This is a genomic window from Crossiella sp. NPDC003009 (genome assembly GCF_053591555.1).
Genome location: NZ_JBSFUA010000007.1, coordinates 1 through 227,998 on the forward strand (window position 1 = coordinate 1; position 227,998 = coordinate 227,998).

Here is a 227,998-nt window from a genome sequence, read left to right on the forward strand (position 1 = left end):
CCGCCAGCCGCCAGCCCGTGGGGCGCGCATGCCGGGCCGCGACTGGGGCAAGCGCGCGGCCGGGCGGCGTAGGCGGCCCGGCGGCATGAGCGGGCGAGCGACGGCTGAGGTGGCGAGCGACGCGCAGGCGGCGCTGGCGCATGGGCTGGCGGGTGCGCCCGAGATGGCCGGTTGGCATCAGTGGTGCGAGCGATGTCGCTGGCGGAGCTGGGACGAGTTCAGGCTCAAGTTGGGGCGGCGGTGGGTGCTGGAACCTTGCCGAGGCCGGGGCCGAGAGTGGGACGGGAGCGGGAGCGGGGCTGGGTTGCAGGCGGGGAGGGTGGCTGGTGCTCTCGATTCGTTTCGGGGGACGGGTCGCTGCGTGCTGCTGAGTCTGGCCCGTCCTGGCGGCCCGGGTTGGCTCGTGCTGGGAGCGTGGCCGTTGGCTGTGGGCCGTGGCTTCGGGTCGGGGTGGCGCTTGTCCGGGCCGCTGTTTCCCCGCCGCGCCTCCGCTTCCTCTGCGGAACGCTTTTCGGGGCGAAAAGGTTGCTTTCCGTCTTGATCTTGCGACTGGTGGCGGGGGTTGGTGGGGGCGTTGGGGTGGAGTTGGGGGTTGGGGTGGGCGGGGGTTCGTGGGGTGGGGCGGGGTTCGTGGTCTCATTGGGAGTCGTGTGGGCGGTGGTCGTTTCACGTGAAACGGCGACGGATGGGACGGGGTGTGGGTGTGGTTTCACGTGAAACGGTGGCGGTGCCGGAGGTGGCGGCGCGTGTCTTCGGGGACCAGCTTGGGGTGGCGGTGCGGTTCGCCGAGATGATCATCGAGCAGGGTGAGACTCGTGGACTGATCGGGCCCCGCGAGGTGGAGCGGGTGTGGGATCGGCACATGCTGAACTCGGCGGTGGTCTCCGAGCTGCTGGCCCCGAACGCCTCCGTGGTTGACGTGGGTTCCGGGGCCGGTCTTCCTGGGTTGCCGATGGCGATTGCTCGGCCCGATGTGTCCATCACGTTGCTGGAGCCGATGGCTCGGCGGGTGGCCTGGCTGACGGAGGTCGTTGAGGAGCTGGATCTTGATGTGACCGTTGTTCGGGGTCGTGCCGAAGAGAAAGCCGTTCGGGAACAGCTTGCTGGTGCCGATGTAGTGACTGCGCGGGCAGTCGCTCCATTGGCCAAGTTGGCCGGGTGGTGTCTTCCGTTGGCCCGGCCCGAAGGGCAACTGCTGGCGTTGAAGGGGTCCAGTGCGGCTGAGGAGTTGGCGCGGGATGAGCAAGCCGTGGCGGCGGTGGGGGGCGTGAACGGTCGGATTGTGGTGTGCGGGGAAGGGGTTCTTGAGGTGCCGACGACGGTAGTTGTGGTCGATCGTGCTCCAGGGCGTGACGGGAAGCGCCGGAGAAGGAAGGATCGGGGATGAGGCCGGAGTCGCCCCTGTTTTCGCATCCGGAGCGCGAAACGGCCGCTGTTCCACGTGAAACACTCGCACCGGATTCGGTGACACCCCACGCGCCCGAGGAGAGCACCGTGTGGACCCCCATTGCCGAGGAAGCCGAGCGCGCCACCCGCGTTCTTCACCCCGACGCCCTGCAGCTGCCGCGCCCAGCCCGGCGCCGCGTCCTCACCGTGGCCAACCAGAAGGGCGGCGTCGGTAAGACCACCAGCACGGTCAACTTGGCCGCCGCGCTCGCCCTGCACCACCTCAAGGTGCTGGTGATCGATCTTGACCCGCAGGGCAACGCGAGCACCGCCCTTGGTGTTGAGCACCGCTCTGGCACCCCCTCCATCTACGAGGTGCTGATCGGGGAGATCTCGCTCGCCGACGCCGCCGCGCCCAGCAACCAGACCGACAACCTGGTGTGCGTGCCTGCCACCATCGACCTGGCCGGTGCCGAGATCGAGCTCGTCTCGATGGCCTCCCGGGAGTCCCGGCTCAAGGAAGCCCTCTCCCCCGAGGCGCTCGACTCGCTCCAGCCCGACTACGTCTTCATCGACTGCCCGCCCTCGCTCGGCCTGCTCACGTTGAACGCGATGGTCGCCGCGCAGGAAGTCCTCATCCCGATCCAGTGCGAGTACTACGCACTGGAGGGACTGAGCCAGCTGCTGGGCAACATCGAGCTCGTGCAGCAGCACCTGAACCCGGACCTGGACGTGTCCACCATCCTGCTCACCATGTACGACGGCCGGACCAAGCTGGCCGACCAGGTGACCACCGAGGTGCGCAACCACTTCCAGGAACGTGTCCTCAAGACCGTGATCCCCCGCAGCGTGAAGGTCTCCGAGGCGCCTGGCTTCGGGCAGACGATCATCACCTACGACCCGGGTTCGCGGGGCGCGATGAGCTACCTCGACGCAGCCAAGGAACTCGCCGTACGCGGCGCCGAGATGGGAACTACATGACAGAACGAAAGGGCGGGCTCGGCCGAGGTCTCGCCGCACTGATCCCCAGCGGCCCGCCGCCCGGTGCGGCGGGCGCCTCCTCCCCCGCCGCCACCGCGGTGGCCTCCCGGCCCAAGGGTGAGGCGGCGGAGCCGGAGACCTCGGTGGCCGGTGCGGTCTACCGCGAGGTGCCGACCGCGGCGATCAAGCCGAACCCGAAGCAGCCCCGGCACGTCTTCGACGAGGACGCGCTGTCCGAGCTGGAGCACTCGATTCGCGAGTTCGGGCTCATGCAGCCCGTCGTGGTCCGGGAGCTCGGCAAGGGGCAGTACGAGCTCGTCATGGGCGAGCGGCGGCTCCGGGCCTCGCAGCAGGCGGGCCTGGACCGGATCCCGGCCATCGTCCGGCAGACCGCCGACGAGGCGATGCTGCGGGACGCGCTGCTGGAGAACATCCACCGGGTGCAGCTGAACCCGCTCGAAGAGGCGGCGGCCTACCAGCAGCTGCTGGAGGAGTTCGAGGTCACCCACGAGGAGCTGGCCGGCCGGATCGGCCGCAGCCGCCCGGTGATCACCAACACCATCCGGCTGCTGAAGCTGCCCCTCCCCGTGCAGCGCCGGGTCGCCGCCGGGGTGCTCTCCGCCGGGCACGCCCGCGCCCTGCTCGGGCTGGACGACCCCGGCCGCCAGGAGGACCTGGCCGCCAAGATCGTTGCCGAGGGCCTGTCGGTGCGTGCCACCGAGGAGGCCGTGGTGCTCGCCAAGAGCGAGCAGCCACCCAAGGCCAAGCCGGCGGCGCGCAAGCCGATCCAGGCCCCCGGACTCCAGGACCTCGCGGAGAAGCTGTCGGACGCGTTCGACACCCGGGTCAAGGTCGAGCTCGGCCGGCGCAAGGGCCGGATCGTGCTCGAGTTCGGCTCCGTGGACGATCTTGAGCGCATCGTGGAGCTGATGGGACATAACGGGACAAAACGGGCACAGCAGGGCGGCTAGCCAGGGTATTGCCGACTTATGTCACGGTGACGTTTTCAGATGGGAACGTCTGTCAGCTGCGGGCAAGCGCTCGCTCGACCAGGGTGCCGAACACCTCACCGAGCGAGCGCCCGGCGGCCTCCACCGCCATCGGCACCAACGAGGTCTCGGTGAGTCCCGGCGAGACGTTCACTTCCAGGAAGTGCACCGTGCCGTCCGGCGCCACGATCGCGTCCGTGCGGGAGATGTCGCGGAGGCCGAGCAACTGGTGTGCGGCCACCGCCAGCTCCCCCACCGCCCGCTGCGTCTCCGGCGCGAGCCGGGCCGGCGCGTGGAACGTGGTGAGTCCAGCGGTGTACCGGGCCGAGTAGTCGTACACGCCGTTCTCCGGCAGGATCTCCACCGCCGGCAGGGCCTGGGGCCCCTCTGGGGTGTCCAGCACGCCCACGGCCACCTCAACGCCGGAAACGTAGGTCTCCGCGAGCACGGTGTCGCCGTAGGCCAGGCAGTCCACCATCGCGGCAGGCAGGTCCGCCGCGTCTCGCACCACGGTCGCGCCCAGCGCCGAGCCGCCCTGGTCCGGCTTGAGCATCAGCGGCAGGCCGAGCCGGTCGACCAGCGCGTCCAGCACCGCCTGGGCGCCGAGCACCCGGAACGTGCTGTGCGGCAGCACCACCCAGTCCGGCGTGCTCAGCCCGGCGCGAGCCAGCTCGCCCTTGGCGGTCGGCTTGTCCCAGGCCCGGCGGCAGGCCCTCGGGTCGGTGCCCACGTACGGCACGCCGAGCATCTCCAGCACCGACTGCACCGCGCCGTTCTCACCCTCGCCACCGTGCAGCGCGATCACCGCGGCATCCGGCCGGTGCTGCCGCAGCCGCTCCAGCAGCGCGCCGTCGGCGTCCCACTCCTCCACCGTCAGCCCGGTCTCGCGCAGCGCGGCGGAGAGCCTGCGGCCCGACCGCAGCGAGACCTCCCGCTCGTGGGACAGCCCACCGGCCAGCACCGCGACCCAACGATCAGACACTGCACAGCTCCTTGCGTGAATGGCGACGGTCCACTGTGATCGTCCACAGTGGACCGTCGGGAAAAGCGTTGCGGGAAAAGGTCAGGCGGTGTCCGGGGACGGCGACTGCGGGCCGGTGGACTGGCGGCGGTGCACCTGGCCGAAGGTGCTGATCAGCTCCAGCTCACCCTCCAGCACGGTGGCCAGCCTGCGCACGCCCTCGCGGATCCGCTCCGGCGTCGGGTAGCAGAAGGACAACCGCATCTGCCCGTTGCCGGAGCCGTCGCCGAAGAACGCGGTGCCGGGCACGAAGGCCACCCGCTGGGTGACCGCGCGCGGCAGCATCGCCTTGGTGTCAATGCCTTCCGGCACGCTCACCCACACGTAGAAGCCGCCGTCCGGTTTGGTCCACCGGCAGCCGGCCGGCAGGTGCGCCTCCAGTGCGGTGAGCATGGCGTCCCTGCGCTCGCGGTAGACCTCGCGGTAGGTCTTGATCTGGCCCATCCAGTCGTGCTGGGCCAGGTACCGGGAGACCACCGCCTGGGTGAAGGTGGGCGGGCAGAGCGTGGCCGACTCCGAGGCCAGCACCAGCTTCTCCCGCACCGCGTGCGGGGCCAGCGTCCAGCCGACCCGCAGCCCCGGCGCGAAGGTCTTGGAGAACGAGCCGAGGTAGACCACGTTCTCCGGCTCCATCGAGCGCAGCGCCGGATAGGTCTGGCCGTCGAAGCCGAGCATCCCGTACGGGTTGTCCTCGACCACCAGCACGCCGTGCCGGGCGCAGATCTCCAGCACCTCGGCCCGCCGGTGCACCGCCAGGGTCACGCCTGCCGGGTTGTGGAAGTTCGGGATCGTGTAGAGGAACTTGACCCGGCGCCCGGCCGAGGCCAGCGCGGTCAGCGTGCGGTCCAGCTCGCCGGGGATGAGGCCCTCGTCGTCCAGCGGCACGTGCACGACCTCGGCCTGGTAGGCGGAGAAGGTGCCCAGCGCGCCGACGTAGGACGGCGCCTCCGCGACCACCACGTCACCGGGATCGCAGAAGATCCGGGTGACCATGTCCAGGCCGGACTGCGAGCCCACGGTGACCGTGACGTCGTCGGGGTGGGCCGAGATGCCCTCCAGCGCCATGATCTGGCAGATCTGCTCGCGCAGCGCCGGGATGCCCTGCGCGGAGGCGTACTGCAGCGCGGTCTGGCCCTCCGCCGCCATCAGCTGGGCCACGTCGGCCGAGAGCGTCTCCAGCGGCAGCGCGGCCAGGTACGGCATGCCACCGGCCAGCGAGACCACCTCGGGGCGGCTGGCCACCGAGAACAGCGCCCTGATCTCCGAGGCCGTCATCCCCGCGGTGCGCGCCGCGTAGCGCCTCAGGTGGGGGTCCAGGCTGCGCCCTGCTGCCGCCGCGGCCGGGACAGCGGACGGATTTTGCTGTTCGGGCGTTGAGGCAGGTAGGTTCATGCGGCGCTCCGGTATCGGCGATCGTCCGAGCCAGTCTAGGCCGCCGATGGCACCGATGGCGCCGAGTGTGATCCGGCCTCCCTGTCGAAGCCGGTGCGCTGCGCCTATGCTGGTTCTCGGTGCCCGTGGTGCGCGGGCATGCCGTTCTTGCTGGGAGGTCAGGTGTCGCGACGCGTAGTCGGCGTCACGCTGGACAACCTCGACCACCTGTCCCGGCACTCCCGGGGCTGTGTGTTCTGGGAGCTCGCTCCACACATGAAGGAGCAGTCCGAGGAGTTCGGCCAGACCGAGTTCGACAAGGAAGCCTGGATCTCCGCGGTGTTGCTGGAGTGGGGTTCCTGCGGCCGGATTATCTACGCCGACGGGGTGCCCGCCGGTCATGTGCTCTACGCCCCACCGGGTGTGGTGCCGAGGGCGTCCACCTTCCCCACCTCCCCGGTCAGCGCGGACGCGGTGCTGATCACCGCGCTGCAGGTGCTGCCGGAGTTCACCGGTGGCGGCCTCGGCCGGGTGCTGGTGCAGGCGGTGGCCAAGGACCTCACCAGGCGCGGGGTGAAGGCGATCGAGGCCTTCGGCGACGCGACGCCTGACCAGCCCAACTGCGTGCTGCCCGCGGACTTCCTGCTCAGCGTCGGGTTCAAGACCGTGCGCCCGCACCCGAAGTGGCCGCGGATGCGCCTGGAGCTGCGGACCGCGCTGACCTGGAAGGAAGACGTGGAGGCCGCGCTGGAGCGACTGCTGGGCACGGTGTCCATCAGCGCCACCGCCGGGAGCAAGGAACCGAGCTTCCGTCCCGTCTGAGACCAACGAGAAAGGCCCCGCCAGGGAAACTTGGCGGGGCCTTTCTCGTTGGCTGGGTCAGGCCGTCTCGGCCTTGGACAGCTCGTATTTGAGCAGGTCGTCGAAGGTGAACGTGCCGGTGGGCTGGTCGTTCTTGCCCAGCAGGTACAGCCGCTTCACCGCGACCAGGATGCCCTCGGCCACCACGTCCCGGAAGGCCGGGTCGAGCAGCCGGCGGCGGTCCTCGGGGTTGGTCAGGTAACCGGTCTCCACCCGGACCGCGGTGCAGCGGGTCAGCCGCAGCGAGTCCCAGGTCTTGGGGTGGGTGCCGCAGTCCAGCATGCCGGTGCGGGCGGTCAGCTCGCGCTGGATGAACCCGGCGAGGGCCTCACCCACGGTGGAGCTGGTGCCGTGGCCGCCGCTGCCGAAGTGGAAGGTGGCCACGCCGCGGGCGTGCGGGGAGGAGTTCGCGTCCGAGTGCAAGGACAGGAACAGGTCCGCGTTGGCGCTGTTGGCGAACTGGGCGCGGTCGGACTCCGGCGGGCACACCTGCGGGCCCCTGGAGAGCAGGGCCTCCATGCCGGTGGCCACCATGCGGCCCTCCAGCCGCCTGGCCAGGTCCCACATCAGGTCGGCCTCGGACACGCCGTCGACCACGATGCCCCGGTCGCCACCACCGTGACCGGGGTCGATCACGATCCGCTTGCCGGACAGGCGCGGGCCGGACCGGCGCAGGTGCTCCTGCTCGCGCAGGAACACCGGGCGGCCGCCGCGGACCTTGGGCGCCAGCTGGCGCAGCGCGCGCAGCGTGCCAGGGCCGCACATGCCGTCGACGGAAAGGCCGTAGTCACGCTGGAAGTTGCGCAGCGCGTGCTCGGTCTGGTGACCGAAGACGCCGTCCGCGCGACCGGCGTTGAAGCCCAGTTCGAGCAGTCGCTGCTGCAGGGTGAGCACGTCGTCGCCGCTCATCGGCTGGGAGATCAGGTAGGCGAGGTTGCGGTCGCCGAGCTGCCAGCGCGCGTCGGTCAGCGCCCGGTAGGTGTTCGGACCGACGATGCCGTCGGTGATCAGCCCTCGTTGCTGCTGGAACGAGCGCACTGCGTGCTCGACCTGGCCATCGAAGTCGGTAGGCCTGATCTGGCCGTTGGTGGCCGGTAGCAGCCCCAGCTTCACGAGAGTCGCCCGGATCTCGGCGACGGCTGGACCGTCATCACCCCGGCGGAGCAGCAGCATGCACCCCTCGCATGACTCGGGCGCCGGAAATTAGTTCGGCGCGCAGTTGAAGACGTCCTATTGTGCCTTGCGGTTTGAGTAGCCACGTGCGGGGCTACTCCCAGCAGTCGTTCCAGCACGAAAACGGCAACCCCGGCCTGCGGTTCACCATCCCGAGCGGCAGAACCACTCATCAGGATGACGAAGAACCGCGAACCGGGGTTGCACGATCCAGCTGGGGACTTTACGCCAGGTTCACCTGAACTAACTCATCGCACAGGTCAGCGCAGCGGGCGGGCCCTGGGGTAGGACTCAGATCACGTCGCTCAGGTCGTTGAGGATCGCGGCCTTCGGCTTGGCGCCCACGATCGTCTTCACCGGCTTGCCGCCCTGGAACAGCATCATGGTCGGCACCGACATGATCTGGTAGTCCCGCGCGGTGGACGGGTTGGCGTCGATGTCCAGCTTGGCGATGGTGATCTTGTCCGCGTGCTCGCCTGCGATCTCCTCGAGGACCGGGGCGACCATCTTGCACGGTCCACACCAGGTCGCCCAGAAGTCCACCAGCACCGGCTTGTCGCTCTGCAGCACGTCCTCGACGAAGCTCGCGTCGGACACGACCTTGGTGTTGTTGCCCATCGTCGTCACTCCTTGGTTGGGGGCAGGTGAATCGGGTCTGTGGGGCTCAGCTGACCGCGGCCACGGTCTCCGGCTCGGCGGCTTCCCGCTCGGCCAGCCAGCGCTCGGCGTCCATGGCGGCCGCGCAGCCGGAACCGGCCGCGGTGATCGCCTGCCGGTAGGTGTGGTCGACCAGGTCGCCGGCGGCGAACACGCCGTCCAGGTTGGTGGCGGTGCCGGGCGAGGCGACCTTGACGTAGCCCTCCTCGTCGGTGTCCACCTGGCCCTTGACCAGCGCGGAGCGCGGGTCGTGGCCGACCGCGACGAAGAACCCGGTCACCGGCAGGATGGACTCCTCGCCGGTCACGGTGCTCGCCACCCGGACGCCGGTGACGGAGGTCTCGCCGAGCACCTCAAGCACCTTGGTGTCCAGCTGCCAGCGGATCTTCTCGTTGGCGCGGGCGCGCTCCAGCATGATCTTGGAGGCGCGGAACTCCTGGCGCCGGTGGATGATCGTCACCGAGCGGGCGAAGCGGGTGAGGAAGGTGGCCTCCTCCATCGCCGAGTCGCCGCCGCCGACCACCGCGATGTCCTGGTCGCGGAAGAAGAACCCGTCGCAGGTGGCGCAGGCGGACACACCGCGGCCGAGCAGCTTCTGCTCACCGGGCACGTCCAGGTAGCGGGCGGCCGCGCCCATGGCTAGCACCACGGCCTTGGCCTGGTAGGTGACCCCGTTCGCGGTGACCGTCTTCACCGGGCCGGACAGCTCGACGGACTCGACGTCCTCGGCCCGCAGCTCGGCGCCGAAGCGCTCGCCCTGGGCGCGCATCTGCTCCATCAGGTCGGGACCCATGATCCCGTCCTTGAACCCCGGGTAGTTCTCCACCTCGGTGGTGGTCATCAGCGCGCCGCCGAACTGGGTGCCCTCGAAGACCAAGGGGTCCAGCTGCGCCCGAGCGGCGTAGGTGGCCGCGGTGTACCCGGCTGGACCGGAGCCCACCACGATCAGGTTTCGTACCTGCGATGACACCTGGGGACCTCCGTGCCCGTGAGTCGACGTATGCCGGCTTCGTACCGGCACAACGCGATCCTAGGTGCGGCTGTTCCCAGGTGACTTCGACGTCACACCGCAACGGCTAGCCGACGGTGCTGTCCTTGATCAGCGACGGCTTCCCGGCGGCGCAGTCCGCGCCCACGACCAGCAGCCGGGTGCGGCCGGGCGTGGTGGTGAGCAGGACCAGCGCCACCCCTGGCTTGCCGTCCACGGTGACCTGGCGGCCGGCGGCTGGGGTGAGCAGGTGGCCGGGCTGGTTGTTGGCCACCAGGCACGCCTTGAGCTTGGCCTGGTCGCTGAACGGGCCGTAGTCCTTGTTGCCGGAGATCCCCGGTGGGATCTTGCCGTCCAGGTCCGCGGACTTGAGCGCGAGCACGCCGTCCCCCGGCGTGGTGGCCACGCTGGTGGGCTGGGCGGTGCCGGTGACCGGCTGCTGTCCCGGCAGCACGGCGAAGATCAGGCCGGTGGCCGCGGCCAGGCCGGCCAGCGCGCCGATGCCCCAGCCGATGGCCTTGGTGCGCCTGCGGCGGGCGGAGGCGAGGTCGACCACCTGGGCCAGCTGCGGCGGCTGCTGGTGGAACTGCGGCGGCGCTGGCGGTGCCAGCGGTGCCGCGCCGGGGCGGGCGGCCATGGCCAGCCGCACCTCGTTCTCGATCGCCGCCTCGATCCGGCTGGCCACGTGCTCCGGCATGCGCAGCGGGGGCAGTGCGGCGAGCTCGGCCTGCGTCTCATCAAGCGCGGCCAGCACGGCCCGCGCCTCCGGGTCGGCCTCGATCCTGGGCCGCAGCTGGGCGGCCAAAGCGGGGTCAAGGACCCCGGCGTGCAGATCGGCGATGAGATCAACAGACCACGGCGGGCCATCCGGCACACCGGGCCGGCGCTCGTTGGTGGTCATCGTCCCTCCCGTGGACGCCGCGGTGCCATTGCTCCAGCGTCAGGTGAGACGTTCGCACTTGCATCGGGGTTCCGTAGGTGCCCGAGAAGTTTCGCCAGCTTCGCCCTTCCGCGAGCACATCTGCTCTTCACGGTACCTTCGGCGATGCCCAAGATCCGCGCGGACTCGGCCACCGAGTAGCCCTCCACGTCCACCAGGATGATCGGCGCGCGCTGCTCTTCCGGCAGCTCGGCCAGGGCGTCCTGGACGGCCAGCGAGGTGACCCGCTCGTCCATGTGGTCCCTGGGCGCCATCGGTTCGCGGTGCGGCTCCTCGGGCATGGGCACGGTCGGGCGGGCCTGACGGCGCCTCACCCGGTCGAGGCATGCGTTGACCACGATCCGGTGCAACCAGGTGGTCACCTGTGACTCGGCGCGGAAGGAGGCCGCGGCGCGGAAGGCGGAGATGAACGCCTCCTGCAGCGCGTCGGCCGCTTCCTCCGGGTCACGCAAAGTCCGCAGGGCGACGGCCCACATGCGATCCCGATGGCGACGCACGAGTTCGGTGAACGCATGGGGGTCGCCGGCAGCATGGGCCGCTATGAGGTCCCCGTCCGAGCTAGCCGCGGCTGTCACGCGGCTGAGAATAGCGTCAGCTCATCCTTGTGGATGACGGGCGTTCACCCGGCACGGACGAAGGTCAGCTCGGACAGCTCGGAGACGTTGCGATCCCCGCTGCCACCCAGCCCGGTGATCCACAGCAGCACGAACTTGGTCGCGTCACCGGGGTTCAGGGCGATCTCGGTGTCGCCCTTCTGCAAGGTGCCGCTGCCCAGCACCGTGGTCTCGTCCAGGTCGGCGTTGCCGGAGGGCGCGCTGCGCACCTCCACCTTGGTGCCCGCGCTCGGCGAGTCGATGACCACCTTGGCCAGCTTGGCCGCGTCGGACAGGGTGATCATGACGCCGACGCCGGGCTTGCCGCGCGGGAACTGCTGCCGGTAGGTCATGGTCTTCCAGGTCGAGCGCGGGTCGCCGTCGACCACCCGCTTGATCCGGTGCGGGTTGTCCGGCTCGCCCTGCACGTTGTAGACGTTGACGCTGGCCACGTCCACGGTGCCGCCTGCCTGCACCGGCTCGCTGCTGGGCGGTGTGCTCGGCTGCACTGGGTTGCTGGTCTCGGCTGGCGGTGCGGTCGTGGTGGGGGTGAGCGCCACGGTCGGGCCGGAGCGGGTCTCCGGGGTGGCGAACATGCCGATCACGGACAGGCCGATCCAGGCCAGGATGCCGACGGTGGCCACGGTCAGCAGGGTCATGCCGACCGCGAGCTTGCGCCGCCTGCTCTTCTCGTCCCGCTTGTCGTCCTCGTCGACACCGACCGCCGAGTACTCCTCGGTCAGCGCGGCCTCCTGGGCGCGCAGCGCGGCGGCCTCGGCCTCGGCGGCCGCGGTGTGCTCCAGCACCCGCAGGATCGCCGCGCCGGTGCGCAGGCCGCCGATGCTGGTGTCCACCAGGCTGCGCACCGCGACCGTGGACAGCTCGTGCGGCACGGTCGGGTGCAGCGTCTGCGGGGAGACCACGGTGCCGTCCGGGCCGGTGGGGGCCGACGGCAGGGTGTTCGGGCCGCCGTCGAGGGCCCAGCGGCAGGTCAGCATCAGGTACAGCACGGCGCCCAGGCCGCGCACGTCCTCGCGGGCGGTCACCTCGGCCCTGGGGCCGGGGAAGGCCAGCCGGAGCTTGCCGTCCGGGGTGACCCGCAGCCGCTGCGGGTGGTCCACGCCCAGCACCAGTCCGGCGTGGTGCGCGGTCTCGACCGCGGCGGCCAGCGCCTCCAGCAGCCGGGACGCGGTACCGGAGGGCAGCGGGCCCTCGGTGATCAGGTCCAGCAGGTCGGTGCCCTGGGTCCACTCGGCGACGATGATGCCGAGCACGCCGTCGCGCGGGTTGACCCCGTGGCCGGGCCAGAGCACATCGAGCGTCCGGGAGACGCCGGGGTGGGTGAAGCCGGCGCCGTGCGTCGAGCGTTCCAGGGTGCGGCGGGCGCGGGCGGCGGTGTGCTCGTCGGAGGCGTCACCGATCAGCACGGTGAGAGCAACATCACGTCCCAGCGCGTTGTCCCTCGCCCGCCAGAACTGGGCCGGAGCCCGGACGTCCTGGCCGGCCAGTGACAACAGGCGGTAGCGGCCGTCACCGAGAGTCGCACCCGGAACGAAGGCGGCAGCTCCTACCGCGCCGCCGGCTGGATTCCCGTGCGGCGCCGTGTAATCCGGCGTCCCACTCACCGAGCTTTCTCCCGTTCCGCACGTCGTCTGCGGTCGTAACCCCCGACCGCGTGCTGGTGCTCCCGGTCGAGGGTACGGGACGCCGGGCGTCAGCGGCGGCGCAAAAGTCGGGTGATCCGTGACATTGCCGGATTCAGTTCCGTCACCTTGAGTAGCATCATCGACCCGAATGCCACGGCGAGTCCGAGCAGGCCGCCGACCACCACGACGATCCAGGCGACCACCCGCGGCGAGGTGCCGAGCGGGGCGAACTCCAGGGTCGCGGTGTGCACCAGCACCACGCTCAGCGCGCCGAGCAGCGAGCCGATGAGGGTCAGGCCGAAGGTGCGGCCCAGCCGCCCGGTCTCCAGCCTGCCGAGCCGGACCCGCAGCCAGATGTTCCCGGCCACCGCGCCGACCAGGAAGGACATCGAGTTCACGAAGGCAAGGCCCAGCACCATGGTGTGCTCGTCCAGCACCTGCACGCACAGCACGGACAGGCCGATCTTCACCGCCACCGTGAGCAACTGGAGCATGGCCGGGGTGCGGGCGTCCTTCATCGCGTAGAAGACCCGCAGCTGCATCATGGTGATCGCGTACGGCACGAGTCCGAAAGCGGACACCGCGAGCGTGGTGCCGATCTGCTGGGCCTTGTCCAGTGTGTTCGCGCCGTAGAAGAACAGCGCCACGCCGAGCTGGCTGCCGAGCACGGTCATGCCGGCGCTCAGCGGCAGCAGCATGGTGGTCAGCAGCCTGCTGCCCAGGGACAGGTCGGCGACCACCCCGCGCACGTCGCTGTCCGCGGCCGCCTTGCTCATCCGCGGCATGATCGCGGTGAGCAGCGAGAAGCCGAGGATGCCGTAGGGCAGCTGGAAGAGCTGCCAGGCGAAGTTGTAGGCGGTCATGCTGCCGGGCACCGCGGCGGTGGCGATCCGGGTGACCACGATCACCCCGGCCAGGCCGAGCACCACGTAGAACACCATCCACAGCGCCAGGCCGCCGAACTCGGTGAGCCTGCTGTCCCAGCCCCAGCGCCACTTGAACCGGATGCCGGCCCGGCGCATCGCGGGCAGCACCACCAGCGCCTGCACCACGATGCCCAGCGTGGTGCCGATGCCCAGCACCAGCAGCTTCGGGTCGCTCATGGCCAGCGGGTTGATGGTCGGGTCGCCCGGCACCAGCAGGTAGACGCCGAGGGTGACCAGCACGACCAGGTTGTTGAACACCGGCGCCCAGGCGGGCAGGCCGAACACGCCGCGGGAGTTGAGGATCGCGGTGAACAACGCGCCGAGGCCGAAGAAGACGATCTCCGGCAGCAGCAGGTAGGCGAAGGCGGTGGCCAGCTCCGGGTGCGCCTTGCCGCTGCTGCCGTCCACGTAGACGGTGGTGAGCAGCGGGGCGGCCAGCATCATGACCACGGTGGCGGCCAGCAGGATCACCGGCGCCATGGTCAGCAGGCGCTGGATGTAGGCCTCGCCGCCGTCGGCGTCCTCCTTCTCCGCGCGCACCAGCAGCGGGACGATGATGCTGGTCAGCACCCCGCCCAGGAGCAGCTCGTACACCTGCAGCGGGATGGTCATGCCGACCTGGTACGAGTCGGTGATCACGCCGGAGCCGACCACCACGACGAGCACGATCCGGGACAGGAAGCCGGTGATCCGGCTGGCCAGGGTGGCGATCGCCATCGACCCGCTGGCCTTGGCCAGTGAGGGTTGGGCCTTGGCCGGGACCGGCTTGTCCATCTGCCTCGTCTCGCTCACGCGGCGCCGTCCTGTTTGCCGGAGCGCAGGCGGCGGATCAGCCTGCGGGCCACCAGCAGCACCAGGGCCGCGCCCGCGGTGACCGTGATGCCCAGGGTGATGGTGCCGTACGCGGTGGAGATCAGGGTGATCCGGTTGGCCTCGCCGCCGCGGCCCAGCGGGGTGCCGTTGATGGTCTGCAGCAGCGCGTCCACCGAGAACTGGCCACCTCGGGTGATCTCGGTGGGCACCCGGATCGGCAGGTTGCTGTTCGCGCCGATGGTCAGGTCGTTGACATCGCTGGTGCGCAGGCCCTGGGTGCTGCTGAAGGTCACCCGCACCTTGATCACCACCGGCAGCTTGTTGCTGATGGTCAGCGGCAGCGGGCTGTCCGAGGAGGCCAGGTAGTACGGGCCGGGCGGCTGCACGATGCGCACCTGGGAGACCAGGTACTCCAGCTGGTCGCCGACCAGCGAGGCGGCCGCGCCGCCCGCGGAGTTGTTGCCGCGCCAGGCGCCGGAGGCGGCCCGGACCATGCCCAGGTCCAGCGGTTCGACCAGCGAGGCGGGCGAGGTGCCCTTGACGCCGTCGCTGCTCATCGCCGACAGCAGGTCCCTGGACCGGTCGCGCATGGCGCGCAGGTCGCCGGTGATGCTGGGCGAGATCTCGGCGCCGGTGGCGTCCACCGGATAGGTCAGGCCGACGGTGCGGCCGCCGTTGGCGACCTGCTCGTTCAGCCCGCGCGGGGTGACCAGCCTGCCGCCGAGCAGGTGCTGCATGGACTGCAGGAACGCGGTCAGCTCGCCGACCGGGGCCTTCCACCGGCGCGGCGGGGCCACCACCAGCGAGCCGCCGGTCTTGCCCAGCGCGGTGGCCCGGTAGAGCAGCGCGCCCATGCCGTTCTGCAGGTCCAGCGGGCCGTAGCTGGCCGCGCCGGACAGTGGCGCGGTGCCGCCGATGGCGTTGCGCACCACCGGGTCGATCGGCACCACGGAGGAGCCGGCGGCCGAGGAGTCGGCCGCGGCGGCCAGCTTGACCGGCGAGGTCACCGTGCGGCCGTCCTGCACCCCGCGTGGCTCCAGCAGCAGGGTGCGGCGGCCGAGGTCGGCCAGGGTGCGCTCGTCGATCACGCCGCCCAGCGGCCACACCATGTCGCCGACGGTCTGGATCTGCAGCAGCTCGGCGACCGCCTTGCTCCGGTCCACCGCCAGCTTCTCCAGGTCGGTGAGCCCGGCCTTGGACAGCGCGACCAGGTCGGCGTCGGCGAAGGGCAGCGCGAGCACGCAGCGGCCCCTGGCGATGCCCTTGAGCCGCTCCAGCCACTTCTGCGCCGCGGTCGAGCCGGAGCCCTCCACGGTGCTGTTGCCGCTGCGGATGCGGTAGACGCCGTTGCTCGTGTCGGCCATCGCGGTGACCGTCTGCACCAGGTCCGGGTCGATCACCAGGCACAGCGAGCCGGCCAGCGCCGAGCCCGAAGGCGCGGTCTGCTCCACCGCGGAGACCAGCTCGGAGAGCCGGCCGCCGGTGGTCAGCGAGCGGGCCAGGTCGTCGTTGGTCAGCACGGTGCCGCCGCTGCTGGGCACCCGCACCGGCTGGTCGACGATCGGCCACAGCACGGTGGTGGCGGCCGCGTTCGGCGGGCTGGGCAGCACCGCGCCGCCGGGCACGCCGGTGACTGGCAGCAGGAAGCCGCGGGAGGCGATCCTGGCCTGCTTGCCGAAGTCCGGGGTGCCGTTGACGTTGAACAGCACCGGGTACACCCCGGGGCCGGTGATCTGCAGGACGTTCAGCGGCACCTCGACCCGCACCTGGGCGCTCTGCCCCGGTTCCAGGTCGGTGCCGATCCTGGTGAACTTGGAGTCCGCCCGGTCGGTCGCCGCCTCCCCCGCGACTGCTTCGTTGACCTTGTCCTCGCTGGTCAGCGGGCTGCCGGCCTGTAGCCGGACCATGACGTCGCTGAGCTTGCGGTCGCCGGTGTTGGTCAGCTTGCCCGCGGCCACCAGCTTGTTGTCACCGTCGCCGGTGACCACTCTCGGTTGCAGGGTGTCCAGCTCCAGCGTCGCGGGCTGGGCCGTCGCCGGGCCGCTGGTGACGGGCTGGGCCCGCACGTCGTAGGTCTCCGCGCGCACCGGGACGGGCACGGTCAGCACGGTGCACGCGGCCACAGCCGCGACCGTGAACAGCCTTTTCACGCCGGCTCCGAAGTCTCACTGGGCGCGCGCACGTGGTCGACCGCCTTGCGCACCAGGCGGCGCTCGTCCACGTAGGCCAGCAGCCCATCCAGTTCACCCAGCGGCACCCACGCCACCTCGGTGACCTCCACGTCCTCGTCGGAAAGCTCTCCGCCCACCGCCTCCAGCAGGAAGTGGTGCACGGTCTTGTGTACTCGCCGGTCCTCGGCGACGAACCAGTAGTCGATCGCCCCGAGCAGGCCCAGCACCCGGCCACGGATGCCGGTCTCCTCGGCGACCTCGCGGACGGCCGCCTCTTCGGCGGTCTCACCCTGCTCGATGTGGCCCTTGGGCAGCGACCACAGCAGCCGTCCTTTTCGATCAAGTCTGCCAATGAGCGCAGCGTGTTCGCGCGCGGCATCCACAACCAGCCCACCGGCAGACACCTCGTCCACCGTACGCAGCCGTTTTCCCCGCTGGCGCCTGGTCCGTCTACCCGGTTTGGCGCCACCGGCGCTGCCGGAGGACGACGGGGGCATGGCGCCGATGGTAGTGCGACGTAGGCTGGCTCCTCGTGTCCAGCACCTCTGTACCGGCCCAGCCGAACCAGGTCGACCCCGCCCGCGGCGCGCAGCAGAATGCGGTCGTGGAGTTGCTGCGGATCGCACCGGTCGCCGACGAGCTCGCCCAGCGGTTCGCCACGGCGGGTCACCGGTTGTACCTGGTCGGCGGCAGCGTCCGGGACGCGCTGCTGGGACGGCCGCTGACCGACCTCGACTTCACCACCGACGCGCGGCCGGAACAGGTGCGCGCGCTGCTGACCGGCTGGGCCGACGCGATCTGGGACACCGGCATCGCCTTCGGCACCCTCGGCGCGGTCAAGCGTGGGGCCACCGTGGAGATCACCACCTTCCGCGCGGACAGCTACGACCGGGTCGGGCGCAACCCCGAGGTGGTCTTCGGCGAGTCCATCGAGGCCGACCTGGTGCGCAGGGACTTCACCGTGAACGCGATGGCGGTGCGGCTGCCGGAGAAGGTCTTCGTGGACCCGCACGACGGCTCGGCCGCGCTGCTCGCGCGGGTGCTGGACACCCCGGCCACGCCGGAGGAGTCCTTCGCCGACGATCCGCTGCGGATGCTGCGGGCCTGCCGGTTCGTCGCCCAGCTGGGCTTCGACGTGGCGCCGAGGGTGCTGACCGCGATGACCGAGATGGCCGGGCAGATCCAGCGGATCACCGCCGAGCGGGTGCAGGCCGAGCTGTCCAAGCTGCTCTGCGGCGCGCAGCCGAGGCGGGGGCTGGAGCTGCTGGTGAACACCGGGCTGGCCGAGCACGTGCTGCCGGAGGTGCCCGCCATGCGGCTGGCCATCGACGAGCACCACCAGCACAAGGACGTCTACCAGCACTCGCTGGTGGTGCTGGACCAGGCGATCGCACTGGAGGAGCCGGGCAGCGAGCCAGACCTGGTGCTGCGGCTGGCCGCGCTGCTGCACGACATCGGCAAGCCGGACACCCGGCGGTTCGAGCCCGGCGGCGGGGTGAGCTTCCACCACCACGAGGTGGTCGGCGCGAAGATGGCCCGCAAGCGGCTGCGCGCGCTGAAATATGCCAAGGACATCACCGAGGACGTGGCCACGCTGGTCTACCTGCACCTGCGCTTCCACGGCTACGGCAAGGGCGAGTGGACCGACTCCGCGGTGCGCCGCTACGTCACCGACGCGGGCCCGCTGCTGTCCCGGCTGCACAAGCTGGTGCGCGCGGACTGCACCACCCGCAACAAGCGCAAGGCGGCCGCGCTGCAGCGCACCTACGACGACCTGGAAACGCGGATCGAGCGGATCGCGGCCGAGGAGGACCTGCGCCGGGTGCGGCCGGACCTGGACGGCAACGCGATCATGCAGCTGCTCGGCCTGCCGCCGGGCCCGCTGGTGGGCAAGGCGTGGACGTTCCTGAAGGAGCTGCGGCTGGACCGGGGTCCGCTCGCGCCCGAAGAGGCAGAGGCGGAGCTGCTCGCTTGGGCAAGGGAGCAGGGCATCCAGCCACCTGATCGGGGCTAGTTTCTGCCGGTTCGGTTGCCTTTTCGCTACGTTCGGTAGCGAAAGGGGGCACGATGAACATCCTCGGCAGAACGCTGTTCGGGCTGGTCACGGTGGGTCTGGTGGGGTCGGCGTGCAGTGCGCCGCCGCCTCGGGAGACGGTCACGGTGACCCAGACCCAGCCATCGGCAAATCCGTCGCCAACCTCGGAGACCCGGGGTAAGACGGTGAAGGTGCCGAACGTGGTCGGCATGGTGCACCAGCAGGCGCAGGACACCATGCAGGCCGCCGGCCTGCGGAATCTCGCGGAAGAAGACGCCACGGGCAAGGGGCGGCTGCTGCTCAACGACCGGAACTGGAAGGTCGTGAGTCAGGAACCTGCCGCGGGCGCCGTGGTCGAGCTGGACCGGAGGATCCTGTTGAAGTCCAAGAAGGACGGCGACAGATAACGCGATCAGCGGTTAGCGGGACGACAGCGGGATCGGTCACCATGTGTGGTGGAGGGAACTCGTTACTCAGGGGCATGGGGGTGCACCGTGTACAGGGTGTTGGTGAGTGCGGACGACCTGATAGTGGGGTTCGGGTTGCGGAGCATGGTGTCCGCGGGGGCGGACCTGGCTCTGGTCGATGAGGGGGATCGGGCCGACGTGGTGCTGGCCGACCTGCCGGACCTGTCCGAGTGGCGGCTGACCAAACTGGCCAGGCTGACCACCAGGACGCCGGTGGTGGCGCTGCTCGGGGTGGACCGGGCGCACCAGGCGATCGGCCTGCTGCGCCAGGGCTTCCAGGGCGTGCTCTTCCACGAGACCTACACCCCGGAGAGCCTGGCCTCGGCAGCCCGTGCCGCGGCCGAGGGCAACCGGGTGCTCGACCCGCTGCTGGCCGTGCCGTCGGTGCCCGGCCCGCGTCAGGCCGAGCCGGTGCGACCGCTGCGGCTGGCCTGCGCCTGACCTCGGCGCTCGACCAGCAGGTAGCAGACCGTGCCGATCAGGTAGACCAGGACGACGCCGAGCATCACGCCGGTGGAGTGGCCGTCGGCGGGCACCAGCAAGGCCACGGTGCCCGCCGAGACCACCATGCTGACGTTGAACAACGTGTCGTAGAGGGCGAAGACCCGGCCCCGGGTCTCATCGCCGACATCGCGCTGCGCGGCCGCGTCCACGCACAGCTTCACCACCTGGCCGGCGCCGATGATCATGAACGAGGACAGCAGCAGCGCGGGCAGCGACAGGGTCAGGGTGAGCACCAGCTGGGTCAGCGCGGCCAGCGCCAGCGAGCCGGTGATGGTGGCCCTGCGGCCGATCTTGGCCACCAGCGGCGGGGTGATGAAGGCCGCGGCCAGGATGCTCGCGCCGCCTGCCACCGCGACCACGCCGACCCCGCCCATGCCGGAGGGCAGCCAGCCCACGTCGTGGAAGGAGTTGCGCAGCAGCAGCACGCCGAGCAGCACCAGCGCGCCGTAGGCCAGCCGGTGCGTGACCAGCGCGACGAACCCGGCGGCCACGCTGGGCGTGCCCGCCGCCGACCTGGCGCCGTCCATCAGCCCGTGCGCCACCGCGACCAGCGCCTTGGCCGGTTCGTTGACCTCGTCCGGGCCGAGCTGGCCGCGCCGGAAGCCGAGCATGGCCAGCGCCGCCGCGATCGAGCCGGCCACCGCGATCGCGGTGACCGTGCCGGAACCGGCGTCGCCCGCGCCGAGCAGGGCGCGCAGGCCGATCGCGCAGCCCGCGCCGACCACCGCCATGCCCGCGCCGAGGGTGGCGGCCACCGCGTTCGCCTCGACCAGGTCCTCCCTGGGCACCAGGTGTGGCAGCGAGGCGGACAGCCCGGCCAGCACGAACCGGCTCACGCCGAGGGTGAGCAGCGCGGCCACGTACAGCGCCGGCCCGGTCAGCCCGCCGAAGACGGCCAGCGCGGTGGTCAGCACCAGCACCCCGCGGATCACGTTGGACAGCACCAGCACCTGCCTGCGGTCCCAGCGGTCCAGCAGCGCGCCGGCGAACGGGCCGACCACCGAGTACGGCAGGAAGATCACCGCGAACCCGGCGGCCGCGGCCAGCGGGTCGGCCGCGCGCTCGGGGTTGAACAGCACCGCGCTGCCCAGTCCGGCCTGGAAGACGCCATCGCCCCACTGGGCGGTCGCCTTGACCGCGAGCAGCCGGAAGAACCCGGGATTGGTCAGGAGATGGCGGAGTCCGACCCGAGCTTTGTGCGGGGTCTGGCCACGACCGGCCAGGCTGTCTTCGGCCGTCTGCACACACCCAGCGTACGGGTCCGGGTGCGCACGGCAGCACCCCGGACTACCTGGTCTTGACGGCGCGCGGTGCGGTGCGGCGAACGGCGCGGCGACGAGTGGGATCATGTGCACCGTGTCTTCCGACGCCGAAGTCGAGCCGGGGTCCCTGCTGGTGGCCACGCCAGGGCTGCTCGACCCCAACTTCCGTCGCACAGTGGTCTACATCATCGACCACCGCGACGAGGGCACGCTCGGCGTTGTGCTGAACCGGCCGAGCGAGGTCGCCGTGCACGACGTGTTACCTGGCTGGGCCCCGCACGCCAGCCGCCCGCCCGCGGTGTTCGTGGGCGGTCCGGTGGAGCAGAAGACCGCGTTGTGCCTGGCCAACCTCAAGGTGGGCGAGGACATCGAGACCATGGACGGCGTGATCGGCGTGCGCGGCCCGGTGGCTCTGGTCGACCTGGACTCCGACCCGGACGAGCTGGCGCCGCGGATGCGCGGGCTGCGGGTCTTCGCCGGGTACTCCGGCTGGAGCGAGGGGCAGCTCGACGACGAGATCGAGCGCGGCGACTGGCTGGTGGTGCCCGCGCTGCCGGATGACGTGCTCACCCCGCCGAGGGTGGACCTGTGGGGCCGGGTGCTGCGCCGTCAGGGCATGCCGCTGTCGCTGCTGGCCACGCACCCGGTGGACATCAAGCGGAACTAGCGCCCAGCTTCGCGCAGATCCCGCCGCAGCAGCCGCCGCAGCCCTTGGCGGCCGGCTCGGGGTCGGGCAGGGCGTCGGCCGCGCGGTGCCCCAGCATGCCGCCGGCCGCGGTGATCAGCACCGCGCCCAGGCCGCCGAGGATCAACAGGGTCAGGTAGAGCCCGGTCTCGGTCAGCGGCGCGGTGACCACGCCGGTCAGCACGAGCAGCAGCCCCGAGACCAGGACCGGCAGCCCGGCCACCTTGTTGGCCAGCGCGAAGGCCTCGTCGCTGCGCATCGCGCGGGCGGTGCGCACGCCTGCGTAGGCGTTGCGGGGCAGGGTGCCACGCAGGCCGCGCAGCCCGACCACGGCCAGCGCCACCCCGGCGATGACGAGCAGGAAGGTCACGCTGATCCGTGGCACGATGGCGATGACTGCGAGCTGCTGCACCCCTTGAGGGTAAGCGCCGTGATTCCGCGACTCGCCCGCTACCTTCTCGTCACCGTTGTGAGGTGTGCTGCACCCATGTCTGTACGTCTCCGCGCCGCAGGTGCGCTCACCGGAGTCCTGGTGCTCGCCCTCGCCGCGCCCGCCACGGCCGAACCCGCAGGTCAGCGCGTTCGCCTGGTCTCAGAGCAGATCATCGGGAAGATCACCTTCCAGGGTACGACGGTGGGCGGCCTCTCCGGCCTCGACTACGACCGGCGCACCGGGGAGTGGGTGCTGATCTGCGACGACCGCTCCGACCGGCAGCCGGTCCGCTACTACACCGCGCGCAAGGGCGCGCAGGGCTTCGAGCTGACCGGCACCAAGCCGCTGCTGCGCCCGGACGGCTCGACCTACCCGAAGCTGTCCCTGGACACCCCCGACCCCGAGGAGATCCGGGTCGACCCGCTGACCGGGGACCTGTGGTGGACCAGCGAGGGCGACCGGCTGCCGCCGCTGGTGATCGACCCGGCCATCCGCCGGGCGCACCGGGACGGCTCCTTCGCCGGTGAGCTGCCGCTGCCGGCCAACCTGCGGATGTCCACCGATGAGCGCGGGCCGCGGCGCAACGAGGTGCTGGAGGGGCTGGCCTTCGCCGCGGGCGGCCACCTGGTGGTCTCCACCGTGGAGGGGCCGCTGATCCAGGACGGGCCCTCCCCCACCCCGGCCGCGGGCGCGCTGGGCCGGATCTCGGTGCAGACCAGGTCGGGGCGGCTGCTCGCGCAGTACGCCTACCCGATGGAGAAGGTCTTCGCCGAGCCGGTGCCGGCGGGGGCCTTCGCCAACAACGGCGTGGTGGCGATCCTGCCGGTCACCGAGCAGGACCCGCACCGGTTCCTGGTGATGGAGCGCTCCTTCGTCACCGGGGTGGGCAACAAGGTGCGCATCTACGAGATCAGCACCGCCAGGGCCTCGAACGTCAAGGACGTGGACTCGCTGGCCGGGGCGCAGATCCGCCCGGTGCGCAAGAAGCTGCTCGCCGATCTGGGCACGCTCGGACTGTCCACTGTGGACAACGTGGAGGGGATGACCTGGGGTCCTCGGCTGCCCTCGGGTGAGCGCAGCCTGGTGCTGGTCAGCGACGACAACTTCTCCGCGACGCAGGTCAGCCAGCTGATCACCCTTGCGGTGCGCTAACCTGGTAGGCGTGAGCACGGCCCACCTGCTTCTTAGCCAGCCGCGCTGACCGGTTCCCGGTTCGCGCGGCAACCCCTCATGCCCTCCACGGGCTGAGGGGTTTTTGGTTGTCAGGGGCAGGCAAACGCAGAGGACATGACATGAGCACGGACTCCGACGCCGTTCCGGCGCACCGCTACACCGCGGCCATGGCAGGCGAGATCGAGCGGCGCTGGCAGGACCGCTGGGAGAGCAGCGGCACCTTCCACGCCCCGAACCCGGCCGGATCGCTCGCGGGTGACGGCGAGGTGCCCGCGGACAAGCTGTTCGTGCAGGACATGTTCCCCTACCCGTCAGGGGCCGGGCTGCACGTCGGGCACCCGCTGGGCTTCATCGGCACCGACGTCTTCGCCAGGTACTACCGGATGACCGGGCGCAACGTGCTGCACACGATGGGCTTCGACGCCTTCGGCCTGCCCGCCGAGCAGTACGCGGTGCAGACCGGGCAGCACCCGCGCAAGACCACCGAGGAGAACATCAACACCTACCTGCGGCAGATCCGCAGGCTGGGGCTGGGCCACGACGAGCGGCGGCGGATCTCCACCATCGACCCCGGCTACTACCGGTGGACCCAGTGGATCTTCCTGAAGATCTACAACTCCTTCTACGACACCGCGCTGGGCAAGGCGCGGCCGATCGCCGAGCTGGAAGCCGAGTACGCCGAGGGCACCCGGCCCACCCCGGACGGGCGCGGCTGGGCCGAGCTGACCGTGGCCGAGCGGGCGAAGGTCATCGACTCGCAGCGGCTGGCCTACCTGTCCGAGGCTCCGGTGAACTGGTGTCCCGGCCTGGGCACGGTGCTGGCCAACGAGGAGGTCACCGCGGACGGCCGCAGCGAGCGCGGCAACTTCCCGGTGTTCCGCCGCAGCCTGCGCCAGTGGATGATGCGGATCACCGCCTACGCCGACCGCCTGGTCGACGACCTGGACCGGCTGGACTGGCCGGAGAAGATCAAGTCGATGCAGCGCAACTGGATCGGGCGCTCGCACGGCGCCAGGGTCCGCTTCGCCGTCGGCGAGCAGCAGATCGAGGTCTTCACCACCCGCCCGGACACCCTGTTCGGCGCCACCTACATGGTGCTGGCCCCGGAACACCCGCTGGTGGACGAAATTTCGGCCGCCGCCTGGCCCGCCGACGTGGACCAGCGCTGGACCGCGGGCGCGGCCACCCCCGGCGAGGCGATCGAGGCCTACCGGGTGGCCGCCTCCCGCAAGTCCGAGCTGGACCGGCAGGAGAACAAGGACAAGACCGGCGTGTTCACCGGCGCGTACGCGGTGAACCCGGTCAACGGCAAGCAGATCCCGGTGTTCATCGCCGACTACGTGCTGATGGGTTACGGCACCGGCGCGATCATGGCGGTGCCCGGCCAGGACAGCCGCGACTGGGACTTCGCCACCGCCTTCGGCCTGCCGATCATCCGCACCGTGCAGCCGGGCGAGGGCCACCAGGACGGTCCGTTCCTGGGCGACGGACCGGCGATCAACTCCGAGTTCCTGGACGGCATGGCCGTCGACGAGGCGAAGAAGACGATCATCGAGTGGCTGCAGGAGCGCGGCGCCGGTGAGGGCACCGTGCAGTACAAGCTGCGCGACTGGCTGTTCTCCCGGCAGCGCTACTGGGGCGAGCCGTTCCCGGTGGTCTACGACGAGGACGGCCGGGTGCACGCGCTGCCGGAGTCGATGCTGCCGGTGGAGCTGCCCGAGGTCGATGACTACTCGCCGCGGACCTTCGATCCCAACGACGCCAACACCGAGCCCTCCCCGCCGCTGTCCCGCGCCACCGAGTGGACCACGGTCGAGCTGGACCTGGGCGACGGGCCGAAGAAGTACCGCAGGGACACCAACACCATGCCCAACTGGGCGGGTTCCTGCTGGTACCAGCTGCGGTACGTGGACCCGGACAACAGCGAGCGGTTCGTCGACCCGGCCAACGAGCGCTACTGGCTGGGCCCGCGCACCGAGCAGCACGGCGCCACCGACCCCGGCGGCGTCGACCTGTACATCGGCGGTGTGGAGCACGCGGTGCTGCACCTGCTGTACTCCCGGTTCTGGCAGAAGGTGCTCTTCGACCTGGGCGAGGTCAGCTCGGACGAGCCGTACCGCAAGCTGTTCAACCAGGGCTACATCCAGGCCTACGCCTTCACCGACGCCCGCGGCGCGTACGTGCCCGCGCACGAGGTGGAGGAGGTGGACGGCAAGTTCTTCTGGCAGGGCCAAGAGGTCAGCCGCGAGTACGGCAAGATGGGCAAGAGCCTGAAGAACGTGGTCACCCCGGACGAGATGTGCGACAACTACGGGGCGGACACCTTCCGGCTGTACGAGATGTCCATGGGCCCGCTGGAGGTCTCCCGCCCCTGGGCGACCAAGGACGTGGTCGGCGCGCAGCGCTTCCTGCAGCGCCTGTGGCGCAACCTGGTCGACGAGGTCACCGGCGAGCTGCGGGTCACCGCGGACACCCCGGACGAGACCACGCTGCGGCTGCTGCACAAGACCATCGCCGGCGTCCGCGAGGACTACGCGGCCATGCGCTACAACACCGCCGCGGCCAAGCTGATCGAGCTGAACAACCACCTGACCAAGGAGTTCAGCTCGGCGGCCGGCACCCCGCGCGCGGTGGCCGAACCGCTGGTCCTGATGCTGGCCCCGCTGTGCCCGCACCTGGCCGAGGAACTGTGGTCCCGCCTGGGCCAGGACACCTCCCTGGCACACGGCCCGTTCCCGGTCGCCGAGGAGCGCTACCTGGTCGAGGACAGCATCGAGTACCCGGTGCAGGTCAACGGCAAGCTGCGGTCCAAGGTCGTGGTGCCCGCCTCGGCCGGTCAGGACGAGATCAAGGCCGTGGTGCTGGCCGATGAGAAGGTGGTCGCGCTGCTGGACGGCGGCTCCCCGCGCAAGGTGATCGTGGTGCCGGGCCGTCTGGTCAACCTGGTCGTGTGATCCGCGCTGGTCAGGGAGGCGGCTCCGGCAGGCCGACCTCCCTGGCCAGTTCGGCGATCATCGACTCGAACAGCGTCTCGGCGTTGTTCAGCGCGAACGGGAAGCGGCCGAAGACCTCCAGTGCGACGTGGCCGTAGAGCCGGACCCAGCACTGGAGCATCAGGTAGACCGTGGACAGGCCGAGGCGGTCGGCGGTGAGCTGGATGCCGGTGTCGGCCAAGGACTTCAGCAGGTCGTCGCGGTAGCCGCGGAGGTCTTCCTCCAGTGCGGCCGGGACCTCGCCGGTGCCCGCGGCGAGCTCCTGGTTCTCCGCGAGCAGTTTTCCGGCCACGCCGAGGAAGACCCGGCCGAACATGTCCTCGCCCAGGGTCTTGCGGCCGCCGCGGGAGCTGTTGTTGACCGCGACCTCTGGTGAGGCGAAGACCAGGGTGAACTCCTGCGGGTGATCCAGGGCCCAGCGGCGGAAAGAACGGAAGACGGTGAAGACCTGGCCGAGGAGGTCGCCGTCGCCGACCGCGGCCAGCTTGGGCTGGAGCTCCTCGGCCATGGACAGGCAGACGTCCTCGCAGAGCTGGCGGAGCAGGTCCTCGCGGGAGTCGTAGTAGCGGTAGAGCGCCGGTGCGGTGATGCCCAGGTCGCGGGCGATGGCGCGCAGGGTCACCGCGTCGCGGCCGCTCTCCACCAGTAGGCGACGGGCCGCCGCACGGATCTCACGCTCGGTGTGAGCGCGTAGCCGTTCTCGACGGGTGGCCTCCGTCATACTTCACCCCTTCGGGTTGTAAACACCGTTCACTCTCGCCTATGGTCACCGACGGTAGGTGAACACCGTTTACTGACCTCGCGTTCACCAGCACGGTAGCCGCTGGCTACGCCACCGACCAGTTTCGCCGGAGGGCCGGATCATGTTCCTATCCTGGGGATCGGTGGTGCATCGGCGCCGCTGGGTGGTGCTCGTCGCCGCCGCCTTGCTGACCGTCCTCGGCGGCGCTTGGGGCAGCGGTGTCTTCGACAAGCTCACCCAGGGTGGCTATGAGGACCCGGGCAGCCAGGCGATCACCGCGGTCAAGACCATGGACGCGGCCCTGGGCAGGCAGACCGGCGACGTGGTGGTGATCTACGAGGCGCCCAGCGGCAGCTCGATCGACGACCCGGCGCTCGGGCGGAAGATCACCGACAAGCTGAAGGCGCTGCCCAGCTCCGAGGTCAGCAGGGTGATGTCCTACTGGACGATCCCGGACCCGGCCGCGCGGGCCGCCTTCGCCGACACCGAGCACAAGCGCGGCCTCGCGGTGATCACCATGACCGCGGGCGATGACTCCAACAAGATGCTGCGGTCCTACGAGAAGATCAAGGACCAGCTGGCCGTCGACGGGGTGACCAGCCAGGTCGGCGGGTTCGCGCCGACCGCGGCCGCGATCAACACCAGCTCGCAGAACGACCTGATCACCGCCGAGCTGGTGGCGGTGCCGATCACCCTGCTGCTGCTCGTGCTGATCTTCGGCGGCCTCATCGCGGCCGCGCTGCCGGTGCTGGTGGGCGGCCTGTCCATCCTCGGCGCGCTGGGTGTGCTCAACGTGCTGACCAGCTTCGTCGAGGTGAACACCTTCGCGGTGAACGTGGCCAGCCTGCTCGGCCTCGGCATGGCCATCGACTACGGCCTGTTCATGGTCGGCCGGTTCCGCGAGGAGCTCGCCACCGGCCTCGAACCCGGCAAGGCGGTGCGCCGCACGGTGGCCACCGCGGGCCGCACGGTCGCCTTCTCCGCCACGCTGCTGATCATCGCGCTGGCCGGGCTGCTGCTGTTCCCGCAGGGCTTCCTGCGCTCGGTCAGCTACGGCGGCATGGCCGCGGTCGCGGTGGCCATGCTGGTCTCGCTGACCCTGCTGCCCGCGCTGCTCGCGGTGCTCGGCCGCCGGGTGGACTCGCTGGCCCTGCCCTGGCGCAAGCGCGCCGCGGCCAAGCCGGTCGAGGAGGAGGGCCGCGGCTGGCGCAAGCTGGGCCTGGCCGTGATGAAGCGCCCGGTGATCTTCGCGGTGCCGATCATCGCGGTGCTGGTGCTGCTCGGCACGCCGTTCCTGGGCGCCAGCTTCGGCGAGGTCACCGAGAAGGTGCTGCCGGCAGGCAACCCGGCGCGGGTCACCGCGGAGACGCTCAACCGGGACTTCCCGGCGCTGAGCAAGGACGCCGCGCAGATCGTGTTGCAGGGCAAGGACGGCAAGGCTCCCGACCAGGCCGCGGCGCAGCAGTTCGCCGGTGAGCTCGGCAAGGTCCCCGGCGTCACCAACGTGCAGCCCGCGGGCGCGGGCAAGGACGTCATCGCCTTCACCGCCAAGCTGCCCGGCGACGTGCTCAGCGACCAGGCCAAGAACGCGGTCAAGGAGATCCGGAACCTGACCCCGCCCGGGGACACCAAGGTCCTGGTCGGCGGGATCAGCGCCAGGGTGCTGGACAGCCTGAACGCGATCACCGCCGGACTGCCCTGGATGATCCTGGTCATCGTGGGCGCCACCCTGGTGCTGATGTTCCTGGCCTTCGGCTCGGTGCTGCTGCCGATCAAGGCCGTGGTGATGAGCGCGCTCAGCCTCTCCGCCACCTTCGGCGTGCTGACCTGGGTGTTCCAGGACGGCCACGGCGCGGACCTGCTCAACGTCTCGCCAGGTCCGCTGGAGGCGGGCATCGTGGTGCTGATGGCGGCCGTGGTCTTCGGCCTGTCCACCGACTACGAGGTCTTCCTGATGTCCCGCATGGTCGAGGCCAAGAGCAAGGGCGCCAGCAACGAGGAGGCGGTGGCCACCGGCCTGGCCCGCACCGGCCGGGTGATCAGCTCGGCCGCGCTGCTGCTGATCGTGGTGACCGGCGCCTTCGCCTTCGCCGAGGTGACCATGATGCGTTTCGTCGGCGTCGGCATGATCCTGGCCCTGGCCCTGGACGCCACCGTGGTGCGCATGCTGCTGGTGCCCGCGGTGCTCAAGCTGATGGGCAACGCGGCCTGGTGGGCGCCCGGACCGCTGCGCAGGCTGCAGCAGCGAGTCGGCATCCACGAGGGCGAGGACGCCGAGGACAAGCCCAGGACCCGCGAGCCGCAGCCGGTCGGCTGAGCTCGGGCGGGACCCCGGCCACGATTCACGTGAAACCGTGGCCGGGGTCCCCCTTCGGGTGAGCCTCGCGGTGGAACGGTTTTTCCGGGGTCGGCGGCCCCTAGGATTCCGGCGCTCCGCCCGCGCCGACTGTTCTGGAGATCGACTGTGAAACCCCGCCGGGTCCGCCTGGTCGCCGCCATCATCGTGTTCGCGCTGCTGCTGGTGCCGGTGATCGGCGTGCTGATGAGCTGCGCCCGTCCCGAGGACGGCAGGCCGCGCTCGCTCAGCGGCGCCGAGGCCGAACGGCTGGCCCTGGTGCGCTTCATCAACTACGAGTCGCGGACCGCCGCGGTGCGGGCCGCGGTGCCCAGCACCAGCGGGATCGTGGTGCTGGACGGGCGGATCGACTTCGTCTCGCACCTGGGCTACGCCGCGATGCGCACCGAGGGCCGCAACGACTCCGCCTCCGCCGGGCTGCTCCAGTGGAGTCCCGAGGTGCTGGCCTTCCGCGCGGGCGCCGGTCAGCTCGCGGTGGACCCGGTGCCCGGCAACGGCTGGCAGGTGCGGCCGATGCAGCGGGCCGGCAACGAGCTGGACACCGCGCTGACCCTGCTGGTCGACCTGGCCGCGGACCGGCCGGACAACGCCGAGCTGCTCCGGCAGAGCAGCGCCCGCTGGCTGCGCGCGGACCGGGTGGGCGAGGTCGCGGTGGACGTGTTCGAGGGACCGCTGGAGCCGGGCAAGGACGCCAACGGACGGCTGCGGTACTGGGTCGGCGGGGATGGCCGGCTGCATCGGCTGGAGGCCAGGACCGGGGCAGGCGAGACGCCCGCGATGATCGACCTGAAGCCGGGTGCGGCGCCGATCACACCCATTGCCGCGATTCGGGCTTGAACCTGACGCGACGTCAGCTCCTACCGTCATCGACGTGAACGGAGAGACCAAGCGGTGGAGCGTCGGGGAACTGGCGCGGGCCACCGGACTGACCGTCCGCACGCTGCACCACTACGACCAGATCGGGCTGGTGCGGCCGAGCGAACGGACCTCGGCTGGCCACCGCAGGTACACCGCCGCTGACCTGCAGCGGTTGTACCGGGTGCGGGCGCTGCGCTCCTTCGGGCTGTCGCTGGAGGACGTGGGTGTCGCGCTGAGCGAGGCCGACCCCGATCCGGGGGTGCTGCGCGAGGTGCTGCACACCCAGCTCACCCAGCTCGACAACCAGGTGCGCGAGGCCCAGCGGCTGCGGGCCCAGGTGCGCTCACTGCTGGAGAAGCTGGACGGCTCGGTCACTCCGGACGCCACCGAGTTCCTGCAAGCGCTGGAGACGATGACGATGATCGAGAGCTATTACACCCAGGAGCAGCTCGACCAGCTGGCCCGCCGCCGGGAGGAGTTCGGCGAGGAGGCCATCAAGGAGGTCGAGAACGAGTGGCCGCGGCTGTTCGCCGAGGTCGACGCCCTGATGGCGGAGGGCGCGGAGCCGACCGACGAGCGCGCGGTGCGCGTGGTCGAGCGGATGGACGAGCTGATCTTCGCCTTCCACGGCGGCGACGAGGGCATCAAGGCCGCGGTGGAGAAGATGTGGGCGGAGCAGCGCGAGCAGATGCGCGAGCAGCAGTGCGGTCCCTCTGCCGAGGTGAACGCGTTCCTGGCCGCGGTGCGCGCCGCCAAGGGCTGAGTTGTGCACCGGTCCCCGGCAAGCTGTGGACAACTGGGGATCTGTTGTGGAGAAACCTGGCGACAGATTGCTCCTCGTGGGTGAAAATTGCGCCTCTGAGCTGCGGATATGAGTTATCCACAGCTCTGTTGCGGCCAGTTTGTAACGCGGTCTGAGTAGTCCTGCGGATTCACCAGGACGGGTTCAGGCCCCACCCTGTCGCACATGACCGCTCAACCGGTGTTGCGCGTGGCGCAGGAGCTTCGCGAGATGGGTCTGCGACTGCAGGCGCTGGAGACGGAGCTGCGCTCCGCGGTGGAGACGAGCACGGGACAGGCGCCGCCCGTGCCCACGCCACCGGCCACACCGGTCCCGACCAGGCAGTTCGAGCTGCCGGACCCGGCCACGACAGGTCCGCAGCCGGGCTTCGCACGGGCTGGATCGCCCCCGGGCTTCGCGCCGGCTGGACCGCCGTCGGGGCTCGCGCCCGCCGAACCGCCGCCGGGCTTCGCGCCCGCCGGGTCGCCGCCAGGGCTCGCGTCCGCCGCGCTGCCGCCCGGGTTCGTGACCGCCGGGCCGCCGCCGGGCTTCGCCCCGCCGCTGGGCCACCCGCCGCAGTGGCAGCCGCCGCCTCCCCCGCCGCCGGTGGACCCGGCCGCGCGGCAGCGCCGCAACAGCCGGATCGTCACCTGGGTCGGCGGCGGGGTCACCCTGCTCGGCCTGGTGTTGTTCCTGGTGCTGGCCGCGCAGCGGGGCTACTTCGGGCCGCTGCCCAGGGTGGCCGGCGGCGCGGTGCTGGGTCTGGGGCTGGTCGGGCTCGCGCTGCGTGCCTATCGCAGGCCCGGCGGGCGCACCACCGGGTACGCGCTGGCGGCCACCGGGTTCGCCGCGCTCTACCTGGACATCGTGGCGGCCACCTCGCTGCACGAGTTCCTGCCCGTGCACCTCGGCCTGCTCGCCGGGGTGGCGGTGACCGCGGCCGGACTGTGGCTGGCGGTGCGCTGGGACGCCCAGCCGCTGGCCGTCGGGGTGGTGCTGGGCGCCGCGGTCAGCGCGCCGATGCTGACCATGGCCTTCACCCCGCTGCTGGTCGGCTTCCTGATGGTGCTCGCGCTGGCCGCCGCGCCGGTGCGGCTGATCAAGGACTGGTCCGGGCTGGTCGCCGCGGCGACGCTGCCCGCATTGCTCGGCGCGGTGCTGGCCGGGCTGCGCGCGATCCTCACCTCGGCCGAGCAGCACGCCACCATCGCGGTCAGCTTCGGCGCCGCGGTGCTGGCCATGCTGCTGGCCGCCGCGGCCGCCCGGCTGCGGCCCTCGGACCCGGTGCCGCTGGTCGTGCTGGCCTCGGCCGCGGTGCCGCCGCTGCTGTCCGCGGGCATCCTGGACCAGGCCGGGGCCGGCCGGGCCGCGCTTGCCCTGGCCGCGGTGGCCTTCGCCTTCGCCGCCGCCGGCAAGTGGCTGACCAGCAGGTTCGCCATCACGGCCGCCGCGGTCGGGCTGGTCGGCATATTCCAAGCGATCATGACCTACGCCGAGGGCGGCTCCAGGGGCCTGACCCTGCTCGGCGCGGCGCTGGTGCTGGCCGGGCTGGCCTGGTGGCTGCGCAGCAGGCTGCCGCTGTTCGGCGCGCTGGGCTACGGGATCGCCGGGCTGTTCGCCGCGCTGATCACCACCGTGCCGGTGCGCCTGCTCTTCCGCGAACCCACCGCGCTGGTCGAGGTGAGCGTCCCGGTGACCGGGCTGCTGCTGGCCGCGGTGGCGGTCGCGCTGCCGGTGGCCGCCTTCCGGACCGGGCTGCTGCGCGGCCCGGCGGACAGCGCGGAGCGGGTGCTGTGGCTGATCGCCGCGGCGGTCGCGCTCTACGGCACCGCGCTCACCATTCTCGGCTCGGCGCTGCTCGCGCTGCCGGACCGGGACGGCTTCCGCACCGGGCACGTGCTGGTCACGCTTAGCTGGACCGCGGCCGCGCTGGTGCTGCTGCTGCGCGGCATCCGCTCGGCGCACCTGCGGGTCACCGGGATGGTGCTGCTGGGCATCGCGCTGGCCAAGCTGTTCCTGTTCGACCTGGCCACGCTGGACGGCCTGGCCAGGGTGGCCGCGGTGCTCGGCGCCGGACTGGTGCTGCTGGTGGTCGGCACCCGGTACGCGCGGCTGGTGGCCGCGGTGAAGGAGGAGGCGAGCTAGAAGGGCACGCCGCAGCGGAGCAGGATGTTGGCGTACGGGCTGGCCTCGCCGGTCCGCACGACCAGCTTCACCCCGGCCACCCGGCGCTTGAACTCCTCGTGGTCCACCCGCTCCAGCTTGGTCAGCCGCTCGGTCACGGCCACCGCGCAGTCCGGGTTGGCGGCATCCAGCTCGGTGGCCACCACCGCGCCCTCCACCACCAGCTCGTTCAGCAGCCCGTCCAGCACGTCCAGGAAACCGGGCACGCCGAAGGAGAAGGCCAGGTCGACCAGCTGCGGGCCGTCCGGGATGGGCAGGCCGCAGTCGGCCACCACCAGCTCGTCGGTGTGGCCGAGCCGGGCCAGTGCGGCGCTCAGCTCGGCGTGCAGGATGCCTGCCCGCTTCACGCGCGCACCTCGCTCCTGGTCGGGTAGGAGGGCTGCGCGCCGGGGCGGGTCACCGAGATGGCCGCCGCGCGGACCGCGAAACCGGTCGCGGCCAGCAGCTCGTCGCCGGCGGAGAGCCGGGCGGCCAGCGCGCCGGCGAAGGCGTCGCCGGCGCCGGTGGTGTCCACCGCGCTGACCCTGGGCGCGGCCACCGTGCTCACGCAGTCCCGGGTGGCCACCACCGCGCCGCGGCCGCCGAGGGTCACCACCACCGAGCGCGGGCCGAGCGCGAGCAGCGCCTCGGCCAGGGCCGGGCCGTCCGCGCTGGTGGTCTCCGCGCCGAGCAGCCAGCCGGCCTCGTGCTCGTTGACGATCAAGGGGTCCAGCGCGGCCAGCGCGTCCGCGGTCAGCGGGCCGGGCGGGGACAGGTTCAGCACCGTGCGCACGCCGGCCGAGCGGGCCAGCTCGATGGCGCGCAGGGCGGCGGGCATCGGCACCTCCAGCGAGACCAGCACCACGGTGGAGATCGCGATCACCGAGGCGGCGCGGTCGATGTCCGCGGTGGTCAGCGTGCCGTTGGCGCCGGGTGAGACCACGATCGAGTTCTCCCCGTCCGGGGTGACCGTGATGTGCGCGATGCCGGTGGGCCGGTCGGGCGTGCGCACGTGTTCGGTGCGCACCCCGGCCGACCGCATCGACTCCAGCAGCAGCTGGCCGTGTTCGTCATCGCCGACCGCGCCCAGGAAGGCCACCCCGGCGCCCAGCCTGGCGGCCGCGACCGCCTGGTTGGCGCCCTTGCCGCCTGGCGAGACCCGCAGGTCCGAGCCCAGCACCGTCTCACCGGCTGCTGGGCGGCGCGCCACCGTGGTCACCAGGTCCGCGTTCGCGGAGCCGACCACCACGATGTCCGTCAACGCGGTCAGCGATGTGATCACTTCTTGAACTCGGCCAGGTTGTCCTTGGTGATGACCTTGACCGGGACGGAGATCTTGGCCTCGGTCTTCTCGCCCTTGGCCGCCTTCACCGCCTGCTCGATCGCGAGCTTGCCCAGCTCGGCCGGCTGCTGCGCGACGCTGGCCGCCAGCTTGCCCGCCTCGATCGCGGTCAGCGCGTCCGCGGTGCCGTCGAAGCCGACCACCTGGACGTCCTTGCCCGCCTTGTCACCGAGGGCCTGCACCGCGCCGAGGGCCATCTCGTCGTTCTCCGCGAAGATGCCCTTGGTGCCGGCCTGCGCCTGCAGCAGGTCGGTGGTCACCGACATGCCCTTGGCCTTCTCGAACTCCGCGGTCTGGGTCGCGGCGACCTTGATCCCGGCGGCGTCCTTGATGTTGGTGGTGAAGCCCTGGCCGCGGTCCCTGCTGGCCGAGGTGCCCAGCACGCCCTGCAGGTGCAGCACGTCGCCGGAGCCGACCAGCTTGGCCAGGGTGTCCGCGGCGAGCTGACCGCCCTGCACGTTGTCCGAGGCGATCGACGACGCGACCGTGGCGTTGTTGATCACGCGGTCCACCGCGATGACCGGGATCTTGGCGTTCTCCGCGGCCTTGGCGGCCGGGGTCGCCTGGTCGGAGTCGACCGGGTTGATGATGATCGCCTTGACGCCCTGGCTGACGAAGTTCTGCACCTGCGTGAGCTGGGTGGCAGCGTCGTTCTGCGCGTCCTGGACGACCAGCTTCACCTTGGCGGAGTCGGCGGCCTTCTGGGCCGCGTCCCGCAGGGTGGTGAAGAAGGTGTTGGACAGCGTCGACAGGGTCATGCCGATCACGACCTCACCGGAGCCGGAGTTGCCGGTTCCGGCGCCGCCGCCGCATGCCGCGGTGAACGCCAGCGTCGAGGCCGCCAGCGTGGCGAACACGGCGCGGTTGAGCATCTTCATTCGGGGTTACCTTTCCTTGCCTACCGGGTGGGGGCCGGTGGAACCAAAGGGTGTTGCTGCTGCTCAGTTGGTCAGGAACTCGCGCACGTTGGCCTTGGTGACCACGCGGGTGGGGATCTCCACGAGGTTGCGGACGGTCTGACCCTTGAGGTAGCGAATGGCCTGCTCAACCGCCTGACGGCCCAGTTCCTTGGGCTGCTGGGCCACAGTGGCGGCCAGCTTGCCGCTCTCCACCGCGGCCAGCGCCTCGGGCGTGCCGTCGAAGCCGACGATCTGGAAGGTCTTGCCCGCCTTGTCGCCGAGGGCCTGCACGGCGCCCAGCGCCATGTCGTCGTTCTCCGCGAACAGGCCCTTCACCCCGGGCTTGGCGGTGAGCATGTCCGTGGTGACCGACATGCCCTTGGCCCGGTCGAACTCGGCGCTCTTGGACAGTGCGATGCGCACGCTGGAGCGCAGCGCCAGGCCCTGCTGGAAGCCTTCGCCGCGGTCCCGGCTGGCCGAGGTGCCGAGCAGGCCCTGCAGGTGCAGCACCTCGCCGGGGCCGGTGGCCTTGGCCAGCGCCGCGGCCGCGTCCACCCCGCCCTGCACGTTGTCGGAGGACACCTCGGAGATCACCCGGCCGCCGGTGACCGCGCGGTCCACCGCGACCAGCGGGATGCGCGCGTTCTCCGCCGCCTTCGCCGACTCGCCGGACTGCTGGGTGTCCACCGGGTTGAGCAGGATCGCCTTCACCTTCTGCGTGACCAGGCTCTGCACCTGCTCCAGCTGGGTGGCCGCGTCGTTGTTGGCGTCCATGTAGACGATCTTGACGCCGAACTCCTTCTCCGCCTGCTGGACACCCTCCCTGAGCTGGATGAAGAAGGGGTTGGTCAGGGTCGAGGACGCGAAGCCGATCGTGATGTCCCCGCCGGGCGCGGGGGTGTTGGCGTCACTGCTCGGGTCACAGGCGGCGACGAACACGAGTGCGGCGGCGGTCGCGGCGGCGAGCAAGGCCCGCCTGGAGTGCCTCATTGCGGAGAGTCCCTTTCTGCTGGTCCCTGACGGTCAGCGACTGCGGCGGCGAAGCGTGTCAACCAGGACGGCCACGGCGATCACCACGCCGATCACGACCTGTTGCCAGAAAGGAGAAACCTGGACCAGATTGAGTCCGTTGCGCAATACCGCGAGGACCAACGCCCCGACGAAAGCACCGCTGGCTTTGCCCACACCGCCCGAAAGGGACGCCCCGCCGATCACCACGGCGGCGATCGCGTCCAGCTCGTAACCCACTGCCGCCTGCGGACCGGCCGAGCCGAGCCGCCCGGCCAGCAGGATGCCCGCGATACCCGCGAACAGCCCGGACAGCGCGTAAATGATCAACTTGTTCTTGCGCACGTCGATGCCGGAGAGCATCGCCGCCTCCTCGTTGCCGCCGATGGCGTACATCGTGCGGCCCGGGTAGGTCCGGTTGAGGATGAAGCTTGTGAGAGCCAGCACACCCAGCATCACCAGCAGCGGCACCGGGAGGAAGGCGCCGATGGTGGAGCCGAGGAAGGTGACCTCGTCCGGGGTGGCCTTCGGCGCGCCCTGGGAGACCACCAGGGTCAGGCCGCGGGCCACGCTGAGCATGGCCAGGGTGGCGATGAAGGCGGGCAGCCTGCCGTAGCTGACCAGCACGCCGTTGACCAGGCCGGCCAGCGCGCCGACGCCGAGGCCGGCGATCAGCGCCAGCCAGCCGGGCAGGCCGGTCTCGGCCGCGGTGTAGGCGGCCACGATGCCGGAGAGCGCGGCCACGCTGCCCACCGACAGGTCGACCCCGGCGGAGACGATGACGAAGGTCTGGCCGAAGGCGAGCACCGCGACCACCGCGGCCTGCACACCGACGTTGAGCAGGTTCTGCGTGGTCAGGAAGGTCGGCGTGAGCAGGCTCAGCGTGACCACGAGCAGCAGCAGGCCACCGAGGGCCCCGTTCTCCGACAGCAGCCGCCCGACATCGGGCGCCTTTCGCCGCTGCTGGGTGGTTCCGGTGGTGGTCATGCCCGCTGCTCCCGAGTGCTGTCGACGGTGATCCCGCCGGGTTCGTCCTGGTCCTGCCGCTGCTGCGCGTCAAGCTGTTCGGCCTGCTCGGCCTCGTTCCAGGCCGCGCTGAAGGCGGGCACCCGCCTGCGCGCCGCCGGGTCGGAGACGGCCAGCGCCATCACCGAGTCCTGGGTGGCCTCGGCCGCGCTGAGCTCGCCGGCCACCCGGCCGCCGGCCATCACCAGCACCCGGTCGCTCATGCCGAGCACCTCGGGCAGGTCGCTGGAGATCAGCACCACCGCGCGGCCGTTGGCGGTCATCTGGTTGATCAGCTCGTAGATCTCGACCTTGGCGCCCACGTCGACCCCTCTGGTGGGCTCGTCGAGCACCAGCACCTGCGGGTCGGCCAGCAGCCACTTGCCGATGGCGATCTTCTGCTGGTTGCCGCCGGAGAGCTCCTTGACCGTCTGGCCCAGTCCCGAGCAGCGCACCCGCAGCTTGCCGGCGATCTCATCCGCCTTGCGCTGCTGGCCGCGCCGGTCGATCAGGCCGAGGTGGCTGGCCCCGCGCAGGGTGACCAGGCCCAGGTTCTCCCCGACGCTGGAGGTCAGCACCAGGCCCTGGCCCTTGCGGTCCTCCGGCACCAGGCCCAGCCCGGCCCGCATGGTCGCCTTGACGTTGCCAGGGGGCAGCTGCCGCCCGGCGACCTCGACCCGGCCCGAGTCGTAGCCGTCCACGCCGAAGATCGCGCGGGCCACCTCGGTGCGGCCGGAGCCGACCAGTCCGGCGATGCCGAGCACCTCACCGGCCCTGACCTCGAAGGAGACGTCGGTGAACGCGCCCTTGCGGGTCAGCTTCTCCACCTTCAGCGCGACCGCGCCGCCCTCCTCGGCCCGGCGAGGGTACTGCTCCTCGATGGTCCGCCCGACCATCAGCTGGACCATCTCGTCCTCGGTGGACCCGGCGGGCAGCACGCCCACGCTGCGCCCGTCGCGTAGCACGGTGATCCGGTCCGCGATCCGGCGGATCTCCTCCAGGTGGTGGGTGATGAACACCAGGCCCACGCCCTGCCGCCGCAGTTGGTCCATGATCTCCAGCAGCCGGTCGGTCTCGCTCTCGGTGAGCACTGCGGTCGGCTCGTCCAGCACCAGGATCCGGGCGTCCTGGTCCAGCGCGCGGGCGATCTCCACCATCTGCTGCTGGGCGATGCCAAGGCGGTGCACCGGGGTGGCCGGGTCGACCCTGAGCCCGACCCGCTCCAGCAGCGGCACCGCGTCCCTGCGCATCCGCCGGTGGTCGATCACGCCGAAGCGGCGCGGCTGGCGGCCCAGGAACAGGTTCTCCGCCACGGAGAGCTGGCTGACCAGGGTCAGCTCCTGGTAGATCACGGCAAGGCCAAGCGAGCGGGCGTGCTGCGGCGAGGTGACCTTGACCTGCTCACCGGCCAGGAACACCTTCCCGGCATCCGGCTTGTGCACCCCGGCGAGCACCTTGACCAGCGTGCTCTTGCCTGCCCCGTTCTCCCCGAGCAGGACGTGCACCTCGCCCGCGCGCACCTCGAGATCCACATTGGCCAGCGCGAGCGCGCCGGTGAACCGCTTGGTGACACCTTCGACGCGGAGCAGGACGCTCATGCAATTCCTCCGGGTTCGCCACACGAGCCGCGGGCGATCAACTTGGCCGACAGACTCACGTTCTGCGCGCGATCGCCCGAGATGAGCCCGAGCAGCTCGCGCACGGCCGCGCTGCCCATCTCCTCGGTCGGCTGGGCGACCACGGTGATCGGCGGATCGAACAGCGGGAACCAGGCCAGGTCGTCGTAGACGGCCAGGCCGACGTCATCGGGCAGCCGCAGCCGCCGCCTGCGCAGCTCTTCCAGCGCGCCGAGGCCCATCAGGTTGTCCATCGCCACCAGCACGCTGGGCGGCTCGGCGAGGTCGAGCAGCTCGCCGGCGGCGCGGGCGCCGCTGGCCCGGCGGAAGTCGCCGTGCGCGATCTGGGTGGCCTGCGCGGCCAGGCCCAGCTCGGCCAGCGCCGAGGTGAACGCGGCCAGCCGCTCCCGGCCGGTGCTGGTGTTCTCCGGCCCGGCGATCACGCCGATCCGCTGGTGCCCCAGGCTCAGCAGGTGTTTGGCCAGCTCGCGCAGTGCGGCGGTGCCGTCGGCCATGATCACCGGGGCGTCGCTGGCCGGCACCGCGCGGTCCAGCAGCACCAGCGGCACGCCGCTGTCGGTCACCTCGGCCAGCCATTCCGGGTCGTCACTGGCCGGGCACACCAGCAGGCCGTCGACCCTGCGGTCGAGCAGGGTGCGCACGTAGCGCCGCTGCTGCTCGTCGCTCTCGTCGGCGTTGCCGAAGACCACGCAGTAGCCGTGCTTGCGCGCCTCGTCCTCGACCGCCCTGGCGATCTCGCCGAAGAACGGGTTCAGCAGGTCGCTGATCACCAGGCCGAGGGTCTGGGTGCTGTGCATGCGCAGGGACCGGGCCAGCACGTTGGGCCGGTAACCCAGTTCCGCGACCGCGGTGAGCACGCGTTCGCGAGTGGCGTCGGTGGGTGCGGCATGGCCGTTGAGTACCCGGGACACCGTGGCGGTGGAGACGCCCGCACGCAGCGCAACGTCCTTCATGGTCGCCAACGACCCGATCCTCCAGACGTGGGTGGGGAAGTCCCCCGTCGTGTATCTGACTTACTACGTTCCGTTGTGTATTCGATTACAGACCAAGGTTATTCGATTACACAAGCCGCCAAAAGGTCTGGATCGTTACAGTAGCCAACAGATCACGAAGGGTTAACCCGTGCGAGATGTAGGTATTCGCACGGATGTCTCGGACCGTCCCTTGCGGGCAGAGTGTGTGTCGTGGGAGCCGGAGGTGCCCCTCCCCCGGGAGGCGCACCAAGGTCTTTTCCGTGCACAAGGTGCCTGCTCCGCCGTCGCGGGCAGTGACGAGGGGGTGGACGGAAGAGAACGTTGTGTCAGGCGGGGGACGACTGACACAGGAGAAGGGCCGTCATCTGGGGAGGTGGCGGCCCTTCGGCTTGTCCACCCACACGTAGTCCCGGCCGAGGCCGATGTCCAGCGTGCGGTCCTCCCGGTGGCCGGGACCGAGCCGCACCGGCTCGGTGCAGCCGGTGGCCGGATCGGCGTCGGAGTCCGCGGTGTCCTGGCCCGCGTGCGGCGGGCCCGGCGTGTGCTCGGCCACCACCGGCGGCAGGCTCTTCAGCGCCACGCACACCTGGTACTCCCCGTCCGGCAGCTCGCCGACCAGGTAGGTGCCGTAGGCGTCGGTGGTGGTGCTGGTCACCTCGGCGCCGGCCGCGGTGAGCACGGTGACCGTCACCTCCGGCGCGCCCGGCTCCGGCGCGTCCTGCTGGCCGTTGTGGTTGGAGTCGATCCACACGTAGTCGCCCAGTCGGTTCACCGCAGGGGTCAGGTCCGCTTGGGACGGGCGATTGCGATCGATCCACACGTAGTCGCCGAGGTGGTTCGGCGCCCGGCGAGCCGGGTCGGGGAATTCCGGCAATGGCTCGGACTGGTTCGCAGGAATGCCCGGCGCGGCCGGGTCGGGGTCAATTCCGGTCGCCGCGGCTGATCCGGCGCCCAGGACAGCCGTGCAGGTCACCGCCAGGGTGGTGGCCGTGGCCAGGCCGGTCGGTCGTCTCACGTGCTGCTCCCAGGAACGGTTGCCGGAATTGACCGGGGCAGGTTATTGGCAGGCGGGTGTGATGAGGGGTCCCGCATTGGGGTTGTTTCGCTGCGGGGCCCGGCTACAGTCGGTAGGAAATCCAGGAGCGCCATTCGGTTGAGGAGGGCGGGCCGTGCTGCTACGTGATCCGGGTCACGGTCAACTGGCGCCTGCCGGGCGGGGTGCGGTCGGCCGGTTCTTGGGTATGGTCTAGACCATGTCCGCGACTCAGCTTGTCGGTGTCGGAGTCAGCCCAGGTCAGGCCGCTGGGCCGGTGGTCAGGGTGGCCGAGCCGCTGCCGGAACCGCCCGCGAGCCCGGCGCCGGGTGACACCGCGGCCGAGGCCGCGCGCATCCGCCCGGCCGCCGAGGCGGTGGCCGCTGAGCTGAACCGGCGGGCCGCCGCGGTCGAGGGCGAGGGCAGGGTAGTGCTGGAGACCACCGCCGCGATGGCCGCTGACCCCGCGCTGCTGGCCGAGGCGGAGAAGCTGGTCAACGGCCGGAGCCTGCCCGCGCCGCGCGCGGTGTTCGAGGCGGCCAACGGCTTCGCCACCATGCTCGCCGCCGCCGGTGGCTACCTGGCCGAGCGGGTCCGCGACGTGCACGACGTGCGGGACCGGATCGTGGCCACCCTGCTGGACGTGCCCATGCCCGGCGTGCCGCCGCTGACCGGACCGAGCGTGCTCCTCGCGCGGGACCTGGCCCCCGCCGACACCGCGGGCCTGGACCCCGAGCTGGTGCTGGCCCTGGTCACCGAGGAGGGCGGGCCCACCAGCCACACCGCGATCCTGGCCCGCGCGCTGGGCATTCCCGCGGTGGTCGCCTGCCGCGGCGTGCTCGCGCTGGAGACCGAGGGCCTGGTCGTGGACGGCGGCACCGGACTGGTCACCGCGCCCGCCGGCGTGGTCGAGGTGCGCGCGGTCGAGCGCGCGCCCAAGGTGGCGTGGAACGGCGTGGGCAAGCTGGCCGACGGGCACCGGGTGAAGGTGCTGGCCAACGTCGGCTCGGCGGAGGACGCCAAGGCCGCGGTGGCCACCGGCGCCGAGGGCGTCGGCCTGTTCCGCACCGAGTTCTGCTTCCTCTCCGCCACCGAGGAACCGGCGGTGGCCGCCCAGCGCGCCGCCTACGCCGCGGTGCTGGCCCCGTTCGCGGGCAAGCCGGTCGTCGTGCGCACCCTGGACGCGGGCGCGGACAAGCCGCTGCCCTTCCTGAACACCGTCGAGGAGCCCAACCCGGCGCTGGGCGTGCGCGGCCTGCGCATTGCCAGGGACGCCGCGGGCGTGCTGGACCGGCAGCTGGCAGCCATCGTCGCGGCCACCGAGGACAGCGGGGCCGAGGTCTCGGTGATGGCGCCGATGGTGGCCACCGCGGAGGAGGCCGCCTGGTTCGCCGAGCGGGCCAGGGCAGCCGGGGTGACCAGGGCCGGGGTGATGATCGAGATCCCGGCCGCCGCGCTGGCCGCGCGGGAGATCCTGGACGCGGTGGACTTCGTCAGCCTCGGCACCAACGACCTGGCCCAGTACGTCTTCGCCGCCGACCGCATGCTCGGCGCGCTGGCCACTCTCAACGACCCGTGGCAGCCCGCGCTGCTCCGGCTGATCGCGCTGGTCGGCGAGGCGGCCACGGCCGCCGGCAAGCCGGCCGGGGTGTGCGGCGAGGCCGCGGCCGACCCGGACCTGGCCTGCGTGCTGACCGGGCTGGGCCTGACCAGCCTGTCCATGAACAACGCCGCGCTGACCCAGGTCGGCGCCCGGCTGGCCGGGGTCCGGCTGGACGCCTGCCAGCTGGCCGCCCGGGCCGCGCTGGCCGCCAAGGACCCGGCGCACGCCAGGACCGCGGCGCACGCCGCCCTGCACTGAACCGGGTCAGCGGCGGAAGAACCGGGACTTCCGCGGCGGGTGCTTGATCTCCACCGAACCGAAGCGAACCGCGCCGGTGAGGATGAAGTGCGGGTCGCCGGGCAGGTCGCCGCCGCCGACCTTGTCGGTGACCGTGCCCGCGGTCATGGCCAGCGAGTCCACGTTCACCGTGGCGCCCAGCGGCAGGATGAGCGAAGTCGCGCCGAGCGCGTTGTGCAGCTCGATGGTGACCACCGGTTCGGCGATCACCGCCTCGGTGAAGTCGAGCAGGGTGTTGCCGGCGGTGCCGCGCAGCACCACCCGGCCCGGCACGGTCCACCGGCCGCGGCGCTCCAGCGAGGACATCGCGTTGTGGCCGAGCACCAGCTCGCCGCGGGCCACCGACTCGTTGAGCACCATGCCGGGCACGTCCAGCAGCACCGCGTTCAGCTCGCCCCTGGTGCGCGCGGCCAGCGCCGCCTCGGAGCGCTGGGTGAACTCGGTCAGGCTGATCCGGCCCAGGCCGGTGGCGCGTTCGAGCAGCTGCACCACGTGCATCCGCTCGGCGTCGGAGACCAGCAGTCGCCGTTGTTCCAGCGCTCCGTCCACGCTCACTCCTCGACGTCCAGGCCGTGCTCGATGGCGTAGCGGGCCAGCTCGACCCGGTTGTGCAGCTGTAGCTTGCGCAGGGTGGACTGCACGTGGTTCTCCACCGTGCGGTGCGAGATGACCAGCCGGGTGGCGATCTGCCGCGCGGTCAGGCCCTTGGCCACCAGCCGCAGCACCTCGGTCTCCCGCTCGGTCAGCTGCGGCGCGGCCGGTTCGCCCTCCGGCGTGGTGGCCATCCGCCGGTACTCGCCGAGCACCAGTCCGGCCAGGCCCGGGGTGAACACCGCGTCCCCGGCCGCGGTCCGGCGCACCGCGTCGACCAGCTCCTCCACCGAGGCCGACTTCACCAGGTAGCCGGAGGCCCCGGCCTTGACCGCCTCCAGCACGTCGTCGTGCTCGCCGCTGGCGGAGAGCACCAGCACCCTGGTCTCGCGCAGCTCCGCGGTGATCAGCCCGGCCGCCTGCACGCCGGAGGTCTCGCCCATGTTCAGGTCCATCAGCACCACGTCGGGGCGCACCGCCCGCGCGATGCGCACCGCGGCGTCCCCGTCGCCTGCCGTGGCCAGTACCTCGAAACCGCGTTCGGCCAGGTCGCGGGCCACGCTGTCACGCCAGATCGGATGGTCGTCGACGACCATCACGGTCACTCTGGGCTCGTTGACGGGTTCGCTCATCGTCTTCCCCCCTTGCTCGTCTGCCTCGGGATGCGGACCTCCCACTCGGTGCCCTCCCCGGCGCCGGTGTGCAGGGCGAGCGTGCCATGCAGGTCCTGCACCCGCCCCCTGATCGACTGCGCGATGCCCATTCGTCCCTCCGCCTCGGCCGCGGTGATCCGGCCATCCGGGATGCCGGGGCCGTCGTCGCGGATGCTCACCACGACCTCCTCGCCCAGGTCCTCCACCAGCACCCAGGCCCGTGCCCGCTCGCCGGCATGTTCGTCCACATTGGACAGTGCTTCTCTGGTCAGCGCGCACAGCTCGGCCGCGGTGTGCGCGGGCAGCAGCACCTGGGTGGCCGGCGCGGAGACCTGGAACCTGGGCGTGGCCAGCAGCTGGAGCTGCGGCCGCAGGTCCACCTCACCGTCCACAGTGGACTCCGGTGGGGCGCTGGAGACCAGTGCCCGCAACGCGATCTCCTGCTCGCCGGCCAGCTCGGCCAGCTCGGTGGCCTCCCCGCCCAGCTCCCGGCCGCGCCGCCGCACCCTGGCCAGCACCTGGAGCACGCCGTCGTGGATGGAGCGGGCCAGCCGCTCCCGCTCCCTGGTCGCGGCCTCCGCCTGCAACGCCCGGTGCAGCTGTTCGGCCGAACGCCTGGCCACCGAGGAGGCCAGGCCGATGACGAAGCCGACCCCGAGCAGCAGCACGGTGTCCCGCGCGATGTCGGTGTCGAAGCGGGCCCTGATCAGCCAGCTCATCCCGGCCACGATGGCCCCGGCCGCCATGCCCGGACCGCGCCCGTGCAGCACCGCGGCCGCCACCACGCAGCCCGGCGCCCACACCGTGACCACGGTCGGCGCCGAGGAGAGCATGTAGGCCCGGTCGTGCACGAACCAGCAAGCCAGCAGCAGGCCCGCGGTGATCAGCACATCGGCCACCACCACCGAGGTCCGGCGGCCGCTCTCCCTGGAGTAGCAGTAGACGGTGACCGCGGTCCAGGCCGCCATCACGCCGAAGACCACCCAGCCGAGCCACTCCCGCTCGTACTGCTCGCGGTGGACCAACACCCCGCCGAGGGCGAACAGCAGTGTGACCACGCGCAACCACACCAGCGCGCGCCACAGTGGCATCACCGTCTCTCCCACGGGAGACATCCTGCCTCACCAACGGCATACCAATCCCCCCGCTTGGACGCAGTCCACGGCCACTATCTGTGCCACCCTTGAGCGGGGTGACGGTCGGCAGGGGGCCGGCTACGCATCGCCACGGGTTTCTTGGTGTCCGCACCATGGGGGAGGCCGTCTTGCGCGACTGGCCACTGTGGACACTGCGTGGACCGGCGCTGGTGTACTGGCTGGTGGTTGACGGTTTCGCAGTGTCCGCCGCGGTTCTGTTGATGGTGCTCGGGCATGCCCCGCGCACCGAGGACCTACCGAAGTTCGTCATGCTCGTGGCCACCGCCGCCCTGGTGGTCATCGGCACCAGCGTGGTCGGCGCGCTGCGGGTGGAACCCCAGCGCAGCCCGTGGGCGGTGCACGTGGCCTACCTGCTCGCCGGGGTGTTCGCGCTGCCGGGCAACCTGCTGGTGGTGCTGATGCTCGGGCCCGCCCTGCACGGCGCGCTCAGCCCCCGGCACCGGCCGCACCACTGGATCTTCACCACCTCGGCCACCGCGCTGGCCACCCTGGCCGCGCGCACCGTGATCGGCTGGGCCGACCCGCGCACCGACCTGCCTGCCATGATCGCCGCCGGGGTCACCCTGCTGGTGGTGCGGGCGATGATCGTGGCGGTCGGCCTGCGGCTGCGCACGCCGACGGCCAAGCCGGAGCACGTGTTCGGCCAGCGGCTGGACGTCACCGTCGGCGTGGTCGCGGTCTGCCTCGGCGGGCTGATGGCGATGGCCATGGCCGAGGACCCGCTGCGGCTGCTGCTGGCCGCGCCGCCACTGCTGCTGCTGGAGAGCGCGGCCCAGCTGCCGCAGTGGCAGCGCTCGGCCCAGCGGGACGCCAAGACCGGCCTGGCCAACTCCATGCACTGGGACCGGCTGGCCCGCGAGGCGCTGGACCGCGCCCGCAACCGCAAGGCCGCCGCCGCCCTGCTGCTGCTCGACCTCGACCACTTCAAACGGGTCAACGACCAGCTCGGCCACCTGGCCGGGGACGCCGCGCTGGCCGCGATCGGCAGGCTGCTGCTGGGCAGCGTGCGGCACGGCGAGCTGGTCGGCCGCTTCGGCGGCGAGGAGTTCGTGGTGCTGCTGCCGGACACCACTCCTGGCGAGGCCGAGCGGACCGCGCAGCGGGTGCGTGCCGGGGTGGCCCAGCTGCGGGTGCCCACCACCGCCACCGACGGCCGCGAGCACGAGCTCTCCGGGCTGACCGTGAGCATCGGCGTGGCCACCTCGCCGCGCTACGGCTACGGCCTGCCGGAGCTGATGGTGGCCGCCGACTCCGCCCTGCTGGCCGCCAAGAGCTCCGGCCGCAACCTGGTCACCGTCGCTTAGGTCGTGTTTCCGATGTCACGCCAGCGATAGCCGCGCCGGTTTGGCCGCTGGCGGCACGGCCGGAACGCCCGAATACGCCCGGTATGAGGCCGCTCCGGCCGCGCCGCCAGCGGCCAAACCGATCACGACTCTCGCCGACGCGACATCGGAAACACGACCTAGGCCGGCTCGTCGCCCTTGCCGCTGGGGATCGCGTCCGCCCGGTTGGTCGGGTCCACCGAGTCCGGGTCCGGGTCGTCCTCGTTGACCAGGGAGCGGACCGCCGCGTTGAGCACCGCCAGCACCGGCACGCCGAGCAGCGCGCCGGGGATGCCGGCCAGCGACAGGCCGCCCATGATCACCAGGATCACCGCGAGCGGGTGCAGGGAGACCGCCTTGCCCAGCAGCAGGGGCTGGAGCACGTGGCTCTCCAGCTGCATCACCGCGATCACGATGATCAGCACGATCAGCGCCTCGATCGGGCCGTTGGCCACCAGCGCCACCAGCACCGCCACCGAACCGGCCACCAGCGAACCGATGATCGGCACGAACGCGGCCAGGAAGACCAGCGCGGCCAGCGGCACCGCCAGCGGCACGCCCACGATGGCCAGGCCGATGCCGATGCCGACCGCGTCCACCACCGCCACCACCACGGTCGCCCGCACGTAGCTGACCAGCGAGGCGAAGCCGCGGCGCCCGGCCACGTCCACCCGGTCCCGCACGCCGCGCGGCACCGCCTTGGTCATGTAGTGCCAGATGTTGCTGCCGTCGTGCAGGAAGAAGATCAGCGTGAACAACAGCAGCAGGAGGCCGGTGAGCAGCTCGCCGACGCCCACCGCGGTGGTCACCGTGGTGTTCACCGCGTTGGTGGCGATGGTGGAGACGTTGCTCTTGAGCATCTCCACGAACCGGTTGAGGTACTGGTCCAGGTCCTGCTGGGTCAGCTGCAGCGGCCCGTGCACCAGCCAGTCCTTGATCTGGTCGAGGCCGACCACCACCTTGGACTGGAGCTCGGGCACGCCGTTGACGAACGCCGCCACCACCGAGACCAGCACGCCGACCACCAGCAGCAGCCCGCCCACCAGCACGATCGTGGTGGCCGCCCAGCCCGGCACCCGCCAGGACACCAGCTGGCGCACCGCGGGCGCCATCAGCGCGGCCAGCAGCAGCGCGATGCCCACCGGGATGACCAGGCTGGCGAAGTAGCCGACCAGGAAGACCAGCACGGCCAGCGCGCCGCACAGGGTGAGGAAGCGCCAGGACAGCGCGGCGCTCACCCGGAGTCCGTAGGGGACCTGTTCCACAACCTCACGCCGGATCGGAGTCGGCGGCACCTGCCTGCGGCTGCTCACGCGATCACGGTAGCCGTGACCGAGTCGTCATGGGGGGACGCGCGAGGCCGTCCTCCGGTCTATTGCCCATCCGGACTCCTCCGGGGTGAGATCAACGCCAATGGACCCGTATCCGAAGCCGTCGGAGTTCACCGAGGTCGAGCGCGCGGTCTGCCGCGCCTTCGCGGTCGGCCGACAGCTGGTGCTCCCACTGCCCGGCAGCCCCGACACCAGGGTGCGGGCCGCGCTGCTCGCCGGCCTGCTGACCGGCCTCTACCGGCTCAAACCGGCCGGGATGCCCGCGCTGCGGCTCACCGGGGCGACCATCACCGGCCGCCTCGACCTGGAGGCGCTGGACGTGCGCACCCTGATCGAGCTGACCCGGTGCGCCTTCGACACCGCGCCGGACCTGCGGATGGCCCGGCTGATCGGCCTGCGCCTGCCCGGCTGCCGGCTGCCCGGTCTCAAGGGCCGCAACCTCCAGGTGGACAGCGACCTGGTGCTGGAGGCCGGGTTCACCGCCACCGGCTGCGTGGACCTCACCGACGCCACCGTGCGCGGCACGCTGCGGCTGGCCGGGGCGGTGCTGCGCAGCCCGCAGGACCACGCGCTGCTCGGCGCCCGGCTGCGGATCAGCGGCTCGTTGCAGGCCACCGCGATGCGCGCGACCGGCGAGGTGCGGCTGCGCGGGGCCACCGTCAGCGGCAACGTGCACCTGGGCGGCGCGCACCTGAGCAATCCGGGCGCGGACGCGCTGGAGGGCTCCGGGATCGCGGTCTCCGGCAACCTGTTCTGCGACGGCGACGGCGGCCGGTTCACCGCCAGCGGCCGGGTGGTGCTGGCCGGGGCCAGGATCGGCGGCGACGCGGTGTTCTCCGGCGCCCGCCTGCAGGCCGAGGACTCCACCACCGACTCCCCGGTGCCGATCGTGCCGCACGGCCAGGCGCTGGACTCGGCCTCGCTGGTGGCCGACCGGATCACCGTGGACGGCAACGTGCAGCTCGACGACGGCTTCACCGCCGCGGGCTCGGTGCGGCTGCCCAACGCCAGCATCGGCGGCTACCTGCGCATGGTCGGCGCCACCCTGGGCTCGGAGACCGCGCTGGCCGTGCTGGAGGCCGAGCACGAGAAGCAGCCGGTGCAGCGGTTCCCGGTGGCCCTGTTCGCCGACGGCATCGAGGTGCGCGGCGACCTGGAGGCCCGCGGCCACGCGGTCCGGCTGGCCGACGGCCGGTTCGAGCGGCAGGGCGGGATGCGCGCCTACGGGCAGGTCCGGCTGGTCGACGCCTACGTGCACGGCAGCGCCAGCCTGTCCGGGGTGCAGCTGCACGGACCCGGCATCGACGTGCTCTTCGCCGACCGGCTCCGGGTCGGCGGCACCCTGTTCCTGCGCGACCTGGCCGCCCGCGGCTCGATCCGGCTGCAGAACGCCAGCATCGGCTCCACCCTGGACTGCTCAGGGGCCAAGCTGACCGACCCGCGCCGCCGCGGCGACGGCACCATCAAGCCCTCGCTGGACGCCCGGGTGGCCTCGGTGGGCAAGGACCTGTTGTGCAGCTGGGGCATGGTGGCCGAGGGCGGGGTGCGCATCCGGCTGGTCGAGGTCGGCAAGATGGTCACCTTCACCGGCTCCGAGCTGGGCAGCGCGCCGGACGGGATCGCGCTCAACGCCTACGGCCTGACCGCGCAGCAGCTGGTGGTGCGCTTCGGCCGCAAGCCGCTGGGCCGGGTCATCCTGAACCGGGCCAAGGTGGTCACCGTCACCGACGGCGAGCTGCTCTGGCAGGCCAGCGGCGGGGTCGAGCTGGAGGACTTCTCCTACGAGGGCATCGCGGCCGATCCGGACGTGGACGTGCGCACCCGGCTGCGCTGGCTGCGCACCGTGGTCCCGGACTACGCGCCAGGCCCCTACGAGCAGCTGGCCACCGTCTACCGGGACGGCGGGCACGAGGAACGCGCCGAGCGGGTGCTGCTGGAGAAGCAGCGCCGCCGCTACACCGAGCTGGGCGTGGCCGGGCGGCTGTGGGGCCTGCTGCAGGAGGTCACCGTGGGCTACGGCTACCGGCCCTGGCTGGCGCTGGTGTGGTTACTGGTCTTCTGGGCGGCGGGCGGCATCTGGTTCAACGAGATGTACAGCGCCAGCCCGGGGCCGCAGCAGTATCCGATCGAACGCCTGGACAGCGACCAGAACCCGGTGTGGAACCCGTGGCTGCTCTCGGCGGACATGCTGCTGCCGATCGTCACCCTCGGCCAGGACAACATGTGGCGGATCACCGGCGCCTCGCAGTGGATATCCGTGGTGCTCACCGCGGTGGGCTGGATTCTGGCCTCGACCGCGGCGGCCGGCGCGACTCGCGTTTTGAAACGAAACTGAGTCACCTTGAGCCAATTAACTCGATAGTGGGTATTCGGCCGCAGAGTTTGCGGACGGCCTTCTCGGTCTGACATGTTCTGCGTTGTCCAGCTCAAGATTCTCCAGACGGAGGCGTGCAAGTGCCGGGTACGGACCAGAACGTCGCGGGGGGTGGCCGAGTGCGTCGGCTGCTGTCCCGGGCGCTCCTGGTCTCCGGTGGCGCGCTGGTCGGCTGGCTGGTCGCGGCGGGTTCGGCGAACGCGGGCGACCTGGTCCCGGCCCCCCAGGCGACCGTGCCGGTGCAGAGCGTCGCGCAGGTCCTGAGCGGCTCGGCCGAGCAGGCCAACGGCCTGGTCGGCGAGGTCGGCCACAGCGCGGACGAGGGCGTTCGCAGGGCGATCAGCGAGGCGACCTCGGTGATCAGCCAGCCCACGATCCGCAGGGTCGAGGCCGAGAACCCGATCGAAGACGCCGTGCACAACGTGGCCAAGCTGTTCGAGCAGGCCCCCGTGTTCAGCGAAGTGACCGAGGCGGTCACCAGCAACACCGGGCAGTCCGCCCGGATGTACGCCAGGGACGCCGCCTACTTCGATGGCGCCCCCGTCGCCGACGCCGAGTCCCCAGTGGTGGAACCGGCGGCGACGGCTCCGGCGAGTCAGCCCGATCGCCACCACCCCTCACCCGCGCCGAGCACGGCGCCGGTGCAGAAGCCCGGCCAGGTCGAGGACACGCCCCGGCAGCAGCCGCAGCCTGTCCAGCCTGGCCTTCCACTTCTCCCGCTGGTCCCGTTGCCGATGCCGGTGCCGACCAGCAACCCCGGTTCCTGTTCGTGCGGAAACGACGGAACCGACGCGGCGCTGGTGGCCCTCGGCGGCTGCCTGCCGATGCACTCCTCGCTGGACAACGCGCACGGCCTGCCGGTGGACTCCGCCGCGGCCGACTGCGTGCTCGCCGGGCAGGCCAAGCAGCCCGGCATCACTCCTGACTGACCACCCCGGCGCGACAAGCGACCTCTCCTCCTGAGGTCGGCGCGCTGGCCGGGGTTTTTCTCTCGGCGCTCCGCCCGCCGTTCTCGTAGGTCGCAGAAATCGCGCCATTCCGGTGCACGTCAGTTTTATTCGGCGTGCCGGAAATATCCCAAAGACCCGGGTGGCCGATTGCCCCGACGTGAATTCACGTCCGGCCATCCGACCCTATTCCCCCTCTCGCCAGGGGGAACAACAAAAGGAGATCCGCAATGCACATCTGGGCGAAGCGCGGTCTGAAGACCGTACTCGTCACCGGTGGGCTGCTCGCCCTCGGCACTGGCGTCGCCAGTGCCGGCGAGAATCCCGACGCTCCGGCCACTCCGTTGGGCGCGTCGGTGACCCTGCCGATCCACATCGACAACAACGCCGTTGGCACCGCGCCGGGTGAGGTCGACCTCCCGCCCGCGCACACCGAGGACATCAGTGTCGACACCCGCGAGGTCCTGGCGGACCTGCCCCTCGCCGGTGTGGCCACCAACGCCAGCAAGTCGGTGCAGGTGCCCCAGCTGGGCGGCAAGAACAAGACCGCGTCCAAGGCCGACGACGCCCCCAAGCTGGGCGAAGCCGACCTGTTCCGCGCGAACGAGATCCACGCTGACGCCGTGGTCCCAGTGGTCATCGAGGGCAACGCGATCGCCGCCACCGGTGACGCGGACGTCGAGAACGTCAGCGAGTACAGCTACAGCAAGCCCGAGCTCATCATCACCAACGGCGACAAGGGCAGCATCAAGGGCAACGTGGTCGACGTCGACGGCGTCATGCCCGTGCTCATCTCGGGCAACGCGATCGCCGCGGGGGGCCACGCCGAGGCGCAGAGCGTGTCCATGCTGGAGGCCCAGTCCGGCGGTGACATCGAGACCTCGGGCAAGGACTCCTCGCTCTCCGGCAACGGCGTCGTGGTCCCGCTGGCCGTCCCGGTCCAGCTGACCGGCAACGCCATCTCCGGCGCGGCGGGTGTGGCCGACACCAACAACGAGTCGGCCATCGCGGCCGATGCCGGCGGCAACGTCGACACCGACGGCGAGGGCTCGTCCCTCGGCGGCAACATCGCGCACGGCCAGGTGGCCCTGCCGGTCGAGGGCAACAACAACGCCCTCGGTGTGTTCCCGGTCAACAACTCCAACACCGTGGGGTCGACCACCGCGGACGCCATCGCGGGTGGGGACAGCGTCACCTCCGGCTACGACAGCGGCATCGGTGGCAACCTGATCACGCCGAACGTCGCGGGCCCGGTCACCGTGGCCGGCAACGCCCTCTCCTGGGGCGGCCTGTCGGACTCGGTGAGCGACTCCACCAGCACCGCGCAGACCGGCGGTGTGCTGATGACCAACGGTGACGAGAGCACCGGCGGTGGCAACGTCGTCGACGCCGCGATCGCCGAGCCGGTCCAGGTGCTGGGCAACTCCGGTGGCTGGATCTCCAACACCGACGCGCAGCACACCCAGGTGACCGAGTCCGTCGCCGGTGGGGACGCCTTCACCAACGGCGACAACAGCATGATCGCCGGCGTCATCGCCTCCGCGCCGCTGACCCTGCCCGCCGAGGTCTCCGCGATCTCCGGTGGCTGGATCGCCAACGCGGACTCCGCCGCCAGCACCGACACCACCACCGACGCCGGTGGCCTGATCGGCACCCGCGGCAACGACTCGCTGGTCGCCGGTGACGGCGTCCAGGTGCCGGTGGCCGTACCGGTCAGCGCCGAGGCTGGATCCCTCGGCTGGATCGTCAACGCCACCTCGCAGTCCTCCAGCACCACGGACAGCGAAGCGGGCGGCGACAACACCGCGGTCGACGACGACGCGCTGGGCAGCGGCAACGCCGTCTCCACGCCGATCTCCGGCCCGGTGACGCTGAACGCGCTCTCCGGTGGCTGGATCGTCCGCGGTGAGTCCTGGAGCGAGTACGCCGCCGACGTCACCTCCGGCGGCGACGTCACCGGCAACGGCACCGACGGTGGCCTCTCCGGCAACGTGGTGCAGACCCCGGTCGCGCTGCCCATCCAGGGCCAGGGCATCTCCGGTGGCTGGATCGTGGTGTCCGAGGCCGAGTCGGAGAACGCCGTGTCCTCCGTGGCCGGTGGCGACTCCACCTCCGAGGGCTCCTACGGCTTGCTGACCGGCAACCTGATCACCCCCGCGGTGGCCGGGCCGGTCCAGGCCGAGGGCGTCGGCGCGGGCTGGCTGGTCAACTCCAGCGGCGCGGCGGAGAACGCCACCGGCGCGGTCGCCGGTGGCGACAAGACCACCGCCGGCGACATGGGCGGCCTGGCCGGCCTGATCGCCGACGTGCCGGTGGCAGTGCCCACCAACGTGGGTGGCATCGGTGCGGGCTGGATGGTGCTGGCTGACGGCGCCGAGTCCTCCGCGGTCGCCTCCGAGGCCGGTGGCGACAACGAGACCAGCGGCATCAAGGGCACCGGGACCGGGACCGTCGCGTCCGTGCCGGCCGCCGCGGCGCTCGAGGTCGCGGGCGACTCGGTGAACTGGATCGGCACCACCTCCGGTGTGGCCGACAACAGCATCGCGTCCAAGGCCGGTGGCACCACCGTGACCGACGGTGTGAGCAGCTTCCTCGGTGGCGACATCGTCACCGTTCCGCTCAGCCCGGTGGTCGGGGCCAACGGCCTCTCCGCCTCGCTGAACGGCGTGTCCGACGCGGTGTCCGCCTCCGCGGTGGGGACCGAGGCCGGTGGCGGCCTCGCCACCGCGGGTGATGGCGGCTCGGTGGCCGGCGACATCGTGAACGTGCCCGTGGGCGCGGCGGTCCAGCCGTTCGGTGACTCCGTCGCCGCGCTGGCCGTGGCCGACTCGATGGCCGACAGCTCGGTCGACAGCGTCGTCGGTGGCACCGGTGAGACCACCGGGTCCGAGGGCGGCGGCCTGTCCGGCTTCAACCTGTTCGCCCCGATCGGCGCGGTCGCGCAGGTCTACGACATCCCGGTCGAGGTCGTCGGCAACGCCATGACCGACGCCTCCGAGGCCACCAGCATGGAGGTCGGCGGCGCCCCCGCCGAGCTGCAGATCCCGGTGACCGACGCGGAGCTGGGCAAGTTCCTGCCCGCCGCGACCGACGTGCCGTTCGGCTTCTCCGGCGCCCGGGGCCGCACCGCGGCTCCGGTCAGCGGACCGCTGGGTGTCTCCGGTGGCAAGCTCGACGTGCTGTCCGGGCTGACCGGCGGCGAGCTGGTGCCGAGCGTGCCGACCCTGCCGAAGGTCTCGGTGCCCACCCTCCCGGGTGTGCCCGCGCTGCCGGGTGTGCCCGCGCTGCCGGGTGCCGAGCGTCAGGCGGGCCTGCCGGGCCTGAACCTGCTGCCGGCCGTGCCTGCGCTGCCGAAGCTGGGTGCTCCCGGGCTGCCGGGTGTGCCCGCGGTGCCGGGTACCGAGCGTCAGGCGAGCCTGCCCGGCCTGAACCTGCTGCCGGCCCTGCCCGGGCTGCCGAAGCTGGGTGCTCCCGAGCTGCCGGGTGTGCCCGCGCTGCCCGGTGGCGCCCGTCAGGCGGACCTGCCCGGTCTGAACCTGCTGCCCGCCGTGCCCGCGCTGCCGAAGCTGGCCACGCCCGGTATGTCCGCCATGCCGAAGCTGCCTGGCGTCTGATCAACGGTCCAGGGCCTCTTCCATTAGTGGGTGCAGGGAGGCCGTAGACCGGTAACACCAACTCGGGTAGGCCCGGGACGCAACCAGCGTCCCGGGCCTACCTTTTGGCGTATGCGGATCGTCTCCCTGCTGCCGGCGGCCACCGACATCCTCGCCGTGCTCGGCAAGACGCCGGAGCTGGTCGGCCGCACGCACGAGTGCGACTGGCCACCGGAGGTCGCCTCGGTGCCGGTGGTCACCACCAGCTCGATCGAGGCGGACCGGATGAGCAGCAGGGAGATCTCGGCCGCGGTCGGTGGCGCGCACCGGGGCTCCTCGCTGTACGGGCTGGACACCGCGCGCTTCGCCGAGCTCGCGCCGGACCTGGTGCTCACCCAGGACCTGTGCGAGGTGTGCGCGCTGTCCTACCGCCGGGTCGCCGCGGAGCTGCGGGTGCTGGAGACCGGCACCAGGGTGCTCAGCCTGGAGCCGCGCACGCTGGGCCAGGTGCTGGGCTGCATCCAGCTGGTGGGCGCGGAGCTCGGCCTCGGCGAGCTGGCCGAGCACCGGGTGGCCGAGCTGACCGCGCGGCTGGACGCGGTGCGCACGGCAGTGGCCGGCCGGCGGAAACCGAGGGTGGCCGCGATCGAGTGGCTGGACCCGCTATGGCCGGCCGGACATTGGGTGCCGGAGCAGATCGCGGCCGCCGGTGGGCTGCCGCTGCTGGCCACCGCGGGCGAGCACACCAAGTCCGTGCACTGGGACCTGCTGGTCGCGGCCCGGCCGGACATCGTGCTGGTGCTGCCCTGCGGGTTCCCGCCGGAGCGGACCGAGACGGAGCTGCACCTGCTCACCGACCATCCACAGTGGACAGAGGTGGCCCCGTCGGCGGTGTGGGTGCTGGACGGGCCCGCCTACTTCAACCGGCCGGGGCCCAGGGTGGTGCGGGGCGCGGAGGTGCTCGCCCAGGTGCTGCACGGGATCCAGGTCGGTGAGCCGGTGACCGAGGCGGAGGCGCGCCGGGTCAGCTGACCAGCTTGACGACCACCAGCGCCAGGCCGATCAGGAACACCGCGAGGCTGCCGAAGGCGAACATCAGCTGGTCGTGGCTCTTGGCCACCCTGACCTCTGCCTCGCTCCTGGTGGAGATCACGTACGGGCCCTTGGCCGGTCGGCCGAAGACCAGCGGGCCCTGGCCGCGGTCGGCGAGCAGGCCGTGCACGAACAGCCTGGCTCCCGGCCGCAGCACCCACTCGTTGTACTCGTAGCCGATGGTGCCCGCCTGCCGGGACGGGCCGAGCAGCTGGTCCAGGAAGCCCTGCGGCGCCTGCTCGGCGGGCTCGAACCGCTGCATCACCAGCTCCGGCGCGTCCGGCCGGGCGCCAGCCGGGTCGACGTAGACCAGGCCGCTGCCGTCCCGCACCCCGAACAGCGGGCCGGAGCTGTTCTCCGCCACCGTCTCGGTGTGCTCGCTGACCTTGCGCCTGCCGCGGGAGTCGGTGGAGACCTTGCGGTACCGGCGGCGCACCAGGTGCCGGTGCCACACGCACTCGGTCCGGCTCAGCTCGGACACCAGCGGGCCGTGCGGGCCGGGCTCCGCGTGACCCAGCACCTCGGCCACCCGGCGCACACTGGTGGCCACCTCGGCCGCGGCGCCCCGGTAGGTCTCCAGCTCGGCCACCGGCTGAGTCTCGGTCGCGATCAGCGCGTGCACGTGCCGCCGCAGGTGGTGCGCGTACAGATAGCCGCCCACCCCCGCGACCAGCAGCACCAGTCCCAGCCACAGCACAGGGCCGAACCTACCCACACAGCGCGGTCTCGGCCACCGCCAGCACCCTGGCGAAATCGGGCATACCGGCAGGTCGGCCGGTGGCCAGCGTGGTCACCGCGGGGCCGAGGCCGCCGTCGCGCCGCACCAGCACCCCGGACAGTCCGGAGAAGCCGTGCATCTCGCCGCCGTGGCCGACGTAGTCCCCGCAGGAGAGCGGGAAGCGCTCCAGTCCGAGCCCGTAGAACGGCGCGGTCGGCCCGCCCTCCCGCCAGGTGGTCAGCTCCGCCTGGACCGGCGGCGGCAGCAGCTCGCCGCCGAGCACCGCGCGGAAGAAGCGGTTCAGCTCCGCCGGAGTGGACACCACCGAACCTGAGGCGTCCAGGTACGAGCTGTCCAGCTCGGTGACGTCGATCAGCCTGCCGTCCACCGCCAGGTAACCGCGCGGGTGCGGCCCGCGCAGGGTGACCTCGTGCGGCCGGGGCAGGTAGGTCCGGCTCAGCCCGAGCGGCCGGATCACCTGCGCGGTGACCACCTCCGCCCACGGCCGCCCGGTGACCCGCTCGATCACCTTGCCCAGCAACAGGTATCCGGTGTTGACGTAGACCCAGCGCCTGCCGGGCAGGTCCAGCTGCGGCCGGTCCAAGGCGTGTCCCACCAGTCGCATCGGCTCGTGCGCGCGAAAGCGGTTCGCCACGAAGTCCGCGCCCTGCGGCAGGGCCGGTCCGTAGTCGGGCAGGCCGCTGGTGTGCTGCAACAGCTGGCGGATGGTGATCTCCCGCCGCCCGTGCTCGTCATCCCCGCGCAGCACGCCCGGCAGGTAGGTCTGCACCCGCTCGTCCAGCCGGATCGACCCGGCCGCGACCAGCCGCAGCACGGTCACCGCGGTGAAGGTCTTGCCGACCGAGCCCGCGCGCAGCTCGGCCTGCCAGGGGATCGGCGTGCCCCGCCGGCGGTCCCCCACGCCGGCCCGGTACAGCCGGTCCCGGCCGGGCTCGCTCACCGCGGTCAGCACACCGGGCAGCCCGCCGGCCACGATCGCATCCACTCCTTGCTGCACCGAAGTATGCGGCCGCGCCTGCGCCGGTGCGGCCAGCCCGGCCAGCAGCGCCACGACCACCGGTGCCAGCATCCATTTCCCCATGCGCACACCGTGCCAGCGGGCCGGGCGTCGATCAGGAGCGCTGGGACCCGTGCGGTGGTGGGCTTTCCCCCACTGCTGCCACGATCAGCGCATGTCGAAGGTCATGATCGTCACCGGCGCGGCGGGCGGGATCGGCGCGGCCACCGCCCGGCTGGCCGCCGAGCAGGGTTTCCGGGTGGTGCTCGCCGGGCGCACCGCCGCGCCGCTGGCCGCGCTGGCCGCCGAGCTGGACGGGCTCGCGGTGCCCTGCGATGTCGCGGACTGGCCACAGGTGCGGGCGCTGGTAGCCAGGACCGTGGCGGAGTTCGGGCGGCTGGACGTGGTCTTCGCCAACGCGGGCCACAGCGTCTCCACCAGCTTCCGCACCGAGGACGGCGCGCCGCCGGAGCAGTGGCCGGACATGGTGCTGACCAACGTCTGCGGGGCCGCCTTCACCGCCCGCGCGGCCCTGCCGGAGCTGTTGCGCGCCAACGGGCACCTGGTGCTCACCGGTTCCGCGGCAGGCCGCGGCATCCGGCCGGGCAACCTGTACTCGGCCACCAAATGGGCGGTCACCGGGCTGGCGCAGAACATCCGCGCCGAGTGCGCGGGCACCGGCCTGCGGGTCAGCCTGCTCCAGCCCGGCCTGGTGGACACCGGCGGCATCCCGCCGGAACGCGCCGCCGAGCCCAAGCTGAGCCCGGCCGACGTGGCTCGCGCGGTGCTCTACGCGGTGAGCCAGCCGCCGCACGTCAACGTGGACGAGATCATCCTGCGTCCCGCCTGACCACGCGCAACGGCGGCCTGCCCTCGGTCCAGCCCGCGCGCAGCGAGATCTGGCTGAACCGCCAGCCGCCCGGCGTGCGCACCGCCGCCGCGGTGAAGAACGCGCCCACGTCGAAGTGCGCCCCCGGCCGCTCGCCCCTGGCCTCGGTGGTCTCCCGCAGGTGCACGTGCGTCATGATCGCGTTCCAGCGGACCGAGGCGTGGTCGCCGCGCAGGTCGATCACGTGGTTGGCGGTGACGTGCTGGGTCAGCTCGTACTGGCCCATCACCGCGTGCCCCGCCTCGGCGTAGTTCTCCAGCGTCTCCTGCTCCCCCACCGGGAAGTCGAAGCGCACCTCGGGGGTGAACAGCGCGGCCGAGGTGACCGCGTCGAAGCGCCGTTCGTCCAGGCTCAGCGCGTAGGCGTCGATCAGCGCGCCGATCTCCGCGCGGTCGCTGAGCAGGCGGACCTGGGCGCGCAGGGCGGCCAGCTCGTCCTCGATGGTCGGCATGCACCCAGGATCCAACCTCAAGCTAACTTGAAGTCAAGCCCCGTCCGGCGAGGTAGCCGGCGATCCCGTCCAGGATGCGCTGCAGGCCGAACTCGAACTTGCGCTCGTGCGCGCCGGCGACCGCGGCCACCCGCGCCGGGTCCGGCAGGTCGGGGCGCGCGGTGACGTCGAAGTGCTTGTGCCACAGCGGGATCTGGCTGGCCCACCACTGCTCGTCGGTCTGCCCGGTGCGCTGCTCGGCCTGGGCGGCGTCCGCGGCGTCCCGTGCCATGCCGCGCACGTAGCCGTCCACGAAGTCGATCATCGTGATCACCTCGTCCTCCGGCAGGCCCAGTCCGGCCAGGATGCCCAGCGCGGAGCCGGCCGCGGCCAGCGTGTTCGGCCCCATCACCGGCCGGTGGCCCGCGATGTGCAGGATCCACGGGTGCCGGGTGTAGAGCGCCCAGTCGTCCCTGGCCATCCGGGCCAGCCGGGCCCGCCAGTCGCCCTCGCCGCCGGGCCGCGGCACCTCGCCGATCACCGTGTCCAGCATGACGTCGATCAGCTCGTGCTTGCCCGGCACGTAGGTGTACAGCGAGGTGGCGCCGACCCCGAGCCGGTCGGCCACCTTGCGCATGGACAGCTGGGCCAGGCCCTCGGTGTCGGCGATCTCGATCGCGGCGCGCACGATCGCCGGCACGCTCAGCCTCGGCTTGGGGCCCCGGCTCGGCGGCTCGGCCAGGCCCCAGAGCAGCTCAAGGGTGCGGTCGGCGTCGCCCTGGCCCGCGTACTCGGTTGTCATGTGCCTCCCAGCCAGTGCCTTGACCGGCAATCCTAGAACACCGTACGGTGTGCGGAGTTTTACTCCGAACAGTGTTCGTAGTTTTGAGGGGATGGCGGCGATGAGTGATGGACAGCCCTGGCGCAAGGTCATCTTGGACTTCAACAACAGCCCTGAGGTGCACGGCGTCGGCGCCGGGTTCGACCCGGCGGAGTTCGCCGCCACCCTGCGCGGCGCGCACGTGGAGGCGGTCGTGGTGGTGGCCAAGGACGTGCAGGGCAACTGCTACTTCCCCAGCGCCCGGCCGGGTCCGGCGACCTGGGACCTGCTGCGCGGCCAGGTCGAGGCCTGCCGCGCGGCCGGCTTGCGGGTGCAGGCCCTGTACCCGTTCGCCTGGGACGAGCACCTCGCCCAGCGGCACCCGGAGTGGCTGGTGATGCGGCGGGACCGGCGCACCGGCCTGCCGCCGGTCGGCGAGGTCCCGGACGTCAGCCAGCTGTGCCTGTCCCACCCCGGCCTGCTGGATGTGGCGCTCACGCACACCGGCGAGATCCTCCGGCAGTGCGCGGTGGACGGCATGTGGTTCGACATGGTCAACCCCGGCCCGCTGTCGGTGGCCGAGTGCTACTGCGCCCGCTGCCTGGCCGAACTGCGCGCCGCCGGCGCCGACCCGCTCGACCGGCAGGCCCAGCAGCACCGGCAGGACGCCCTGTTCACCGAGGTGGTGCGGCGGCTGGCCGAGCACGTCCGGGCCATCCGGCCTGGCACTCAGGTCACCTGCAACACCTTGGCGGTGCTGGGATCCGCGGATCGAGTGTCCACTGTGGACACCATCGAGATCGAGGGCATGGCGACCGGGGTCTGGGGCTACGGCTACCTGCCGGTGCACGCCAGGTACGCCCGCACGCTGGGGCGGCCGGTGTACGGCATGCCGGGCCGCTTCGCCACCCAGTGGGGCGACTACGGCGGGCTCAAGCACCCGCTCCAGCTGCGCACCGAGCTGGCCGGGATCGTGGCCAACGGCCTGCGCTGCGACATCGGCGACGACCCCGGCCCGGCGCTGCGGCTGGACCCCGCGGTGTACGCGACCATCGGCGAGGCCTACGCCGAGATCGAGCGCATCCAGCCCTACCTGGAGGGCGCGGTGCCGGTCACCGAGGCCGCCATCCTGGCCGACGGCCCGCCGCTGACCCAGTTCGGCGTGGACGGCGGCGGCGCCGAGGACGGCTGGCTGGCCGACCAGCTGGCCGAGGGCCTGGACGCGTTTGTGGAGGGGTTCGTCCGCAGCGCGGGCGTGGCGGGCGCGGCCCGGCTGCTGATGGAACGCCAGCTCCAGTTCGACATCGTCGACCTGGCCGCTGACTTCGAGCGTTACCGCCTGCTCGTGCTGCCCGAGCTGCTGACGGTGGACGCCGAGCTGGCCGCCCGCCTCAACCGGTACCTGGACGCCGGCGGCGCGGTGCTCGCCTCACACGGCGCACTCCGCGTCGGCGAGAGCGCGGAGCTGTGGCCGGCCGGCCTGTCCGGCCGCTACCACGGCGAGGCGGAGTTCGAGCGCCCCTACACCAGGGTCACCGGCCCGATCCTCGGTGACGATCAGCGGTACGCGGGCTACGACTTCGCCCTTTACGAAGGCTGCGCCCGCTGGACCGTCGGCCCCGGGGTCACCGTGCACGCCCGGCTGACCGAGCCCGCCGCCGACCCGGTGCACCTGGCCGGGTACGCCGTGCCGCCCTCCGGCGTGGTCAGCGAGTACGCGACCGCGGTGCAGGCCCCCGGCCTCGGCGCGCTGGCCTTCCCGCTCGGCCGCAGCTACCTCAACCACGGCTACTGGATCTACCGCGAGCTCACCGCCAGGCTGCTCGACGGCCTGCTGCCCGAACCTCTGGTCCGCACCACCGCCCCGGCCAGCGCCGAGGTCACCCTCACCCACCAGCCCCGCACCGCCACCGGCCCGGAACGCTGGATCGTGCACCTGGTCAACCACTCGCCGCTGCGCACCCCACGCGGCCGGGTCGAGTTCCTGGAGGACCCGATCCCGTTGCGCCAGATCGAGATCGCGCTGGCCGCCGACCTCGCGGTCACCAGGGCGGTGGAGGTGCGCGGCGGTATCGAGCTCCCGGTCCGCCGCACCGGTGACCGCTGGTGTGTCACCGTGCCGGAGACCAGGGTCGCGGCCACGGTGGTCTTCGAGGGCTAGCCGGCCTGCCCGCCGAAGACCGCGTTCACCAGCCGGTCCATCGCCTGCTGGAACGCCTTGGCCATGTCGACCTCGGTGTCCCCGGTGGTCACCGAGGCGGTCAGGGTCCGGCCGCCGTCGGGCGTGCCGTACATCAGCGCGCCGTAGCCCTGGGTGCCGCCGTTGTGGAAGTAGAGGGTGCCGCCGTCCGGGCCCTCCTGCGCACGCACGCCCAGGCCGAAGCCGGAGACCGGGTGCGTCTGGCGCATCTCGGCCAGCAGCGGGGCGGGCAGCAGCCTGCCGCCCATCAGCGCGGAGAAGAACGTGTGCAGGTCCTGGGTGGTCGAGATCATGTCACCGGAGCCGGGAATCCAGGACGGGTTCTGGCGGGCGACGTCGAGCACCTTCCACTGGCCGTCGTCCTCGTAGCGGATGTAGCCGTGCGCGTGCGGTCCGGGGATGTCCGGCGAGTCGCCGGGCACCACGGTGCCGTGCAGCCCGAGCGGCCGCAGGATCCGGCGGTCCAGCTCCTCGGCGAAGGAGCAGCCGGTGACCTGCTCGACCAGCAGCCTGGCCAGCGCGTAGTTGGTGTTGGAGTAGCTCCAGTCCGTGCCGGGCTCGAACCGCGCGGGCTTGGCCAGGCCCATCCGCACCAGCTCCGCCAGCTGGTAGCTGTGGAACCGCTTTTCCACCCATTCCTTGCCCTCAAAGGGAATCCCGCGCACGATCGTCCCGTCGGGGAAGAACTCGCCGGTGTAGCTGAACAGTCCGCTGGTGTGCGCCAGCATCATCCGCACCGTGATCCGTGGGTCCAGCGGGAGCTGCGGCAGGTAGCCGGCGACCGGCGCGTCCAGGCCGAGCTTGCCCTCGGCCACCAGTTGCAGGACCGCGGTGGCGGTGAAGGTCTTGGTGTTGCTGCCGATCCGGAACAGTCCGTCCGTCGGCGGCTTCGCGGTCTGGCCCAGCTCGCGCACCCCGGCGCTGCCGGCCCATTCGCCCCGCTCGTCGTGCACCCGCAGCTGCACTCCGGCGAAGCCCAGGTCGACGGCCTCCTCGATGGCGGTCTGCAGTTCCGGGCGATCGGTTCCGGTGATTTCAGGCATGGCTGTCCCCTCGTCTTGAGCAGGTGGGAAATCAGGAACGGCGGATGGTGATGCCGCCGATGGAGGTGTGCGCGCGCAGCTCGACGGTCTCGTCGGCGGGCGCGGGCTGGGCGGCGGTGGTCAGCAGGTTGTGCACCTGGCCGAACTTGGTGGTCACCGCGAGCCGCGCGGCGGTGCCCTCGGCGAGGCCGATCTCCAGGTCGCCGACCGCGGTGCCGAGCTCCACCACGCCGCGGATCACCTCGCCGAGCTGGATGCTGCCGTTGGAGGTCTTCGCCTCGACGCCCGAGCCCGCCCGGTCCACCGTGATGTCCCCGTTCGCCGAGCGCACCCGCACCTCGCCGGCCGCCGCGACGATCGTGGTGTCACCGTTGGAGTTCCGCACCACCACGGTGCCCTCGACTTCGCCGAGGCGGACCTTCCCGGTGCCGGTGCGGACGTCGGCGTCGCCGTCCACCGCGGCCGCGGTGACCTGACCGGCCGAGGTGACCACCCGCAACGCGCCGGTCCGCTCCACCCGCACGCTGCCGATACCGGTCTTGAACCGGCACTCGCCGAGCAGGCCCGTGCCGTGCAGGTCCCCGGCCTGCACCTCACCGGCGAACCGCGAACCGCTGGGCAGGTCGATGGACACCTCCACCGACCTGGTCTTGCGGGAGAAGTCGAACGGGCCTGCCTTCGGCCCGGTGACCCGGAGCACGCCGTCCGCGCACTCGACGCGGACCCGTTGTGCGGCCCGCACATCGGAGGTGTCGGCCGGGTTGCGCGGGCGCACCTCGACCGCGGTGTCGGTGCGGTCGCTCGCGGTGATCCGCACGCTGCCGACGCCGAGCTCAAGCGTGACGGAAACCGGTTCGGGCGTCTGGAAAGTAGGCATGGCTGTCCCCCAGGAAGGTGGTGTGGTGACCGGAGCTACGAGAACCAGCTCCATAGGTGCCACAATGGCACAGATATGGCACCACTGCAAGCCAGCTGGGCTCCATTCGCGCGCAAGCTGGCACCACTAAGAGGGAAAGTGCTGGTAAAGCGCGGCACCACTGAAAAGACCAGTGGTGCCAGCGCGCCACTCCAGTCAGGGGTGCAGGACGACCTTGATGGCTCCGGCGGCCCGGTCGCCCGCCACGCGGAAGGCCTCGGCGGCCTCGTCGAGGGGGAAGCGGTGGGTGATCACCGTCTGCGCGATCCCGGGGTTGGCGGCGAGCAGGGCCGCGGCCTGTTCGGTGTCACGGATGCCCTCGTGCCTGCTGTAGGCGATGGAGTTGAGGTAGGTCAGCTCCTTGACCAGGCTGACGATGCCCGGGATGGGCACGGTGTGCTGGTACACGCCCAGCAGCACCACGCGACCGCCGGGGCGGGCGAGCTCGGCGCACCGGGCGAGACCGGCCTCGGAGCCCGCGGCGTCGATCACCACGTCGTAGCCGCCGGTCACCGAGCCCGCGCCCAGGCGTTCCGCCGCCGTCCGCTGGTGCTCGTGGCGCGCCTCGAGATCGACCTCGAAGCCGTGCTGCCGGGCCGTTGCCGCGGCCAGTAACCCGATGCTGCCGCCGCCCACGACCGCCACCCGCTCCCCTGACTCCAGCGCCGCGCTGCGGACACCGTGCCCGGCCACCGACGCGGGCTCCACGAGGCAGGCGTCCCGCACGTCCAGACCGGGTGGCAGCCGGATCAGCATGTGCTCGGGAACCGTTACCGCATCGCACATGCCGCCGTCCCGGAAGATGCCGAGCGTGCCGTGCTCGGGGGCGTCGCACCGCTGGACGTGGCCGGCGCGGCACTGGTCGCACTCGCCGCAGTAGACCGTGGGCTCGACGGCGTAGGACTGGCCGTCGGCGGTGGTGCCGGCGAACTCGTGGCCGTAGTTGTAGCCCTGCACGCCACCCAGGGCGAAGTTGACGTCGGTCCCGCAGATGCCGATCGAGGCGACGGCGAGGCGGACCCCCGGACCTGCCGGCTCCTCGGCCTCGGCCACGACGATGCCCTGATCGGTGTTCCGTACCGCGCGCATGGTGTTCCCTTCCTCGTACCGTTATGCGAACGCGGTTAACTTAACTTAAGTGATGTGTGTTCGCATAGCGCTATCCTGGTCCGGTGGACGAACCGAGCAGGACCGCCGAGGCGCCCCGACCGGGAACTGCCGCCTGGTGGCTGGCCAGGGAGAGCGAACCCGCGCGGCAGCGCCGGCGGCGGTCACTGACCCTCGAGGGCATCCTCGACGCGTCCATGGCCCTGCTCGACGATCGCGGGGCCGCCGCGCTGACCATGCGCAACGTGGCCGAGGCGCTCGGCTGCACGCAGGCCTCGCTCTACCGGCACGTGCGCAACCGGGAAGAGCTGGTGACCCTGCTCGTCGACCGGGCGGTCAGCGTGGCCAGCGCGCCGCCGCCCGAGGACGCGGACTGGGCCGAGCAGGCGGCGTGGTCGGCCCGCCGGTTCCGCGAGCACCTGCGCAGGCATCCCGGCGTGGCCTCGCTGCTGCGCGGGACCGAGCGGCTCGGCCCCAACTCACTGGCCGGGATGCAGTACGCCCTCGCCCTGTTCATCGGCGCGGGCCTGCGCCCCGGCCTCGCCTCCGCCGCCGCCTCGGCGCTGGCCACCTTCGTCATCGGCTCGGTGCACTTCAACCTCGGACTCGACCGGCAGGACCCGGAGGAGAGGCGTCATCGGCGAGAGCTGTTCCGCTCCCGGGACGCCGCGGCCGTCCCGCTGCTCGTCCAGCACGCCGAGGTCCTCGCCGAGGTCGGCAGCGACGAGGAGTTCGAGGTCGGCCTCACCGCGCTGCTGACCGGCTTCCGCGCCCTGATCGAACACGCCGACGGCTACATCGCCGCGTCCGGCGACGACATCGGCCGGAGCGGGCGAGCGCCCTGACGCTGTACGGGCGCGACCAGCAACCCGGCGCCATCCCGGCGGTGTGGTCCTGTCCAGGTACGAGACGAGGCGCTGAGCGCGTCCGCTCAGGCGAGGAGCTCGGCGAGCTGGGCCATCTCGGCGGGCGGGTCCACCACCGGCTGGATGAGGAGCTCGTCGATGCCGGCCTGGCCCAGGGTGGTGATGCGGGCGCGGAGGTCCTCGCGGGTGCCGACCAGGGCCAGCATGTTCATCAGCGAGGGCAGGACCAGGTCGCGGTCCTGCGGTGCGATGCGCCCGAGGTAGCCGGGGTAGAGCTTGGTGTGCCGGTCCGGCGCGGTGGCGGTGGTGCCGCGCCGGTCGAGCAGTCGCCGCACCGCTTCGCGTTCCTCCGGGCCGAGCTGCTCGGCGAAAGAGGGTGCGTCGGCGGCGAAGGCCAGCAGCGACAGCACGAGGTGACCGGTCGCGTCGCGGGCCGCGTCGCCGTGCGGGTCCTCGCCCTCGCCGAGCACGTGCAGCGCGGTGACCAGGTAGGAATCCGTGGCGGAGCCGGGGTGCCGGGCGGCGTGACGGCGGGCGTCGTGCAGCGCGTGCCAGGCGGCGGGATCCAGCAGGCCGAAGGAGATCAGGCCGGTGCCGCGGCGGCCGGCCACGGCGGCGGCCTTCGGTCCGAGCGCGGCCACCACGAACTCGATCGGGTCGGTGGCGTTCACCTGCGCCCCGGCGTGCAGGAACCGGACGTCGCGGACCCGGTCACCTTCGCGGTACCCGGTCGAGCCTCCGGCGCACAGGTCCTGCAGCGCGGTGGTGAACTCCTCGAGTGTGGCCACCGTGGCCGGCGGCATGCCCAGCGTGCGCCGGGCGGTGTTCCCGGTGCCGACCCCGCAGACGATCCGGCCCGGTGCCAGGGCGTTGAGGCTGGCGAACCCGCTCGCGGCGGCCGGGGCCGAGCGCAGCCCCGGCGAGGTCACGCCGATGCCGAGCTTGATCCGGCTGGTGGCCTTCGCACACAGTCCGAGGGCGACGAAGGGGTCGCCGTGCACCATTGGGGTGTCGTTGACCCAGAAACTGTGCAGGCCCAGCTCCTCGGCCAGCACGGCGAGGTCCTCCACACCGGGCTGAGCCGTGACCACGACGCCTGCGCGCATGGCGCCCGTCAGCCCTGGGCCAGGTCGGTGAAGCGGCTGTAGTGCAGCTGGTGGGCGACCACGATGGTCGCGGTGGGGCCTGCTCGGTGCTTGGCGATGATCAGGTCGGCCTCGCCCGCGCGCGGGTCGTCGCGTTCCCAGGCGTCCGGGCGGTGGATCAGCATCACCATGTCGGCGTCCTGTTCCAGCGAGCCGGACTCGCGGAGGTCGGAGAGCATCGGGCGCTTGTCCGTGCGCTGTTCCGGGCCTCGGTTCAGCTGGCTCATCGCGACCAGCGGCACCTCCAGCTCCTTGGCCAGCAGCTTGAGGTTTCGGGAGAACTCGGAGACTTCCTGCTGCCGGGACTCGACCTTCTTGCCGGAGGTCATCAGCTGCATGTAGTCCAGCACGATCAGCTTGAGGTCGTGCCGCTGCTTGAGCCGCCTGGCCTTGGCCCTGATCTCCATCATGGTCATGTTCGGCGAGTCGTCGATGAACAGCGGCGCCTCGCTGATCTCGCTCATCCGCCTGGCCAGCCGGGTCCAGTCGTCGTCGGTCATCCGGCCACCGCGCATGTCCGCCAGCCGGATCCTGGCCTCGGCGGAGAGCATGCGCATGACGATCTCGGTCTTGCTCATTTCCAGCGAGAAGATGACGCTGGACATGCCGTGCTTGATCGAGCAGGAGCGGGCGAAGTCCAGGCCGAGGGTGGACTTGCCGACGCCGGGACGGGCCGCGACGATGATCATCTGGCCCGGGTGCAGGCCGTTGGTCAGCGCGTCCAGGTCCATGAAGCCGGTGGGCACGCCCAGTGCGTTGCCGCCTCGGCTGGCGATCGCGTCGATCTCGTCCATGGTGGGCTGGAGCAGGTCCTCCAGCGCCACGTAGTCCTCGGTGGTGCGCCGCTCGGTGACCTCGTAGATGGCCGCCTGCGCCCGGTCCACCACCTCGGTCACGTCGGAGCCCTCTGCCCCGTGGTGGCCCAGCTGGACGATCTTGGTGCCGGCCTCGATCAGCCGCCGCAGCACCGCCTTCTCCGCCACGATCTCGGCGTAGTAGCCCGCGTTGGCCGCGGTGGGCACGGTGGCGATCAGGGTGTGCATGTACGGCGCGCCGCCGACCCGCAGCAGCTCGCCCCTGCGCTCCAGCTCGGCCGAGACGGTGATCGCGTCGGCGGGCTCGCCCCTGGTGTAGAGGTCGAGGATGCACTCGTAGACCGACTGGTGCGCGGGCCGGTAGAAGTCGTTCGGGCGGACCACCTCGACCACGTCGGCGATGGCGTCCTTGGACAGCAGCATGCCGCCCAGCACCGACTGCTCGGCCGCGAGGTCCTGCGGTGGTTGCCGCTCGAAGCCGCCGGAGGAGTCGCCGCCCCTGAAGTCACGGTCGTCCACCACGGCCACGGTCGTGCACCTCCACCAAAGCTCGAGCCCACCAGGATTCTGCTTGCGACCCCTGACAAGACGGCCGCCGGCCCGAGCAGCTCGGCCCGGCCCAGCCGTCACCGCGGGCGCGCAGTCGCGACGCTAGGTCCCCCGTCTGGAGCAGGCAAACCAGCCTGTGGATCGACCTGTGGGCAGCCTGGGGATGGTTGTGCACAGCTGGCCACAAGCGTCCCGTGCCCTGTGGACAACTTGGGGAGAACCTGCGAGGAAAAATCAAAGCCCGCTGGTCAGGGCCTGTGTGTGCGATGTGGAAAAACTAACCGGAACTCGGCCCGGCGTGTCGCGTATAACCGCGTTTACGGCGTGTCGCGGGCCGGGTGTCACAACTGACAAAACGTGCTGTGACGCTGAGACAAACGAGCACAGGCGCCTCCCGGATGGAGTAGCCCCGTTCGGGCGGCGCCTGTGCTCGATGTCGAGCAGAGCGTGCTCAGCCTGCGGCAACCACGAGGTTGACGTTGGCGGTGACCTCCGGGTGCAGGCGCACCGCGACGGTGTGCTTGCCGGTGGTCTTGATGTGGCCGGAGGTCTCGACCGAGCGCTTGTCCAGCGCCGGTCCACCAGCGGCCTTGATCGCGGCCACGATGTCCGCGGTGGTGACCGAGCCGAACAGCTTGCCGCCACCGGCCGCGGCGCGGCCGGTCAGCTGCACGGAGCCCAGGCCGTCGAGCGTGGCCTTGACCTCCTTGGCGTGGTCCAGGTCGCGGATCTTGCGACCCTCCTGCGCCCTGCGGATGGCCTGCACCTGCTTCTCCGCGCCCTTGGTGGCCACGATGGCCAGGCTGCGGGGCAGCAGGAAGTTGCGGCCGTAGCCGTCCTTCACCTCGACGATGTCACCAGGACCACCGAGGCCGGTCACGTCAGCGGTGAGAATGAGCTTCATCGCCAACTCCTCTCTATGGTCTGGTCAGCGAGCGGTCGAGGTGTAGGGCAGCAGCGCCATCTCGCGCGAGTTCTTCACCGCGATGGCGACGTCCCGCTGGTGCTGGGAGCAGTTGCCGGTGACCCGGCGGGCACGGATCTTGCCGCGGTCGGAGATGAACTTCCGGAGCAGCGCGGTGTCCTTGTAGTCGATCAGGTGCGCGGTCTTGTCCTTGCAGAACGCGCAGACCTTCTTCTTCGGCTTGCGCACAGGCGGCTTAGCCATGTGTCGTCCTCCTGGAGCTGGACGTGGTCGTGTTCGGAGTCTCGAGGGGTGCGGAGCAGGAGCGCTGGCGAGGCAACCGGATCAGAACGGCGGCTCGTCGTTGAAGCCGCCACCGCCACCGGAGCTGGCAGGCGGCGCGGAGCCCCACGGGTCGTCCGCGGGCGCGCTGCCGCCGCCGGAGGAGCCGTACCCACCGCCGCCGCCACCACCGCCGCCACCGCGACTGGCGCGGTTGACCTTGGCCGTGGCGTAGCGCAGCGAGGGGCCGATCTCGTCGACCTCCAGCTCGATGACGGTGCGCTTCTCGCCTTCCTTCGTGTCGAAGGAGCGCTGGCGCAGGCGTCCCTGGGCGACCACGCGCATACCGCGGGTCAGGGACTCGGCGACGTTCTCCGCCGCCTGGCGCCAGATGCTGCACCGCAGGAACAGCGCTTCGCCGTCCTTCCACTCGCCGCTGGCGCGGTCGAGCGTGCGGGGCGTGGAGGCGATGGTGAAGCTCGCCACGGCCGCGCCGGACTGGGTGAAGCGCAGTTCCGGATCGGCGGTCAGGTTCCCGACCACCGTGATTACCGTCTCACCAGCCATGATTCAGCGCTCTCCCGCCGTCAGGCCTTGGGGCCCTTGGACGCCTTGGCAGCAGCCTTCGCGGCGGCCTTGGCGAACTTGGCGGGGTCGCGGCGCAGGACCTTGGTGCGCAGGACGGTGTCCTGCAGGCCCAGCTGGCGGTCGAGCTCCTTGACCGCGTCCGGCGTGCTGTTGATGTCGATGACCGCGTAAATCCCCTCAGGGGACTTGTTGATCTCGAACGACAACCGGCGCTTGCCCCAGACATCGACCTTCTCCACGTTCCCGCCCGAAGTGCGGATGACGTTGAGGAAAGTGTCCAGCGTGGGAGCGACAGTGCGCTCGTCCACGTTGGGGTCCAGGATGACCATCAGTTCATAGTGACGCACGTAGACCTCACCTCCTGTGGACTAATCGGCCACGGACGTTCCGTGGCAGGAGGGTCGTCGCGTCAGCAACCCGAGCAGGCTAACAGCCCAGTGCCCGTTGCTCCCAATCGGCGATCAGACGGTCCGCCGAAGTACCCAGGTACGCACCAGCGCGGCGGTCACCATGGCCAGCATCAGCACCGCGACCAGCACCGGAGCGGCCACCCGCCCAGCGCCGTCGGTGGGCAGCGCGCGGGCCTGACCGGCCGAGGCCACCCCGTCGCCCGCCGGCAGCCCGTAGGCCCCCGGCGAGCCGGGCGAGGCCTGGCCGTAGCGGTCGCCCGGCGCCAGCGCGCCGAGTCCGCCGGGCGTGGCCACCGGCAGCCCCGAGTAGTCGTAGAGCGGCACCCGGCCGTAGTCGTAGAGGCCGCCGCCCTCGAGGCGCGGCAGCTGGAAGTCCGGGATCGGCGTGCCCGAGCCGGGCGTGCCGGGAGCGGACGTGCCCGGGTTGGTGCTGCCGGGCGGCGGGGTGCCGGTGCCGGGCTTGCCGGGTCCCGGCTGACCGGGGTTGGTGGTGCCGGGCGGGGGCTTCGGCGTGGTCGAGCCGCCGCCCGGCAGGTTCTTGGCCCCGTCCTGGATCGGCGCGACCGCGGTGTTCAGCGTCTTGACCGTCACCCCGCAGCCGCCGCTGAGCACCTGCTGCACGCCCTTGACCACCTCGCCGAGGATCGGCCCGAGCAGCGGGATCTTGCGCAGCGCGTCCACCACCCCGATGGCGATCTGGCCGCCGGTGATGAACCCGCCCTTGCCGTCGGGCACCGCGCCGATCGGGATCGGCGGCAGCGCGCGCACCGCCTTGTCCACCGCGCCGGCCAGCGGCGGCCCGAGCAGCGGCACCCGCTTGACCACCTCGACCACCGGCGCGGCCACCGCGCCCGCGCTGAGCTGGATCGGCTGGCCCGGTTTGCCCTGGACGGTGGCCGAGCAGTCGCCGATCACGATCGGTTCCGCGGCCGCCGCCGAACCGGCGAAACCCACCAGGCTCACCAGCGCGAGCAGGGTGGAAGCCACGGAAAGCCGTGCGAGTCGAGCGAGCATGCCCATCCCTCTCCGGAGCCCTGCTTGCCAGGGGCGACCGTGTCGCAGCCGTACCGACCGGTAACGTCTCTGGGTCCAACGACGGTAGGTCGACTAAGTGACGGTTGCCACTCCAATCCATGACGGAATGGCACACAAGACTCCACTCGGGGCGTGGCCGTCAGGGGCGCCCACTACGCTCTCGGCATGCGCATCGGGGCACACGTCGCCGACGACAATCCGCTCGGCTCGGCGCAGGACCGCGGCGCCGAGGTCGTCCAGTTCTTCCTGTCCAACCCGCAGAGCTGGGAGTCACCCAAGCCGCACCCGCAGGCCGAGGCCCTGCGGGAGGCCGGGATCTCGGTCTTCGTGCACTCGCCGTACGTGATCAACGTGGCGTCGCTGAACAACCGGATCCGCATCCCCTCCCGCAAGTCGGTGGTGCAGCAGGCCGAGGCGGCCAAGGCTTCCGGCGCGCTCGGCCTGGTGGTGCACGGCGGGCACGTGACCAAGGGCGACGACCCGGCCGACGGCATCGCGAACTGGCGCAAGCTGTTCGAGCGGCAGGCCGAGGCAGGCGGGTTCGCGGTGCCGGTGCTGATCGAGAACACCGCGGGCGGCGACAACGCGATGGCCCGCAAGTTCGACATGCTGGCCAGGCTGTGGGACGCCGTCGGCGAGTTCGGCGCGGGCTTCTGCCTGGACACCTGCCACGCGCACGCCGCCGGTGAGGACCTGGTCGGCATCGTGGAGCGGGTCAAGGGGATCACCGGCCGGATCGACCTGGTGCACCTGAACAACTCCAGGGACGAGTTCGGCTCCGCGCGGGACCGGCACGCCAACATCGGCACCGGCACCATCGACCCGGCCGTGCTGGCCGCGGTGGTCAACACCGCGCAGGCGCCGGTGGTAGTGGAGACCCCAGGCGACGGGCAGGCCGGCGACATCGCCTACCTGCGTGCCCAGCTACCCGCGTGACCCGCTTCGGCAGGACCGCGCTCGCCGCGCTGGTCCTGCTGTGCGGACTGCTGCTGCTCGGCGGCTACGCGAACAAGGCGCGCTGCGCCGGCCCTGAGTTCGACCAGTGGGGCCGCAGCGCGCCGGAGTACGCCAACCGGCACGGCGAGCTCTGCTACTCCGACGTGCAGCACCTGTGGCTGGGCCGGGACGTGGACCGGCACGTCTTCCCCTACCTGGGCGGCGGCCTCGACGAGCAGGGCCAGCTGACCGGCGGCTCGGTGGAGTACCCGGTGCTCACCGGCCTGCTGATCTGGGCAGGGGCGGTCTTCGCGAACAACGACGCCGACTTCCTCTTCTACTCCAGCCTGCTGCTGGCCCCCTTCGGCCTGCTCATCGCCTGGCTGCTGGGCAGCCTCTCCGGCTGGCGCGCGCTGATCTGGGCGCTGGCGCCCGGCCTGGTGCTGCACGCCTTCCACAACTGGGACCTGCCCGCGGTGGCCTGCGCGGTCGGCGCGGTGTACGCGGTGCACCGGGGCTGGGGCCGGGAGGGCGCGAGCAGGCCGCTGGTGGAGCGGGCCATGGTGGCCGGGGTGCTGCTCGGCCTTGGCGCGGCGCTGAAGCTGTACCCGGGTTTCTTCGCGCTGCCGCTGGCGCTGTACGTGCTCACCGGCGGGCCGGACGGCCGCTGGCTGCCGAGGGGGCGGCGCTGGGACATCCCCGGCGCGCTCCGGGTGCTGGCCGCGACCGCGGTCACCGTGGCGCTGGTGAACCTGCCGTTCGCGGTGCTGGGTTATGAGGGCTGGCGGGCCTCCTTCGTCTTCCAGCAGGAGCGCAAGGTCGACATCACCACCAACTCGATCTGGTTCTGGGCCTTCCGGCCGGCCTCCGACCCGGCCAACACCGACTTCCAGCAGCTGGTCAGCTGGCTCTCGCCGACCCTGATCTGCCTGGCCTTCCTGCTGGCCTGCCTGGTCGGCTGGCTGCGCTGGACCGGCACCGGGGAGTACCCGTGGGTCGGCGTCTCCGGCGCGATGCTGTGCGGGTTCCTGTTGCTGCACAAGGTGCACTCGCCGCAGTACACGTTGTGGCTGCTGCCCTTCTTCGTGCTGCTGGCGGTGCGCTGGGGCTGGGTGCTGGCCTACACCGTGGCCGACCTGGCGCTGGGCACCGGCGTGTTCCTCTGGTACCACGCGATCGAGTTCCAGCTGCCCATGTCGATCTACGACAGCCTGCCCGCACAGGCGGTGATGATCGGCGTCTGGGGCAAGGTCGCGCTGCTGCTCGGCCTGTTCCTGGTGCTGCCGGGCAGCCGGGTCACCTTCGAGCCGGAATCGGCGGAACGGCGGATGGCCACGCTCCCAGGCCGCTGATTAGGTCGGATGAGTCCCGTCTAGGTGGCTGTAGGAGGCTCGCGGATGGTGTCGAACGGTAAGCGCTGGCTGGTCGCACTGGGTGTGGTCGCGTTGCTGTCCTCGGGCGGCCAGGCCGTCGGTGAGCAGCAGGCGCCCGCGCCACCGGGCAACTGGGTCGGCACCTGGGCGGCCGCCCCCTCGGCCGCGGTGCCCAACACCGAGTCCGGCTATCCCAACTACTCGATCCGCAACATCGTGCACACCAGCATCGGCGGCTCTCAGGTCCGGGTCCGGCTGTCCAACGCCTTCGGTCGCGCGCCGGTGCTGTTCGGGCAGGTCACGGTCGCGCTGGCGGCGGGTGCGGACACCCCGAACGCGGTGCCCGGCACCATGCGCACGCTGACCTTCGGCGGCGAGCGGGAGATCACCGCGCCGCCGTTCGCCGACGTGCTCAGCGACCCGGTCGCGCTGACCGTGCCGCCGGATGCCAACCTGCTGGTCACCACCTTCACCCCGAACCCCTCCGGCCCGGTCACCTACCACTCGCTGACCATGCAGAACTCCTACTTCACCCGCAACGGCAACCACGCCGCCGCGGAGTCGGGGTCGGCGTTCACCGAGCAGACCCGGCAGTGGCACTACGTCTCCGGTGTGGACGTGCGCGCGCCGGGCGTGCGCGGCAGCGTGGTGGCCCTCGGCGACTCGATCACCGACGGCGCGAACTCCACCTGGGGCGCCAACCTGCGCTGGCCGGACCAGCTCGCGGACCGGATGAAGGCCGGTCCCGCGCACCTGCGGCTGGGCGTGCTCAACGCCGGGATCAGCGGGAACCGGCTGCTGCTGGACGGCGGCAGCGCCGGGGTGAACGCGCTGGCCAGGCTGGACCGGGACGTGCTGACCGCCACCGGCGCCCGCACGGTGATCGTGTTCGAGGGCATCAACGACATCCAGCAGACCCCGCACCAGACCGACCCGAACCGGATCATCGCCGCGCTCAAGCAGATCGCGCAGCGGGCCAAGGACCGGGGGTTGCGGGTGCTCGGCGCGACCATCACCCCGTTCAAGGGCTGGTACTCCTACAGCGAGCAGCTGGAGGCCACCCGGCAGGCGGTCAACCGCTACATCCGCAACAACACCGACTACGACGGCCTGATCGACTTCGACGCCACCATCCGGGACCCGCAGGACCCGCAGCGGATCAAGCCCGAGTACGACCAGGGCGACCACCTGCACCCCGGTGACGCCGGGTTCAAGGCGATGGCGAACGCGGTCAACCTGTCATCGCTGTAGCCGTGGCCTCGGCCTGCTCGCGCCGCTTCTTCGCGGTGCGGGCAGGCCCGAGTACGAACGCATCCGGCGCGCCGTCCAGCGGACCACCTGCCGGATCGTCCACGCCGAAGGCGCGTACCCGGTCCAGCGCGGGCCGGTAGATCTCGCGCAGCACCAGCACGCACAGCAGGACCACGAAGATGTCCCTGACCACCACCGCGCCCAGGAACCAGTCCTGCGGCAGGCCCTTGTTGTCCGGGCCGAGGTAGAAGTACATCCGGGGCGCCCACACCAGGGCGTCCACCGCCATCCAGGCCAGCAGCAGCCGCCAGCGGGGCAGCGCGAGCACGGCCAGCGGCACCAGCCACAGCGAGTACTGCGGGCTCCACACCTTGTTGGTCAGCAGGAACGCCGCCACCACCAGGAAGGCCAGCTGCGCCACCCTGGGCCGCCGCGGCGCGGACAGCGCCACCCAGCCGATGCCCGCGCAGCACAGCAGGAACAGCACCGCGGTGACCGTGTTCAGCACGGTCGGGGTGGCGCCCGCCGGCAGCGGGCCGTCGAAGCCGCTCCAACCGGTGAAGTACTGCACGACGTTGTAGAGGCTGTCCGGGTCCACCCCGCGCTCGGAGTTGAGCCGGAAGAACTCCCGCCAGCCGTCCGGGTAGAGGTAGAAGATCGGCGCGTTCACCGCGCCCCAAGCCAGCGCCGCGGTCCAGGTGGTCCGCCACCAGTGCCCCATCCGCCCCGATCTCAGGCACAGCACGAGCAGCGGTCCGAGGAAGAACAGCGGGTACAGCTTCGCCGCCGCGCCCAGCCCCAGCAGCACCCCGGCCAGCCCCGGCCGGTTGCGCGCCCAGGCCAGCAGCGCCACCGCGGCGAAGCCGGTGGCCAGGGTGTCGAAGTTGGTGAAGGCGTGCACCACCACCAGCAGCGAGACCGCGGCGATGGCGGTGTCCCACGGCCGCCGCCCGGTGAGCTTGAAGGTGGCCCAGATGGTGACCAGCCAGGCCAGCGCCAGCCACAGCGAGCTGAAGTTGAAGTAGACGATCACCGCCATGGCATTCGGCAGCCAGCCGCTGTTGGCGATGGCCACCCAGCCGTGCGCGAGCTGGGCGTTGAACCACTGGAACAACCCGGAGATCACCGGGTACTCCATGTAGCGCACCTGCCCGTTGTCCTCCACCCAGGAGGTCTTGTACGGGAACAGCCCCTTGTCCAGCCGCTCGGCGGTGTAGAGCGGAACGGTGTCGGAGTAGCACATCGCCACGTACTGCCGGGAGTCCCGCCAGTCCAGCTGGGTGACACCCTGGTCGTCCACGTACTCCTGCACACACGGCGCCTTGGCCGTGTACGCCAGCGCCAGGGTCAGCGTGGCCAGCAGCAGCACAACCCGCAACGGCGTCCAGAACCAGTGCCGCCCGATCACCGCATGCCGCCCCAGCATCCCGCCAAGCGGCCTGCTGGCCTGCCGCGCCAACGGCTCCGACCAGGTAGCCACCTCCCGCTCCCGCGGCGTCAGCGACTCGGTGTCCGCGATCCGCTTGGGCGGCGCGGGCGGCGCTTCGCTGACTCCGACGGTGGCCTGCGGCTCGGGCTGCTCCGATGCATGGGACACCTCGCGGATGCTACGGGTTCGGCCGGGGTGCCTGGGTGAGCCGGTGCGATCCAGCCGGAACAGGAAGGCGGGGAGGTGAACCAGCACCTCCCCGCCCCGGGTCATCCTTCGCCGTTGCCGCCCCGGCCGCGGCCGGGCGGGTCACCACCGGGTGGGTCCTCCCCGGTGGTCCTGGACGGCCTGGTCGGCGTGGTGGTCGGCTTGCAGCTCGGCCACGGCCAGACCCCACAGGTGGGGTTCGGGTTGCTGGTGGTCGGCTTGGAGCTGGTCGGCTGCTCGCTGCTGCTGGTCGGCGGGGCCGAGGAGCTCGTGGGGGTGGAGCTGGTCGAGGCGTTGCTGGTGGTGGTCACCGGCGCCTCGAACTGGCCGATCGGCTTGGCGGCGGGGAAGGGTTCGACCTTGGTGCCGTTGAGGTAGGCGTCCATGAACTCCTTCCAGACCGCACCCGGCTCGTCCTTGCCGTACATGTCCTTCGGCGCCACCAGCCTGCCGGTCTGGGAGTTCCAGCGCCCCTTGAGGATCTCGTTGTAGTCGGTGCCCACCCAGACCGCGGTGGAGACCGACGGGGTGTAGCCGACCATCCAGGCACGGGAGTTGTGGCTGCTGCCCTTCTCCTTCTCGTACTGGTGGGTGCCGGTCTTGGCGGCCGAGGGCCGGTTCTTGTCCAGCGGCAGCCTCGAGTACCCGGCCACCGGCTTGAGCGCCTCGGTCACGTTGCGCGCGATGTCGGTGTTGCGCTGGGTGTCGGACTGGTCGAAGGCGGGCTTGGCAGCCTTGTCGAACTGGTACTTCACGTTGCCGGCCGCGTCGGTCACCTTGGCCACGAAGTGCTGCTCGAACTTCATGCCGTCGTTGGCGAAGGTCGCGTACGCCGCGGACATGTCCATGGTCCGGACCTCGTAGCCGCCCAGCGCGATACCCGCGGACGGCGAACCGCCGTTGCCGAGGCCGAGGCTCGGCTTGTTGTTGATCTCGGTCGGGATCCCGGCCTCGTGTGCGGCGTTGGCCACCGTCTTGGTGCCCACCTTCAGCGCGAGGTCGACGAAGGCGGTGTTGACCGAGAACTCGGTCATCTGCCGGATCGAGCACATGGTGCACTCGTACCCGCGGCTGGCGTTGGACACGGTGTACGCGCTGCTGCCCTTGCCGAAGGTGCGTGGCGAGCTGCTGTCGAAGGTCGAGCCGAGGCCGATGTCCTTCTCCAGCGCCGCCGCGACCACGAAGGCCTTGAACGAGGAGCCCGGCGGCTGGGATGCCTTGGCGTAGTCGGTGCCTTTGCCGTCCCGGCTGCCGTAGTAGGCCAGCACGCCGCCGGTCTTCGGGTCGGTCGCGACCAGGGCCGAGCGCAGGTTGCCCGGTTGGCCGTCGGCGAAGACCACCTTCTGCACGGCGGCCTCTGCGGCCTCCTGGGCCTTCTTGTCGATCGTGGTGGTGATCGTGTAGCCGTTCTTGCGGAGCGCCGTCGCGCTGATCTTGTTGCGTTCCAGCTCGGCCTCGACCTGCTGCTGGATCAGCGCCTTCGGGCCGTCCGGACCGCCCTTGGCCCTGATCGCCTCCCTGCGGTCGCGCAGCTGGCCGGGCTTGTCGCCGTCCTCGGGGAACTGCATCTGGTCCCGGGCGGCCTTCGGGACCTTGCCGTTCTCGACCATCTTGTCGAGCACGTCGTTCCAGCGCTTGACCGACTTCTCCCGGTTGATCGCCGGGTCCCACTCGTACGGGCGCTGGATGACCGCGGCCAGCAGGGCGGCTTCCTCAGGGCGGTTGATGTCCTTGGCGCTCTTGTTGAAGTACGCCTTGGCCGCCGCCTCGATGCCGTCGGCGCCACGGCCGAAGGCGATCACGTTGAGGTAGTTGGTGAGGATGTCCTTCTTCTCGTACTGGGTGTCCATCTTGGCGGCCTTGACCAGCTCGATGAACTTGCGGGTCAGTGACCGCTCGTCGTCGCCGGTGGAGATCTTGATGTACTGCTGGGTGATGCCGGAGCCACCGCCGGTGCCGCCGGTGAGGTTGTTGAACACCGCGCGCAGGATGCCGATCGGGTCGAAGCCCGGGTTCTCGTAGAAGTTCTTGTCCTCGGTCGAGAGCACCGCTTCCTTGATGACCTGCGGGATCTCCTCGTACTTCAGCTGGACCCGCTCACCACCCTGCGGCACGATCCTGCCGAGCTCGCTGCCGTCCGCGTAGTTGATCGTGACGACCTGCTTGACGTCGGCGAAGACCTCTTCGGGCGTTTTCACCGTGACGAACTGGTAGGCGATCACGAAGGCCAGCACCGGGGCGATGATGCCGATGGCGGCCAGCACGTAGCCGGTGCGGCGGACCCGGCGCCAGATCTTCTTCTTGCGCAGTTTCCGTTCCTCCTCCGGGCTCAGCTCGTCGGCTTGGACGACGTGGGTGTCGTCGTAGTCCGGGTCGCCCGGCAGGGGTTCGCGGTGGGTGAGCAGCTCTGGCTCACGCGGGTAGCCGTCGTCGACCGGGGGGAGCATGTCGGTGGGCATGTCCGACGGGTGCTGCTGGCGGGGCGGGCCGCCGAAGCCGCCGTTCGGGCCAGGGCCGCCGGGGCCACCGTTGAACGGGGGGCGCTGGCCGGGCGGCATGGGCGCGCCGCCGGGCGGCGTGTTCGGACCACCGTGGCCCATCGGCGCGCCGCCGGGCGGGGTGTTCGGGCCGCCGTGGCCCATCGGGCCGCCGGGACCCATGGGCATGCCGGGGGGTGGCATCGGGCCGCCGCGGGGCGGGGTGCCTGGACCGCCGGGGGGCATGGGCCTGCCGCCCTGGGGCGGCATCGGGGGGCGCGGGCCGCCGGGCGGCGGGCCGTGTGGCCCACCCGGCGGCGGGCCCTGGCGGGGGCCCGGTGGCGGAGTGTCGTCTTCGTCCCAGTTGGGCACCCACTGACCGGTGTGCTCACCGGTCTCCTCGGGTCCACCCGGTCGGCCGTCACGCCGTCGGTCGTCGCGCTCGTTCACGAAAAGGCCCTTCCACCGCCGTCGCACGGTGCGACGTCGTTTGGCGGTCGTTCGTCAGTACGTACCAGCGACATGAGCTGGATCACTCCGCGGCGGTCTTCCTTTGGGAGCTGCCGCTGCGCAGGCCACCCGTCCCCAGGACGTATGACTGCACCAGGTGGTTCCAGCTGCAGGTGCGGCACACCTCGACTACGTAAACGCTGAACTCCACAAAAAGGGTTGCCATGCGCGCGAGTTCTTCAGCTGTGCGGGCCGAGCCCGCCGCGTGCTTGAGCTCGTCGCCGTACACCCAGGACACCAGCGTCAGGGGTTCCTTGCGGCACACAGGACAGGTCACCGTGCTGGGTTCGCCGTGGAACTTCGCCGCTCGGAGCAGGTATGGACTGGCGTCGCACACCTCCATGACCCCAGACCGGCCGGAGTAGACCTCCGCGAGCAGCGCACGGCGCTGCAACGCGTAGTCGACCACCTGCCGCTGGGTTCGCACCCCATCAGACTACGTGGCTGGCACAAGGTCCCGGTGAGCCGTTCAGGGCAGTGCCGGCGGGGCGTTGCCCATCTCACGCCCCGAGGCTGGTGGCTTCGATGTATCGGCCCGATATAGTCCGCCTGTTTGTCAGCCGAGCCAGGAGGAGGTGCCAGATGCTGGAGCTGGCGATCCTCGGCATCCTGCACCGGGCCCCCATGCACGGCTACGAGCTGCGAAAACAGCTGGGCTGCCTGCTGTGCGGGCACCGGCCTGCCTTCTCCTTCGGCTCGCTCTACCCCACCCTGCGCCGGTTGCAGGACGCTGGGCTGATCGCCGAGGACGGCGGGGGCGCGGCAGCCACCGGGGGCCGGGCGCGGCGGGTCTACGGGCTCAGCGCGGCCGGCCGGGAGCACTTCGCCTGCCTGCTCGCCGAGGTGCAGCCGCAGCACTGGGAGGACGACTGCTTCGGCGTCCGCCTGGCCTTCTTCTCCCGCACGCCGCCCGCGACGCGGCTGCGGATCCTGGAGGGCAGGCGGCGCTGTGTGGCGGAACGGCGGGAACGGATCCAGTCCACGCTGGACCGCTCCTGCGAGCACGTCGACCACTACACCCGGCAGTTGCAGCGGCTCGGCCTTGACGGCGCCGACCGCGAGGTGCGGTGGCTGGACGAGCTGATCGAGGCGGAACACCGCCAGCCATGAGGATGACTGTGAAGGAGGACCCGGCCATGTCCGGAGACCGCCGCAAGGTGCGGGTGGCCATCGTCGGCGTCGGGAACTGCGCCGCCTCGCTGGTGCAGGGCGTGCAGTACTACCGCGACGCCGACCCCGGCAGCCGGGTGCCCGGCCTGATGCACGTGCAGTTCGGCGACTACCACGTGCGCGACATCGAGTTCGTGGCCGCCTTCGACGTGGACGCCAAGAAGGTCGGCGCCGACCTGTCCGAGGCGATCCTGGCCAGCGAGAACAACACCATCAAGATCTGCGACGTGCCGCCGCTGGGCGTGCCGGTGCAGCGCGGGCACACCCTGGACGGGCTGGGCCACTACTACCGGGAGACCATCCAGGAGTCCGACGAGCAGCCGGTGGACGTGGCGCGGGCCTTACGCGAGGCCGAGGCCGACGTGCTGGTCTCCTACCTGCCGGTGGGCTCGGAGGCGGCGGACCGCTTCTACGCCCAGGCCGCCATCGACGCGCGGGTGGCCTTCGTGAACGCGCTGCCGGTGTTCATCGCCAGCGACCCGGTGTGGGCGGAGAAGTTCCGCGCCGCCGGCGTGCCGATCGTGGGCGATGACATCAAGTCCCAGGTCGGCGCGACCATCACGCACCGGGTGCTGGCCAAGCTGTTCGAGGACCGGGGCGTCATCCTGGACCGCACCATGCAGCTCAACGTGGGCGGCAACATGGACTTCATGAACATGCTGGAGCGGGACCGCCTGGAGTCCAAGAAGGTCTCCAAGACCCAGGCGGTCACCTCCCAGGTCGAGCACGACCTCGGTGCCCGCAACGTGCACATCGGCCCGTCGGACTACGTGGCCTGGCTGGACGACCGCAAGTGGGCCTACGTCCGGCTGGAGGGCCGCGCCTTCGGCGACGTGCCGCTGAACCTGGAGTACAAGCTGGAGGTCTGGGACTCGCCCAACTCCGCGGGCGTGATCATCGACGCGGTGCGCGCGGCCAAGATCGCGCTGGACCGCGGTATCGGCGGCCCGGTGCTCTCCGCCTCCTCCTACTTCATGAAGTCCCCGCCGGAGCAGTACGACGACTCCGCGGCCAGGGAGAAGGTCGAGCGGTTCATCCGCGGCGAGGACTGAGCGGACGGGGGCCGCGGTCAGCCGCGGCCCCCGACCGGTTCGGCGAAGTCGATCCGGTGGTCGAAGATCCACGAGTGGCCGCTGGTGCGGGACAGGCGCCGGAGCACCACGCGCAGAGCCAGGTCCCGCAGCGCGACCGCGACCGGGTTGGTCAGGGTCTTCAGCCCGCCGCGCCGCTGCCCCGCGGCGATGATCTTCTCCACCCGAGGCCTGCGCAGCTGCTCGAACCGGCGCAGCGCGGGCTCGGGCTCCGGCAGGTCGCGCAGGCACTGGGCCAGGGTGATCGCGTCCTCGATGGCCATCGCCGCGCCCTGCCCGCTGGAGTTCGGCACCGCGTGCGCCGCGTCGCCGATCAGGCCGACCCGGCCGCTGGTCCAGCGCGGCAGGTTCGCCAGGTCGTAGAGGCCGTAGGGCTGGAACCAGCTCGACTCGCTGCCGGCCAGGATCGTGGTCGCGTCCGGCAGCTGACCGGCGAACCGCTCGATGAGGTGCTGCCGCCAGTACGCGGGCCCGCGCGCGGTGATCTCCGCGCGGCTGAGCTCCGGGTGCGGGAAGTTGACGCCCCAGTACACGTCGCCGTCCGGCGCGGTGCCGTAGAGGAAGAAGCCCCGCCTGCCGAACACCATCCGGCCAGTGGCCGCGGGGGTGGGCCGGACCGGCAGCCCGGAGGTCCAGCCGCCGAGGCCGAGCAGGCCGGAGTAGCGGGGCGCGGGCGCGGTGGGGTCCATGATCCGGCGGACCGGGGAGTGCAGCCCGTCCGCGCCGATGAGCAGGTCGCCCTCGGCGGTGCTGCCGTCGGCGAACTCGGCCACCACCCCGGCGGCGTGCGCGGTGTAGCCGACCAGCCGCTTGCCGTACTCGACCCGCACGCCCGCCGCGAGCGCGGCCTGGAGCTCGCCACGCCGCACGCCGAGGCTGTGCAGCTCCGGTTCCAGCGCCGCGGACCCGTCGTCGAGCAGGCCGAGCCGCCGGCCGGCGCCGTCCAGGAACTCGGTCCGGTGGCTGACGTGCGCGCCGGGCGTCGCGCGCACCGCCTCGAGCAGGCCGAGGGTGCGCAGCACGGACAGCCCGTTGGGGGCCAGTCCGAGGAAGCCGCCGATGCCGATCCCCGGCCCGTCGTGCGCCTCGTAGACCTCGGCGTCCAGCCCGGCCTTGCCCAGCGCGGCGGCCAAGGTCGGACCGCCCACCCCCGCGCCGATGATGATCACTCGCATCGCTCTGCCCCCACGTAAAATGACCCCGGAAGATATTTCCTTCGATCGAACGAAATAATATCCGGCCAGGGAGGACCCGTGTCAACGCACCGCGACGAGCTGGTGGCCCGGCTGGCCAACGCCGGCCGGCGGACCAGCGACGCCGCAGTCATGTTCCACAGCGCGCTCAGTGCCCGCCTGGACATCAGCGTCACCGACTGGAAGCTGCTCGGCCTGCTGGAAACCCACGGCCCGCTCAGCGCCGGCGAGCTGTCCCAGCACTCTGGCCTGGCCCCCGCCTCCATCACCAGCGCGATCGACCGACTGGCCAAACGCGGCTACGTGCACCGCAACCGCGACACCACCGACGGCCGCCGGGTCCTGGTCGCCCTGGACGAGGGCCTGCTCCAGGGCGTGGACGCGCAGTTCGAGGGGTTCTTCCGCCGCCTCGGCGCGCTGGTGGAGCGCTACACCGACGCCGAGCTCGACCTGATCGCCGGGTTCCTGGAGCAGAACGCGGCCCTCATGCGGGAAGCGACGGCCGAGCTGAGCGAGCGCTAGGGCTCGATCATGGTCATGCCCGCCGACGGGCTGGTGTGCAGCAGTGGCAGTGCCCGCGCCGCCTCCGCCAGCCCGATGGTGCGGGTGATCAGCCGGTCCGGCCGCAGCTTGCCGCCACTGACCAGGGCCACCAGTTCCGGGTAGGCGTGGGCGGCCATGCCGTGGCTGCCCAGGACCGACAGCTCGTGCGCGATCACCCGGCCCATCGGCAGTGGCGTGGGGCCGCCGGGGAGCAGGCCGACCTGGACGTGTCTGCCGCGGCGGCGCAGGCTGTTGATCGAGGCGGCGGCCGTGGCGGGGTGGCCGAGGGCGTCCAGGGAGACGTGCGCGCCGCCGCCGGTGAGCTCGCGGACGGCTTCGGCGGTGTCGCCGCCGTTGACGGTGGCGGTGGCGCCGAGCTGGGTGGCCAGGGACAGGGCTTCTTCGTTGATGTCGATGGCGATCACCTGGGCGCCCGCGGCGGCGGCGATCATGACAGCGGACAGGCCGACGCCGCCGCAGCCGTGCACCGCGACCCACTCGCCCGCGCGGGTGCGGGCGATGTCGCGGACCGCGCGGAAGGAGGTGGCGAAGCGGCAGCCCAGGGCGGCGGCGGTCTGGTAGGCCATGGTGCCGGGCAGGGGGATCAGGTTCGTCTCGGCGTGCCGGATGCGCACCGCTTCGGCGTAGGAGCCCCAGTGGGTGAAGCCGGGCTGGCTCTGCGCGGGGCAGACCTGCTGGTCACCGGCCTGGCAGGAGGGGCAGCTGCCGCAGGCGTTGATGAAGGGCACGGTGACCCGGTCGCCTGGGCGGAACCGGCGCACGTCCGCGCCGACCTCGCGCACGACTCCGGCCAGCTCGTGGCCGGGCACGTGTGGGAACACCGTGATGTCCGGGTCGCGGCCCATCCAGCCGTGCCAGTCGCTGCGGCACAGGCCGGTGGCCTCCACCTCGATCACCGCGTCGGCGGGGCCGGGGGCCGGATCGGGCAGCTGTTCGACGGTGACCGGGCCGCCGAAGGAGTTGTAGACCACCGCGCGCATGAGCGAAACCTAACCCGGCTCTGCACAATGTGGTCGTGCGCGAGGGCGAGGAGTTCGGGCGGCGGTTGCGGGCCGAACTGCCGGGTGCGGCCAGGCTGGATCCGCAGACCCGCGCCGCCTACGGCTCGGACGCCTCGATCTACCGGGTGCTGCCCGCAGCCGTGCTGGAACCGCGGGACCTGGACGAGCTGGGCGCGGCGCTGGCCATCGCGCGCGAGCACGGGGTGCCGGTCACCGGCCGGGGCGGCGGGACCTCGGTGGCGGGCAACGCGATCGGGCCCGGTCTGGTGGTCGACTTCTCCCGGCACCTCAACCGGGTGCTGGCCATCGATCCCGAGGCGCGCACCGCGACCGTGCAGCCAGGGGTGGTGCTGGACGAGCTGCGCCGGCAGGCCGCGGCGCACGGGCTGACCTTCGGGCCGGACCCGTCCACCCAGTCCCGCTGCACGCTCGGCGGGATGATCGGCAACAACGCCTGCGGGCCGCATTCGGTGGCCTGGGGCACCACCGCCGAGGTGGTGCACCGGCTGGAGCTTCTGCTCGCCGACGGCCGCACGCTGGCCGCGGGGCCGGGTGGCAGCGGGGACGCGGAGCTGGACCGGCGGCTGATCTCGTTGCGGGACAAGCACTTGGCCGAGCTGCGGCGGGAGCTGGGCCGGTTCCGCAGGCAGGTCTCCGGGTACAACCTGGCGGAGTTGTTGCCGGAGAAGGATTTTCACCTGGCGCGGGCGCTGGTCGGCTCGGAGGGCACCTGCGCGCTGGTCACCTCGGCCACCGTCGCGCTCACCCCGGCGCCCGCGACCACGGTGTTGCTGGTGCTGGGTTTTCCCGATGTCTACACCGCGGCGGACCAGGCTCCGGTGCTGGCCGCGGCGGGCGCGCTGACCGTGGAGGGCATGGACGACGCGCTGATCGCCGCGCTCGGCAGCGGGCCGGGAAGTGTTGCCGCGCGGGAACTTCCGCCCGGCCGCGCCTGGCTGTACTGCGAGGTCGCCGGGGAGGCGGCGGCGCGGGAGCTGGCCGGACTGGTGCAGGCCAGCGCGCTGGTGGTCACCGACCCGGCGCGGGCCGCCGCGCTGTGGCGGATTCGCAAGGACGGCGCGGGCATCGCGACCAGGATGGCCGACGGCGGCGAGGCCTGGCCCGGCTGGGAGGACTCCGCGGTGCCGCCGGAACGCCTCGGCGGCTACCTGCGCGAGCTGCACGCGCTGCTGGCCGGCCACGGTTACCGCGGCATCGCCTACGGGCACTTCGGCGAGGGCTGCCTGCACCTGCGCTGCGACTGGGACCTGCTGAGCGCACAAGGGGTTTCCCGCTACCGCGCGTTCATCGAGGCGGCGGCGGACCTGGTGGTGGCGCACGGCGGCACCAGCTCCGGCGAGCACGGTGACGGCCGGGCCCGCTCCGAACTGCTGGCCCGCACCTACTCACCGGCGGTGCTGCGTGCCTTCGCCGGGTTCAAGGCGGCCTTCGACCCGGACGGCCTGCTCAACCCCGGCGTCCTGGTTGCCCCGCAACCACTCGACGCCGACCTGCGACCCGGCCACGACCGGATCGAGCTGCCCGTGGTGCACGCCTTGCACGCCGACCGCGGCTCCTTCGCCGCCGCGGTGCGCCGCTGCGTCGGCGTGGGCAGCTGCCGCCAGGCCAGCGGACCGATGTGCCCGTCCTTCCAGGTCACCGGGGACGAGGTGCACTCCACCAGGGGCCGGGCCAGGGTGCTCGGGGAGATGCTGCGCGGCGAGCTGCTCGACCCGGACGCCACCGCCGTGCGCGCGGCGCTGGACCTGTGCCTGTCCTGCAAGGCGTGCAAGCGCGACTGCCCGGTGCAGGTGGACATGGCCACCTACAAGGCCGAGTTCCTGCACCGCCACTACCGCCGGAAGCTGCGGCCCCGCGCGCACTACACGCTGGGCTGGCTGCCGCTGCTGGCCCGGCTGGCCCGCCCCGCGCCGGGACTGGCCAGCGCGCTCACCGGCAGCAGGACCGCGCTGCGGCTGGCCGGGCTGGAACCCCGCCGGGACCCGGTCTCCTTCGCCCGCACCAGTTTCCGGTCCTGGTGGCGTCGCCGCGGCGGGGCGCAGGGGACCGGCACGCCGGTGTTGCTGTGGCCGGACACCTTCACCAACTTCATGAATCCGGAGATCGGCATCGCCGCGGTGGAGGTGCTGGAGGCGCTGGGCTACCGGGTGGACCTGCCGCGCGGCCCGGTCTGCTGCGGCCTGACCTGGCACTCCACCGGACAGCTGGACATCGCCCGCCGGGTGCTGCGCCGCTCGGTCCGCGCGCTGGCAGGCGATCAGCTGGTCATCGGGCTGGAACCGTCCTGCACGGTGCTGCTGCGAGAGGACGCCGCCGAACTGGTGCCCGAGGCGGCCGGCCTGCGCGACCGGGTGCGCACACTGGCCGAACTGGTCGTGGGCCACCAGGGTGACTGGCCGTTCGAGCAGTTGGACGCCAAGGCGGTCCGGCAGCCGCACTGCCACCAGCAGGCCACCTTCGGCGACGCGGCCGAGCGGGAGGTGCTGGCCCGCCTCGGCGTCGAGGTCGACCAGGTGGACGCGGGCTGCTGCGGCCTGGCCGGGAACTTCGGCTTCGAGCCCGGTCACTGGGAGGTCGCGCAGGCCTGCGCGGAACGCCAGCTGTACCCGAAGATCAGGGCCGCGCCGGCCAGCACGCTGGTGCTGGCCGACGGGTTCTCCTGTCGCACGCAGGCCGCGCAGGGCACCGAGGTCACCGCGGTGCACCTGGCCGGCGTGCTGCGGCGGGCGCTCAGCCCTCCGGCATCTTCGACGAGTGGTGGTTGATGATCACCCAGCGCCCGTTCCGCTTCTCGTACACGAAGGTGTAGCGCGCATCGGTGCTGGTGCCGTTGGCGAAGGTGAACCGGTAGGTGCCGGTGTCCACCGCCGAATGCGATCCCTGGACGGTGATGTGGCTCCGCAGGATGTGGCCGCGCGGCTTGTTCTCCAGGAAGTGGTTGAAGTAGTCCACGATCCCGGCCCGATCCATGCGCACCCGGTTGGACAGCGTGGGGACCAGAACTGCCCCGTTGCCGTACCGGTTGGCGACTAACTGGCTGTTCCCGGTGGCTAATGTGGCGTCCCAGGCGAGGAACTGGGCGGCGACCTCCTGCTTGCTGGGCTGCCGCCCGCTCGCGCTCGCCACCACGCCACCGCCGAGCACCAGCCCGGCGACCAGCGTGCCTGCCGCGAAAATCCGGAAACGTCCCTGATGAGCCTTGAACACGGGTTTTCCTCCTCGTTGGCGGCGGGGAGGACCGGAACTCTCCGCCCGATTTGTCCAGTTCAGGAGGCGTGCTCAAGAAGTTGGATGCAGTTGTGACCGGACTTACTTAGGGTGTCTAAGCGAAATTGTTAGACTGGCTAAGTGTCCACCGGTGCAATGAAGATCGACTACCTGGCGCGGGAGCTTCGCCCGCTGGTTTTCCGGCTCTACTACGTGGTGCGCCGGGAGACCCCGCAGCACCAGCTGACGCTCACCCAGGCATCCGTGCTGGCCACGCTGGTCACCGACGGGCCGCAGCGGATGAGTGCGCTGGCCGAGCGGGAGGGCGTGCGGATGCCGTCGATGACCGACGTGGTCGCCCGCCTGGAGCGGCTGGGCTTCGCCCGCCGCGCGCCGGACCCGGTGGACCGCAGGGCCGTGCTGGCCGAGGCGACCGAGCAGGGCACCCGGCTGATCGAGGAGCTGGTGCGGGCGCGCGAGGAGTTCCTCAGCGCCCGGCTGGCCGAGCTGGGTGAGACCGACCGCGCCGCCATCGCCGCCGCCCTGCCCGCACTGTGGCGCTTGCTGGAGGTCAACTGAGATGAGTTCTGAGGTACGGCTGCTCGATGCCCTGAAGGGTCAGCCGCGAACGGTGTGGATCACCGCTTTCGCCGCGGTGATCGCGTTCATGGGCATCGGGCTGGTCGATCCGATCCTGCTGTCCATCGCCACCGCGTTGCAGGCCACGCCCTCCCAGGTAACCCTGCTGTTCTCCTCCTACCTCGGCGTGCAGGTGGTGGCGATGCTGTTCACCGGGGCCTGCGCGGCCCGCTTCGGCGCCAAGCGCACCCTGGTCGGCGGGCTGGCGCTGATCGTGGCGGCCACCCTGGCCTGCGCGCTGGTCTCCTCGATCACCGAGCTGGTCGGCCTGCGCGCGGTCTGGGGGCTGGGCAACGCCTTCTTCATCGCCACCGCGCTGTCGGTGATCGTGGGCGCGGCCTCCGGCGGCCAGCAGGGCGCGATCCTGTTGTACGAGGCGGCTTTGGGCATCGGCCTGTCCACCGGGCCACTGCTCGGCGCGGCGCTGGGCTCGCTGTCCTGGCGCGGCCCGTTCGCCGGGACCGCGGTGCTGATGGCGGTCGCGCTGGTGCTCGCCGCCGCCCTGCTGCCCGGCGACGCGCACGTCAAGCGGGAACCGGTCCGGCTGCTCGACCCGCTGCGCGCGCTGCGGCACCGCGGCCTGCTGCGCACCTCGGCCGGGTCCGCGCTCTACACCGCCGGGTTCTTCACCGTGCTGGCCTGGGCGCCGTTCGTGCTCCAGTTCACCGCGGTCGAGGTCGGCTCGGTCTTCTTCGCCTGGGGCCTGTGCGTGGCGGTCGCCGGCGTGCTGCTCGCGCCGAGGCTGGCCGCCCGGCTCGGCGAGCGCCGGGCCACCGTGGTCGCGGTGCTGGCCTACGCGGCGCTGCTGGCGCTGATGCTGGTGCCGGACAAACCGGTGCTGGTGGTCGCGGTGATCCTCAGCGGCGTCGTCTCCGGCCTGCTGAACACGCTGTTCACCGGCGCCGCGATGAGCATCAGCCCGGCTCCGCGCGCGGTGGCCAGCGGCGGCTACAACTTCCTGCGCTGGCTGGGCGGCGCGGCCGCGGCCACCCTGGTCGGGCACCTGGCCGAGTGGTTCGGCTGGGCGCACGCCCCGTTCCTGATCGGCGCGCTGCTCTGCCTGCTGGCCGGTGGACTGCTCGCGCTGGGCGCGGACGAACCGGACACCAAGGAGGTTCCGGCCGAAGCGGCCATCGTCGGCGAGGAACTCTAGTAGGTGTTCACAGTGTGCGGACCATGGCCGGTGAATCACTCACGGTGATGGTCCGCATGACTTATTTCACCGTTATGCCCGCTAGCCAGGTTGCAAGCTGACAACGGAGCGTGTCTGTTTGTGTTCTGTTCACTTTCAGGTCTTCCCCGGCTCGCTTGACGGACCTACGGTCACGCCGTTCCCAGACTGACGTCGTGGAGGTACGTGTGTCTCAAGGAGAGCAGGGTCACCGCCTGCTGCCGCTGCTGCCCAACCACCCGTTGGGCCGTTCGGCGCTGACCTGCGAGTACCGGTGTGGCAACGCGTGTGCGCACGAGGAGCCCAACAACTCGGGCAATGAGTACTTCGGCGACATGGCCCGCAAGGCGATGTCCCGGCGGGGCATGCTGCGCGCCGGCGCCGTGCTGGCCATCGCGGGTGCGGGCGCCAGCACGCTGGCCGGCACCGCGGCCGCCGACGTCAAGCTGGACCTGAACGCCGGTCCGGTGGACGTGGACCTGGAGCTCGGCTTCGGCGGCGGCCGCCGCACCGCGGGGGTGAACTTCGAGCCGGTCGCGCCCAACACCGAGGACAAGGTGGTGGTGCCCAAGGGCTACACCAGCGAGGTGCTGATCCGCTGGGGCGACCCGGTGGTGCCCGGCGCGCCCAAGTGGGACTTCGAGAAGCAGACCGCGGCCGCCCAGGCCATGCAGTTCGGCTTCAACAACGACTACTGCGGCCTGGTGCCGATCCCCGGCTGCGACGACAAGTGGCTCATGGTCAGCAACCACGAGTACACCTCCGAGGAGTTCATGTTCCGCGGCTGGAACAAGGACAACCCGACCCGCGAGCAGGTGGAGACCGCCTGGGCCGCGCACGGCCAGTCCGTGGTGCTGGTGGAGCGCAACCGGCGCACCGGCAAGCTGGAAGCCAAGGTGGACAAGCGGTACAACCGCCGGATCACGCTGACCACGCCGTTCGAGGTGCGCGGCCCGGCGGCCGGCTCGCAGTACCTCAAGACCTCGGCCGACCCGACCGGCACCGTGGTGCTGGGCACGCAGAACAACTGCGCGGGCGGGCTCACCCCGTGGGGCACCATCCTGTCCGGCGAGGAGAACGTCAACCAGTACTTCGCCAACGCGGACAAGGTCACCGACCCGGTCACCAGCGCGCGGCTGGCCCGCTACGGCTTCCCCAAGGGCACCAGCACCCGCAAGTGGGAGCGCTTCGACAAGCGCTTCGACCTGGCGCAGGAGCCCAACGAGGCCAACCGGTTCGGCTACATCGTGGAGATCGACCCGTTCGAGCCGGACCAGCCGCCGATCAAGCACACCGCGCTCGGCCGGTTCAAGCACGAGGGCGCCAACGTGATCGTGGCCCACGACGGCCGCGTGGTGGCCTACATGGGCGATGACGAGCGCTTCGACTACATGTACAAGTTCGTCACCGACGGCCGGATCAAGCACGGGCACAGCAAGCGCGCCCGCGAGCACAACAAGCGGCTGCTCGACTCCGGCACTCTCTACGTGGCCAAGTTCAGCGGGGACAGCCCCGCCGCGGAGATCGACGGCTCCGGCAAGCTGCCCAGCGACGGCCAGTTCGACGGCACCGGCGAGTGGATCCCGCTGGCGCACAACAACAAGTCCTTCGTGCCCGGCTTCACCGCCGAGGAGGTCTACGTCTTCACCCGGCTGGCCGCGGACAAGGTCGGCGCCACCAAGATGGACCGGCCGGAGGACGTCGAGCCGAACCTGCGCAACCGCCGGATCTACGCCGCGCTGACCAACAACACCGACCGCGGCAAGGCAGGCAAGGAGGGCGCCACCGAGGTCGCGCCGCGCCTGGGCAACAAGAACGGCCAGGTGCTGGAGATCGAGGAGCGGTTCTCCGACAACACCGCGACCCGGTTCAAGTGGAACCTGCTGTTGGTGTGCGGCGACCCGAAGGCCGCCGACACCTACTTCGGCGGGTACGACAAGACCAAGGTCAGCCCGATCTCCTGCCCGGACAACGTGGCCTTCGACGGCTACGGCAACCTGTGGATCTCCACCGACGGCAACGCCCTCGGCGCCAACGACGGCCTGTTCGCCACCCCGCTGGAGGGCAGGGAGCGCGGCCACGTCCGCCAGTTCCTGACCGTGCCGATCGGTGCGGAGACCTGCGGACCGGTCATCGGCGAGCGGTTCGTGCTGGTCTCGGTGCAGCACCCGGGCGAGGTGGACGGGGCGAGCATTGAGAAGCCCGCCTCGCACTGGCCGGACGGCGGCACCAGCCAGCCGCGGCCGTCCGTCGTCGCGGTCTACAAGAACGACGGCGGCCGCATCGGCAGCTGAGTGCTCAGCGGTGCTCGTTGCCTCTCCGCAAGGCGAGCACGAGCACCGCTGACATCAGCATCGCCCCGCCGACCAGCCACAACCCGGTCCGCTGGCTGCCGGTGGCATCGGCCAGCGCGCCGGTGAGGTAGGGCGCGACGAACCCGGACAGGTTGCCCAGCGAGTTGATCAACCCGATCGCGCCGGCGGCCGCGGCGCCGGAGAGGAACGTGGTCGGCAGCGCCCAGAAGGTGGGCATCGCGGCCAGCACGCCGCAGGCGCACACGGTCACCGCGATCATCGCCGCCAGCGGGTTGCCGAGGTAGAGCGCGATCGGAATGGCCAGCCCGCCCAGCAGCGCGGGCAGCGCCACGTGCCAGGTGCGCTCGCCGGTCCGGTCGCCGTGCCGCCCCCACCAAATCATCACCGCCGCGCCGATGGCGTACGGCACCGCGTTGATCAGCCCGCGCTCCACCACGGTGTAAGCGGTGCCGAACTGCGCCTCGAAGCCCTTGATGATGGTGGGCAGGAAGAAGCCGAGCGCGTAGAGCCCGTAGACGATGCCGAAGTAGACCAGCGCCAGCGCCAGGATCCGCGGCGAGGTGAGCGCCTTGCGCAGGGTCCAGCCGTGCTTGGCCTCGGTCGCCTTCTCCTCCGCGGCCAGCTCCTCGGTCAGCCAGGCCCGCTCCGCCTCGGTCAGCCACTTGGCCTCGCTGGGCCGGTCGGTGAGGAAGAACCAGGTCACCCCGGCCAGCAGGATCGCGGGCACCCCCTCGGCCAGGAACATGAACCGCCAGCCGGACAGGCCGAACACGCCGTCGCCGTAGCTGATCAGCAGGCTGGACACGGTGGCGCCGATCGCGCTGGAGACCGCCACCGCGGCCATGAACTGCGCGACCACCTTGGCCCGCTGGTAGGCCGGGAACCAGTAGGTCAGGTAGAGGATGATGCCGGGGAAGAACCCGGCCTCGGCCACACCGAGCAGGAACCGCAGCACGGACAGCGTGGTCGCGTTCGGCACGAAGGCCATCGCGGTGGCGATGATGCCCCAGCTGATCATGATCCGGGCGATCCAGCGGCGCGCGCCGAAGCGGTGCAGCGCCAGGTTGCTGGGCACCTCCAGCAGCAGGTATCCCACGAAGAATATGCCGGAGGCGAAGCCGAACGCCTTCTGGTCCATGCCCAGCTCGGCGGTCAGCCCGTTCGGCCCGGCAAACCCGATGTTGACCCGGTCCAGGTAGTTGATGAAGTACAACAACCCCAGGAACGGGACCAACCGCCAGGTGACCTTGCGCATGACGCGGTCCCGCATCGCGACGGTGTCCATCCCGGGTTCCTAAGCGAGAAGATCGCGCACGTCAAGCCAAACAGGTTCCTGACAACCGCCTGGTTGGCTGAGCGCATGCGTCTCGCCCGCCGCCTGCTGGCCCTCACCGCCCTGCTCGCCCTCGCCGCGCCACCGGCCGCCACCGCGGCCCCGGCCGGGATCGGGGTGGCGGACTACACCCTGGGCGAGTCCGCCTTCCGGGTGCCGGGCTTCGACGCCCCGATCGAACTGACCGGCGTGGTGCACTACCCGCGCCGCCCCGGCAGGCACCCGCTGGTGCTGCTCGCGCACGGCCTGTGGGAGTCCTGCGCCGACCCCGCCGCGGCCCGGTCCTACGCGGCCGCGCGGGCCGAGCTGCGCAAGCCGGACCTGGACCCGGCGGCCCGCGAGCGCGCCGAGGCCCAGGCCGCCGCGGCGAGCGCGAAACTCGGCGCCTGGCCCTGCGCGCCCGGCACCCCGCCCCTGCGCAACCAGCACGGCTACGACTACCTGGCCCGCGAGTTGGCCGGGCAGGGCTTCGTGGTGGTCTCCATCAGCGCGAACGGCCCCAACTCCGGCCCGGGCGGCCAGGACCAGGACCGCGCCCGCGCCGCCCTGATGAACAAGCACCTGGCCCTGTGGCGGGACCTCTCCGCCACCGGCGGCGGCGAGCTGGCCGGCCGCTTCACCGACCCGGCCAGCGGCCGCCCGGTGCCTGTGGACTTCCGCGGCCGGGTCGACCTGGACCGGGTGGGCACCATGGGCCACTCCCGGGGCGGCCGCGGCGCGGTCTGGCAGGCCGCGAACAGCCACCGCGCCGACTGGCCCGCCGGGGTGCGGGTCAGGGCGGTGGTGCCGCTGGCGCCCGCCGAGTACTACGTGGCTGACCCGGAGGACCCGACGGCCCCGGAACACCTGGACTACCGGATCACCGACATCCCGTTCCTGGCCGTCTCCGGCACCTGCGACTTCTCGGTCACCGGCGGCCGGGACTACTTCGACAACGCGGCCCGGCACAACACCGTGCCGGTCCGCCTGCTCACCGTGACCGGCGCGAACCACAACTTCTACAACACCGAGTGGTCCCCGGCGAGCCGTCAGCTGCTCAGCCACGACGACGTGGACGCCAACGACGTGCGCAGCGGCCCCGGCCGGTGCCGCCAGCACGAGGGCGGCCCGGTCCGCCAGCTCACCGAGTCCCAGCAGCGCCGGGTGGCCACCACCTACCTGAGCGCCTTCTTCCGCCGGTACCTCAAGGACGACCACTCGGCCGAGGCGATCATCAACGACCCCCGCGCCATCCGCATCGCGAACCCGCGCTGAGCTAGCGTCCTCACCATGACGTCCCGCCCCCGCGCCCTGGTCACCGGCGCCTCCCGAGGCATCGGCAAGGCCATCGCCCACGCCCTGTCCCCCACTCACGACCTGCTGCTGGGCGGCCGCGACCAGGCCGCGCTGTCCGCACTGGCCGGCGAGCTGGGCAACGCCATCCCGTGGACCGCCGACCTGGCCGACACCGAGGCGCTGACCGCGGCCACCGCACAGATCGACCGCCTCGACCTGCTGGTGCACAGCGCCGGCGTGGCCGAGCTGGGCGCGATCGCGGACACCCCGGCCAAGGTCTGGCGGGAGACCTACGAGATCAACGTGGTCGCGGTCGCCGAGCTCACCCGCCTGCTGCTGCCCGCCCTGCGCACCGCCCGCGGCACCGTCATCCTGATCAACTCCGGCGCCGGCCTGCGCGCCAACCCCGGCTGGGCCGCCTACGCCGCCAGCAAGTTCGCCCTGCGCGCCCTCGGCGACGCGCTGCGCGCCGAAGAGGAGGCCAACGGCATCCGGGTGACCTCGGTGCACCCCGGCCGCACCGCCACCGACATGCAGCGCGGCATCCGCACCGCCGAGGGCGGCGAGTTCCAGCCCGATGCCTACCTGACCCCGGAGTCGGTGGCCGGCGCGGTGGCCATGGCCGCCAACGCCGGTCCCGACGCCCACCTCACCGAGATCGTGATCCGCCCGGCTAGCCGCTGATCCGCTCCGCGATCCGCCGGACCTCCGCCTGCGCCTTGCCGCGGTCCACCCTGGTCGGCTCGTGCCCGCTGACCACGTGGTCCCCGGCCACCCACACATCGGTCACCTGGCTGGCCGCCGAGGACCACACCAGGTTGGACAGCAGCTGCACGTCCGGCGCGTCCGTGCCGCGCGGGAAGGCCGGGCTGTCCACGTCCACGTGCACCACGTCCGCCCAGCGGCCCGGTTCCAGCGCGCCGAGGTCGGTGCGGTTGATGGCGTTGGCGCCCTCGCGGGTGGCCATCAGCAGGGCCTGCGGGGCGGTGAGGGCATCGGCGGCGTCGGCGTCCAGGCGGGCGAACAGCACGGCCAGGCGGGCCTCGTCCCAGATGTCCAGGTCGTCGTTGCTGGCCGGGCCGTCGGTGCCCAGGCCGATGCGCAGGCCGTGCGCGCGCATGTCCAGCAGGCGGGCGGTGCCGGAGGCGAGCTTGGCGTTGGAGTTGGGGCAGTGCGCCACGGCCACGTCGTGCCTGGTGAAGATGGCCAGGTCGTCATCGGAGAGGTGCACCGCGTGCGCGGCCAGCACCCGGCCGCCCAGCGCGCCGATCTTCTCCAGCAGCTTGGGCACCGAGCCGTGCTCGGCGCGGACCGCGACGTCCTCCTGCAGGCCCTCGGCCACGTGGATGTGCAGCAGCGCGCCGCGGTCGCGGGCCAGCTGGGCGACCTCGGCGATGATCTCCGGGGTCAGCGTGTACGCCGAGTGCGGGCCGTAGCCCAGCTCGATCCGGTCACCCGGCCCGGAACGCAGGCCGTCGGCGTCGATCCACCGGGTGGTGTGCCCGGTCAGCTCCTGCCAGCTGCCCAGCCGCTCCAGCCCCGGCGCGTTGATGATGCCGGGGGTGAGCACCACCCGGCCGCCGGTGTCCAGCACGGCCTGGGCCATCTGCTCGCCGTGGAAGAACATCTCCACGCTGGTGGTCACCCCGGCGCGCAGCATCTCCACCGAGCCGAGCAGCATCCCGTCGTAGGAGTCCCGCTCCACCATCCGGCCCTCGGCAGGCCAGATCGCCTCGGCCAGCCAGCGCATCAGCGGCAGGTCACCGCCCAGGCCGCGCAGCGGCATCATCGGGGTGTGCGCGTGCGTGTTCACCAGGCCGGGCAACAGGATGCCGGTCAGCTCCCTGACCCGCGCCCCGGCCGGTGGCGGCGGCGCGTCCGCGCTGGGTCCACAGTGGACGATCCGACCGGTCTCGTCGAAGTCGACGACGGCGTCCCGCAGCACCGAGCAGGCGGCGTCACAGGGCAGGACTACGGGGGCTTTCAGGCGAGTCGACTCGGGCATGAAGGGATCCTGCCACCTCGCCGGGAGCCGGTGGCGGGGGCTTCGGGTGGTCCAGCACACAGCGCAGCCCGGCCAGCTGGTCGTGCCAGGCCCGCTGGTCCCTGCGGAACACCGGCAGCAGCAGCACCAGGGTGAAGCCGACCAGTCCAACCAGCGCGAACATGATCAGCATCTCCCGCTCCGGCATGCCCAGCCTGGTGGCCAGGTCGAACCGCTCGTGCAGCCGGATCACCACCGCGCCGACCACCACCGCGGCCATGGTCAGCACCGCCAGCATGCCCGCGGGGCCGAACAGCTCGCGCAGCACCAGCCTGCCCACCGTGGCCGGGCTGCCGTTCACCTTGCGCACCTTGAACTTCAGCACCCGGCCGCCAGGGGTGTAGCCCTGGTCCAGCAGCGGCAGCACGATCCGCACCAGCAGGTAGGAGGCGAAGCTCAGGAAGGCCGGTTCGAAGCTGGTGAAGGTGTGCACGGCGAAGGCGATGAGGCCGACCGCGATCATGTCCAGGCCGTAGCCGACGATCTGGCGGGGCAGGCTGGTGGAGTCGGCCAGCGCGCGGACCTCGTTGGGCGGCAACAGCTTCGGCACGATCAGCGCGGCGGGCGCGATCAGCCCGCCGAGCGCGGCGCCCAGCGTGTTGGCCATCAGGTCGTCCACGTCGAAGAGCCGGTACGGGCACGGGTAGACGCCGAAGTTGCCGGTCAGCTGGGTGATCTCGACCAGCAGCGAGACGCCGAACCCGATGGCCACCACCCAGCGCCGTTGCAGCCCGTACACCTTGCGCAGCAACACACCCAGCGGCACGAACAGCGCGATGTTGAACACGAAGGACAGCATCGACTTGGCGGTCAGCCCGGCCAGGAAACCGGACTGGCCGTGCTTGGCCAGCTCGGTCTGGATGTCGGCGAGGAACTGGAAGGGCACGAACTGGGTGCTCTGCCGCCCGGTGCACACGCTGTCCAGCGGCGGGAACGGCATGAACACCAGGGCCAGCAGCACCAGGCCGTACATCAGCGCCGCGTACAGCACGAACGACCGGCGCGGGTCCACCCGGCCGAACCGCACGTAGTGGAAGACCACCACCGGTATCAGCAGCGCGAAGCCGACGATCACGAAGTAGAGCAAGCCGGTCTGGATGTTCTGTACGTACAGGGTGGGCACGAGAAGAGTCTGCGGCCCGGCGCGAAGATCCAGATCGACCTATCGGCCACCCGCCCTCGGCAATACGGCTGATTCACCCAGTAGGGGTGAGGCGACGATCGGCCTCAGGGTGCTCGATCGGGGTGACCGGCCGCCGCTGCACCGGCACGGCCCGCTCCCGCCGCGTGGCCGGGACCTCCGCCGAGCGGAAGGCCAGCACCAGGCCCAGTCCGGCCAGCATGCCCAGCGCGAGCAGCACCCGCAGGTCGCCGGCGAGCCCGTCGGCCAGCACCGGAGCGATCAGCACGAAGCAGCCCAGCCCGGGCAGCGTGCCGGCTTCCCGCCCGGCCAGCCGGAGCAGGCCGCGCCAGGAGCCGTCCTCGCGGTGGGCCCGGTAGCCGAGCAGCCAGCCGCCCGGCGTCCAGCCCTGCGCCAGCCACGGGACGAACACCCTGGCCATCAGCACCGGGATGACCGCGGCGAACAGGGTGCCGCCGGTGGTCAGGAAGAACATCCCGCTCAGCAGCAGGTCCACGCCGAGCGCGGCCAGCTTGCGCGGCACGCTGACCGGCGCCAGCGGCAGCGCCGGGGTGGGCAGCAGCCGGGGCACCAGGAGCACCAGCGGGGCGATGGCGAAGCCGAGCAGCGCGCCAGTGGTGTTGCCCAGCAGGTCGTCGACGTCGAAGAGCCGGTAGGAGCAGGGGAAGGTGCCCCAGTTGCCGGTCAGCTGGGTCAGCTCGATGAACAGCGAGACGGCGAACCCGGTGGTCACCGTGGTGCGCAGGTCCTTGCCGAAGGCCCGGCGCAGGAACACGCCCAGCGGCGCGAACAGCGCGATGTTGAACACGAAGGACAGCACCGACTTCGAGGTCAGCCCGGCCAGGAACCCGGAGCGGCCGTGCTTGGCCAGCTCGCTCTGGGTGTCCACGAGGAACTGGAACGGCCGGAGCTGGGTGGTGTCCTGGACCGTGGCGCACACCTTCATCGGGTCCGGCAGCGGCAGGAACACCAGGGCGAGCGCGACCGCGGCGTAGGCCAGGAAGGCGTAGAGCACCAGCGCGCGCCGGGCGTCCAGCCTGCCGTAGCGGCGGTAGTGCACCGCGGCCACCGGCAGCATCAGCACGAGGCCGGCGCCCAGGAACAGCAGCAGTCCGGCGCGGATGGAGCCGAGGTAGGTCGCGGTCACGAGATCAATGCTCGAGAATTCCGCGCTCCGCCCCATCGCCCGCGCAGTCAGGACCGCTCGGCCGAAGGGCCCGTCCCCGGCCGCCGGAGATCGGCCGGATGGCCGAGTTGATCAGACCGAGTCGAGCCGTTTCCGCAGCGCGGCCAGCCGGCCACCTGGCGGGACCGTCGGCTGGCCGAACTTGGCCGGGCCGCCGAAGCGAGCCCGCTGCACCGCGCCGGTGTCCACCCGGAACGCGGGCCGCCCGCCGCTGGGCCGCTGCCGGGAACGCAGCCAGGCCAGCCGGTGCTGGGCCTCGCTGTGGTGGTCGGTGATGGTCACCTCGGCCGCGTCGAAGGAGTGCAGCACCGCGCGGTTGAGCTCCAGGGTGGCCCGGTCCCGCCACAGCGTGCGCTCGGAGCCGGTGTCCAGGCCCAGCCGGGTGGCCACCGCGCCGGCCATCGCGTACGCGCCCTCGTCGGCCAGCGCCCTGGTGCCGATCTCCGCGCCGACGAACCAGGAGTTGAACGGCGCGGCCGGGTAGCCGACCCCGCCGATGGACAGCCGCATGTTGCTGATCACCGGCACCGCGTGCCAGCGCAGCTCCAGCTCGCCGAACCAGTCCAGCTCGGGATGGGTCAGCGGCACCTCCAGCACCGCCTCGCGCGGCACCGTGAACAGCTTCGGGCCCTCGTCCGCGGTCTCCACCACCAGCGGCAGCAGGTCGAACCGGCCTGGATTGGCCGGGCTCCGGTAGCCCAGCGCGCGCATCGCGTCGGTGAACTCGGCGTAGCGCGGGTCGCCGATGACCGAGCCGTCCTCGGCCCGGTGCCCGGCGTAGCGCACCAGTTGCTCGTTCCAGATGCACGGGCCCGGCCGCTCCGGGGTGTCCGGCGCGAACACGGTGACCAGCGGGCGGATCGCACCCTCGTTGGTGGCCTGGCGCAGGTGCTCGAAGCACTCGGTGGCCACCGCGGCCGGTCGGCGCACCCCGCGCAGGTCGCGCACCTTCAGCCGCCGCCACGGCATGCCGCTGGTGCACCAGCCCGAGTCCCGCAGCGCCACCCGCGCGCCGTAGGCCAGCTCCGCGGGGGTGTGCCGGTAGGTGCCGGTCTTGCCGACCTCCGCGCGGACCTCGGCCAGGCGCTGGCTCAGCGGGCCCGCGCCGGAGTGCGAGTCATGGAACATGCGGAGGAACTCCTCCGCGGCCATGAGATCGACCTGGGCGGCCGGGGAGCTCGCCGCCGGCGCGAAGCTGATCACCTGGGTGTCGACTACGGTCACGGCTCGGTAACGTAGTTCGTGAACCCGGTCACGCGTCACTGCCGTACGGGGCAAGAAAACCAGCAGGTCGTCTCACCCGATCCAGTGGTCAATTCACCGAGGGTGGCGATCTTGACCACGGACCGTCAGATCCGCTCGAAGATCAGGTCGTGGATGACCCGGCCTTCCTCGTGCGCCCTGGACTCGAACTTGGTCACCGGCCGCCAGTCCGGCCGCGGCGCCCAGCCGCCCGGTTCCCCGGCGAACCGGTTGCGCAGCAACGGCGTGGCCAGGCAGGCGGCCATCATCTCCGCGCTGTACTGCTCCCAGTCGGTGGCCAGGTGCAGCGTGCCGCCCGGCGCGATCCGGGAGGCGGCCAGCGCGACGAACTCCGGCTGCACCAGCCGCCGCTTGTGGTGCTTCTTCTTCGGCCACGGGTCCGGGAAGAAGATCCGGATGCCGTGCAGCGAGCCGGCCGGGATGTTCTTGCGCAGCAAGGTGACCGCGTCCCCGCGCAGCAGCCGCAGGTTGGTCAGCCCGAGCTTTTCCACCCGCAGCAGCAGCTGGGCCAGGCCGGGCTTGTAGACCTCGGCGGCCACGTAGTTCAGCTCGGGCGCGGCCGCGGTCAGCTGCGCGGTGGTCTCGCCCATGCCGGAGCCGATCTCCAGCAGCACCGGCGCGCTGCGGCCGAACCAGGCGTCGAAGTCGACCGGGTCCTCGCCCAGCTCGTCCACCTTGCGGCCCAGCGCCGGCCAGTACTGCTCGTAGGCGCGCTGCTGTCCTGGGCTGAGCCGGGCGGTGCGCTGCACGAAGCTCACCACGGTGCGCCAGTGCGCAGGCCGGACGGGGTCCTGCCCAGTCGAAGTCATCGTTCCCTCACGCCGCTGTGCTGCGATTACGGCCCCGACTCTGCCATTTGGCAGGGCCGGGGCCGTAGTCGGGTCCAGCGGGCTACCAGCCCTCGATCTGCGGCAGCCGGGCGGCGAGCCCGGCCACGCCGGCGATCGGCACCGCCGGCCGGGGGTCGTTCTCGTGCGCGGGCAGCGCGTCCAGCCAGCCCTGGTGCGCGTGGGTCAGCACCACGGTGGTCGGCAACCCGGTCGAGGTGCCGGGGTCCGAGGGCACGTACTCCCAGTAACCGTCTTCACCATCACCCACCCAGGGGACGTAGAACCACCCAGGACGGTTGGTCAGCAGCTCGTGCACGCCGTCCTCCACGGCGAACCCGGCCGCCCGGTGCAGCAGGTCGCCGCGGTGCAGGGCGCGCAGCCACCACGGCGCGGGAACCTGGTTGCCGCCCGCGGAGGCGGCCCGGAACAGGTGCAGCACCTGGCGTTCCGGCGCCCGGTCCACCCAGGAGCGGCGGGTCTGCGCGGGGTCGGTCGCGGCGGTGGCGTAACCCATGCGCTCGATCGCCTGGGACCATTCCAGTGCCGCGGTGGGCTCCACCCTGAGCCCGGCGAGTCGTGCTGGCGGGCGACGCTTGATCTGGTCCCCGCGCTGGTTCGGCAGTCTCGACAACGCTGTCGATGCGCTCACCGTCGGTGAGTCGAGCATCGGTTCGGTCATGATCACCTCCGACCTCTGTGAGGCCTCAACCCCATCTGAGCGGGCTTGATCGCCGGTGTCATGTCGAAGTGCGCTGTTTCACGGCCCTTTAACGCAATGCATACGCCGCGCAACCTCCACGTCATGCCCGTAATGTGATCTCGACAACATTGTGGTCACTGCGGAGGGTGGTTCCGTGGGCGAGCGCGAGCGCGAGATCGGCATCAACGGCGGCGTGGTGGTCGGTGTGGACGGCTCGGCGTCGTCCCTGCGAGCCCTGCGGGTGGCGGTGGAGGAGGCCTGCCGCCGCGGACTGGCCCTGCACGTGCTGCGGGCCTGGACCCTGCGCACCGCGCCCCGGCCACCGGACTGCCCGGCGGGCTCGGTGGCCAGCGTGACCCAGTACGAGGAGTGGCTGCGCAAGGCGACCGCGGAACTGGTGACCGAGCACGTCGGCGAGCGGGAGGACTGCGAGATCGCCGTGCACGTCGCGCACTCGCCCTCACCCCAGGCCCTGATCGCCGCCTCCAACGGCGCCGACCTGCTGGTGGTCGGCCATCGCGGCCGGGGCGGGTTCGCCGGACTGGTGCTGGGCTCGGTGGCCGACCAGGTGGTCCGGCACGCCCGCTGCTCGGTGCTGGTCGTGCGGCCCAGCGTCTAGGAAATAGCACGAGGCCCCGGCGACCCCCCGAAGGTCGCCGGGACCCCTGCTGCCGACTTCGCGGGCCCCGAACCCACAGCTATCGGTTGTTTCCCGATGAAGTCCTCGCCTGGAGGACGCCACTGGGGGTACCCGGGTTGCGTTGCCGGCGAAAATTTCTTTCCGCTACCCCGGGGAGTTCGTGCGCAGCTCGTGCAGCACCAGCCGATGACTGGCCGCCAGCTCGCCGACCTGCTCCGCGCTGGCCCCGCTCACGGTGAGCGAGCCGACCCATTCGTTGTCCAGTTCCCGGTGCACGCCGAACCCGGCCCCGGTGAGCACCCTGGCCAGCTCCTCGCATTGCGGGCTGCGCACCAGTACCACCGGAGTCCGTTGGCGCACAAGGAGTTCCGGATGCGCGAGCACATCAGGAGCACCGTGTTCGGCCCGGACCGAGGCAGGCGCGTGTTCCGGCTGGACCCCGGCCAGCCTGCGCAGCACCCGGCCGAAACGGCAGGTGGTGTGCGCAGCAGTCCTGGTCCCGCACGGTTCGGTCGCGGTGACCGTCTCGATCATGGCCGGGGCTCCTGGGGGTGAGAACGCCTCCCCTGCACACAATGACCGGATCGGGTGGTTCCGCGCGTCCTCCGTTGGTCGGGATTTCCCGTCATACCTTGGATGTAGATCTACGGTCTGATCATGGGTTACAACGATGCGCCAGACGGGTGGTGGCGCGAGTTCATCGCGGCCACCCCGCCGCACACCGGCAAGCTCGCGGTCACGCGCAAGGACGGGTCCCCGCACGTCTCGCCGATCTGGGTCGACCTGGACGGCGACGACCTGGTGTTCACCACCTACGCGCCCTCGATCAAGGGCAAGTCGATCCTGCGGGACGGCCGGGTGTCCATCTGCTTCGACAACGAGCGCCCGCCCTTCGACTTCGTCACCATCACCGGCACCGCGACCACCACTGACGACCCGGAGACGGTCCGGTACTGGGCCGGTCGGCTGGGCGCGCGGTACATGGGCGCGGAGCGGGAGCGGGAGTACGCCGAGCGCAACGGCGGCGAGGGTGAGCTGCTGGTCCGGGTGAAGATCGAGAAGGTGGTGGCCAAGACCGACGTGGCCGAGTGAGCACCGGTTTATGAACCACGGTTCACAAAGTTCGTGAACCGTGGTTCACTAATGCCGTGGCCCGACCAAGAACGATCACCGACCGCAGGCTGCTGGACGCCCTCGGCGTGGTGCTGGGCCGTTCCGGTCCCGCCTTCACCATCGCCGAGGTGGCCCAGCAGGCCGGCGTGGCGACCGGCACCGTGATGCAGCGCTTCGGCAGCAAGCACGGCCTGCTGCTCGCACTAAGCCGCGACCACCGGGCCGGGCAGGCCGCGGCGATCCGGGCGGCCGCGGCGGCCGCGGACAGCCCGCGGGAGGCGGTGCTGGCCGGCGCGCTGGTCGGCTACGAGTTCCTGGACAACGCCGAGCAAGCCGCCAACAACCTGGCGCAACTGGGCGTGGACCTGGCCGATCCGAAACTGCGCGAGGAGCTGGCCCTCGGCTACGCCACGGTCAACGCCGAGCTGGCCGAGCTGCTGGCCGCCGCCGCACTACCGGGCGCACCCGCGCCGGAGATCGCCGCGCGGATCCTCGGCGCGCTGGTCTCCGGCGCCGCCATGCACTGGTCGGTCCGGCCACACGGACGTCTGGTGGACCGGGTCCGCGCGGACCTGGACGCCGTGCTCGCGGGCTGGTCGCGGCCCGCGCTGGGAGAGGAGTCGGCATGAGCAAACCGTTGGTGGAGAAGGTCGCCCTGGTCACGGGCGGCACCCGAGGGGCCGGGCGCGGGATCTCGGTGGAGCTGGGCGCGGCGGGTGCCACGGTCTACGTCACCGGGCGCAGCAGCCGGACCACCGGACCCTCGCCGATGGGTCGGCCGGAGACCATCGAGGAGACCGCGGAGCTGGTCACCGCGGCAGGCGGGTTGGGCATCCCGGTGCGCTGCGACCACCTCGAGGAGTCCGATGTGGACACTCTGGTGGCCAAGATCCGGGATGGACACGGGCGGATCGACGTGCTGGTCAACGACGTCTGGGGCGGGGACGGCTTCTCCGAGCACAAGCCGGTGTGGGAGCACGACCTCGGCAAGGGCCGGGCCATGCTGCGCAACGGCCTGGACACCCACCTGATCACCCTGCACAAGGCGCTGCCGCTGCTGGTCGCGCAGCCGGGCGGCCTGCTGGTGGAGATCACCGACGGCGACGAGATGTTCAACCAGCGCTACCGCGAGGCGGTCTACTACGACCTGGTCAAGGCGGCCATCCTGCGCCTGGGCAAGGTCATGCACCAGGAGCTGGCCCCGCACGGTGGCACCTCGGTCGCGCTCACCCCCGGCTTCCTGCGCTCGGAGGAGGTGCTCGCGCACTTCGGCGTCACCGAGGCCACCTGGCGCGAGGCCCTGACCAAGGACGTGCACTTCGGCATTTCCGAGACCCCGCACTACCTCGGCCGCGCGGTGGCCGCGCTGGCCGCCGACCCGGACCGGGCGCGCTGGGGCGGGCAGTCGCTGTCCTCCTGGCAGCTGGCCAAGGCCTACGGCTTCACCGACGTGGACGGCTCCCAGCCGGACTGCGGCAGCTACTTCGCCGAGAACGTCTTCGCCGAAACCCCGCTGGGCAAGGACCCCGCCGAGTACCGCTAGGCCGTGTCCGGTGGATCCCGCACGCGATCGCCGGGCCCAGCCCGCCCCTGGCGGTGCCGCCAGGAACGACCTGGACTCCGGCGCTCACGCACGGGATCCACCGGACACGGCCTAGGCGTCGCCGGGGCGGGCCAGCCCGGTCTCGTAGGCCAGCACCACGGCCTGCACCCGGTCGCGCAGGTCCAGCTTGGCCAGGATGCGGCCCACGTGCGTCTTCACCGTCGCCTCGGACAGGAACAGCGTCTTGGCGATCTCCGCGTTGGACATGCCCTTGGCGATGAGCACCAGCACCTCGCGCTCCCGCTCGGTCAGCACGTCCAGCATGGTCGCGTCGCGCAACTGCCCGGAGTCCGCCGAACCGAGGAAGCGGTCCAGCAGCCGCCTGGTCACACTCGGCGAGACCACCGCGTCCCCGCTGGCCACCGCGCGCAGTGCGGAGACCAGGTCCGCGGGCGGGGTGTCCTTGAGCAGGAACCCGCTCGCCCCGCCGCGCAACGCGGCCAGCACGTACTCGTCCAGGTCGAAGGTGGTCATCACGAGCACCTTCGACGTGCCCTCGGCGCTGATCCGCTTGGTCGCCTCCACCCCGTCCAGCACCGGCATGCGCACGTCCATCAGCACCACGTCCGGGCGCAGCTCGGCGGCCTTGCGCACGGCCTCAGCGCCGTCCCCCGCCTCCCCGACCACCTGGAGGTCCTCCTGCGCGTCGAGCACCATGCGGAACCCCATGCGCATCAGTTCCTGGTCGTCCACCAGCATCACCCGGATCACGGGCCGAGCTTAGGGCTTGTCCACCGGATCGCGCCCGCGATAGCCGCGCCGGTTTGGTCGCTGGCGGCACGGCCGGAACGCCCGAATACGTCCGGTATGAGGGCGTCCCGGCCGCGCCACCAGCGACCAAACCGATCACGGCTCTCGCAGACGCGATCCGGCGGACAAGCCCTGGGCAATGTCCACTCAGGACCCGACGGTCCGATTGGTCAGTGGCAGCCGGGCCGAGACCCGCCACCCGCCACCCGGCCGCGGACCCGCCTCCAGCTCACCGCCGAAGACACTGGCCCGCTCCTGCATGCCGATCAGCCCGTTGCCGCCGGAGACCAGGCCAGAGCCGGTGCCGGGGCCGCCGCCGCTGTCGAGCACCTGCACCCGGACCGCGTCCTCCTCGCGGTGCACCCGCACCACCGCCTTCACGCCCGCGCCGCCGTGCTTGATGGTGTTGGTCAGCGCCTCCTGCACGATCCGGTACACGCCGAGCCCGATGCCGGCCGGCAGGTCGTCCAGGTCGCCGCGCAGGTCCAGCTGTACCGGCAGGCCCACCGCGCGCACCTTCGCCACCAGCTCCTCGACCTGACCCGCGCTGGGCTGTGGGGTCATCTCCGGATCGTTCTCATCCGTGGTGCGCAGCACGCCGAGCAGCCTGCGCAGCTCGTTGAGGGCCTGCCTGCCGGTGGTGGAGATGGTCTTCAGCGAGCGCTCGGCCAGCTCCGGTTTGTCCTTGATCATGTAGGACGCGCCGTCGGCCTGGACCACGATCACGCTCACCGCGTGCGCCACCACGTCGTGCAGCTCGCGGGCGATCCTGGTGCGCTCGGCGGCCACCGCGATCTTGGCCTGCTGGTCCCGTTCCAGCTCCAGCAGCAGCAGTCGCTGCACCGCCTCCTCGTTCAGCGCCCTGCGGGCCGCGACGATCTCGCCGAGCAGCCAGGCGAAGGCGGGCGCGGCGAACCAGCTGAACGCCGACCAGGCGGCCGGGCCCGGTTCCGGGAAGCGGATCAGCACCACCACGTTGACCATCAGGATGCAGAAGGCGAACGCGCCCGCCGAGCGGCGGGTGCCGTACACCGCGAGGGTGTAGAGCATGATCGGAATGCCCAGCTCGCCGACCCGGTAGTCCATGTCGGCCGGATGCGTGAAGATCCGCAGGAACTCGGCGAAGACGATCAGCCCGCCGGCCACCATCGGCTGGCGGCGGCGCACGATCAGGGGAACGGTGAGCAGCGCACCGACCGAGTAGTAGTTCGTGTCGGTGACCACCCAGTTCGGGTTCTTGCCCAGCATGTCCAGCGTGGTGAGCAGGACGACCAGCGCCGTGTCGCCCACCAGGGGGTGGGCCCGCAGCCACAGGCTCAGTCTCCGCACCCGACGAGGGTAAACACTGCCCAGCCGGGTGGCGTCGTACCGCAGGCGGAGTTTCGCTACCCCTTGTGGATTACCGCCGGGCCCGCGCCGGAGCCGTCCTGCGTGCGACGATGCACCGGTGAACCCGGGGCCACTGTCCGCAGCCGTCGCCCACCTCTGCCAGCGGCTCACCCCGCAGGTCGGCTCGCGCACCGCGGCCGGGTTCGCCGAGGTGCTCCGGCGGCTGGGCGCCCCGCTCCAGGTCGCGGTCGCCGGCCGGATCAAGTCGGGCAAGTCCACGCTGGTCAACGCGCTGATCGGGCGGCGGGTGGCGCCCACCGACATCGGCGAGTGCACCCGGCTGGTCACTCGCTTCCACTACGGCACGGTGGACCGGGTCGAGGTGATCTTCACCGACGGCGGCAAGCAGGTGCTGCCCTTCGACGCCGACGGCATGATCCCGGCCAAACTCGGCGTCGACCTGAACCGGGTCTCGCACCTGGAGGCCTACCTGACCAGCGCGGTGCTGCGGGACCTGACCGTGATCGACACCCCCGGCCTCGGCTCGCTGGACGCCGCCTCGGTGGCCCGCACCGAGTCCGAGCTGCTCGGCGAGCCCGGCCAGGCCGCCGACGAGCTGGACGAGGTCTCCCGCAACGCGGTGGTCGGCGCGGAGGCCGTGCTCTACGTGGTCACCCAGACCGTGCGCTCGGACGACCGGGCCGCGCTGGCCGCCTTCACCGCGGCCACCGCCAGCCGGGAGGCCGGTCCGGTGAACGCGATCGCGGTGCTCAACAAGGCCGACACCATCGTCCCGGAAACCGTGGCCGGCTCGGGCGGCGACCTGTGGAAGGCGGCCGAGCTGCTGGCCGCGCACCAGGCCGAGACGCTCAAGCCCAGGGTCGCCGACGTGCTGCCGATGATCGGCCTGCTCGCCGAGACCGCGGAGACCGGCGGCTTCACCGCGGCCGACGCCGAAGCGCTCAAACAGCTCGCCGCCCTCGATGAGACCACCCGCGCCACCATGCTGCTCTCGGCCGACCTGTTCACCAGCTGGGACACCCCGGTGCCTGCCGCCACCAGGGAACGCCTGCTCAGCTGCCTCGACCTGCACGGCATCGGCACCGCGCTGAACCTGCTCGCCGCCGACCCCGAGCTGACCGCGGGCGCGCTGCGCCGCGGCCTGCTGGAGGCCTCCGGCCTGGCCGCGGTCCGGGCCAAGCTGGACGTGGTGTTCAAGGCCCGCGCCGACGGCATCAAGGCCGCCGCCGCGCTCGCCTCGGTCACCGCGCTGGCCCGCGCCTCCGGCGACCCCGGCGAACGCCAGCGCGTGCACGACGCCATCGAGGTCCTGCTGGCCAAGCCAGAGGCGCACCAGCTCCGCCTGCTGGAAGCCCTCACCCTGGTCACCTCCGGCCAGGTGGCCATGCCTGCCGACCTGGCCGAGGAGGTGCTGCGGGTGGGCGGCTCGGCCAAACCCGACCAGCAGCTCGGCCTGCCCGGCCGCCCCCGCCAGGAACTGCTCGCCTTCGCGCTGGAACGGGCCGGCTGGTGGCGGGCCTTCGCCTCCTTCGGGGCCACTCCGGCGCAAAGCCGGGTGGCGCACGTGGTGCACCGCGCATACTTCCTGATCTGGCAGCAGCTCGGTGGAGGATCGAGATGACGACCGGGGGAACCGGACCGGTGGACGCCGCGTCGGAAGAGGTCATGTTCGACCCCGCACGCGGTGAGCGGAAGAAGCTCATCCAGCTGTGCCTCTACGCGCTCGACCGGGCCCGCAGCGCCGGTGTCGCGGAGCGGATCGTGCACGGGCTGGCCGGAGTGGGGGTGACCGCGGTGCGGCCGGACGGGGAGCGGTTCGACCCGGCCGTGCACGAGGCGGGCGGCACCCAGCCCACCGACGACCCCGCGCTGGCCGGGCTGGTCGCCGAGACCGAGGTGGTGGGTTTCCTGGACCACGGACAGCCGGTGCGGCCGCCGATCGTGACCGTGTACACGCTGCGCGAGGCCGCCGGGTGAACGCGCCGGTGACCTCGGGGGTGCCGCTGCCCAAGCTGGTGCGGCACACCGTCGGGCGGCTGGTCGAGCTGCTCAAGGAGGCCGATCCGGCCGCCGCCGAGTGGGTGGCCGCGGTGCGCGACGGGCGGCCCTCGGTGCCCTCGGTGGTGGTCGTCGGTGAGACCAACCGGGGGAAGAGCTCGCTGGTCAACGCGTTGCTGGCGGCGGAGAACCTGTCGCCGGTGGACGCGCACGTGGCCACCGCCAACTACCTGGTCCTCGCCCACGGCGAGGAGTGGGCCGCGCAGGCCTGCTACTCGGGGCAGGTGCAGCCGGTGTCCTTCCCGGTGGAGCAGCTGCACCGCTGGGTGACCGTGACCGGGGAGCTGCCGGAGGGCCAGCTGCCGCCCCGCTTCGTCCGGGTCGAGGCGCCCATCCCGCTGCTGAGCCGGTTGACCGTGATCGACACCCCCGGGGTCGGCGGGCTGGACTCGATGCACGGCGAGCTGGCCGCCGAGGCCGCCGCCAACGCCACCGCGCTGCTGTTCGTGGTGGATGCCTCCGCGCCGCTGACCAGCGGCGAGCTGACCTTCCTCGCCCAGGCGGGCGAGCGGGTGGAGACCGTGTTGTTCGCGCTGACCAAGACCGACCAGTACCGGGGCTGGCGGCAGGTGCTGGAGGCCAACCGGGCACTGCTGGCCGAGCACGCGCCCCGGTTCGCCGGCGCCGTCTTCCACCCCGTCAGCGCCCGGATGTTCGGCCTGGCCAAGAACGCGCCCACGCCGGAGACCGCGGCGCTGCTGCGCGAGCAGTCCGGCATCGCGCCGTTGCAGACCGGCCTGCAGGAGCTGGTCGCCGCGCACGCGGCCATGCTCGCCGAGGCCAACACGCTGCGCGCGGCGGCCACCGCACTGGCCGAGCAGACCGTCAAGCTGACCGCCGAGCAGCGCACCCTGAGCACCGGCGAGGACGAGGCCGAGTCGCTGCGGGCGCGCAAGGACGAGCTGGTCGCGCTGCGCCGCTCGGCCACCAGGGGCTGGCAGGTGCGGCTGCGCGGGGAGACCCAGCGGGCGCGGGTGGAGAGCTCGCACGAGGTGGCCAGGCAGATGCGGGACGTGCAGTCCTGGTTCCGGCGGGCCATCGACGCCGCCGACCGGGAGGGCCTGCAACGGCTGCCGCAGGAGCTGGACGCGGCGCTGCAGCTGGTCTCCGGCCGGTTGAGCGACGGACTGGCCGCCCGGCTGGACGCGCTGGCCAAGGCGGTGCTGGCCGAACTGTTCTCCCCGGACGAGCTCGATGTCATCCGGTCCCAGTTCGCCCGCGCCGGACAGCCGCCGGTGCTGCTGCGCAGCCCGGACCGGCGCCCGCCCAACGCCGAGGACAAGCTGCTGGTGTTCATGGGCGTCTCCGGCGGGCTCGGCCTGGGCAAGGCCGCCGCGCTGCCGCTGGCCGGGCTGGGCATCGCCGCCTCCAGCGCGCTGGTGCTGCCGGTGACCATCGTGCTCGGCCTCGGCGCGGGCTGGTGGCTGGCCCGCACCCGCAAGCACACCGCGGACAAGACCTACCTCAAGCAGTGGCTCACCGAGGTGGTCGCGGACGCCCGCTCCACCATGGAGCAGCTGGTCTCCGAGCAGCTGATCGAGGCCGAGCAGCAGCTCTCGCTGGCCATGGACGACGCGCTGGGCAGGCGGATCGGCGCGATCGAGGACGAGCTGCGCGAGGTGGACAAGGCGCTGCGGATGGACACCGCCGAACGCAACCGGCGGCTGCAGGCGGTCGGCAAACGGCTCGCCGAGGTGAAGGCGGGGCGGGCGCAGGCGGAGATGCTGCTGGGTCGCATCCGCGATCAGCGCGACGCGGGTTGACAGGTTGTCACCATTTCGATCGGTTGCCGACTTGGCGATGGAACCGAACGGGCCTACCGTAAGTCGAAGTGGCAAGAAACGCCCAGCTTGCCCGCACCCCGGGTAGTCCAAGGGGGATCAGGTGTACATCGAGGAGACCGGCGCCACCGACGGTGACATCAAGGTGACCGTGGACGGTGAGGAGATGACCGTCGAGGCTGTCAGCGACAGCAACCAGGACGGGATCGACGACACGGCGGTGGTCGAGACCGACGACGGCTACCTCAGCTTCACCGACACCAACGGCGACGGCACCGCCGACGTCATGCGCACCCTCGACGACAAGGGCGCGGTGGTCAGCACCGCGCGCTTCGACTCGGCCAGCGGCGAGTGGGTCACCGAGGGACAGCGCTCCAGCGCGGGCCCGCAGACCGCGGTGGGGACCGGGTCCGGGCTGATCGTGCACGGCCCCGACGGCGAGCAGCACCTGCAGGGCGAGCTGACCGACACCGACGGCGACGGCAAGGGCGACACCCTGGTGGTCACCGACGCCGACGGCGACACCGTGGTCTTCGCCGACATCGACGGCGACGGCGACGCGGACGTGGCCACCGAGATCACCGGCAGCGGCCAGGTGATCGTCAGCGAGCACCGGGGCAACGGCGAGTGGGTCGTGGTGCACGACGAGAGCCTCGGCGACACCATGGGCAGCGAACCGGCCCGGCTCTCCGACGCCGACTGGGAGGTCGAGACCGCCACGGACAAGGCGCCGCAGGGCAGCTTCCACGTGGACCCGGTCACCGGCGAGTGGGTCGACTCCACCGGCACCGGCGGCGGCATCGGTGGCGCGCAACAGCCCCGCTGGACATAGAACTACGCCCCGGAGTACCCCGGTTCAGCCGGGCTAAAACCCGAATCAACCTCATCCGGATACCGGGTGGGGTTGATCTCTTTGTGGGACACGCCACCAGAGAGCGCTTGCTGAGCTGGGCGGGGCCGGAAACGTCACCCGTTCATCTCCGCGCCACAAGTGGCTGAATCGATCCCCTTATCGGTCTTGTGAGCGAGGCGACACTCCGGGTGTCGGCAGCGCCTGTTGGGTACCGCTAGCCTCAAAACAATCCCTTTCCACGCCACGCCCGGCGCCCCCGGGCGTAGCGTCGCTTTCTTCGCTCAGGCAGGAGACGCCATGACCGCACTGACCATCCCCGGTCTCGATCAGGCACCCACGACGCACGCGCGCCTGCTTTCCTGGGTTCGTGAGGTCGCGGAACTGACCGCGCCGGACGAGGTCGTCTGGGTCGACGGGTCGCCCGAGGAAGCTGAGCGCCTGAACCAGAAACTGGTCGACGCAGGCACCTTTGTGCGACTCCAGAACAAACCGAACTCGTTCTGGTGTGCCTCTGACCCCAATGACGTGGCCAGGGTGGAAGAGCGGACCTACATCTGTTCCGTTGACGAGGCCGACGCCGGTCCGACCAACAACTGGATGAATCCGGTCGAGATGAAGTCCATCATGACCGAGCTCTACCGCGGCTGCATGCGCGGCCGCACGATGTACGTCATTCCGTTCTGCATGGGCCCGCTCAGCGCGGAAAAGCCCATGCTGGGCGTGGAAATCACCGACTCCGAATACGTCGTGGTGTCCATGGGCGTCATGACCCGCATGGGCAGCAAGGCGCTGGCGCTCTTCGGTGACGACGCCGACTACGTGCCCTGCCTGCACTCGGTCGGCGCGCCGCTGGAGCCCGGCCAGCAGGACGTGCCGTGGCCCTGCAACGACACCAAGTACATCACCCACTTCCCGGAGACCAGGGAGATCCAGAGCTTCGGCTCCGGCTACGGCGGCAACGCGCTGCTGGGCAAGAAGTGCTACTCGCTGCGCATCGCCTCCACGATCGCGCGCGAGGAGGGCTGGCTGGCCGAGCACATGCTGATCCTCAAGCTGACCTCGCCGGAGCAGAAGGTCCACTACATCGCCGCGGCGTTCCCCTCGGCCTGTGGCAAGACCAACCTCGCCATGCTGGAGCCGACCATCCCCGGCTGGAAGGTCGAGACCCTCGGCGACGACATCGCCTGGATGCGCTTCGGCGAGGACGGCCGCCTGTACGCGGTGAACCCGGAGGCCGGCTTCTTCGGCGTCGCGCCCGGCACCAACTGGAAGACCAACCCGAACGCCATGCGCACCATCGAGCGCGGCAACTCGGTGTTCACCAACGTCGCCCTCACCGACGACGGCGACATCTGGTGGGAGGGCATGGAGAACACGCCCGCGCACGCCACCTCGTGGAAGAAGCAGGACTGGACCCCGGCCGACGGCGAGAACGGGGTGCTCAGCTCGCACGCCAACTCCCGTTACTGCACGCCGATGTCGCAGTGCCCGGTGCTCGCGCCGGAGTGGGACGACCCCAACGGCGTGCCGATCTCGGCGATCTTCTTCGGCGGCCGCCGCGGCACCACCATCCCGCTGGTGAACGAGGCCCGCGACTGGCAGCACGGCGTGTTCATGGGCGCCACCCTCTCCAGCGAGAAGACCGCGGCCGCCGCGGGCAAGGTCGGCGACGTGCGCCGCGACCCGATGGCCATGCTGCCCTTCATCGGCTACCACGCCGGTGACTACTTCGCGCACTGGATCTCCGTCGGCAAGAACGCCGACTCGGTGAAGCTGCCGAAGATCTTCTACGTGAACTGGTTCCGCCGGGGCGACGACAAGCGCTTCCTGTGGCCCGGATTCGGCGAGAACGGCCGCATCCTGAAGTGGGCCATCGAGCGCATCGAGGGCAAGGCCGCGGCCCAGGAGACCCCGATCGGCCACGTGCCGACCGCGGACGACCTGGACCTGTCCGGGCTGGACGCGCCGAGGGCCGACATCGAGGCCGCGCTGGCCGTGGATGTGGACGAATGGCGGGCCGAACTGCCGCTCATCGAGGAGTGGTTCACTCAGATCGGTGACAAGCTGCCCAGCTCGCTGCGTGACGAGCTGGAGGCGCTCAAGCAGCGTCTTGCCTGATCAGCGTCACGCACCAGAGCTCGGGGCCCGGTGGCCAGCGTCGTCCGCCGGGCCCCGAGCCAGGTTTGTGTGACCCTGTGGCAAGGGACACAGTGAAGTGCATGCCCGAACGTCCTGGTCCCGCCACTCGCGCCCGCAGGGTGTGTGCCGTGCTGCGCACCCTGCGCAAGGCCAACCGCCTCACCCTGCATCAGGTCGCGCTCGCCCTCGGCGTCTCGGTGACCAAGGTGCAACGCATGGAGACCGGGCGGCGCGGCCTGCACGTCGACGACGTGAACGCCCTGCTCACCCTGTACCAGGTGCCCGCGCAGCAGCGGGCCGAGCTGCTCGCCCAGGTGGGCGCGGCGGCCAACCCCGGCTGGTGGCAGGCCCCCGGCTCGCGGCTGCCCGCCGACCTGCGCCAGCTGATCGGCCTTGAGGACGAGGCCGCGGTGGTGCGCGACTACGAGCTGGCCATGGTGCCCAGCCTGCTGCAGACCGCCGAGTACGCCAGGTCCGCGCTGGGCGGCATGGACCACCGGCTGCACGAGCCCGACCTGGGCCGCCAGGTCGCGGCCACCATGACCAGGCAGATGGTGCTGGCCAGACCCACCCCGCCGAACCTGCACTGCGTGGTCGAGGAGAGCGCGCTGCAGCGGCCGATCGGCGGGCCAGGGGTGCTGGCCCGCCAGCTGCAGGCGCTGTGCGTGCTGGCGGACCGGCCCAACGTCACGCTGCGGGTGCTGCCCGGCAGCCGGGGCGCGCATCCCGGGCTGCGCGGCTCGATGACCATCCTGGAGTTCGCCGACGCGCCCACCCTGGTGTGCGTGCCCACGGCGGGCACGCACACCTTCCTGCAGACCGCGGCCGAGGTGGACCGGGCGCGGGAGGCCTGGGCGGTGCTGGAGCACCTGGCCCTGCCGCCCGCGGAGTCGGCGCACCTGCTCGGCGGGTACGCCGGTGAGCTGGCCCGCGCTAGCTGATCGCCGGGAACGGCGGCCGTGGCTTGGCCGCCGGGTCCGGCATGGGCTCGCCCGCGCAGGTGCTGCCGTTGGCCGGCAGGGCGCCGGTGGTCAGGTAGGCGCTGACCCTGGTGTCCACGCAGGCGTTGCCGCGCAGGTACATCCAGTGGTCGCCCTCGTCGGTGACCACCAGCATCGGCGAGCCCTTGGGCAGCACCCGCTGGGCCCGCTGGGCGCCCTCGATCGGGGTCTGCGGGTCGCGCACGGAGTCCACCAGCAGCATCGGCGGCAGGCCGCGGCCGGTGACCCCGGGCAGGCGCAGGTCAGGGCGCTGCCAGGACATGCACTGCTGCACGATCTTCTGCCAGCCCATCAGCGGATACCTGCGGCCCAGTCGCTCGGACTCGGCGATGGTCCCGGCCCGGCCGCCGCGGTAGGGCGTGTCGTTGCAGACGATGGACAACGCGGTGCCGGTCTGGCTGTTCGGGTCCGGGGTGAGGATGTCCTGTCCTGGCGCGGACTCCGCCGCCGGGCCGCCCTCGCTGAGCCGCTTGAGCAGGGCCAGGTTCGCCGCGGCGCTGGGGAAGTAGTCCTTCTGCCCCTGGGTGCCAACGATCACCATGTCGAGGTCCGCGCCGCCCAGCAGTCTTCCTTGCACCGCAACGGGTTTCGCGGCCAGCCGGGCCCGCACGGTCTCGTACGTCGCGCCCGTCTCGGCCGCGGTGCGGCCCCAGCCGTAGCGGTCGTGGTGCCGGGCCAGCCAGGGCAGGAAGTCGGTGCGGAACCGGCGTTCCATGGCACGGGCCTGGTCGTTGAGCAGCTGCTGCCAGGTCGCGGTGACATCGGGGACCGAGTCCAGCACGAACCGGCCCACCCGGTGCGGGAAGTAGGTGGCGTAGAACGGGCCGAGCCAGGCGCCGCCGGACACCCCGTAATAGTTGATCTTGTGTTCGCCGAGCAGGTGGCGCAGCAGGTCGAGGTCGTGCGCGGTCTGCTCGGTGTTGACGTACTTGCCCAGTTCGCTGTTCTGGCAGTCGCGGGCGATGGCGTCGTTGACCGCCAGGAACTTCGCCAGGTTGGCCGGGCTGCGGTCCCGCCAGTCCGGCAGCGGCGAGGGCGCGGTGGGCTGGCAGCTGACCTGGCTGCTGCCGCCGGTGCCGCGCACGTCGATGCCGTAGACGTCCTGGCCGGCCAGCACCGCCTGCTGGCCGGCGGCCAGGAAGTTCAGCGGGAAGGACCGGCCGGCCTCGCCCGGTCCACCGGGGTTGGTGAACAGCACGCCCTGGCGGACGCCGGTGGCGCGCAGCCGGGTGATCGCCACGGTGATGTCCTTGCCCTCGCGGGGGCGGCGCCAGTTCATCGGCGCGGCGTAGCCGGCGCATTCCAGCGCGGTGCCGCCCGGTGGCAGGCCGGGTGGCGGGTTGGCCTGGTCGAAGCAGGGTTTCCAGTTCAGGCGCTGGGTGAGGTAGCGGCTCGGGGTGGACCCGGTGGCGAAGGCGGCCGCGGGCGCGGCGAGCAGTGCGGCGGCGACCACCAGCACGGTTGCCTTGCGTCTCAAGGACATCTGGTTTCCCCCTCAGGAAGTGTGCCGTGGGCGAGGAAGGCCTCGACCGCGGTGTTCACGCACGGGTTGCCGGGGTAGAGGCCGTGGTCGCCGCCGGCGACGACCAGCAGCCGGGAGCCGGGCAGGCGCTGCTGCAGGCGGCGGGCGCCCTCGATCGGCGTCTTCGGGTCCTGTTCGGACTGCACGATGAGCATCGGCGGCAGGCCGTGGCCGGTGATCCGGGTGACCGGCAGGCCGGGCCGCTGCCAGCCGAGGCAGTCGTTGACCACCTGGGCCCAGCCGTAGAGCGGGTACCGCTGGCCCAGCCGGGCCGAGTCGGCCACCAGCGAGGCCCTGGTGAATCGGGATGGCGTGTCGTTGCAGCGGATCGCGGTGTAGACCGCGCCGTAGCTGGCCGGGTCCGGGTTGAGGATGTCCGAGCCGGGCGGCGCGGCCAGCGGGGTGGCCTGGCCCTTGTCCAGTGCGGCCAGCTGACCGGCCAGGCCGGGGAAAGCGGCGGCGTGGCCGAGGCCGCCGAGGATGATCGCGTCCAGCACGGCCCCGTTGATCCCGTTGACCGGAGCCGTTGCCAGGCGGGCACGCAATCCCTCGTACCGGGCATGTGCGGCGGCCGGGGTCTGGCCCCAGCCGTAGGTCGCGTGCCGCTGCGCCAGCCAGGGCAGGAAGCCTTCGCGGAACCGGCGCTCGTAGGCCATCGGCAGCGTGGCCTGGGTGCTCTCCCAGCTGCCGGTGGCGTCCATGGCCGAGTCCAGCGCGAACCGGCCGGCCCGGTGCGGGAACAGGCTGGCGTAGTGCGTGGCCAGCCAGGTCCCGGCGGAGATGCCGAGGAAGTTGATCTTCCGCTGGCCGAGCAGGTGGCGCAGCAGGTCCAGGTCGCGGGCGGTCTGCGCGGTGGTGGTGGTCGCCGCCCGCTCGCCGAGGAAGACCTGGCAGTCGCGGATGATCCGCTCGGCCTGGTCCTGCATGGCGGTCAGGTTGGCCGGGGTGCGGTCCCTCGGGTCCAGCGGCAGCGCTTGGTCAGCGGCGGCCGGTGGCCCGCAGCGGACCGGTGAGCTGGCGCCGGTGCCGCGCGGGTCGATGCCGATGAGGTCAAAACGGTCGGCGAGCTCGGTGCGGCGGGACAGCGACAGCGGCAGCCTGCGGCCGGGCGAGCCCGGTCCGCCGGGGTTGGTGAACAGCACGCCTGCCGCCGGGCCGGTGGCCCTGATCCGGCTCACCGCGATGCTGATCTTCTTGTGTCCCGGGCGGTGCCAGTCCAGCGGGGCCTGGAACTCCGCGCACTCCAGGCGCTCGAAGTTCGCCGGTGGGTTCGGTGGCGGGTCGGCCGGATCGAAGCAGGGTCGCCAGGACAGCTGCTGGCCGGTCAGCGGATCGGCTTGGGCCAGGGCCGGAGTTGTTGCCAGGGAAAGGAAAACCGTGCTGAGCAAGGCCAGCCCAATGGTGCGGTTCTTGGTGCGGTGCTGGGCGTCCACCCGTGCTCCCCTCAGTGCGCCTGTTGGTCACGCTAAGGAAAAACGGTGGAGCGCGCAGTGAACCTGGACCACACTCAGGGCGTCTTCAGGGGAGTACGTAAGGGGAAAATCAGCGAGAAGTAGGGAGGTGTGCCATGGCCGGGCTGGCGATGCTCGTGCTTGCTGTGGCCGCCGTGGTGATGGTTCTGCTGGCGCAGCAGGGAGAACGTCCGGGGGCGGAGCTGGACGCGCGCACCCATGAGCGCCTGCCCACCGGGTCAGGCCGGTAGCTCGGCCTGACCGCCGATGCCGCGGACGGTCTTGGAGACCGGCTTGTTCGTCTCGGCGAAACAGGTGCCGACGGTGTAGCCCTCCGACCAGTCGCGTTCGGAGGGCACCCGCCAGCTGGTCGCCACGTCCGGGCGGCCCTCCGGCGCCAGCAGGTAGTCGATGACCACCTGCTTGCAGTGCTTGTCCATGGTGGAGTGCAGCTGCTCGGGAGGCGGGATCTTGTCGCTGCTCTTGCCCAGGTTCTTCACCGAGGGCAGCGCCTCACCCACGTGCGGCTGGTTGCACGGCACGCCGACCAGCGTCTCCGCCTTCGACGGCGAACCGGCCGTGCACAGCTGGTAGGCCCAGAAGTCCTTCTTCAGCGCGTCCTTGAGCGAGCCGGTGCGGCTGACCGGCGCGCCGTCCGGGCCGACCTCGACCACGGTGCAGATCACGTAGTGCTGCCCGGTGGCCCACAGCGCCTTGTCCGGCCAGATCGCGCCCACCCGCAGCCTGCTGGCCGGGGCGGCCTCACTGCCCATGTACTCGGTGAGCTTCTCCGCGCACCGCGGGATCGAGCTGGCCAGCAGGGTCGAGTCGTCGGGGTAGGCCTTGGGCAGGTGCTGCGGCAGCGTCTCCAGCCAGGTCACCTCGGCCTCGTGCGAGCGCGCGCAGGGCACCCGGCCCAGCACCTTGGCGTCGAAGCACTCGCCGACGCCCGGCAGCTTCTCCTCCGGCGGCGCGGTCAGCTTCGTGGTCGGCCGCGCCGGCACCACACCGCTCACCGAGGTCGGCTCGCCCGCCACGGTCGCGCCGGTGGTGCACCCGGCGGCCAGCAGCGCGCACAGCGTGAGCGCCAGTGCTGCTCTCCGCATGCTCGCCTCCCTCGCTGACCGTGATCGTGCGGCTACCGTCCCGTACGGCTGGTGCGCTGTTGGTCACGATTCGGGCACTTCGAACACAGGGTTTTCCTGCTGCCCGATGACGACCATTGCCACACATGCCTAACATCCGCGACACATCCGCGCCCGGCAAGGTCACCGTAGCGGTGGCAGGCCCGCGGGGGAGGACAACGGAGGAGTTCGATGCCGTCTGGTTCGTCACCACCAGTCTCCGCGCGCCCCAGCGGGCTGCGCTGGAACTGGTGGAACCTGCTGCTCGTGGTGCCGCTGCTGATGCTGGTCACCCCGATGATCAACTTTGATGAGCCGCGGCTGCTCGGCCTGCCGTTCTTCTACTGGTCGCAGTTCGCCTTCGTGCCGCTGGGCGTGGTCTGCGTCGGGCTGGTCTACCTCAAGACCAGGGACGAGCCGGTGGTCACGGACGCGCCGGACCGCCTTGACGTGGACCGGCTGGACGAGGGGGACAAGGCGTGAGCGAGATCCAGTGGCCCCAGCTGATCGTCTTCGCGGTGCTGTTCCTGCTGGTGACGGTGCTCGGGTTCGTGGCATCCAAGTGGAAGGCCGGTGACACCCTCGACCACCTCGACGAGTGGGGTCTCGGCGGCCGCAAGTTCGGCTCCTGGATCACCTGGTTCCTGGTCGGCGGCGACCTCTACACCGCCTACACCTTCGTCGCGGTGCCGGCGCTGATCTTCGGCGCTGGTGCGATGGGCTTCTTCGCGCTGCCCTACACGGTGATCCTGTACCCGCTGGTGTTCCTGCCGCTGCTGCGCATGTGGTCGGTGTCCAGGGTGCACGGCTACGTGACCCCTGCCGACTTCGTCCGCGGCCGCTACGGCTCGCGCATCCTGGCCCTGCTGATCGCGGTCACCGGCATCATCGCCACCATGCCCTACATCGCGTTGCAGCTGGTGGGGCTGGAAGCGGTGCTGCGCACCATGGGCTTCAACGGCAGCGGCCTGCTCGGACACCTGCCGCTGTTCATCGGCTTCCTGATCCTGGCCGTCTACACCTACCAGTCCGGCCTGCGCGCCCCGGCGCTGATCGCCTTCGTCAAGGACACGCTGATCTACATCGTGATCCTGGTCGCGGTCATCTACCTGCCGGCCAAGCTGGGCGGCTGGACCACGATCTTCGAGCGCTCCTCCGAGCTGCTGTCCCAGCCAGGTGCCAACGGCCAGCCCAAGGGCTCGCTGCTGCTGAACCCGAACAACCAGCTCCAGTACGCCACCCTGGCGCTGGGCTCGGCGCTGGCGCTGTTCCTCTACCCGCACTCGCTGACCGGCATCCTGGCCTCCAGGGGCCGCAACGTGATCAAGAAGAACATGGTCGCGTTGCCCGCCTACTCGCTGCTGCTCGGTCTGCTGGCGCTGCTCGGCTACGTGGCGCTGACCGCGGGCACCAAGCCGCTGATGAACAACGCCACCGGGCGGCCGGACTCCAACACCATCGTGCCGGTGCTCTTCGACCAGCAGTTCCCCGGCTGGTTCGCCGGTATCGCCTTCGCCGCGATCGGCATCGGCGCGCTGGTCCCGGCCGCGATCATGTCCATCGCCGCGGCCAACCTGTGGACCCGCAACATCTACAAGGAGTACCTGAAGAAGGACGCCTCGCCGAAGCAGGAGGCGCAGCAGGCCAAGCTGGCCTCGCTGGTGGTCAAGTTCGGCGCGGTCGCCTTCATCGTCTTCGTCGACCCGCAGTACTCCATCGACCTGCAGCTGATCGGCGGCGTGATCATCCTGCAGACGCTGCCCGCGGTGGCGATCGCGCTCTACACCCGCTGGTTCCACGTGTGGGGCCTGGTCGCGGGCTGGATCGCCGGTATGGGCTACGGCTTCTACCTGCTCTACCAGATCCCGAACCCGGCCGCGGGCCGCGCGCACTTCGGCGGTTCCGCGCTGACCCTGGACAAGCTGTCCCTGCTCGGCTGGGAGCCGTTCGCCGGGTCCAAGGTGCAGATCTACGTCGGGTTCATCGCGCTGGTGGTGAACCTGGTGGTCGCGGTGGTCGGCACGATCATCGCCAGGCAGCTCAAGGTGTTCAACGGCACCGATGAGACCAAGGGCGAGGATTACCACGCCGACGAGGGCGACCCCTCGCTCAAGGCGGTCGCCGCGCACTGACGCGGGAAGGCGAGGTTCCCCGGTCCGCCAGGGCCGGGGAACTCCGCTCGCCACACCAGTTCGTCGACCTGGCACAGCACCGACCCGGCGCCGCCGGGGGCCAGCTCCGGCGCCCCGGCCACCCGCCGGGTCCCGGCAGGCCCCGGTCCGCCGCGCAGCACCAGCGGCGCGTCCACCCTGGCCCGCCGCCACAGCGCGCCCAGCCGCTCCCCGGTCAGCTCGGCCGCCGAGCCATGCCCGGCCACCACGTCCCACAGCGGCCGCCGCCTGCCCAGCTCCCCGGCCAGCCAGCGCTCCTGCCCCGCCCCCAGCAACGACCCGGTCTGCCGGTACTGCTGGGTGTCCACCAGCCGCAGCGCCAGCAACCGCCCCCAGCGCAGGCTCCGGTAGATCGGCATCCGCCCGCCGTCCGGCCGCGAGGCCGCGCGCAGCGGCTGGTGCTCGTAGTAGGCCCGGCAGGCCGCCACCCACTCCCCGGCCAGCTCCCCCGGCCCCCACACCGACACCTGCGGCGCACTCGCCCGCGCCAGCTGCGCGGCCGGGGTGAGCAGGCTCATCGCCCGCTCCCGCGGATCACCGCCGGATGGCCGGTGCTCGCCGAGCCGGAGCACCAGGTCGGCAGGCTGCGGCAGGGCGTCACCGCTGGTCACGGCCAGCCGCAGCGGTTCGAGCGCGACCGGGTGCGGCGCGGTGCGGGTGCGCCCGGTCAGCGAGAGGTGCCTGCCGTGCCGGAAGCGGAAGAAGTACTCGGTGCTCGGTTCCAGGCCGTCCACCTCGACGTGCACGCTGTGCCCCCACTCGGGCAGCGCGTCAGTCTCGCCCGCACGCACCACCCTGGTGCCTGCCGGATCGGCGCTGAGCTGCCAATGCACGGTCAGCGGGAGGTCCGGGGCGCCGGTCAGGCGGGTCCAGAGCACCACCGAGTCCGGCTCGGGGTCGCCGGAGGCCACGCCGAGGGTGAACGGGTCCTGTCGCACCTTAGGCAGGTAATCAGGTATGGACGTCCACCGCGTGGCGGCAAGGTGCCATTGGAGTGAATCTAGTGTTTGAATCGACGGCGTGGATCGAGCCGTACTGACTGACACCGTCCGCTCGCGGTGGGACAACGATGTCCTGACGAGCCTGTCCGAACTGGTCTCCGTGCCCGCGATCTCGCCGGCCTTCGACCCCGACTGGGCCCGCAACGGCCACCTGGACGCCGCCATCGAGCACGTCCGCCGCTGGCTGGTCGAGCGCGCGCTACCCGGCGCCGCCGTGGACGTGGTGCGCCTGGAGGGCCGGACCCCGGTGCTGCTGCTCGACCTGCCGGCGCAGGCCGGGTTCGAGGACGCGGGCACCGCGCTGCTCTACGGGCACCTGGACAAGCAGCCGCCGGTGGGTGGCTGGTCCGAGGGGCTCGGCCCGTGGACGCCGGTGCTGCGGGACGGCCGCCTCTACGGCCGGGGCTCGGCCGATGACGGCTACGCGGGCTACGCCGCGGTCACCGCGATCGAGGGCCTGCTGGCCGCCGGTGGCGCGCACGGGCGCTGCGTGGTGCTGCTGGAGACCGGCGAGGAGTCCGGCAGCCCCGACCTGCCCGCCTACCTGGAGCACCTGCGCGACCGGCTGGGCGAGGTGTCGCTGGTGGTCTGCCTGGACTCCGGCGCGGCCGACTACGAGCGGATGTGGCTGACCACCTCGCTGCGCGGCCTGGTGCAGACCCAGGTGACCGTGCGCGTGCTGGAGTCCGGTCAGCACTCCGGCTCGGCCAGCGGGGTGGTGCCCAGCTCCTTCCGCGTGCTGCGCCAGCTTCTGGACCGGCTGGAGGACTCGGCTACCGGCAAGGTGCTGCTGCCCGAGCTCAGCGCGGACATCCCGGCGGAGCGGGTGCGGGAGGCCGAGGAGGCCCTCGCCGTGCTGCCCGGCCTGCTGCTGCGGCTGTTCCCGCTGATGCCGGGCATGCGCACGGTGACGGAGGACGAGCTGGAGCTGGAGCTCAACCGCACCTGGCGGCCGACGCTGTCGGTCATCGGCGCGGACGGCCTGCCGGTGCCGGACGACGCGGGCAACGTGCTGCGCCCGCACACCACGCTGATGCTGGGCTTCCGGCTGCCGCCCACCGCGGACTCGGCCGCCGCGCTGGCCGCGGTGCGCCGCGCGCTGACCACCGACGTGCCCTACGGCGCCCAGGTGGAGCTGGCCAAGGTGGAGGCGGCCGACGGCTGGAACGCGCCGAGCCTGCGGCCCTGGCTGCGCGAGGCCCTGGACACCGCGGGCGAGCAGGTCTTCGGCACCGGCTGGAAGGCCACCGGCGAGGGCGGCTCCATCCCGTTCATGGGCCTGCTGCACGAGGCGTACCCGCAGGCGCAGTTCGTGGTCACCGGCGCGCTGGGTGCGGACAGCAACGCGCACGTGCCGGATGAGTCCCTGCACCTGGACTACGCCCGCCGGATCACCGAGGCGATCTCCTACGTGCTGGACGCGCACGCCCGTTCCGGTAAGTGAGTTGCGTGGCCCGGATCGCTCAGGCGGTCCGGGCCTGCCGGATGCCGATCACCACCCCGGCCAGCACGGACAGCCCCAGCGTGGCCACGCCGACCAGGGTGGACCAGTCCGCCGGGCTGATCTGGGGGTGTGCGCGCAGGAACTGGGCGTTGGCCACGCCGAACCAGGTCCACATGGCCAGCGCGAGCACCGCGCAGCCCAGGCCGAGCAGCTGTTCGCCCAGTGAGCGGCCGCCCACTGCCGCGCACGGCGGTTCGCTCACCCATCTGCTCCCCCTGTCTCCGTTGCGCCGGGGATCAAACACGCACGGCCAGGGTGTCCGCATGCTGATCACCCGTCCGGCCGTGGCCAGCGCGGTGCGCAGCCGCAGGGTTAGCCCAGGTAGCTCAGCCTGCATAGTCATGGACCCGTAACCGGCTACCTGCTGTGCTACCGGCCATCCGGATGGCAGGATGCGCAGAACTTGCCCGGAAACTGACTACGAGGAGTGACACCGTGGCCCGTCGACCAAGACACCAGGTGCTCGCCCTGCTGCCGGTGGCAGCACTGCTGCTCGCCGCGACCGCGTGTGGCGGCGGTGGCGGCGCCACGGCCAACGGTGTGCCGCTGGTCGAGGCAGGGAAGATCAAGACCTGCACGCACCTGCCGTACGAGCCCTTCCAGTTCAAGCAGGGCAACGAGGTCGTCGGCTTCGACGTCGACCTGGTGAACCTGGTGGCCAAGGACCTGGGCGTCAAGCAGGAGATCGTGGACGGTCCGTTCGACACGATCGCCTCCGGCCAGGACCTCAACATCAACAAGTGTGACGTGGCCGCCGCGGGCATGACCATCACGGACACCCGCAAGCAGAACTTCGACTTCTCCGACCCGTACTTCCTGGCCACCCAGGCGCTGCTGGTCAAGAAGGGCTCCGGCATCACCAGCCTTGACTCGCTCAAGGGCAAGAAGATGGGTGTGCAGGCCGACACCACCGGCAAGGTCTACGCGGAGAAGAACGCCGCGCCCGCCGGGGTGGAGCTGGTGACCTTCGAGGACCTCGGCCTGCTGCTGGAGTCGGTGAAGAACGGTTCGGTCGCCGCGGCCATCAACGACGACTTCGTGCTCAAGGACTACGCCCGCAAGAACCCGGACACCGAGATGACCGCGGCGTTCAACACCAACGAGAACTACGGCATCGGCGTCCGCAAGGGCAACGACGTGCTGCTGAAGAAGGTCAACGAGGTGCTGGCCAAGGCCAAGAGCGACGGCACCTACGCGAACCTCTACGAGAAGTGGTTCAAGGAGAAGCCGAAGCAGGGCTGATCCGACCGTCCGGGGCCGGTGCGAGATCCGCACCGGCCCTGTCTGTTTGCCAGGAGCTTGTGTATGTCAGGAAAGACCGGCCTCAGCCGGAGACAGCGCGCCCGGTTGTTCCGGGGCATCCAGTACGGCCTGCTCGTCGTCGTGCTCGTGGTGATGGCCTTCCTCGCCAACTGGGAGAAGATCGTCACCTCGTTCTTCGACTTCGAGGTCGCGGGGCAGCTGTTCCCGAACATCATCGTCATCGCGTTGAAGAACACCATCGTCTACACCGCGCTGGGCTTCGCCTTCGGCATCGTCGTGGGTGTCATCCTCGCGCTGATGCGGCTGTCCTCGGTCGGCCCGTACCGCTGGATCGCCACCCTCTACATCGAGTTCTTCCGGGGCCTGCCCGCGCTGCTGGTCTTCCTCGCGGTCGGCTTCGGCATCCCCACCGCGTTCGGGATGAACGTCGACCGCATGCTGATCATCACCTTGGCGCTGGGCATCGTGGCCTCGGCCTACATGGCCGAGACCATCCGGGCCGGCATCAAGGCGGTGCCCAAGGGACAGGTGGAGGCGGCCCGCTCACTGGGCATGTCGCCGACCAGGACGCTGGTCACCGTGGTCATCCCGCAGGCCTTCCGGATCATCCTGCCGCCGCTGACCAACGAGCTGATCATGCTGGTCAAGGACTCCTCGCTGGTGTTCTTCATCGGTTCCACGCTGGAGCAGCAGGAGCTCGCCCAGTTCGGCCGCCAGGCGCTGAGCCAGTACAAGAGCATGACGCCGTTCGTGGTGGCCGGCCTCTGCTACCTGATCATCACCATTCCGCTGTCGATCGTGCAGCAGCGGTTGGAACGCAAGGCCAACGCCACCGTGAAGGGGGGTCAGTGATGACCAAGCAGGCGATGGTCGAGGTGACCCAGCTGCACAAGAGCTTCGGGCCGCTGGAGGTGCTCAAGGGCATCGACGTGTCGGTCTCCCGCGGCGAGGTGGTGTGCGTGATCGGGCCGTCCGGCTCGGGCAAGTCCACCCTGCTGCGCTGCGTGAACCTGCTGGAGCAGCCCACCGCGGGCAAGGTCGTGGTCAACGGGGTCGAGCTGACCGACGAGGACTGCGACCTGGACGGCGCCCGGATCAAGATCGGCATGGTTTTCCAGTCGTTCAACCTGTTCTCGCACCTGAGCGTGCTGGACAACCTCACCGTGGCGCAGCGCAAGGTGCTCAAGCGCGGCAAGGCCGAGGCCGAGCGCACCGCGCGGGCGAACCTGGACCGGGTCGGGCTCTCGGACAAGGTCAACGCGATGCCCGCGCAGCTCTCCGGCGGTCAGCAGCAGCGGGTGGCCATCGCCCGCGCGCTGTCGATGAACCCGGACCTGATGCTCTTCGACGAGCCCACCTCCGCGCTGGACCCGGAGCTGGTCGGCGATGTGCTCGGGGTGATGCGGCAGCTGGCCGACGAGGGCATGACCATGCTGGTGGTCACGCACGAGATGCAGTTCGCCCGTGAGGTGGCCGACCGGGTGCTGTTCATGGACGGCGGCTACGTGGTCGAGGAGGGCCCGGCCGAGCAGGTGATCGGCAACCCGCAGCAGGAGCGCACCCAGACCTTCCTGGCGCGCGTGCTCGACCCCACCCACCAGGGGCGCGCGGAAGCCTGAGCGGACCCCGGCGCGGCCGTCATACTGTCTACAGTGGACAGTATGACGGCCGCGCCGCCGTGTGTGGATGAACCTGTGGAATCTGTGGACAAGTGATCTTGCGTCCTGTGGATGGAGAAGGCATGACCGACCTCGCGCTGGCCGTTGACGTGGGCGGAACCAAGATCGCCGCCGGTCTGGTGGACGGTTCCGGCGCGCTGCTGCGCACCGCGCGACGGCCCACGCCCGCGCACGACCGCGAGGCGGCCTGGGAGGCGGTTCGGGCGGTGGTGGACGAGGCGCTGTCCGGGCCGGAAGGCGCTGCGGTGCGCGGGATCGGGGTCGGCTGCGCCGGTCCGGTGGACACCACCAGGGGCACGGTCAGCCCGATCAACATCAACGGCTGGCAGGACTTCCCGCTGCGCGACCGGCTCGGCGAGCTGCTGCCCGGCCTGCCGGTGCGGCTGGCCGTGGACGGCGCCTGCACCGCGCTCGGCGAGCACTGGGCCGGCGCGGGGCGGGGCGCGGACTTCATGCTCGGCATGGTGGTCTCCACCGGCGTCGGCGGCGGCCTGGTGCTCGGCGGGCGGCCCTTCGGCGGCCGCACCGGCAACGCGGGCCACATCGGCCACGTGGTGGTCGAGCCGGACGGCCACCCGTGCACCTGCGGCGGCCGCGGCTGCGTGGAGACCGTGGCCGGCGGCCCGCACCTGTCCCGCTGGGCCCGCGAGCAGGGCTGGACCGGGCCGGACACGGTCGCGCTGGCCGCGGACGCGCGCGCCGGGAACGAGCTGGCGCTGGCCGCCTTCGAGCGGGGCGGGCACGCGGTCGGCCTGGCCATCGCGGCCGCCGCGGCCGTGTGCGACCTGGACCTGGTGGTCATCGGCGGCGGCGTGGCCGCGGTCGGGCCACTGCTGTTCGACCCGATCCGGCGCTGCCTGGACACCCATGCGGGCCTGTCGTTCCTGGCCGGGCTGCGGGTGGTGCCTGCTCAGCTGGGCGGGGACGCCGGGCTGGTGGGCGCGGCGGCGCTGCTCAGGCGCTGACGCCGTCGACCTGGGAGGGCCGCCAGCTGTTGCCCTGCACCAGGTTGCCGAAGCCCAGCCAGACCAGGTTCATCAGCCGCGCGGACATCGCCTTGGGGGTCTCCTCCGGGTGGTCCAGCCACCAGTCGGCCAGCGACTCGCCCGCGCCGACCAGCCCGGCGGCCAGCGGCTCGGTCTGACCCTCGGCGAAGGAGCCCACGCCCTGGGCCTGCGCCGCGTGCTCAAGCAGCAGCCCGATCACCGAGATGGCCCGCTTGCGGCCCGCGGTCAGCTCGGCGGCGAACGGCTCGCCCTGGGTGCCCGCCTGCCGGTGCAGCACCCGCCAGGAGTCCCGGTTCGCCTCGACGAAGGCGAAGAAGCCCTGGATGCCGCGCCACAGCTGCTCGCGCGGGGGCAGGCTCTCGTCCACCACGCCCGCGATGGCCTCCACCAGCCTGGTCGCCTCCCGCTGGATGCAGGCGGCGAACAGCTCTTCCTTGGCGCCAAGGTAGGCGTAGATCATCGGCTTGGAGATCCCGGCCACCTCGGAGATCTCGTCCATGGACGCGGCGTGGTACCCGCGCTGGGAGAACACCGCGACCGCGGCGTCCAGGATCTGGCGTTCCCGGACGGCCCTGGGCAGTCTTTTCGCGCGCGCGGGACGGTCGCCGTTGGACTCAGCCCGGTTATCGGTCATTGGCACCCCCGTTGACGTAGCAGGAAGGGTACTCTTGTCAGGGAACCTACTCGAAAGTAGAGTTACTGCTCAGTAGGTAAGCGGGAGGTTTCCATGACGAACAGCGACCCGATCGCTGCCCTGAGCACGGTTGATCCCAAGAAGATCAGCAAGGAGGAGTTCGTCTCGCTCCTCTCCGCCGCCTCCGAAGTGGCCAGCAGTGGCGAGGCCGTCGACCTCAGCTCGATCGACCCGCATTCCTTCGCCCGCCTCATCTCCCGGGCCTCCAAGGACCAGATCGAGGCCGTGATGGCCCGCCCCGAGCTTCGGGTCCGGGTGCTGGACGAGGTCTTCCGCCGGATGGAAGTGCACTTCAAGGCGGAGAAGGCCGGTTCGGCCAGGGCGGTCGTGCACTGGCGGATCGCCAGCGGCGAGGACTACGAGCGCTACGAGACGGTCATCGCCGACGGCGCCTGCTCGGTGAACAAGGAGAACAAGGCCGAGCCGAGGGTGACCGTGACCCTCTCGCCTGCCGAGTTCCTCAAGCTCGCCTCCGGCAACGGCTCCGCCCCGGTGATGTTCATGACCGGAAAGATCAAGGTCAAGGGCGACCTCGGTTTCGCCGCGGGCCTTTCGAACCTGTTCAGCATCCCCAAGGCGTGAGGGAGAACCGCCCGTGACCTTCTCACTGGAACTGAACGAGGAACAGCGCGACCTCCGTGACTGGGTGCACGGGTTCGCCGCCGACTCCGTTCGGCCAGCCGCCGCCGAATGGGACGAGCGGGAGGAGACGCCCTGGCCGCTGATCCAGGAGGCGGCCAAGATCGGGCTGTACAACTTCGAGTCGCTGGCCACCTTCTACGCCGACCCCACCGGGCTCTCCCTGCCGATCGTGCTGGAGGAGCTGTTCTGGGGTGACGCCGGCATCGGCCTGGCGATCTTCGGCACGAACCTGGCGGTCGCCGGGATCTTCGCCGCGGGCACGCCGGAGCAGTTCGTGGAGTGGGTGCCGCAGTGCTTCGGCGACGTGGACGACCCCAAGGTGGCCGCGTTTTGCTCCTCCGAGCCGGAAGCGGGCTCGGACGTCTCGGCCATGCGCACCCGCGCGGTCTACGACGAGGCCACCGACGAGTGGGTGCTCAACGGCCAGAAGGCCTGGGCCACCAACGGCGGCATCGCCAACGTGCACGTGGTGCAGGCCGTGGTGGACAAGGAGCTGGGCTCCAGGGGCCAGGCCGCGTTCATCGTGCCGCCCGGCACCAAGGGCCTGGTGGCCACCAAGAAGATCAAGAAGCACGGCCTGCGCGCCTCGCACACCGCGGACGTCTTCCTGGACGACGTGCGGGTGCCCGGCAGCTGCCTGCTGGGCGGCAAGGACAAGCTGGACGAGAAGCTGGCCAGGGCCCGCGAGGGCAAGAAGGCCGGCGCCCAGGCCGCGATGAAGACCTTCGAGCTGACCCGCCCGCCGGTGGGCGCGATGGCCATCGGCATCGCCAGGGCGGCGTATGAGTACGCGCTGGACTACGCCAAGCAGCGGGTCACCTTCGGCCGCCCGATCATCGAGAACCAGTCCATCGCCTTCACCCTGGCCGACATGAAGATGGAGATCGACGCGGCCCGCCTGCTGGTCTGGCGCGCGGCCTGGATGGGCCGCAACGAGGCCAAGTTCGACGCGGCCGAGGGCTCGATGTCCAAGCTGAAGGCCGGTGAGGTCGCGGTGTGGGCCACCGAGCGCGCGATCCAGATCCTGGGTGGCAACGGCTACACCCGCGAGCACCCGGTGGAGCGCTGGCACCGGGACAGCAAGATCTTCACCATCTTCGAGGGCACCAGCGAGATCCAGCGCCTGGTCATCTCTAGGGCGATCTCGGGAATGCACATCCGCTAGACCCCGGCCGGGAGGACGTGGCCCCCTCCCAGGCCGAAACCACGAAGCCCGGCTTCCCGGCAGGAGCCGGGCTTCGTGTTGTCAGTCGCTGTGCAGGCTGGCCATGAACGGGCAGCCGACCAAGCGCCGCAGTTCCAAGGACAGCTCGTGCGGAGTCGTCACCGACTTGGAGAAGGCCAGCCGCACGTCGTGGTCGCCGTCGGCCGCCTCGACCCGCAGCCGCAGCCCGAGCCGGTCCAGGCCCAGTGGCCGGACGTGGCCGCCGCGCAGCTGTTCCGGGATGTGCCGGGCGAGCAGGTCCACCACGTCGCGGTGGGAGAGCTCCAGGTGCCGCAGCCAGTCGTCCTCCATCAAGCAGAACGGGTCCGGTGTGGCGGCGGCGAACTCCTGCGGGGTGAGCGAGCAGGTGCCCTCGGCGTCGGCCAGCACCAGCGAGGCGGGCACCAGGCGCAGCATGGTCGCGCCGTGACCGACGTCCAGCAGCCGGGGGTCCGGCCGGGTGGCGGCCACCGAGAGCGCCTCGGCCCTGGCCCCGCGCTCGTCCAGGGCCTGCAGGAAGCCGGTGATCCACAACAGCCCGCGCACCGGCTCGCGCAGGCGCACCGGGGCCGGGTCGGTCAGCTCGACCATCGCGGTCAGCTCGCCGTGCGGCGCCTGCCAGGCCAGGCCGACCAGCTCGTGGTCCTCGTCCAGCAGCAGTGAGGCCGACCCGTCCGCGTGCACGTGGTGCAGCAGCGGCTCCACCCGGGGCGTGTCGCCCTCGACGGCAGGCATCAGCACCGCCTTGCCGCCCCGGACACCCATGGTCCGGGCCCGCTCTGCGGCTCCCGGCATCGGCGGGCGACGACTCTTGGTCTCCACGGATCACCTCCAACTTAGGCAAGGCTAACTTGAGTTGCCGCCAGAGGAAAGTCAGCCGACCGAGGGACCCCGATCTCTATCCTTGCCGGGTGCAACCCGCCTCGCCCGCCATCGTCGCCCAACCGGTGACCGACCGCCCCGCCATCGAGGACGCCCTGGCCGTGGGCATCCGCGACTACCAGCTGACCCTGGTGCGCGCCCCGCTGGGCGGGGCCGCCCTGTGCGCCGCGCTCGGCGGGCTGGTGTACCTGCTCGGGATCACCCCGGTGGCCTGGGCGGCCGCGCTGGGCGGGGCCGCGCTGCTGCTGGTGCTGCAGGTGGTGCTGACGATCTGGTTCGTCCCGCAGAACCGCGCGGCCAAGGAGCTGATGACCGCGCAGTCCTGGCGTCAGGTGCACGCCGAGGTGCTCGGCCTGGACGGCAGGCACTTCGTGGTCGAGGCCGAGGGCAGGCGGCTGCGCATCCAGGAGATGGGTGGCCGGGTGGCGCACCTGGTGGTGCGGCGCACCGGTCGGTTGTGGCTGGTCGGCCCGGACGAGGCCGGACTGGTGCTGGCCCGGATCGAGGGTCCCGGCACGCCCCTGTTCGGCAAGGTGACCACCGAGACCGGCACACCGGTGACTCCGGAGCCCGAGCAGGCGGACGGCACCGCGGCGGCCGACCCGGTCAGCGTGGCCTGGGCCGGCGTGCTGGCGCGGGCGATCAACTACCGGATCTGGCCGGACGTGGCCGCCTTCGTCCTGGTGGCGCTGGTCATGCTGGGCTTCCTGCTGGTTCAGGGCGTCAGCACGGGCAGCGTCGTGGCCAGCGTGCTCGTGCTGGCCATCGCCGTCCCGCTGCTGCTGCGCCGCCACCTCAAGGCCCGCCGCCGGTTCCGGTCCTGGACCAGCCTGCCCGAACTGCTGCACGCCGGGGCGTGGCAGCCGGTGGGCATCACCCTGGCCCCGGCGCAGCTTGGACCGCTCGGCGGGAACGCGCACGGCGTGATCCGGCTGGCCAGTGGCGTGGACCTGCCGATCCAGCTGCCGGACGCCGGTCTGGACCTGGTCGGCAACATCCAGGCCATGGGCGGCCTCTGGGTGGCCGGTGATCCGGTGCCCGGCAAGGTGTTCGCGGTCGGCTACCCCGGTTACCCGATCCTCGGCCTGGCCACCTTCAACCCCGGCATGACCCAGCTCTAGGCGCCGACCTGGATGCCCTCGGCCTCGGCCCAGGCCGCCACGTCCTCCTTGCGCAGCGCGGTGGCCAGCAGGTCCGGGAACAGGTCCGGGGTGCAGGCGAAGGCGGGCGCGCCGAGGGCGGAGAGCTGGGCGGCCAGCTCGTGGTCGTAGGCCGGTTTGCCGCTGTCGGACAAGGCCAGCAGCACCACCACGGTGACCCCGCTGGCCACCAGGTCGCGGACCCGGCGTTGCAGCTCACCGGCCACGCCGCCCTCGTACAGGTCGCTGATCAGCACCAGCACCGTGTCGGCCGGGCGGCGGATGTGCTGCTGGGCGTAGGCCATCGCCCGGTTGATGTCGGTGCCGCCGCCGAGCTGGGTGGAGAACAGCAGGTCCACCGGGTCATCCAGCTCCTCGGTCAGGTCGGCGACCTCGGTGTCGAAGACGACCAGCCGGGTGTGCACCGAGCGCAGCGAGGCCAGGGTGGCGCCGAAGACCGCGGAGTAGACCACCGACTCGGCCATCGAGCCGGACTGGTCCACCAGCAGCAACACGTCCTTGAGCGCGGAGCTGCGGCTGCGCCGCTGGGCGCCGATGAGCTGGTCCACCACCACCGTGCGCTGCGCGGGCTGGTAGTGGCGCAGGTTGGCCTTGATGGTCGCGTCCCAGTCCACATCGGACAGTCGTGGCCTGCGGGTGCGCCTGGCCCGGTCCACCGCGCCGGTGACCGCGGCGATGAGCTTCTCGGCCAGCTTCTTCTCGATCTCCTCGACCACCTTGCGCACCACCAGCCGCGCGGTCTCCTTGGTGCGCGCGGGAATCGCCCGGGACAGCGACACCAGGGTGCCGACCAGCCGGACGTCCGGCTCCACAGTGGACAGCAGCTCCGGTTCCAGCAGCAGCTTGGTCAGGCCCAGCCGCTCCACCGCGTCCCGCTGCATCACCTGCACCACCGAGGCCGGGAAGTAGGTGCGCACATCGCCCAGCCAGCGGTGCAGCACCGGCGCGCTGGAGCTGAGCCCGCCGCTGCGCTTGCCCTCGCCCTCTCCTGGCATGGTCTGCCCGCCACCGCCGTAGAGCGCGGTCAGCGCCGCGTCCCGGCGCCGGTCGTCGGCGTCCAGGTCGCCCAGCTCGTTGGCCGCCGGGCCGAGCAGCAGCCGCCAGCGGCGCAGCCGTTCCGCCTCGCTCATCGGGTGCCCGCCCTTCGGTACAGCTCGCGCACGTAGCCGGTGAGCCGGTCGGCCCGCCCGGCGTCCCAGTCGGTGTCCACGGCCGCGCTCCGGCCGGCGCCCGCGGCGATCCGCTCGGCCAGGGTGCGGCGTTCCGGGCCGCTGAAGGTGCCCACCGCGCGCCGCAGCAGCGGCAGCGCGTCCTCGAACGCCTCGCCGGAGAGGCCGGAGAGCCAGCCGTCCACCAGGCCGAGCAGCCGGGTGTCCGCGGCCAGCAGCGCGGCCGAGCCGTGCAGGAACCCGGCCACGAACGCCGCGGCCGCCGCCGCGGCCCCGCCCGGCGAGACCGCGCGGTGCAGCCGGGCGGCCACCGCCTCGGTGTCCAGCCGCCCGGACTCCCACAGCAGCCGGCAGGCCCGTCCGGTGGGCAGCCCGTGCCCGGACTTGGCCGCGTCCCGCGCGCCCAGCTCGACCAGCCGCCGCAACGCCTCCCACCAGGTCGCGGCGTGCTCCTCGTCGGCGGCCAGCCGCACCGCCTCGTGCGCCCCGTCCACAGTGGACAGTGCGTGGGCCGCGGTCTCGTCGTCGATGTTCAGGCAGGCCATCGGCAACCCGACCGCGCCGCGGGCGAGCAGCCCGTGCAGCGCGGTGCGCAACAGCTCGGGGTCGGTGCCGCGGACCGAGCCGTAGCGGACCGTGCGGGCCAGCGCGGGCAGCGCGGTGAGCAGCTCGATCGCGTCGGTGGCCGCGGCCGCGCACCGGTCCAGCGCGGCCCGCCCGGCCAGCACCGCCGCCGGCAGCTCGGCGCCGACCGCGGTGTCCAGCAGCTGGGCCGCCTCGGCCACCGTCGGCAGCTCCGCCGAGCCGGTGACCAGCACCTGGCTCGCGGCCGACTCGACCGTGGTGCCGTGCCGGGCCGCCGCGGCCAGCGCCACCGCGAGGCCGGGGTCCCAGCGCAGCGTCCAGCCCTCGGTGAAGGTGCCCAGCCCGCCGGTCTCCTCCGGCTCGCCCCACGGCACCTCCAGCACCCGCAGCCGCCGCAACAGCTTCGAGCGCTCCCGGTCGATGTCCTTGCGCAGGTCCAGCCGCAGGTTCCGCTCGGCGGCCGCCGGGGCCAGCCGCAGCCGTCGCTGCAACCGGGCCAGGTCCGCGGCCAGCGGCGAGCGCGGCACCTTCTCGCCGACCGCGCCCAGCTCCTCGCCGACGACCAGCCGCTCCCGCACCAGCTTCAGCCCCACGTCGTCCCCGCCGCAGAGCACCGCCAGGGTCGCCTCGGTGACCTCGGCCAGCCCCGGCGAGGGCCGCCCGCGCAGCGCGGCCAGCGTCTCGGCCAGCCGCACCGCCTCCACCGCGCTCGCCGTGGAGGCGGGCAATCCCTGTTCCCGCAACACCTGCGCGGTGCGCGCCAGCCAGCGCGGCACCACATCGCCGGCCTCGGCCCGCTCCCACAGGTGCGCGTACCAGCCGGGCGAGTCCACGCCCGCGCCGTAGCCGGAGGTGGCCGCCAGCCGCCCGTGGCTCCACGGCACCCAGCTGCCGGAGACCTTCAGCCTCGGCTGCCCGCGCAGCAGCGCCGCGTCCGCGGTCGCGGCCGGAAGCTGTTGCAGCGCGGGCACGTGCCACGCCCCGCAGACCACCGCGACCGGTCCCTCGGTGTCCTTCAACGCCTTCCGCAGGTTCTGCCGCATGGCCGCCTCACGCCGCAGCGTGTGCTCGTCCACGGTGTCGGCGAACTCCTCGCGCAACGCGCCCATCGCCTCGGCCACCGCCGCGGCCAGGCCCAGCGGGTCGGCTGAGGAGTGCTCGACCACGTCCTCCCACCAGCGCTCCGGGTCGTCGAACCCGGCCGCCTCGGCCAGCACCGCCAACGGGTCGACCACGACCTTCCGCTCCGCAGGCGGATTCGCCGCCCTGGCCAGGGACATCGCCGCGGGCAGGTCGAAGAACCGCGTCGACGCGCCGTGGCCGGCGCCCCAGCTCAGCGCCTGCCACTCCGGGGAGAAGCGGGCGAACGGCCAGAACGAGGCGCTGGCCGGATCGGACTCCTCGTGCAGCAGCAGCGCCACCGGCGGCGTCAGCTCCGGCACGTGCGCCAGCAGCGCGTCCCCCTCCGGCGGCCCCTCGATGAGGATCACCTGTGGCGACAACGCCTCCAGCGCGGCGCGAACCATCCGCGCCGAGCCGGGGCCGTGGTGCCGGATGCCGAGCAGGGTGACCCGCGCCGGCAGGGGCTGGGTCCGGGCCATCAGACGCCGAGCTCCCGGCAGGCCCGGTAGAGGTCCCGCCACTCGGCGCGTTCCCTGACCACGGCCTCCAGGTACTCCTGCCAGGCCGCCGCGTCCGACACCCGGTCCTTGACCACCGCGCCGAGCAGCCCGGCGGCCAGCTCGTCCGCGCCGACCGACCCGTCGCCGAAGTGCGCGGCCAGCGCCATCCCGCTGGTCACCACCGAGATCGCCTCGGCGGTGGACAGGCTGCCGCTGGGCTTCTTCAGCTGGGTGCGCCCGTCGGAGGTGCCGCCGTTGCGCAGCTCGCGGAAGATCCGCACCACCCGGCGCACCTCGGCCAGCGAGGGCGGCTCGGCGGGCAGCTGCAACGCCCGGCCCAGCTGCGCCGAGCGCTGCGCGACGATCTCCACCTCGGCGTCCTCGGTGGCCGGCGGCGGCAGCACCACGGTGTTGAACCGCCTGGCCAGCGCGGCCGACATCTGGTTCACGCCGCGGTCCCGGTCGTTCGCGGTGGCGATCACGGTGAACCCGGCGATCGCCTGCACCTGCTGGTTCAGCTCCGGCACCGGCAGCGCCTTCTCGCTGAGCACGGTGATCAGCGAGTCCTGCACCTCCGAGGGCATCCTGGTCAGCTCCTCGATCCTGGCCACCGCCCCGGTGCGCATCGCGCGCAGCACCGGCGAGGGCACCAGCGCGGCCTCGCTCGGCCCCTCGGCGATCAGCCGGGCGTAGTTCCAGCCGTAGCGGATCGAGTCCTCGCTGGTGCCCGCGGTGCCCTGCACGACAAGCGTGGAGTTGCCGCTGACCGCGGCCGCCAGGTGCTCGGACAGCCAGGACTTCGCCGTGCCCGGCACCCCGAGCAGCAGCAGCGCCCGGTCGGTGACCAGGGTGCCCACCGCGACCTCCACCAGCCGCCGGTCGCCGATGTACTTGGGCGTGATCACCGTGCCGTCCGGCAGCTTGCCGCCGAGCACGTAGCGCACCACGGCCTGCGGGGACATCCGCCAGCGCGGCGGGCGCGGGCGGTCATCCGCCGCGGCGCAGGCGGCCAGCTCGGCGGCGTACTGCTCTTCGGCGCTGGGGCGGAGTGCGCCGCCGTTCTCGGTCGTCACGCCGGGTCCTTCCGATCGTCGAGCGCACGGAACAGTTCGGTGCGCAGCTCCAGTACTGAGTGTTCGGCGCCGTGCTCGGGCCAGCGCAGGGTGATCCGCCGCCAGTGCCGGGTCAGCACGCCGAGGTCGCCGCGGCGCATCAGCAGCTCGGGCGGCCGCCCGGCCCGCCAGCGGCGGTCGCTCATCTCGGCGTAGCGGGCCAGCACCGCCGTGGTGGTCTCCGCGGGCCACGGGCCGGGCAGCCCGGCGCAGGCGTGGTCGAGCACGTCGTAGTTCCACCGGCCGACCAGCCCGGCCAGCGCCCGCGCGGCCAGCTCGCTCGGCAGCTCGGCGAGGATGTCCAGCAGGTCGGCCTGCGAGAGCACCTTGGCCACCGCGGGCAGCCAGCGCAGCGGGTCGGCCGAGCGCGGCAGCGCGGCGGCGATCCCCTTGAGCAGCATCGGCGCCCACGGCGAGGCCTGCAACAGCTGTTCGGTGTCCTCGCCGAACAGCTCGAGGAACAGCTCCGGCGGCACTCCGCTGGCCGCGCCGAGCAGCCGTCCGCTCACCCCGCTCTCCAAGGTGCCCTCGCGCAACAGGTCCCGCACCTCGGCCGGTTCCGGTTCGCTGCCGTACGGGCCGTCCTCGCGCACGGTCAGCTCGCCGCGGGAGACGTGCAGCCCGGCCCGCAGCCTGGCCGCGGACCGTTCGGAGAGCGCCGATCCGGGCAGCAGCCGCAGCAGCCGCACCGCCTCGTTGTGCACCGCGCCGGCCCGGTCGTCCAGCGCGGCCTCCAGCAGCGGCTCGTCCGCGGCGCTGAGCCCGTCGGCCAGCGCGGTGACCAGCAGCCGCCGGTCCCCGGCCCGCCACAGCCCCGACCAGCCCTCGGTGATCAGCCGCCGCACCCCGGCCGGATCGGACAGCCGAGCCCAGCGCAGCCCCGCTTTCCGTTGCGGCAGCGGCAGGTCCAGCAGCTCGTTGAGGTCGGCGAGGCCCTCCGGCGTCTCCGGGGTGCCCGCCGCCCACGACCAGGACGGCCGCATCCCGGCCAGCCAGCGCCCGCGCGCGCCCAGCACCTCCACGATCTCCGGCCGGCAGCCGGTGCGCGCGGTGCCCGCGGCCAGCAGGTCCGGCAGCGCCCTCGGCGGCGCGATCCGGCCCGCGCGGGCCACCGCCAGGCACCACTCGGTGAGCAGATGCGGGTCCTCCCAGGCCAGGATCTGGCTCAACAGCCCCGCGGTGCGGTCCGGCGCCACCGGCCTGCTCTCCGCCGGCGCGGCAGCCAGCACCTCGATGCCACCGGCGCGCGGCTGCTGCGCGCCGTGCCTGGCCAGCCCGAGCGCGGCGCAGTCGGCCAGCAGCTGCTCACCGTCCACAGTGGACCTAGTGGCGCCGACCAGCAGGCGCTGCACGGTCTCCTGCCACCCGGTCACGCCAGCACCACCGGAGCCCGGCCCGGTTCGGCGGCCGCGCCCAGGGTCAGCGTCCAGCCGTTCCACAGGCACACCGCGTCGAAGGCGGCCCCGCCGTGCAGCGCCAGCGCCCGGTCCACCGCGCTGTCCTGGCGCACCGGCAGCCACCGGTCCTCGGCGTCCACCAGCCCGTGCTCGTTCCCGGCCAGGCCCACCCGGACCCGCTGACAGCCCAGCGGATGCCTGCGCTGCCACGGATCGGCCACCAGCGCCGGTTCCAGCCCGGCCAGCGCCGCCGCCCAGGTCTCCGGCAGCTCGATCGCCTCGGCCGCGCGCACCTCGCCCACGTCCCCGACCGCCATCCGCCGCGGCATCCCGGCCGGATACGGGTACAGCGTGCCCTCGAACTCCCCGCCCACCGGCAGCGCCGGTCCGATGCCGGGCCCGCCGAGCACCCCGTGCCGCAGCACGGTCACCCACTCCCGCCGCTGGCGCGCCCAGGCCCACTGCTGCACGGTGCGGATCCGCCCGTCGTCGGAGTCCCGCAGCAGCAGCGGCACCCAGCGGTCCGACCAGCCCTCACCCGCGCGCACCTCGTCCTCGCGCACGGTGAACCCGAGCCGCCGCCGCACCACCGCGGCCAGCTCCTCCGGCGGGTCCGGCGCGACGGTGGCCAGCAGGTGCAGCCCGCCGATCCGGTCCGCGGCCACCTCGGCCCAGCGCCGTCCACCGGCCCGGACCACCGCGGACAGCTCGGTGATCGACTCGGCCAGTCCGGGCGCCTTGGCGTCCACCATCCTGGCCGAGGACATCCGCCACCACTCCGGCTCCCGCGAGGGCAGCCCGGCGATGCCACCGGCGGCCAGGTCGGCCAGCCACTCGCGCAGCCCGCTCACCCCGGCCTGCACCGCGGCCGCCCGCTTGGCCGCGGTCCGCTCGGCCGCCGCCGCCCGCCGCTGCACCGCCTCTTCGGAGGTGTCCAGCTCGGTGGGCGCGGTCCGGGACTCCCGCTTGGCCAGCCACTCGCCTGCCCACTGCAACGGCACGCCCGGCTCCACCTTGTCCAGCGCGTGCAGCAGCTGGAGGGCCAGCGCGTGCTTGCACGGGAACTTCCGGGACGGGCAGGAGCACTTGGCCGCGCGGTCGGTCAGGTCGACACACACCTGGTACGGCTTGCTGCCGCTGCCCCGGCACAGTCCCCAGAGCAGCCGCTCGTCCCGCCCCAGCCAGTCCCAGCCGGCCAGGGCGGTCAGCTTGGCCGCGCTGGCCGCGACCTGCTGGTCGGGCGCCAGCGCCAGCACCGCGTCGACATCCACGGACCGAACCCTAGGGCCCCGCCCTGACAGTCCGTCCCCTTCCGCACACGCTGCGAAAGGGAACGGACGGTATCCGTTTTGTCAGGTCCAGTCGGGTCCGCGCCTGGCCCAGGACCAGGCGTAGCGCGGGTCTTCGCAGTCCTGCGCGGCCTCGCCGAGCTCCAGCGGCCGGAAGGTGTCCACCATGACCGCGGTCTCGTCGAAGTAGTCCGCCCCGAGGGACGCCTCGACGGCGCCCGGCTGCGGCCCGTGCGTGCAGCCGGAGGGGTGCAGCGACATCGACCCGATGCCGATCCCGGAGCCCTTGCGCGCCTCGTAGTCGCCGCCGACGTAGAACATCAGCTCGTCGGAGTCCACGTTCGCGTGGTTGTAGGGCACCGGCACCGCGAGCGGGTGGTAGTCGACCTTGCGCGGGCAGAACGAGCAGACCACGAAGTTCGGGCCCTCGAAGGTCTGGTGCACCGGCGGCGGCTGGTGCACCCGGCCGGTGATCGGCTCGAAGTCGCGGATGTTGAACGCCCACGGGTACAGGCAGCCGTCCCAGCCGACCACGTCGAACGGATGGTTGGCGTAGGTGAACCTGGTCAGCCCGGTGCGGTGCCGGACCAGCACCTCCACGTCGGTGCCCTCGACCAGCAGCGGCTCGGTCGGCCCGCGCTGGTCCCGCTCGCAGTAGGGCGCGTGCTCCAGGAACTGGCCCTTATTCGACAGGTAGCGCTTGGGCGGCCCGATGTGCCCGGTGGCCTCCAGCACGAGCAGCCGCAGCTGCTCCCCGCCCTGGGGCACGACCCGGTAGGTGCAGGAGGTCGGGATGACCACGTAGTCGCCGTCGGCCACGGCCAGCGGGCCGTAGATGGTCTCGATCACCGCGGCGCCGGTCTGCACGTAGAGCAGCTCGTCACCGAAGGCGTTGCGGTAGAGCGGGCTGGCCGTGGTCGGCGCGGTGAAGCAGATCGCGACGTCGGCGTTGCCGAACAGCAGCCGCCGTCCGGTGACCGCGTCCACCTCTGCCGGGGCGTCCCACTTCAGCTCCTGGGTGCGGAAGTGCCGGGGCTTGAGCGGCTGGTTGGCCGTGGTCGTCCCTCGCCACTCGGCCACGACCTCGGCGTTCACGATCGCGGTCGGCAGGTGCCGGTGGTAGAGCAGGGCCGAGTCGGAGGAGAAACCCTCCACGCCCATGAGCTCTTCGGCGTACAACTTGCCGTCCGGATCGCGGAACTGGGTGTGGCGCTTTTGGGGGATCGAACCCACCGCGCGGTAGTAAGGCATTGCTCCCTCCGGGTGTTCGGAGACCGGACATTTTTGTTCGGTTCCGTGGACACCACTAGCGTGTCAGCCGTGTCAAGCGTCGCTGAGCTCCGTGCGCCCGGTCCGCGCGGTACACCGCCCCTGCTCGCAAGGCTGGTCGACGACGCGGCGTTGTTCCCACCGGGCAACGCCCCGATGGCGGACGCGCTGCGCAACCACCTGCAGGCCAGGACCGAGTCCTGGGCCGGCGTGGTGGGCCTTTTCCTGTGCAATGCCTCCAGGCTGCCTGAGCTGATCACCGAGCTGATCAAGATCAAACCGGTGAAGCCGGTCGGTCTGTCACTGGTGATCGACACCGGTCTGAGCGCGGTGCCCAAGGCCATCTCCATCGTCGAGTCCCGCACCGAGCTGCTCGCCCTGCGCATGGTCGAGATGCCCGCGCCGTCGGAAGTCGACGACGTGTGGCTGGAACGCGTCTCGGAGTTCGTGCCCGAGGACGTGATCCGGGTCATCGAGCCCAGGCGCCCAAGTCAGAACACCGAGGCCGGGACCAGCAGCGAGTGGCTGGACAGCGTGCGGCGGGTGGCCGAGCACGGCAGCTGGCCGAAGCTGCGCTGCGGCGGCCAGACGCCGGAGGCCTTCCCCAGCGTGGACGAGGTCGCCGACTTCCTCACCGTGGCCAGCACCACCGGCGTGCCGTTCAAGGCCACCGCGGGCCTGCACAACGCGCTGCGGCACCGGGACGAGGAGACCGGGTTCAACCACCACGGCTTCCTGAACCTGCTGGTCGCCACCGCCCGCACGCTCTCCGGCAAGGACGCCCGGGAGGCGCTGACCAGCGACGACCCCGAGGCGCTCGCCGCGGAGGCCAAGGCGCTGCCGGAGGCCGCCGCGCACGCCGTGCGCGGGGTGTTCGCCTCATACGGCTCCTGCTCGCTGACCGAACCGGTCGAGGACCTGGAAGGGCTGGGCCTGCTGTGAGCTGGATCGAGGACCCGGCCTTCGCCGCGCACGAGCCGTTCGGGCCGCAGACCCTGCCCTACGGCGTCATCGACGCGGGCTCCGGCCCGGTGGTCGCGGTCAGGGTGGGCGACCATGCCCTTCCGCTGCGCTCACTGGACCTGGGAGAGCGCCTGGCGCCCCTGGTGGCCGGGGAGACCCTGGACGACCTGCTGGCCGCCGGACGGCCGTTGTGGAGCGAACTGAGGGCCAGGCTGACCGAGCTGGTCGACCTGCCTGCCACGCCCAGCGGCGCGCAGCTGCTGCCGCTGGCCTCGGTGACCTCGCTGCTGCCGTTCCGGGTCGGCGACTACGTGGACTTCTACTCCTCGCGGCACCACGCGGAGAACGTCGGCCGGATCTTCCGCCCCGACGGCGACCCGCTGCTGCCGAACTGGACCCACCTGCCGGTCGGCTACCACGGCCGCGCGGGCACCGTGGTGGTCTCCGGCACCGAGGTGGTCCGCCCGCACGGCCAGAGCCGCCCGCCGGGCGCCGACGCGCCGGGCTTCGGGCCGAGCAAGCGCCTGGACATCGAGGCCGAGGTCGGCTTCGTCTGCGGCGGCCCGGTGGCCGCCAGGGTGCCCACCGCCGCGGCGGCCGAGCACCTCTTCGGCGTGGTGCTGCTCAACGACTGGTCCGCCCGGGACATCCAGGCCTGGGAGTACGTGCCGCTTGGCCCGTTCCTGGGCAAGTCCTTCCTCACCTCGATCTCGGCCTGGATCACCCCGCTGGAGGCCTTCAGCAACGCCAGGGTGCCCACCCCGCCCGCGCCGAACCCGCTGCTGGACTACCTGGTTGAAGACCAGCCCTGGGGCCTTGACCTGCGCCTCCAGGTGCACTGGAACGGCACCCTGGTCGCCGAGCCGCCGTTCCGGGACATGTCCTGGTCCGCGGCCCAGCAGTTGGCGCACATGACGGTCAACGGCGCCACCGTGCGACCGGGCGACCTGTTCGGCTCCGGCACGGTCTCCGGGCCGGAGAAGCGCCAGCGCGGTAGCTTCCTGGAACTGTCCTGGGGCGGCAAGGAGCCGATCACCCTGGCCGACGGCACGGAGCGGAGCTTCCTGGCAGACGGCGACACGGTGGTGCTCACCGCCACCGCGCCCGGCCCCGGCGGCTCGCTGGTGGGCCTGAGCGAGGTCACCGGCACCGTGGTCAGCGGAGAGTAGGAGCGGGAATGGGAGCGGTGCCCGGAGCGGCCAGGGAGAGCTCACTCACCCTGGAACGCGGGCTCGCCCTGCTCCAGGCGGTGGCCGACGCGGACACCGAGGCCCCCAGCATCAGCGACCTGGCCACCGCCATCGGCGCCAGCCGAGCAGCCATCTACCGCCTGCTCGGCCCCCTCCAGGCCAGGGGCCTGGTCCGCCGCGAAGGCTCCCGGGTCCGCCTGGGCTTGGGCGTCCTCCAACTGGCGGGCCGGGTCCTCCCCCAGCTCCGCTTCGCCGCCCTCCCGGCCCTGCGCGGCCTGGCCGAGAAGATCGGCGCCACCGCCCACCTGACGGTCGTGCACGGCAACGAGGCCCAAGCCGTAGCCGTGGTCGAACCCTCCTGGACCGCCTACCACGTCGCCTACCGGGTAGGCACCCGCCACCCCATCCAGCGCGGCGCGGCCGGCCGCGCCATCGCCCTGCCCCCCGAAGGTCCCGAATGGGTGGCCAGCTCCGGCGAGCTCCAAGCCGGCGCCCACGGCGTCGCCGCCCCCGTCCGCGCCGTCCCCGGCCTGCAAGCCAGCGTCGGCGTGGTCTCCTTCGAACCCCTCAAAGCCGACGAGGTAGGCCCCCACGTGGTCGCCGCCGCCGCCGCGGTCGCCGTCGCCCTGCGCTGACCCCGCCCGCTGGTGTAGGCTGAAGGCAGAGCTGGTCGGTCCGCGGACGCGGCCAGAAGTGAGCCGGGGAACGAGCCTGAGGGAAATCAGGACCCCCGGCTTCGCGCTATTTCGGGGCAAGTTCGGTGATCTCGATCGGATGCGCCCCGTTGATGATCTCCCACGGCTTCGGCTCACTGTGCCTGGTCGCCGCCACATAGGACGAGGCGACGAAGTCCGCGGTCCACAACAGAGCGAACTTCTTGCCCGCGTGATCCAGCCGAAGTTCGGCACTGACCTGCCTCGCCATGCGCAGCCGGTTGAGCGTGCGCCGGTCGAACCGGTCACCATCGGCCCGGCTCTCCAACACGACATGTTCCACCTGCTCCACGTGCTGAAGCCGAGGTAGCAGATCGCAGAGCAACCGCGCCCGCGCCTTCTCCTGCCCACTGTCGGTGGTCGAGGTGGTGGCCATGACCGCGCCATGCAGCGGCAGCGTCGCGAGCACCTCGGCAATGACCACCCGACGATCCTGGGTCTCGTTCCGGAAGTGCAGCGGGTCCTTCTGGCCAACTCTGGTGGAAACCAGCACGGGTGAAACCGGTCACCGGGACCTTGGTCCCGCCACCGCGGGACCCTCGACGGGACGAGAGGGGACCCCTGTACCTGCTGTTCAGCGCGGGTACACGGAAAGCTGGCAGTCGTGGAGGTCCTCGACATCGCACGCTGGCAGTTCGGTATCACCACCGTCTACCACTTCCTGATGGTGCCGCTCACCATCGGTCTGTCGCTGCTGGTGGCAGGCATGCAGACGGCCTGGCACCGGACCGGGAACCCCAAGTACCTGGCGATGACCAAGTTCTGGGGCAAGCTGATGCTGATCAACTTCGCCATGGGCGTGGTGACCGGCATCGTGCAGGAGTTCCAGTTCGGCATGTCCTGGAGCGAGTACTCGCGGTTCGTCGGCGATGTGTTCGGCTCGTTGCTGGCGATCGAGGGGCTGGTGGCCTTCTTCGTCGAGTCGACCTTCCTCGGGCTGTGGATCTTCGGCTGGTCCCGGCTGCCCAAACGGGTGCACCTGGCCTGCATCTGGGCCGCCTCGCTGGCCACGGTCGCCTCGGCCTACTTCATCCTCTCCGCCAACTCCTGGATGCAGCACCCGGTCGGCGCGATCCTCGGCCCCAACGGCCGCCCGCAGCTGCGCTCGATCGGCGACCTGCTGACCAACTCGACCGTGCTGGCGGCCTTCCCGCACACCATGTTCGGCGCGCTCGCGGTGGCCGCCGCGCTGCTGGTCGGCGTCTCGGTGTGGCATCTGGCCCGGCGGGCGGGCACCGACACGCCGGTGTGGCGGGCCTCGGTCAAGCTCGGTGGCTGGGTCGGGGTGGTCGCCTTCGCCGGGGTCGCGCTCACCGGTGACCTCCAGTCGAAGCTGATGTTCGAGCAGCAGCCGATGAAGATGGCCGCGGCCGAAGCGTTGTGCCACACCGAGAAACCCGCCGGGTTCTCCATCATCGCCATCGGCGACGTGACTCGCGCGGACTGCGAGAGCGTCAAGAGCATCACCGTGCCCGCGCTGCTGTCCTTCCTGGCCAACAGCGATCTCGACTCCGAGGTCAAGGGGGTCGAGGACCTGGTCAAGATCTACAAAGCCAAGTACGGCGAGAACTATCCGAACGACCCGAGGATGGGATCCTTCGCGGGCAAGCCGATCGAGTACGTGCCCAACCTGCCGGTCACCTACTGGGGCTTCCGGCTGATGATCGGCTTCGGCGCGCTGGCCGCGCTCGCCTCGGCCGCGGCGCTGTGGCTGACCCGCAAGGGCCGGCTGCCCAAGGGCCGCTGGTTCGTCTGGGCGGCGCTCGGCGGGATCGCGACCCCGTTCCTGGCCAACAGCTTCGGCTGGATCTTCACCGAGATGGGCCGCCAGCCGTTCGTGGTGGTGCCCAACCCCAGCGGCGTGGACGGGGTGTGGATGTACACCGCGCAGGCGGTCTCGGCGATCAGCTCCACCGAGGCGCTGATCTCGCTGATCTCGCTGACCACGCTCTACGGCGTGCTCGCCGCGGTCGAGTTCTTCCTGATCCGCCGCTACGCGATGGCCGGTGTCGCCGGGGTGATGCCACCCAAACCCGAGGAGCCGGACGAGGACGAGAAGAAGTCCGAAGACGTCCTGGCCTTCGCCTACTAGGAGTGTCCACAGTGGAACTCTCGACCGTCTGGTTCGTCCTCATCGCCCTGCTGTGGTTCGGTTACCTGTTCCTGGAGGGCTTCGACTTCGGCGTGGGCATGCTGCTCGGCGTGCTCGGCCGCACCGAGACCGAGCGCCGGGTCATGGTCAACACCATCGGCCCGGTCTGGGACGGCAACGAGGTGTGGATGATCGTCGCGGTCGGCGCGACCTTCGCCGCCTTCCCGTCCTGGTACGCCTCGCTGCTCTCCGGCGCGTTCCTGCCGATCCTGGTGATCCTGCTGGCGCTGATCGGGCGCGGGGTGGCCTTCGAGTACCGCGGCAAGGTGGACAGCGCGCGCTGGCGGCGCAACTGGGACCGGGTGATCTTCCTCGGCTCCTGGCTGCCGCCGCTGGGCTGGGGGCTGGTGCTCACCGCGACCGTGGTTGGCCTGCCGATCAACGGCCGCGGTGACCTGGTCGGCGGTCCGATCGCGTTGCTGCGCTGGGAAACCCTGCTCGGCGCGCTGGCGGTGGCCGGGTTCAGCCTGGTGCACGGCGCGGTGTTCACCGCGTTGAAGACCGAGGGCGCGATCCGGGCCAGGGCAAGGAGATTGGCGCTGGGCATCGGACCGATCGCGTTGCTGCCGCTGGTCGGCCTGCTCGGCTTCTCGGTGCTGGGCGGGACGATCGTGCTGGTGCTGGCCGGGCTCGCGCTGTGGCGGCTCTGGCTGGAACGCGAGGGCCAGGCCTTCCTGCTGCTCGGCGCGCTGGCCGCGGCCGCGGTGGCCACCCTGTTCGGCTCGCTGTACCCGGACGTTCTTCCGTCCACATTGGACACCGCGTTCTCGCTCACCGTGGCCAACGCCTCGGCCAGCCCGTACACGCTGACCGTGATGACCTGGGTGGCCGCCTTCGGCACTCCCGCGGTGCTGGCCTACCAGGCCTGGACCTACTGGGTGTTCCGGCAGCGCATCGGCACCAGGCACATCCCGGCGGTGCACGCGCCATGAGGACTCGCGGCCCGCTGGGCGCCCTGCCCGCGCTGTCCCGCTCGGCCCGCCGCGCGCTGGCGGTGACCGCACTGCTCGCCGCGCTCACCGCCGTCGCGCTGGTCGCCCAGGCCTGGGGACTGGCCACCGCGCTGGCCACGATCGTGGCCGGCCGGTTCGAGGTGGCCACCCCGCTCACCGTGCTGGCCGTCGCGGTGGCCGCCCGCGCGGTCCTGGCCTGGGGCACCGAAACCGTGGCCGCCCGCGCCGCCGCCGGCGCCAAGGAGGAGCTGCGCACCGCGCTGCTCGGCCAGGCGCTGCGGCTGGGCCCGGAGTGGATCGCCGACCCGGCGCGCTCCGGCGGCCCGGCCGCGCTGACCGCGCTGGCCACCAAGGGCCTGGACGCCCTCGATGACTACTTCACCCGCTACCTGCCCGCGCTGGTCACCGTCGCGGTGGCGCCGCCGCTGGTGGGCGCGGCGATCCTGTGGGCGGACTGGCCGTCCGCGCTGGTGATCGCGGTGACCGTGCCGCTGCTGCCGCTGTTCGCGATCCTCATCGGCGGCTACACCGCGGAGGTGGCGGCCAAGGCCGCGGACGCCACGCTGCGGCTGTCCAGCCACGCCGCCGAGCTCATCCGCGCGCTGCCGGTGCTGACCGCGTTCCGCCGCGCCGAGGCCCAGGCTGAGTCGATCCGCCGGGTCGGCGAGGCGCACCGCAAGGCGGTCGGCAACACGCTGCGGGTGGCCTTCACCTCCGCGCTGGCGCTGGAACTGCTGGCCACGCTGTCGGTGGCGCTGGTCGCGGTGCTCATCGGCACCCGGCTGGCCGCGGGCGGACTGACCCTGGAGATCGGGCTGCTGGTGCTGATCCTGGCCCCCGAGTGCTACCAGGCCATCCGCGCGGTCGGCGCCGCGCACCACGCCAGCGAGGACGGCATGGAGGTGGTGCGCAGGGTGGCCAAGGTCCTGGCCGAACCCGCGCCCGCCGCCGGCGCGCGCCCGGCAGGCCGCGGCCGGGTGTTCGTGGCCGGCCTGCACGTGCGCCGCCGCGACCGGGACGCCCCGGACGGCCTGTCCTTCTCGGTCGCCCCCGGCGAGCTGGTGCGCCTGGACAGCCCGAGCGGCACCGGCAAGTCGACCACGCTGGCCGTGCTGCTCGGCTTCCGCGCACCCGACCGCGGCCGGATCACCGTCGACGGCGTCGATCTGTCCGAAGTGGACGGACAGGACTGGCGGCGGCAGCTCGCCTGGGTCCCGCAACGCCCGCAGTTCGCCGCCGAGTCGGCCACCGCCGAACTGACCGAGTCCACCAGGGACCTCGGCGAGCCGCCCCGGATCGCGGAGATCCTCGACCTCACCCGCAGGCTCGGCATCGACCACCTGCTCAACCACCGGCCAGCCGAGCTCTCCGCGGGCGAACGTCAGCGCCTCGCGGTGGCCCGCGCCCTGCTCCGGCTGCGCCGCGGCGCCTGGCTGCTGCTGCTGGACGAGCCCACCGCGCACCTCGACCCCGCTGCGGCCACCGCGGTGCTGGCCGAGGTCGAGCGGGCCAGGGCCGCAGGCGCCGCGGTCCTGCTGATCTCGCACACCACTTCCGAACCCGTCGCCGAGACACCCCTCGGCGGCCCCGCGGTGGCGCGGGCGGACCCACACCCTCACCGCCCGCGTCACCGTCCACTATGGACACTGTTGACCCGCCGGTCGCTGCTGGGCGCGCTGCTCGGCGCGACCGCGCTGGCCAGCGGCATCGCGCTCACCGCCACCTCGGCCTGGCTGATCGCCAAGGCCTCCACCCAGCCGCCGATGCTCACCCTGCTGGTCGCGGTGGTGGGCGTGCGCACCTTCGGCCTCGGCCGCGCGCTGCTGCGCTACCTGGAACGCCTGGTCACCCACGACGCCGCCTTCCGCACCGCCAACCAGCTGCGCACCGGCCTGTGGCGGGACCTGGTGGCCAGGGGACCCCTCGCGCGCACCGACGGCCTGCACCGCCTGGTCACCGACACCGACACCGTCCGCGACCTGATCCCCAGGGTGCTCATCCCGCCGATCGTGGCCGCGGTGGTCGCCGCGGTGGCCATCACCATCCAGGCCCTGGTGCTGCCCGCCGCCGGACTCACCCTGGCGCTGGCCGTGCTGGCCGCGGGCGCCCTGGCCCCGCTGACCGCCGTGCTGGCCGACCGCAGGGCCACCCGCAGGCTGGCCGACGGCCGCCGCGCCCTGTCCCAGTCCGTCCTCACCCTGCTCACCGCTGCCCCCGACCTGCTCGCGCACAACGCCGCCCAGCCCCGTCAGCACGCGCTCACCACGGCCGACCGCGCGCTGGCCGCCCAGTCCCGCCGCCAGGCGCTGGCCAACGGGCTCGCCCAGGCCATCCTCACCCTGTGCACCGGCGCGGCCGCCGTGCTGGCCGTGCCGCAGGCCGCCGAGGCGGTGGCCGCCGGCGCGCTGAACCCGCTGCTGGCCCCGGTGCTGGTGCTGCTGCCACTGGCGCTGACCGAGGCCCTCGCGCTGCTGCCGCCCGCGGCCCAGCGGCTGCGCCCGCTGCGCACCGCCTACACCAACCTGTCGGCCACGGTGGCGGCGCCGGCGGCGGAACCGGCCGTGACCGGGGACATCCGGCTCGACCACATCGACGTCCGCTGGCCCGGCGCCGCCGCCCCGGCGCTGCGCGAGTTCTCACTGCACATCCCGCCCGGCAGTCACACCGCCATCGTCGGCCCCTCCGGCGCGGGCAAGTCCACCCTGCTCGCCGTGCTGCTCGGCTTCCTCCGCCCGGACCACGGCCAGGCCACCATCCCGGCCGCCGCGGCCTGGTCGCCGCAGGACCCGCAGCTGGTCTCCACCACCGTCCGGGAGAACCTCCGCCTCGGCGACCCGGCGGCCACCGACGAGGACCTCCGCTCGGCGCTGCGCACGGTGGCGCTGGAGGGCTGGCAGGACCGGCTGGACACCCAGGTCGGCGTGGGCGGGGCCACCGTCTCCGGCGGCGAGGCGCAGCGGCTCGGCCTGGCCAGGGCGCTGCTGTACGCGCGGCGCACCGGGGTGCTGCTGATGGACGAGCCGACCGCGCACCTGGACGAGCCGACCGCGCGCCGGGTGCTGGCCGGGGTCCGCGCCGAACTGCCCGAGGGCACCCTGGTGCACGTCACGCACCGGGCCGCCGAGGCCGCCGGGGCCGACCAGGTGGTCAGGGTCGGGGCATGATGCTGGTCATGGACCCCTCGCTGGCCGCCCGCGCGCTGGCCGCCTCCACCGAGATCACCACGGCCGCGCTCTCCGGCGACGACCCGGACGCGGTGCTGCCGCTGGTGGTGCGCCGGGTGGCCGAGCTGGCCGAGGCGGACCTGGGGCTGGTCATGGTGCGCAACGACGACGGCGGGCTCACCGTGGAGGCCGCGCACGGGCGCAGCGAGGAGGACCCGGTCGGCGCCGTGCTGTCCCCGCGCTCGACGGCGGCCAGGGTGGCCCGCAGCGGGGTGCCGGTGGTGGTGGACGACCTCACCGCGGACCCGAGGACCGCGCCGTTCGTGCCCCGGGCGCTGCGCGGGTACGGGCCGTTCGCGGTGGCCCCGTTCGGCACCAGGGAGCAGCGGCTCGGCGCGCTCACGGTGTACCGGCGCAAGGGGGCCAAGCCGTTCGCCCAGTCCACCGTGGACGTGGTCAACTCCTTCGCGGTGCAGGCCGGGCTGGCCCTGGTGCTGGCCGAGGGCTCCACCGCGCGCCAGCGGATCGCGGTCTACCAGGAGCGCGAGCGGATCGCCCGCGACCTGCACGACGTGATCGTGCAGCGCCTCTACGCCGCCGGGGTGCAGCTGGAGCTGCTGGGCCGCAGGCTGGCCGGCCGGCTGGACGAGGCCGACGCGCACCGGATCGCGGACACCGTCGACGAGCTGGACAAGACCATCGCCGAGGTCAGGGCCACCGTGCGCACCCTGCGCTCGGCCGACCCGGACGGCGCGGACCGGGCGCCGGACCTGCTCGACTCCATCCAGGCGGAGATCGCCATCGCCGGTGAGCTGCTCGGCGTGCAGCCGAAGCTCCAGATCAACGGCGACCTCACCGCCATCCCCACCGCGGTGGCCGACCACGCGCGGGCCGCGCTGCGCGAGGCGCTGTCCAACGTGGTCCGGCACTCCGGCGCGCGCTCGGTGTGGGTGCGGGCCAACCGGGACGCCGACGGGCTGCGCCTGCAGGTCGCCGACGACGGCTGCGGCATCCCGCGCGGGGTCACCCGGCGCGGCCTGCGGCACATCGAGGAACGCGCGGCCGCCGCCGGTGGCCGGTGCCGGGTGGCCTCCTCGCCGCGCAGCGGGACCACGGTCAGCTGGGAAGTGCCACTGCCCTGAGCGGAGGACGGCCGCGGCTCCGTTCGACTGGGGACCAAACGGAGCCGCGGCCGGTTCTTGCAACGGGTTCGAGGGCCCCCAAGGTTCCCCCCGCGGTGAAGCCGGTCAACGACATTCACAGTCGTTGAGTTATTTCCCCCCTGTCTTCACCACCGTTGAAGCACTGCTAGGTAATCACATCGTGTCGAGCGATGTCAACAGCCGTGAAGATCCCGGCCGTTGTTTCTCTACCCGGGTGAAAGTAGGCTGGCCAGGTGGGTACTGGGGACAAGGCCGGTGAGGCGCTGCCGCCCTTCGCCGAGGCGTTGAACCTGCTGTTCGACAAGCGCAGGCGGGACGACGGCCGGATGTTCAGCAACGAGGACATCGCGGCCGCGGTCCGGGCGAACGGCGGTTCCATCACGCAGAGCTACATCTGGATGCTGCGCAACGGTCAGCGGGACGACCCCAAAGGCAGTCACATCCGGGCGCTGGCCGAGGCCTTCGGCGTGCCGGCCGGCTACTTCATGGACGCGCAGGTCCATGCCAGGGTCCGGGCCGAGCTGGTCGGCGAGGCACCGCCGAGCGAGGTGTCCCAGGTGCTGCTGCGGCGGGTGGACGAGCTGTCCCCGCAGCACCAGCACCTGATCATGGCCATGATCGACCACGTCAGGGACCTGGAAACACCGGAACCGGACCCGCGGTGACCGGACAGGGGGGACGACCGTGGTGGCGGCGGGGCGGCAGGCCGGCCGCGGCAGACACCGGGGAACCGGTGCTGCACGAGGCCGCGGTGGCCAGGGAGGTGACCGGTCTGGAGCTGCCGGATCCCTTCGACGTGCGGGAGCTGGTCCGGCTGGTCGCGGCGCGCAGGCAGCGCTCGATCGCCGTGCTGCCCTACCCGGCGCACGTGGTGGCACAGGCCCGCGCCCAGCACGAGCCACTCCCGTACGGCATGTGGCTCGCGGGTAGCCGGCAGGACTTCCTCTTCTACCGCGAGGACACCACCGCGATGCACCAGCAGCACGTCATCCTGCACGAGCTGGGCCACATCTGCCTGCGGCACCGCACCGAGTCGATCGACGACCTGGCCGCGGAAGAGGTCACCGGCGATCCGGCCACTGTGCTGCGCGCGGCCAAGCGCACCGTCTACACCGACCGGCAGGAGCGGGCGGCCGAACTGTTCGCCTACCTCGTCGAGGAACGAGCGGGTTCGCTGCACGGCGGCGCGGGCGCGCTCGACCGGGACCAGGACCGCGTCATCCGCCGCTACCGCTCGCTGCTGGAGGACTGACCGGTGATCGTCGCGCGCATCTCGCACGCCCTGGCGCTGCTCGTGGTGACCGCGGCGCTGATCTACTGGGTGCGGTCCTGGCGGCGGAACCCGCGGTCCGGGGTGGCCGCCATGTGCCAGGCGCTGTTCTGGCTCGACCTGGCGCTGCTCATCGGCTTCTTCCAGTACCAGCTGGTCGAGCTGATCGGGGTGCCCGCGCTGCAACAGCTCGTCCAGCACCTGGCCACCCTGGTCGCGGCCTACCAGCTCGGCGCGTTCACCCTGCACCTGCACCACGACGACGACACCGTGCCGCGCAAGGCAAGGCCGCGCCTGGTGCTGCTGCTCATGGCCGAGGTCTTCCTGGTCGTCTGCTACCTGCTGGGCCCGCTGCCCGAGGGCATCCCGGTGATCAACGCCCAGTACGGCGACCGCCCGTGGGTGGTGGAGTACCTGGTCGTGTTCGACCTCTACCTGGCCTGGGCGCTGCTGGACGTGGTGCTGTCCTCCTGGCGCAACGCCCGGCACATCCCCGGCCGCCACCTGCGGCGCGGGGTGAAGCTACTCGGCATCGGCAGCGCGTTCGGCCTGTTGTTCGTGGCGCACAAGCTCTTCTACAGCGTGGCGACGATCTTCGTGACGCTGCCCTGGGAAGAGCACGGCGCCGGTGGCATCGGCACGTTCACCGTGCTGGTCGCGGTGGTCACCGTCATCGCCGGGGTGCTCGTGCCGCCGATCGGCCCCAGGCTGGCCGCCCGGCAGACCCTCCGCCGGATCCAGCCGCTGTGGGCCGCGCTCACCGCGGCCGCCCCGCAACTGGTGTTCGCCCGCCCGCACCGGTACAGCACCGGCCTGCTGCACAACCGGGTGGTGGAGATCAGGGATGTGCTGATCGGCCCGCTCCAGCCCTACCTGCTGCCGGAGGTCGCCGACCGCGCGCGGCAGCTCGGCCGGGAACAGGGGCTGGCCGGCGAGGAGCTGCGGGCGGTCGCCGAGGCCGCGGTGATCGCGGTCGGCCTGCGTGCCTTCGAGCAGGGCCTGCCAGTGCGCACCGAGGCCCCCGTGGTGTTCACCAACCCCGACACCAGCGAGGATGAGGACGAACCGCTGTGGCTGAGCAAGGTCGCCGCCGCGTTCACCGGCTCCCCGATCGTGCGTACCGTCCTGAACGAGGTCAGCGAACACCATGAGCGCTCCGCCGAGCACTGACACCGCCCGCCCACTGGCCGCCCGGATCGCCACCGAGGTGCTCGCGCCCTGGGTCTGGGTGCTCGCGCTGCCGCTGCTGGTCGCCTGGCCGGCCACCGGCCACCAGCTCGGCGCGACCCTGCTGTGGGGCCTGGTCGTGGGTGTCACCGGTTCGGTCATCCCGATGCTGGTGATCCTGCGCGGCGCGAAGGCGGGCCGCTACGACACCCACCACGTGCACAACCGCGAGGGCCGCACCGTCCCGCTGCTGCTGTGCCTTGGCTCGCTCTCGGTCGGCTGGCTGATCCTGTTCCTCGGCCAGGCCCCGCACCAGCTGCTCTCGCTGGCCGCGGCCATGTTCGTCTCGCTGGTGGTCTGCGTGGCCATCACCCTTGGCGCGCGTTGGAAGATCTCGCTGCACGCCGCGGTGGCCGCGGGCGCGGTGGTGATGCTGGTGCTCACCTACGGCCCCTGGCTGTGGCTCGCCGCCCTGCTCGCCGCCTGGGTGATGTGGTCAAGGGTGGCCTTGCGCGACCACACCACCGGCCAGGTCCTCGTCGGCGCCGCCGTCGGGATCCTGGCCGGTGGTGGTGGTTACTGGGGACTCGAACTGGTGCTGGGCTAGAAGGTGATCGCCATCGCCGGGTCGGCCAGCAGCGCGCCGACGTCGGCCAGGAACCGCGAGCCCTGCTGCCCGTCCACCACCCGGTGGTCGAAGCTCAGCGCGAGCTGGCAGACCTTGCGCGGCACCACCTGGCCGTCCACCACCCACGGCATGTCCCTGATCGCGCCGAGGGCGAGGATCGCGGACTCACCGGGGTTGATGATCGGCGTGCCGGTGTCGATGCCGAACACGCCGATGTTGGTGATGGTGAACGTGCCGCCGACCATGTCCGAGGGCGCGGTCTTGCCGTCCCTGGCGGTGGCGGTGAGCTGTTCCAGCGCGAGACCCAGCTCCCGCAACGACATCGCGTCCGCGTCCCGCACCTTCGGCACCACCAGGCCGCGCGGGGTCGCCGCGGCGATGCCCAGGTGCACGTAGGACTTGTAGACGATCTCGTTGGCCGCGGCGTCCCAGCTGGCGTTCACATCCGGGGTCCGCTTGACCGCCAGGCACACCGCGCGGGCCGCGAAGGCCAGCGGAGTGATCTTGACGTCGCGGAACTCCGGGTGGTTCTTCAGCTTCGCCCGCAACTCCATCATCGGCGTGACGTCGACGGTGAGGAACTCGGTCACGTGCGGGGCGGTGAACGCGCTGTCCACCATGGCCTGCGCGGTCGCCTTGCGCACCCCGCGCACCGCCACCCTGCGCTCCCGCGTCGCCGGGTCGTAGCCCTGAGTGTCCACAGTGGACACCTCGGAACCGTTGCGGGCGGCGGCTTCCACGTCCTCGCGGGTGATCACGCCGTCCCGGCCGGAGCCGTTGAGCGCGCGCAGGTCCACGCCGAGCTCCTTGGCCAGCTTGCGCACCGGCGGCTTGGCCAGCGGCACGTAACCACCGGCGACCGGCTCCGGCGCGACCACTGGCTCCGGCGCGACCACCGCGGCCGGGGCGGCGGGCGCGGATCCCTTGCGCTGGCGGCGTTTCGCCGTCCCGGTGCGCGGCCCGTAGCCGACCAGGGTGGCGATCCGCCCGCCCGGCATCTCCTCGCCGATCTTGCCGGTGGAGCCGCCCGGTTCAGGCGCGGCCGTGCCACCGGGGTCAACGTCCACGGTGATGATCGGCACCCCGACCTCCACCGTGTCACCCGGCTGCGCGTGCAGCTCGGTGACCACCCCGGCGAACGGGCAGGGCAGCTCGACCGCGGCCTTGGCGGTCTCGATCTCCACGATGATCTGGTTCACCGTGACGGTGTCACCCGGCTTGACGTGCCAGGTCAGGATCTCCGCCTCGGTCAGCCCCTCACCGGTGTCGGGCAGGGGGAACTGCTTGAACTGCGGCATTGTGTCCCCTCACCAGCCCAGCGAGCGTTCGACGGCGTGCAGCACCCGGTCCAGGTCGGGCAGGAAGTCGTCCTCCAGCTTGCTCGCCGGGTACGGGGTGTCGAAGCCGGTGACCCGCAGGATCGGCGCCTCCAGCGAGTAGAAGCACTCCTCCTGCACCCTGGTGGTGATCTCCGAGGTGATCGAGGCCTCCGGCGGCGCCTCGCTGACCAGCACCAGCCGGCCGGTGCGGCGCACCGACTCGAACACCGGGCCCAGGTCCAGCGGGGACAGCGAGCGCAGGTCGATGACCTCCAGCTCAAGGCCTTCCTCGGCGGCCGCGGCCGCGGCTTCCAGGCAGGTTTTCACGGTCGGGCCGTAGCAGGCCACGGTCACCGTGGATCCCTTGCGCAGCACCCTGGAGGCGAACAGCGGGCCGGGCGTCACCGTGGTGTCCAGCTCGGCCTTCTCGTGGTAGCGCTGCTTGGGCTCGAAGAACAGCACCGGGTCGTCGCTGCGGATGGCCTGCTGGATCATCCAGTAGGCGTCCACCGGGTTGGCGCAGGCCACCACCTTCAGGCCCGCGGTGTGCGCGAAGTAGGACTCCGGCGACTCCGAGTGGTGCTCCACCGCGCCGATCCCGCCGCCGAAGGGCACCCGCACCACCACCGGCATCTTGATCTGCCCGCGCGAGCGGTAGTGCAGCTTGGCCAGCTGGGAGACGATCTGGTCGAAGCCGGGGAAGATGAACCCGTCGAACTGGATCTCGGCCACCGGCCGGTAGCCGCGCAGCGCCAGGCCGATCGCGGTGCCGATGATGCCGGACTCGGCCAGCGGGGTGTCGATCACCCGCTGCTCGCCGAAGTCCTTCTGCAGGCCGTCGGTGACCCGGAAGACGCCGCCCAGCTTGCCGACGTCCTCACCCAGCACCACCACCTTGGGGTCGGCGTCCATCGCCGCGCGCAGCCCCAGGTTGAGCGCCTTGCCGATGGTGACCTTCTGCGTCTTGGGCACGCTGGTCTCGGTGTTCCGGTCCATGGTCGGTGCTGCCATCAGTGCTCACCTCCGGGTGCACTCGTCGCGAAACCGTCCAGGTAGGACAGGTAGTCCGCGCGCTGCTTCTCCAGCTGCGCGGTCTCCTCGCTGTAGACGTGCTCGAACATCTGCGCGGGCGCGGGATCGGGCATGTTCACGCACTTGTCCCGCAGCTGCGCGGCCAGCTCGTCCGCCTCGGCCTGCACCGAGGCGAAGAACTCGCTGTCCGCCCACTGCTGGTGCACCAGGTAGACCTTGACCCGCTCGATCGGGTCCTTGAGCTTCCACATCTCCAGCTCGTCGGCCAGCCGGTAGCGGGTCGGGTCGTCGGAGGTGGTGTGCGCGTCCATCCGGTAGGTGAAGGCCTCGATCAGCACGGGACCGTTGCCGTTGCGGCACTCCGAGAGCGCCCACCTGGTCACCGCGAGCGAGGCCAGCACGTCGTTGCCGTCCACCCGGATGCCCTTGAAGCCGTAGCCGCGGGCCCGCTGGTAGAGCGGCACCCTGGTCTGGCGTTCCACCGGCTCGGAGATGGCCCACTGGTTGTTCTGGCAGAAGAACACCACCGGCGCGTCGTAGGCCGCCGACCAGACCATGCCCTCGTGCACATCGCCCTGGCTGGTCGCGCCGTCACCGAAGAAGACGATGGTGGCCTCGCCGTCGGGGTCGCCGACCACGCCGTCGAACTTCTGGCCCATCGCGTAGCCGGTGGCGTTGAGGCACTGGTTGCCGATTACGATGGTGTACAGGTGGAACCGCTTCTCCAGCGGGTTCCACGAGCCGTGGTCGGTGCCCCGGAAGATGCTCAGGATCTGCGCGGGGTCGATGTCCCGGCACCAGGCCACGCCGTGCTCCCGGTAGCTCGGGAACACCATGTCGGCCGGGTGCAGCGCGCGGCCGGCGCCGATCTGCGCGGCCTCCTGGCCCAGCAGCGGCACCCAGATGCCCAGCTGGCCCTGCCGCTGCAGCGCGTTGGCCTCCCGGTCGGCCCTGCGCACCAGCACCATGTCCCGGTACAGGCCGCGCAGCTCCTCGGCGGTGATGTCGATGTCGAAATCAGGGTGGTGCACCCGCTCGCCCTCCGGCGTCAGCAGCTGCACCAGGTCGGCGCCACCCGCATCGGTCTCCCGCAGACCCGCGATGACCTGTTCCGCGGTCGGTCGGGCTGCGGTGGCGGCGGGGACTCCGGGATGGGGCGCGTCCGGTTCACCCGCGCGGGGTTGCGTCCAGTACTCCGGCGACGACATGGCGTCATTCTCCTCGTCTACAAGGCCGCCCGACCGCTTGTGACGGTCGGGTGCGACGGCGCCGTCGATCGTCGCCACCACCTGGTTGAGATGGCGCGCTCGGCCGTCGGCGCTGACGGGTCGCTCACTCCATCCTGACATGCGCTCACCCATCCCAGTGAGCCTCGGCACACCGGAAGGGTCCGGTGACAGGTTGATCAAGAACTCAGCGCGACTGGACACCCACCCTGGGCAACATCCGACGATCCCCCTACCTTGCTCAGGGGTGTCGGCTGACTCGGCGGGAGACCACATGACCCAGCTCCGTCCACGGACACGGGGCAGAACCACCCTGTCCTGCCTGGTGATATGGGGAATGCTAAGCCCGCTGCTCGCCTGCGGCGATGAGCAACCCACCCCGTCCAGCCCGCCTGCGGCTGCCGGCCAACCGCCCACGCTGGTCGTCTACTCCGGGCGCACGGAGAAGCAGATCGGGCAGATCCTGGGCCGGATGGAGCAGGCCATTGGGGTGAAACTGGACGTCCGCTACGGCGACAGCGCCAAGCTCGCCGACCAGCTGGCCACCGAACGCCAGGACAGCCCGGCTGACCTGTTCATCTCCCAGGACGCGGGCGCGCTCGGCCTGCTGGAGAACAAGGATCTGCTGGCCGAGCTGCCGGATGAGATCCGGCAGGCGGTGCCCGGCGCCTACCGCTCGGTGGGCGGCCGGTGGGTCGCCCTCTCGGCCCGTGCCAGGGTCATCGCCTACGACTCGAAGCAGGTCAGCCCGGCCCAGCTGCCCACGAGCGCGGACGACCTGCTGCTGCCCAGATGGCGCGGGAAGATCGGCTATGCCCCGGGCAACGGCTCCTGGCACTCCTTCGTCACCGCGTTGCGCGTGCTGCGCGGCGAGGAGGGCGCGCGGACCTGGCTGACCAGGTTCAAGGGGAACAACCCGCGCCGCTTCGAGTCCAACTGGCCGATCCTGGACGCGGTGGACCGCGGCGAGGTCGCGCTGGGCCTGATCAACCACTACTACTGGTACGAGAAGGCGGCCCAGGTAGGCGCGGACAAGCTGCGCGCCCGCCTGCACCACGTCAGCGGCAACGACCCGGCCGCGCTGGTCAACATCGCCGGTGCCTGCGTGCTGCGCGGAGGCGATGCGCCCCTGGCGCACAAGGCGGTGGAGTTCCTGCTCTCCGAACCGGCCCAGCAGTTCTTCGCCGACCACATCGCCGAGTACCCGGTGCGCGCCGGGATCAGGTCGACCAAACACCGGCTGCCGCCGCTGGCCGAGATCAGCGGCCCTGACCTCAACCTCAACCGCCTGGCCAGCCTGCAGGAGTCGCTGAAGCTGCTGGCCGAGACCGGCCTCAGGTGAGCCAGCCCAGCAGCGTGGCCGCGTCCCGCCGGAACTGCGCGGGATCGTCGTCCACCACGAACTCCAGCAGCGCGTGCCGGGTGACCCCGTCCGCGGCCAGCTCGGCCAGCACCGGCTGCCACAGGTCGGGCCGCGCGTCCAGCGGCAGCCGCTCGTCGAAGCCGTCCGCGCCCCAGGAGAACACGTGCGCCGCGGTCACCGAGGGCAGCAGCGCGCGCACCTCGGTCAGGCACTCCGCGACCTCCGGCAGCTCCCTCGGCTGCCAGTAGGGCACCAGGTTCTCGTGGCCTGCCTCGGCGAACAGCTTCACCGCCGAGTCCAGCGTCTTGGTCAGCGTGTGCACGTGGAACTCCACCGCCACCCGGACACCCTCGGTCGCGGCCAGCTCGGCGCACCGCACCAGCTCGCTGACCACCCGCGCCCGGTGCGCGGCATCGGAGTCCTCCGGCGTGCGCTTGCCTGCCCAGACCCGGATGGTCGGCGCGCCAAGGGCGACCGCGGTGCGCAGCACGTCGTCGAAGACCTCCGGCGCGGCGTCCCCGGCGTCGAAGTAGGAGCCGTAGCCCTCCACGGACAGCCCGGCCGCGGTGGTGGCCGCGCCCACCGCCCGCGCGGTGCCGAGCTCGCCGAGCGGCACGTGCACGTCCCCGGCCCAGCTGATCGCCGACAACCCGGCCGCCGCGGTCAGCTGCACGACCTCGGTCGCGGCCAGCTGCCGGAAGGTCACCGACACCACACCCGGAACGATCACAAGCCCTCCCTCGACTCAACCACCGGCCAATGACGCTAACGATAACCGTTATCATTCACAACCATGGCTGTCAGGACTCCCGTCACCGTGCTCTCCGGCTTCCTCGGCAGCGGCAAGACCACGCTGCTCAACCACGTGCTGGCCAACCGGGAAGGCCTGCGGGTCGCGGTGGTGGTCAACGACATGAGCGAGATCAACATCGACGCGAGCCTGGTCGCCGCCAAGGCCAGGCTGGACCGCACCGAGGAACGCCTGGTCGAGCTGACCAACGGCTGCATCTGCTGCACGCTGCGCGCCGACCTGCTGGACACCGTCGGCGAGCTGGCCAAGGGCGGTCGCTTCGACCACATCCTGATCGAGTCCACCGGCATCTCCGAGCCCATGCCGGTGGCCGCGACCTTCGAGTGGACCTTCGAGGACAACACCAGCCTGGCCGACGTGGCCCGGCTGGACACCATGGTCACCGTGGTCGACGCCTCGACCTTCCTGGCCGAACTGCGCGACGGCCAGGCCCTTGCCGAACGCGACATCGCCGCCACCGAGGACGACGAACGCGGCATCGCCGACCTGCTGATCGACCAGGTCGAGTTCGCCGACACCCTGATCATCAACAAGACCGACCTGGTCACCCCGGCCGAGCTCGGCCTGCTGGAAGACCTGCTGACCAAACTCAACCCCAGCGCCCGCCGCCTGCGCACCCAGCACGGCGTGATCGCGCCGAGCGAGATCCTCAACACCGGCCGCTACAACCCGGACACCGCGGCCCAGTACCCCGGCTGGGCCCAGGAGCTCTCCGGCACGCACCTGCCGGAGACCGAGGAGTACGGCATCAGCAGCACCACCTACCGCGCCGACCGCCCCTTCCACCCCGAACGCCTCGCCGAAGCCCTGTCGGACTGGACAGACCTGTTGCGCAGCAAGGGATTCTGCTGGCTCGCCACCCGCCCCGAGATCATGGCCCTGTGGTCCCAGGCAGGCCCCAACCTGACCATCGACCCGGCCGCGCTGTGGTCAGAATCGGACGGCCCGCGCGGCCAGGAGATCGTCTTCATCGGCCAGCACCAGCCCCCCGACGAGCCCTACCGCCGCCTGGACCCGGCCCTGCTCACCGACGAAGAACTGGCCGCCGGTCCAGACACCTGGCGCGCGCTGCCGGACCCGTTGCCGCAGTGGGACGTCGAGGACCTGCACGTTCACTGACACCCGCAGGAGCGCCGGTGCACGAACCGGGCAGGCAGCCGCACCGTGCGCGGCGCCCGCTCCGGCTCGGCGATCCGCGCCAGCAGCATCCGCACCGCCGTCCGCCCGATCTCCTCCACCGGCTGCGCCATCGTGGTCAGCGGCGGGTCTACCAGATCCGCCCACTCCACCTCGTCGTAGCCCACCAGCGCCAGGTCCCGCCCGGCCCGCAGGCCCAGCTCGCGCAGCGTGCGCAACACCCCGACCAGCATCGCGTTGTTCCCGGTGACCACCGCCGTCGGCGGCTCCGGCAGCGCCAGCAACCGGCGCAACGCGGTCCCCGCCGGCCCGATCGCCGACTCGCCGGAGACGACCAGCGACTCGTCCACCGGCAACCCGGCCCGGCCCAGCCCGAGCCGGTACCCGTGCACCCGCTCGCTGGTCGTGGTCAGCCCGGCCGCCCCGCTGACCAGCCCGATCCGCCGGTGGCCGAGCTCGGCCAGGTGCCCGACCAGCGCCGCGGCCGCGCCCGCGTTCTCCGGCCCCACCTGGTCCAGCAGCCCGTGGCTGGGCAGCCGGTCGATCAGCACCACCGGCGTGCCCAGCTGCCGCAGCTCCGGCAGCAAGGCCCCGGAGGCCCCGGCCGAGGGCGTCAGCAGCAGCCCGTCCACCCGGCGGGAGCGCAACGCGCGCACCGCGGCCTGCTCGGCCGAGGGCTCGTCGTGGGTGTCGATCAGCAGCAGGGTGAACCCGGCCGCGCTGGCCTCGCTCTCCACCGCCTGGATCAGCTCGGCGAAGTACGGGTTGGCCACCAGCGAGATGGCCACGCCCAGCGAGCGGGTGCCGCCGGTGACCAGCGAGCGGGCGATCGCGTTGCCGGTGTAGCCGGTTCTGGCCACCGCGTCCAGCACCCTGGCCCTGGTCTCCCCGGCCACCGTTCTGGTGCCGTTGACCACGTGCGACACCGTCGTGATCGACACGCCCGCCAGCTCGGCGACGTCCCGCATGGTCACCATCGGTTCCACCTTCCGCAAGCGCTTGCGCAAACGCTTGCCGCTAGTGAACCCGCTCACTACCGTTGCGCGCCACACGCTTGTTGGAGGCAGCCATGGGACGACGAGGTCCACAGTTGGTCGCACTGCTCGCCACCGGCGCCATCGCCATGGCCGGCACTGCCTGTTCCAGCCAGAAGGCCACCGATGGCCGGGGCAACGACGACGGCAAGGTCAAGATCGGGCTGGTCACCAAGACCGACAGCAACCCGTTCTTCGTCGCCCTGCGCGAGGCGGCCAAGGCCCAGGCGGGCAAGGACGGCGCCGAGCTGATCGCGCTGGCCGGCAAGTTCGACGGCGACAACGAAGGCCAGGTCGCCGCGCTGGAGAACCTGGTGCAGCAGGGCGTGGACACCATCCTGGTCACGCCCAGCAACTCCACCGGCATCCTCGGCGCGATCAAGAAGGCCAGGGAGAAGGGCATCCTGGTGATCGCCCTGGACACCGAGACCGACCCCAAGGACGCGGTCGACGCCACCTTCGCCACCGACAACATCCAGGCCGGGCGGTTGCAGGGCCAGTACGTCAAGGCCGCGCTCGGCGACCGCGCCCCGCAGCTGCTGATGCTCGACGGCAGCCCCGGCGGCACCGTGGACGAGCAGCGGCACAAGGGTTTCCTGGAGGGCCTCGGCCTGACCGAGACCGACCCGAAGGTGCTCGGCAAGGAAGCCACCAACGGCGACCAGAACAAGGCCCAGCAGGCCATGGAGAACCTGCTCCAGCGCGCCACCTCGGTCAACGCCGTCTACACCATCAACGAGCCCGCGGCCCGGGGCGGTTTCGCCGCGCTGCAGGCCAAGGGCCTCGCGGACAAGGTCGTGGTCGGCTCCATCGACGGCGGCTGCCAGGGCGTGCGCGATGTCAAGGACGGCAAGTACGCGCTCACCGTGATGCAGTTCCCGAAGAAGATGGCCGAGGACGGCGTCAAGGCCGGGGTCGAGTTCACCAAGAGCGGCAAGAAGCCCAGCGGCTTCACCAACACCGGCACCACCGTGATCGCGGACAAGCCGGTGCCCGGCATCGACAGCAAGGACACCGCCTGGGGCCTGCAGAACTGCTGGGGCTGACCATGAAGACCCTCGTCCTGCGCACCCCGGCCCTCGGCCCGGCCCTCGCGCTGCTGGCCGCGGTGCTGCTGTTCTCCGTCACCACCGACACCTTCGCCACCACGGACAACCTGTCCCTGGTCGTGCAGCAGTCGCTGGTCATCGGCACCCTCGCGCTCGGCCAGACCCTGGTCATCCTCACCAGCGGCATCGACCTGGCCAACGCGGCCATCGCGGTGCTCGGCACCCTGCTGATGGCCCAGCTCGTGCTCGGCGGCACCTCCGCCCCGCTCGCGCTGCTGATCGGCATCGGGGTGGCGGTGGGCATCGCCGCGATCACCGGCGGGGTGGTCACCGGCATCAGCCTGCCCCCGTTCATCGTCACCCTGGGCATGCTCACCATCGTCACCGCCGCGGCCCGCATCTACGCCGAGGGCCAGAGCTACCCGGTCACCGACGAGCTGCTCACCTTCCTCGGCACCCGGCAGTACCTCTTCGGCCAGATCGAGGTCACCGTCGGCATGGGCCTGGCGCTGGTGATGTACCTGGTGGCCTGGTACGCGCTGACCCGCACCGCCTGGGGACGGCACGTCTACGCGGTCGGCAACGACGCCGAGGCCGCGCGGCTGTCCGGCATCAAGGTCCGGCGCACCGTGCTCAGCGTCTACCTGGTCGCCGGGCTGGTCTACGGCATCGCCGCCTGGCAGGCGCTGGGCCGGGTGCCCAACGCCGACCCCAACGCCTTCCAGACCGGCAACCTGGACTCGATCACCGCGGTGGTGCTGGGCGGCACCAGCCTGTTCGGCGGCCGGGGCAGCGTGCTCGGCACCCTGGTCGGCGCGCTCATCGTCGCGGTGCTGCGCTCCGGCCTCACCCAGGCCGGCATCGACAGCCTCTACCAGGACGTCGCCACCGGCGTGCTGGTGATCGTCGCGGTCGCCGTCGATCGCTTCTCCCGAGGGAGGAACCAGTGACCCCGGTGCTCCAGGCCCGTGGCCTGGTCAAACGCTACGGCAAGGTGACCGCGATCAACGGGGCCGACTTCGACCTGGCACCAGGCGAGGTGCTGGCCGTGGTCGGCGACAACGGCGCGGGCAAGTCCAGCCTGATCAAGGCGCTCTCCGGCGCGCTGGTCCCGGACGAGGGCGAGATCCGCCTGGACGGCGAGCTCGTCCGCTTCACCGGCCCGCTGGACGCGCGCAGGCACGGCATCGAGACCGTCTACCAGAACCTGGCGCTGGCCCCGGCCCAGGACATCGCCAGCAACCTGTTCCTCGGCCGGGAACGCCGCCGCGCCGGTGTGCTCGGCTCGGTGTTCCGGCTGCTGGACACCAAGGGCATGCGGGCGGAGGCGGCCAGGGTGCTCGGCGAGCTCGGCATCGGCGTCAACTCGATGTCGCAGACCGTGGAGACCCTCTCCGGCGGCCAGCGCCAAGGCGTGGCGGTGGCCCGCGCGGCCGCCTTCGGCAACCGCGTGGTGATCATGGACGAGCCGACCGCCGCGCTCGGCGTGGCCGAGTCCGGCAAGGTGCTGGAACTGATCAACCGGATCCGCGAGCGCGGCCTGCCGGTGGTGCTGATCAGCCACAACATGCCGCACGTGTTCGACATCGCGGACCGCATCCACGTGCACCGCCTCGGCAAGCGGGTCGCGCTGGTCTCGCCGGGGGAACGCACCATGAACGAGGTGGTCGGCCTGATCACCGGCGCGCTGCGGGTGGCGGAGGACGGGCAGCTCGCCGAGGTCACGCACGCGGTGACCACCGGGCTGCGGACGGGGGAGACCGGCACGTGATCGCGGAGTTCACCGAGCTGGTGGCCAGGGCGGCACAGCTGGCCGCGGACGGGCGGCGCCGGGTGCTCGGCATCGCGGGCGCCCCCGGCGCGGGCAAGTCCACCCTGGCCCAGCGGCTGGCCGAAGCCCTGGGCGAGCGGGCCGTGCTGGTCGGCATGGACGGCTTCCACCTGGCCCAGCGCGAGCTGGAGCGGCTGGGCCGGGCCGAACGCAAGGGCGCCCCGGACACCTTCGACGCGCACGGCTACCTCGACCTGCTCCGGCGGCTGCGCGCCAACGGCCCGGACACCCCAGGCGCGGTCACCGTCTACGCGCCGGAGTTCCGCAGGGAGATCGAGGAGCCGGTGGCCTGCGCCGTCCCGGTCAGCCCGGACATCCCGCTGGTGATCACCGAGGGCAACTACCTGCTGCTGGCCGAACCACCCTGGTCAGGGGTGCGGACCGCGCTGGACGAGGCCTGGTTCCTGGCCCCGGCCGAGGACCTGCGGCTGAGCAGGCTGATCGCCCGGCACCGCGCCTTCGGCCGCACCGAGTCCCAGGCCCGGCTGCGCGCGCTCGGCTCGGACCAGGACAACGCGATCCGGGTGAACTCCACGCACGAGCGCGCCGACCTGGTGCTGCACGGAATCAGTTCGAGTCTTTCCTGAGCCCGGCCTCGTCGGACTCCTCGTGCATCGGCCGCCGCATCTCCTGCCGGTACCGGTACACGCCGTAGCTGGTGCCCACGATGAAGAAGGCGACAAACCCGATCACCGCCACCGTCTGCAGCCACGGGTACCGGTTGAGCAGGCCTGCCGCGTAGTAGCCGAGCAGGATCAGCACCGGCGACCAGGTCACCGCGCCGGTGATGGTCGCCCAGGTGAACCGCTTGCGGTCCATCCCGGCCGCGCCCGCGATCGCCGGGGCCAGCGTGCGCACCCAGGGCAGCCAGCGCGCGGCCACGATCGCCCAGAACCCGTACTTGTCCAAGAAGTCCTTGGCCCGGTCCAGGTTCTGCTGGTTGAGCACCTTGCCGCCCTCACGGGCCAGCATCTTCGTGCCGGTCTTCGCACCGACGAAGTAGCCGAACTCGTTGCCCAGGATGGCCACCAGCGTGCTCACCCCGGCCAGCGCCCAGGCGTCGATCGGCCGGTCGTGGTTGGCCAGCACCACACCCGCGGCGAACAGCAGCGAGTCGCCGGGCAGGAACAGGCCGATGATCAGGCCGCACTCGGCGAAGATGAACGTGGTCACGATGATCCACACCAGCGCCGGACCCGCCGAGTCCAGCGGTGACCAGGCCAGTGTGACGGACACACCTTCCGGGCTCATCACTTCGAGACTACGGGGATCCTGGCGAACACATCATCGACATTTTCCGTCTCGTGCGCGTGTTTCTGTGGAACTACCGTGGACGGGTGAACGATCGGGTGAAAAGCGTCGAACTGCTTGACCAGCTCCACCGGGCCCTCGGTGCGGACGGGGTCATCACCGACCCGGACGTCACCGACAGCTACCGCCGGGACATGATGCCGCTCGCGCCGCACGGCGCGCCGCTGGCCGTCGTGCTGCCCGGCGACACCGCGCAGGTCCAGGCCGTGGTCAGGGCCTGCGCGGCGGCAGGCGCCCCGATCGTGCCGCGCGGCGCGGGCAGCGGCCTCTCCGGCGCGGCCAACGCGGTCGACGGCTGCGTGGTGCTGGCCACCACCAGGATGAACCGCATCCTGGAGATCGACCCGGACAACCGGCTCGCCGTGGTCGAACCCGGCGTGGTCAACCTGGACCTGCGGCACGCCGTGGAGAAGGAAGGCCTGTTCTACCCGCCGGACCCCTCCAGCTACGACTGGTGCACCATCGGCGGCAACGTGGCCACCAACGCGGGCGGCCTGTGCTGCGTGAAGTACGGCGTGACCACCGACTCGGTGCTCGGCCTCGAGGTGGTGCTGGCCAGTGGCGAGCTGCTGCGCACCGGCCGCCGCACGGTCAAGGGCGTGGCCGGCTACGACCTGACCAAGCTGTTCGTCGGCAGCGAGGGCACCCTCGGCGTGGTCACCCAGGCCACCCTGGCGCTGCGCCCGCTGCCGCAGGCCCCGGCCACCATGGTCGCCGCCTTCCCGTCCACCGAGGCCGCGGGCGCCGCGGTCACCGGTGTGGTGCGCGAGGGCCTGGTCCCGTCCCTGATGGAGATCATGGACGCGGCCTCCATCCGCGCGGTCGAGGCGCACCTGAACACCGAGCTGGGCGCGGGCAGCGGCAGCGCGGCCCTGCTGATCTGCCAGTCCGACGCGGGCGGCGAGGTGGCCAGGCGGGAGCTGGCGAAGATCGAGCAGCTGTGCCTGGCCGCGGGCGCCGAGCTCGCCTACGTCACCACCGACCTGGCCGAGGGACAGCTGCTGCTGACCGCCCGCCGCGCGGTGCTCGGCGCACTGGAGGTCTACGGCGCCTGGCTCACCGACGACGTGTGCGTGCCGCGCACCAGGATCGCCGAGCTGATCAGCGGCTGCGCCGCGATCAGCGCCCGCAGGGACCTGCTGATCGCGGTGGTCGGGCACGCCGGCGACGGCAACATGCACCCCACCATCGCCTACGACCCGGCCGATGCGGACCAGTTCGCCCGCGCCAAGCTCGCCTTCGACGAGATCCTGGAGGTCGGCCTGGCCCTCGGCGGCACGGTCACCGGCGAACACGGCATCGGCAAGATCAAACGGGAGTGGCTGGCCAGGGAGATCGGCGAGGTCGGCCTGGCCGCGCACCGGGCGATCAAACGCGCGCTGGACCCGGAGAACCTGTTCAACCCGGGTTCGATGTTCGCGCTGGACTGACCACCATGTCCAGGAACCGGTTCAGGTAGGCGCGGGCCTGCTCGGGCGCGTGCCGCGCCGGGTCCATCAGCATCAGGTAGGTCACCACCCCGGCCAGGCTTTCCAGCAGCATCTCCAGGTCCAGCTCCGGCGGCAGCTCACCGTGTTCCTGCAACAGCCGGAGCAGCTGCATCGCGATGTCCTTGCGCGGCCGCACGTAGTTCTCCGCGTAGGCCCGCATCAGCTCGGGATGGTCGGTCGCGGCCCCGGCCAGCCGCCCGATCAGCTGCCGGAACCGGTCGTCGCTGGTCGCCTGCACCATGATCTCCACCAGCTTGGCCCTGGTGACCTCGCCGTCAGCGAACATGGCCAGCGCATCGGCCGGGCTGAGGAAGCTGTCCCTGCCGAACTCGATCGCCTGCGCCAGCAGCAGCTCCTTGCTCGCCCACCGCCGGTACACGGTGAGCCGGGCGACCCCGGCGCGCCTGGCGATCTGCTCGATGCTGGCGCCCTCCACCCCACCCTCGATGAACAGGTCGAGGGCGGCGCGCAGGATCGCCGTGTCCGTCTCCGGATCACGCGGACGGCCCCTCACCCGGCCCGCCCGGTCCGCAGCACCATCTCCAACCACCGGTGCAGCTTCGCTGGATCCGGCCGCCCACGCCAGCCCAGGTGCGCGTCCGGCCGCACCAGCCACACCTGCTCGCCCGGCCGGTCCAGCAGCACCACCTCGTCCCCGAGCAGCTCCCGCACCACCGCCGCCACCGGCTCGTGCCTGCCCAGCAGCGCCCACCGCCCGCGCAGCTCCGCATGCAGCCGGGTCGCCGAACCGTCCACCCGGCGGCAGGCCAGGTCCGGCACCCGCTGCCCAGGCCGCAGCCCCACCGTCCAGGGCGCGAACCGCCACGGCGCCAGCGGCCCGCGCCGGTAGTGCGTGTCCAGCTGGGAGGCGGCCCTGGCCAGCCGCCGCTGCACCGGAGCCAGGTTCACCAGCGGCGCGGCCACCCGGTCCCGCAGGAACCGCCGCAGCCGCCCCTGCCCGAGCACCAGCCGGGTCAGGCCGGTGGTGCTCTCCAGCACCGCCGCCGCGATCGGCCGCCGCTCGGCCTCGTAGGTGTCCAGCAGCGCCGGATCCGCCCGGCCCGCCGCCACCAGCGCCAGCTTCCAGCCCAGGTTGTCCGCGTCCCCGATCCCGGTGTTGAGCCCCTGCCCGCCGAACGGGCTGTGGATGTGCGCGGCGTCCCCGGCCAGCAGCACCCGGCCCCGCCGGTAGGTGTCGGCCAGCCGGCGGTGCACGCGGAACACCGAGGTCCACAGGGCTCCGTCGAAGCGCACCCCGTGGTAGCCGGTGCGCGCGGGCAGGATCTCGCTCATCCGCCCCAGCACGTCATCCGCCTCGACCGCCCGGTCGTAAGGCGCGACCAGCCGCCACAGGTTCGGCTCGGGCAGCGGGAACGCGGCGAACACCCCGTCCGGGCTGATCCAGGCGGACGCGGTGTCCCTGGGCAGCCCCCAGTCCAGGTGCACGTCGGCGAGCAGGAAGTTCTCCACCACCCGCTCTCCGGGAAAGCCGAACCCGCCCAGCCGTCGCACCGCGCTGCGCGCCCCGTCGCAGCCGACCACCCAGTCCGCGCGCACGGTCTCGGTGCCCCCGCCGTGCCGGAGCGACACCTCCCCGCCCCGCCCGTCCTGCGCCAGCCCGACCACCTCGTGCCCCCACTCGACCTTGCCGCCCAGCCGCGCCAGCAACGCCCGCAACTCCCCCTCCACCGCCGCCTGCGAGATCAGCAGGGTCCGGTGCCTGCTGGCCAGCCGCACCTGGTCAACCCGGATCCGGGCCAGCTCCACCCCGCGCACGTTGACGCTGACCCCGGCCACCCGGACCGCCCGCTCCGGCAGATCCGCCAGCGCCCCCAACCGATCCAGCACCTCCACACCCCTCGGATGCAGCCCCAGCGCCCGCGAGGTCACCGAGGCCGCCCGGGCCTGGTCGACCACCCGCACCGGCACCCCTCGGCTCAGCAGCGAACAGGCCAACGTCAACCCGGTAGGCCCAGCCCCGACCACCAGCACCGCTGCGTCCACCAGGACCCCCAATTAGTTAACAGCACTGTACTGTTTACAAATGTAGCCCAGAAAAACGCCCCGTGCCGGAACAGGCACGGGGCGTTCGTCAGCGAAGGTCAGATCTTGGGGATCACCTGGGTGTGCGACTCACCGATGTCCGGCAGCTTGCGCCGCTTCCGCCGCTCCCGGATGAACTCGAAGATGATCGGCAGGATCGAGAGGAACACGATCAGGATCAGCGCCGCTTCGATGTTGTTCTTCACCAGCGGCACGTTGCCCAGCGCCGCCCCGAGGAAGGTCAGCCCCGCGGCCCAGGCGATACCGCCGACGACCGAGTAGGTGAAGTACTTCTTCGGATCCATCCGGCCGATCCCGGCCACCGCGGTGATGAATGTCCGCACCACCGGCACAAAGCGGGCCAGGATGATCGCCCGAGCCCCGTACCGCTCGAAGAACTCATGCGTCTTCGCCGCGTACTCCGGCTTGAAGATCTTGGAGTTGGGCCGGTTGAACAACGTCGGCCCAGCCTTCCACCCGATCCAGTACCCCACCGCGTTGCCCAGGATGCCCGAGATGGTCAGCAACACCGCGACAACCCAGGTCGGCACCCCGAACGCGCCGTTGACCGCGAAGAACCCCGCGATGAACAACAGCGAGTCGCCAGGCAGGAAGAACGCGAAGGCCCCGCACTCGGCGAACACGATGAGGCACAGACCGATCAGCGCGAAGTGCCCCATTTGCTGGATGAGGTAGACCGGATCCAGCCAGTCGATCCCGAAGAGAGCGAGCGGCACGGCCGTACTCGTAACGGTCGTCACCCCGACAACGGTACAGGGACACCCACCGCAACCCCGTCGCGGTCTACCACGCCCACCCCGCCGCCAACCCCAACGCCACGCCCAAAACCCACCCCCACCAGCCCCAACCACCCGACAAACCGGACATTGTGACCATCCTCGCCCCAGCCCCCCGACCGCGAACCGTCACGCCCCGTCCCACCGCAACCGCCTGCCCCTGGTGCCCCGCAGTCCCGTGCAACCGCTCGGCCCCGTGCCCCCGCCTGCCCCCCTGTGCGGCCACCCATTCGGACCGCTGAAACCTCCAGACCCGGGGCCGCAGCCTCACGACCTGCCCACGAATCCCCCGCCCAACCGCGAACGATCACACGCCACCAGCCAAGCTGCCCCCGGCTCCCCGGCTCCCCGGCTCCCCGGCTCCCCGGCTCCGCCGCCAACTCCCGCCCAGCGCAGCCCGCCAGCCGCCGCCACTTCCGCCTACCCACCACCGGTCACCGGTCACCGGCCGCTGGCCCACCCGGGCCAAGCCCGGCACCCAACCGATTCCGGCTCTGCCCGCTCCGGTCGCCGCCCTGCCCGCTCCATCCCTGACCCGCTCAACCGCGCCCGGCCCTGCCCCGCCGGACTCAGCCACGAGCCCCCCACCCCAGCCCCCGAACCCGCCCCTACACGCTCCGCAACCACTGCCACTGCCCTCCGCGCCCGCCCGAGGGGGACCCCCCGACATCAACGCTACCGCCCGCTCCCGACAAAACGGCAGCTCAAAGCCCCCAAGATCCGAACTTATCCACAAGTCCCCGCTTATCCACAGCCCACGACCACCGCGCTTGATGCTGACCCAAAGTCACGGCAGGCTGATCCCAGGCGCCCACTCCAACACCCACCATCAGCCCCGGCCCCCAGAACCGGAGGTGATCACCAGAGCGTGAGCACACCCATCACCGCGCCCGCGGTCAGTCCAAGGAGCACGGCGAACAACAGCAACACCCAGACCGGCAGTGACGGCGGTGGCAGACCGATGCCACGGGCCGAGGTGAACCGGTCCGTCGGTCCGGTGTCCCTCCCCAGCGGAAGCACCGGCATCGGCGGGAAGGGAGCTTCGGCCGGAGGCATGCTCGGGCTGCCCGCTGCCTGGGCGCGCAGGGCGTCAGCGAGCAGCTTCTCCGGATTGTCCGAGGCGGCCACAGCAACACCGTAGTGCGGTGCGGTGCGGCTGAGGGCTCAGGACACCCACTCGCCGCGGTGCAGCACCCGTGCCGGGCGCAGTCCAGCGTCCAGCACGACCAGGTCGGCGGACAGGCCCGCGCTGATCGAGCCGGTCACCTTGGTCAGCCCGAGCAGGCCGGCCGGCCGGGTCGAGCAGGCGGTTGCCGCGTCGGTGACGCTGAGGCCGCACTCCAGGACCAGGTTGCGGAAGGCCGCGTCCATGGTCAGGGTGCTGCCGGCCAGGGAACCGCCGCCGGCGAGCGTTGGCACGCCGTCGGTCACGGTGACCTCCAGGCCGCCGACGTCGTACACGCCGTCGCCGACACCGGCGGCCGCGATGGCGTCGGTGATCAGGACGGTGCGTCCCAGTCCGGCGTGCCGGGCGGCGAGGCGGATCGTGGTCGGGTGCAGGTGCACCAGGTCGCAGATCAGCTCGACGGTGACCCGCTCGTCGTCCAGCAGGGCGCCGATCGGGCCGGGCTCGCGGTGGTGCAGCGGGCGCATGCCGTTGAACAGGTGCGTGGCCACGGTCGCTCCGGCGTCCACGGCCGGGCGGACCTGGGCCTCGGTGCCGTCGGTGTGGCCGATGGCGGCGATGACCTCCTGGTCGACGAGCTGGCGGACGGCGTCCACGCCGTTGTCCAGCTCGGGGGCCAGGGTCACCATGCGCACGGTGCCGCGACCGGCGTCCAGCAGGGTCTGCACATCGGCCTTGGCCGGCGGCCGCAGGATTGCCGGGTCGTGGGCGCCGCAGCGGGCCGCGGACAGGAACGGGCCCTCCAGGTGCACGCCCGCGAGCAGGCCGTCCTGGGTGAGTTCGGCCAGCGCCGCGATCTGCCGGGACATGTCCGGGATCGGCCCGGACACCAGGCTCGCGAGCAGGGTGGTGGTGCCGTGCCGCCGGTGGGCGGTGGCGGCCTTGAGCACCCGCTGCTGATCGGGGTTGGAGAAGGACTCGCCGCCGCCGCCGTGGCAGTGGATGTCCACGAAGCCGGGGACCACCCACTGGCCGGAGACGTCGACGACCTCCTCGGTCGCGCCCTGCCCGTTGGCCGAGCCCGCGCCGACCTCGGTGATCAGTCCGCCCTCGACCCGAACCCAGCCGTCATCGAGCACACCACCGGGAGTGACGACCTTGCCGCCGACGAGTTTCATCAACCCTCCAACAGGTCCATGGCCAGCAGCGCGGCTCCGAGGCAGCCCGCCTCGTCACCCAGCGCCGCCAACCGCAGTTCGGGTCGGCGCTGGAACGAGATGAGCTCGTCCAGCCGGTCGCCAAGGGGGGCGAGCAGCAGCTCTCCCGCCATGGCCAGGCCACCACCCAGGACCACGGCCTGCAACCCGAGCAGGGTGGTCAACAGGATCACGGCCTGAGCCAGTGCCTCGACCGCCTCCGCCCAGACCGCGGCGGCGTCGGGGTCGCCCGCGCGGACCGCGTTGGCGACGTCGACCGCGCCGTGCACGGGGCGGCCGGTGCGTTCGGTGTAGCGGCGGGCCACCGCCGCGGAGGAGGCGCGCAGTTCCAGGCAGCCGTGCTGGCCGCACCCGCACAGCTCGCCGGCGCCAAGGGAGAGGTGGCCGACCTCGCCCGCGTAGCCACCGCCGGAGTGCAGTCGGCCGCCGAGTACCAGGGCGGCGGCGATGCCGGTGCCGATGGGCATGACCACGGCGTCGGTGAAGCCGCGCGCCGCGCCCAGCCGGGACTCGGCGAGGCCGCCCGCGCGCACGTCGTGGTCGAAGACCACCGGCAGGCTCAGCCGGTCGCTCAGGGCGGCACGGAACGGGTAGTCACGCCAGCCGAGGTTGGCCGAGAACACGCCCACCCCGGCTTCGGCGTCCACGATGCCCGGCACCACGACGCCGACCGCCTCGACCGGATTCGCCGCGGTCGCCGACCAGCTCTTGACCAGCTCGGCGATCAGGCTGACCAGGGCATCCGCGGTCTCCGTGCCGGTGCTGCCACGCGGCGTGGCGCGCCGCAGCCGGTCCACGACCGCGGGCGCGGCGGGGTCACCCTGGACCAGGGCTGCCTTGATGTCGGTGCCGCCGACGTCGACGGCGACCACGGTTCGCGAGCTGGGCACAGCTCGAATCCTGGGGCATGCGGCGTCTCTGGTCTAGACCTCTGCGTGAAGGACGCAGGGTGGAATGCCACAAATTGCGCGTGAGAGCGTTTCCAAGCGCGATTTCGCGTGCCTCAGCGTGACTGTCCGTGATCGGTGACCTCGGGCTGGTGTCGCACGGAGAAGCGCCACGAAGGCTGGCGCTGCGGTGAGCGCGCGGGATGGTGCCGAGCCGCGCGGGCAGGCAGCCACGTCACCCAGGCATGCAGGGCTGCGCGAATCGACGTGCGAATCGACGCGCGGGGCGACGACCGTGCTGACGAGCGCGCCGTGGCCGGTGCAACATGCCGCGAGCGCGGCTTCGCTCTGGCACACGCCAGCGAGTGCGATCTCGCTCTGGCACACGCCAGCGAGTGCGGCTTTGGCCGGGGCGTAGGTCAGCGAGTGCGGCTTTGCCGTGGTGGCAAGCGCCAGCGTCCATGATTTCGCCTTGGCAGCAGGTGTCCGCGAGCGTGGTTTTGCCGAGGCGGCACGCGCCCGCGAGTGCGGCTTTTCCCAGGTGGCATGTGCCAGCGAGCGTGGTTTTGCCCAGGCGGCACAGCGCGAGGCTTTGCCTGGCACAGCCGCCGAGAGCGCGTCCCGGTCAGCCCTGGAGGACCTTCTGCAGCGCGTCCAGGGCGCGGCTGGCCGTGGACTTCACGGTGCCGCGGGAGATGCCGGTGGACTCGGCGATCTCCTGTTCGGACAGGCCGCCGTAGTACCGGAGCACCAGGACCTCGCGTTGGCGGGGTGGGAGCTGGCCCAGGGCGCTGACCACGGCCTGGTGTTCGGCGGTCAGCATGGCCAGCGACTCGGCCGAGCGGGCCGTGGTCAGGTGCGGGGGCTGGTACTCGCGGGCGGTCTTGCGGCGGCGGAGCACCGAGCGGCTGCCGTTGACCACCGCGGTGCGCAGGTAGCCGACGGCGGCCGCGCCGTCGCGCAGGCCGCCCCAGTTGCGGTGCAGGCCGGTGAAGGCCTCCTGCACCACGTCCTCGGCGGTGGCCGGGTCGTCGACCAGCAGGATGGCCAGGCGGACCAGGCGCATCCGGTGTTGGCGGTACAGGTCTTCCAAGGTCAGCGGCGCCTCGGGAGCCTGGACACCACCGGTTTTCGGTGTGTTGCCGTCCAGGGTCCGGAGATGGCTGAAGGTGCGCTCGACCGTCTGTTCGACGTTCGGCGCCTGGCTCCCGGTGGCACGGCTGTCCCCGCGCGGCGCGTCCCAACCCACGCAGAGCAAGGTACTCGCGCTGGTCAAGCCCCGGCGATCTCGGTGCCTGGGATCACCTGGCCGGTGCCGGACCGGTGATCGGCCGCGCGAGTAGGTTCGGCCTGTCGCCCCGCCGGCCGGTGGCGGGGGTTTGGCGAGGAGGGGCGCGATGGCGCGGTTCGTGGTGGAGTGGGTCTTCGGGACCAACCGGGACGAGCGGCTGGCGGTTCGGCCCGCGCACCGGGAGTGGGCTGCTGAGCAGGCCAAACAGGGTGTGCTGCTGGCGGGTGGGCCGTGGGCCAACGACACCGGCGCCCAGGTCGTGCTGGAGGCGGCCGATCGGGCGGAGCTGGCGAAGATCCTGGCCACTGACCCGTACGCCGATGCCAACGTGATCGCCGAGACCCGGATCCGGGAGTGGAACGTGGTCGCCGGCGCGTGGATCGCGGGCTGAGCGCAGGGGCGGGCACGCGTGAGCCCGGCGACCGGGACCGGCCGCCGGGCGCGTTGGTCAGCGGGCGCTGGCCTCGGTGAGGCGCTGGACCTCGTCCTCGGCCAGCTCCAGGGTGGCGGCGGCCAGCAGGTCGGCGAGCTGGTCCAGGGTGCGGGCACTGGCGATCGGGGCGGCCACCGTGGGCTGGGCGGTCAGCCAGGCCAGGGCGACCGCGGCCACCGAGGTGTGGTGGGCGGCGGCGAGCTCGTCCAGCACCGCGAGCACGCGCAGGCCGCGTTCGTCTAGGTAGGCGCTCGCGCCGGCGGCGCGGGGGCTGTCCACCTCGACGCCGGGGCGGTATTTGCCGGTGAGGAAGCCCTTGGCCAGGCCCCAGTACGGCACCGCGGACAGGCCCTCGATCGCCACCAGCGCGGCCAGCTTGCCTTCGTAGCCCTCGCGTTCGACCAGGTTGTAGTGCGGCTGGAGGGCGACGTAGCTCGCCAGGTTCTCCCGCTTGCTGGTCTCCAGCGCCTCGGCCAGCCGGTCCGTGCCGTAGTTCGAGGCCGCCAGGTGGCGGACCTTGCCCGCCTTGACCAGCTCGTCGAAGGCGCCGAGGGTCTCGGCCAGCGGGACCTCGGTGTCGTCGATGTGGGCGTAGTACAGGTCGATGTGGTCGGTGCCCAGCCTGCGCAGGGAGTCCTCCGCGGCGACCTTGATGTTGGCCGCGGACAGGCCCTTGGCGGTGCTCAGCTGGCCGACCTTGGTCGCGATCACCAGGTCGTCGCGGCGGCCGCGCCTGGCCAGCCAGCGGCCGATGATCGTCTCGGACTCGCCGCCGGAGTTGCCCTCGGCCCAGGCCGGGTACACGTCCGCGGTGTCGATGAAGTTGCCGCCCGCGGCCGCGTAGGCGTCCAGCACCGCGAACGACTGCTGCTCGTCCGCGGTCCAACCGAACACGTTGCCACCGAGGCAAAGCGGGAAGACGTCCAGGTCACTCGTGCCGATTCTTGCCACGACTGAAACAAACGCCCTGCTAGGCAGGGACATTCCGAGTATTCGGGTGGACTTTTCGATTTGACAGCGCGGCCAGCACCAGGTCCACCGCCTGGGCCGCGTAATCGGCGGGCGGTCGCTCCTGGCGGAGCAGGACTCTGGTCCACACCGCGCCGGCCAGCAGGTCCACCACCAGTTTGGCGTCGGTGTCCGCGGGCAGCTCGCCGCGGGCGACCGCCCGCTCGAAGAGCACCAGCTCGCGGTCGAACCGGTCGGCGAAGAACTCGTGCGCCAGCCTGGCCAGCACCGGACGGCCGGCCGCGGCCAGCGCGGCGGTGACCACCGAGGCGCTCGGCTCGGTGGTCAGCAGCCGCAGCACGTGCCTGGTCAGCGCCAGCAGGTCGCCGCGCAGCGTGCCGGTGTCCGGCACCGGCAGCTCCAGCAGGGCCGAGTTCAGCAGCGCCGCGCCGAGCAGTGCGTCCTTGTCCGCCCACCAGCGGTAGATCGTGGTCTTGTGCACGCCGGAGCGGGCGGCCACGCCCTCCACGGTCAGGCCGTCGTACCCGTGCTCGGCCAGCAGCTCCAGCACCGCGGTGAAGATCGCCTCTGCCTGCCGGGGTCCGTCACCGGAGCGGCGCGCCGTGTCCACCATCATGCCTCGAACACTACGCGACGTTGCGTTGCGGGGCAGCCCGGCGTAGCGTGAAACGCAACGCGCCGTTGCGTTGCATTGGGCGGGAGGACGGACATGGCGGGCATGGAGTCGGGGCGGACGCCGATCGTGCTGGTGCACGGCATCCGGGTCAGCGGGACCATGTGGCAGGGCGTGCGGACCGAGCTCGGTGATCGGCCGGTGTCCGCCCCTGACCTGCCGGGACACGGCAGCCGTCGGGGTGAGCGGTTCACCGTGGCCGGGGCGGTGGCCGCGATCAGGGACGCCGTGGACGACCTCGGCGGGCAGGCGGTGCTGGTCGGGCACTCGATGGGCAGCTACCTGGCGCTGGCCGCGGTGGCCGAGCACCCCGAGCGGATCAGCGAGCTGGTGCTGGTCGGCGGCACCCTCAAGCTCACCCCCGGCCGGGTGCGGCCCTTCCGCCGGATCGCCGGCCTGCTGGGCAGCCTGCCCGACGGCGGGCTCTGGTTCACCCGGCGGATGGCGCGGCTGATGTTCGGCCGGGCGCAGGGCGAGGCGTTCGTGGCCGGCGGGGTCGCGCACGAGGCGGTGCCGGACGTGCTGGCCGGCCTGCTGAGCCGGGACCCGCTGGCCGACCTGCGCGGCTATCCCGGGCCGGTGCGGCTGGTCAACGGCAGGCGGGACCACTTCCGGGCCGAGGAGGAGGAGTTCCTGGCCGCCTGTCAGCGCGGGCGGCTGGACCTGGTGCCCAAGGCCGGGCACCTGCTGCCGCTGACCCATCCCCGCGCGCTGGCCGAGCTGCTCACTCCGGTGGCCAGCGCTTGATGAACTCCAGCAGCTCCTTGCCCTCGGCGGTGAGCTCCTTGCCCTTGCCCTTGCAGTCCGGGCAGACCGGGTGGGTGTTGGCGGTGCGGTGCGCGCGGGTGATCACCGTGTCGCCCTCGCGCAGCTCGATGTACTCCTGGAACGGGATGACCTCGGCGTCGGCGGCCTTGCTGGTGGCCAGCGCCCTGAGCTCCTCCCACTCCTCCTTGAGGTCGGCCAGCTTCTGCGCCACCGGGGCCGAGCGGACGAACTGCTGGGCCCGCCTGCGCAGCCGCAGCTCCTCCACGCTCAGTTCTTCCGCTCCCGGTTCGGTGTTCTTCCCGCTGCCCGAGCACCTGGGGCAGGGCACGTCCCAGCTCATCTCCACCTCCGGCGCACACGGCGCGACACGGGGTCACCACCGGTACCCGGAAGACTACCGAGAGTCGGCCATTCTCAAGATCGACCCACCGGGGGAACTTCCGGCTGGGGACTCCGTGTGACGGACACCGCTGTGCCGCCTCGTAGGATGGGCCCGCACAAGCGCCCATGAGGAGGACGGTTCGATGCCGATCGCTACCCCCGAGGTCTACGCGGAGATGCTGGACCGGGCCAAGGCGAACGAGTTCGCCTACCCGGCGATCAACGTGACCTCGTCGGAGACCCTCAACGCCGCGCTGCGGGGCTTCGCTGAAGCCGAGAGTGACGGGATCATCCAGGTCTCCACCGGCGGTGCCGAGTTCCTGTCCGGCACCAAGGTCAAGGACATGGTCACCGGCGCCACCGCGCTGGCCGAGTTCGCGCACGTGGTCGCGGCCAAGTACCCGGTGAACATCGCGCTGCACACCGACCACTGCCCCAAGGACAAGCTGGACGGCTTCGTCCGCCCGCTGATCGCGATCTCCGAGGAGCGCGTGGCCAGGGGCGAGAACCCGCTGTTCCAGTCGCACATGTGGGACGGCTCGGCGGTTCCGCTGGACGAGAACCTGGTCATCGCCACCGAACTGCTGGACCGCGCGGCCAAGGCCAAGATCATTCTTGAGATCGAGGTCGGCGTGGTCGGCGGCGAGGAGGACGGCGTCGACAACGAGATCAACGACAAGCTCTACACCACGCCAGAGGACTACCTGGCCACCGTGGAGGCCCTCGGCGTCGGCGAGAAGGGCCGCTACCTGCTGGCCGCGACCTTCGGCAACGTGCACGGCGTGTACAAGCCGGGCAACGTCAAGCTGCGCCCGGAGATCCTCAAGCAGGGCCAGGACGTGGTGACGGAGAAGCTCGGCCTCGCGGCCGGTTCCAAGCCCTTCGACCTGGTCTTCCACGGCGGCTCCGGCTCGCTGCTGGAGGAGATCCACCAGGCGGTGTCCTTCGGTGTGATCAAGATGAACATCGACACCGACACCCAGTACGCCTTCACCCGCCCGATCGCCGCGCACATGTTCAGCAACTACGACGGTGTGCTCAAGATCGACGGCGAGGTCGGCAACAAGAAGGTCTACGACCCGCGCAGCTACCTCAAGGCCGCTGAGCAGGGCATGGCCGCGCGCATCGCGCACGCCTGCGAGAACCTGAAGTCCGCCGGCCGCATGATCGCGGGCTGAGCGCGATGACCCAGTTCGGCAACCTGTTCGGCGGACCCCCGGACACCCTGCTGCCCGAGCGGCCCGAACCGCAGTCCCTGCTGGACAGCGGCAAGGACCCGTCCGAGGTGGCGCGGGAGTACCCGGACTTCAGCGCGGCCTGGGCGGCGCTGGCCGAGCGGGCGCTGGCCGCCGGTGACCCGGTCACCGCTTACGCCTACGCCCGCACCGGCTATCACCGCGGTCTCGACCAGCTCCGCCGCGCGGGCTGGAAGGGCCACGGCCCGGTGCCCTGGTCGCACGCGCCCAACCAGGGCTTCCTGCGGGCGCTGTCCGCGCTGGCCAAGGCCGCGGGCGAGATCGGCGAGACCGAGGAGTACGAGCGCTGCTCGAGCTTCCTCGCCGACTCCGACCCGGCCGCGCCAGCGGCGACCGGCCTGGCCTGATCACGACAACGGAGCGGACGTGCCCGGCAACGACTACGAGTTCCACACGCACTGGTCGGTGCCGGGCACGGTCGCCGAGGTGGCGGACGTCCTGTTCGATCCGACCGACCTGCCCCGCTGGTGGCCCTCGGTCTACATCGACGTGCGCAAGGGGGCCGAGGGCGACGAGCGCGGCATCGGCTCCGCCTTCGACCTCTACACCACCGGCTGGCTGCCCTACACGCTGCGCTGGCGGATGCGGGTGGACAGCCACGACCAGCCGCACACCTCCTCCTTCAGCGCCGCCGGAGACCTGATCGGCGGCGGACAGTGGCGGCTGAGCCAGCACGGCGACCGGGTCAGCGTCGACTTCCAGTGGCGGGTCCGCGCGGACAAGCCGCTGCTGCGCCTGGCCTCCCCGCTGCTCAAGCCGGTGTTCTCGGCCAACCACAACTGGGCCATGGCCAAGGGCCTGCGCAGCCTGGAGCTGGAACTGGCCCGCCGCCGCGCCAGCACCGACGCCGAGCGGGCCGCGATCAGCGCCCCGCCCGGACGCTCGGCCAGCGGCCCGGTGCTGGCCGGACTCGCCGCGCTCCTGGTGCTCGCGCTGCGGCGCAGGAGGCAGACTTAGCCGCGTGCACCGGGTACGCGAGGAGCTGAGCCGACGACTGCGGCGGTTGCGGCGAACCGCGTTGCCGATCCTGCACAGCGCGCTCAGCGCCGGCATCGCCTGGCTGATCGCCGCCGACCTGATCGGGCACGCCCGGCCGTTCTTCGCCCCGATCGCCGCGGTGATCTGCCTCGGCGTCTCCCTCGGCCAGCGGCTGCGCCGGGTGGCCGAGCTGGTGGCCGGGGTGAGCATCGGCATCGGCGTGGGCGACCTGCTGATCCTGCAGATCGGCTCGGGCACCTGGCAGATCATGCTGGTGGTGGCGCTGGCGCTGACCTCGGCGGTGCTGCTGGACAGCGGCACGGTGATCGCCATGCAGGCCGGGTCCTCCGCGGTGCTGGTGGCCACCCTGCTGCCACCCGGTGACTCCGGCGGCCTGGACCGGATGGTCGACGCGCTGGTCGGCGGCCTGGTCGGCCTCGCGGTGGCCGCGCTGCTGCCGGCCAACCCGCTGACCGTGGCGCACCGGCAGGGCAAGGTGCTGCTGGGTGAGCTGACCGCCGCGCTGCGCGGCGTGGCCGACGCGGTGACCAGCCGGGACCCGGTCAAGGCGGCCGCGGTGCTGAGCAGGGCGCGCAAGACCACCAAGGCGTTCGAGGACTTCCGCACCGCGCTGGACACCGGCAGCGAGATCGCCCGGATCGCGCCGATCCGCTGGCGAAGACGGGCCGACCTGGAGAGCTACCTGGCCGCCGCGGTGCCGCTGGACCACGCCATGCGCAACACCAGGGTGCTGGCCCGCCGCGCGCTGGCCGCGCTGCGGGACGAGGAACCGGCGCCGCTCGCGCTGGCCGCGGTGCTGACCAAGCTCGCCGACGCGGTGGAGCTGCTGCAGGCCGAGCTCGCCGAGGGAGAAGAGCCCCTCACCGCCCGCCAGCTGGCCCAGGAAGCCGCGAAACAGGCCAGCACGGCCCTGGCCGGCGAAGGCGGGTTCTCGGTGCGCGTGGTGGTCGCTCAGCTGCGCTCCATCGCGGTGGACCTGCTCCAGGCCACCGGGGTCAGCCGGGACGACGCGATCGCCGCGCTGCCGCCGCTCTAACCGTTCGGGCGATCGAGGACACCCGCCAGGGTGCGGTGCAGCGGCTCGTGGTCCTTGGCGTCGTGCAGGTGTGTGCTGCCGCCGGTGAGCCGGTACCACTCCTCCGCGCCCTCGTAGGTGACCAGCGTGGTCACCTCGCCCGCCGGATCGCAGCGGGTCAGCAGCTCGAGATCACCGGTGATCACGCCGACGTCGTCGGTCATCACGCCGCCGGGACCAGCCTTGAACAGGGTCCGCAGTTCCTCCACGACTCACCCTCCCTGGGGTCGCTCCTCGCGGCAACCTAGCGCCAACCACCGAAGTCGGCCATCCGCGAGGAGCGGGGTACCCGGGGTACCGGTGGTGAATCAGCAGCGGTTGAGCATGTCGTTCAGCGCGCCCTTCTCCGGCGCGGAGACGTTGAGGCCCCACGCGTGCTTGGCGCCGATCCACATCCGGGCGTAGGTGCAGTGGTAGGAGCCCAGCGGCGGTTTCCACAGGTCGGGGGTCTTGTCGCCCTTGGCCTGGTTGACGTGGTCGGTGACCGCGATCAGCTGCGAGTTCGTCAGGTCGTTGGCGAAGCGCTGACGTTTGTCCGTGGTCCAGCCGGCCGCGCCGGAACGCCAGGCGGCGGCCAGCGGCACGATGTGGTCGATGTCCACGTCGGCGGCCGCCGTCCAGGTCGCGCCGTCGTAGGGGCTGTGCCAGGAGCCCGAGGTGGCCGCGCAGCTGGCGTTGACCTGCACGTTGGTGCCGTCTCGCTTGAGCACCGTCTCCCGCGTGTTGCAGGCGCCGGAGATGGTGATCCAGTGCGGGAACTTCTCCCGCGAGTAACCGGTCATCGGACCCGGCGCGGCCACGGTCAGGCCGTTGAGCTGGGTACGGGCGGCGGTCGCGCTGGGGATGTTCGGCGGTGCCGCGCCAGCCGGGGTGGTCAGACCGACCGAGACAGCGGCGGTGATCAGCAGGGTGGTGAGCAGGGCCCGGATCTTGCGTGCGCCGTTCACTCCAACCTCCAGTGGTGGGGGTGATCACGTCTACGACATGACCGTCACCCACCGGAGTGACGAGCGCAACACGACAAGGTGACCTCCGGATGGCTCCCCGCCGTCCGCCGGATGTCAGCCGGATCGGACCAGCCGCAGGTCAGCGGTATGGCGGTACCAGGTCCACTTCTCCATCAGGCGGGCGTGAGGAACACCGTCTCGGAGTACCGTGGCGGGCTCGCAGGCCAGCTGCAGCGCGCGACCGGGCTGCACGATCGTGCGTCGCCCGAACAGGCCCCGCCGCCGCACCCGCACCACCAGGCCCTCGCCGCCCGCCGGGTCCGGGCTCACCTCCAGCCGGGTGGCCGCGCCCTTGAGCACATGCGTGTCGTCGCAGTAGGCCGAGCCCTTCACCGGGCTGATCAGCCCATGCCCGAGCAACACCCCGCCGACGTCGTCGCGCAGCAGCGGCACCCCCACCGGGCCGTCGCCACGCGCGACCCGCAACGCCGCGCCCAACTCGGTCGGCAAACCCCACAACCGGGCGATCCGACTAGCCGGATCGGCCGGCAGGTAACCCAGCGTGACCTCGCCGAGCCGGTCCTTGCGCAGGATCCGCAGCACCACCGCAGCGAGATCCGCGTCACTCCCGTGCACGAGCAGCCGGGCGCCGTCCAGCTCCGCCAACTCGGCCAGCAGGGGATCTACCACGTCTTTTGCCGGTAGCGCCGGTCCCGAACGGAGTGAAATGCCCTCACGTTCGGTCAACGACTGCAACTCTGCGTCGACGTGTGTGTTTCCGCAGGACAGGGCTAGTAAGTGCACGATCCGCTCCTGGTTTACCCTCAACCACCGGCATCAGCCTGTCAGAAGCCGGACCTCGGGGAGATCTCAATGCCTGCCATCGTCCTGATCGGCGCCCAGTGGGGCGATGAAGGCAAGGGCAAGGCCACCGACCTGCTCGGTGAGCGCGTCCAGTGGGTTGTCCGATACCAGGGCGGCAACAACGCGGGTCACACCGTGGTGCTGCCCGACGGCCAGGACTTCGCCCTGCACCTCATCCCCTCGGGCATCCTCACGCCCGGCGTCACCAACGTCATCGGCAACGGTGTCGTGGTCGACCCCGGCGTGCTGCTCGAGGAGCTCTCCGGCCTGGAGGACCGCAAGGTCGACACCTCCCGGCTGCTGATCTCCGCGGACGCGCACCTGATCATGCCGTACCACGTGGCCATCGACCGGGTCACCGAGCGCTACCTGGGCAAGGCCAAGATCGGCACCACCGGTCGCGGCATCGGCCCGGCCTACCAGGACAAGCTGGCCCGCGTCGGCGTCCGGGTGCAGGACCTGCTGGATGAGAAGATCCTCCGGCAGAAGGTCGAGGCCGCGCTGGACTTCAAGAACCAGGTGCTGGTCAAGGTCTACAACCGCCGCGGCCTGGACGCCAACCAGGTGGTGGACAGCGTGCTGGAGCACGGCGCCAAGTTCGCGCACCGGATCGCCGACACCCGGCTGCTGCTCAACCAGGCGCTGGAACGCGGCGAGACCGTGCTGCTGGAGGGCTCGCAGGGCACCCTGCTCGACGTCGACCACGGCACCTACCCGTTCGTCACCTCCTCGAACCCGACCTCCGGCGGCGCCGCGGTCGGCTCGGGCATCGGCCCCACCCGGATCACCACGGTGATCGGCATCCTCAAGGCCTACACCACCCGCGTGGGCTCCGGTCCGTTCCCGACCGAGCTGCACGACGAGATGGGCGAGCGGCTGCGCAAGACCGGCGGCGAGTTCGGCGTGACCACCGGCCGCTCCCGCCGCACCGGCTGGTTCGACGCGGTGATCGCCCGCTACGCCGCGCGGGTCAACGGCATCACCGACTACTTCCTGACCAAGCTGGACGTGCTCTCCGGGCACGACACCATCCCGGTCTGCGTGGCCTACGAGGTCGACGGTCAGCGCGTGGACGAGATGCCGATGACCCAGACCGACGTGCACCACGCCAAGCCGGTCTACGAGGAGCTGCCCGGCTGGTTCGAGGACATCAGCCACTGCCGCAGCTTCGAGGAGCTGCCGGCCAACGCACGGTCCTATGTGGAGCGTCTGGAGGAGCTCTCCGGCGCCCGCATGTCGGCCATCGGCGTCGGTCCCGGCCGCGACCAGACCATCGTGCGGCACGAGATGACTCCCTGACACAAGGCCGTCCCGGACACTGAGAGCCTGGCCGCGGCACCGTTGACACGATCACGGTGCCGCGGCCAGGCTCTTGTCATGACCCAGCGCACGGAGCTCGTCGCGCGGCTGCACGTCGATCTGCGACGGCACGCCAGCGCCCTCTGTCGCACGCGCTGATCTTCCTCGGTCTTCCCCCTTTTCTCCCCGTGTCCGGGAGCTCTCATGTCTGTGTCCACTGTGGACAAACGACGTCCTGGGCGGTGGGTCAGTCCGGTCGGCCTGGTGCTGCTGTGGCAGCTGGCCAGCAGCACCGGTCTGCTGCCGCCGGACAAGCTCGCCGCCCCGCTGACCGTGCTGGCCTCCGCCGCCGACCTGGTGCTCAGCGGTGAGCTGCTGACCGCGTTCGCGGTGTCCCTGCAACGGGTGCTGCTCGGCTTCGCGATCGGGCTGGCCGCCGGGCTGGGCCTGGGCCTGGTGGCCGGCCTGTACCGGTGGGGCGACGCGCTGCTCGACCCGCCGGTGCAGATGTTGCGCACCCTGCCCTTCCTCGGGCTGATCCCGTTGCTGATCCTGTGGTTCGGCATCGGCGAGGCGCCCAAGATCGCGCTGGTCGCGCTCGGCGTGACCTTCCCGATCTACCTCAACACGCACGCCGGGATCCGCGGCGTGGACCGGCGGCTGATCGAGGCCACCACGGTGCTCGGCTACACCCGGCGGGAGCGGATCCAACACGTGGTGCTGCCCTCGGCCCTGCCGCAGACCATGGTTGGGCTGCGCCAGGGGCTGAGCGTGGCCTGGCTGTCGCTGGTGATCGGCGAGCAGGTCAACGCGGACGCCGGGCTCGGCTACCTGATCAACAACGCCAGGGAGTTCCTGCGCACCGACGTGATCGTGGTCGGCCTGCTGGTCTACGCGCTGCTGGGCCTGGGCACCGACGCGCTGGTGCGGGCACTGGAGAGGAGGGCACTGGCATGGCGGCAGAGCGTGAGCACGGTGCACTGAGGGTCCGGCGGCTGCGCAAGGTCTTCGGCGAGCGGACGGTGCTGGACGAGGTGGACCTGGACCTCGCGCCGGGGGAGTTCGTCGGCCTGTTGGGGCGCAGCGGTTCCGGCAAGTCGACCCTGCTGCGGGTGCTGGCCGGGCTGGACGCCGGCTACACCGGCGAGGTGCGCACGCCGGGCACGGTCTCGGTGGCCTTCCAGGAGCCGAGGCTGCTGCCCTGGCGCAAGGTCGGCCAGAACGTCGCGCTCGGGCTGCGCCGGGCGGACGCCGCCGGAGCGGCCGCGCGGGCACTGGGCGAGGTGGGGCTGTCCGGGCACGCCGGCGCCTGGCCGCTGACCCTCTCCGGCGGTGAGGCGCAACGGGTCTCGCTGGCCCGCGCGCTGGTCAGGGAGCCGGAGCTGCTGTTGCTGGACGAGCCGTTCGGCGCGCTGGACGCGCTGACCCGGCTGGCCATGCACCGCCTGGTGCGCGAGCTGTGGCTGGCGCACCGGCCCTCGGTGCTGCTGGTCACCCACGACATCGACGAGGCGCTGCGCCTGGCCGACCGGATCCTGGTGCTCGCCGACGGCCGCATCGCGGCTGAGCACCGGACCGAGGGCGCGGACCTCGCACACCTGCGCGAGCTGGTGCTCGCCGACCTGGGAGTGATCGACCATGAACTGGCGCAGTGACTTCCGCGCCGCGGTGTTCGCCGCGGCCCTGCTGCTCTCCGGCTGCGCGCCGAGTGCGGCCGACACCGGTGAGCTGGTGCTCAAGGTCGGCGACCAGAAGGGCAACGCGCAGTCCCTGCTCAGTTCGGCCGGGCTGCTCAAGGACCTGCCCTACCGGATCGAGTGGTCCACCTTCACCAGCGGCCCGCCGCTGCTGGAGGCGGCCTCGGCCGGCGCCATCGACCTGGGCGGGGTCGGCAACACGCCACCGATCTTCGCCGCCGCGGCCAACGCGAAGATCACCGTGGTGGCCGCGGCCAAGGGCGATGCCACCAGCGATGCCATCCTGGTGCCCGAGAGCTCGCCGCTGACCGGGGCGAACGCCTTGCGCGGCAAGCAGATCGCGGTGGCCAAGGGCAGCTCGGCACACGGCTCGCTGCTGCTGGTGCTGCAACGGGCGGGGCTGTCCATCGCCGACGTCAAGCCGGTGTTCCTGGCCCCGGCCGAGGCCTTCGCCGCCTTCACCCAGAAACGGGTGGACGCCTGGGCGATCTGGGACCCGTACACCTCGCAGGCGTTGCTGGAGGCCGGGGCGCGGGTGCTGGTGGACGGCGCGGGCGTGGCCAACGGCTACAGCTTCCAGGTGGCCAGCCGCGCCGCACTGGACGGCCGGAAGACCGGCGCGATCAAGGACTACCTGTCCCGGCTGGCCAAGGCCCAGCGCTGGTCGGGCACCCACCGCGCGGAACGGGCCAAGGCCTGGGCGGCGGAAACCGGGCTGTCCCTGCCGGTGGCCGAGGCCGCGGTGGCCAGGGGCGTGGACCTCTACCAGCCGCTCACCCCGGAGGTGGTGGCCTCCGAACAGCAGCTCGCGGACGCCTTCACCGCGGCGAAGGTGTTGCCGGGCAAGGTGAACTTCGCCGAGTTCGTGGACAACCGGTTCGACGCCGACATCCAGGCCACTCTCCGCTGAGAAGAGCAGCGGCCTCGCCCGGTCTGGTGAACCGGGCGAGGCCGCTGTTCCGCGCTCAGCGCTTGAAGGTGCTGCGCGCCTCGATCGCGGTGTCCGGGTTGTCCGCGAACACCCCGTCCACGCCGGCCTTGAAGTAGGCCTCGTACTCGGCGAAAGCATTGCCGTGCACCGAAGGCGGGCCGGGCAGCCGCATGTTCGTCGGCAGGAAGTTGTTCTCGCTGCGGAAGGTGTACGGGTGCACCTGGAGGCCGTTCTTGTGCGCCTGGGGCACCAGCTGGGTCGGCGAGGTCAGGTTCCCGTCCTTGCCGCGCGGGATCACCATCTCCTTGTACGGCCCGATGCCCTTGGCGTACGAGGCGATCTCCTTGAGCCCCTGGGGCGTCACCAGGTCCGCGTAGGTGCGCTTGTCGCCGGCCGCGACGAAGTCGTACGGCGCGCCCTCGGCGTCCAGCAGCTGTACCAGCGGCACCCGCAGCTCGCGGCTGAGGTCCTTGAGGTTGGTCACCTCGAAGGACTGCACGAACACCCTGGCGTGCCGGTTGTTCAGGCCGTTCTTGGTCAGCGTGCGCACCAGCGGCGGTTCCAGCGGCAGCTTGATCGAGCGGAAGTAGGTGGGGTGCTTGGTCTCCGGGTACACCCCGATGTCCCGCCGCAGCTCCTTGGACAGCCGGGCGCGCAGGTCCAGCACCTCCTGGAAGGTGGGCACCTGGAACCGGCCGTTGTAGATCACGTTGTTCGGCCGGAACTGCGGGATGCGCTCCTTGGCCCGCAGCGTCTTCAGCTCGGCCAGGGTGAAGTCCTCGGTGAACCAGCCGGTGAGACTGGTGCCGTCGATCACCTTGGTGGCCTTGCGCGCGGCGAACTCCGGGCGGTCGGCGACATCGGTGGTGCCGCTGATCTCGTTCTCGTGCCGGGCGACCAGCACGCCGTCCTTGGTGGAGACCAGGTCCGGCTCGATGTAGTCCGCGCCCATCCGCGCGGCCAGCTCGTAGGAGGCCAGGGTGTGCTCGGGCCGGTAGCCCGAGGCGCCGCGGTGGCCGATGACCAGCAGCTTCTCCGGCTTCTTGCCGAATGACAGGTCGATGTTCACCTCCAGGGCGGTGGCCGGGGCGGCTGCCAGGGTGCTGCTGCCCAGCACGGCGAGTGCCATGACGGCGACGCCGGCGAGCTGAAGTGCCCGTAACGGATGAGACATCGTGCTGACCTCCTCGTTCAGTAAGCGCCACCTTCACCCGGGATGACGTCGTGCCGGACACCGTAGGGCTAAGCGGAGCCAACCGCGTGGTGAACGCCAGGTATCTCAACCTGCGACAAGTTGTGTCTTCAATCGTGACCTGAGGCACAGGTAGCGTCCGGGAGGTGACCGCGGTCGATGAGCTGGTGGCCGAACAGGACGAGGAACGTCCGGCCCGGCGGCTGAGCCGGCGGTGGGACCTCGGTGTCGCGGTGGTGACCTTCGCCATCGCGATCCTGGTGCTGCGCCAGGTGTTCTTCCCGTTCAGCGCGGGCAGTCAGTTCTACCTGATCGTCTTCCTCGGGCTGACCCTGCCGCTGGTCTTCCTGGTCTACCGCCCTGCGCTGAAAAGGCGTACGGGCAGGGACGACCCGCATCCGGTGGACTGGGCGCTGTCCGCGCTGGCGCTGGCCACCGGGCTCTACCCGGTGGTCACCGGCTTCAACGGCTTCCTGGACCGGCAGGGCTCACTGTCCACAGTGGACGTCATCGCGGGCGCGGTGCTGCTGGTGCTGATCCTGGAGGCCACCCGGCGCACCACCGGCCTGGTGCTGCCCGCGGTCTGCCTGCTCTTCCTCGCGCACGCCTACTACGGCGGGTTCCTGCCGCCCGGCTGGCTGATCGCGCACTCCGGCATCGACTTCGGCCAGATCGTCAACGCGCTCTACAACGACGCCAGCGGCTTCTACGGCACCCCGCTGGACGTGGCCGCCACCTACATCGTGCTGTTCACCATCTACGGCGCGATGCTGGAGGCCTCCGGCGCGGGCAAGTTCTTCGTCGACATCAGCTTCGCCGCCTTCCGCAACTCGCCGACCGCGCCCGGCCGCACCACCGCGCTCTCCGGCTTCCTGCTCGGCACCGTCTCTGGCTCCGGCACCGCGACCACGGTCAGCCTCGGCGCGGTCACCTGGCCGATCCTGCGCAGGGCCGGGTACCCGAAGGAGAACGCGGGCGGGCTGCTGGCCGCCTCCGGGATCGGCGCGATCCTGTCCCCGCCGACGCTGGGCGCGGCCGCGTTCATCATCGCCGAGTACCTGCGGGTGCCCTACCTGGAAGTGCTGCTGTGGGCCTGCCTGCCCACGGTGCTCTACTACCTGGGCATCGTGCTCGCGGTGGAGGCCGACGCCCGCCGCTTCGGCGCCAAGGCGGTCGAGGTGGACTCGCCGAGCCCGTGGCGGCTGCTGCTCACCGGCGGCTACCACTTCGCCTCGCTGGGCATCATCGTGGTGTTCCTGGCGCTGGGCATCCCGGCCTTCTCCGCTGTGGTCTACGCCACCGGGCTGGCCGCGCTGTTCGCGCTGGCCCAGCGCGTTGTGTCCAAACAGGACGGTTGGTGGCGAGGCTGGCTGCTGGACATGTTCGGCGCGCTGTCCACCGGGGTGCGCTCGGCGCTGCCGGTGATCGCGGTCTGCGCGGCGGCCGGTGTGATCACCTCGACCATCACCAAGACCGGCCTCGGCCAGGAGCTGTCCGCCGGCCTGGTGTCGGCGGCCAGGTACTTCAGCGACAACACCACGGTGGTGCTGCTGCTGACCGTGCTCTTCGCCGCGGTCGCGGTCGGCGTGCTCGGCCTCGCGGTGCCGGTGACCGCCTCGTTCATCATCGCCTGGGTGGTGCTCGGCCCCGCGCTGGCCGAGCTCGGCGTCTCCGACCCGGCCCGCGCGATGTTCCTGTTCTACTACGCGGTGCTCTCCGAGGTGACCCCGCCGACCGCGCTGGCCTCGGTGGCCGCGGCCGCGATCACCGGCGGCTCGGTCATGCGCACCATGTGGCAGACCTGGAAGTACACCCTGCCCGCCTTCCTGGTGCCGATCGCGTTTGTGCTCACCGAGCACGGCACGGCCCTGCTGCTGCAACGGTCCTGGACCGAGGTGCTGTGGGTGTTCGGGGTCTCCGTGCTCGGCGTGGCCGCGCTCGCGGTGGGCACCGGCGGCTGGCTGTTCGGGCCCGCGCGCTGGCCGGAACGCGCGCTGTGCGTGCTGGCCGCGCTGTTCCTGCTCTACCTGCAACCGTGGACGATCACCGCGGGACTGGTGCTGCTCGCGGTGGCGGTGGTGCTGCACCTCGTGACGCGCAAACGCGAACCTGTGGGGACAACGTGAGGGAAACACCGATGCGATTAACCAAAGTCCTGGCCGCCGTCGCCGCGCTCAGCCTGCTCGCCGCGGGCTGTGGCGGCAAACAACGGGACACTCCGGCGAACCAGCCCGGCGCCGCGCCGTGCGAGACGAGCGAGGGCAGGGTCACCCTGGCCACCGGCAACGCGGGCGGCGTCTACTACGTGCTCGGTGGCGGCCTGGCCCAGCTGATCAGCGGCAACACCAAGCTCAAGGCCACCGCCGCGGAGACCGGCGCCTCGGTGCAGAACATCCAGCAGCTGGTCGCCGGGGACTACGACATCGCCTTCTCCCTGGCCGACACCGCCGCGGACGCGGTGGCCGGGCGGGACTCCTTCAACGGCAAGCCGCAGAAGGTGCAGGCGCTCACCCGGATCCACCTCAACTACGTGCACGTGGTGGTGCGCGCCGACGCCGGCATCAACTCCATCGCCGACATGCGCGGCAAGCGGATCTCCACCGGCTCGCCGCGCTCGGGCACCGAGGTGATCGCCAACCGGCTGCTGCAGGCCGCCGGGTTGAACCCGGACAGCGACGTGCAGGCCCAGCGGCTGGACCTGACCAAGACCGTGGACGGCATGAAGGACGGCACCATCGACGGCCTGGTGTGGGTCGGCGGCCTGCCCACCGCGCAGATCACCGACCTCACCACCACGCTCAAGGACCGGGCCAAGTTCGTCGACGTGACCGGACTGCTGAGCAAGCTCAAGCAGGTCAACAGCGTCTACGACCGGGCGAGCATCCCCGCGGCCACCTACCGCACCCCGGCCGAGGTGCCCACCCTGGTGATCCCGAACGTGCTGCTGGTGCGCGAGGACTTCCCGGCTGGCAACGCCTGCGCGATCACCAAGCTGATCTACGACAAGCGCGCCGACCTGGAGAAGGTGCACCCGGCCGCCAAGGACATCGACGTGCACAAGGCCACCGTGATCGACCCCATCCCGATGCACCCCGGCGCGTCGAAGGCCCTGGAGTCGCTGCGCTAGCTGATCGTCCCGGCAAGATGCGGGCGGCCGTCCTTGGCCGCCCGCAGGTCGAACTCCCAGCCTTCGCCGATCCGCGTGGTGCGGAAGGCGACCTTGCCCGGCAACAGGATCGGCAGCTTGAAGCTCACCTCCGCGGTGTAGGCATCCGGCAGCCTGCCCTCGAACGCGGCCAGGCAGCGGGCCTTGCTCCACATGCCGTGCGCGATGTGCCGGGGGAAGCCGAACAGCTTGGCGCTCAACGGGTACAGGTGGATCGGGTTGCTGTCGCCGGAGACCTTGGCGTACCGGCGGCCGATGTCCTTGGCCACCCGCCACACCCCGTTGGGCTCGGGCAGCTCCGGCGTCTCCGGCCGGGACTCCTTGCCACCACTGGACTTCTCCCGGCGCAGGTAGGTGCTGACCTCCCGCCAGGCGAGCTCGCCGTCCACCGAAGCCTCGCTGACCACCTCGAACTGGCGGCCCCGCTCGTGCTCGGCCAGGTTTTGCGACCACACCCGCAGGTCCAGTGGATCCCCGGCCCGCAACGGGCGCAGCTGCTCGATCCGGTTGCCGATGTGCACCAGCCCGACCAGCGGGAACGGGAACCCCGGCGCGGTCATCAGCTTGACCGCCATCGGGAAGGCCAGGATGTGCGGGTAGGTCGGCGGTAGCAGGTCGGTGAGCCCGAACCCGCACACCCGGTTGTACTGGGCCAGGTGCGCCAGGTCCACCGGCACTGCCCGCCGCAGGTACCCGGTGCCGGGGAGTTCCTTGCCGCTGCGGGAAAAACCGGTCAGCACGGCCTTGGGGTAGAGCAGCCCGAGACCGGGCGCGTGATCCAGCTCCTGAACCTCCACAGTGGACATCTCAGGCTCCGAGCAGGCTCTGGCCGCAGACCCGGACCACGTTCCCGGTCACCCCGGCCGACCCCGGACTGGCGAACCAGGCGATGGTCTCGGCCACGTCCACCGGCAGCCCGCCCTGGGCCAGGCTGTTCATCCGGCGACCGGCTTCCCTGGTGAACAACGGGATCGCGGAGGTCAGCCGGGTCTCGATGAAACCGGGCGCGACCGCGTTCACCGTGATGCCGCGCTCGCGCAGCGCCGGGGCCAGCGCCTGCACCACGCCGATCACGCCCGCCTTGGAGGTGGAGTAGTTGGTCTGGCCGAAGTTGCCCGCGATGCCGCTGATCGAGGACAGCCCGATCAGCCGCCCGCCGTCGTTGATCACGTTGTCCCGCAACAAAACCTCGTTGATCCGCTCCTGGGCGGAGAGGTTGACGTCGATCGCGGAGTCCCAGCGCGCGTCGTCCATCCGGCCCAGCGTCTTGTCCCTGGTGATGCCCGCGTTGTGCACGACAATGTCCACCCCGCCGTGCCGCTCGCGCAGGTGCTCGGCGAGCTTCGCAGGCGCGTCCGCGCTGGTGATGTCGAGCTGGATGGCGGTGCCGCGCACCCGGTTGGCCACCTTGGACAGGTCCTCGCCGGCGGCCGGGATGTCCAGGCACACCACGTGCGCGCCGTCCCGGCTGAGTACCTCGGCGATGGCCTCGCCGATCCCGCGTGCCGCGCCGGTGACCAGCGCGACCTTGCCCGCCAACGGTTTTTCCCAGTTCGCGGGCTCGGTCACCGGCGCGGTCCCGATCCGGACCACCTGCCCGGAGACGTAGGCCGAGCGGGCGGAGAGGAAGAACCGCAGGGTGGCGGCCAGGCCGTCCTCGGCGCCGGGGGCCACGTAGACCAGCTGCGCGGTGCCGCCGCGCTGCACCTCTTTGCCCGCCGCGCGGGTGAAGCCCTCCAGCGCGCGCTGGGCCACCGACTGCCGCGGCGAGTCCACCAGCTCCGGCTGGGTGCCCAGCACGATGACCCGGCCATTGCTGCCCAACTGGCGGATCACCGGGTGGAAGAAGCGGTACAGCTCGCCCAGGTCCTCGCTGCGCTCGATGCCGGTGGCGTCGAAGACCAGTGCGGCGTAGCGCTGCTCGGGGCCGGCCTCGGCCGCGCTGGTCAGCACGGTGGCCTCCACCGACTTCAGCACACCCAGCACCGCGTCGCCGAGCCGTCCCTTGGGCGCCGAGCCGAACAGCACCGGCCCGTCAACCACCGGCTGACCGGGCTCGTATCGGCGCAGGGGCGCGGGGTTGGGCAGGCCGAGTCGTTTGACGAGCATCCGGCCCACCGAGGACCGGGCCAGCTTCTGGTACCGATCGGTCATGTGACACTCCCTACTCGCCAGTAAGACTACTCGTCAGTAGGTTATCTTCGCTACGGTAGCAGCACCAAGCACTGCGGAGGAGGCGCGATGTCCGCGAGCACGCGACGGGTGGCGGTCCTGGGTGGCAACCGGATTCCCTTCGCCCGATCCAACGGTCCCTACGCCCAGGCATCCAACCAGGACATGCTCACCGCCGCGCTGGACGGGCTGGTCAGCCGGTTCGGCCTGCAGGGCGAGCGGCTCGGCGAGGTGGCCGCGGGCGCGGTGCTCAAGCACAGCCGCGACTTCAACCTGACCAGGGAGACCGTGCTGGGCAGCCAGCTGGCCCCGGAGACCCCGGCCTACGACGTGCAGCAGGCCTGCGGCACCGGCCTGGAAGCGGCCATCCTGGTGGCCAACAAGATCGCCCTCGGGCAGATCGAGGCGGGCATCGCCGGGGGTGTGGACACCACCAGCGACGCGCCGATCGGCGTCAACGAGGACCTCCGCCAGGTGCTGCTGGCCGCCAACCGGGCCAAGAGCCTCGGCGCGCGACTGCGGCTGCTGACCAGGCTGCGGCCCACGCACATCGTCCCGGACATCCCGCGCAACGGCGAACCGCGCACCGGTCTGTCCATGGGCGAGCACGCGGCGATCACCGCCAAGGAGTGGGAGATCAGCCGGGAGGCCCAGGACGAGCTGACCGTGGCCAGCCACCAGAACCTGGCCCGCGCCTACGAGTCCGGCTTCTTCGACGACCTGATCACCCCGTTCCAGGGCCTGGACCGGGACCAGAACCTGCGTCCGGACTCCAGCCTGGAGAAGCTGGCCAAGCTCAAGCCGGTGTTCGGCAAGGGCGAGGGCGCGACCATGACCGCGGCCAACTCCACCCCGCTCTCCGACGGCGCCAGCGCGGTGCTGCTGGCCAGCGAGGAGTGGGCGGCCGCGCACCGGCTGAGCCCGCTGGCCTACTTCGCGCACTGCGAGACCGCCGCGGTGGACTTCGTGCACGGCGGCGAGGGCCTGCTGATGGCCCCGGCCTACGCGGTGCCCAGGATGCTCGCCCGCGCCGGGCTCACCCTGCAGGACTTCGACTACTACGAGATCCATGAGGCCTTCGCCTCCCAGGTGCTGGCCACCCTCAAGGCCTGGACCGATCCCGGCTTCTGCAAGGAGAAGCTCGGCCTGGACGCCCCGCTCGGCGAGATCGACCGGACCAAGCTCAACGTCAACGGCTCCTCGCTGGCCGCCGGCCACCCGTTCGCCGCCACCGGCGGCCGGATCGTGGCCACCCTGGCCAAACTGCTGGCGCGCAAGGGATCCGGCCGCGGCCTGATCTCCATCTGCGCCGCCGGTGGCCAGGGCGTCACGGCGATCCTGGAGCGCTAGTCCAGCAGCGACCAGGTGGTGGTGCAGCGGGCGGTGACCGTGATCGGCTGCGGCTCCAGGTTCAGCGCCTGCACCGCCGAGCCGGCCTCCGCGGCCATCGCGTAGCCGCCGGCGCGGGCCATCGGCGCGTAGTGCGTGTCCTCGCCGTCGCTGATCCGCAGCAGCGGGCCAAGCCGCACGCCGAGCGCGCTCGCATAGCCCTCCGCGCGCCTGCGGGCGTCCGCGACCGCGAGCACCTGGGCCTCCTGGGTGGCCTCGGCCTGGTCGCGCAGCTCCCAGTCCGGGCCGTTCAACGCGGACGGCTCGGCCGCGACCAGCGCGGCCACCACCCGCTCCAGCGCGGCCCGGTCGGCCACCCGCAGCTGGTAGTGCTGTTCCGCGCTGGCGCCGACCTGGCGGTCGCCCTGCCAGTTCGGCTGCACGGACAGCCGCCGCGAGCGCACCTCGACGCCGTCCTGCTCCAGTAGTGGTTCGACCCCGGCCACCCGCTGCCCGAGCAGCGCGACCGCCTCGCTCCGATCGCTCGCGCTCGCGGTGAAGCTCACCCACAGCTGGGCGCGGTCCGCGGTCCGCTCGACTTCTCCGGTCCCCTTCGTCACAACTTCAGCCACACCGCCCAGCCAACTCCCCCTCGGCCGGACCCGCAACGCTTGCGACGTATATAACTCTCTAGCTTTTCCACTAGAAAGCGGTAGATCAGGGCAGACGGTAGTGCAACCGGCACACCGCCGCCTGGCTGCGGGCCCGCACCGCGCGGGCGATCCCGCCGCCCTGTCCGTTGAGCAGCAATCGGATCCACGCGCGCCGCGGCCGCAGCTCGCCGATCAGCACCACCACCTGCTGCTCCGGCATCCCGCGCACGTAGGCCGCGATGCTGGCGCCGAGCCCGCCCCGCGAGCGCTCCAGCAGCATCAGCGGCACGTCCGGGTGCCAGGCGGTCCAGTCCGCGGCCAGCGCCCGCTGCTGCTCCGGCGGCTGCCCGCCACCGCCCACGTGCACTGCGACCACCTTGTGCCCCAACGACAACGCGGTCGACAGGCAGTGCGAGGTGAGCACCGACAGCCCGGCCACCGGCACCACCACCAGCGTGCTGTGCGGCTTCGGCAGCTCCGGCAGCGAGCCAACACCGAGCTGCCGCCCGAGCACCGCGTACGCCCGGTGCACCCGGCGCAGCGCGAACACCAGCAGCGGCAGTACCAGCACCACCAGCCAGGCGCCCTCGGCGAACTTCACCACGGTCACCACCACCGCGGCCACCGCGCTCAGCACCGCGCCCACCAGGTTGAGCGCCAGCCGCCGGCCGCGTTCGCCCCGGGCCAGCCAGTGCCGCACCATCCCGGCCTGGCACAGCGCGAACCCGACGAACACGCCGATGGTGAACATCGGCACCAGCACGTCCAGCCGACCGCCGGAGCCGACGATCAGCGCGGCGGCCAGCCCGGCCAGCACCAGCACGCCGATCCGGTGCACCAGCCGGTCCGCGCGCAGCCCGAAGGCGTGCGGCAGGTAGTGGTCGGCGGCCAGCCGGGCGGCCAGCACCGGCAAGCCGCCGAAGGAGGTGTTGGCCGACAACGCGAGCAGCACCACCGTGGTGAACTGCACGACCAGGTAGACCGCGCCGTCCCCGACCGCGCCTTGCACCAGCAGCGACAGCACGGTCCGGCCCTCCACCGGCCGCAGGTCGAACAGCTCCACCAGCGCCGCCAGCCCGAGCAGCATCACCCCGAGCAGCAGCCCGAGCAGGGCCTGCGCGCGAGCGGCTCTTGCCGGACGCGGACTGCGGAAGGACGGGGTGGCGTTGGCGATGGCCTCGATCCCGGTCAGCGAGGCGCAGCCGTTGGCGAAGGCGGAGAGCACCAGCAGCACGCCGACCGCCGTGGTGGTCTGCGCCGGAGCCGGATCGGGCAGCGGGTTCAGCGGCGCCCCGCGCAGCAGGCCGATCGCGATCACCGCCAGCACCGCGAGCACGAACAGCGCGGTCGGCACGGCGAAGGCGCGGGCGCTCGCGGCCACCCCGCGCAGGTTCACCACGGTCACCAGCGTGAGCACGGCCAGGCACAGCTCGGTGGTCCAGGGCAGCAGCGCGGGCACCGCCGAGGTCAGCGCGGCCACACCGGCCGCGGTGGCCACCGCCGCGTTGAGCACGTAGTCCACGATCAGCGCGGCCGCCGCGACCAGGCCGGCGCGCTCACCGAGGTTGCGCCGGGCCACCGTGTACGCGCCGCCGCCGTCCGGGTAGGCGTGCACCACCTGCCGGTACGCGGCCACCAGCACCACCAGCAGCAGCACGATCGCGCCGGTCACCGGCAGTGTCCAGCCGATGCCCGCCGCTCCGGCCGCGGCCAGCGCGAGCACGATGGCCTGCGGGCCGTAGGAGACCGAGGCGAGCGCGTCCAGGCCGAGGGCGGCCACGCCGGTGGTGGCGGTCAGCCGGTGCCGGTTCTCACCGGTCCCGGCGCGAGTCAGGGTCAGCACAGGCGGCACTGTGCGGCCCGTCCCGTGGCGGCCAGGGCCCTGTTGACGCGATCCTGAGCCCGCCCGGTCCGATCTTGACGGCCCCGACACGCGGTCAGCGCTTTCTGCCGCACTATCGGAGATGACCTAGAAACGCCGATACGGTCCGATCGTGGACCCGGTGCGCAATCCCTTCGCCCCAGGGGCAGGCCAGCGGCCGCCCGAGCTCGCCGGACGGGACCGGGAGGTCGGCGCGTTCGAGGTGGTGCTCGAACGCATCGCCCGTGGCCGCCCGGAACGGAGCCTGGTGCTCACCGGGTTGCGCGGGGTGGGCAAGACCGTGCTGCTCGGCGAGCTGCGCTCGATGGCCATCCGGCGTGGCTGGGGCGCGGGCAAGATCGAGGCCCGCCCTGACTCCGGCCTGCGCCGCCCGCTCTCGGCCGCGCTGCACCGGGCCGTGCGCGACCTCGCGGTCCGGCACCGCGCGCCGGACCGGGTGGAGCACGTGCTCGGCGTGCTCAAGGCGTTCGCGCTGCGCGCCACCCCGGAGGGCGCGAAGCTGCGGGACCGGTGGCAGCCCGGCATCGACGTGCCGACGGTCACCGGCCGGGCCGACTCCGGCGACATCGAGATCGACCTGGTGGAGCTGTTCACCGACGTGGCCGAACTGGCCGCGGACGTGGGCACCGGGGTCGCGCTGCTCATCGACGAGATGCAGGACGTGCCGCCGGAGGACGTCTCGGCGCTGTGCGCGGCCTGCCACGAGCTGTCCCAGTCCGGCGCGCCGCTGGTGGTGGTCGGCGCGGGGCTGCCGCACCTGCCCGCGGTGCTCTCGGCCAGCAAGTCCTACTCCGAGCGGCTGTTCCGCTACGTCAAGATCGACCGGCTGGACCGGGCCGAGCACGACCGCGCGGTGACCGCCCCGATCGAGCGCGAGCAGGCGGGCATCGCACCGGCCGCGCTGGCCGCGTTGTTCGAGGCCAGCGGCGGCTACCCGTACTTCGTGCAGGCCTATGCCAAGGCCGCCTGGGACGCCGCGCCCGGCGATCCGATCACCGCTGAGGACGTCGCGGTGGCCGAGCCGGAGGCGGCGGGCGAGCTGGCGGTGGGCTTCTTCGGCTCCCGGTACGAGCGGGCCACCCCGGCCGAGCGGGAGTACCTGCACGGCATGGCGGTACTCAGCGAGGGCAGGGACGAGCCGGTCGGCACCGCGCACCTGGCCGAGCAGCTCGGCCGCAAGCCGTCCTCGCTGTCCCCGGCGCGTGACTCGCTGATCAAGAAGGGCTTGGTCTACTCCGCCGAACGGGGCCGGATCGCCTTCACCGTGCCGCACTTCGGCCGCTTCCTGCTGACCGCCGGTGACTAGGTGAACACCGGACGAATCACGGGTTACTTCCCGAGCTTCGCCGATGAATCGTCGGCGTGTGGCCCGACTCACCGGACAAACGGGTGCGTTTGAGGTTTTGGTGGTGCATACTTGAGGCACAGACAACGAGATGCTTACTAAGGGGATGCAACTCAGATGAACCTCGTCGCGAAGATCCGGTCCCGCCGTGCACAGGCCCGCACCCGGCGAGCCGTGAACCGCGCGATCGACGCCGCCGCCACTCCGGCCATGCGGCACGAACTGATGGCCATCGCTTCCGCTCAGGTGACCTCCCTCCGCTGAGCCTGGTCCGGCGCGGACGCCCTCCTCGATGGGCGAGCCCTCCCGTCGCCGAGACCCCACGGGGGAAGACGCACGGCCCCGACTTGCCTCCCGCCGGTCGGGGCCGTGTTGTTTTCCCAGCTAGACCGACATCGCTGAAGTGACCCACGTCACTTACCCGATCGGGTGTAACACCATTGGGTGGCGTAGCGATGTTCCAGATGACCCCGCGGTGCTGTCGGACCCCCGACCTGGCAGCACTGCGGGGTTTCCCATTTCCGGCTAACGGAGAACCAGCAGGTCAAGCCGGTCCACCACCGGCCCGCTGGCCCCAGCCGCGACCGCGGCGCGCAGCCGCGCCAAGCCTTCGGCATATTCCTCGTCGGTGAGCCCGCGCAGCAAGGTGTCCCCTTTCTGGTGAACCCGGCCAAGCACTGTCCCCAGATCGGGGGCACTTGTCTGGGGGACGGACTCCAGGCCCACCCGCTCGAACCCGGCCGCGCCCAGCTCCGCGCAGACCTCCTCAACGGTGGGGAACGCGGCCAGCGCCCGGATGCCCTCCGGGAAGAAGCGGAGCACGTTCAGCTCCAGCGGCCGTTCCCGGAAGATCCCCCTGATCAGCACCGGCGCGCCCGGCCGCAGCACCCGGCGCAGCTCGTGCCCGGCGGCCACCCGGTCCGGCACGTGGTGGATCACCGTGGACAGCCAGGCCCCGTCCAGCGAGCCGGGTTCCGCCGGGATGGCCAGCGCGTCGCCCGCACGCACCTCGACCAGCGGGTGCGCCGGGATGTGCGCCCGCATCGCCTCGGACGGCTCGACCGCGAGCACCCTGGCGCCGAACCAGTCGGCCAGCGCGGTGGCGAACAGCCCGGTGCCCGCGCCGAGGTCAAGCAGCGCCGAGTAGGGGGCCGGCCCCAGGTGCCGCTCGATCGCCGCCCGCCAGTGGGTCAGCCCGTCCCTGGGGATCTCCCTGGCCCGGCGGTAGGCGGCCGCGGTGCCGGCGTCGTAGTTGTTGAGCACAGCTCCCCCTGACTTTCTTCGGTGAACAGGCAACCGGATAGGTCGCGATCAACGTGTAGAAGTCACCAACCGTGGCAAGACCAGTTCGGGGAGACTCGCCATGCAGACCAAGTCCGCCCTAGCCACCCTCGCCCTCGCCGCGGGCGCCACGCTGCTCGCCGCACCGGCCGCCATGGCCCAGCCTGGCACCAACGCCTACACCGTGGACTTCGAAGCCGGGAAGACCTCATTCGGCGCGGGCAGCACCTTCCACCTGCCGGCCAGGGTCATGATCGGCACCGACTGCGCGCCGGAGAAGGCGAGCAAGGTCAAGATCAGCGGGATCGGGGAGATCCAGCTCAACGGGGGCAGCGCCGGGGTGGCGATGGGCGAGTTCACCATCGCCAAGGGAGCCAGGAGCGGCAAGCACACCATGACCTTCACCTGCGGCACGGTCGCCTACCGTGGCGAGTTCACCGTGCAGGCGCCCCCACCGCCGGTCACCTCCAAGCCGAGGCCCAGCAGCACCCCGGCCGTCCCGGTGAAGCCCAAGGGCGCGCCGGAAACCGGTGGCGGCGGCACGGACTCCGGTCTCGGCGGCGTGCTCGCGGGCGGCGGCGCGCTGCTGGCCGGTGCCGCACTCGGCGGCTGGGCGCTGCGCCGCCGGCGGGACGGCGCGCAGGGCTGATCACGCCCGGTCGGCACGGGGAGTCCGGAGTTCCGGGCTCCCCTTTTTTGTTGCGCGCCAACAGTGGCAGACGTCTGAGTCGAGCTGGGGTTGCCTGAAAAATCCGACCAGATTTTGGGCAACCGGTGGCGGCTCGCGGACGTGTAGGGGGCGAACACGGCGCGGGAGGCGCGGGTCAGTTCCAGACCATGACGATCAACCCGATTCCGTCGGTGAGCTACAGCCACACCGCGTCCGCGCGGTGCGGGGGGTGGGAAGGTCGTCCGGCCGGGGGTGGGCCGGGCGACCTTCCCGTTGGTACCGAAGAAAAAACCGCGGTCGCGCGCCGGTGTGGAGCAGCCGGCGCGCGACCGCGCCGACCTGTCCGCCCATGAACAGGCCGCCGAGAACCGAGCAGCACTGCCCCTGCGCCGCCCGGTCCCGCAGGAACGGCCACCGGTTCCGCACTCGCCGGCCACCACCCGGTCCGGCACCGCCCGAACCGACTGACCCCGTCCCACCGAGTACCCCGGCCCCGTCCGGACCCCGCCACGCCCGCGCCACCCAGCACAAGCGATCGTGGTGCCCGGACAGACCTGCCGTCCCTGTTCGTCCACTGCTTCAGCCTCGAAGACGAGCAAACCCCAGCCCCGGTTCACGCTGTGACCGGGGTCACGCCGGTCGTGGGGCAGCGGGCGGGGCCAGCCGGACCACCCGGTCCAGCACCGGGTCGTACCCGATCATCGGCAGCTCCGACCCCTCGAACGTCATCACCACCGCCTTGCCCAACAGCCGCCCGATATCGCGGAACACCCCGCACAACACCGCCAGCGGCTCCGGCCCCTGGAGCTCCTCAAGGTGCACGTCGAAGTCGATCGTGTCCGGGGCGGAGCACCGGAACATCAGCCACACCTCCGCCCCGGGACAGACCGCCAGCTCCGGCACCGACGCCCGGCTGACCATCACCTCCGCGCTCGGCACCTCCGCGGCCTGGTTGTCCTCGGTGTACGTGTGCGGCCAGCCCCGCGACCGGATCAGGTCCAGCACCGCCTGCCAGTCCGCCACGGTCGTCCCCCGGACCACCACATCCGGCAGGACCCCGTTGTCCACGTCGAACAGGTCCTCGACGTCCGCCCAGCGCAACTCGGTCACCCGGTCATAGTGCACCGTGTCCCACCTGGTGGGCCGGGGAACAGCGCGGCTCGGTCGCTGTGTTGAATCCCGGTGTGACCACTGCGAAGCGCCGTGCCCGCGTCCGCGCCCCCGAGCTGACCGGCCGTGGCTGGCTGAACACCGGCGGCAAGCAGATCCGGCTCGCGGACCTGCGCGGCAAGATCACGCTGCTGGACTTCTGGACCTTCTGCTGCATCAACTGCCTGCACGTGCTGGACGAGCTGCGGCCGCTGGAAGCGGAGTTCGCCGATGTGCTGGTCACCATCGGGGTGCACTCGCCGAAGTTCGCGCACGAGGCGGATCCGGCGGCGCTGGCCGCGGCGGTGGAGCGGTACGAGGTGCACCACCCGGTGCTGGACGATCCGGAGCTGGTGACCTGGCAGGCGTACGCGGTCAAGGCGTGGCCGACGCTGGTGCTGGTGGATCCCGAGGGTTACGTGGTGCACGTGGCCGCGGGGGAGGGGCATGCCGAGGCGCTGCGGCGGGTGCTGGCCGAGCTGGTCGCCGAGCACACGGCCAAGGGCACGCTGCACCGGGGAGACGGTCCGTACGTGCCGCCGGTGGCCGCGGAGACGGCGCTTCGCTTCCCTGCCAAGGCGATCGTGACGCCGGAGCGGACCTTGCTGGTGGCGGACTCGGCGCGGCATTCGCTGGCGGAGCTGGCCGCGGATGGCGAGACCTTGTTGCGGCGCATCGGTTCCGGGGTCCGGGGGCGGGCCGACGGGGTGGCGGGTGCGGCGAGTTTCTCTGAGCCTGCCGGGCTTTCGCTGTTGCCGCCGGAGGTGGCCGAGCGGGTCGGGTACGACGTCGTGGTGGCGGACACGGTCAACCACCTGTTGCGCGGGGTGCGGCTGAGCGACGGGTTCGTCTCCACCGTGGCCGGTACCGGCGAGCAGTGGCGGGACGGCGAAACCGACGGACCCGCAACGGAAATCGAGCTCACCAGTCCGTGGGACGTCGAATGGTGGGCGCCCGCTGGTGGCGTGGTGGTCGCGCTGGCCGGGAATCACACGATCGGGTTGTTCGATCCGGTGGCGGGCACAGTGTCGCGGTTCGCCGGGACCACGGTGGAGGGGTTGCGGGACGGGGAGGCCGCGCAGGCGTTCTTCGCGCAGCCCTCGGGACTGGCCGCGGATCCGGCGCGGGAACGGTTGTGGCTGGCCGATTCCGAGACCTCGGCGCTGCGCTACCTGGCCTATGAGGACGGCGTGCTCACCGTGCGCACCGTGATCGGCACCGGGCTGTTCGACTTCGGGCACCGGGACGGCCCGGCGGCCCAGGCCCTGTTGCAGCACCCGCTCGGCGTGGCCGTGCTGCCCGACGGCAGCATCGGCGTGGCCGACACCTACAACGGCGCGCTGCGGCGCTACCACCCGGAGTCCGGCGAGGTCAGCACCATCGCCACCGACCTGGCCGAGCCCTCGGGCGCGGTGGTGCTCGACGGTGAGGTGGTCGTGGTGTCCTCGGCCGCGCACCGGCTGGAGCGGCCGGTGCCGCCGGGGGTGGCGGCGAAGCTGGTCTCCGGTGCGGCGCAACAGGTTCGGCGGCCGCCGAGTGAGCTGGCCGCGGGTGCGGTGGAGCTGGCGGTGGTGTTCGTGCCGCCGCCGGGGCAGAAGCTGGACGAGCGGTACGGGCCGTCCACCCGGCTGGAGGTGACCGCCTCGCCGCCCGAGCTGCTGGTCGAGGGCGCGGGTGTCGGCACAGACCTGGTGCGCCGGTTGGTGATCGCCGCCGACGTGCCGTCGGGTGTACTGCACGTGGTCGCCCAGGCAGCCAGCTGTGACGAGGGTGTCGAGCACCCCGCCTGCCGCCTGACCAGGCAGGACTGGGGTGTTCCCGTTGTGGTCCAATCGGGTGCGCCCATCCGGCTGCCGCTCGTTATGGGCGGAATGGACGAATCCGGGATGTGATCTGGCGCACTCTATCCAGTTGTTTGCCTGCTCAACGTCGCGTTCTGGGGTAACGCACAGTCGGAGCCGCCCCACGTTGGCCTCGGCGGGGCAAGTAAACTCCGAAGGTGCCCGATGCCAAGCTCCAGATCCAGATGCTGCACGACCGCGTGATGGTGCGGATCGCGCAGGAGGGCGGGGAGCGACGCAGCAGTGGTGGGATCGTGATCCCGGCCACTGCCCAGATGGCCAAACGGCTGGTATGGGGCGAAGTTTTCGGGGTGGGGAACCACGTACGTACTGTCAAGGTGGGTGACAGGGTGCTCTTCAACCCCGAGGAGCAGTTCGAGGTCGAGGTACAGGGCCAGGCTTACCTGGTGATGCGCGAGCGGGATCTGCACGCCGTCGCCAGCGAGCAAGCCGAGCACGGCACGGGTTTGTACCTGTGACGCGTGCCCTCGACGTGACAGCCGGGTAGCTAGCCAGGCGCGTGCTCGCGCCCACGTCAGAAGGGGACACGGTGCCGGAGGAAGAGCAGCGGCCCGGCCCGCGGTCAGAGCAGACGACGGTGTTGTCCGCCCCGCAGCCGGTAGACGAACCCACGGCCGAGGACGGGACGCCCGCCAACGGGCTGGACCCGCACACCGAGCAACTCGCCGCGGGCGCTGACCAGCACACCCGCCCGATGACGACACCAGAGCCGGCGGCCGCCGACGAGCCGGAGCCCGAGGCCGAGGACAAGACGCCGAGTGCGGACCCGGCGCCGCACAGTGACGCCGAGCCGGCGAAGCAGTCCGACCCGGCTCCGCAGAGCGCGCCAGAGCCACCCGCGGCCGAGACCGCGGCGGAGGCCCCGAACCGGGGCAAGAACCCGCCGCCGCCCAACCCACCGGTACAGCCCGAGCCGCTCACCAGAGGACTGTTCGCGCCGATCCGGCCTGCCGAGGCGAGCCAGTCGTACCCGTCGGCCGCGGAGCTGACCTCGCCGAGGGGTCTGCCGCCGCAGCCACTGGGCGCGCCGCGCGGCACCGAGGCCCAGGGACCGGGGACACCGCCGAGAGGCGTGGAGCACCAGGGACAGGGCTTCCCGGCTCAGGGCCAGGGTGCCCCGGCCCGGGGTGCTGACGGCCAGGGTGCCCCGCCGCGCGGCTTCGAGGGCCAGGCAGCGCCGTCCCGCGGCCCGGAGGCACCCGCGCCGGGCATGCCGTCCCGCGGTCCGGAAGCGCAGGGACCGGGCACGCAGGCCCGTGGCCCGGAGGCGTACGGACCTGGCACGCCGCCCCGCGGCCAGGAAGCGCAGGGGCCTGGCACGCCGCCCCGTGGTTTTCCCGGCGAGGCCTCCGGCACCCCGCCGCGCGGCTTCCCGCGCCAGGGACCCGGCACGCCGCCCCGCGGCTTCCCGAACCAGGGCACCCCGCCCCGTGGTTTCCCGAGTCAGCCCGGCACCCCGCCGCCCGGGTTCGACGCGCTGAACCAGGGCACCGGCACGCCGCCGCGCGGTTTCGACAAGCTCGGTCAGGGCACGCCGCCGCGTGGCTTCGACAACCCCGCCCAGGGGCCCGGCACCCCGCCTCGGGGACAGGTCCGGCCGCAGGGGCGGAATGTCGACGCGCCGACGCAGGCCATTCCCGGGCGGTCCGCCGAGCAGCCGACGCGGCAGATCGAGCAGCCGACGCAGTCCATCCCCCGGCCGCTGGGCGCGGGGCGGCAGCCCGATCCGGAAGTCGACACCGTGCGGATTCCCAAGATCGGGGCCGCCACCTCCTTCCTGCCTGTGCCGGTGCGGGAGGAGGAGGCGACCGTGGTCGCCGCGCTGCCGCCGACGCCGCCCGGCGGGGACGGGGACGGGTTCTCCGACGGGGCCGACGACGAGCGCAAGAGCAAGCGCAAGCGGCGGACGATCATGGGTGTGGCGGCCGCGTTCGGGGTGTTCGGGCTGCTCTACGGGGTTGACCTGCTGTTGTCCCAGGGCAATGTGCCGCGTGGGGTGGCCGTGGCCGGGGTGGACGTCGGCGGGCTGGACCGGACCGCGGCCGAGGCCAAGCTGCGCCAGCAGATCGAGCCGCGGCTGACCAAGCCGGTGACCGTGCGGGCAGGCGATGTCGAGGCCAGCGTCAACCCGCAGGACGCCGGGCTGACCCTGGACTGGCCGGCCACCCTGGACCAGGCGGGCGCGCAGCCGCTCAACCCGCTCACCCGCCTGTCCTCCTTCTTCGGCACCAGGGACGTCGGCGTGGTCACCCGCGCCGACGGGCCCAAGCTGACCTCCGCCATGGAGGGCCTGCGCGGCAAGACCGACCGGGAGCCGGTCGAGGGCACGGTGCGCTTCCAGGGCGCCAAGCCGGTGCCGGTGGACCCGAAGGCCGGGCAGAAGCTGGACATCGAGAAGGCCAGTGCGGCCATGGTCGCCGACTGGGCCGACGGCAAGGTGGTCGAGCTTCCGGTCAGCGCCAGCCAGGTCAAGAGCACGCCGGACTCGGTGCGCAAGGCGCTGGAGGAGATCGCCAAGCCCGCGGTCTCCGGGCCCGTGGTGGTGCAGGGCGAGGGCAAGAACGCCAACCTCACCCCGGCCGCGATCGCCAGTGCGCTGAAGTTCGAGGTCGACGAGGGCGGCAACCTGACGCCCAAGCTGGACAGCGCCAAGGTGGCCGAGGCCGCCAAGCCGCAGCTGGCCTCCACCGAGAAGCCGGGCAAGGACGCCACCTTCGTCATCGAGGGCGGCAAGCCGGTGGTCAAGGAGTCCGTGGACGGCCGTGGCGTGGACTGGGAGAAGACCCTCACCGGGCTGCCAGAGGTGTTGCGCCGCACGGACAACCGCACCATCAAGGCCGAGTACGGCGACCAGCCGGCCAAGCTGACCACCGAGCAGGCCAACCAGCTGGGCGTCAAGGAGATGATCAGCCGGTTCGAGACCAAGGGCTTCGCCGCCGACTCCGGCCAGAACATCCGCCGGGCCGCCGAGCAGATCAACGGCGCGGTGGTCAAGCCGGGCGAGACCTTCAGCCTCAACGCCCGCACCGGACCGCGCAACGAGTCCACCGGCTACGTCGAGGCCGGCATCCTCGAGCACGGCCTGCCCGGCCGCGGCGTCGGCGGCGGGGTGTCCCAGATGGCCACCACGCTCTACAACGCCGCCTACTACGCGGGCATGGTCGACGTGGAGCACAAGGAGCACAGCAACTACATCAGCCGCTACCCGGCGGGCCGGGAGGCCACGGTCTTCCAGGGCCCCAGCGGCCAGAGCCTGATCGACGTGAAGTTCAAGAACGACACGAAGACCGGCATCTACATCCAGACCATCTGGACCAACGGCTCGATCGCCGTGCAGCTGTGGGGCACCAAGACCTACGAGGTGCAGGGCCAGGAAGGCCAGCGCACCAACGTCACCCAGCCCGCCACCCGGCACGTCACCGACAAGCCGGACTGCAAGCCCAGCGGCGGCCTCGAGGGCTTCACCATCACCGACACCCGCACCATAAAGGATCTGGCCAGTGGCAAGACCCGCACCGAGCGGCGCACGGTGACCTACAAGGCCCAGGACAAGATCGTCTGCGGGCCGCCGACGCCCTGACTAGGCCATATGGCCCGTTTCGCAGTTCTTCCGCGTGGACACCCGAGAGCAATGGTGTCCACGCGGAGTGCTGAACAGGGCAAGCGGTGGGTGGTGCGGCTCGGCCGGATTGGCGCGGTGTGCTTCGGGATCGTGCACCTCGTGGTGGCTTGGCTGGCCATCCAGGTCGCCGTCGGCGACAGCGCCGGTGAGGCGGACCAGAAGGGCGCGCTGGCCTCGGTGGCCGAGCAGCCGCTGGGCGGCGTGCTGCTGGTCGTGCTGGCCGCCGGGCTCGGCTTCTTCGCGGTGTGGCAGCTGCTGGTCGCGGTCAGCGGCCACGGACTGCGGGCCAGCAAACGGGTTTCGGCCGCCGCGCACGGGTTCGCCGGCGCGGTGCTGGCCGTGGTCTCGGTGCAGCTGCTGGTTGGATCCGGTGCCCAGCAAGGAGATCAGAGCCAGCAGGAGATCACCGGCTGGCTGATGTCCTTGCCTGCCGGGCCTTTCCTGGTCGGACTGCTCGCGCTGGTCGTGCTCGGCGTCGGTGTGGCGGCCGCGGTCAAGGGCATCCGCAAGTCCTTCACCGAGGAGCTCGACCTGGCCAAGCTGCCGCACGGCACCCAGCGGCTGACCGTGCGGCTCGGGCAGACCGGGTTCGTGGCCAAGGGCGTGGCCTACGGGGTGGTCGGCGTGCTGATCGGCCTGGCCGCGATCAACCACGACCCCAAGCAGGCAGGCGGCCTGGACGCCGCGCTGCGCACGCTGGCCGCCGCCGACTACGGCCCCTACCTGCTCGGCCTGGTCGCACTGGGTCTGGCCGCCTTCGGCGTGTACTGCTTCGCCGAGGCCCGCTGCCACCGCACCTGAGCCCGGACATGCAGCGGGGCCGCGAGGGAGTCCCGTCGCGGCCCCGACAGCGTCAGGTGGTGGAAATCAGAACGCGGCCACGTCCAGGTCCATCAGCCCGTTGTCCGTGGTCTCCACGATCTTGCGGCGAGCGGTCAGCTCGGGCAGCACCGACTTGGCGAAGAACGAGGCCGCGGCCAGCTTGCCCTGGTAGAAGGCCTGGTCCTTGGCCGCGACCGAGCCACCGTCCAGCGCGGTGATGGCGATCTCGGCCTGGCGCAGCAGCTGCCAGCCGACCAGCAGGTCGCCCGCGCTCATCAGCAGCCGGACCGTGTTCTGGCCGACCTTGTAGGTGTTGCGCGGGTCCTCCTGCGCGGTGGTCAGGAAGCCGATCATCGCGCCCAGCATGCCCTGCACGTCCTCCAGGGCGGTCTTGAGCAGCGCGCGCTCCTCCTTCAGGCGGCCGTTGCCGACCTCGGAGTCCAGCGTCTTCTGGATCTCGCCCGCGATGAAGCCGAGCGCCTGGCCCTTGTCCCGCACGATCTTGCGGAAGAAGAAGTCCAGGGACTGGATCGCCGTGGTGCCCTCGTACAGGGTGTCGATCTTGGCGTCCCGGATGTACTGCTCGATCGGGTAGTCCTGGAGGAAGCCGGAACCGCCGAGGGTTTGCAGGGACAGCGCGAGCAGCTCGTAGGCGCGCTCGGAGCCGACACCCTTGACGATCGGCAGCAGCAGGTCGTTGACCCGCTCGGCCAGCTCGGTGTGCTCCTCGGCGATGATCGAGTCCTGGAAGGTCGCGGTGTAGAGGTACACCGCGCGCAGGCCCTCGGTGTACGCCTTCTGCAGCATCAGGATCCGCCGCACGTCCGGGTGGTTGGTGATGGGCACCCGGGGAGCGGTCTTGTCCAGCATCTGGGTCAGGTCGGCCGACTGCACGCGCTCCTTGGCGTAGTCGCGCGCGTTGAGGTAGCCGGTGGACAGGGTGGCGATCGCCTTGGTGCCGACCATCATCCGGGCGTACTCGATGACCTGGAACATCTGCGCGATGCCGTCGTGCACCTCGCCCATCAGCCAGCCCTTGGCCGGCACCCCGTGCTGGCCGAAGGTCAGCTCACAGGTGGTGGAGGCCTTCAGGCCCATCTTGTGCTCGACGTTGGTGACGAAGGCGCCGTTGCGCTCGCCCAGCTCACCGGTCTTGGTGTCGAAGTGGAACTTGGGCACCAGGAACAGGCTCAGGCCCTTGGTGCCCGGCTTGGCCTCGATGCCGGGGCCCTCGGGGCGGGCCAGCACCAGGTGCATGATGTTCTCGCTGAGGTCGTGCTCGGCGGAGGTGATGAACCGCTTCACGCCGTCCAGGTGCCAGCTGCCGTCCTCCTGCCGCACGGCCTTGGTGCGCCCGGCGCCGACGTCGGAACCGGCGTCCGGCTCGGTCAGCACCATGGTCGCGTTCCAGCCCCGGTCCAGCATGATCTGGGCCCAGTGCCGCTGCTCCTCGGTGCCGTTGCGGTGCACGATGGTGGAGAAGCTGGGGCCGGTCAGGTACATGAACACGGCCGGGTTCGCGCCGAGGATCAGCTCGGCGGCGGCCCACTGCACGGTGCGGGGCAGGCCGTAGCCGCCCTGCTCCTCCGGCAGGAAGAGCTTGCCCCACTCGCCGTCCTGGAGCGCGTTGTAGGAGGCCTTCAGCGACTCCGGCAGGGCCACCGAGTGCGTCTTCGGGTCGAACACCGGCGGGTTGCGGTCGGCGTCGGCGAAGGACTCGGCCAGCGGGCCGGTCGCCAGGTTGTTCAGCTCACTGAGAATCCCGCGCGCGGTGTCCTCGTCCGCCTGGTCGAAGGGCGCCTTGCCCAGGCGCTCCTGGATCTTGAAGACCTCGAACAGGTTGAACTCGAGGTCGCGCAGGTTGCTCTTGTAGTGGCCCATCTCGTCGCTCCCGTGTTGTGCGGGGTGCTGGCCTTCCGGGCCGGTCCCCTACTGGCCGGTAACAACAGGGTATTACCTGTGAGTAACCCGCAGCAAGCGGGGATTGGTCACCCTTCTGGAGGTAACAGAGTTAGTGACCGGGATCACCTAGAGCGTGGCTCGGGTCAGCGTGGCCATCCGCACGCCCATGCCGACCAGCACCAGGCCGCTGACCTGGTCGAGCCGGGCCCGCACCACCGGCTTGGACAGCACCCGGCGCACCGTGCTCACGGCCAGCACCACCAGCACGTACCAGCTCGCGCTGATGGCCATCTGCACCACGGCCAGCACCGCGGTGCCGGTGAGCACCGAGCCCTCTGGGGGCAGGAACTGCGGCAGCAGGGCGAGGTAGACCGCGGCGGCCTTGGGGTTGGCCAGGTTGGCCAGCAGCCCCGCCCGGTAGGCCGACCACAGGCCCTTGGGCCGCTCGCCTGCGGCCAGGTCGGTCTGCGTCGCCCGCAGGTGCCTGCGCGAGCGCAGCAGGGTCTGCACACCGAGGAAGCACAGGTAGGCGGCGCCGGCCACCTTGAGCACGATGAAGGCCACCTCGGAGGTGCGGACCAGCGCGGTCAGCCCGAGCGCGGAGGCAGCGGCCCAGAACACCAGCCCGCTGGTGTTGCCCGCGATGGTGGCCAGCCCGGTGGTGCGACCGGCGCGCAACGCCTGGTTCACGATCACCGCCAGCGAAGGGCCGGGGGCGATCACCATGGCGAGGCAGGTGAGCACGAACGGCCAGGTCACAACGTCCATGCGAGCAGTCTCGTCCGCAAGTGCCCGAGTGGGCGAGATTCACGGCGCTTTATCACATTCCCGTTCACATATCTGACCATTAGTCACAGGTGTGACTCGGTTCATGGGAAATCATTCCGTAACCCAAGGGTGACCTCGTAAGACGGATCACAACTGAGGACCGCTCCCTGTGGCGGGTACTGATCCTGGAGGTGTCATGGGCACCCTCGACTGGCTTGTGGTCGGCGGGTACTTCTTCGTGATGGTCGGGATCGGCTGGTGGTCGCGCGGCCGGATCGCCAACGTCGTCGACTTCTTCACCGCCGGCGGCAAGATGCCGTGGTGGCTCTCCGGCATCTCGCACCACATGTCCGGCTACAGCGCGGTCATGTTCGTGGCGTTCGCCAGTGAGGCCTACCGGCTCGGCCTGACCGTCTACGTCTGGTGGGCGCTGACCATCGGCATCGGTATCGGCATCGGGGCGTTCCTGTTCGCCGCGCGCTGGAACCGGCTGCGGTCCAAGCACGGCGTGGCCTCGCCGCTGGAGTACCTGGCCCGGCGCTACAACGTGCCCGCCCAGCAGTTGATGGCCTGGTCCGGCTCGGTGCTCAAGGTCGTGGACATCGCGGCCAAGTGGTCCGCGGTGGCGATCCTGCTGCGCGGCTTCGCCGGGGTGCCGATCTGGGTCGGCATCCTGATCGTCGGCGTGGTCACGATGATCTACTCGGTGATGGGCGGCCTGTGGGCCGACGCGCTCACCGACTTCGGCCAGTTCATCATCCAGGGCGCGGCGGGCATCGTGATGTTCGTGGCGGTGGCCGCGCACTTCGGCGGCCTGCAGTTCATGTGGGAGATCTGGGACAAGCTCCCGGCCGCCAACAGCGAACCGCTGCGCGAGCCCTACACCGCGACCTTCTTCATGGCGCTGTTCGTGATCAAGACGCTGGAGTACAACGGCGGCATGTGGAACCTGGCGCAGCGCTACATGGCCGCGCCCTCGGGTCGCGAGGCCAAGCGCTCGGCGATCCTGTCCGCGGTGCTGTGGCTGGTGTGGCCGCTGATCCTGTTCTTCCCGATGTGGGCCGCGCCGCTGATCGTGCCGGACCTGCTCAACGCCGGGGACGCCTACATCGAGCTGGGCAAGGTCATGCTGCCCGCGGGCATGATCGGCCTGGTGCTGGCCGGGTTCTTCTCGCACACCATGGCGATGGTCTCCTCGGACGCCAACGTGATCACCGCGGTGATCACCAGGGACATCCTGCCCAGGATGTGGAAGGGCGCGCGGCGGTTGACCGAGGCCGCGCAGCTGAAACTGGCCAGGATCACCACGTTCAGCTTCATCGGGCTGAGCATGCTGATGGCGGTCTCACTGGACACCAACGGTGGCGTGCTCAAGGTGGTGGTCGACCTGGTCGCGGCGACCATGGGCCCGATCGCGGTGCCGCTGATGCTGGGCATGCTGCCCTGGTTCCGCCGGATGGGCCCGACCGCGGCGATCTCCTCCACCCTGGGCGGTCTGAGCGTGTGGGCGGTGCTCTACATCTCGCAGCAGAGCGGGGTCGCGGTGGCCAAGGAAGCCCTGGTCGCCTATCCGCTGCTGACCTCGCTGGTGCTGTTCCTGGTGGTCGGCCTGGTCAAGCCGGAACGCAGCACGCAGCGTGACGAGCTGATCGACTCGCTGGGCAGCGACGAAGCCGACAAACCGACCGAACCGGAAATCGTGCGCGCCAGGGCGTGACTATTTCCGGTCGCTAGCCGGTTTACGGGGCACCTCGATCCGCCTGATGGTGGACCGGGGTGCCCCTCTGGTCTGACGAAAGCCACTACCATGTGCGGTCGACATCAACTGGTCGAAGGCGCAGGATCTTCATATGGCTTTTCTACAGGTCTCATCGGACCCCGAGCTGTTCGGCGGCGTGCCCATCGTCACCGGCACCAAGGTCCCGGTCGCCGCCGTGGTCGCGCTGGTCTGCGAGGGCCGTACCGCGGAGGAGATCGTGCAGAAGTACCCGGAACTGGAGATCGGCGACGTCGACCTCTGCCTCGAATTCCAGCGCGGCGGAGCACACTGAATTCCTCTCCGTTCCGGGACCGTAATTAGTCACGCCGGTCGGTTCAAGACCATTTCTCTGCGGCGAAAATGTGTCCAACGCCATATCCGGTAGGCATAGTCACGCTCCGTGGTCGCCGCGAGTTCTGCCCGCGGCGACCACGGATTCGGAATCTCCGAAGCTTCCGTCTGGTGCATTGACGCCCCAGTGACCCCCACGCACACTGGCGCTGTGGCCCTCAAGCAGATCTCCCACGATCCGGGAGTAGGAAACGGCGTCCCGTTCGTCACCGGCACCAACGTCGCGGTCGCGGTGGTCAACTCCCTGTTGGCCGAGGGACTCTCGCCAGCCGAGATCGTCGCCCGCCACCCCAGCATCACCGTTGAGGACGTCGACGCCTGCAGCGAGTACGCCCGCAACGGCGGCCGCTGACCCGTAACCCACTGGCAGACAACAGAAAGGCCCGGATCTCGCGGAGATCCGGGCCTCCTCGTATGGACCCACCTCGCCTGCCCAGCCGCCCGACCAACCAGGGGGTCCGGGGGCCACCCCCGACCGGGGTCTGGGGGCTCGGCCCCCAGTGTGAATGCCAAACGCCCCGGCGAGCTCAAAGCGAGCACACCGGGGCGGAAGTGGAGCGGGTGACGGGAATCGAACCCGCCTCTACAGCTTGGGAAGCTGTCGTTCTACCAATGAACTACACCCGCGTGATCGTGCGTCGTCGAGCATACAAGATGGCGGGGCGTCTGTGTCCAGTCGGGTCCGGATAGGCTGGGGTCGTGCTCCTCAGTGACAGCGACCTGCGCAAGGAGGTCGAAGCCGGTCGGCTCAACCTCGAACCGTACGACGTCGGCATGGTGCAGCCCTCCAGCATCGACGTCCGGCTCGACCGGTTCTTCCGGGTGTTCGACAACACCAAGTACACCCACATCGACCCGTCGTTGCAGCAGGACGAGCTGACCTCGCTGGTGGAGAAGGAGGACGACGAAGCCTTCGTCCTGCACCCCGGTGAGTTCGTGCTCGGCTCCACGCTGGAGCTGGTCGGCCTGCCGGACGACCTGGCGGGGCGGCTGGAGGGCAAGTCCTCGCTGGGGCGCCTCGGCCTGCTGACGCACTCCACCGCGGGGTTCATCGACCCGGGCTTCAACGGGCACATCACGCTGGAGCTGTCCAACGTGGCCAACCTGCCGATCACCCTGTGGCCGGGGATGAAGATCGGCCAGCTGTGCCTGTTCCGGCTCAGCTCGCCGGCCGAGCACCCGTACGGCTCGGCCGCGGCCGGCTCCCGTTACCAGGGGCAGCGCGGCCCGACGCCCTCGCGGGCGTACCTCAACTTCCACCGGGGCACCACAAAGCGGTAGTCCGTTCCCCTCTTCGGTGGAACGCTGGGCGTGGCCGGGTGGTGAAACCGCCAGGTCAGCAGCAGGGTGCCAGCTATGCGGCTGTTCCGGCTCCTGCTCGCCCTGCTCCTGGCTCTCGGCTGGCTGCTCGCGGGCGTGCCCGCGCAGGCAGGGGTGGTCGAGCCGTTCCGGCTCAACTACGACCAGGTGATCTACGGCGACTTCATCGAGGTCGGCAACGGCTCGCTGCGCTGCCCGACCGCGGCGGAGAACCGGCCGCAGTGGCGGGATGCCACGCCGGCCGCCTGCGCGCAGGTCGCCGAGGGCGGGCGGGTGCCCAGGGGCAGCGCGGGTGACTACAACGACGACTACTTCATGGTCCAGGCGGACGTGGACGGCGACGCGACCACGTTCAACTCCTCCACGGCCGGCCTGCGCATCCCGCCAGGGGCCACGGTCGACTTCGCCCGGCTGAACTGGGCCGGCAACACCGGCACCTACGACGGCTCGCGCACCATGATGTGCCAGAACCGCAGCTTCATCCCCGCCACCGTGCCCAGCGGCGCGGCGAGCGACCCGCAGGACCAGCAGGTCAAGCTCACCGTCGGGGGTAAGGCGCAGCAGGTCAGCCCGGCCAAGTTCACCAGGGACCCGGCCGGCGGCTACACCGGCGGCGGCCAGTACTACTCCGCCTACGCCGATGTCACCGCCGCCTTCGCCGGGGTGGCCACCGGCACGGACTTGAGCGTCACCACGGCCAACGTGTGGGGCGTGAACGGCTTCGGCTGCATGGCCGGGTGGTCGCTGGTGGTGGTCTACAAGTACGCCGAGCGCAACCCCGACCACGCGCCGAGCAAGCGCGAGGTCTTCGTCTACGACGGGCACGTGCGGCAGAACTCCCGCGACCCGGAGACCATGATCACCGTCACCGGGTTCCGCTCGGCCGCCTCCTCCACCCGGATCGGGATGACCGCCTACGAGGGCGACCGCAACATCGCGGGCGACCGGTTCAAGGTCAACGGCACCGCGACCCCGGAGCCGGTCACCGGCAGCGTGGACAACTTCTTCGTCTCCAACGCCGACGGCCGCTCCAGCCCGGACACGGTGAACAACTGGAGCGTGGACGCCAAGACCATCAGCACCACCGCGATCCGCGCCGGCGCGACCAGCGCGAACCTGGCCTTCAGCACCAACGGCGACTCCTACCTGGCGCAGAACCTGGTGTTCTCGGTCGCGGTGCCCGAGCTGCAGATCACCAAGACCGCCGATCCCCAGGTCGCGCACGAGGGCGACCAGGTCACCTACACGATCAAGGTCACCAACCCCAGCGGCGCGACGGCCAGCAACGTCCGGGTGGCCGATCCGAAGTTCCCGGACTGCACCAGGGTGCTCGGCACCTTGGCCGGCAACCGGTCGGAGACCTTCACCTGCACCGGGACCGCGCCCGCCGACGACGTCACCAACACCGCGACGGTGACCGGCACCAGCAGCCTGGGCGACCCGCTGGAGGGCACCGCCAGCGCCACCGTGGACGTGATCCACCCGGCGATCACCCTGGCCAAGGAGGCGGACAAGCCCGCCTACCGCGCAGGCGACACCGTCACCTTCACGCTGACCGTGACCAACTCCGGCGACGTGCCGCTGACCAGGCTGCGGGTGGCGGATGCGAAGGTGCCCGACTGCGCCAGGACACTGCCGGGAGTGCTCGCCCCCGGGGCGAAGCGGACCTTCACCTGCACCACCACCGCGCCGGTGGCCGACAACGTCAACGCGGCCACGGCCAGCGGTGTCGACTCGCTCGGCAAGCAGGTCGAGGGCAGCGACGAGGCCCCGGTGCCGATCGTGCGGCCGGGCATCGCGCTGACCAAGACCGCCGACCCCGGCACGATCCGCGCCGGTGACGAGACCACCTTCACCATCACGGTGACCAACACCGGCGACGCCCCGCTGAACCCGGTGCGGATCACCGACGACCGCACGCCTGCCTGCGCCCGCACCCTGTCCGGGCCGCTGGCCGCCGGGGCGAAGGAGACCTACACCTGCACCGCGCGGCTGTCCGAGACCACCACCAACACCGCGACCGCGACCGGCAGCGACGCCTCCAGGCAGGACGTCAGCGCCACCGCGCAGGCCACCGTGACCGTGCTCAAACCCGCGCTGACCATTGAGAAGACCGCTTCCCCCAGCACGATCCGGGTCGGCGACACGGTCACCTTCACCATCAAGGTGAGCAACACCGGGGACAGCGCGCTGACCGAGGTCGCGGTGACCGACCCGAAGCTGGCCGCCTGCGCCCGCACCTTCGAGCGCCTGGCCGCCGGTGCCAGCGAGACCTACACCTGCTCGACCGCGGTCACCGAGGACCAGGTCAACACGGCCACGGTCAGCGGCAAGCCACCCGTCGGACCGCCGGTCACCGCCACTGACGACGCCACCGTGGACGTGGTCCACCCGGCGATCGAGGTCACCAAGACCGCGGACCCGAGCGTGGTCCGAGTGGGCGACCAGGTCACCTTCACCGTGCTGGTGCGCAACACCGGGGACGCGCCGCTGACCAACGTGGTGGTCAGCGATCCGGCCGCACCCGCTTGCGCCACAACGATTCCGCAACTCGCCGCCGGGGCGGAGCAGAAGCTGACCTGCGTGGTGACCGCGCCGCGGGAGGACTTCGCCAACACCGCGACCGCCACCGGCACCCCGCCGGTCGGACCGCCGGTGACCGATGAGGACACCGCGCGGGTGGACGTGCAGCACCCGGCGGTGGAGATCACCAAGGACGCCAAGCCCGCCCAGGTGCGGCCCGGCGAGCAGGTGACCTTCACCCTGACCGTGCGCAACACCGGCGACGTGGAGCTCACGGACGTCCGGGTGGCCGACCCGGTCGCGCCGGCCTGCGACCGGACCTTCGCCACCCTGGCCGTTGGCGCGAGCGAGACCTACACCTGCGTGCTGACCCCGACCGCGGACGTGACCAACGTGGCCACGGTGACCGGCACGCCACCGGTCGGCCCGCCGGTCACCGACTCCGACGACGCCGCGGTCGACGTGGTGAACCCCAAGGTGGAGATCGAGAAGACCGCCGCGCCGGAGACGGTCCGGCAGGGCGACACGGTCACCTTCACCATCAAGGTCACCAACACCGGCGACGCCGCGCTGACCAAGGTCACCGTCACCGACCCGGCCACCCCGGCCTGCGCGCGCACGCTGCCGGACCTCGCGCCGGGTGCCGGCCATACCTACACCTGCACCTACGGCGCGGGTGCCGAGGACCTGGTGAACACCGCCACGGTCACCGGCACCGACCCGACCGGCCGCGAGGTCACCGACTCCGACGACGCCACCGTGGACGTGGTCCACCCGGCCATCGAGGTGAGCAAGAGCGCGGACAAGGACACCGTGCGCGAGGGCGACCAGGTCACCTTCACGGTGACGGTGAAGAACACCGGTGACGTGCCGCTGACCAACGTGGTGGTCACCGATCCGGCCGCACCCGCTTGTGCCACCACGATTCCGCGGCTAGCGGTGGGCGCGGAGCACCGGGTGGTCTGCACGGTGACCGCGCCGGCGCAGGACTTCGAGAACACCGCGACCGGCACCGGCACGCCGCCGGTCGGACCGCCGGTGACCGACGAGGGCACCGCGAAGGTGACCGTGCTGCACCCCGGCGTCAACATCGCCAAGGAGGTCCAGGGCGGCCCGTTCCGCACCGGCGACACGGTCACCTTCACCATCACGGTGACCAACACCGGCGACGCCCCGCTGACCGGTGTCACGGTGGCGGACCCGGTCGCGCCGTCCTGCGCGCGCACCCTGCCGGACCTGGCCCCCGGCAAGAGCGAGAGCTACACCTGCGCGATGACCGCGGGCGCCGAGGACGTCACCAACACTGCGTCGGTGACCGGCACCCCGCCGACCGGCCCGCCGGTGACCGACACCGACGAGGCCAAGGTCGACGTGGTGCACCCCGGTGTCCAGGTGCAGAAGACCGCGGCGCCGGAGACCGTGCGGGTCGGCGACACGGTCACCTTCACCATCAAGGTCAGCAACACCGGGGACACCGAGCTGACCCAGGTCGCGGTGACCGACCCGGCGGTGCCCGCCTGCGCCCGCACCTTCGAGCGCCTGGCCGCGGGTGCCAGTGAGACCTACACCTGCACCATGACCGCGACCGACGATCTGACGAACACCGTTGCGGTGACTGGGAAACCGCCGGTCGGGCCGCCGGTGACCGACACCGATGACGCCTCGGTGGACGTGATCCACCCGGCGGTCGAGCTGAGCAAGAGCGCGGACAAGCAGACCGTGCGCGAAGGTGACCAGGTGACCTTCACGGTGACGGTGAAGAACACCGGTGACGTGCCGCTGACCAACGTGGTGATCAGCGATCCGGCCGCACCTGCTTGTGCGGCAACGATTCCGCAGCTGGCCGTCGGCGCTGAGCGCACGGTGACCTGCACGGTGACCGCGCCCGCGCAGGACTTCACGAACACCGCGACCGGCACCGGCACCCCGCCGGTGGGGCCGCCGGTGACCGATGAGGACACCGTGCGGGTGGACGTGCAGCACCCCGGCATCGAGATCACCAAGGACACCGAGGGCGGACCGTTCCGCGCCGGTGACTCGGTGACCTTCCGGATCGTGGTGCGCAACACCGGTGACGTGCCGCTGACCAAGGTGACCGTGGCCGACGAGCTCGCGCCGGAGTGCCGCCGCACCTTCGCCACCCTGGCGGTCGGGGCCGCGGAGACCTACCCGTGCACCATGGTCGCGCCCGTTGACGATGTGCTGAACACCGCGAAGGCCACCGGCACCCCGCCGACCGGACCTGATGTGTCCGATGTGGACGATGCGCCGGTGGATGTGGTGCATCCCAAGGTGGTCATCGACAAGTCGGTCAGCCCCGGCACCGCGCGGCCCGGCGATCAGGTGACTTACACGATCGTCGTGCGCAACACCGGCGACGTGCCGCTGACCGACGTGCGGGTGGCCGATGACAACCAGCCGGGCTGCGGGTTCACCCTGCCCCTGCTGCCCGTTGACGGCACGGAGACGCGCACCTGCGCGATCACCGCGGCCCAGGACGTCACCAACACCGCGACGGTGACCGGCATCGATCCGACTGGCAGGCCGGTGACCGCGACCGACGACGCCGTGCTGGACGTGATCGGGCCGGGCATCGAGGTGGTCAAGACCGGCCCGGCCAAGCCGCTGCTGAGCGGGCAGCAGGCCGAGTTCACCGTGCTGGTGCGCAACACCGGCGACGTGCCGCTGACCGGGGTGGTGCTCAGCGACCCGGTCGCGCCCGGCTGCTCGGTGACCATCGGCGACCTCGCGCCCGGGCAGGCCAGCCAGCCGGTGAAGTGCACGGTCGCCATGCGGGACAAGGACATCAAGAACACGGTGACCGCCACCGGCACCGACCCGACCGGGCGGCCGGTGACCGACCAGGCGACCGCGACGGCGAAGCTGGCCACGCCCGGCATCGACCTGACCAAGACCGCCGACCAGGACGAGACCGCGCCGGGCCGCACGGTCACCTTCAAGCTGACCGTGCGCAACACCGGCACCGTCGACCTGGTCGGGGTCACTGTGGCCGACCCGGCGCTGCCCGCCTGCGACCGGCGAATCGACCGCCTGCCGGTCAACGGCAGCCAGACCTGGACCTGCACGATGGCCGCGCCCGGCGGCGGCACACTGGTCAACACCGCCACCGCGACCGGTCAGCCGGACACCGCGCAGCCGGGCGGGCCGGTCAGCGACACCGACTCGGCCAGCGTGCGGGTGCCCGGCGGGCCCGGTCCGACGCCGCCGCGGCCACCGCTGGCCGAGACCGGCGCGCCCACTGGGGTGTTCCTGTGGGCCGGGCTCGCGCTGCTGGCGCTCGGGATGGTCCTGGTCGCCGGAGCCCGCCGTCAACGGAACTGAGTCAGTCCGAGCTCGCGGGCCGGGAGAGCAGGTCGCCGTAGCGGGCGAGCACCCTGGCCCGCAGCTCGGGGTCGGCGCGCGGGACCGGCTCCAGGAAGATCTCGTCCAGCTCGGCGAACTCGGCGCGCAGGTCGGCCGAGATGCGCACGCAGGCGCGTTCCAGGTCGGCCGCGCCCAGTGCGTCGTCGAAGTCCAGGCGGGCGCACAGCAGCACCCGGTCGGTGCCGGTGACCATGGACAGGATGTCCACCACCGCCTCCACCTCCGGGGTCGCGCGCAGCCGGGCGGCCACCGTGCGCACCAGCACCGGGTCGGCCTGGCGGCCGATCAGCAGGCCCAGGTTGGTGCTGCCCAGCAGGTAGGCCACCACGGCCAGCAGCGCGCCGATGGCCAGCGAGGCCACCGCGTCCCAGACCGCGGAGCCGGTCAGCTGGTGCAGCAGCACGCCCAGGAAGGCCAGCAGCAGGCCGATCAGCGCCGCGGTGTCCTCGAAGAACACCGTCTTCACCGTGGGGTCGTCGGAGTGCCGCAGGTAGGCGAGCAGGCCCCGCTGCTCGGCCTTGGCCTCGCGCCGGACCTGGCGGCTGGCCTGCACGAAGGAGACCGACTCCAGCAGGAAGGCCAGGCCGAGCACCAGATAGGCCACCCACGGCCTGGTCTGGGTGTCATCGCCGCTGAGCAGCGTGCGCACGCCCTCGACCACCGCGAACACCGCGCCGGAGGCGAAGATCGCCACCGCGGCCATCAGCGACCAGAAGAAGCGCTCCTTGCCGTAGCCGAAGGGGTGCCGCAGGTCGGCGGGCTTGCCGGAGCGGCGCAGCGCGGTGAGCAGCAGGCCCTCGGTGAAGGTGTCCGCGACCGAGTGCCCCGCCTCGGCCAGCAGCGCGGCCGAGCCGGTGAGCGCACCGGCGACCGCCTTCATCACGCCGATCAGGAAGTTCACGATCAGCGCCAGCACCACGGTGAGCGTGCTCTCGCCGCCCGGCTTGCTCTCCTCAGCCATCCGCCCATCGTGCTCTCCAGAGTGCCTTCCGGCATGCCGGGCTGGCGCGTACCGCCGGAGGGGTGAATCCACCCCAGGTGGACAACCCACAGCCATGATCGAACGTGTGTTGGATGGCAACGTCCATCGAGGGGAACGGGGAGTTTTCGATGAACCTGCGGCGCGGCGCCGTGGTCCTGGCCGGTGCGATTCTGCTGACCTTGACCGGAGCGCCTGCTCTAGCCGAGGAACCAGCCCCCACCGGCACGGTCACCGGCCTGGTGTGGTTCGACCGAGACGCCGACGGCGCCGCCGAGCCCGGCGAGCCAGGGGCCGCGGACGCGGAGGTGAGCTTCTTCGACGTGCTGCGGCAGCGACCGGCAGGCAAGGCGGTCACCGACCGGGACGGCCGCTACACCTCGCCCACGCTGAAGTTCGGGCTGTACAAGGTGAGCCACCAGCGCGCCGAGTACGCCGCCACCACCAGCCCAGTCCGGTTCGCGCTGGTCTCCACCGACGGCGTGCGCCCGATCGACTTCGGCATCCGCGGCGGCACCATCACCGGCACGGTCTGGCACGACGCGGACCGGGACGGCAAGCGCGACCACGGCGAACAGCCGCTGGCCGAGGTGCCGGTGACCACCGTGAAACCGGTGACCCGGCACGCCGCCTCCGGCAAGGACGGCCGCTACACGCTGCACGACCTGCCGGCCGGCCGCTACCAGCTCAAGGCCAGCTCACTGGCCACCGCCGCCCAGCTCACGCTGACCCGCCCCGGCCGGGACAACGACTTCGCCTGGGGCAGCTACACCAGCGATGAGCTGCGCATCCGCCCCGGCCAGACCGAGCGCGAGGTGGACGCGGGCTACGCCGAGTCCCGCTACGACGGCGCGCTCAGCATCAGCACCGACCGCGACCCGCAGACCGCCGCGGTCGGCCAGCCGGTCAAGGTCACCGTGCACCTGACCAACCGCGGCGAGACCGGCCAGCGGGTGGCGGTCTCGCTGTTCCTGCCCGAGGGCGTCCGGGTCTCCGGCGTCGCGGGTGACTGGACCGTGGTCTCCACCGGCCCGACCGTGCTGGCCAACTCCATGACCGCGGTCGAGCCCGGCGCGAAGGAACGGGCGCTGACCCTGACCGTGGTGGCGGACCAGCCGCTGACCGCGCCGCTGCACTTCCGGCAGCGTCCCGACGCGGGCGGCGACCGGGACTCCGGCAACGACGACGGCTACCTCTGGCTGGGCCGCAAGCCCTAGCTTCCTGAGCGGTCCAGGAGCTCGGCCGGGTCGAAGGACATCGGGAACGGCAGGTCCGTCTCGAACTTCTGCCCGGCCAGCGCCTGCGCGGCGAGCCGGTAGGAACCGCCCTCCAGCCGGTAGAGGTGGATGGCGGCTTCTGCCAGTCCGCGCCGGACCTCGATCTCCAGGTAGAACGGGATCCCGGCGGCCGCGCACAACTCCGGCTTCTCCACCCGGTCCCGCTTGCGGCTGGTCGGCGACACCAGCTCGCCGACCAGGGTGACCAGCGTGGGCGGCACCCACACCAGATCCTCACTCGGCTGGTTGAGCACCGTGATGTCCGGCTGGATCCACCGGTCGATGGCGAAGGTGACGTTCACCGTGCCGTGGATGTACAGCCCGGCCGCGGTCGCGGAGCTGTCGTTGAGAATCGCGAACCGCATGGCCGCCCGAGAGTTCCGGGCGGATTCGCACGGGCTCATGATCAGCTTACCGTCCAGGCACTCGTACTTGGCCGCTGGAACGTGCGGCAGTGGCAGATAGTGCTCTGCCAGCTCCGTGGTCCACATCCCGTCGAAGTCGACGAGCGGGTCGAACGGCTCCCGGACCAGTTCCGCGACCATCTGCGAGCACCTCCTCGCTTCCCAGCCTACTGCCTCACCCGCCGCTGGGCTGCTACGACTTGTCCTGCTCAGTCGCTGGTGTGCCGCTCGGCTCGGCGTCGGTCGGGGTGTCCTCCGGCTCGTCGGCCGCCGCCGCGGGCTGGCCCCGCCGGACCGCGCTGAGCAGCAGCTGGGACACGTCCACCACCTCGACCGAGGCGCCCTGGCCCTCGTTCTGGCGCTGGGTGACGCCGTCGGTGAGCATCACCCGGCAGAACGGGCAGCCGGTGGCGATCTTGGTCGGCGCGGTGCCCAGTGCCTCGTCCACCCGGTCCACGTTGATCCGCTTGCCGATCCGCTCCTCCATCCACATCCGCGCGCCGCCGGCGCCGCAGCACATGGAGCGGTCGCCGTGCCTGGGCATCTCGCGGAAGGCGGCGCCGGTGGCGCCGATCAGCTCGCGCGGCGGGGAGTAGACCTGGTTGTGGCGGCCCAGGTAGCAGGGGTCGTGGTAGGTGACGTCCTCGGCCAGCGGGGCGACCGGGACCAGGCGGCGCTCCCTGACCAGGCGGTTGAGCAGCTGGGTGTGGTGCACGACCTCGAACTCGCCGCCCAGCTGCGGGTACTCGTTGGCCAGTGAGTTGAAGCAGTGCGCGCAGGTGGCCACGATCTTGCGCTTGCCCTTGGGGCGGCCCTCGAAGACCGAGTTGAGCACCTCGACGTTCTGCTGGGCCAGCATCTGGAACAGGAACTCGTTGCCGGCGCGCCGGGCCGGGTCGCCGGTGCAGGTCTCCTCCGGGCCGAGCACCGTGTACTTCACCTCGGCCAGGTGCAGCAGCTCGGCCACCGCGCGGGTGGTCTTCTTCGCCCGGTCCTCGAACGCGCCCGCGCAGCCGACCCAGAACAGGTACTCGGTGTCGCCCAGCTCGCCGTCGAAGACCGGCACCTCGAAGTCCAGGCCCTCGGTCCAGGCCAGCCGGTCCTTGGCGTTCTGGCCCCAGGGGTTGCCCTTGTTCTCCAGGTTCTTGAACATCCCGCCCAGTTCGCTCGGGAAGTTCGACTCGATCAGCACCTGGTACCGGCGCATGTCCACGATGTGGTCCACGTGCTCGATGTCCACCGGGCACTGCTCGACGCAGGCGCCGCAGGTGGTGCAGGACCACAGCACCTCGGGGTCGATCACGCCCAGCTCGTCCGGGCCGCCGATCAGCGGGCGGTCGGACTCGGCCAGCGCCAGCACGTCGATCTTGGCCAGCCGGGCCTCGGCATCGTCGCCGGTGATGCCGACCTCGTCACCGCCCATGTCCTTGCGACCGCCGGCCAGCAGGTACGGGGCCTTGGCGTAGGCGTGGTCGCGCAGCTGGGTGATCACCAGCTTCGGCGAGAGCGGCTTGCCGGTGTTCCAGGCGGGGCACTGGGACTGGCAGCGCCCGCACTCGGTGCAGGTGGTGAAGTCCAGCCAGCCCTTCCAGGAGAAGTCCTCGACCTTGCCCGCGCCGAAGACGTCCTTCTCCGGGTCGGCCTCCTCGAAGTCCAACGGCTTGCCGCCGCTCATCATCGGCTTGGCCGCGCCCAGCGCCACGCCGCCGTCGGCCTCGCGCTTGAAGTAGATGTTGAAGAAGGCGGTGAACCGGTGCCAGGCCACGCCCATGTTCAGGTTGCGCGAGATGGTGATCGCCCACGCGGCGGAGATGAAGATCTTCAACATCGCGAAGATGGAGACCATGATCGGCGCGCTGGGCAGGATCGCGCCGAGCGCGTGCGTGATCGGGGTGGCCCAGACCGGGTAGTGGAACAGCCCGCTGGAGGCCTTGAACGCGCGGATGGCGAAGATGCAGATGCCCACGCTGAGGATGACGCCCTCGACGAAGTAGGCCTGCCAGAAGTTGGAGCCCTGGAAGCGGGACTGGCGGTCCGCGCGGCGCGGGTGGTTGCGCTGGCGGATGGTGATCAGCACCAGGATGCCGACCACCGTGGTCAGCCCGATCAGCTCGACGAACAGGCCCCACGGCGCCCAGCCGCCGATGATCGGCAGCTCGTAGGCCGGGTCGAAGACCTCGCCGTGCGCCTCCACCAGGGTCAGCACCAGCGAGCCGAAGCCAACCATGACGAACCAGTGCGCCGCGCCGACCACGCCCCACTTGAGCATCCTGGTGTGGCCCAGGATCTCCACCAGCATGTTCTTCAACCGGCCGCCCAGCGGCCCGTTGCGGGTCGGGTCGGGCTGGCCCAGCCGGACCGTGCGCACCATCTGGACCACGGCCCTGGTCAGCAGCACGACCCAGGCGAGGGTTGCGGCCAGAGAAATCAGGCCCAACACGATATGCACAGCACCCATGCTCGGCAGCCCTCCCAGGAAATAGCGGCGTCGGTATTCCTGCCGTGCCCGGGAGACTACGCCATATTACTCACCAGTAACCACCTGGCGTGTCCGGTGTCGCACCGGTTGGCGTCAGTTGACCGAGATCAGCAGTTCGGACAGATTCTCGACCAAGCTCGCCGGATCCGCTGGGGCGACCGTGGTGTACTGGCCGATCGCGCGCACGGAGTAGCGGCCCTCCACGTTGTCCACCACCGAAACCACGTGCTCAGCGCGGTTGCGCTCGCCCCAGTGGTCCCAGCCGGTGGCGCCGAACTGCCCGCCGCGCAACCGCTCCGCGCTGACCGTCTGGGCCAGCGCGCGGGCCGGTCCCGGCGGCATGCCGCCCAGCTCGAGCTCGTGCGCGAAGGCGTCGTAGGACTTGCCCGCGCGGGCGGCGGCGTACTGGAGCAGGTCGTTGGGCACGGTGATCTGGTCGCCGTGGCCGGGCGGGTGGCCGGGCAGCAGCTCGGCGGCGGCCGCCGGCATGGTGGTCGGGCCGATCTCGGAGATGCGCACCTGGTTGTCCATCACGCTGCCGCAGGCCACGAACTCGCCGCTGCCGGTGACCATGGCACGCAGCGAGCGCTCCCGGTCCAGGTTGAACCGCAGGTCGATCGCGGTGCGCGGCCGGGCGAACTGGTGCAGCAGGTCCGTGTACCAGGAGTTGAGCTGGCCTGGCCAGCCAAGGCCCTTGTCCGCCAGCCCGATCCAGGCGGTTCGGCGGATCTGCTCGGCCTCCTCCTCGGTGGCCGGGTCCGGCACGACGTCGAGCACCAGCGGCCGGGCCCCCGGCGCGAGGTCCTCCCAGCTCACGAAAAACTCCATGGGCGTGAGCACGACCGCCGACATGGCCTTCCTTCCCTGTGTCGCACCAGGTTCAGGCCGCCAACGGTACCCCCGATCGGGCGGCGTCGGCCGGACAACGCGCTAATCCGTGCCTGCGCGGTTGCGGAACCTTCGAAGTCCGAGCACCAGGCCGAGCACCAGCAGCCCGCCGCCGAGGGTGACCGCCACCGCCACCGGGTGCCCGCCGGTCTTCAGCTCGGCGGTCAGCCCCGGGGGGCCACCGGCCTCGGTGCTGTCCTGGCTGGGCGCGGCCAGGCCGCCGACCTCATAGCGCACGCCGGCCTCGGCCGAGTCCACCCTGGTCACGGTCTGCCGCGCGGTGATCGAGCGGGCGCCCGGCTTGAGGTCCGTGCTGGGCCGCAACCGCCACTGGCCGTCCGCGCCGACCGTGGTCGAGCCGACCGGCACACCGTCCACCGACACGGTCACCAGCGCCTTGGGCTTGCCCAAACCGCCGATCTGCGGCCGGGGCAGGTCGGCACGCTCGCCGGGGGCGGGCGCGGTGATCACCGGCGGGGTGGGCATCACGGTGAAGTTGCCCACCGCCTCCGGGGACTCCTGCCCGCCGACGCGCTGCTTCAGCACCAGCTGGTGGCCGCCGAGGCACAGCTTCTCCGGCAGGGTGAGCCGCCAGCGGCCCTCGCGGTCCGCGGTGACCGCCTGCGGGGGCTTGGTGTCCAGCCGCACGCTCACCTCGGCGCCGGGCCGGGCGGTGCCGTGCACCTCGGGTTCGGTGTCGGTGCCCCGGCTGCCGTCCAGCGGGCCGAGCAGCACGGGCGCGCGCAGGCGCGGCTCGTCCGGGTCCAGGTAGGCGGCCAGGCGGTCGCCGTTGGCATCGCGCGGGCTGCCGCGGCCGGGGGCCAGCTCGTCCACGTCGCGCACCCCGTCGGCGTCCGCGTCGCCCTCGGTGGTCAGCAGCCGCAGCTCGCCGCCGAAGCTGGGCAGCACGTCCGAGGTCAGCGACTCGCCGAGGGCCAGTGAGGTCAGGCCGCCAGGACCGGGCACCGGGCGGCAGCGACCGGCCGCTGAGCTCAGGTGCGCGGCCGAGGTCCAGCCCAGCGCCGCGCCACCGGCCAGCAGCGCGCCGCCGCCGTCCACGCACAGCCCGTGCACCTCGAACCCGCGCAGCGCCATCGCGCCGGTCTCGCCGAGCCGCCACACCGAGCGGGGCGCGAACACGGTGCCGCAGGAGTAGCCGCCGCGACCGGCCGCGCACACCTGGGCGCCGGGGATCACCGCGCTGAGCGACTCCACCCGCAGCGCGCCACCGGGGCCGGCCACCTCGGGCACCGGGGTGGCGTGCGGGTCGGCTGCCC

At 71.6% G+C, this 227,998-nt stretch carries 204 protein-coding genes and 1 tRNA gene (1 of these 205 cut by a window edge); 101 read left to right on the plus strand and 104 right to left on the minus strand.

All coding sequences use genetic code 11. The features are described 5' to 3' along the window. Window positions 1-685: 685 nt before the first annotated feature. The 3 genes from rsmG (at window position 686) to ACWDY5_RS09830 (ending at window position 3,338) form a co-directional block, all read left to right on the plus strand. Entirely contained in the window at window positions 686-1,387 is a 702-nt protein-coding gene (rsmG, locus tag ACWDY5_RS09820; protein ID WP_449722072.1) for a 16S rRNA (guanine(527)-N(7))-methyltransferase RsmG, read from the plus strand. 107 nt (window positions 1,388-1,494) lie between these two features. Continuing rightward, window positions 1,495-2,367 (plus strand): ParA family protein, encoded by an 873-nt coding sequence (locus tag ACWDY5_RS09825; RefSeq protein ID WP_374213161.1) that lies wholly within the window; start codon window positions 1,495-1,497, stop codon window positions 2,365-2,367. Continuing rightward, window positions 2,364-3,338: a ParB/RepB/Spo0J family partition protein gene (locus ACWDY5_RS09830; protein WP_449721873.1), complete on the plus strand. Its 975-nt coding sequence runs from the start codon at window positions 2,364-2,366 to the stop codon at window positions 3,336-3,338. Before ACWDY5_RS09825 ends, ACWDY5_RS09830 begins: the two co-directional genes overlap by 4 nt. A gap of 52 nt (window positions 3,339-3,390) precedes the next feature. On the opposite strand, the gene ACWDY5_RS09835 is transcribed toward ACWDY5_RS09830, so the two are convergent. Together ACWDY5_RS09835 and ACWDY5_RS09840 are read right to left on the minus strand one after the other, a co-directional pair. Beyond that, window positions 3,391-4,338, minus strand: coding sequence for a D-alanine--D-alanine ligase family protein (locus tag ACWDY5_RS09835; protein ID WP_252483550.1), 948 nt, complete (start codon window positions 4,336-4,338; stop codon window positions 3,391-3,393). An 81-nt stretch (window positions 4,339-4,419) separates the two neighbouring features. Beyond that, window positions 4,420-5,769: an aminotransferase-like domain-containing protein gene (locus ACWDY5_RS09840; RefSeq protein ID WP_449721874.1), complete on the minus strand. Its 1,350-nt coding sequence runs from the start codon at window positions 5,767-5,769 to the stop codon at window positions 4,420-4,422. Between the two features lie 162 nt (window positions 5,770-5,931). Between ACWDY5_RS09840 and ACWDY5_RS09845 the strand changes: the two genes are divergently transcribed. After that, window positions 5,932-6,570 carry a GNAT family N-acetyltransferase gene (locus tag ACWDY5_RS09845; RefSeq protein ID WP_252483551.1) on the plus strand — a complete coding sequence of 213 codons (639 nt, stop codon included), beginning with the start codon at window positions 5,932-5,934 and terminating at the stop codon, window positions 6,568-6,570. A gap of 57 nt (window positions 6,571-6,627) precedes the next feature. On the opposite strand, the gene ACWDY5_RS09850 is transcribed toward ACWDY5_RS09845, so the two are convergent. The 9 genes from ACWDY5_RS09850 to ACWDY5_RS09890 form a co-directional block, all read right to left on the minus strand. Further along, window positions 6,628-7,782 (minus strand): N-acetylmuramoyl-L-alanine amidase, encoded by a 1,155-nt coding sequence (locus ACWDY5_RS09850; protein WP_449721875.1) that lies wholly within the window; start codon window positions 7,780-7,782, stop codon window positions 6,628-6,630. A 291-nt stretch (window positions 7,783-8,073) separates the two neighbouring features. After that, window positions 8,074-8,400: a thioredoxin gene (gene trxA, locus ACWDY5_RS09855; RefSeq protein ID WP_283662334.1), complete on the minus strand. Its 327-nt coding sequence runs from the start codon at window positions 8,398-8,400 to the stop codon at window positions 8,074-8,076. Between the two features lie 46 nt (window positions 8,401-8,446). Then, entirely contained in the window at window positions 8,447-9,409 is a 963-nt protein-coding gene (gene trxB / locus ACWDY5_RS09860) for a thioredoxin-disulfide reductase (RefSeq protein WP_449721876.1), read from the minus strand. 106 nt (window positions 9,410-9,515) lie between these two features. Next, window positions 9,516-10,328 carry an anti-sigma factor family protein gene (locus tag ACWDY5_RS09865; RefSeq protein WP_449721877.1) on the minus strand — a complete coding sequence of 271 codons (813 nt, stop codon included), beginning with the start codon at window positions 10,326-10,328 and terminating at the stop codon, window positions 9,516-9,518. Continuing rightward, a complete protein-coding gene (sigM, locus tag ACWDY5_RS09870) occupies window positions 10,325-10,942 on the minus strand; it encodes an RNA polymerase sigma factor SigM (protein WP_252483556.1) in 618 nt (205 codons plus the stop codon). Before sigM ends, ACWDY5_RS09865 begins: the two co-directional genes overlap by 4 nt. Before the next feature lie 44 nt (window positions 10,943-10,986). Further along, window positions 10,987-12,387, minus strand: coding sequence for a protein kinase family protein (locus ACWDY5_RS09875; RefSeq protein WP_449721878.1), 1,401 nt, complete (start codon window positions 12,385-12,387; stop codon window positions 10,987-10,989). 287 nt (window positions 12,388-12,674) lie between these two features. Next, window positions 12,675-14,324 carry a murein biosynthesis integral membrane protein MurJ gene (gene murJ, locus ACWDY5_RS09880; RefSeq protein WP_449721879.1) on the minus strand — a complete coding sequence of 550 codons (1,650 nt, stop codon included), beginning with the start codon at window positions 14,322-14,324 and terminating at the stop codon, window positions 12,675-12,677. Then, entirely contained in the window at window positions 14,321-16,495 is a 2,175-nt protein-coding gene (locus ACWDY5_RS09885) for a DUF6049 family protein (protein ID WP_449721880.1), read from the minus strand. Before ACWDY5_RS09885 ends, murJ begins: the two co-directional genes overlap by 4 nt. Further along, the gene (locus ACWDY5_RS09890; protein ID WP_252483560.1) at window positions 16,492-17,013 is read right to left on the minus strand and encodes an NUDIX hydrolase; all 522 of its coding nucleotides are present in this window, start codon (window positions 17,011-17,013) and stop codon (window positions 16,492-16,494) included. The genes ACWDY5_RS09885 and ACWDY5_RS09890 overlap by 4 nt, the downstream gene beginning before the upstream one ends. Window positions 17,014-17,048: 35 nt before the next feature. Here ACWDY5_RS09890 and ACWDY5_RS09895 point away from each other — a divergent pair, with 35 nt between their 5' ends. From ACWDY5_RS09895 to ACWDY5_RS09905, 3 genes are all read left to right on the plus strand, one after another. Further along, a complete protein-coding gene (locus tag ACWDY5_RS09895) occupies window positions 17,049-18,530 on the plus strand; it encodes a CCA tRNA nucleotidyltransferase (RefSeq protein WP_449721881.1) in 1,482 nt (493 codons plus the stop codon). Window positions 18,531-18,583: 53 nt separating this feature from the next. Then, the gene (locus ACWDY5_RS09900; RefSeq protein ID WP_449721882.1) at window positions 18,584-18,958 is read left to right on the plus strand and encodes a PASTA domain-containing protein; all 375 of its coding nucleotides are present in this window, start codon (window positions 18,584-18,586) and stop codon (window positions 18,956-18,958) included. 96 nt (window positions 18,959-19,054) lie between these two features. Further along, complete coding sequence (locus ACWDY5_RS09905) at window positions 19,055-19,459, plus strand: hypothetical protein (RefSeq protein WP_449721883.1); 405 nt, start codon at window positions 19,055-19,057, stop codon at window positions 19,457-19,459. Here ACWDY5_RS09905 and ACWDY5_RS09910 read toward each other — a convergent pair. Next, a complete protein-coding gene (locus tag ACWDY5_RS09910; protein ID WP_449721884.1) occupies window positions 19,417-20,766 on the minus strand; it encodes an MFS transporter in 1,350 nt (449 codons plus the stop codon). The two genes, ACWDY5_RS09905 and ACWDY5_RS09910, sit on opposite strands and share 43 nt — an antisense overlap. 103 nt (window positions 20,767-20,869) lie before the next feature. On the opposite strand from ACWDY5_RS09910, the gene ACWDY5_RS09915 reads away from it, so the two are divergent. Further along, complete coding sequence (locus ACWDY5_RS09915; RefSeq protein ID WP_449721885.1) at window positions 20,870-21,451, plus strand: YqgE/AlgH family protein; 582 nt, start codon at window positions 20,870-20,872, stop codon at window positions 21,449-21,451. On the opposite strand, the gene ACWDY5_RS09920 is transcribed toward ACWDY5_RS09915, so the two are convergent. Then, window positions 21,438-21,881, minus strand: coding sequence for an SdpI family protein (locus tag ACWDY5_RS09920; RefSeq protein WP_449721886.1), 444 nt, complete (start codon window positions 21,879-21,881; stop codon window positions 21,438-21,440). The two genes, ACWDY5_RS09915 and ACWDY5_RS09920, sit on opposite strands and share 14 nt — an antisense overlap. Window positions 21,882-21,956: 75 nt before the next feature. Between ACWDY5_RS09920 and ACWDY5_RS09925 the strand changes: the two genes are divergently transcribed. Together ACWDY5_RS09925 and leuS are read left to right on the plus strand one after the other, a co-directional pair. Beyond that, window positions 21,957-23,054 (plus strand): esterase-like activity of phytase family protein, encoded by a 1,098-nt coding sequence (locus ACWDY5_RS09925; protein ID WP_449721887.1) that lies wholly within the window; start codon window positions 21,957-21,959, stop codon window positions 23,052-23,054. A gap of 140 nt (window positions 23,055-23,194) precedes the next feature. Then, on the plus strand, window positions 23,195-26,029 hold the full coding sequence (leuS, locus tag ACWDY5_RS09930; protein WP_449721888.1) for a leucine--tRNA ligase: 2,835 nt from the start codon (window positions 23,195-23,197) through the stop codon (window positions 26,027-26,029). 10 nt (window positions 26,030-26,039) lie between these two features. On the opposite strand, the gene ACWDY5_RS09935 is transcribed toward leuS, so the two are convergent. Continuing rightward, complete coding sequence (locus ACWDY5_RS09935; RefSeq protein ID WP_449721889.1) at window positions 26,040-26,789, minus strand: TetR/AcrR family transcriptional regulator; 750 nt, start codon at window positions 26,787-26,789, stop codon at window positions 26,040-26,042. A gap of 163 nt (window positions 26,790-26,952) precedes the next feature. Between ACWDY5_RS09935 and ACWDY5_RS09940 the strand changes: the two genes are divergently transcribed. From ACWDY5_RS09940 to ACWDY5_RS09955, 4 genes are all read left to right on the plus strand, one after another. Further along, entirely contained in the window at window positions 26,953-29,127 is a 2,175-nt protein-coding gene (locus tag ACWDY5_RS09940; RefSeq protein ID WP_449721890.1) for an MMPL family transporter, read from the plus strand. A gap of 147 nt (window positions 29,128-29,274) precedes the next feature. Beyond that, the gene (locus tag ACWDY5_RS09945; protein WP_449721891.1) at window positions 29,275-30,003 is read left to right on the plus strand and encodes a hypothetical protein; all 729 of its coding nucleotides are present in this window, start codon (window positions 29,275-29,277) and stop codon (window positions 30,001-30,003) included. Between the two features lie 34 nt (window positions 30,004-30,037). Next, entirely contained in the window at window positions 30,038-30,787 is a 750-nt protein-coding gene (locus ACWDY5_RS09950; RefSeq protein WP_449721892.1) for a MerR family transcriptional regulator, read from the plus strand. Between the two features lie 204 nt (window positions 30,788-30,991). Further along, complete coding sequence (locus tag ACWDY5_RS09955; RefSeq protein ID WP_449721893.1) at window positions 30,992-32,950, plus strand: DUF2339 domain-containing protein; 1,959 nt, start codon at window positions 30,992-30,994, stop codon at window positions 32,948-32,950. On the opposite strand, the gene rbsD is transcribed toward ACWDY5_RS09955, so the two are convergent. The 8 genes from rbsD to ACWDY5_RS09995 form a co-directional block, all read right to left on the minus strand. Further along, the gene (gene rbsD / locus ACWDY5_RS09960) at window positions 32,947-33,336 is read right to left on the minus strand and encodes a D-ribose pyranase (RefSeq protein WP_449721894.1); all 390 of its coding nucleotides are present in this window, start codon (window positions 33,334-33,336) and stop codon (window positions 32,947-32,949) included. The genes ACWDY5_RS09955 and rbsD overlap by 4 nt on opposite strands. Next, window positions 33,333-34,250 (minus strand): ribokinase, encoded by a 918-nt coding sequence (gene rbsK / locus ACWDY5_RS09965; protein WP_449721895.1) that lies wholly within the window; start codon window positions 34,248-34,250, stop codon window positions 33,333-33,335. The genes rbsD and rbsK overlap by 4 nt, the downstream gene beginning before the upstream one ends. Next, the gene (locus ACWDY5_RS09970) at window positions 34,247-35,188 is read right to left on the minus strand and encodes a substrate-binding domain-containing protein (protein ID WP_449721896.1); all 942 of its coding nucleotides are present in this window, start codon (window positions 35,186-35,188) and stop codon (window positions 34,247-34,249) included. The genes rbsK and ACWDY5_RS09970 overlap by 4 nt, the downstream gene beginning before the upstream one ends. Before the next feature lie 63 nt (window positions 35,189-35,251). Continuing rightward, a complete protein-coding gene (locus ACWDY5_RS09975; RefSeq protein ID WP_449721897.1) occupies window positions 35,252-36,199 on the minus strand; it encodes a substrate-binding domain-containing protein in 948 nt (315 codons plus the stop codon). Window positions 36,200-36,232: 33 nt separating this feature from the next. Beyond that, entirely contained in the window at window positions 36,233-37,204 is a 972-nt protein-coding gene (locus tag ACWDY5_RS09980) for an ABC transporter permease (RefSeq protein ID WP_449721898.1), read from the minus strand. Further along, window positions 37,201-38,820: a sugar ABC transporter ATP-binding protein gene (locus ACWDY5_RS09985; RefSeq protein ID WP_449721899.1), complete on the minus strand. Its 1,620-nt coding sequence runs from the start codon at window positions 38,818-38,820 to the stop codon at window positions 37,201-37,203. Before ACWDY5_RS09985 ends, ACWDY5_RS09980 begins: the two co-directional genes overlap by 4 nt. Beyond that, on the minus strand, window positions 38,817-39,812 hold the full coding sequence (locus tag ACWDY5_RS09990; protein ID WP_252483687.1) for a LacI family DNA-binding transcriptional regulator: 996 nt from the start codon (window positions 39,810-39,812) through the stop codon (window positions 38,817-38,819). The genes ACWDY5_RS09985 and ACWDY5_RS09990 overlap by 4 nt, the downstream gene beginning before the upstream one ends. A gap of 382 nt (window positions 39,813-40,194) precedes the next feature. After that, complete coding sequence (locus ACWDY5_RS09995) at window positions 40,195-40,848, minus strand: SdrD B-like domain-containing protein (protein ID WP_449721900.1); 654 nt, start codon at window positions 40,846-40,848, stop codon at window positions 40,195-40,197. Between the two features lie 238 nt (window positions 40,849-41,086). Between ACWDY5_RS09995 and ACWDY5_RS10000 the strand changes: the two genes are divergently transcribed. Then, window positions 41,087-42,727: a phosphoenolpyruvate--protein phosphotransferase gene (locus ACWDY5_RS10000; protein ID WP_449721901.1), complete on the plus strand. Its 1,641-nt coding sequence runs from the start codon at window positions 41,087-41,089 to the stop codon at window positions 42,725-42,727. 6 nt (window positions 42,728-42,733) lie between these two features. Here ACWDY5_RS10000 and ACWDY5_RS10005 read toward each other — a convergent pair whose 3' ends face one another. Genes ACWDY5_RS10005 through macS form a run of 3 tightly spaced genes read right to left on the minus strand, consistent with a single transcriptional unit; the run spans window position 42,734 to window position 45,125 of the window. Further along, window positions 42,734-43,315, minus strand: coding sequence for a DUF1707 SHOCT-like domain-containing protein (locus ACWDY5_RS10005; protein ID WP_449721902.1), 582 nt, complete (start codon window positions 43,313-43,315; stop codon window positions 42,734-42,736). A gap of 2 nt (window positions 43,316-43,317) precedes the next feature. Beyond that, window positions 43,318-43,989 (minus strand): response regulator, encoded by a 672-nt coding sequence (locus ACWDY5_RS10010; RefSeq protein ID WP_449721903.1) that lies wholly within the window; start codon window positions 43,987-43,989, stop codon window positions 43,318-43,320. After that, window positions 43,986-45,125, minus strand: coding sequence for a MacS family sensor histidine kinase (macS, locus tag ACWDY5_RS10015; RefSeq protein WP_449721904.1), 1,140 nt, complete (start codon window positions 45,123-45,125; stop codon window positions 43,986-43,988). Before macS ends, ACWDY5_RS10010 begins: the two co-directional genes overlap by 4 nt. A gap of 221 nt (window positions 45,126-45,346) precedes the next feature. On the opposite strand from macS, the gene ACWDY5_RS10020 reads away from it, so the two are divergent. Continuing rightward, window positions 45,347-46,471 carry a GGDEF domain-containing protein gene (locus tag ACWDY5_RS10020; protein WP_449721905.1) on the plus strand — a complete coding sequence of 375 codons (1,125 nt, stop codon included), beginning with the start codon at window positions 45,347-45,349 and terminating at the stop codon, window positions 46,469-46,471. Window positions 46,472-46,629: 158 nt separating this feature from the next. On the opposite strand, the gene ACWDY5_RS10025 is transcribed toward ACWDY5_RS10020, so the two are convergent. Continuing rightward, window positions 46,630-47,802: an AI-2E family transporter gene (locus ACWDY5_RS10025; RefSeq protein WP_449721906.1), complete on the minus strand. Its 1,173-nt coding sequence runs from the start codon at window positions 47,800-47,802 to the stop codon at window positions 46,630-46,632. Between the two features lie 100 nt (window positions 47,803-47,902). Between ACWDY5_RS10025 and ACWDY5_RS10030 the strand changes: the two genes are divergently transcribed. The 4 genes from ACWDY5_RS10030 (at window position 47,903) to ACWDY5_RS10045 (ending at window position 55,766) form a co-directional block, all read left to right on the plus strand. Then, window positions 47,903-50,155: a hypothetical protein gene (locus tag ACWDY5_RS10030; protein ID WP_449721907.1), complete on the plus strand. Its 2,253-nt coding sequence runs from the start codon at window positions 47,903-47,905 to the stop codon at window positions 50,153-50,155. 158 nt (window positions 50,156-50,313) lie between these two features. Then, window positions 50,314-51,123 carry a hypothetical protein gene (locus tag ACWDY5_RS10035; RefSeq protein ID WP_449721908.1) on the plus strand — a complete coding sequence of 270 codons (810 nt, stop codon included), beginning with the start codon at window positions 50,314-50,316 and terminating at the stop codon, window positions 51,121-51,123. Window positions 51,124-51,371: 248 nt separating this feature from the next. Further along, window positions 51,372-54,755: a hypothetical protein gene (locus ACWDY5_RS10040; RefSeq protein WP_449721909.1), complete on the plus strand. Its 3,384-nt coding sequence runs from the start codon at window positions 51,372-51,374 to the stop codon at window positions 54,753-54,755. 111 nt (window positions 54,756-54,866) lie between these two features. Beyond that, window positions 54,867-55,766 carry a cobalamin-binding protein gene (locus ACWDY5_RS10045; protein ID WP_449721910.1) on the plus strand — a complete coding sequence of 300 codons (900 nt, stop codon included), beginning with the start codon at window positions 54,867-54,869 and terminating at the stop codon, window positions 55,764-55,766. Here ACWDY5_RS10045 and ACWDY5_RS10050 read toward each other — a convergent pair. Both ACWDY5_RS10050 and ACWDY5_RS10055 read right to left on the minus strand, forming a co-directional pair. Then, window positions 55,759-56,523, minus strand: coding sequence for a GIDE domain-containing protein (locus ACWDY5_RS10050; protein ID WP_449721911.1), 765 nt, complete (start codon window positions 56,521-56,523; stop codon window positions 55,759-55,761). The two genes, ACWDY5_RS10045 and ACWDY5_RS10050, sit on opposite strands and share 8 nt — an antisense overlap. 10 nt (window positions 56,524-56,533) lie before the next feature. Further along, window positions 56,534-57,646: a serine hydrolase domain-containing protein gene (locus tag ACWDY5_RS10055; protein WP_449721912.1), complete on the minus strand. Its 1,113-nt coding sequence runs from the start codon at window positions 57,644-57,646 to the stop codon at window positions 56,534-56,536. Window positions 57,647-57,737: 91 nt separating this feature from the next. Here ACWDY5_RS10055 and ACWDY5_RS10060 point away from each other — a divergent pair, with 91 nt between their 5' ends. After that, entirely contained in the window at window positions 57,738-58,412 is a 675-nt protein-coding gene (locus ACWDY5_RS10060; RefSeq protein WP_449721913.1) for an SDR family oxidoreductase, read from the plus strand. On the opposite strand, the gene ACWDY5_RS10065 is transcribed toward ACWDY5_RS10060, so the two are convergent. Then, the gene (locus tag ACWDY5_RS10065) at window positions 58,393-58,902 is read right to left on the minus strand and encodes a nuclear transport factor 2 family protein (RefSeq protein ID WP_449721914.1); all 510 of its coding nucleotides are present in this window, start codon (window positions 58,900-58,902) and stop codon (window positions 58,393-58,395) included. The two genes, ACWDY5_RS10060 and ACWDY5_RS10065, sit on opposite strands and share 20 nt — an antisense overlap. A gap of 22 nt (window positions 58,903-58,924) precedes the next feature. After that, window positions 58,925-59,683, minus strand: a complete 759-nt coding sequence (locus ACWDY5_RS10070; RefSeq protein ID WP_449721915.1) for a TetR/AcrR family transcriptional regulator — start codon at window positions 59,681-59,683, stop codon at window positions 58,925-58,927. Window positions 59,684-59,783: 100 nt separating this feature from the next. Between ACWDY5_RS10070 and ACWDY5_RS10075 the strand changes: the two genes are divergently transcribed. Then, a complete protein-coding gene (locus tag ACWDY5_RS10075) occupies window positions 59,784-61,862 on the plus strand; it encodes a beta-galactosidase trimerization domain-containing protein (protein ID WP_449721916.1) in 2,079 nt (692 codons plus the stop codon). On the opposite strand, the gene ACWDY5_RS10080 is transcribed toward ACWDY5_RS10075, so the two are convergent. From ACWDY5_RS10080 to ACWDY5_RS10090, 3 genes are all read right to left on the minus strand, one after another. Continuing rightward, window positions 61,859-62,944 (minus strand): serine hydrolase domain-containing protein, encoded by a 1,086-nt coding sequence (locus ACWDY5_RS10080; RefSeq protein ID WP_449721917.1) that lies wholly within the window; start codon window positions 62,942-62,944, stop codon window positions 61,859-61,861. The genes ACWDY5_RS10075 and ACWDY5_RS10080 overlap by 4 nt on opposite strands. Before the next feature lie 31 nt (window positions 62,945-62,975). Continuing rightward, window positions 62,976-63,821 carry a DUF4097 family beta strand repeat-containing protein gene (locus ACWDY5_RS10085; RefSeq protein WP_449721918.1) on the minus strand — a complete coding sequence of 282 codons (846 nt, stop codon included), beginning with the start codon at window positions 63,819-63,821 and terminating at the stop codon, window positions 62,976-62,978. 195 nt (window positions 63,822-64,016) lie between these two features. Beyond that, complete coding sequence (locus ACWDY5_RS10090; RefSeq protein WP_449721919.1) at window positions 64,017-64,949, minus strand: zinc-dependent alcohol dehydrogenase; 933 nt, start codon at window positions 64,947-64,949, stop codon at window positions 64,017-64,019. Window positions 64,950-65,032: 83 nt separating this feature from the next. On the opposite strand from ACWDY5_RS10090, the gene ACWDY5_RS10095 reads away from it, so the two are divergent. Beyond that, entirely contained in the window at window positions 65,033-65,812 is a 780-nt protein-coding gene (locus ACWDY5_RS10095) for a TetR/AcrR family transcriptional regulator (protein WP_449721920.1), read from the plus strand. 86 nt (window positions 65,813-65,898) lie between these two features. Here ACWDY5_RS10095 and ACWDY5_RS10100 read toward each other — a convergent pair whose 3' ends face one another. The 7 genes from ACWDY5_RS10100 to ACWDY5_RS10130 all read right to left on the minus strand — a co-directional run bounded on the left by ACWDY5_RS10100 (window position 65,899) and on the right by ACWDY5_RS10130 (window position 71,540). Continuing rightward, window positions 65,899-66,939: an LLM class flavin-dependent oxidoreductase gene (locus tag ACWDY5_RS10100; RefSeq protein ID WP_449721921.1), complete on the minus strand. Its 1,041-nt coding sequence runs from the start codon at window positions 66,937-66,939 to the stop codon at window positions 65,899-65,901. Between the two features lie 8 nt (window positions 66,940-66,947). Then, complete coding sequence (gene dnaB, locus ACWDY5_RS10105; protein ID WP_283662288.1) at window positions 66,948-68,321, minus strand: replicative DNA helicase; 1,374 nt, start codon at window positions 68,319-68,321, stop codon at window positions 66,948-66,950. 472 nt (window positions 68,322-68,793) lie between these two features. Next, window positions 68,794-69,246, minus strand: coding sequence for a 50S ribosomal protein L9 (gene rplI, locus ACWDY5_RS10110; RefSeq protein ID WP_449721922.1), 453 nt, complete (start codon window positions 69,244-69,246; stop codon window positions 68,794-68,796). A 24-nt stretch (window positions 69,247-69,270) separates the two neighbouring features. Continuing rightward, window positions 69,271-69,510: a 30S ribosomal protein S18 gene (gene rpsR, locus ACWDY5_RS10115; RefSeq protein ID WP_086781836.1), complete on the minus strand. Its 240-nt coding sequence runs from the start codon at window positions 69,508-69,510 to the stop codon at window positions 69,271-69,273. Between the two features lie 81 nt (window positions 69,511-69,591). Then, the gene (locus ACWDY5_RS10120) at window positions 69,592-70,095 is read right to left on the minus strand and encodes a single-stranded DNA-binding protein (protein WP_449721923.1); all 504 of its coding nucleotides are present in this window, start codon (window positions 70,093-70,095) and stop codon (window positions 69,592-69,594) included. 20 nt (window positions 70,096-70,115) lie between these two features. Next, the gene (gene rpsF / locus ACWDY5_RS10125) at window positions 70,116-70,463 is read right to left on the minus strand and encodes a 30S ribosomal protein S6 (RefSeq protein ID WP_283662286.1); all 348 of its coding nucleotides are present in this window, start codon (window positions 70,461-70,463) and stop codon (window positions 70,116-70,118) included. Window positions 70,464-70,577: 114 nt separating this feature from the next. Continuing rightward, window positions 70,578-71,540, minus strand: a complete 963-nt coding sequence (locus ACWDY5_RS10130) for a hypothetical protein (RefSeq protein ID WP_449721924.1) — start codon at window positions 71,538-71,540, stop codon at window positions 70,578-70,580. A gap of 186 nt (window positions 71,541-71,726) precedes the next feature. Here ACWDY5_RS10130 and ACWDY5_RS10135 point away from each other — a divergent pair, with 186 nt between their 5' ends. From ACWDY5_RS10135 to ACWDY5_RS10145, 3 genes are read left to right on the plus strand one after another with little or no spacing between them, the layout of a single operon-like run. Further along, complete coding sequence (locus ACWDY5_RS10135) at window positions 71,727-72,497, plus strand: deoxyribonuclease IV (RefSeq protein ID WP_252483610.1); 771 nt, start codon at window positions 71,727-71,729, stop codon at window positions 72,495-72,497. Continuing rightward, the gene (locus ACWDY5_RS10140; RefSeq protein WP_449721925.1) at window positions 72,494-73,849 is read left to right on the plus strand and encodes a glycosyltransferase family 87 protein; all 1,356 of its coding nucleotides are present in this window, start codon (window positions 72,494-72,496) and stop codon (window positions 73,847-73,849) included. The genes ACWDY5_RS10135 and ACWDY5_RS10140 overlap by 4 nt, the downstream gene beginning before the upstream one ends. Window positions 73,850-73,894: 45 nt before the next feature. Next, complete coding sequence (locus ACWDY5_RS10145; RefSeq protein ID WP_449721926.1) at window positions 73,895-75,121, plus strand: SGNH/GDSL hydrolase family protein; 1,227 nt, start codon at window positions 73,895-73,897, stop codon at window positions 75,119-75,121. On the opposite strand, the gene ACWDY5_RS10150 is transcribed toward ACWDY5_RS10145, so the two are convergent. The 3 genes from ACWDY5_RS10150 to ACWDY5_RS10160 all read right to left on the minus strand — a co-directional run bounded on the left by ACWDY5_RS10150 (window position 75,102) and on the right by ACWDY5_RS10160 (window position 80,171). After that, window positions 75,102-76,718, minus strand: coding sequence for a glycosyltransferase family 87 protein (locus tag ACWDY5_RS10150; RefSeq protein WP_449721927.1), 1,617 nt, complete (start codon window positions 76,716-76,718; stop codon window positions 75,102-75,104). The two genes, ACWDY5_RS10145 and ACWDY5_RS10150, sit on opposite strands and share 20 nt — an antisense overlap. Window positions 76,719-76,819: 101 nt before the next feature. Continuing rightward, window positions 76,820-79,423, minus strand: coding sequence for a transglycosylase domain-containing protein (locus tag ACWDY5_RS10155; protein ID WP_449721928.1), 2,604 nt, complete (start codon window positions 79,421-79,423; stop codon window positions 76,820-76,822). Between the two features lie 343 nt (window positions 79,424-79,766). Then, complete coding sequence (locus ACWDY5_RS10160; RefSeq protein ID WP_283662277.1) at window positions 79,767-80,171, minus strand: DUF5318 domain-containing protein; 405 nt, start codon at window positions 80,169-80,171, stop codon at window positions 79,767-79,769. A gap of 155 nt (window positions 80,172-80,326) precedes the next feature. Here ACWDY5_RS10160 and ACWDY5_RS10165 point away from each other — a divergent pair, with 155 nt between their 5' ends. Both ACWDY5_RS10165 and ACWDY5_RS10170 read left to right on the plus strand, forming a co-directional pair. Continuing rightward, window positions 80,327-80,854, plus strand: coding sequence for a PadR family transcriptional regulator (locus tag ACWDY5_RS10165; RefSeq protein ID WP_252483615.1), 528 nt, complete (start codon window positions 80,327-80,329; stop codon window positions 80,852-80,854). Window positions 80,855-80,880: 26 nt separating this feature from the next. Then, window positions 80,881-81,966: an inositol-3-phosphate synthase gene (locus tag ACWDY5_RS10170; RefSeq protein ID WP_252483616.1), complete on the plus strand. Its 1,086-nt coding sequence runs from the start codon at window positions 80,881-80,883 to the stop codon at window positions 81,964-81,966. 17 nt (window positions 81,967-81,983) lie between these two features. Here ACWDY5_RS10170 and ACWDY5_RS10175 read toward each other — a convergent pair whose 3' ends face one another. Beyond that, window positions 81,984-83,180 (minus strand): FAD-dependent oxidoreductase, encoded by a 1,197-nt coding sequence (locus ACWDY5_RS10175; RefSeq protein ID WP_449721929.1) that lies wholly within the window; start codon window positions 83,178-83,180, stop codon window positions 81,984-81,986. A 78-nt stretch (window positions 83,181-83,258) separates the two neighbouring features. Between ACWDY5_RS10175 and ACWDY5_RS10180 the strand changes: the two genes are divergently transcribed. Then, window positions 83,259-83,720, plus strand: coding sequence for a MarR family winged helix-turn-helix transcriptional regulator (locus ACWDY5_RS10180; RefSeq protein ID WP_449721930.1), 462 nt, complete (start codon window positions 83,259-83,261; stop codon window positions 83,718-83,720). Here the strand turns inward: ACWDY5_RS10180 and ACWDY5_RS10185 are convergent. After that, the gene (locus ACWDY5_RS10185) at window positions 83,717-84,742 is read right to left on the minus strand and encodes a zinc-dependent alcohol dehydrogenase family protein (RefSeq protein ID WP_449721931.1); all 1,026 of its coding nucleotides are present in this window, start codon (window positions 84,740-84,742) and stop codon (window positions 83,717-83,719) included. The genes ACWDY5_RS10180 and ACWDY5_RS10185 overlap by 4 nt on opposite strands. 35 nt (window positions 84,743-84,777) lie before the next feature. Between ACWDY5_RS10185 and ACWDY5_RS10190 the strand changes: the two genes are divergently transcribed. Further along, window positions 84,778-87,549 (plus strand): FAD-binding and (Fe-S)-binding domain-containing protein, encoded by a 2,772-nt coding sequence (locus ACWDY5_RS10190; RefSeq protein WP_449721932.1) that lies wholly within the window; start codon window positions 84,778-84,780, stop codon window positions 87,547-87,549. Here ACWDY5_RS10190 and ACWDY5_RS10195 read toward each other — a convergent pair. Further along, the gene (locus tag ACWDY5_RS10195) at window positions 87,515-87,991 is read right to left on the minus strand and encodes an SgcJ/EcaC family oxidoreductase (RefSeq protein WP_449721933.1); all 477 of its coding nucleotides are present in this window, start codon (window positions 87,989-87,991) and stop codon (window positions 87,515-87,517) included. The genes ACWDY5_RS10190 and ACWDY5_RS10195 overlap by 35 nt on opposite strands. 156 nt (window positions 87,992-88,147) lie before the next feature. On the opposite strand from ACWDY5_RS10195, the gene ACWDY5_RS10200 reads away from it, so the two are divergent. The 3 genes from ACWDY5_RS10200 (at window position 88,148) to ACWDY5_RS10210 (ending at window position 92,095) form a co-directional block, all read left to right on the plus strand. Further along, window positions 88,148-88,570, plus strand: coding sequence for a MarR family winged helix-turn-helix transcriptional regulator (locus tag ACWDY5_RS10200; RefSeq protein WP_449722073.1), 423 nt, complete (start codon window positions 88,148-88,150; stop codon window positions 88,568-88,570). Between the two features lies 1 nt (window position 88,571). Next, window positions 88,572-89,783, plus strand: coding sequence for an MFS transporter (locus ACWDY5_RS10205; protein ID WP_449721934.1), 1,212 nt, complete (start codon window positions 88,572-88,574; stop codon window positions 89,781-89,783). Window positions 89,784-89,977: 194 nt separating this feature from the next. Beyond that, entirely contained in the window at window positions 89,978-92,095 is a 2,118-nt protein-coding gene (locus ACWDY5_RS10210) for a PhoX family protein (protein WP_449721935.1), read from the plus strand. A 4-nt stretch (window positions 92,096-92,099) separates the two neighbouring features. Here the strand turns inward: ACWDY5_RS10210 and ACWDY5_RS10215 are convergent, their stop codons facing one another. After that, on the minus strand, window positions 92,100-93,401 hold the full coding sequence (locus ACWDY5_RS10215) for an MFS transporter (RefSeq protein WP_449721936.1): 1,302 nt from the start codon (window positions 93,399-93,401) through the stop codon (window positions 92,100-92,102). A gap of 75 nt (window positions 93,402-93,476) precedes the next feature. Here ACWDY5_RS10215 and ACWDY5_RS10220 point away from each other — a divergent pair, with 75 nt between their 5' ends. Together ACWDY5_RS10220 and ACWDY5_RS10225 are read left to right on the plus strand one after the other, a co-directional pair. Next, window positions 93,477-94,703 carry a hypothetical protein gene (locus ACWDY5_RS10220; protein ID WP_449721937.1) on the plus strand — a complete coding sequence of 409 codons (1,227 nt, stop codon included), beginning with the start codon at window positions 93,477-93,479 and terminating at the stop codon, window positions 94,701-94,703. Window positions 94,704-94,718: 15 nt separating this feature from the next. Continuing rightward, the gene (locus ACWDY5_RS10225; RefSeq protein WP_449721938.1) at window positions 94,719-95,408 is read left to right on the plus strand and encodes an SDR family oxidoreductase; all 690 of its coding nucleotides are present in this window, start codon (window positions 94,719-94,721) and stop codon (window positions 95,406-95,408) included. Here ACWDY5_RS10225 and ACWDY5_RS10230 read toward each other — a convergent pair. The 6 genes from ACWDY5_RS10230 to ACWDY5_RS10255 all read right to left on the minus strand — a co-directional run bounded on the left by ACWDY5_RS10230 (window position 95,398) and on the right by ACWDY5_RS10255 (window position 101,837). Beyond that, window positions 95,398-96,729, minus strand: a complete 1,332-nt coding sequence (locus ACWDY5_RS10230) for an amidohydrolase family protein (protein WP_449721939.1) — start codon at window positions 96,727-96,729, stop codon at window positions 95,398-95,400. The genes ACWDY5_RS10225 and ACWDY5_RS10230 overlap by 11 nt on opposite strands. Further along, on the minus strand, window positions 96,683-97,891 hold the full coding sequence (locus ACWDY5_RS10235; protein ID WP_449721940.1) for a VanZ family protein: 1,209 nt from the start codon (window positions 97,889-97,891) through the stop codon (window positions 96,683-96,685). The genes ACWDY5_RS10230 and ACWDY5_RS10235 overlap by 47 nt, the downstream gene beginning before the upstream one ends. Window positions 97,892-97,964: 73 nt before the next feature. Then, window positions 97,965-99,056, minus strand: a complete 1,092-nt coding sequence (locus tag ACWDY5_RS10240) for a VanZ family protein (protein WP_449721941.1) — start codon at window positions 99,054-99,056, stop codon at window positions 97,965-97,967. 111 nt (window positions 99,057-99,167) lie between these two features. Beyond that, window positions 99,168-100,319 carry a nitric oxide synthase oxygenase gene (locus ACWDY5_RS10245; protein WP_449721942.1) on the minus strand — a complete coding sequence of 384 codons (1,152 nt, stop codon included), beginning with the start codon at window positions 100,317-100,319 and terminating at the stop codon, window positions 99,168-99,170. 125 nt (window positions 100,320-100,444) lie between these two features. Next, window positions 100,445-101,167, minus strand: a complete 723-nt coding sequence (gene trmB, locus ACWDY5_RS10250) for a tRNA (guanosine(46)-N7)-methyltransferase TrmB (protein WP_449721943.1) — start codon at window positions 101,165-101,167, stop codon at window positions 100,445-100,447. A gap of 82 nt (window positions 101,168-101,249) precedes the next feature. Further along, complete coding sequence (locus ACWDY5_RS10255) at window positions 101,250-101,837, minus strand: hypothetical protein (RefSeq protein WP_449721944.1); 588 nt, start codon at window positions 101,835-101,837, stop codon at window positions 101,250-101,252. Between the two features lie 205 nt (window positions 101,838-102,042). On the opposite strand from ACWDY5_RS10255, the gene ACWDY5_RS10260 reads away from it, so the two are divergent. Beyond that, the gene (locus ACWDY5_RS10260; RefSeq protein ID WP_449721945.1) at window positions 102,043-102,507 is read left to right on the plus strand and encodes a universal stress protein; all 465 of its coding nucleotides are present in this window, start codon (window positions 102,043-102,045) and stop codon (window positions 102,505-102,507) included. Between the two features lie 165 nt (window positions 102,508-102,672). On the opposite strand, the gene ACWDY5_RS10265 is transcribed toward ACWDY5_RS10260, so the two are convergent. Beyond that, window positions 102,673-103,062, minus strand: coding sequence for a hypothetical protein (locus ACWDY5_RS10265; RefSeq protein WP_449721946.1), 390 nt, complete (start codon window positions 103,060-103,062; stop codon window positions 102,673-102,675). A 123-nt stretch (window positions 103,063-103,185) separates the two neighbouring features. Between ACWDY5_RS10265 and ACWDY5_RS10270 the strand changes: the two genes are divergently transcribed. The 3 genes from ACWDY5_RS10270 to ACWDY5_RS10280 are packed head-to-tail and all read left to right on the plus strand — an operon-like array spanning window position 103,186 to window position 105,184. Next, on the plus strand, window positions 103,186-103,620 hold the full coding sequence (locus tag ACWDY5_RS10270) for a PPOX class F420-dependent oxidoreductase (RefSeq protein WP_449721947.1): 435 nt from the start codon (window positions 103,186-103,188) through the stop codon (window positions 103,618-103,620). A 56-nt stretch (window positions 103,621-103,676) separates the two neighbouring features. Further along, window positions 103,677-104,270: a TetR/AcrR family transcriptional regulator gene (locus ACWDY5_RS10275; protein WP_449721948.1), complete on the plus strand. Its 594-nt coding sequence runs from the start codon at window positions 103,677-103,679 to the stop codon at window positions 104,268-104,270. Next, the gene (locus ACWDY5_RS10280; RefSeq protein ID WP_449721949.1) at window positions 104,267-105,184 is read left to right on the plus strand and encodes an SDR family oxidoreductase; all 918 of its coding nucleotides are present in this window, start codon (window positions 104,267-104,269) and stop codon (window positions 105,182-105,184) included. The genes ACWDY5_RS10275 and ACWDY5_RS10280 overlap by 4 nt, the downstream gene beginning before the upstream one ends. A 111-nt stretch (window positions 105,185-105,295) precedes the next feature. Here ACWDY5_RS10280 and ACWDY5_RS10285 read toward each other — a convergent pair whose 3' ends face one another. Continuing rightward, window positions 105,296-105,955, minus strand: coding sequence for a response regulator (locus ACWDY5_RS10285; RefSeq protein ID WP_252483635.1), 660 nt, complete (start codon window positions 105,953-105,955; stop codon window positions 105,296-105,298). A gap of 186 nt (window positions 105,956-106,141) precedes the next feature. Beyond that, window positions 106,142-107,323, minus strand: a complete 1,182-nt coding sequence (locus tag ACWDY5_RS10290) for a sensor histidine kinase (protein ID WP_449721950.1) — start codon at window positions 107,321-107,323, stop codon at window positions 106,142-106,144. A 118-nt stretch (window positions 107,324-107,441) separates the two neighbouring features. Between ACWDY5_RS10290 and ACWDY5_RS10295 the strand changes: the two genes are divergently transcribed. The 6 genes from ACWDY5_RS10295 to ACWDY5_RS10320 all read left to right on the plus strand — a co-directional run bounded on the left by ACWDY5_RS10295 (window position 107,442) and on the right by ACWDY5_RS10320 (window position 115,116). Next, entirely contained in the window at window positions 107,442-108,965 is a 1,524-nt protein-coding gene (locus ACWDY5_RS10295; protein WP_449721951.1) for a dynamin family protein, read from the plus strand. Continuing rightward, window positions 108,923-109,321 carry a nucleotide exchange factor GrpE gene (gene grpE / locus ACWDY5_RS10300; RefSeq protein ID WP_449722074.1) on the plus strand — a complete coding sequence of 133 codons (399 nt, stop codon included), beginning with the start codon at window positions 108,923-108,925 and terminating at the stop codon, window positions 109,319-109,321. The genes ACWDY5_RS10295 and grpE overlap by 43 nt, the downstream gene beginning before the upstream one ends. Further along, window positions 109,318-111,165, plus strand: coding sequence for a dynamin family protein (locus ACWDY5_RS10305; protein ID WP_449721952.1), 1,848 nt, complete (start codon window positions 109,318-109,320; stop codon window positions 111,163-111,165). The genes grpE and ACWDY5_RS10305 overlap by 4 nt, the downstream gene beginning before the upstream one ends. Before the next feature lie 121 nt (window positions 111,166-111,286). After that, complete coding sequence (locus ACWDY5_RS10310; protein WP_252483639.1) at window positions 111,287-112,015, plus strand: hypothetical protein; 729 nt, start codon at window positions 111,287-111,289, stop codon at window positions 112,013-112,015. Window positions 112,016-112,333: 318 nt separating this feature from the next. Continuing rightward, window positions 112,334-114,154, plus strand: a complete 1,821-nt coding sequence (locus ACWDY5_RS10315) for a phosphoenolpyruvate carboxykinase (GTP) (RefSeq protein ID WP_449721953.1) — start codon at window positions 112,334-112,336, stop codon at window positions 114,152-114,154. Window positions 114,155-114,255: 101 nt separating this feature from the next. Beyond that, window positions 114,256-115,116, plus strand: coding sequence for a helix-turn-helix domain-containing protein (locus ACWDY5_RS10320; RefSeq protein ID WP_449721954.1), 861 nt, complete (start codon window positions 114,256-114,258; stop codon window positions 115,114-115,116). Here the strand turns inward: ACWDY5_RS10320 and ACWDY5_RS10325 are convergent. Further along, the gene (locus tag ACWDY5_RS10325) at window positions 115,109-116,659 is read right to left on the minus strand and encodes an alpha/beta hydrolase (protein ID WP_449721955.1); all 1,551 of its coding nucleotides are present in this window, start codon (window positions 116,657-116,659) and stop codon (window positions 115,109-115,111) included. The genes ACWDY5_RS10320 and ACWDY5_RS10325 overlap by 8 nt on opposite strands. Next, on the minus strand, window positions 116,650-118,131 hold the full coding sequence (locus ACWDY5_RS10330; RefSeq protein WP_449721956.1) for an alpha/beta hydrolase: 1,482 nt from the start codon (window positions 118,129-118,131) through the stop codon (window positions 116,650-116,652). Before ACWDY5_RS10330 ends, ACWDY5_RS10325 begins: the two co-directional genes overlap by 10 nt. Window positions 118,132-118,265: 134 nt before the next feature. Between ACWDY5_RS10330 and ACWDY5_RS10335 the strand changes: the two genes are divergently transcribed. Then, window positions 118,266-118,400, plus strand: coding sequence for a hypothetical protein (locus ACWDY5_RS10335; RefSeq protein ID WP_256509777.1), 135 nt, complete (start codon window positions 118,266-118,268; stop codon window positions 118,398-118,400). On the opposite strand, the gene ACWDY5_RS10340 is transcribed toward ACWDY5_RS10335, so the two are convergent. Further along, entirely contained in the window at window positions 118,389-119,255 is an 867-nt protein-coding gene (locus ACWDY5_RS10340; protein WP_449721957.1) for a septum formation family protein, read from the minus strand. The two genes, ACWDY5_RS10335 and ACWDY5_RS10340, sit on opposite strands and share 12 nt — an antisense overlap. Before the next feature lie 210 nt (window positions 119,256-119,465). Between ACWDY5_RS10340 and ACWDY5_RS10345 the strand changes: the two genes are divergently transcribed. Together ACWDY5_RS10345 and mctP are read left to right on the plus strand one after the other, a co-directional pair. Continuing rightward, window positions 119,466-119,756: a DUF3311 domain-containing protein gene (locus ACWDY5_RS10345; RefSeq protein WP_252483645.1), complete on the plus strand. Its 291-nt coding sequence runs from the start codon at window positions 119,466-119,468 to the stop codon at window positions 119,754-119,756. Next, window positions 119,753-121,405: a monocarboxylate uptake permease MctP gene (gene mctP, locus ACWDY5_RS10350; RefSeq protein WP_449721958.1), complete on the plus strand. Its 1,653-nt coding sequence runs from the start codon at window positions 119,753-119,755 to the stop codon at window positions 121,403-121,405. Before ACWDY5_RS10345 ends, mctP begins: the two co-directional genes overlap by 4 nt. Here mctP and ACWDY5_RS10355 read toward each other — a convergent pair. Then, window positions 121,354-122,382, minus strand: a complete 1,029-nt coding sequence (locus ACWDY5_RS10355; RefSeq protein ID WP_449721959.1) for an alkaline phosphatase D family protein — start codon at window positions 122,380-122,382, stop codon at window positions 121,354-121,356. The genes mctP and ACWDY5_RS10355 overlap by 52 nt on opposite strands. 82 nt (window positions 122,383-122,464) lie before the next feature. Between ACWDY5_RS10355 and ACWDY5_RS10360 the strand changes: the two genes are divergently transcribed. Further along, the gene (locus ACWDY5_RS10360; RefSeq protein ID WP_449721960.1) at window positions 122,465-123,889 is read left to right on the plus strand and encodes a M20/M25/M40 family metallo-hydrolase; all 1,425 of its coding nucleotides are present in this window, start codon (window positions 122,465-122,467) and stop codon (window positions 123,887-123,889) included. 19 nt (window positions 123,890-123,908) lie between these two features. Here the strand turns inward: ACWDY5_RS10360 and ACWDY5_RS10365 are convergent, their stop codons facing one another. Then, a complete protein-coding gene (locus ACWDY5_RS10365) occupies window positions 123,909-124,151 on the minus strand; it encodes a hypothetical protein (RefSeq protein WP_449721961.1) in 243 nt (80 codons plus the stop codon). Between the two features lie 233 nt (window positions 124,152-124,384). Here ACWDY5_RS10365 and ACWDY5_RS10370 point away from each other — a divergent pair, with 233 nt between their 5' ends. The 4 genes from ACWDY5_RS10370 (at window position 124,385) to ACWDY5_RS10385 (ending at window position 127,856) form a co-directional block, all read left to right on the plus strand. After that, on the plus strand, window positions 124,385-125,191 hold the full coding sequence (locus ACWDY5_RS10370; protein ID WP_449721962.1) for a transporter substrate-binding domain-containing protein: 807 nt from the start codon (window positions 124,385-124,387) through the stop codon (window positions 125,189-125,191). A gap of 63 nt (window positions 125,192-125,254) precedes the next feature. Then, window positions 125,255-126,064, plus strand: coding sequence for an amino acid ABC transporter permease (locus tag ACWDY5_RS10375; protein WP_449721963.1), 810 nt, complete (start codon window positions 125,255-125,257; stop codon window positions 126,062-126,064). Further along, the gene (locus tag ACWDY5_RS10380; protein ID WP_449721964.1) at window positions 126,064-126,831 is read left to right on the plus strand and encodes an amino acid ABC transporter ATP-binding protein; all 768 of its coding nucleotides are present in this window, start codon (window positions 126,064-126,066) and stop codon (window positions 126,829-126,831) included. Before ACWDY5_RS10375 ends, ACWDY5_RS10380 begins: the two co-directional genes overlap by 1 nt. Before the next feature lie 122 nt (window positions 126,832-126,953). Next, a complete protein-coding gene (locus ACWDY5_RS10385) occupies window positions 126,954-127,856 on the plus strand; it encodes an ROK family protein (protein WP_449721965.1) in 903 nt (300 codons plus the stop codon). Here ACWDY5_RS10385 and ACWDY5_RS10390 read toward each other — a convergent pair. Beyond that, entirely contained in the window at window positions 127,846-128,532 is a 687-nt protein-coding gene (locus ACWDY5_RS10390) for a TetR/AcrR family transcriptional regulator (protein ID WP_252483652.1), read from the minus strand. The two genes, ACWDY5_RS10385 and ACWDY5_RS10390, sit on opposite strands and share 11 nt — an antisense overlap. Before the next feature lie 93 nt (window positions 128,533-128,625). On the opposite strand from ACWDY5_RS10390, the gene ACWDY5_RS10395 reads away from it, so the two are divergent. Together ACWDY5_RS10395 and ACWDY5_RS10400 are read left to right on the plus strand one after the other, a co-directional pair. Beyond that, window positions 128,626-129,174: an SCP2 sterol-binding domain-containing protein gene (locus ACWDY5_RS10395; RefSeq protein ID WP_252483653.1), complete on the plus strand. Its 549-nt coding sequence runs from the start codon at window positions 128,626-128,628 to the stop codon at window positions 129,172-129,174. Between the two features lie 13 nt (window positions 129,175-129,187). After that, complete coding sequence (locus tag ACWDY5_RS10400) at window positions 129,188-130,399, plus strand: acyl-CoA dehydrogenase family protein (RefSeq protein ID WP_449721966.1); 1,212 nt, start codon at window positions 129,188-129,190, stop codon at window positions 130,397-130,399. 81 nt (window positions 130,400-130,480) lie between these two features. Here ACWDY5_RS10400 and ACWDY5_RS10405 read toward each other — a convergent pair whose 3' ends face one another. Further along, window positions 130,481-131,233 carry a DUF2470 domain-containing protein gene (locus ACWDY5_RS10405; protein ID WP_449722075.1) on the minus strand — a complete coding sequence of 251 codons (753 nt, stop codon included), beginning with the start codon at window positions 131,231-131,233 and terminating at the stop codon, window positions 130,481-130,483. Window positions 131,234-131,349: 116 nt separating this feature from the next. Between ACWDY5_RS10405 and ACWDY5_RS10410 the strand changes: the two genes are divergently transcribed. Further along, window positions 131,350-132,441, plus strand: a complete 1,092-nt coding sequence (locus ACWDY5_RS10410) for a hypothetical protein (protein WP_449721967.1) — start codon at window positions 131,350-131,352, stop codon at window positions 132,439-132,441. Here the strand turns inward: ACWDY5_RS10410 and ACWDY5_RS10415 are convergent. From ACWDY5_RS10415 to ACWDY5_RS10440, 6 genes are all read right to left on the minus strand, one after another. Next, window positions 132,438-133,610 (minus strand): VWA domain-containing protein, encoded by a 1,173-nt coding sequence (locus tag ACWDY5_RS10415; protein ID WP_252483656.1) that lies wholly within the window; start codon window positions 133,608-133,610, stop codon window positions 132,438-132,440. The two genes, ACWDY5_RS10410 and ACWDY5_RS10415, sit on opposite strands and share 4 nt — an antisense overlap. Then, a complete protein-coding gene (locus tag ACWDY5_RS10420) occupies window positions 133,607-135,835 on the minus strand; it encodes a DUF5682 family protein (protein ID WP_449721968.1) in 2,229 nt (742 codons plus the stop codon). The genes ACWDY5_RS10415 and ACWDY5_RS10420 overlap by 4 nt, the downstream gene beginning before the upstream one ends. Then, complete coding sequence (locus ACWDY5_RS10425) at window positions 135,835-136,929, minus strand: ATP-binding protein (protein WP_449721969.1); 1,095 nt, start codon at window positions 136,927-136,929, stop codon at window positions 135,835-135,837. The genes ACWDY5_RS10420 and ACWDY5_RS10425 overlap by 1 nt, the downstream gene beginning before the upstream one ends. Continuing rightward, a complete protein-coding gene (locus ACWDY5_RS10430; RefSeq protein WP_449721970.1) occupies window positions 136,926-138,341 on the minus strand; it encodes a DUF5691 domain-containing protein in 1,416 nt (471 codons plus the stop codon). Before ACWDY5_RS10430 ends, ACWDY5_RS10425 begins: the two co-directional genes overlap by 4 nt. Further along, a complete protein-coding gene (locus ACWDY5_RS10435; RefSeq protein WP_449721971.1) occupies window positions 138,338-139,636 on the minus strand; it encodes an SWIM zinc finger family protein in 1,299 nt (432 codons plus the stop codon). The genes ACWDY5_RS10430 and ACWDY5_RS10435 overlap by 4 nt, the downstream gene beginning before the upstream one ends. A gap of 81 nt (window positions 139,637-139,717) precedes the next feature. Then, on the minus strand, window positions 139,718-140,905 hold the full coding sequence (locus ACWDY5_RS10440; RefSeq protein ID WP_449721972.1) for a homogentisate 1,2-dioxygenase: 1,188 nt from the start codon (window positions 140,903-140,905) through the stop codon (window positions 139,718-139,720). 69 nt (window positions 140,906-140,974) lie between these two features. Here ACWDY5_RS10440 and ACWDY5_RS10445 point away from each other — a divergent pair, with 69 nt between their 5' ends. From ACWDY5_RS10445 to ACWDY5_RS10455, 3 genes are read left to right on the plus strand one after another with little or no spacing between them, the layout of a single operon-like run. Further along, window positions 140,975-141,865: a hypothetical protein gene (locus tag ACWDY5_RS10445; protein ID WP_283662226.1), complete on the plus strand. Its 891-nt coding sequence runs from the start codon at window positions 140,975-140,977 to the stop codon at window positions 141,863-141,865. Further along, on the plus strand, window positions 141,862-143,055 hold the full coding sequence (gene fahA, locus ACWDY5_RS10450) for a fumarylacetoacetase (protein ID WP_449721973.1): 1,194 nt from the start codon (window positions 141,862-141,864) through the stop codon (window positions 143,053-143,055). The genes ACWDY5_RS10445 and fahA overlap by 4 nt, the downstream gene beginning before the upstream one ends. A gap of 8 nt (window positions 143,056-143,063) precedes the next feature. Beyond that, a complete protein-coding gene (locus ACWDY5_RS10455) occupies window positions 143,064-143,711 on the plus strand; it encodes an IclR family transcriptional regulator (RefSeq protein WP_283662224.1) in 648 nt (215 codons plus the stop codon). A 106-nt stretch (window positions 143,712-143,817) separates the two neighbouring features. On the opposite strand, the gene ACWDY5_RS10460 is transcribed toward ACWDY5_RS10455, so the two are convergent. Then, window positions 143,818-144,282, minus strand: coding sequence for a hypothetical protein (locus tag ACWDY5_RS10460; protein WP_449721974.1), 465 nt, complete (start codon window positions 144,280-144,282; stop codon window positions 143,818-143,820). A 111-nt stretch (window positions 144,283-144,393) separates the two neighbouring features. Between ACWDY5_RS10460 and ACWDY5_RS10465 the strand changes: the two genes are divergently transcribed. The 8 genes from ACWDY5_RS10465 (at window position 144,394) to ACWDY5_RS10500 (ending at window position 154,265) form a co-directional block, all read left to right on the plus strand. After that, complete coding sequence (locus ACWDY5_RS10465; protein WP_449721975.1) at window positions 144,394-145,881, plus strand: cytochrome ubiquinol oxidase subunit I; 1,488 nt, start codon at window positions 144,394-144,396, stop codon at window positions 145,879-145,881. An 11-nt stretch (window positions 145,882-145,892) separates the two neighbouring features. After that, window positions 145,893-146,873 (plus strand): cytochrome d ubiquinol oxidase subunit II, encoded by a 981-nt coding sequence (cydB, locus tag ACWDY5_RS10470; protein ID WP_449721976.1) that lies wholly within the window; start codon window positions 145,893-145,895, stop codon window positions 146,871-146,873. Further along, a complete protein-coding gene (gene cydD, locus ACWDY5_RS10475) occupies window positions 146,870-150,058 on the plus strand; it encodes a thiol reductant ABC exporter subunit CydD (RefSeq protein ID WP_449721977.1) in 3,189 nt (1,062 codons plus the stop codon). The genes cydB and cydD overlap by 4 nt, the downstream gene beginning before the upstream one ends. An 8-nt stretch (window positions 150,059-150,066) precedes the next feature. Continuing rightward, entirely contained in the window at window positions 150,067-151,200 is a 1,134-nt protein-coding gene (locus ACWDY5_RS10480; protein WP_449722076.1) for a GAF domain-containing protein, read from the plus strand. Window positions 151,201-151,454: 254 nt separating this feature from the next. Continuing rightward, window positions 151,455-151,886: a helix-turn-helix domain-containing protein gene (locus ACWDY5_RS10485; RefSeq protein WP_449721978.1), complete on the plus strand. Its 432-nt coding sequence runs from the start codon at window positions 151,455-151,457 to the stop codon at window positions 151,884-151,886. After that, the gene (locus tag ACWDY5_RS10490; RefSeq protein ID WP_449721979.1) at window positions 151,883-152,473 is read left to right on the plus strand and encodes an ImmA/IrrE family metallo-endopeptidase; all 591 of its coding nucleotides are present in this window, start codon (window positions 151,883-151,885) and stop codon (window positions 152,471-152,473) included. Before ACWDY5_RS10485 ends, ACWDY5_RS10490 begins: the two co-directional genes overlap by 4 nt. 3 nt (window positions 152,474-152,476) lie before the next feature. Then, complete coding sequence (locus ACWDY5_RS10495) at window positions 152,477-153,661, plus strand: MAB_1171c family putative transporter (RefSeq protein ID WP_449721980.1); 1,185 nt, start codon at window positions 152,477-152,479, stop codon at window positions 153,659-153,661. Then, complete coding sequence (locus ACWDY5_RS10500) at window positions 153,639-154,265, plus strand: phosphatase PAP2 family protein (protein ID WP_449721981.1); 627 nt, start codon at window positions 153,639-153,641, stop codon at window positions 154,263-154,265. Before ACWDY5_RS10495 ends, ACWDY5_RS10500 begins: the two co-directional genes overlap by 23 nt. Here the strand turns inward: ACWDY5_RS10500 and ACWDY5_RS10505 are convergent. Genes ACWDY5_RS10505 through pdhA form a run of 3 tightly spaced genes read right to left on the minus strand, consistent with a single transcriptional unit; the run spans window position 154,262 to window position 157,845 of the window. After that, window positions 154,262-155,584, minus strand: a complete 1,323-nt coding sequence (locus tag ACWDY5_RS10505; RefSeq protein ID WP_449721982.1) for a dihydrolipoamide acetyltransferase family protein — start codon at window positions 155,582-155,584, stop codon at window positions 154,262-154,264. The two genes, ACWDY5_RS10500 and ACWDY5_RS10505, sit on opposite strands and share 4 nt — an antisense overlap. A gap of 9 nt (window positions 155,585-155,593) precedes the next feature. Next, window positions 155,594-156,616, minus strand: a complete 1,023-nt coding sequence (locus ACWDY5_RS10510) for an alpha-ketoacid dehydrogenase subunit beta (protein ID WP_449721983.1) — start codon at window positions 156,614-156,616, stop codon at window positions 155,594-155,596. Beyond that, on the minus strand, window positions 156,616-157,845 hold the full coding sequence (gene pdhA, locus ACWDY5_RS10515) for a pyruvate dehydrogenase (acetyl-transferring) E1 component subunit alpha (protein ID WP_449721984.1): 1,230 nt from the start codon (window positions 157,843-157,845) through the stop codon (window positions 156,616-156,618). Before pdhA ends, ACWDY5_RS10510 begins: the two co-directional genes overlap by 1 nt. Before the next feature lie 355 nt (window positions 157,846-158,200). Here pdhA and ACWDY5_RS10520 point away from each other — a divergent pair, with 355 nt between their 5' ends. Beyond that, window positions 158,201-159,205, plus strand: a complete 1,005-nt coding sequence (locus ACWDY5_RS10520) for an extracellular solute-binding protein (RefSeq protein ID WP_449721985.1) — start codon at window positions 158,201-158,203, stop codon at window positions 159,203-159,205. On the opposite strand, the gene ACWDY5_RS10525 is transcribed toward ACWDY5_RS10520, so the two are convergent. Next, window positions 159,198-159,956, minus strand: a complete 759-nt coding sequence (locus tag ACWDY5_RS10525; protein ID WP_449721986.1) for a sugar phosphate isomerase/epimerase family protein — start codon at window positions 159,954-159,956, stop codon at window positions 159,198-159,200. The two genes, ACWDY5_RS10520 and ACWDY5_RS10525, sit on opposite strands and share 8 nt — an antisense overlap. A gap of 63 nt (window positions 159,957-160,019) precedes the next feature. Here ACWDY5_RS10525 and ACWDY5_RS10530 point away from each other — a divergent pair, with 63 nt between their 5' ends. Beyond that, window positions 160,020-161,156, plus strand: a complete 1,137-nt coding sequence (locus ACWDY5_RS10530) for a GTP-binding protein (protein ID WP_449721987.1) — start codon at window positions 160,020-160,022, stop codon at window positions 161,154-161,156. Here the strand turns inward: ACWDY5_RS10530 and ACWDY5_RS10535 are convergent. Then, window positions 161,150-162,151 carry a LacI family DNA-binding transcriptional regulator gene (locus tag ACWDY5_RS10535; RefSeq protein ID WP_449721988.1) on the minus strand — a complete coding sequence of 334 codons (1,002 nt, stop codon included), beginning with the start codon at window positions 162,149-162,151 and terminating at the stop codon, window positions 161,150-161,152. The genes ACWDY5_RS10530 and ACWDY5_RS10535 overlap by 7 nt on opposite strands. A gap of 146 nt (window positions 162,152-162,297) precedes the next feature. On the opposite strand from ACWDY5_RS10535, the gene ACWDY5_RS10540 reads away from it, so the two are divergent. Genes ACWDY5_RS10540 through ACWDY5_RS10555 form a run of 4 tightly spaced genes read left to right on the plus strand, consistent with a single transcriptional unit; the run spans window position 162,298 to window position 165,675 of the window. Further along, window positions 162,298-163,254, plus strand: a complete 957-nt coding sequence (locus tag ACWDY5_RS10540; RefSeq protein ID WP_449722077.1) for a substrate-binding domain-containing protein — start codon at window positions 162,298-162,300, stop codon at window positions 163,252-163,254. A 2-nt stretch (window positions 163,255-163,256) separates the two neighbouring features. Next, a complete protein-coding gene (locus ACWDY5_RS10545) occupies window positions 163,257-164,207 on the plus strand; it encodes an ABC transporter permease (protein WP_449721989.1) in 951 nt (316 codons plus the stop codon). Further along, on the plus strand, window positions 164,204-165,028 hold the full coding sequence (locus ACWDY5_RS10550; RefSeq protein WP_449721990.1) for an ATP-binding cassette domain-containing protein: 825 nt from the start codon (window positions 164,204-164,206) through the stop codon (window positions 165,026-165,028). Before ACWDY5_RS10545 ends, ACWDY5_RS10550 begins: the two co-directional genes overlap by 4 nt. Beyond that, the gene (locus tag ACWDY5_RS10555; RefSeq protein WP_449722078.1) at window positions 165,028-165,675 is read left to right on the plus strand and encodes a nucleoside/nucleotide kinase family protein; all 648 of its coding nucleotides are present in this window, start codon (window positions 165,028-165,030) and stop codon (window positions 165,673-165,675) included. The genes ACWDY5_RS10550 and ACWDY5_RS10555 overlap by 1 nt, the downstream gene beginning before the upstream one ends. On the opposite strand, the gene ACWDY5_RS10560 is transcribed toward ACWDY5_RS10555, so the two are convergent. Next, window positions 165,656-166,339: a DedA family protein gene (locus ACWDY5_RS10560; protein WP_449721991.1), complete on the minus strand. Its 684-nt coding sequence runs from the start codon at window positions 166,337-166,339 to the stop codon at window positions 165,656-165,658. The two genes, ACWDY5_RS10555 and ACWDY5_RS10560, sit on opposite strands and share 20 nt — an antisense overlap. 86 nt (window positions 166,340-166,425) lie before the next feature. Between ACWDY5_RS10560 and ACWDY5_RS10565 the strand changes: the two genes are divergently transcribed. Then, window positions 166,426-167,829, plus strand: a complete 1,404-nt coding sequence (locus ACWDY5_RS10565) for an FAD-binding oxidoreductase (RefSeq protein ID WP_449721992.1) — start codon at window positions 166,426-166,428, stop codon at window positions 167,827-167,829. Here ACWDY5_RS10565 and ACWDY5_RS10570 read toward each other — a convergent pair. The 7 genes from ACWDY5_RS10570 to ACWDY5_RS10600 all read right to left on the minus strand — a co-directional run bounded on the left by ACWDY5_RS10570 (window position 167,798) and on the right by ACWDY5_RS10600 (window position 175,208). Then, window positions 167,798-168,403, minus strand: a complete 606-nt coding sequence (locus ACWDY5_RS10570; RefSeq protein WP_449721993.1) for a TetR/AcrR family transcriptional regulator — start codon at window positions 168,401-168,403, stop codon at window positions 167,798-167,800. The two genes, ACWDY5_RS10565 and ACWDY5_RS10570, sit on opposite strands and share 32 nt — an antisense overlap. Next, window positions 168,400-169,893, minus strand: a complete 1,494-nt coding sequence (locus ACWDY5_RS10575) for an FAD-dependent monooxygenase (protein ID WP_449721994.1) — start codon at window positions 169,891-169,893, stop codon at window positions 168,400-168,402. The genes ACWDY5_RS10570 and ACWDY5_RS10575 overlap by 4 nt, the downstream gene beginning before the upstream one ends. A 98-nt stretch (window positions 169,894-169,991) precedes the next feature. Beyond that, window positions 169,992-170,693, minus strand: a complete 702-nt coding sequence (locus ACWDY5_RS10580) for a DedA family protein (protein ID WP_449721995.1) — start codon at window positions 170,691-170,693, stop codon at window positions 169,992-169,994. 894 nt (window positions 170,694-171,587) lie between these two features. Further along, entirely contained in the window at window positions 171,588-171,857 is a 270-nt protein-coding gene (locus tag ACWDY5_RS10585; protein ID WP_449721996.1) for a hypothetical protein, read from the minus strand. A 36-nt stretch (window positions 171,858-171,893) separates the two neighbouring features. Then, window positions 171,894-173,033 (minus strand): N-acetylglucosamine-6-phosphate deacetylase, encoded by a 1,140-nt coding sequence (gene nagA, locus ACWDY5_RS10590; protein ID WP_449721997.1) that lies wholly within the window; start codon window positions 173,031-173,033, stop codon window positions 171,894-171,896. Continuing rightward, a complete protein-coding gene (locus tag ACWDY5_RS10595) occupies window positions 173,033-173,962 on the minus strand; it encodes an ROK family protein (RefSeq protein WP_449721998.1) in 930 nt (309 codons plus the stop codon). The genes nagA and ACWDY5_RS10595 overlap by 1 nt, the downstream gene beginning before the upstream one ends. Before the next feature lie 622 nt (window positions 173,963-174,584). Then, the gene (locus tag ACWDY5_RS10600) at window positions 174,585-175,208 is read right to left on the minus strand and encodes an RNA polymerase sigma factor (RefSeq protein ID WP_449721999.1); all 624 of its coding nucleotides are present in this window, start codon (window positions 175,206-175,208) and stop codon (window positions 174,585-174,587) included. Between the two features lie 148 nt (window positions 175,209-175,356). Between ACWDY5_RS10600 and ACWDY5_RS10605 the strand changes: the two genes are divergently transcribed. Beyond that, a complete protein-coding gene (locus ACWDY5_RS10605) occupies window positions 175,357-175,641 on the plus strand; it encodes a YciI family protein (RefSeq protein WP_449722000.1) in 285 nt (94 codons plus the stop codon). Window positions 175,642-175,698: 57 nt separating this feature from the next. On the opposite strand, the gene ACWDY5_RS10610 is transcribed toward ACWDY5_RS10605, so the two are convergent. Together ACWDY5_RS10610 and ACWDY5_RS10615 are read right to left on the minus strand one after the other, a co-directional pair. Continuing rightward, on the minus strand, window positions 175,699-176,634 hold the full coding sequence (locus ACWDY5_RS10610; RefSeq protein WP_449722001.1) for an aldo/keto reductase: 936 nt from the start codon (window positions 176,632-176,634) through the stop codon (window positions 175,699-175,701). Between the two features lie 19 nt (window positions 176,635-176,653). After that, complete coding sequence (locus ACWDY5_RS10615; RefSeq protein ID WP_449722002.1) at window positions 176,654-177,268, minus strand: TetR/AcrR family transcriptional regulator; 615 nt, start codon at window positions 177,266-177,268, stop codon at window positions 176,654-176,656. 93 nt (window positions 177,269-177,361) lie between these two features. Between ACWDY5_RS10615 and ACWDY5_RS10620 the strand changes: the two genes are divergently transcribed. Then, window positions 177,362-178,072: an alpha/beta fold hydrolase gene (locus ACWDY5_RS10620; protein WP_449722003.1), complete on the plus strand. Its 711-nt coding sequence runs from the start codon at window positions 177,362-177,364 to the stop codon at window positions 178,070-178,072. Here the strand turns inward: ACWDY5_RS10620 and ACWDY5_RS10625 are convergent. After that, entirely contained in the window at window positions 178,050-178,433 is a 384-nt protein-coding gene (locus tag ACWDY5_RS10625) for a hypothetical protein (RefSeq protein ID WP_449722004.1), read from the minus strand. The genes ACWDY5_RS10620 and ACWDY5_RS10625 overlap by 23 nt on opposite strands. A 184-nt stretch (window positions 178,434-178,617) precedes the next feature. Here ACWDY5_RS10625 and fbaA point away from each other — a divergent pair, with 184 nt between their 5' ends. From fbaA to ACWDY5_RS10645, 4 genes are read left to right on the plus strand one after another with little or no spacing between them, the layout of a single operon-like run. Further along, complete coding sequence (fbaA, locus tag ACWDY5_RS10630; RefSeq protein WP_449722005.1) at window positions 178,618-179,652, plus strand: class II fructose-bisphosphate aldolase; 1,035 nt, start codon at window positions 178,618-178,620, stop codon at window positions 179,650-179,652. A gap of 5 nt (window positions 179,653-179,657) precedes the next feature. After that, a complete protein-coding gene (locus ACWDY5_RS10635; RefSeq protein WP_252483711.1) occupies window positions 179,658-180,077 on the plus strand; it encodes a DUF3151 domain-containing protein in 420 nt (139 codons plus the stop codon). 19 nt (window positions 180,078-180,096) lie between these two features. Continuing rightward, the gene (locus ACWDY5_RS10640) at window positions 180,097-180,687 is read left to right on the plus strand and encodes a hypothetical protein (protein ID WP_449722006.1); all 591 of its coding nucleotides are present in this window, start codon (window positions 180,097-180,099) and stop codon (window positions 180,685-180,687) included. A gap of 4 nt (window positions 180,688-180,691) precedes the next feature. Continuing rightward, a complete protein-coding gene (locus ACWDY5_RS10645) occupies window positions 180,692-181,765 on the plus strand; it encodes an FUSC family protein (protein WP_283662193.1) in 1,074 nt (357 codons plus the stop codon). Here the strand turns inward: ACWDY5_RS10645 and ACWDY5_RS10650 are convergent. The 3 genes from ACWDY5_RS10650 to ACWDY5_RS10660 all read right to left on the minus strand — a co-directional run bounded on the left by ACWDY5_RS10650 (window position 181,762) and on the right by ACWDY5_RS10660 (window position 183,441). Then, window positions 181,762-182,013: a hypothetical protein gene (locus tag ACWDY5_RS10650; RefSeq protein WP_449722007.1), complete on the minus strand. Its 252-nt coding sequence runs from the start codon at window positions 182,011-182,013 to the stop codon at window positions 181,762-181,764. The two genes, ACWDY5_RS10645 and ACWDY5_RS10650, sit on opposite strands and share 4 nt — an antisense overlap. Before the next feature lie 99 nt (window positions 182,014-182,112). Continuing rightward, on the minus strand, window positions 182,113-182,751 hold the full coding sequence (locus tag ACWDY5_RS10655) for an HNH endonuclease family protein (protein ID WP_449722008.1): 639 nt from the start codon (window positions 182,749-182,751) through the stop codon (window positions 182,113-182,115). Between the two features lie 114 nt (window positions 182,752-182,865). Next, complete coding sequence (locus tag ACWDY5_RS10660; RefSeq protein WP_449722009.1) at window positions 182,866-183,441, minus strand: hypothetical protein; 576 nt, start codon at window positions 183,439-183,441, stop codon at window positions 182,866-182,868. 183 nt (window positions 183,442-183,624) lie between these two features. Between ACWDY5_RS10660 and ACWDY5_RS10665 the strand changes: the two genes are divergently transcribed. From ACWDY5_RS10665 to ACWDY5_RS10685, 5 genes are all read left to right on the plus strand, one after another. Beyond that, the gene (locus ACWDY5_RS10665; protein WP_252483717.1) at window positions 183,625-184,914 is read left to right on the plus strand and encodes an adenylosuccinate synthase; all 1,290 of its coding nucleotides are present in this window, start codon (window positions 183,625-183,627) and stop codon (window positions 184,912-184,914) included. A 78-nt stretch (window positions 184,915-184,992) separates the two neighbouring features. Continuing rightward, window positions 184,993-185,073, plus strand: coding sequence for a putative leader peptide (locus ACWDY5_RS10670; RefSeq protein WP_374213188.1), 81 nt, complete (start codon window positions 184,993-184,995; stop codon window positions 185,071-185,073). 45 nt (window positions 185,074-185,118) lie between these two features. After that, window positions 185,119-185,898, plus strand: coding sequence for an ABC transporter permease (locus tag ACWDY5_RS10675; protein WP_449722010.1), 780 nt, complete (start codon window positions 185,119-185,121; stop codon window positions 185,896-185,898). After that, window positions 185,868-186,569 (plus strand): ABC transporter ATP-binding protein, encoded by a 702-nt coding sequence (locus ACWDY5_RS10680; protein WP_449722011.1) that lies wholly within the window; start codon window positions 185,868-185,870, stop codon window positions 186,567-186,569. Before ACWDY5_RS10675 ends, ACWDY5_RS10680 begins: the two co-directional genes overlap by 31 nt. Next, window positions 186,553-187,521 carry an ABC transporter substrate-binding protein gene (locus ACWDY5_RS10685; RefSeq protein ID WP_449722012.1) on the plus strand — a complete coding sequence of 323 codons (969 nt, stop codon included), beginning with the start codon at window positions 186,553-186,555 and terminating at the stop codon, window positions 187,519-187,521. The genes ACWDY5_RS10680 and ACWDY5_RS10685 overlap by 17 nt, the downstream gene beginning before the upstream one ends. Window positions 187,522-187,576: 55 nt before the next feature. On the opposite strand, the gene ACWDY5_RS10690 is transcribed toward ACWDY5_RS10685, so the two are convergent. Beyond that, window positions 187,577-188,716 carry a glycerophosphodiester phosphodiesterase gene (locus ACWDY5_RS10690; RefSeq protein WP_449722013.1) on the minus strand — a complete coding sequence of 380 codons (1,140 nt, stop codon included), beginning with the start codon at window positions 188,714-188,716 and terminating at the stop codon, window positions 187,577-187,579. 164 nt (window positions 188,717-188,880) lie between these two features. Here ACWDY5_RS10690 and ACWDY5_RS10695 point away from each other — a divergent pair, with 164 nt between their 5' ends. Continuing rightward, complete coding sequence (locus ACWDY5_RS10695) at window positions 188,881-190,860, plus strand: TRAP transporter permease (protein WP_449722014.1); 1,980 nt, start codon at window positions 188,881-188,883, stop codon at window positions 190,858-190,860. 11 nt (window positions 190,861-190,871) lie between these two features. Next, complete coding sequence (locus ACWDY5_RS10700) at window positions 190,872-191,861, plus strand: TAXI family TRAP transporter solute-binding subunit (protein ID WP_449722015.1); 990 nt, start codon at window positions 190,872-190,874, stop codon at window positions 191,859-191,861. Here ACWDY5_RS10700 and ACWDY5_RS10705 read toward each other — a convergent pair. Beyond that, a complete protein-coding gene (locus ACWDY5_RS10705) occupies window positions 191,858-192,697 on the minus strand; it encodes a MaoC family dehydratase (RefSeq protein WP_449722079.1) in 840 nt (279 codons plus the stop codon). The genes ACWDY5_RS10700 and ACWDY5_RS10705 overlap by 4 nt on opposite strands. Window positions 192,698-192,707: 10 nt before the next feature. After that, complete coding sequence (locus tag ACWDY5_RS10710) at window positions 192,708-194,054, minus strand: 3-oxoacyl-ACP reductase (RefSeq protein WP_449722016.1); 1,347 nt, start codon at window positions 194,052-194,054, stop codon at window positions 192,708-192,710. 87 nt (window positions 194,055-194,141) lie between these two features. On the opposite strand from ACWDY5_RS10710, the gene ACWDY5_RS10715 reads away from it, so the two are divergent. Next, window positions 194,142-195,422, plus strand: coding sequence for an acetyl-CoA C-acetyltransferase (locus tag ACWDY5_RS10715; protein ID WP_449722017.1), 1,281 nt, complete (start codon window positions 194,142-194,144; stop codon window positions 195,420-195,422). On the opposite strand, the gene ACWDY5_RS10720 is transcribed toward ACWDY5_RS10715, so the two are convergent. Both ACWDY5_RS10720 and ACWDY5_RS10725 read right to left on the minus strand, forming a co-directional pair. Beyond that, a complete protein-coding gene (locus ACWDY5_RS10720) occupies window positions 195,419-196,021 on the minus strand; it encodes an SIMPL domain-containing protein (protein WP_449722018.1) in 603 nt (200 codons plus the stop codon). The two genes, ACWDY5_RS10715 and ACWDY5_RS10720, sit on opposite strands and share 4 nt — an antisense overlap. Window positions 196,022-196,118: 97 nt before the next feature. Continuing rightward, window positions 196,119-197,897: an APC family permease gene (locus ACWDY5_RS10725; RefSeq protein WP_449722019.1), complete on the minus strand. Its 1,779-nt coding sequence runs from the start codon at window positions 197,895-197,897 to the stop codon at window positions 196,119-196,121. Between the two features lie 151 nt (window positions 197,898-198,048). On the opposite strand from ACWDY5_RS10725, the gene ACWDY5_RS10730 reads away from it, so the two are divergent. Further along, complete coding sequence (locus ACWDY5_RS10730) at window positions 198,049-199,242, plus strand: AAA family ATPase (protein ID WP_449722020.1); 1,194 nt, start codon at window positions 198,049-198,051, stop codon at window positions 199,240-199,242. A gap of 156 nt (window positions 199,243-199,398) precedes the next feature. Continuing rightward, the gene (locus ACWDY5_RS10735) at window positions 199,399-199,545 is read left to right on the plus strand and encodes a hypothetical protein (protein WP_252483729.1); all 147 of its coding nucleotides are present in this window, start codon (window positions 199,399-199,401) and stop codon (window positions 199,543-199,545) included. Between the two features lie 261 nt (window positions 199,546-199,806). On the opposite strand, the gene ACWDY5_RS10740 is transcribed toward ACWDY5_RS10735, so the two are convergent. Continuing rightward, the gene (locus ACWDY5_RS10740) at window positions 199,807-200,544 is read right to left on the minus strand and encodes a class I SAM-dependent methyltransferase (protein WP_449722021.1); all 738 of its coding nucleotides are present in this window, start codon (window positions 200,542-200,544) and stop codon (window positions 199,807-199,809) included. 100 nt (window positions 200,545-200,644) lie between these two features. Here ACWDY5_RS10740 and ACWDY5_RS10745 point away from each other — a divergent pair, with 100 nt between their 5' ends. Beyond that, window positions 200,645-201,211 carry a hypothetical protein gene (locus ACWDY5_RS10745; RefSeq protein WP_449722022.1) on the plus strand — a complete coding sequence of 189 codons (567 nt, stop codon included), beginning with the start codon at window positions 200,645-200,647 and terminating at the stop codon, window positions 201,209-201,211. 651 nt (window positions 201,212-201,862) lie between these two features. Here ACWDY5_RS10745 and ACWDY5_RS10750 read toward each other — a convergent pair. Beyond that, window positions 201,863-202,342, minus strand: coding sequence for a hypothetical protein (locus tag ACWDY5_RS10750; protein ID WP_449722023.1), 480 nt, complete (start codon window positions 202,340-202,342; stop codon window positions 201,863-201,865). Window positions 202,343-202,416: 74 nt separating this feature from the next. On the opposite strand from ACWDY5_RS10750, the gene ACWDY5_RS10755 reads away from it, so the two are divergent. From ACWDY5_RS10755 to ACWDY5_RS10770, 4 genes are all read left to right on the plus strand, one after another. Next, window positions 202,417-204,273 carry an NHL domain-containing thioredoxin family protein gene (locus ACWDY5_RS10755; RefSeq protein ID WP_449722024.1) on the plus strand — a complete coding sequence of 619 codons (1,857 nt, stop codon included), beginning with the start codon at window positions 202,417-202,419 and terminating at the stop codon, window positions 204,271-204,273. Window positions 204,274-204,380: 107 nt separating this feature from the next. Then, window positions 204,381-204,701, plus strand: coding sequence for a GroES family chaperonin (locus tag ACWDY5_RS10760; protein ID WP_252483734.1), 321 nt, complete (start codon window positions 204,381-204,383; stop codon window positions 204,699-204,701). Between the two features lie 71 nt (window positions 204,702-204,772). Next, window positions 204,773-207,823 carry a VanW family protein gene (locus tag ACWDY5_RS10765; protein ID WP_449722025.1) on the plus strand — a complete coding sequence of 1,017 codons (3,051 nt, stop codon included), beginning with the start codon at window positions 204,773-204,775 and terminating at the stop codon, window positions 207,821-207,823. Between the two features lie 51 nt (window positions 207,824-207,874). Beyond that, window positions 207,875-208,666, plus strand: a complete 792-nt coding sequence (locus ACWDY5_RS10770; RefSeq protein WP_449722026.1) for a DUF1206 domain-containing protein — start codon at window positions 207,875-207,877, stop codon at window positions 208,664-208,666. A 66-nt stretch (window positions 208,667-208,732) separates the two neighbouring features. On the opposite strand, the gene ACWDY5_RS10775 is transcribed toward ACWDY5_RS10770, so the two are convergent. Then, window positions 208,733-210,568 carry an acyl-CoA dehydrogenase gene (locus tag ACWDY5_RS10775; protein WP_449722027.1) on the minus strand — a complete coding sequence of 612 codons (1,836 nt, stop codon included), beginning with the start codon at window positions 210,566-210,568 and terminating at the stop codon, window positions 208,733-208,735. Between the two features lie 147 nt (window positions 210,569-210,715). Further along, window positions 210,716-211,357, minus strand: coding sequence for a LysE family translocator (locus tag ACWDY5_RS10780; RefSeq protein WP_449722028.1), 642 nt, complete (start codon window positions 211,355-211,357; stop codon window positions 210,716-210,718). Between the two features lie 196 nt (window positions 211,358-211,553). Here ACWDY5_RS10780 and ACWDY5_RS10785 point away from each other — a divergent pair, with 196 nt between their 5' ends. From ACWDY5_RS10785 to ACWDY5_RS10795, 3 genes are all read left to right on the plus strand, one after another. Beyond that, window positions 211,554-213,074: a sodium:solute symporter family protein gene (locus ACWDY5_RS10785; protein ID WP_449722029.1), complete on the plus strand. Its 1,521-nt coding sequence runs from the start codon at window positions 211,554-211,556 to the stop codon at window positions 213,072-213,074. Window positions 213,075-213,207: 133 nt separating this feature from the next. Next, window positions 213,208-213,408: a DUF433 domain-containing protein gene (locus ACWDY5_RS10790; RefSeq protein ID WP_283662168.1), complete on the plus strand. Its 201-nt coding sequence runs from the start codon at window positions 213,208-213,210 to the stop codon at window positions 213,406-213,408. A gap of 210 nt (window positions 213,409-213,618) precedes the next feature. Further along, window positions 213,619-213,819 (plus strand): DUF433 domain-containing protein, encoded by a 201-nt coding sequence (locus tag ACWDY5_RS10795; protein WP_449722030.1) that lies wholly within the window; start codon window positions 213,619-213,621, stop codon window positions 213,817-213,819. Between the two features lie 201 nt (window positions 213,820-214,020). Here the strand turns inward: ACWDY5_RS10795 and ACWDY5_RS10800 are convergent. Then, window positions 214,021-214,094, minus strand: a tRNA-Gly gene (locus ACWDY5_RS10800). Window positions 214,095-214,166: 72 nt separating this feature from the next. On the opposite strand from ACWDY5_RS10800, the gene dcd reads away from it, so the two are divergent. Together dcd and ACWDY5_RS10810 are read left to right on the plus strand one after the other, a co-directional pair. Further along, the gene (gene dcd, locus ACWDY5_RS10805; protein WP_252483742.1) at window positions 214,167-214,748 is read left to right on the plus strand and encodes a dCTP deaminase; all 582 of its coding nucleotides are present in this window, start codon (window positions 214,167-214,169) and stop codon (window positions 214,746-214,748) included. Between the two features lie 75 nt (window positions 214,749-214,823). Then, window positions 214,824-220,652, plus strand: a complete 5,829-nt coding sequence (locus tag ACWDY5_RS10810) for a DUF7507 domain-containing protein (RefSeq protein ID WP_449722031.1) — start codon at window positions 214,824-214,826, stop codon at window positions 220,650-220,652. Window position 220,653: 1 nt separating this feature from the next. Here ACWDY5_RS10810 and ACWDY5_RS10815 read toward each other — a convergent pair whose 3' ends face one another. Further along, complete coding sequence (locus tag ACWDY5_RS10815; protein ID WP_449722032.1) at window positions 220,654-221,655, minus strand: cation diffusion facilitator family transporter; 1,002 nt, start codon at window positions 221,653-221,655, stop codon at window positions 220,654-220,656. A gap of 149 nt (window positions 221,656-221,804) precedes the next feature. On the opposite strand from ACWDY5_RS10815, the gene ACWDY5_RS10820 reads away from it, so the two are divergent. Continuing rightward, window positions 221,805-222,890: an SdrD B-like domain-containing protein gene (locus ACWDY5_RS10820; protein ID WP_449722033.1), complete on the plus strand. Its 1,086-nt coding sequence runs from the start codon at window positions 221,805-221,807 to the stop codon at window positions 222,888-222,890. On the opposite strand, the gene ACWDY5_RS10825 is transcribed toward ACWDY5_RS10820, so the two are convergent. The 4 genes from ACWDY5_RS10825 to ACWDY5_RS10840 all read right to left on the minus strand — a co-directional run. Further along, on the minus strand, window positions 222,887-223,495 hold the full coding sequence (locus ACWDY5_RS10825; RefSeq protein WP_449722034.1) for a Uma2 family endonuclease: 609 nt from the start codon (window positions 223,493-223,495) through the stop codon (window positions 222,887-222,889). The two genes, ACWDY5_RS10820 and ACWDY5_RS10825, sit on opposite strands and share 4 nt — an antisense overlap. 52 nt (window positions 223,496-223,547) lie before the next feature. Further along, window positions 223,548-225,812: a (Fe-S)-binding protein gene (locus tag ACWDY5_RS10830; protein ID WP_449722035.1), complete on the minus strand. Its 2,265-nt coding sequence runs from the start codon at window positions 225,810-225,812 to the stop codon at window positions 223,548-223,550. Between the two features lie 114 nt (window positions 225,813-225,926). Then, window positions 225,927-226,685: an ESX secretion-associated protein EspG gene (locus ACWDY5_RS10835; RefSeq protein WP_449722036.1), complete on the minus strand. Its 759-nt coding sequence runs from the start codon at window positions 226,683-226,685 to the stop codon at window positions 225,927-225,929. 78 nt (window positions 226,686-226,763) lie between these two features. Beyond that, window positions 226,764-227,998, minus strand: partial view of a hypothetical protein gene (locus ACWDY5_RS10840; protein ID WP_449722037.1) — the 3' portion only. It continues 751 nt past the right edge of the window; 1,235 of the gene's 1,986 nt are visible here — the last part of the coding sequence; its start codon lies beyond the right edge, outside the window; the stop codon is at window positions 226,764-226,766.

Excerpts from the sequence above, each read along its gene's own strand:
- ACWDY5_RS10835 (WP_449722036.1), bottom strand. The coding sequence starts at position 226,685 with ATGTCGGCGGTCGTGCTCACGCCCATGGAGTTTTTCGTGAGCTGGGAG.
- ACWDY5_RS10735 (WP_252483729.1), top strand. The coding sequence starts at position 199,399 with ATGAACCTCGTCGCGAAGATCCGGTCCCGCCGTGCACAGGCCCGCACC.
- ACWDY5_RS10790 (WP_283662168.1), top strand. The coding sequence starts at position 213,208 with ATGGCTTTTCTACAGGTCTCATCGGACCCCGAGCTGTTCGGCGGCGTG.
- ACWDY5_RS10780 (WP_449722028.1), bottom strand. The coding sequence starts at position 211,357 with ATGGACGTTGTGACCTGGCCGTTCGTGCTCACCTGCCTCGCCATGGTG.
- ACWDY5_RS10420 (WP_449721968.1), bottom strand. The coding sequence starts at position 135,835 with ATGGCCCGGACCCAGCCCCTGCCGGCGCGGGTCACCCTGCTCGGCATC.
- fbaA (WP_449722005.1), top strand. The coding sequence starts at position 178,618 with ATGCCGATCGCTACCCCCGAGGTCTACGCGGAGATGCTGGACCGGGCC.
- ACWDY5_RS10030 (WP_449721907.1), top strand. The coding sequence starts at position 47,903 with ATGGACCCGTATCCGAAGCCGTCGGAGTTCACCGAGGTCGAGCGCGCG.
- rpsR (WP_086781836.1), bottom strand. The coding sequence starts at position 69,510 with ATGGCTAAGCCGCCTGTGCGCAAGCCGAAGAAGAAGGTCTGCGCGTTC.
- ACWDY5_RS10000 (WP_449721901.1), top strand. The coding sequence starts at position 41,087 with ATGTCCGCGACTCAGCTTGTCGGTGTCGGAGTCAGCCCAGGTCAGGCC.
- pdhA (WP_449721984.1), bottom strand. The coding sequence starts at position 157,845 with ATGTCGTCGCCGGAGTACTGGACGCAACCCCGCGCGGGTGAACCGGAC.
- ACWDY5_RS09985 (WP_449721899.1), bottom strand. The coding sequence starts at position 38,820 with ATGAGCGTCCTGCTCCGCGTCGAAGGTGTCACCAAGCGGTTCACCGGC.
- ACWDY5_RS10810 (WP_449722031.1), top strand. The coding sequence starts at position 214,824 with ATGCGGCTGTTCCGGCTCCTGCTCGCCCTGCTCCTGGCTCTCGGCTGG.
- ACWDY5_RS10390 (WP_252483652.1), bottom strand. The coding sequence starts at position 128,532 with ATGACCGATAACCGGGCTGAGTCCAACGGCGACCGTCCCGCGCGCGCG.
- ACWDY5_RS10175 (WP_449721929.1), bottom strand. The coding sequence starts at position 83,180 with ATGCGAGTGATCATCATCGGCGCGGGGGTGGGCGGTCCGACCTTGGCC.
- ACWDY5_RS10075 (WP_449721916.1), top strand. The coding sequence starts at position 59,784 with ATGAGTGATGGACAGCCCTGGCGCAAGGTCATCTTGGACTTCAACAAC.
- ACWDY5_RS10385 (WP_449721965.1), top strand. The coding sequence starts at position 126,954 with ATGACCGACCTCGCGCTGGCCGTTGACGTGGGCGGAACCAAGATCGCC.
- macS (WP_449721904.1), bottom strand. The coding sequence starts at position 45,125 with ATGTCTCCCGTGGGAGAGACGGTGATGCCACTGTGGCGCGCGCTGGTG.
- ACWDY5_RS10085 (WP_449721918.1), bottom strand. The coding sequence starts at position 63,821 with ATGCCTACTTTCCAGACGCCCGAACCGGTTTCCGTCACGCTTGAGCTC.
- ACWDY5_RS10375 (WP_449721963.1), top strand. The coding sequence starts at position 125,255 with ATGTCAGGAAAGACCGGCCTCAGCCGGAGACAGCGCGCCCGGTTGTTC.
- ACWDY5_RS10340 (WP_449721957.1), bottom strand. The coding sequence starts at position 119,255 with ATGCGGAGAGCAGCACTGGCGCTCACGCTGTGCGCGCTGCTGGCCGCC.
- ACWDY5_RS10010 (WP_449721903.1), bottom strand. The coding sequence starts at position 43,989 with ATGAGCGAACCCGTCAACGAGCCCAGAGTGACCGTGATGGTCGTCGAC.
- ACWDY5_RS10505 (WP_449721982.1), bottom strand. The coding sequence starts at position 155,584 with ATGCCGCAGTTCAAGCAGTTCCCCCTGCCCGACACCGGTGAGGGGCTG.
- ACWDY5_RS10315 (WP_449721953.1), top strand. The coding sequence starts at position 112,334 with ATGACCGCACTGACCATCCCCGGTCTCGATCAGGCACCCACGACGCAC.
- leuS (WP_449721888.1), top strand. The coding sequence starts at position 23,195 with ATGAGCACGGACTCCGACGCCGTTCCGGCGCACCGCTACACCGCGGCC.
- ACWDY5_RS10040 (WP_449721909.1), top strand. The coding sequence starts at position 51,372 with ATGCACATCTGGGCGAAGCGCGGTCTGAAGACCGTACTCGTCACCGGT.
- ACWDY5_RS10145 (WP_449721926.1), top strand. The coding sequence starts at position 73,895 with ATGGTGTCGAACGGTAAGCGCTGGCTGGTCGCACTGGGTGTGGTCGCG.
- ACWDY5_RS09975 (WP_449721897.1), bottom strand. The coding sequence starts at position 36,199 with ATGAGGCACTCCAGGCGGGCCTTGCTCGCCGCCGCGACCGCCGCCGCA.
- ACWDY5_RS10200 (WP_449722073.1), top strand. The coding sequence starts at position 88,148 with ATGAAGATCGACTACCTGGCGCGGGAGCTTCGCCCGCTGGTTTTCCGG.
- ACWDY5_RS10380 (WP_449721964.1), top strand. The coding sequence starts at position 126,064 with ATGACCAAGCAGGCGATGGTCGAGGTGACCCAGCTGCACAAGAGCTTC.
- ACWDY5_RS10540 (WP_449722077.1), top strand. The coding sequence starts at position 162,298 with ATGGCCGGCACTGCCTGTTCCAGCCAGAAGGCCACCGATGGCCGGGGC.
- ACWDY5_RS10675 (WP_449722010.1), top strand. The coding sequence starts at position 185,119 with ATGTCTGTGTCCACTGTGGACAAACGACGTCCTGGGCGGTGGGTCAGT.
- ACWDY5_RS10135 (WP_252483610.1), top strand. The coding sequence starts at position 71,727 with ATGCGCATCGGGGCACACGTCGCCGACGACAATCCGCTCGGCTCGGCG.
- ACWDY5_RS10625 (WP_449722004.1), bottom strand. The coding sequence starts at position 178,433 with ATGAGCTGGGACGTGCCCTGCCCCAGGTGCTCGGGCAGCGGGAAGAAC.
- ACWDY5_RS09925 (WP_449721887.1), top strand. The coding sequence starts at position 21,957 with ATGTCTGTACGTCTCCGCGCCGCAGGTGCGCTCACCGGAGTCCTGGTG.
- rsmG (WP_449722072.1), top strand. The coding sequence starts at position 686 with ATGGGACGGGGTGTGGGTGTGGTTTCACGTGAAACGGTGGCGGTGCCG.
- ACWDY5_RS10090 (WP_449721919.1), bottom strand. The coding sequence starts at position 64,949 with ATGCGCGCGGTACGGAACACCGATCAGGGCATCGTCGTGGCCGAGGCC.
- ACWDY5_RS10280 (WP_449721949.1), top strand. The coding sequence starts at position 104,267 with ATGAGCAAACCGTTGGTGGAGAAGGTCGCCCTGGTCACGGGCGGCACC.
- ACWDY5_RS10530 (WP_449721987.1), top strand. The coding sequence starts at position 160,020 with ATGGCTGTCAGGACTCCCGTCACCGTGCTCTCCGGCTTCCTCGGCAGC.
- ACWDY5_RS10480 (WP_449722076.1), top strand. The coding sequence starts at position 150,067 with ATGGACCCCTCGCTGGCCGCCCGCGCGCTGGCCGCCTCCACCGAGATC.
- ACWDY5_RS10770 (WP_449722026.1), top strand. The coding sequence starts at position 207,875 with ATGGTGTCCACGCGGAGTGCTGAACAGGGCAAGCGGTGGGTGGTGCGG.
- ACWDY5_RS10820 (WP_449722033.1), top strand. The coding sequence starts at position 221,805 with ATGAACCTGCGGCGCGGCGCCGTGGTCCTGGCCGGTGCGATTCTGCTG.
- ACWDY5_RS09890 (WP_252483560.1), bottom strand. The coding sequence starts at position 17,013 with ATGCCCCCGTCGTCCTCCGGCAGCGCCGGTGGCGCCAAACCGGGTAGA.
- ACWDY5_RS10825 (WP_449722034.1), bottom strand. The coding sequence starts at position 223,495 with ATGGTCGCGGAACTGGTCCGGGAGCCGTTCGACCCGCTCGTCGACTTC.
- ACWDY5_RS10065 (WP_449721914.1), bottom strand. The coding sequence starts at position 58,902 with ATGCCGACCATCGAGGACGAGCTGGCCGCCCTGCGCGCCCAGGTCCGC.
- ACWDY5_RS10715 (WP_449722017.1), top strand. The coding sequence starts at position 194,142 with ATGTCCGCGAGCACGCGACGGGTGGCGGTCCTGGGTGGCAACCGGATT.
- ACWDY5_RS10045 (WP_449721910.1), top strand. The coding sequence starts at position 54,867 with ATGCGGATCGTCTCCCTGCTGCCGGCGGCCACCGACATCCTCGCCGTG.
- ACWDY5_RS10510 (WP_449721983.1), bottom strand. The coding sequence starts at position 156,616 with ATGGCAGCACCGACCATGGACCGGAACACCGAGACCAGCGTGCCCAAG.
- ACWDY5_RS10415 (WP_252483656.1), bottom strand. The coding sequence starts at position 133,610 with ATGAGCGAGGCGGAACGGCTGCGCCGCTGGCGGCTGCTGCTCGGCCCG.
- ACWDY5_RS10320 (WP_449721954.1), top strand. The coding sequence starts at position 114,256 with ATGCCCGAACGTCCTGGTCCCGCCACTCGCGCCCGCAGGGTGTGTGCC.
- ACWDY5_RS10120 (WP_449721923.1), bottom strand. The coding sequence starts at position 70,095 with ATGGCTGGTGAGACGGTAATCACGGTGGTCGGGAACCTGACCGCCGAT.
- ACWDY5_RS10130 (WP_449721924.1), bottom strand. The coding sequence starts at position 71,540 with ATGCTCGCTCGACTCGCACGGCTTTCCGTGGCTTCCACCCTGCTCGCG.
- ACWDY5_RS10520 (WP_449721985.1), top strand. The coding sequence starts at position 158,201 with ATGCTAAGCCCGCTGCTCGCCTGCGGCGATGAGCAACCCACCCCGTCC.
- ACWDY5_RS10775 (WP_449722027.1), bottom strand. The coding sequence starts at position 210,568 with ATGGGCCACTACAAGAGCAACCTGCGCGACCTCGAGTTCAACCTGTTC.
- ACWDY5_RS10100 (WP_449721921.1), bottom strand. The coding sequence starts at position 66,939 with ATGCGCGCAGGCGTCGTGGTCACGGCTCAGCCCGGTGTGGAGGACCTC.
- ACWDY5_RS09970 (WP_449721896.1), bottom strand. The coding sequence starts at position 35,188 with ATGAAGATGCTCAACCGCGCCGTGTTCGCCACGCTGGCGGCCTCGACG.
- ACWDY5_RS09840 (WP_449721874.1), bottom strand. The coding sequence starts at position 5,769 with ATGAACCTACCTGCCTCAACGCCCGAACAGCAAAATCCGTCCGCTGTC.
- ACWDY5_RS10545 (WP_449721989.1), top strand. The coding sequence starts at position 163,257 with ATGAAGACCCTCGTCCTGCGCACCCCGGCCCTCGGCCCGGCCCTCGCG.
- ACWDY5_RS10635 (WP_252483711.1), top strand. The coding sequence starts at position 179,658 with ATGACCCAGTTCGGCAACCTGTTCGGCGGACCCCCGGACACCCTGCTG.
- ACWDY5_RS10815 (WP_449722032.1), bottom strand. The coding sequence starts at position 221,655 with ATGGCTGAGGAGAGCAAGCCGGGCGGCGAGAGCACGCTCACCGTGGTG.
- nagA (WP_449721997.1), bottom strand. The coding sequence starts at position 173,033 with ATGAAACTCGTCGGCGGCAAGGTCGTCACTCCCGGTGGTGTGCTCGAT.
- ACWDY5_RS10070 (WP_449721915.1), bottom strand. The coding sequence starts at position 59,683 with ATGACAACCGAGTACGCGGGCCAGGGCGACGCCGACCGCACCCTTGAG.
- ACWDY5_RS10215 (WP_449721936.1), bottom strand. The coding sequence starts at position 93,401 with ATGGACACCGTCGCGATGCGGGACCGCGTCATGCGCAAGGTCACCTGG.
- ACWDY5_RS10205 (WP_449721934.1), top strand. The coding sequence starts at position 88,572 with ATGAGTTCTGAGGTACGGCTGCTCGATGCCCTGAAGGGTCAGCCGCGA.
- ACWDY5_RS10395 (WP_252483653.1), top strand. The coding sequence starts at position 128,626 with ATGACGAACAGCGACCCGATCGCTGCCCTGAGCACGGTTGATCCCAAG.
- ACWDY5_RS10685 (WP_449722012.1), top strand. The coding sequence starts at position 186,553 with ATGAACTGGCGCAGTGACTTCCGCGCCGCGGTGTTCGCCGCGGCCCTG.
- cydD (WP_449721977.1), top strand. The coding sequence starts at position 146,870 with ATGAGGACTCGCGGCCCGCTGGGCGCCCTGCCCGCGCTGTCCCGCTCG.
- ACWDY5_RS10080 (WP_449721917.1), bottom strand. The coding sequence starts at position 62,944 with ATGCCTGAAATCACCGGAACCGATCGCCCGGAACTGCAGACCGCCATC.
- ACWDY5_RS10535 (WP_449721988.1), bottom strand. The coding sequence starts at position 162,151 with ATGGTGACCATGCGGGACGTCGCCGAGCTGGCGGGCGTGTCGATCACG.
- ACWDY5_RS10670 (WP_374213188.1), top strand. The coding sequence starts at position 184,993 with ATGACCCAGCGCACGGAGCTCGTCGCGCGGCTGCACGTCGATCTGCGA.
- ACWDY5_RS10230 (WP_449721939.1), bottom strand. The coding sequence starts at position 96,729 with ATGCCCGAGTCGACTCGCCTGAAAGCCCCCGTAGTCCTGCCCTGTGAC.
- trxA (WP_283662334.1), bottom strand. The coding sequence starts at position 8,400 with ATGGGCAACAACACCAAGGTCGTGTCCGACGCGAGCTTCGTCGAGGAC.
- ACWDY5_RS10335 (WP_256509777.1), top strand. The coding sequence starts at position 118,266 with ATGGCCGGGCTGGCGATGCTCGTGCTTGCTGTGGCCGCCGTGGTGATG.
- rplI (WP_449721922.1), bottom strand. The coding sequence starts at position 69,246 with ATGAAGCTCATTCTCACCGCTGACGTGACCGGCCTCGGTGGTCCTGGT.
- ACWDY5_RS10405 (WP_449722075.1), bottom strand. The coding sequence starts at position 131,233 with ATGCCGGGAGCCGCAGAGCGGGCCCGGACCATGGGTGTCCGGGGCGGC.
- ACWDY5_RS10325 (WP_449721955.1), bottom strand. The coding sequence starts at position 116,659 with ATGTCCTTGAGACGCAAGGCAACCGTGCTGGTGGTCGCCGCCGCACTG.
- ACWDY5_RS09980 (WP_449721898.1), bottom strand. The coding sequence starts at position 37,204 with ATGACCACCACCGGAACCACCCAGCAGCGGCGAAAGGCGCCCGATGTC.
- ACWDY5_RS10500 (WP_449721981.1), top strand. The coding sequence starts at position 153,639 with ATGAGCGCTCCGCCGAGCACTGACACCGCCCGCCCACTGGCCGCCCGG.
- ACWDY5_RS09900 (WP_449721882.1), top strand. The coding sequence starts at position 18,584 with ATGAACATCCTCGGCAGAACGCTGTTCGGGCTGGTCACGGTGGGTCTG.
- ACWDY5_RS10745 (WP_449722022.1), top strand. The coding sequence starts at position 200,645 with ATGCAGACCAAGTCCGCCCTAGCCACCCTCGCCCTCGCCGCGGGCGCC.
- ACWDY5_RS10265 (WP_449721946.1), bottom strand. The coding sequence starts at position 103,062 with ATGATCGAGACGGTCACCGCGACCGAACCGTGCGGGACCAGGACTGCT.
- ACWDY5_RS10270 (WP_449721947.1), top strand. The coding sequence starts at position 103,186 with ATGGGTTACAACGATGCGCCAGACGGGTGGTGGCGCGAGTTCATCGCG.
- ACWDY5_RS09865 (WP_449721877.1), bottom strand. The coding sequence starts at position 10,328 with ATGACCACCAACGAGCGCCGGCCCGGTGTGCCGGATGGCCCGCCGTGG.
- ACWDY5_RS10665 (WP_252483717.1), top strand. The coding sequence starts at position 183,625 with ATGCCTGCCATCGTCCTGATCGGCGCCCAGTGGGGCGATGAAGGCAAG.
- ACWDY5_RS10155 (WP_449721928.1), bottom strand. The coding sequence starts at position 79,423 with ATGCCCATGGGTCCCGGCGGCCCGATGGGCCACGGCGGCCCGAACACC.
- ACWDY5_RS10055 (WP_449721912.1), bottom strand. The coding sequence starts at position 57,646 with ATGGGGAAATGGATGCTGGCACCGGTGGTCGTGGCGCTGCTGGCCGGG.
- ACWDY5_RS10830 (WP_449722035.1), bottom strand. The coding sequence starts at position 225,812 with ATGGGTGCTGTGCATATCGTGTTGGGCCTGATTTCTCTGGCCGCAACC.
- ACWDY5_RS10170 (WP_252483616.1), top strand. The coding sequence starts at position 80,881 with ATGTCCGGAGACCGCCGCAAGGTGCGGGTGGCCATCGTCGGCGTCGGG.
- ACWDY5_RS09850 (WP_449721875.1), bottom strand. The coding sequence starts at position 7,782 with ATGCTGCTGCTCCGCCGGGGTGATGACGGTCCAGCCGTCGCCGAGATC.
- ACWDY5_RS10710 (WP_449722016.1), bottom strand. The coding sequence starts at position 194,054 with ATGACCGATCGGTACCAGAAGCTGGCCCGGTCCTCGGTGGGCCGGATG.
- ACWDY5_RS10345 (WP_252483645.1), top strand. The coding sequence starts at position 119,466 with ATGCCGTCTGGTTCGTCACCACCAGTCTCCGCGCGCCCCAGCGGGCTG.
- trmB (WP_449721943.1), bottom strand. The coding sequence starts at position 101,167 with ATGACTTCGACTGGGCAGGACCCCGTCCGGCCTGCGCACTGGCGCACC.
- ACWDY5_RS10690 (WP_449722013.1), bottom strand. The coding sequence starts at position 188,716 with ATGTCTCATCCGTTACGGGCACTTCAGCTCGCCGGCGTCGCCGTCATG.
- ACWDY5_RS09935 (WP_449721889.1), bottom strand. The coding sequence starts at position 26,789 with ATGACGGAGGCCACCCGTCGAGAACGGCTACGCGCTCACACCGAGCGT.
- ACWDY5_RS10560 (WP_449721991.1), bottom strand. The coding sequence starts at position 166,339 with ATGAGCCCGGAAGGTGTGTCCGTCACACTGGCCTGGTCACCGCTGGAC.
- ACWDY5_RS10220 (WP_449721937.1), top strand. The coding sequence starts at position 93,477 with ATGCGTCTCGCCCGCCGCCTGCTGGCCCTCACCGCCCTGCTCGCCCTC.
- ACWDY5_RS10165 (WP_252483615.1), top strand. The coding sequence starts at position 80,327 with ATGCTGGAGCTGGCGATCCTCGGCATCCTGCACCGGGCCCCCATGCAC.
- ACWDY5_RS10185 (WP_449721931.1), bottom strand. The coding sequence starts at position 84,742 with ATGCGCGCGGTGGTCTACAACTCCTTCGGCGGCCCGGTCACCGTCGAA.
- ACWDY5_RS10225 (WP_449721938.1), top strand. The coding sequence starts at position 94,719 with ATGACGTCCCGCCCCCGCGCCCTGGTCACCGGCGCCTCCCGAGGCATC.
- ACWDY5_RS09955 (WP_449721893.1), top strand. The coding sequence starts at position 30,992 with ATGACCGCTCAACCGGTGTTGCGCGTGGCGCAGGAGCTTCGCGAGATG.
- ACWDY5_RS10620 (WP_449722003.1), top strand. The coding sequence starts at position 177,362 with ATGGCGGGCATGGAGTCGGGGCGGACGCCGATCGTGCTGGTGCACGGC.
- ACWDY5_RS10060 (WP_449721913.1), top strand. The coding sequence starts at position 57,738 with ATGTCGAAGGTCATGATCGTCACCGGCGCGGCGGGCGGGATCGGCGCG.
- ACWDY5_RS10605 (WP_449722000.1), top strand. The coding sequence starts at position 175,357 with ATGGCGCGGTTCGTGGTGGAGTGGGTCTTCGGGACCAACCGGGACGAG.
- ACWDY5_RS10455 (WP_283662224.1), top strand. The coding sequence starts at position 143,064 with ATGGGAGCGGTGCCCGGAGCGGCCAGGGAGAGCTCACTCACCCTGGAA.
- ACWDY5_RS10700 (WP_449722015.1), top strand. The coding sequence starts at position 190,872 with ATGCGATTAACCAAAGTCCTGGCCGCCGTCGCCGCGCTCAGCCTGCTC.
- ACWDY5_RS09915 (WP_449721885.1), top strand. The coding sequence starts at position 20,870 with ATGTGCACCGTGTCTTCCGACGCCGAAGTCGAGCCGGGGTCCCTGCTG.
- ACWDY5_RS09830 (WP_449721873.1), top strand. The coding sequence starts at position 2,364 with ATGACAGAACGAAAGGGCGGGCTCGGCCGAGGTCTCGCCGCACTGATC.
- ACWDY5_RS10785 (WP_449722029.1), top strand. The coding sequence starts at position 211,554 with ATGGGCACCCTCGACTGGCTTGTGGTCGGCGGGTACTTCTTCGTGATG.
- ACWDY5_RS10680 (WP_449722011.1), top strand. The coding sequence starts at position 185,868 with ATGGCGGCAGAGCGTGAGCACGGTGCACTGAGGGTCCGGCGGCTGCGC.
- ACWDY5_RS10615 (WP_449722002.1), bottom strand. The coding sequence starts at position 177,268 with ATGATGGTGGACACGGCGCGCCGCTCCGGTGACGGACCCCGGCAGGCA.
- ACWDY5_RS10440 (WP_449721972.1), bottom strand. The coding sequence starts at position 140,905 with ATGCCTTACTACCGCGCGGTGGGTTCGATCCCCCAAAAGCGCCACACC.
- ACWDY5_RS09990 (WP_252483687.1), bottom strand. The coding sequence starts at position 39,812 with ATGAAGGACGTTGCGCTGCGTGCGGGCGTCTCCACCGCCACGGTGTCC.